Source organism: Burkholderia sp. Bp9099 (assembly GCF_003857805.1).
Taxonomy (GTDB): domain Bacteria; phylum Pseudomonadota; class Gammaproteobacteria; order Burkholderiales; family Burkholderiaceae; genus Burkholderia.
In genome coordinates this window covers 1-227,152 of the sequence record NZ_QTPU01000009.1, presented here as the reverse complement: position 1 = coordinate 227,152, position 227,152 = coordinate 1, and the positions used below count along the sequence as shown (strand labels likewise).

Annotated in this window: 212 protein-coding genes, 1 tRNA gene and 5 pseudogenes (1 of these 218 cut by a window edge); 127 read left to right on the top strand and 91 right to left on the bottom strand. The window is 66.6% G+C overall.

The window, feature by feature from the left end:
• The 7 genes from DIE17_RS37925 to DIE17_RS12740 all read left to right on the top strand — a co-directional run.
• On the top strand, positions 1-1,810 hold the end of the coding sequence (locus tag DIE17_RS37925) for an RHS repeat-associated core domain-containing protein (protein ID WP_260439226.1). It extends 2,504 nt beyond the left edge of the window; only the last 1,810 of its 4,314 coding nucleotides appear in the window; the start codon falls outside the window, past its left edge; its stop codon occupies positions 1,808-1,810.
• A 7-nt stretch (positions 1,811-1,817) separates the two neighbouring features.
• A complete protein-coding gene (locus tag DIE17_RS12765) occupies positions 1,818-2,453 on the top strand; it encodes a hypothetical protein (RefSeq protein WP_124920924.1) in 636 nt (211 codons plus the stop codon).
• 148 nt (positions 2,454-2,601) lie between these two features.
• Positions 2,602-2,865, top strand: coding sequence for a hypothetical protein (locus tag DIE17_RS12760; protein ID WP_221624892.1), 264 nt, complete (start codon positions 2,602-2,604; stop codon positions 2,863-2,865).
• Between the two features lie 198 nt (positions 2,866-3,063).
• Entirely contained in the window at positions 3,064-3,339 is a 276-nt protein-coding gene (locus DIE17_RS12755) for a hypothetical protein (RefSeq protein WP_124920923.1), read from the top strand.
• Between the two features lie 542 nt (positions 3,340-3,881).
• The gene (locus DIE17_RS12750; protein WP_124920922.1) at positions 3,882-4,202 is read left to right on the top strand and encodes a hypothetical protein; all 321 of its coding nucleotides are present in this window, start codon (positions 3,882-3,884) and stop codon (positions 4,200-4,202) included.
• Positions 4,203-4,417: 215 nt separating this feature from the next.
• A complete protein-coding gene (locus DIE17_RS12745; protein ID WP_124523194.1) occupies positions 4,418-5,029 on the top strand; it encodes a hypothetical protein in 612 nt (203 codons plus the stop codon).
• A gap of 243 nt (positions 5,030-5,272) precedes the next feature.
• Entirely contained in the window at positions 5,273-5,782 is a 510-nt protein-coding gene (locus DIE17_RS12740; RefSeq protein WP_124920921.1) for a hypothetical protein, read from the top strand.
• Positions 5,783-6,249: 467 nt separating this feature from the next.
• Here the strand turns inward: DIE17_RS12740 and DIE17_RS12735 are convergent, their stop codons facing one another.
• Positions 6,250-7,224, bottom strand: coding sequence for a helix-turn-helix transcriptional regulator (locus DIE17_RS12735; RefSeq protein WP_260439225.1), 975 nt, complete (start codon positions 7,222-7,224; stop codon positions 6,250-6,252).
• Positions 7,225-7,960: 736 nt separating this feature from the next.
• Here DIE17_RS12735 and DIE17_RS12730 point away from each other — a divergent pair.
• The 6 genes from DIE17_RS12730 (at position 7,961) to DIE17_RS12705 (ending at position 16,387) form a co-directional block, all read left to right on the top strand.
• On the top strand, positions 7,961-8,758 hold the full coding sequence (locus DIE17_RS12730; RefSeq protein ID WP_124920919.1) for a hypothetical protein: 798 nt from the start codon (positions 7,961-7,963) through the stop codon (positions 8,756-8,758).
• A 10-nt stretch (positions 8,759-8,768) separates the two neighbouring features.
• Complete coding sequence (locus DIE17_RS12725; RefSeq protein ID WP_124920918.1) at positions 8,769-10,277, top strand: caspase family protein; 1,509 nt, start codon at positions 8,769-8,771, stop codon at positions 10,275-10,277.
• A 650-nt stretch (positions 10,278-10,927) separates the two neighbouring features.
• Complete coding sequence (locus tag DIE17_RS12720) at positions 10,928-12,937, top strand: ATP-dependent endonuclease (protein ID WP_124920917.1); 2,010 nt, start codon at positions 10,928-10,930, stop codon at positions 12,935-12,937.
• Positions 12,938-13,194: 257 nt separating this feature from the next.
• Positions 13,195-13,992 carry an alpha/beta fold hydrolase gene (locus tag DIE17_RS12715; protein WP_124920916.1) on the top strand — a complete coding sequence of 266 codons (798 nt, stop codon included), beginning with the start codon at positions 13,195-13,197 and terminating at the stop codon, positions 13,990-13,992.
• A gap of 323 nt (positions 13,993-14,315) precedes the next feature.
• Positions 14,316-15,536: a HEPN domain-containing protein gene (locus tag DIE17_RS12710; RefSeq protein ID WP_124920915.1), complete on the top strand. Its 1,221-nt coding sequence runs from the start codon at positions 14,316-14,318 to the stop codon at positions 15,534-15,536.
• A 632-nt stretch (positions 15,537-16,168) separates the two neighbouring features.
• Positions 16,169-16,387 carry a hypothetical protein gene (locus tag DIE17_RS12705; protein WP_124920914.1) on the top strand — a complete coding sequence of 73 codons (219 nt, stop codon included), beginning with the start codon at positions 16,169-16,171 and terminating at the stop codon, positions 16,385-16,387.
• Between the two features lie 90 nt (positions 16,388-16,477).
• On the opposite strand, the gene DIE17_RS12700 is transcribed toward DIE17_RS12705, so the two are convergent.
• Together DIE17_RS12700 and DIE17_RS37215 are read right to left on the bottom strand one after the other, a co-directional pair.
• Positions 16,478-17,095, bottom strand: coding sequence for a hypothetical protein (locus tag DIE17_RS12700; protein WP_260439224.1), 618 nt, complete (start codon positions 17,093-17,095; stop codon positions 16,478-16,480).
• Between the two features lie 281 nt (positions 17,096-17,376).
• A complete protein-coding gene (locus tag DIE17_RS37215) occupies positions 17,377-17,619 on the bottom strand; it encodes a hypothetical protein (RefSeq protein ID WP_148095664.1) in 243 nt (80 codons plus the stop codon).
• 289 nt (positions 17,620-17,908) lie between these two features.
• On the opposite strand from DIE17_RS37215, the gene DIE17_RS12695 reads away from it, so the two are divergent.
• The 5 genes from DIE17_RS12695 (at position 17,909) to DIE17_RS12675 (ending at position 22,893) form a co-directional block, all read left to right on the top strand.
• Positions 17,909-19,027: a branched-chain amino acid ABC transporter substrate-binding protein gene (locus DIE17_RS12695; protein ID WP_124920912.1), complete on the top strand. Its 1,119-nt coding sequence runs from the start codon at positions 17,909-17,911 to the stop codon at positions 19,025-19,027.
• Between the two features lie 185 nt (positions 19,028-19,212).
• The gene (gene livH, locus DIE17_RS12690; RefSeq protein ID WP_044846846.1) at positions 19,213-20,139 is read left to right on the top strand and encodes a high-affinity branched-chain amino acid ABC transporter permease LivH; all 927 of its coding nucleotides are present in this window, start codon (positions 19,213-19,215) and stop codon (positions 20,137-20,139) included.
• Between the two features lie 11 nt (positions 20,140-20,150).
• Complete coding sequence (locus DIE17_RS12685; RefSeq protein ID WP_124657681.1) at positions 20,151-21,422, top strand: high-affinity branched-chain amino acid ABC transporter permease LivM; 1,272 nt, start codon at positions 20,151-20,153, stop codon at positions 21,420-21,422.
• Complete coding sequence (gene livG, locus DIE17_RS12680) at positions 21,419-22,192, top strand: high-affinity branched-chain amino acid ABC transporter ATP-binding protein LivG (RefSeq protein WP_044846848.1); 774 nt, start codon at positions 21,419-21,421, stop codon at positions 22,190-22,192. The genes DIE17_RS12685 and livG overlap by 4 nt, the downstream gene beginning before the upstream one ends.
• Positions 22,192-22,893 carry an ABC transporter ATP-binding protein gene (locus tag DIE17_RS12675; RefSeq protein WP_044846849.1) on the top strand — a complete coding sequence of 234 codons (702 nt, stop codon included), beginning with the start codon at positions 22,192-22,194 and terminating at the stop codon, positions 22,891-22,893. Before livG ends, DIE17_RS12675 begins: the two co-directional genes overlap by 1 nt.
• Positions 22,894-23,079: 186 nt before the next feature.
• Here the strand turns inward: DIE17_RS12675 and DIE17_RS12670 are convergent, their stop codons facing one another.
• Entirely contained in the window at positions 23,080-23,931 is an 852-nt protein-coding gene (locus DIE17_RS12670) for a LysR substrate-binding domain-containing protein (RefSeq protein ID WP_124485249.1), read from the bottom strand.
• Between the two features lie 133 nt (positions 23,932-24,064).
• On the opposite strand from DIE17_RS12670, the gene DIE17_RS12665 reads away from it, so the two are divergent.
• The 3 genes and pseudogenes from DIE17_RS12665 to DIE17_RS12655 form a co-directional block, all read left to right on the top strand.
• The gene (locus DIE17_RS12665; protein WP_124920911.1) at positions 24,065-25,045 is read left to right on the top strand and encodes a hypothetical protein; all 981 of its coding nucleotides are present in this window, start codon (positions 24,065-24,067) and stop codon (positions 25,043-25,045) included.
• Positions 25,046-25,081: 36 nt separating this feature from the next.
• Positions 25,082-26,068 (top strand): 2OG-Fe(II) oxygenase, encoded by a 987-nt coding sequence (locus tag DIE17_RS12660; RefSeq protein ID WP_124920910.1) that lies wholly within the window; start codon positions 25,082-25,084, stop codon positions 26,066-26,068.
• 14 nt (positions 26,069-26,082) lie between these two features.
• Positions 26,083-26,886 (top strand): annotated as a pseudogene (locus tag DIE17_RS12655) (DMT family transporter); the annotation flags it as partial.
• Between the two features lie 136 nt (positions 26,887-27,022).
• Here DIE17_RS12655 and DIE17_RS12650 read toward each other — a convergent pair.
• The 3 genes from DIE17_RS12650 to DIE17_RS12640 all read right to left on the bottom strand — a co-directional run bounded on the left by DIE17_RS12650 (position 27,023) and on the right by DIE17_RS12640 (position 29,732).
• Positions 27,023-27,430 carry a DUF2000 family protein gene (locus DIE17_RS12650; RefSeq protein WP_124920909.1) on the bottom strand — a complete coding sequence of 136 codons (408 nt, stop codon included), beginning with the start codon at positions 27,428-27,430 and terminating at the stop codon, positions 27,023-27,025.
• 44 nt (positions 27,431-27,474) lie between these two features.
• A complete protein-coding gene (locus DIE17_RS12645; RefSeq protein WP_124920908.1) occupies positions 27,475-28,344 on the bottom strand; it encodes an AraC family transcriptional regulator in 870 nt (289 codons plus the stop codon).
• Positions 28,345-28,430: 86 nt separating this feature from the next.
• On the bottom strand, positions 28,431-29,732 hold the full coding sequence (locus DIE17_RS12640) for an aspartate aminotransferase family protein (RefSeq protein WP_124920907.1): 1,302 nt from the start codon (positions 29,730-29,732) through the stop codon (positions 28,431-28,433).
• 77 nt (positions 29,733-29,809) lie between these two features.
• Between DIE17_RS12640 and DIE17_RS12635 the strand changes: the two genes are divergently transcribed.
• The 4 genes from DIE17_RS12635 (at position 29,810) to DIE17_RS12620 (ending at position 33,986) form a co-directional block, all read left to right on the top strand.
• Positions 29,810-30,694 carry a LysR family transcriptional regulator gene (locus DIE17_RS12635; protein ID WP_185735367.1) on the top strand — a complete coding sequence of 295 codons (885 nt, stop codon included), beginning with the start codon at positions 29,810-29,812 and terminating at the stop codon, positions 30,692-30,694.
• A 626-nt stretch (positions 30,695-31,320) separates the two neighbouring features.
• The gene (locus tag DIE17_RS12630) at positions 31,321-31,764 is read left to right on the top strand and encodes a nuclear transport factor 2 family protein (RefSeq protein ID WP_124891735.1); all 444 of its coding nucleotides are present in this window, start codon (positions 31,321-31,323) and stop codon (positions 31,762-31,764) included.
• Positions 31,765-31,782: 18 nt separating this feature from the next.
• Positions 31,783-33,288, top strand: coding sequence for an FAD/NAD(P)-binding protein (locus tag DIE17_RS12625; RefSeq protein ID WP_124891736.1), 1,506 nt, complete (start codon positions 31,783-31,785; stop codon positions 33,286-33,288).
• Positions 33,285-33,986, top strand: a complete 702-nt coding sequence (locus tag DIE17_RS12620) for a glutathione S-transferase family protein (RefSeq protein ID WP_124891737.1) — start codon at positions 33,285-33,287, stop codon at positions 33,984-33,986. Before DIE17_RS12625 ends, DIE17_RS12620 begins: the two co-directional genes overlap by 4 nt.
• 22 nt (positions 33,987-34,008) lie before the next feature.
• Here the strand turns inward: DIE17_RS12620 and DIE17_RS12615 are convergent, their stop codons facing one another.
• Entirely contained in the window at positions 34,009-34,737 is a 729-nt protein-coding gene (locus DIE17_RS12615) for a helix-turn-helix transcriptional regulator (protein ID WP_260434322.1), read from the bottom strand.
• A 194-nt stretch (positions 34,738-34,931) separates the two neighbouring features.
• Here DIE17_RS12615 and DIE17_RS12610 point away from each other — a divergent pair, with 194 nt between their 5' ends.
• The 6 genes from DIE17_RS12610 (at position 34,932) to DIE17_RS12585 (ending at position 41,990) form a co-directional block, all read left to right on the top strand.
• A complete protein-coding gene (locus tag DIE17_RS12610; protein ID WP_260439223.1) occupies positions 34,932-36,278 on the top strand; it encodes an MFS transporter in 1,347 nt (448 codons plus the stop codon).
• 123 nt (positions 36,279-36,401) lie between these two features.
• Positions 36,402-37,730, top strand: a complete 1,329-nt coding sequence (locus DIE17_RS12605) for a lysine N(6)-hydroxylase/L-ornithine N(5)-oxygenase family protein (protein ID WP_124891739.1) — start codon at positions 36,402-36,404, stop codon at positions 37,728-37,730.
• Positions 37,727-38,122 carry a cupin domain-containing protein gene (locus tag DIE17_RS12600; RefSeq protein ID WP_260434324.1) on the top strand — a complete coding sequence of 132 codons (396 nt, stop codon included), beginning with the start codon at positions 37,727-37,729 and terminating at the stop codon, positions 38,120-38,122. The genes DIE17_RS12605 and DIE17_RS12600 overlap by 4 nt, the downstream gene beginning before the upstream one ends.
• Entirely contained in the window at positions 38,110-39,186 is a 1,077-nt protein-coding gene (locus DIE17_RS12595) for an FAD-binding oxidoreductase (protein WP_260439222.1), read from the top strand. Before DIE17_RS12600 ends, DIE17_RS12595 begins: the two co-directional genes overlap by 13 nt.
• Positions 39,187-39,235: 49 nt before the next feature.
• A complete protein-coding gene (locus tag DIE17_RS12590) occupies positions 39,236-40,858 on the top strand; it encodes a methionine--tRNA ligase (RefSeq protein WP_124920905.1) in 1,623 nt (540 codons plus the stop codon).
• Positions 40,851-41,990, top strand: a complete 1,140-nt coding sequence (locus DIE17_RS12585) for an FAD-binding oxidoreductase (protein ID WP_124920904.1) — start codon at positions 40,851-40,853, stop codon at positions 41,988-41,990. The genes DIE17_RS12590 and DIE17_RS12585 overlap by 8 nt, the downstream gene beginning before the upstream one ends.
• A 151-nt stretch (positions 41,991-42,141) precedes the next feature.
• On the opposite strand, the gene DIE17_RS12580 is transcribed toward DIE17_RS12585, so the two are convergent.
• Positions 42,142-42,226: transfer RNA gene (locus DIE17_RS12580), tRNA-Leu, on the bottom strand.
• A gap of 149 nt (positions 42,227-42,375) precedes the next feature.
• Between DIE17_RS12580 and DIE17_RS12575 the strand changes: the two genes are divergently transcribed.
• A complete protein-coding gene (locus DIE17_RS12575) occupies positions 42,376-43,701 on the top strand; it encodes a leucine-rich repeat-containing protein kinase family protein (protein ID WP_124920903.1) in 1,326 nt (441 codons plus the stop codon).
• A 44-nt stretch (positions 43,702-43,745) separates the two neighbouring features.
• Here the strand turns inward: DIE17_RS12575 and DIE17_RS12570 are convergent, their stop codons facing one another.
• The 8 genes from DIE17_RS12570 to DIE17_RS12540 all read right to left on the bottom strand — a co-directional run bounded on the left by DIE17_RS12570 (position 43,746) and on the right by DIE17_RS12540 (position 49,111).
• Positions 43,746-44,375 (bottom strand): LysE family translocator, encoded by a 630-nt coding sequence (locus DIE17_RS12570; RefSeq protein ID WP_124920902.1) that lies wholly within the window; start codon positions 44,373-44,375, stop codon positions 43,746-43,748.
• 84 nt (positions 44,376-44,459) lie between these two features.
• Positions 44,460-44,636: a hypothetical protein gene (locus DIE17_RS37390; RefSeq protein ID WP_185500404.1), complete on the bottom strand. Its 177-nt coding sequence runs from the start codon at positions 44,634-44,636 to the stop codon at positions 44,460-44,462.
• A gap of 32 nt (positions 44,637-44,668) precedes the next feature.
• Positions 44,669-45,115, bottom strand: a complete 447-nt coding sequence (locus DIE17_RS12565; protein ID WP_124920901.1) for a copper chaperone PCu(A)C — start codon at positions 45,113-45,115, stop codon at positions 44,669-44,671.
• A 43-nt stretch (positions 45,116-45,158) separates the two neighbouring features.
• A complete protein-coding gene (gene copC, locus DIE17_RS12560) occupies positions 45,159-45,524 on the bottom strand; it encodes a copper homeostasis periplasmic binding protein CopC (RefSeq protein WP_044846865.1) in 366 nt (121 codons plus the stop codon).
• Between the two features lie 229 nt (positions 45,525-45,753).
• The gene (locus tag DIE17_RS12555; RefSeq protein ID WP_044846867.1) at positions 45,754-46,131 is read right to left on the bottom strand and encodes a DUF2946 domain-containing protein; all 378 of its coding nucleotides are present in this window, start codon (positions 46,129-46,131) and stop codon (positions 45,754-45,756) included.
• A gap of 103 nt (positions 46,132-46,234) precedes the next feature.
• Positions 46,235-46,729: an SRPBCC family protein gene (locus DIE17_RS12550; RefSeq protein WP_124920900.1), complete on the bottom strand. Its 495-nt coding sequence runs from the start codon at positions 46,727-46,729 to the stop codon at positions 46,235-46,237.
• Between the two features lie 56 nt (positions 46,730-46,785).
• Positions 46,786-47,088 carry a 2Fe-2S iron-sulfur cluster-binding protein gene (locus DIE17_RS12545; RefSeq protein ID WP_059527056.1) on the bottom strand — a complete coding sequence of 101 codons (303 nt, stop codon included), beginning with the start codon at positions 47,086-47,088 and terminating at the stop codon, positions 46,786-46,788.
• A 133-nt stretch (positions 47,089-47,221) separates the two neighbouring features.
• The gene (locus tag DIE17_RS12540) at positions 47,222-49,111 is read right to left on the bottom strand and encodes a sigma-54-dependent Fis family transcriptional regulator (RefSeq protein ID WP_124920899.1); all 1,890 of its coding nucleotides are present in this window, start codon (positions 49,109-49,111) and stop codon (positions 47,222-47,224) included.
• Between the two features lie 475 nt (positions 49,112-49,586).
• Between DIE17_RS12540 and DIE17_RS12530 the strand changes: the two genes are divergently transcribed.
• Together DIE17_RS12530 and DIE17_RS12525 are read left to right on the top strand one after the other, a co-directional pair.
• The gene (locus DIE17_RS12530; RefSeq protein WP_124485269.1) at positions 49,587-49,778 is read left to right on the top strand and encodes a DUF2964 family protein; all 192 of its coding nucleotides are present in this window, start codon (positions 49,587-49,589) and stop codon (positions 49,776-49,778) included.
• Between the two features lie 243 nt (positions 49,779-50,021).
• On the top strand, positions 50,022-50,309 hold the full coding sequence (locus DIE17_RS12525) for a DUF1488 domain-containing protein (RefSeq protein WP_014898618.1): 288 nt from the start codon (positions 50,022-50,024) through the stop codon (positions 50,307-50,309).
• 171 nt (positions 50,310-50,480) lie between these two features.
• On the opposite strand, the gene DIE17_RS12520 is transcribed toward DIE17_RS12525, so the two are convergent.
• Genes DIE17_RS12520 through DIE17_RS12510 form a run of 3 tightly spaced genes read right to left on the bottom strand, consistent with a single transcriptional unit; the run spans position 50,481 to position 52,228 of the window.
• Complete coding sequence (locus tag DIE17_RS12520; RefSeq protein ID WP_124485270.1) at positions 50,481-51,344, bottom strand: MBL fold metallo-hydrolase; 864 nt, start codon at positions 51,342-51,344, stop codon at positions 50,481-50,483.
• Between the two features lie 4 nt (positions 51,345-51,348).
• A complete protein-coding gene (locus tag DIE17_RS12515; protein ID WP_124523289.1) occupies positions 51,349-51,675 on the bottom strand; it encodes a hypothetical protein in 327 nt (108 codons plus the stop codon).
• A 13-nt stretch (positions 51,676-51,688) separates the two neighbouring features.
• A complete protein-coding gene (locus tag DIE17_RS12510; protein WP_124523287.1) occupies positions 51,689-52,228 on the bottom strand; it encodes a sugar ABC transporter in 540 nt (179 codons plus the stop codon).
• Between the two features lie 201 nt (positions 52,229-52,429).
• Between DIE17_RS12510 and DIE17_RS12505 the strand changes: the two genes are divergently transcribed.
• Positions 52,430-53,281, top strand: a complete 852-nt coding sequence (locus tag DIE17_RS12505; RefSeq protein ID WP_044846873.1) for a LysR substrate-binding domain-containing protein — start codon at positions 52,430-52,432, stop codon at positions 53,279-53,281.
• Between the two features lie 229 nt (positions 53,282-53,510).
• On the opposite strand, the gene DIE17_RS12500 is transcribed toward DIE17_RS12505, so the two are convergent.
• From DIE17_RS12500 to DIE17_RS12490, 3 genes are all read right to left on the bottom strand, one after another.
• Positions 53,511-53,909 carry a hypothetical protein gene (locus DIE17_RS12500; protein WP_124485273.1) on the bottom strand — a complete coding sequence of 133 codons (399 nt, stop codon included), beginning with the start codon at positions 53,907-53,909 and terminating at the stop codon, positions 53,511-53,513.
• Between the two features lie 12 nt (positions 53,910-53,921).
• Positions 53,922-54,158: a hypothetical protein gene (locus DIE17_RS12495; RefSeq protein ID WP_124523285.1), complete on the bottom strand. Its 237-nt coding sequence runs from the start codon at positions 54,156-54,158 to the stop codon at positions 53,922-53,924.
• Positions 54,159-54,536: 378 nt separating this feature from the next.
• Positions 54,537-55,838: an NCS2 family permease gene (locus DIE17_RS12490; RefSeq protein WP_044846874.1), complete on the bottom strand. Its 1,302-nt coding sequence runs from the start codon at positions 55,836-55,838 to the stop codon at positions 54,537-54,539.
• A 778-nt stretch (positions 55,839-56,616) separates the two neighbouring features.
• On the opposite strand from DIE17_RS12490, the gene DIE17_RS12485 reads away from it, so the two are divergent.
• Positions 56,617-56,895 carry a hypothetical protein gene (locus tag DIE17_RS12485; protein ID WP_027807295.1) on the top strand — a complete coding sequence of 93 codons (279 nt, stop codon included), beginning with the start codon at positions 56,617-56,619 and terminating at the stop codon, positions 56,893-56,895.
• A gap of 173 nt (positions 56,896-57,068) precedes the next feature.
• Here DIE17_RS12485 and DIE17_RS12480 read toward each other — a convergent pair whose 3' ends face one another.
• The 5 genes from DIE17_RS12480 to DIE17_RS12460 all read right to left on the bottom strand — a co-directional run bounded on the left by DIE17_RS12480 (position 57,069) and on the right by DIE17_RS12460 (position 61,749).
• Entirely contained in the window at positions 57,069-57,443 is a 375-nt protein-coding gene (locus DIE17_RS12480; protein WP_124523283.1) for a DUF2917 domain-containing protein, read from the bottom strand.
• Positions 57,444-57,695: 252 nt separating this feature from the next.
• Positions 57,696-57,983, bottom strand: coding sequence for a hypothetical protein (locus tag DIE17_RS12475; protein WP_044846876.1), 288 nt, complete (start codon positions 57,981-57,983; stop codon positions 57,696-57,698).
• Positions 57,984-58,072: 89 nt separating this feature from the next.
• Complete coding sequence (locus DIE17_RS12470; RefSeq protein WP_124523281.1) at positions 58,073-58,978, bottom strand: metal-dependent hydrolase; 906 nt, start codon at positions 58,976-58,978, stop codon at positions 58,073-58,075.
• A 34-nt stretch (positions 58,979-59,012) separates the two neighbouring features.
• Entirely contained in the window at positions 59,013-60,800 is a 1,788-nt protein-coding gene (locus DIE17_RS12465; protein WP_124523280.1) for an SDR family oxidoreductase, read from the bottom strand.
• A 49-nt stretch (positions 60,801-60,849) separates the two neighbouring features.
• A complete protein-coding gene (locus DIE17_RS12460; protein WP_044846879.1) occupies positions 60,850-61,749 on the bottom strand; it encodes a M24 family metallopeptidase in 900 nt (299 codons plus the stop codon).
• 499 nt (positions 61,750-62,248) lie between these two features.
• Between DIE17_RS12460 and DIE17_RS12455 the strand changes: the two genes are divergently transcribed.
• Positions 62,249-63,526 carry a haloacid dehalogenase-like hydrolase gene (locus tag DIE17_RS12455; protein ID WP_044846880.1) on the top strand — a complete coding sequence of 426 codons (1,278 nt, stop codon included), beginning with the start codon at positions 62,249-62,251 and terminating at the stop codon, positions 63,524-63,526.
• A gap of 198 nt (positions 63,527-63,724) precedes the next feature.
• On the opposite strand, the gene DIE17_RS12450 is transcribed toward DIE17_RS12455, so the two are convergent.
• From DIE17_RS12450 to DIE17_RS12440, 3 genes are all read right to left on the bottom strand, one after another.
• On the bottom strand, positions 63,725-64,498 hold the full coding sequence (locus DIE17_RS12450) for a slipin family protein (protein ID WP_124523279.1): 774 nt from the start codon (positions 64,496-64,498) through the stop codon (positions 63,725-63,727).
• Positions 64,495-66,069: a nodulation protein NfeD gene (locus DIE17_RS12445; RefSeq protein ID WP_124920897.1), complete on the bottom strand. Its 1,575-nt coding sequence runs from the start codon at positions 66,067-66,069 to the stop codon at positions 64,495-64,497. The genes DIE17_RS12450 and DIE17_RS12445 overlap by 4 nt, the downstream gene beginning before the upstream one ends.
• A gap of 121 nt (positions 66,070-66,190) precedes the next feature.
• Positions 66,191-67,225: an AraC family transcriptional regulator gene (locus DIE17_RS12440; RefSeq protein ID WP_124523275.1), complete on the bottom strand. Its 1,035-nt coding sequence runs from the start codon at positions 67,223-67,225 to the stop codon at positions 66,191-66,193.
• Between the two features lie 137 nt (positions 67,226-67,362).
• On the opposite strand from DIE17_RS12440, the gene DIE17_RS12435 reads away from it, so the two are divergent.
• From DIE17_RS12435 to DIE17_RS12410, 6 genes are all read left to right on the top strand, one after another.
• Entirely contained in the window at positions 67,363-68,496 is a 1,134-nt protein-coding gene (locus tag DIE17_RS12435) for an acyl-CoA dehydrogenase family protein (RefSeq protein WP_124920896.1), read from the top strand.
• Positions 68,497-68,693: 197 nt separating this feature from the next.
• The gene (locus DIE17_RS12430; protein ID WP_124920895.1) at positions 68,694-70,400 is read left to right on the top strand and encodes an AMP-binding protein; all 1,707 of its coding nucleotides are present in this window, start codon (positions 68,694-68,696) and stop codon (positions 70,398-70,400) included.
• 114 nt (positions 70,401-70,514) lie between these two features.
• On the top strand, positions 70,515-72,044 hold the full coding sequence (locus tag DIE17_RS12425) for a CoA-acylating methylmalonate-semialdehyde dehydrogenase (RefSeq protein ID WP_124523271.1): 1,530 nt from the start codon (positions 70,515-70,517) through the stop codon (positions 72,042-72,044).
• Between the two features lie 18 nt (positions 72,045-72,062).
• Positions 72,063-72,965, top strand: a complete 903-nt coding sequence (mmsB, locus tag DIE17_RS12420; RefSeq protein WP_044846886.1) for a 3-hydroxyisobutyrate dehydrogenase — start codon at positions 72,063-72,065, stop codon at positions 72,963-72,965.
• Positions 72,962-73,753 carry an enoyl-CoA hydratase gene (locus tag DIE17_RS12415; protein ID WP_124523269.1) on the top strand — a complete coding sequence of 264 codons (792 nt, stop codon included), beginning with the start codon at positions 72,962-72,964 and terminating at the stop codon, positions 73,751-73,753. Before mmsB ends, DIE17_RS12415 begins: the two co-directional genes overlap by 4 nt.
• On the top strand, positions 73,750-74,889 hold the full coding sequence (locus DIE17_RS12410; protein ID WP_124523267.1) for an enoyl-CoA hydratase/isomerase family protein: 1,140 nt from the start codon (positions 73,750-73,752) through the stop codon (positions 74,887-74,889). Before DIE17_RS12415 ends, DIE17_RS12410 begins: the two co-directional genes overlap by 4 nt.
• A 42-nt stretch (positions 74,890-74,931) precedes the next feature.
• Here the strand turns inward: DIE17_RS12410 and DIE17_RS12405 are convergent, their stop codons facing one another.
• Entirely contained in the window at positions 74,932-75,867 is a 936-nt protein-coding gene (locus DIE17_RS12405) for a LysR family transcriptional regulator (RefSeq protein ID WP_124523266.1), read from the bottom strand.
• A 188-nt stretch (positions 75,868-76,055) separates the two neighbouring features.
• Between DIE17_RS12405 and DIE17_RS12400 the strand changes: the two genes are divergently transcribed.
• Positions 76,056-77,594 carry an MFS transporter gene (locus DIE17_RS12400; protein WP_124523265.1) on the top strand — a complete coding sequence of 513 codons (1,539 nt, stop codon included), beginning with the start codon at positions 76,056-76,058 and terminating at the stop codon, positions 77,592-77,594.
• Between the two features lie 176 nt (positions 77,595-77,770).
• Here DIE17_RS12400 and DIE17_RS12395 read toward each other — a convergent pair whose 3' ends face one another.
• Entirely contained in the window at positions 77,771-78,352 is a 582-nt protein-coding gene (locus tag DIE17_RS12395) for an HD domain-containing protein (protein ID WP_124485288.1), read from the bottom strand.
• A gap of 109 nt (positions 78,353-78,461) precedes the next feature.
• Positions 78,462-79,019: a helix-turn-helix transcriptional regulator gene (locus tag DIE17_RS12390; RefSeq protein WP_124523263.1), complete on the bottom strand. Its 558-nt coding sequence runs from the start codon at positions 79,017-79,019 to the stop codon at positions 78,462-78,464.
• A gap of 545 nt (positions 79,020-79,564) precedes the next feature.
• Between DIE17_RS12390 and DIE17_RS12385 the strand changes: the two genes are divergently transcribed.
• Both DIE17_RS12385 and DIE17_RS12380 read left to right on the top strand, forming a co-directional pair.
• Positions 79,565-80,968, top strand: a complete 1,404-nt coding sequence (locus tag DIE17_RS12385; RefSeq protein ID WP_124523983.1) for an HdeD family acid-resistance protein — start codon at positions 79,565-79,567, stop codon at positions 80,966-80,968.
• Between the two features lie 416 nt (positions 80,969-81,384).
• Entirely contained in the window at positions 81,385-82,116 is a 732-nt protein-coding gene (locus DIE17_RS12380; protein ID WP_124523259.1) for a ribonuclease T2, read from the top strand.
• Between the two features lie 79 nt (positions 82,117-82,195).
• Here the strand turns inward: DIE17_RS12380 and DIE17_RS12375 are convergent, their stop codons facing one another.
• A complete protein-coding gene (locus DIE17_RS12375; RefSeq protein WP_124523257.1) occupies positions 82,196-82,831 on the bottom strand; it encodes an isochorismatase family cysteine hydrolase in 636 nt (211 codons plus the stop codon).
• A 260-nt stretch (positions 82,832-83,091) separates the two neighbouring features.
• Here DIE17_RS12375 and DIE17_RS12370 point away from each other — a divergent pair, with 260 nt between their 5' ends.
• The 7 genes from DIE17_RS12370 (at position 83,092) to DIE17_RS12335 (ending at position 90,956) form a co-directional block, all read left to right on the top strand.
• Positions 83,092-83,718 (top strand): bifunctional 2-polyprenyl-6-hydroxyphenol methylase/3-demethylubiquinol 3-O-methyltransferase UbiG, encoded by a 627-nt coding sequence (locus DIE17_RS12370; RefSeq protein WP_185735366.1) that lies wholly within the window; start codon positions 83,092-83,094, stop codon positions 83,716-83,718.
• Positions 83,719-83,938: 220 nt separating this feature from the next.
• Positions 83,939-84,892, top strand: a complete 954-nt coding sequence (locus tag DIE17_RS12365) for a LysR family transcriptional regulator (protein ID WP_124523254.1) — start codon at positions 83,939-83,941, stop codon at positions 84,890-84,892.
• A 63-nt stretch (positions 84,893-84,955) separates the two neighbouring features.
• Positions 84,956-86,365 (top strand): FAD-dependent tricarballylate dehydrogenase TcuA, encoded by a 1,410-nt coding sequence (gene tcuA, locus DIE17_RS12360; RefSeq protein ID WP_124523252.1) that lies wholly within the window; start codon positions 84,956-84,958, stop codon positions 86,363-86,365.
• Positions 86,352-87,566 (top strand): tricarballylate utilization 4Fe-4S protein TcuB, encoded by a 1,215-nt coding sequence (tcuB, locus tag DIE17_RS12355; RefSeq protein WP_124523251.1) that lies wholly within the window; start codon positions 86,352-86,354, stop codon positions 87,564-87,566. Before tcuA ends, tcuB begins: the two co-directional genes overlap by 14 nt.
• Before the next feature lie 54 nt (positions 87,567-87,620).
• Positions 87,621-88,940 (top strand): MFS transporter, encoded by a 1,320-nt coding sequence (locus DIE17_RS12350; RefSeq protein WP_124523250.1) that lies wholly within the window; start codon positions 87,621-87,623, stop codon positions 88,938-88,940.
• A gap of 599 nt (positions 88,941-89,539) precedes the next feature.
• Positions 89,540-89,923, top strand: a complete 384-nt coding sequence (locus DIE17_RS12340) for an ATP-dependent protease (protein WP_124523247.1) — start codon at positions 89,540-89,542, stop codon at positions 89,921-89,923.
• A gap of 472 nt (positions 89,924-90,395) precedes the next feature.
• The gene (locus DIE17_RS12335; RefSeq protein WP_124523245.1) at positions 90,396-90,956 is read left to right on the top strand and encodes a hypothetical protein; all 561 of its coding nucleotides are present in this window, start codon (positions 90,396-90,398) and stop codon (positions 90,954-90,956) included.
• Positions 90,957-91,278: 322 nt separating this feature from the next.
• Here DIE17_RS12335 and DIE17_RS12330 read toward each other — a convergent pair whose 3' ends face one another.
• Both DIE17_RS12330 and DIE17_RS12325 read right to left on the bottom strand, forming a co-directional pair.
• Positions 91,279-92,250 carry an aldo/keto reductase gene (locus tag DIE17_RS12330; RefSeq protein ID WP_260439227.1) on the bottom strand — a complete coding sequence of 324 codons (972 nt, stop codon included), beginning with the start codon at positions 92,248-92,250 and terminating at the stop codon, positions 91,279-91,281.
• A 107-nt stretch (positions 92,251-92,357) separates the two neighbouring features.
• Entirely contained in the window at positions 92,358-93,335 is a 978-nt protein-coding gene (locus tag DIE17_RS12325) for an oxidoreductase (RefSeq protein WP_124523244.1), read from the bottom strand.
• 152 nt (positions 93,336-93,487) lie between these two features.
• On the opposite strand from DIE17_RS12325, the gene DIE17_RS12320 reads away from it, so the two are divergent.
• Complete coding sequence (locus tag DIE17_RS12320) at positions 93,488-94,369, top strand: AraC family transcriptional regulator (RefSeq protein WP_124523243.1); 882 nt, start codon at positions 93,488-93,490, stop codon at positions 94,367-94,369.
• A gap of 383 nt (positions 94,370-94,752) precedes the next feature.
• Here DIE17_RS12320 and DIE17_RS12315 read toward each other — a convergent pair whose 3' ends face one another.
• Positions 94,753-95,697, bottom strand: coding sequence for a LysR family transcriptional regulator (locus tag DIE17_RS12315; protein ID WP_124523242.1), 945 nt, complete (start codon positions 95,695-95,697; stop codon positions 94,753-94,755).
• Between the two features lie 138 nt (positions 95,698-95,835).
• Here DIE17_RS12315 and DIE17_RS12310 point away from each other — a divergent pair, with 138 nt between their 5' ends.
• Positions 95,836-96,600 (top strand): SDR family oxidoreductase, encoded by a 765-nt coding sequence (locus DIE17_RS12310; protein ID WP_124485304.1) that lies wholly within the window; start codon positions 95,836-95,838, stop codon positions 96,598-96,600.
• Between the two features lie 75 nt (positions 96,601-96,675).
• Complete coding sequence (locus DIE17_RS12305; RefSeq protein ID WP_124485305.1) at positions 96,676-97,467, top strand: SDR family NAD(P)-dependent oxidoreductase; 792 nt, start codon at positions 96,676-96,678, stop codon at positions 97,465-97,467.
• A 228-nt stretch (positions 97,468-97,695) separates the two neighbouring features.
• Here DIE17_RS12305 and DIE17_RS12300 read toward each other — a convergent pair whose 3' ends face one another.
• Positions 97,696-98,610, bottom strand: a complete 915-nt coding sequence (locus DIE17_RS12300; protein WP_124523240.1) for a glutaminase — start codon at positions 98,608-98,610, stop codon at positions 97,696-97,698.
• Between the two features lie 220 nt (positions 98,611-98,830).
• Between DIE17_RS12300 and DIE17_RS12295 the strand changes: the two genes are divergently transcribed.
• Together DIE17_RS12295 and DIE17_RS12290 are read left to right on the top strand one after the other, a co-directional pair.
• Positions 98,831-99,541 carry a response regulator gene (locus DIE17_RS12295; RefSeq protein ID WP_124485306.1) on the top strand — a complete coding sequence of 237 codons (711 nt, stop codon included), beginning with the start codon at positions 98,831-98,833 and terminating at the stop codon, positions 99,539-99,541.
• 64 nt (positions 99,542-99,605) lie between these two features.
• Positions 99,606-100,736 carry an ATP-binding protein gene (locus DIE17_RS12290; protein ID WP_044846904.1) on the top strand — a complete coding sequence of 377 codons (1,131 nt, stop codon included), beginning with the start codon at positions 99,606-99,608 and terminating at the stop codon, positions 100,734-100,736.
• A 70-nt stretch (positions 100,737-100,806) separates the two neighbouring features.
• On the opposite strand, the gene DIE17_RS12285 is transcribed toward DIE17_RS12290, so the two are convergent.
• Entirely contained in the window at positions 100,807-103,224 is a 2,418-nt protein-coding gene (locus DIE17_RS12285) for a patatin-like phospholipase family protein (RefSeq protein WP_124523239.1), read from the bottom strand.
• 270 nt (positions 103,225-103,494) lie between these two features.
• On the opposite strand from DIE17_RS12285, the gene DIE17_RS12280 reads away from it, so the two are divergent.
• From DIE17_RS12280 to DIE17_RS12265, 4 genes are all read left to right on the top strand, one after another.
• A complete protein-coding gene (locus tag DIE17_RS12280) occupies positions 103,495-104,529 on the top strand; it encodes a rod shape-determining protein (protein WP_044847899.1) in 1,035 nt (344 codons plus the stop codon).
• A gap of 855 nt (positions 104,530-105,384) precedes the next feature.
• A complete protein-coding gene (locus DIE17_RS12275) occupies positions 105,385-112,485 on the top strand; it encodes an autotransporter-associated beta strand repeat-containing protein (RefSeq protein ID WP_124920892.1) in 7,101 nt (2,366 codons plus the stop codon).
• 156 nt (positions 112,486-112,641) lie between these two features.
• Complete coding sequence (locus DIE17_RS12270; RefSeq protein ID WP_124485310.1) at positions 112,642-114,867, top strand: amylo-alpha-1,6-glucosidase; 2,226 nt, start codon at positions 112,642-112,644, stop codon at positions 114,865-114,867.
• A 100-nt stretch (positions 114,868-114,967) separates the two neighbouring features.
• Complete coding sequence (locus DIE17_RS12265; RefSeq protein WP_044847902.1) at positions 114,968-115,222, top strand: hypothetical protein; 255 nt, start codon at positions 114,968-114,970, stop codon at positions 115,220-115,222.
• Positions 115,223-115,716: 494 nt separating this feature from the next.
• Here DIE17_RS12265 and penR read toward each other — a convergent pair whose 3' ends face one another.
• Complete coding sequence (gene penR, locus DIE17_RS12260) at positions 115,717-116,607, bottom strand: beta-lactamase transcriptional regulator PenR (protein ID WP_044847903.1); 891 nt, start codon at positions 116,605-116,607, stop codon at positions 115,717-115,719.
• A 116-nt stretch (positions 116,608-116,723) separates the two neighbouring features.
• Between penR and blaPEN-bcc the strand changes: the two genes are divergently transcribed.
• Positions 116,724-117,617 carry a PEN family class A beta-lactamase, Bcc-type gene (blaPEN-bcc, locus tag DIE17_RS12255; protein ID WP_124522455.1) on the top strand — a complete coding sequence of 298 codons (894 nt, stop codon included), beginning with the start codon at positions 116,724-116,726 and terminating at the stop codon, positions 117,615-117,617.
• A 520-nt stretch (positions 117,618-118,137) separates the two neighbouring features.
• Here the strand turns inward: blaPEN-bcc and DIE17_RS12245 are convergent.
• From DIE17_RS12245 to DIE17_RS12230, 3 genes are all read right to left on the bottom strand, one after another.
• Positions 118,138-118,338, bottom strand: a complete 201-nt coding sequence (locus DIE17_RS12245) for a membrane protein (protein WP_044847905.1) — start codon at positions 118,336-118,338, stop codon at positions 118,138-118,140.
• Positions 118,339-119,197: 859 nt separating this feature from the next.
• Positions 119,198-120,574, bottom strand: coding sequence for an ATP-binding protein (locus tag DIE17_RS12235; RefSeq protein ID WP_124920890.1), 1,377 nt, complete (start codon positions 120,572-120,574; stop codon positions 119,198-119,200).
• Positions 120,571-121,233, bottom strand: a complete 663-nt coding sequence (locus DIE17_RS12230) for a response regulator (RefSeq protein ID WP_124920889.1) — start codon at positions 121,231-121,233, stop codon at positions 120,571-120,573. The genes DIE17_RS12235 and DIE17_RS12230 overlap by 4 nt, the downstream gene beginning before the upstream one ends.
• Before the next feature lie 226 nt (positions 121,234-121,459).
• Here DIE17_RS12230 and DIE17_RS12225 point away from each other — a divergent pair, with 226 nt between their 5' ends.
• The 7 genes and pseudogenes from DIE17_RS12225 (at position 121,460) to DIE17_RS12195 (ending at position 125,794) form a co-directional block, all read left to right on the top strand.
• Positions 121,460-121,813 (top strand): YgiW/YdeI family stress tolerance OB fold protein, encoded by a 354-nt coding sequence (locus DIE17_RS12225; RefSeq protein ID WP_124920888.1) that lies wholly within the window; start codon positions 121,460-121,462, stop codon positions 121,811-121,813.
• Positions 121,814-121,876: 63 nt separating this feature from the next.
• Positions 121,877-122,737 (top strand): MurR/RpiR family transcriptional regulator, encoded by an 861-nt coding sequence (locus DIE17_RS12220; RefSeq protein WP_124522449.1) that lies wholly within the window; start codon positions 121,877-121,879, stop codon positions 122,735-122,737.
• A 59-nt stretch (positions 122,738-122,796) separates the two neighbouring features.
• Positions 122,797-122,910: pseudogene (locus DIE17_RS37920) on the top strand (GNAT family N-acetyltransferase); the annotation flags it as partial.
• A gap of 110 nt (positions 122,911-123,020) precedes the next feature.
• Complete coding sequence (locus DIE17_RS12210; RefSeq protein ID WP_124920887.1) at positions 123,021-123,881, top strand: oxaloacetate decarboxylase; 861 nt, start codon at positions 123,021-123,023, stop codon at positions 123,879-123,881.
• Positions 123,882-123,952: 71 nt separating this feature from the next.
• Complete coding sequence (locus DIE17_RS12205) at positions 123,953-124,192, top strand: hypothetical protein (protein WP_124920886.1); 240 nt, start codon at positions 123,953-123,955, stop codon at positions 124,190-124,192.
• A gap of 23 nt (positions 124,193-124,215) precedes the next feature.
• Complete coding sequence (locus DIE17_RS12200; RefSeq protein WP_044847912.1) at positions 124,216-124,482, top strand: YodC family protein; 267 nt, start codon at positions 124,216-124,218, stop codon at positions 124,480-124,482.
• Between the two features lie 145 nt (positions 124,483-124,627).
• Positions 124,628-125,794, top strand: a complete 1,167-nt coding sequence (locus DIE17_RS12195) for a cytochrome P450 (RefSeq protein ID WP_124522445.1) — start codon at positions 124,628-124,630, stop codon at positions 125,792-125,794.
• An 18-nt stretch (positions 125,795-125,812) separates the two neighbouring features.
• Here the strand turns inward: DIE17_RS12195 and DIE17_RS12190 are convergent, their stop codons facing one another.
• Together DIE17_RS12190 and DIE17_RS12185 are read right to left on the bottom strand one after the other, a co-directional pair.
• Positions 125,813-126,139, bottom strand: a complete 327-nt coding sequence (locus DIE17_RS12190) for a superinfection immunity protein (RefSeq protein ID WP_124667369.1) — start codon at positions 126,137-126,139, stop codon at positions 125,813-125,815.
• 90 nt (positions 126,140-126,229) lie between these two features.
• The gene (locus DIE17_RS12185) at positions 126,230-126,649 is read right to left on the bottom strand and encodes a rhodanese-like domain-containing protein (RefSeq protein ID WP_124920885.1); all 420 of its coding nucleotides are present in this window, start codon (positions 126,647-126,649) and stop codon (positions 126,230-126,232) included.
• A gap of 111 nt (positions 126,650-126,760) precedes the next feature.
• On the opposite strand from DIE17_RS12185, the gene ftrA reads away from it, so the two are divergent.
• Positions 126,761-127,735 (top strand): transcriptional regulator FtrA, encoded by a 975-nt coding sequence (gene ftrA, locus DIE17_RS12180; protein WP_124522441.1) that lies wholly within the window; start codon positions 126,761-126,763, stop codon positions 127,733-127,735.
• A gap of 149 nt (positions 127,736-127,884) precedes the next feature.
• Complete coding sequence (locus tag DIE17_RS12175; protein ID WP_124920884.1) at positions 127,885-128,628, top strand: hypothetical protein; 744 nt, start codon at positions 127,885-127,887, stop codon at positions 128,626-128,628.
• Positions 128,629-128,695: 67 nt separating this feature from the next.
• Here DIE17_RS12175 and DIE17_RS12170 read toward each other — a convergent pair whose 3' ends face one another.
• Together DIE17_RS12170 and adiC are read right to left on the bottom strand one after the other, a co-directional pair.
• A complete protein-coding gene (locus tag DIE17_RS12170; protein WP_124920883.1) occupies positions 128,696-131,044 on the bottom strand; it encodes an Orn/Lys/Arg decarboxylase N-terminal domain-containing protein in 2,349 nt (782 codons plus the stop codon).
• 3 nt (positions 131,045-131,047) lie between these two features.
• Entirely contained in the window at positions 131,048-132,580 is a 1,533-nt protein-coding gene (adiC, locus tag DIE17_RS12165; RefSeq protein WP_044847919.1) for an arginine/agmatine antiporter, read from the bottom strand.
• A 429-nt stretch (positions 132,581-133,009) separates the two neighbouring features.
• Between adiC and DIE17_RS12160 the strand changes: the two genes are divergently transcribed.
• From DIE17_RS12160 to DIE17_RS12140, 5 genes are all read left to right on the top strand, one after another.
• Positions 133,010-134,080, top strand: a complete 1,071-nt coding sequence (locus DIE17_RS12160) for a nitronate monooxygenase family protein (protein WP_124522433.1) — start codon at positions 133,010-133,012, stop codon at positions 134,078-134,080.
• A gap of 126 nt (positions 134,081-134,206) precedes the next feature.
• Positions 134,207-135,661 carry a M20 family metallopeptidase gene (locus DIE17_RS12155; RefSeq protein WP_124920882.1) on the top strand — a complete coding sequence of 485 codons (1,455 nt, stop codon included), beginning with the start codon at positions 134,207-134,209 and terminating at the stop codon, positions 135,659-135,661.
• Between the two features lie 60 nt (positions 135,662-135,721).
• Positions 135,722-136,831 (top strand): malate/lactate/ureidoglycolate dehydrogenase, encoded by a 1,110-nt coding sequence (locus DIE17_RS12150; RefSeq protein ID WP_124920881.1) that lies wholly within the window; start codon positions 135,722-135,724, stop codon positions 136,829-136,831.
• Entirely contained in the window at positions 136,828-137,385 is a 558-nt protein-coding gene (locus DIE17_RS12145) for a TfoX/Sxy family protein (RefSeq protein ID WP_124920880.1), read from the top strand. The genes DIE17_RS12150 and DIE17_RS12145 overlap by 4 nt, the downstream gene beginning before the upstream one ends.
• A 293-nt stretch (positions 137,386-137,678) precedes the next feature.
• Entirely contained in the window at positions 137,679-138,257 is a 579-nt protein-coding gene (locus tag DIE17_RS12140; protein WP_124920879.1) for an NnrU family protein, read from the top strand.
• Positions 138,258-138,442: 185 nt separating this feature from the next.
• Here the strand turns inward: DIE17_RS12140 and DIE17_RS12135 are convergent, their stop codons facing one another.
• The 3 genes and pseudogenes from DIE17_RS12135 to DIE17_RS12125 all read right to left on the bottom strand — a co-directional run.
• A complete protein-coding gene (locus DIE17_RS12135; protein WP_124485404.1) occupies positions 138,443-139,180 on the bottom strand; it encodes a sulfite exporter TauE/SafE family protein in 738 nt (245 codons plus the stop codon).
• Between the two features lie 232 nt (positions 139,181-139,412).
• Positions 139,413-139,969 (bottom strand): annotated as a pseudogene (locus DIE17_RS12130) (DUF488 family protein); the annotation flags it as partial.
• Positions 139,969-140,193: pseudogene (locus DIE17_RS12125) on the bottom strand (DUF2945 domain-containing protein); the annotation flags it as partial. The pseudogenes DIE17_RS12130 and DIE17_RS12125, both read right to left, overlap by 1 nt.
• A 246-nt stretch (positions 140,194-140,439) precedes the next feature.
• Here DIE17_RS12125 and DIE17_RS12120 point away from each other — a divergent pair.
• The 3 genes from DIE17_RS12120 (at position 140,440) to DIE17_RS12110 (ending at position 143,797) form a co-directional block, all read left to right on the top strand.
• Positions 140,440-141,729 (top strand): FAD-binding oxidoreductase, encoded by a 1,290-nt coding sequence (locus DIE17_RS12120; protein WP_124920878.1) that lies wholly within the window; start codon positions 140,440-140,442, stop codon positions 141,727-141,729.
• A 16-nt stretch (positions 141,730-141,745) separates the two neighbouring features.
• The gene (locus DIE17_RS12115; protein ID WP_124920877.1) at positions 141,746-142,303 is read left to right on the top strand and encodes a helix-turn-helix domain-containing protein; all 558 of its coding nucleotides are present in this window, start codon (positions 141,746-141,748) and stop codon (positions 142,301-142,303) included.
• A gap of 147 nt (positions 142,304-142,450) precedes the next feature.
• Entirely contained in the window at positions 142,451-143,797 is a 1,347-nt protein-coding gene (locus tag DIE17_RS12110; RefSeq protein WP_044847930.1) for a glutamine synthetase family protein, read from the top strand.
• Positions 143,798-143,820: 23 nt separating this feature from the next.
• Here the strand turns inward: DIE17_RS12110 and DIE17_RS12105 are convergent, their stop codons facing one another.
• The 5 genes from DIE17_RS12105 to DIE17_RS12085 form a co-directional block, all read right to left on the bottom strand.
• Positions 143,821-144,348 carry a GNAT family N-acetyltransferase gene (locus tag DIE17_RS12105; protein ID WP_124920876.1) on the bottom strand — a complete coding sequence of 176 codons (528 nt, stop codon included), beginning with the start codon at positions 144,346-144,348 and terminating at the stop codon, positions 143,821-143,823.
• Between the two features lie 108 nt (positions 144,349-144,456).
• The gene (locus DIE17_RS12100) at positions 144,457-144,843 is read right to left on the bottom strand and encodes a lysozyme inhibitor LprI family protein (protein WP_124920875.1); all 387 of its coding nucleotides are present in this window, start codon (positions 144,841-144,843) and stop codon (positions 144,457-144,459) included.
• A gap of 50 nt (positions 144,844-144,893) precedes the next feature.
• Entirely contained in the window at positions 144,894-145,655 is a 762-nt protein-coding gene (locus tag DIE17_RS12095; RefSeq protein ID WP_124920874.1) for an N-acetylmuramoyl-L-alanine amidase, read from the bottom strand.
• 147 nt (positions 145,656-145,802) lie between these two features.
• The gene (locus DIE17_RS12090) at positions 145,803-147,422 is read right to left on the bottom strand and encodes an FAD-dependent oxidoreductase (RefSeq protein ID WP_124920873.1); all 1,620 of its coding nucleotides are present in this window, start codon (positions 147,420-147,422) and stop codon (positions 145,803-145,805) included.
• Positions 147,422-148,936 carry a polyamine aminopropyltransferase gene (locus DIE17_RS12085; protein WP_124522413.1) on the bottom strand — a complete coding sequence of 505 codons (1,515 nt, stop codon included), beginning with the start codon at positions 148,934-148,936 and terminating at the stop codon, positions 147,422-147,424. Before DIE17_RS12085 ends, DIE17_RS12090 begins: the two co-directional genes overlap by 1 nt.
• Positions 148,937-149,057: 121 nt before the next feature.
• Here DIE17_RS12085 and DIE17_RS12080 point away from each other — a divergent pair, with 121 nt between their 5' ends.
• The 6 genes from DIE17_RS12080 (at position 149,058) to DIE17_RS12060 (ending at position 153,273) form a co-directional block, all read left to right on the top strand.
• Entirely contained in the window at positions 149,058-149,444 is a 387-nt protein-coding gene (locus tag DIE17_RS12080) for a DUF350 domain-containing protein (RefSeq protein ID WP_014898735.1), read from the top strand.
• Positions 149,445-149,470: 26 nt separating this feature from the next.
• Positions 149,471-150,523 carry an SPFH domain-containing protein gene (locus DIE17_RS12075; RefSeq protein WP_124920872.1) on the top strand — a complete coding sequence of 351 codons (1,053 nt, stop codon included), beginning with the start codon at positions 149,471-149,473 and terminating at the stop codon, positions 150,521-150,523.
• 9 nt (positions 150,524-150,532) lie between these two features.
• The gene (locus DIE17_RS12070) at positions 150,533-152,053 is read left to right on the top strand and encodes a DUF4178 domain-containing protein (protein WP_124522409.1); all 1,521 of its coding nucleotides are present in this window, start codon (positions 150,533-150,535) and stop codon (positions 152,051-152,053) included.
• Complete coding sequence (locus tag DIE17_RS37385) at positions 152,053-152,199, top strand: hypothetical protein (RefSeq protein WP_170296473.1); 147 nt, start codon at positions 152,053-152,055, stop codon at positions 152,197-152,199. The genes DIE17_RS12070 and DIE17_RS37385 overlap by 1 nt, the downstream gene beginning before the upstream one ends.
• The gene (speD, locus tag DIE17_RS12065) at positions 152,196-152,573 is read left to right on the top strand and encodes an adenosylmethionine decarboxylase (RefSeq protein WP_124920871.1); all 378 of its coding nucleotides are present in this window, start codon (positions 152,196-152,198) and stop codon (positions 152,571-152,573) included. Before DIE17_RS37385 ends, speD begins: the two co-directional genes overlap by 4 nt.
• Before the next feature lie 103 nt (positions 152,574-152,676).
• Positions 152,677-153,273, top strand: coding sequence for a DJ-1/PfpI family protein (locus DIE17_RS12060; RefSeq protein ID WP_124920870.1), 597 nt, complete (start codon positions 152,677-152,679; stop codon positions 153,271-153,273).
• A gap of 18 nt (positions 153,274-153,291) precedes the next feature.
• Here the strand turns inward: DIE17_RS12060 and DIE17_RS12055 are convergent, their stop codons facing one another.
• Positions 153,292-153,744, bottom strand: a complete 453-nt coding sequence (locus DIE17_RS12055) for a type II toxin-antitoxin system RatA family toxin (RefSeq protein WP_124485333.1) — start codon at positions 153,742-153,744, stop codon at positions 153,292-153,294.
• Between the two features lie 184 nt (positions 153,745-153,928).
• Between DIE17_RS12055 and DIE17_RS12050 the strand changes: the two genes are divergently transcribed.
• Complete coding sequence (locus DIE17_RS12050; protein WP_124522403.1) at positions 153,929-154,969, top strand: bifunctional nicotinamide-nucleotide adenylyltransferase/Nudix hydroxylase; 1,041 nt, start codon at positions 153,929-153,931, stop codon at positions 154,967-154,969.
• Between the two features lie 74 nt (positions 154,970-155,043).
• Positions 155,044-156,477 (top strand): nicotinate phosphoribosyltransferase, encoded by a 1,434-nt coding sequence (locus tag DIE17_RS12045; RefSeq protein WP_124920869.1) that lies wholly within the window; start codon positions 155,044-155,046, stop codon positions 156,475-156,477.
• 52 nt (positions 156,478-156,529) lie between these two features.
• Here DIE17_RS12045 and DIE17_RS12040 read toward each other — a convergent pair whose 3' ends face one another.
• Positions 156,530-157,396, bottom strand: coding sequence for an NmrA family NAD(P)-binding protein (locus DIE17_RS12040; RefSeq protein WP_124522399.1), 867 nt, complete (start codon positions 157,394-157,396; stop codon positions 156,530-156,532).
• Between the two features lie 177 nt (positions 157,397-157,573).
• Between DIE17_RS12040 and DIE17_RS12035 the strand changes: the two genes are divergently transcribed.
• Entirely contained in the window at positions 157,574-158,482 is a 909-nt protein-coding gene (locus tag DIE17_RS12035) for a LysR family transcriptional regulator (RefSeq protein ID WP_124920944.1), read from the top strand.
• 15 nt (positions 158,483-158,497) lie between these two features.
• Here DIE17_RS12035 and DIE17_RS12030 read toward each other — a convergent pair whose 3' ends face one another.
• Positions 158,498-159,976: a PLP-dependent aminotransferase family protein gene (locus DIE17_RS12030; RefSeq protein WP_124920868.1), complete on the bottom strand. Its 1,479-nt coding sequence runs from the start codon at positions 159,974-159,976 to the stop codon at positions 158,498-158,500.
• Between the two features lie 126 nt (positions 159,977-160,102).
• Between DIE17_RS12030 and DIE17_RS12025 the strand changes: the two genes are divergently transcribed.
• Positions 160,103-160,990 carry a DMT family transporter gene (locus tag DIE17_RS12025; protein ID WP_124920867.1) on the top strand — a complete coding sequence of 296 codons (888 nt, stop codon included), beginning with the start codon at positions 160,103-160,105 and terminating at the stop codon, positions 160,988-160,990.
• Between the two features lie 67 nt (positions 160,991-161,057).
• On the opposite strand, the gene DIE17_RS12020 is transcribed toward DIE17_RS12025, so the two are convergent.
• From DIE17_RS12020 to DIE17_RS11985, 8 genes are all read right to left on the bottom strand, one after another.
• Positions 161,058-161,675, bottom strand: a complete 618-nt coding sequence (locus DIE17_RS12020; protein WP_044848965.1) for a hypothetical protein — start codon at positions 161,673-161,675, stop codon at positions 161,058-161,060.
• A gap of 70 nt (positions 161,676-161,745) precedes the next feature.
• Entirely contained in the window at positions 161,746-162,363 is a 618-nt protein-coding gene (locus DIE17_RS12015; RefSeq protein ID WP_044848966.1) for a hypothetical protein, read from the bottom strand.
• A gap of 111 nt (positions 162,364-162,474) precedes the next feature.
• Entirely contained in the window at positions 162,475-163,095 is a 621-nt protein-coding gene (locus DIE17_RS12010; RefSeq protein WP_124522395.1) for a hypothetical protein, read from the bottom strand.
• Entirely contained in the window at positions 163,092-163,634 is a 543-nt protein-coding gene (locus DIE17_RS12005) for a hypothetical protein (protein ID WP_044848968.1), read from the bottom strand. The genes DIE17_RS12010 and DIE17_RS12005 overlap by 4 nt, the downstream gene beginning before the upstream one ends.
• 55 nt (positions 163,635-163,689) lie before the next feature.
• Positions 163,690-164,832, bottom strand: coding sequence for a poly(3-hydroxybutyrate) depolymerase (locus DIE17_RS12000; RefSeq protein ID WP_124920866.1), 1,143 nt, complete (start codon positions 164,830-164,832; stop codon positions 163,690-163,692).
• A gap of 166 nt (positions 164,833-164,998) precedes the next feature.
• Entirely contained in the window at positions 164,999-165,445 is a 447-nt protein-coding gene (locus tag DIE17_RS11995; protein ID WP_044848970.1) for a lysozyme, read from the bottom strand.
• Positions 165,429-166,397 carry a DUF2589 domain-containing protein gene (locus DIE17_RS37915; protein WP_260439221.1) on the bottom strand — a complete coding sequence of 323 codons (969 nt, stop codon included), beginning with the start codon at positions 166,395-166,397 and terminating at the stop codon, positions 165,429-165,431. The genes DIE17_RS11995 and DIE17_RS37915 overlap by 17 nt, the downstream gene beginning before the upstream one ends.
• 15 nt (positions 166,398-166,412) lie before the next feature.
• Positions 166,413-167,105 (bottom strand): DUF2589 domain-containing protein, encoded by a 693-nt coding sequence (locus tag DIE17_RS11985; RefSeq protein WP_124485342.1) that lies wholly within the window; start codon positions 167,103-167,105, stop codon positions 166,413-166,415.
• Positions 167,106-167,388: 283 nt separating this feature from the next.
• On the opposite strand from DIE17_RS11985, the gene DIE17_RS11980 reads away from it, so the two are divergent.
• Complete coding sequence (locus tag DIE17_RS11980) at positions 167,389-168,072, top strand: response regulator transcription factor (RefSeq protein ID WP_124522389.1); 684 nt, start codon at positions 167,389-167,391, stop codon at positions 168,070-168,072.
• 101 nt (positions 168,073-168,173) lie between these two features.
• Here the strand turns inward: DIE17_RS11980 and DIE17_RS11975 are convergent, their stop codons facing one another.
• The 5 genes from DIE17_RS11975 to lysA form a co-directional block, all read right to left on the bottom strand.
• The gene (locus DIE17_RS11975) at positions 168,174-169,238 is read right to left on the bottom strand and encodes a hypothetical protein (RefSeq protein ID WP_124522387.1); all 1,065 of its coding nucleotides are present in this window, start codon (positions 169,236-169,238) and stop codon (positions 168,174-168,176) included.
• Between the two features lies 1 nt (position 169,239).
• Entirely contained in the window at positions 169,240-170,358 is a 1,119-nt protein-coding gene (locus DIE17_RS11970; protein WP_124522385.1) for a hypothetical protein, read from the bottom strand.
• A 59-nt stretch (positions 170,359-170,417) separates the two neighbouring features.
• The gene (locus tag DIE17_RS11965) at positions 170,418-171,059 is read right to left on the bottom strand and encodes a hypothetical protein (RefSeq protein WP_124522383.1); all 642 of its coding nucleotides are present in this window, start codon (positions 171,057-171,059) and stop codon (positions 170,418-170,420) included.
• A gap of 20 nt (positions 171,060-171,079) precedes the next feature.
• Positions 171,080-171,688: a ribosome-inactivating family protein gene (locus DIE17_RS11960; RefSeq protein ID WP_124522381.1), complete on the bottom strand. Its 609-nt coding sequence runs from the start codon at positions 171,686-171,688 to the stop codon at positions 171,080-171,082.
• Positions 171,689-172,056: 368 nt separating this feature from the next.
• Positions 172,057-173,295: a diaminopimelate decarboxylase gene (lysA, locus tag DIE17_RS11955; protein ID WP_124485349.1), complete on the bottom strand. Its 1,239-nt coding sequence runs from the start codon at positions 173,293-173,295 to the stop codon at positions 172,057-172,059.
• 109 nt (positions 173,296-173,404) lie between these two features.
• Here lysA and DIE17_RS11950 point away from each other — a divergent pair, with 109 nt between their 5' ends.
• On the top strand, positions 173,405-174,319 hold the full coding sequence (locus tag DIE17_RS11950; protein WP_044847589.1) for a LysR family transcriptional regulator: 915 nt from the start codon (positions 173,405-173,407) through the stop codon (positions 174,317-174,319).
• A gap of 75 nt (positions 174,320-174,394) precedes the next feature.
• Positions 174,395-174,994, top strand: coding sequence for a GNAT family N-acetyltransferase (locus DIE17_RS11945; RefSeq protein ID WP_124522379.1), 600 nt, complete (start codon positions 174,395-174,397; stop codon positions 174,992-174,994).
• A gap of 101 nt (positions 174,995-175,095) precedes the next feature.
• On the opposite strand, the gene DIE17_RS11940 is transcribed toward DIE17_RS11945, so the two are convergent.
• Positions 175,096-175,668, bottom strand: a complete 573-nt coding sequence (locus tag DIE17_RS11940) for a DUF4142 domain-containing protein (RefSeq protein ID WP_124522377.1) — start codon at positions 175,666-175,668, stop codon at positions 175,096-175,098.
• 387 nt (positions 175,669-176,055) lie between these two features.
• Positions 176,056-176,679, bottom strand: a complete 624-nt coding sequence (locus tag DIE17_RS11935; protein WP_124485353.1) for an HAD hydrolase-like protein — start codon at positions 176,677-176,679, stop codon at positions 176,056-176,058.
• A gap of 225 nt (positions 176,680-176,904) precedes the next feature.
• On the opposite strand from DIE17_RS11935, the gene DIE17_RS11930 reads away from it, so the two are divergent.
• The gene (locus tag DIE17_RS11930; RefSeq protein ID WP_221624890.1) at positions 176,905-177,285 is read left to right on the top strand and encodes a DUF4087 domain-containing protein; all 381 of its coding nucleotides are present in this window, start codon (positions 176,905-176,907) and stop codon (positions 177,283-177,285) included.
• 28 nt (positions 177,286-177,313) lie between these two features.
• Here DIE17_RS11930 and DIE17_RS11925 read toward each other — a convergent pair whose 3' ends face one another.
• Positions 177,314-177,580, bottom strand: coding sequence for a Txe/YoeB family addiction module toxin (locus DIE17_RS11925; protein ID WP_060348282.1), 267 nt, complete (start codon positions 177,578-177,580; stop codon positions 177,314-177,316).
• Entirely contained in the window at positions 177,577-177,837 is a 261-nt protein-coding gene (locus tag DIE17_RS11920; RefSeq protein ID WP_059526792.1) for a type II toxin-antitoxin system Phd/YefM family antitoxin, read from the bottom strand. Before DIE17_RS11920 ends, DIE17_RS11925 begins: the two co-directional genes overlap by 4 nt.
• A gap of 147 nt (positions 177,838-177,984) precedes the next feature.
• Here DIE17_RS11920 and DIE17_RS11915 point away from each other — a divergent pair, with 147 nt between their 5' ends.
• Both DIE17_RS11915 and DIE17_RS11910 read left to right on the top strand, forming a co-directional pair.
• On the top strand, positions 177,985-178,428 hold the full coding sequence (locus DIE17_RS11915) for a GNAT family N-acetyltransferase (RefSeq protein ID WP_044847594.1): 444 nt from the start codon (positions 177,985-177,987) through the stop codon (positions 178,426-178,428).
• A gap of 55 nt (positions 178,429-178,483) precedes the next feature.
• Positions 178,484-178,702 carry a DUF1653 domain-containing protein gene (locus tag DIE17_RS11910; protein WP_006751720.1) on the top strand — a complete coding sequence of 73 codons (219 nt, stop codon included), beginning with the start codon at positions 178,484-178,486 and terminating at the stop codon, positions 178,700-178,702.
• A gap of 47 nt (positions 178,703-178,749) precedes the next feature.
• Here DIE17_RS11910 and atpC read toward each other — a convergent pair whose 3' ends face one another.
• Both atpC and atpG read right to left on the bottom strand, forming a co-directional pair.
• Positions 178,750-179,211 (bottom strand): ATP synthase F1 subunit epsilon, encoded by a 462-nt coding sequence (gene atpC, locus DIE17_RS11905; RefSeq protein ID WP_044847595.1) that lies wholly within the window; start codon positions 179,209-179,211, stop codon positions 178,750-178,752.
• Between the two features lie 11 nt (positions 179,212-179,222).
• A complete protein-coding gene (atpG, locus tag DIE17_RS11900; protein ID WP_124522373.1) occupies positions 179,223-180,092 on the bottom strand; it encodes an ATP synthase F1 subunit gamma in 870 nt (289 codons plus the stop codon).
• Positions 180,093-180,581: 489 nt separating this feature from the next.
• Here atpG and DIE17_RS11895 point away from each other — a divergent pair, with 489 nt between their 5' ends.
• On the top strand, positions 180,582-181,640 hold the full coding sequence (locus DIE17_RS11895) for an alpha/beta fold hydrolase (RefSeq protein ID WP_185500300.1): 1,059 nt from the start codon (positions 180,582-180,584) through the stop codon (positions 181,638-181,640).
• A 152-nt stretch (positions 181,641-181,792) separates the two neighbouring features.
• Here the strand turns inward: DIE17_RS11895 and DIE17_RS11890 are convergent, their stop codons facing one another.
• Together DIE17_RS11890 and DIE17_RS11885 are read right to left on the bottom strand one after the other, a co-directional pair.
• Complete coding sequence (locus tag DIE17_RS11890) at positions 181,793-183,004, bottom strand: winged helix-turn-helix domain-containing protein (RefSeq protein WP_124920865.1); 1,212 nt, start codon at positions 183,002-183,004, stop codon at positions 181,793-181,795.
• Between the two features lie 346 nt (positions 183,005-183,350).
• On the bottom strand, positions 183,351-184,739 hold the full coding sequence (locus tag DIE17_RS11885) for an MFS transporter (protein WP_124485360.1): 1,389 nt from the start codon (positions 184,737-184,739) through the stop codon (positions 183,351-183,353).
• Between DIE17_RS11885 and DIE17_RS37380 the strand changes: the two genes are divergently transcribed.
• Both DIE17_RS37380 and treA read left to right on the top strand, forming a co-directional pair.
• The gene (locus tag DIE17_RS37380) at positions 184,690-184,890 is read left to right on the top strand and encodes a hypothetical protein (RefSeq protein WP_185500302.1); all 201 of its coding nucleotides are present in this window, start codon (positions 184,690-184,692) and stop codon (positions 184,888-184,890) included. The two genes, DIE17_RS11885 and DIE17_RS37380, sit on opposite strands and share 50 nt — an antisense overlap.
• Positions 184,891-185,069: 179 nt before the next feature.
• Positions 185,070-186,773, top strand: a complete 1,704-nt coding sequence (gene treA, locus DIE17_RS11880; RefSeq protein WP_124522367.1) for an alpha,alpha-trehalase TreA — start codon at positions 185,070-185,072, stop codon at positions 186,771-186,773.
• A gap of 91 nt (positions 186,774-186,864) precedes the next feature.
• Here the strand turns inward: treA and DIE17_RS11875 are convergent, their stop codons facing one another.
• From DIE17_RS11875 to DIE17_RS37375, 3 genes are all read right to left on the bottom strand, one after another.
• The gene (locus DIE17_RS11875; protein ID WP_124920864.1) at positions 186,865-188,355 is read right to left on the bottom strand and encodes a carbohydrate porin; all 1,491 of its coding nucleotides are present in this window, start codon (positions 188,353-188,355) and stop codon (positions 186,865-186,867) included.
• Positions 188,356-188,468: 113 nt separating this feature from the next.
• Positions 188,469-188,738 (bottom strand): hypothetical protein, encoded by a 270-nt coding sequence (locus tag DIE17_RS11870; protein WP_124893049.1) that lies wholly within the window; start codon positions 188,736-188,738, stop codon positions 188,469-188,471.
• Positions 188,739-189,224: 486 nt separating this feature from the next.
• Positions 189,225-189,554, bottom strand: a complete 330-nt coding sequence (locus DIE17_RS37375; protein WP_185733790.1) for a hypothetical protein — start codon at positions 189,552-189,554, stop codon at positions 189,225-189,227.
• 252 nt (positions 189,555-189,806) lie between these two features.
• Here DIE17_RS37375 and DIE17_RS37370 point away from each other — a divergent pair, with 252 nt between their 5' ends.
• Positions 189,807-189,944, top strand: a complete 138-nt coding sequence (locus DIE17_RS37370; RefSeq protein WP_185500299.1) for a hypothetical protein — start codon at positions 189,807-189,809, stop codon at positions 189,942-189,944.
• A 112-nt stretch (positions 189,945-190,056) separates the two neighbouring features.
• Positions 190,057-191,703 carry an Nramp family divalent metal transporter gene (locus DIE17_RS11865; protein WP_044847603.1) on the top strand — a complete coding sequence of 549 codons (1,647 nt, stop codon included), beginning with the start codon at positions 190,057-190,059 and terminating at the stop codon, positions 191,701-191,703.
• 83 nt (positions 191,704-191,786) lie between these two features.
• Here DIE17_RS11865 and DIE17_RS11860 read toward each other — a convergent pair whose 3' ends face one another.
• A complete protein-coding gene (locus tag DIE17_RS11860; RefSeq protein WP_124667333.1) occupies positions 191,787-192,692 on the bottom strand; it encodes a helix-turn-helix transcriptional regulator in 906 nt (301 codons plus the stop codon).
• Between the two features lie 280 nt (positions 192,693-192,972).
• Here DIE17_RS11860 and DIE17_RS11855 point away from each other — a divergent pair, with 280 nt between their 5' ends.
• The 16 genes from DIE17_RS11855 to asnB all read left to right on the top strand — a co-directional run bounded on the left by DIE17_RS11855 (position 192,973) and on the right by asnB (position 209,385).
• Complete coding sequence (locus DIE17_RS11855) at positions 192,973-193,806, top strand: autoinducer binding domain-containing protein (protein WP_044847604.1); 834 nt, start codon at positions 192,973-192,975, stop codon at positions 193,804-193,806.
• A gap of 238 nt (positions 193,807-194,044) precedes the next feature.
• The gene (sctV, locus tag DIE17_RS11850; protein WP_124485366.1) at positions 194,045-196,258 is read left to right on the top strand and encodes a type III secretion system export apparatus subunit SctV; all 2,214 of its coding nucleotides are present in this window, start codon (positions 194,045-194,047) and stop codon (positions 196,256-196,258) included.
• Positions 196,255-196,533, top strand: coding sequence for a type III secretion system export apparatus subunit SctS (gene sctS, locus DIE17_RS11845; RefSeq protein WP_124485367.1), 279 nt, complete (start codon positions 196,255-196,257; stop codon positions 196,531-196,533). The genes sctV and sctS overlap by 4 nt, the downstream gene beginning before the upstream one ends.
• Positions 196,533-198,572 carry a type III secretion system outer membrane ring subunit SctC gene (sctC, locus tag DIE17_RS11840; RefSeq protein WP_124522357.1) on the top strand — a complete coding sequence of 680 codons (2,040 nt, stop codon included), beginning with the start codon at positions 196,533-196,535 and terminating at the stop codon, positions 198,570-198,572. Before sctS ends, sctC begins: the two co-directional genes overlap by 1 nt.
• Positions 198,553-199,908, top strand: a complete 1,356-nt coding sequence (sctD, locus tag DIE17_RS11835; RefSeq protein ID WP_124920863.1) for a type III secretion system inner membrane ring subunit SctD — start codon at positions 198,553-198,555, stop codon at positions 199,906-199,908. The genes sctC and sctD overlap by 20 nt, the downstream gene beginning before the upstream one ends.
• 149 nt (positions 199,909-200,057) lie before the next feature.
• Positions 200,058-200,267 carry a hypothetical protein gene (locus tag DIE17_RS11830; protein ID WP_044847609.1) on the top strand — a complete coding sequence of 70 codons (210 nt, stop codon included), beginning with the start codon at positions 200,058-200,060 and terminating at the stop codon, positions 200,265-200,267.
• A 124-nt stretch (positions 200,268-200,391) separates the two neighbouring features.
• A complete protein-coding gene (locus tag DIE17_RS11825; protein ID WP_124920862.1) occupies positions 200,392-200,880 on the top strand; it encodes a hypothetical protein in 489 nt (162 codons plus the stop codon).
• Between the two features lie 53 nt (positions 200,881-200,933).
• Positions 200,934-201,821 (top strand): type III secretion system inner membrane ring lipoprotein SctJ, encoded by an 888-nt coding sequence (sctJ, locus tag DIE17_RS11820; RefSeq protein ID WP_044847610.1) that lies wholly within the window; start codon positions 200,934-200,936, stop codon positions 201,819-201,821.
• Positions 201,818-202,558, top strand: a complete 741-nt coding sequence (locus DIE17_RS11815) for a SctK family type III secretion system sorting platform protein (protein ID WP_044847611.1) — start codon at positions 201,818-201,820, stop codon at positions 202,556-202,558. The genes sctJ and DIE17_RS11815 overlap by 4 nt, the downstream gene beginning before the upstream one ends.
• The gene (sctL, locus tag DIE17_RS11810; RefSeq protein WP_124522353.1) at positions 202,540-203,169 is read left to right on the top strand and encodes a type III secretion system stator protein SctL; all 630 of its coding nucleotides are present in this window, start codon (positions 202,540-202,542) and stop codon (positions 203,167-203,169) included. Before DIE17_RS11815 ends, sctL begins: the two co-directional genes overlap by 19 nt.
• A complete protein-coding gene (sctN, locus tag DIE17_RS11805) occupies positions 203,166-204,551 on the top strand; it encodes a type III secretion system ATPase SctN (protein ID WP_124893035.1) in 1,386 nt (461 codons plus the stop codon). The genes sctL and sctN overlap by 4 nt, the downstream gene beginning before the upstream one ends.
• Positions 204,544-205,302 carry a hypothetical protein gene (locus DIE17_RS11800; RefSeq protein WP_124920861.1) on the top strand — a complete coding sequence of 253 codons (759 nt, stop codon included), beginning with the start codon at positions 204,544-204,546 and terminating at the stop codon, positions 205,300-205,302. The genes sctN and DIE17_RS11800 overlap by 8 nt, the downstream gene beginning before the upstream one ends.
• Positions 205,296-206,105 (top strand): type III secretion system export apparatus subunit SctT, encoded by an 810-nt coding sequence (gene sctT, locus DIE17_RS11795; RefSeq protein ID WP_124920860.1) that lies wholly within the window; start codon positions 205,296-205,298, stop codon positions 206,103-206,105. Before DIE17_RS11800 ends, sctT begins: the two co-directional genes overlap by 7 nt.
• Positions 206,106-206,130: 25 nt before the next feature.
• A complete protein-coding gene (locus DIE17_RS11790) occupies positions 206,131-207,162 on the top strand; it encodes an EscU/YscU/HrcU family type III secretion system export apparatus switch protein (protein ID WP_124920859.1) in 1,032 nt (343 codons plus the stop codon).
• A gap of 1 nt (position 207,163) precedes the next feature.
• Entirely contained in the window at positions 207,164-207,442 is a 279-nt protein-coding gene (locus DIE17_RS37365) for a hypothetical protein (RefSeq protein ID WP_185735365.1), read from the top strand.
• Positions 207,418-209,385: an asparagine synthase (glutamine-hydrolyzing) gene (gene asnB, locus DIE17_RS11785; protein ID WP_124893031.1), complete on the top strand. Its 1,968-nt coding sequence runs from the start codon at positions 207,418-207,420 to the stop codon at positions 209,383-209,385. The genes DIE17_RS37365 and asnB overlap by 25 nt, the downstream gene beginning before the upstream one ends.
• 167 nt (positions 209,386-209,552) lie before the next feature.
• Here the strand turns inward: asnB and DIE17_RS11780 are convergent, their stop codons facing one another.
• The 6 genes from DIE17_RS11780 to DIE17_RS11755 all read right to left on the bottom strand — a co-directional run bounded on the left by DIE17_RS11780 (position 209,553) and on the right by DIE17_RS11755 (position 216,212).
• Positions 209,553-210,371: a lytic transglycosylase domain-containing protein gene (locus DIE17_RS11780; RefSeq protein ID WP_124920858.1), complete on the bottom strand. Its 819-nt coding sequence runs from the start codon at positions 210,369-210,371 to the stop codon at positions 209,553-209,555.
• Positions 210,368-211,042, bottom strand: coding sequence for a type III secretion system export apparatus subunit SctR (gene sctR, locus DIE17_RS11775; protein ID WP_044847619.1), 675 nt, complete (start codon positions 211,040-211,042; stop codon positions 210,368-210,370). Before sctR ends, DIE17_RS11780 begins: the two co-directional genes overlap by 4 nt.
• Positions 211,043-211,045: 3 nt before the next feature.
• Complete coding sequence (gene sctQ, locus DIE17_RS11770; protein WP_124920857.1) at positions 211,046-212,236, bottom strand: type III secretion system cytoplasmic ring protein SctQ; 1,191 nt, start codon at positions 212,234-212,236, stop codon at positions 211,046-211,048.
• A 431-nt stretch (positions 212,237-212,667) separates the two neighbouring features.
• Entirely contained in the window at positions 212,668-213,066 is a 399-nt protein-coding gene (locus DIE17_RS11765) for a winged helix-turn-helix domain-containing protein (RefSeq protein ID WP_044846633.1), read from the bottom strand.
• Between the two features lie 471 nt (positions 213,067-213,537).
• Positions 213,538-215,748 (bottom strand): xanthine dehydrogenase family protein molybdopterin-binding subunit, encoded by a 2,211-nt coding sequence (locus DIE17_RS11760; protein WP_124920856.1) that lies wholly within the window; start codon positions 215,746-215,748, stop codon positions 213,538-213,540.
• A 2-nt stretch (positions 215,749-215,750) separates the two neighbouring features.
• Positions 215,751-216,212 carry a (2Fe-2S)-binding protein gene (locus DIE17_RS11755; protein WP_044846636.1) on the bottom strand — a complete coding sequence of 154 codons (462 nt, stop codon included), beginning with the start codon at positions 216,210-216,212 and terminating at the stop codon, positions 215,751-215,753.
• A gap of 180 nt (positions 216,213-216,392) precedes the next feature.
• Between DIE17_RS11755 and DIE17_RS11750 the strand changes: the two genes are divergently transcribed.
• The 8 genes from DIE17_RS11750 (at position 216,393) to DIE17_RS11715 (ending at position 224,510) form a co-directional block, all read left to right on the top strand.
• On the top strand, positions 216,393-217,319 hold the full coding sequence (locus tag DIE17_RS11750) for an AraC family transcriptional regulator (RefSeq protein WP_044846637.1): 927 nt from the start codon (positions 216,393-216,395) through the stop codon (positions 217,317-217,319).
• Positions 217,320-217,768: 449 nt separating this feature from the next.
• A complete protein-coding gene (locus DIE17_RS37205) occupies positions 217,769-218,107 on the top strand; it encodes a hypothetical protein (protein WP_148095663.1) in 339 nt (112 codons plus the stop codon).
• A 1,124-nt stretch (positions 218,108-219,231) separates the two neighbouring features.
• Positions 219,232-219,555 (top strand): hypothetical protein, encoded by a 324-nt coding sequence (locus tag DIE17_RS11740; protein ID WP_044846715.1) that lies wholly within the window; start codon positions 219,232-219,234, stop codon positions 219,553-219,555.
• Positions 219,556-219,666: 111 nt separating this feature from the next.
• Complete coding sequence (locus tag DIE17_RS11735) at positions 219,667-220,257, top strand: hypothetical protein (protein ID WP_124485385.1); 591 nt, start codon at positions 219,667-219,669, stop codon at positions 220,255-220,257.
• 72 nt (positions 220,258-220,329) lie between these two features.
• Positions 220,330-220,602 carry a hypothetical protein gene (locus tag DIE17_RS11730; RefSeq protein WP_124522334.1) on the top strand — a complete coding sequence of 91 codons (273 nt, stop codon included), beginning with the start codon at positions 220,330-220,332 and terminating at the stop codon, positions 220,600-220,602.
• A 44-nt stretch (positions 220,603-220,646) separates the two neighbouring features.
• Positions 220,647-222,236 carry a chemotaxis protein CheA gene (locus DIE17_RS11725; RefSeq protein ID WP_124920854.1) on the top strand — a complete coding sequence of 530 codons (1,590 nt, stop codon included), beginning with the start codon at positions 220,647-220,649 and terminating at the stop codon, positions 222,234-222,236.
• 155 nt (positions 222,237-222,391) lie between these two features.
• Entirely contained in the window at positions 222,392-222,976 is a 585-nt protein-coding gene (locus tag DIE17_RS11720) for a hypothetical protein (protein ID WP_124522330.1), read from the top strand.
• Positions 222,977-223,088: 112 nt separating this feature from the next.
• The gene (locus DIE17_RS11715; protein ID WP_124667318.1) at positions 223,089-224,510 is read left to right on the top strand and encodes a sigma-54 dependent transcriptional regulator; all 1,422 of its coding nucleotides are present in this window, start codon (positions 223,089-223,091) and stop codon (positions 224,508-224,510) included.
• Between the two features lie 51 nt (positions 224,511-224,561).
• Here the strand turns inward: DIE17_RS11715 and DIE17_RS11710 are convergent, their stop codons facing one another.
• Positions 224,562-225,053 (bottom strand): hypothetical protein, encoded by a 492-nt coding sequence (locus DIE17_RS11710; protein ID WP_044846642.1) that lies wholly within the window; start codon positions 225,051-225,053, stop codon positions 224,562-224,564.
• A 375-nt stretch (positions 225,054-225,428) separates the two neighbouring features.
• Here DIE17_RS11710 and DIE17_RS11705 point away from each other — a divergent pair, with 375 nt between their 5' ends.
• Positions 225,429-226,148, top strand: a complete 720-nt coding sequence (locus DIE17_RS11705) for a response regulator transcription factor (RefSeq protein WP_124667317.1) — start codon at positions 225,429-225,431, stop codon at positions 226,146-226,148.
• A 345-nt stretch (positions 226,149-226,493) separates the two neighbouring features.
• Positions 226,494-227,152, top strand: a pseudogene (locus tag DIE17_RS11700) (hypothetical protein); the annotation flags it as partial.

Sequence of the window (227,152 nt, the reverse complement as noted above, 5' to 3'; positions counted from 1 at the left end):
ATACGAGCGCGATGCGATCGGGCAGTTGACGGCGAAGCAAGCTCCGCACGAGCGTTGTGAATACCTGTATGACAAGGCCGGGCGAATTACGTCGGCCGAGTTGTACGCGATTGCCGCGCGTGGGCCGTCGCTGAAGAATCGGGTCAGCCTGAAATACGACGCGCGCGGTGAGGTCGTCGAGGAATACACGCCGACTGGCTGGCTCGCGCACACTTACGATGAGCTTGGCAATCGCGTCAGCACGACGATTTCCGGCGAACGAACGATCGATTGGCTGCATTACGGGTCGGGGCATGTGCACCAGATTCGTTTCGATGGTGCTGCAGTGGCGGATATCGAACGGGACGATCTGCATCGCGAGGTGCTTCGGACGCAGGGCAAGCTTACGAGCCACTTCGGGTATGACGCGGTGGGACGCCGTGCGCGACAAACTGCGCAGCGAGGTACGGTGGGCGGCGAGTTGCTTGCGAAGCAGTGGCAATACGATGCAGCGGGCGACGTGATTCAGAAGCGCGATCAGCGCTACGGCACCACGAGCTATCGGTATGACCCGACGGGGCGTATCGAGCAGGCCGTGGGGCCGGGATTGCCGTCGGAAGTGTTTCGCTGGGATGCGGCGGCTAACCTGGTGTCGAGCGATCACCCGGGCGGCTTTGTCGAGCACAACCGGCTCAAGATGTTCGAGGACAAGCGCTTCGAGTACGACTCGTATGGGCGGTTGGTTCGCAAGCTGAGCGGGCACGGGCCGGCCAAAGAGCTGATTCTCGAATACGACGATTGGAACCAGTTGAAGTCGGTCGTGACGAAGGACCGGCTCGGCATCGCGACGACGCACTTCGAATACGACGCGTTCGGGCGGCGGATACGGAAGCTCAACGGCAGTTACGCGAGTACGGATTTCCTGTGGGATGGCATGCGGTTGGTGCAGGAGACGTATCACGATCGTCGCGGTGAGGAAGCGCTGACTTATTTGTACGAGTCCAATAGTTATGTGCCGCTGGCTCGGATTGATCAAGGGAAGGCGGCGGCTAATGATGCGGATGCACGGGATGCCGTCTACTACTTCCACAACGACGTTTCGGGGCTGCCGGAGGAACTGACTGACGCGGATGGCGAGCTGGTCTGGCAGGCACGCTACAAGGTGTGGGGCAATGCGGTGCAGGAGGAGTGGATTGCGCGGGTGCCGCAGCGGCCGACTGCCACGTGGGGCGAAGTGTCTGTGGTCGCGCCGACGCCGACACACGTACCGCGACCACAGAACCTGCGCTTCCAGGGGCAGTATCTGGATCGCGAGACCGGGTTGCACTACAACACTTTCCGGTTCTACGATCCGGACATCGGGCGATTCATTAATCCGGATCCGATTGGGGTGGTAGGAGGGGTTAACCTTTACCAATACGCCCCCAACCCTATAACCTGGATTGACCCCTGGGGGCTATCGTGCTCCAGTGACGCGAAGGAACTTGCACAAAATCTTGGAAACAGACCTAGCGCTGACTACCGGGCGCACCATATCGTAATGTCGAATTCGACTGATCCGAGAATGGTGGCGTTGCGAACCAAGATGGATAATCTCGGGATACCAATCAATGCGGGTGAAAATGGTGCTTGGCTGCCTAAAGACACTGGCTCGCGCCTAGCCGGCGACTTATCGACCGCCCATGCTGGGGAAGGTGTTCACAGTAACGCATACAAACAATACGTTTTTGATCATTTGGATAATGCAAATACGGTCCCCGATTTTCATGCTGGATTGGATAAAATAAGGACCGACCTTGAGAGCGGGAAGACTTTCCCCAGGAAAAGATAGGTGAGAAATGAAGAAAGACGATCTTGTTAAGCTGCTGCATGAAAGTGATGGAGCTTATTCAAAGTTTTTGAAGCACGCGAAAGAGAACACTAAATCAGAAGGGTGGGGAACTGGTGTCGGTGCCCCGTTTTCTCTCGAGCCCTATCGTACTGAGATACTTGGAGTGAAGCCCGGCCGTATGTTGAAAGGCAAATCGGAGCCCGGACCCCGACGGTATTGTTATTCGTACGATGATCAAGGGCGAGTAATACATATGGTTGCGTATGGTAAATTGGGCGGTCCACCCGGAAACCAGGATTGGATGCGTTCCGATGATTTTTATCAATATTCAGAAAATTCTGCAACTCGGTACGTATATGGAAATACATTTAAAGAGAATCCCGATTCGCAGGTGACTCGAGTTGTGCGATTGAACTATTTAAAGGGAAAGGTCTCTAGTGTATTTCAGCTTGAAAAACGAAATCTTGAGTATACGGAGACGAATTATTCATATGATGCTGATGGGAGTATTGTCGGGATAGTGGTTAAATGGCCGGAGGGGCGTTTTCCTGATCGAGTGTTATCGGTGGAGGGCGGCGGCGGTGATGTGAAGATTTTTGAAATTCGTGGCGAAAGAAAGATTCCCGTTTATCCGGAGCCTTAACGCGATCGGTGGTTGGGTTAACTTAAATAGAAGAAGCAGCGGTTTTCGTGCGGCAATTTGTCCCTCGCTCCCGCTGGAGGGAAGTTTCGAGAAAAGGGTGCCGGAGATATGCAATAAGAGCGAAACGGGGCGGTAGTCGATGATCCATATGGGTGCCGATGGCCGCGCTGGATCCTGCATGCCCCTAGTGAGAGGTCGGGCGATGAATAGGGATGAATTGATCGTACTGGTCGGAAGAATGAGAGAGTCAAATTATGCCTCCGACGAGGAGGCTGAAAATGACATTGAAATTTTGAATGCGAATGTGATTGATCCGAGTGCAATGGATTATATATTTCAGAAAAAGTGCGAGGATATGTCGCTGGAGGAAATTGTGGAGAAAATGCTTTCGTATAAACCGATGCAATTGTAAGTTGTGTTAAGAGCGGGGCGCGCGGAGGGCGATTCGTCCAATAACCAAGGGTGGTGTTTGAGTGTGACTCTTCTCGAATACGCGGACTTTTGTCGATCTGGCTGAAGGGGTTTGTGTTGATATTTGTGATTTATAGTCGAATAAAATGAATTCCATATGAGCTTGTGGGTAAAAGAGGTGTAACGGTTGGGGGGGCTCGTGCGAATTTATAATTCTCTGTTGGGGCTAACCGAAAATATCCAGTCGTTGCCAGAAAAAGACTGGATTTACGCAAATGTTGATTCCTGGCGGAGTGACCCAGAGCGGGCGAGGTTTTTCTACATCCCGTGGGATTACATTCAAGATCTGGATGATGATGAAATTTATGTGGACGACGAGGGCATGGAGATGCCGAAGTCAGTTGAGAAGTATAACTTGAGATGTTGGATGTTGGTGAATCAGCTGAGCCATATTTTAAAAAAACAAGATCGATGAAAATGATAATGTCAGGTGGTTTATTGATGAGATAAATTATTATCGTGAAAATGATGAATTTAGGACTTAAATTTTAACATCGAGAAATTTGCAATACTGCTTGATTATTCGGTTCGAGCAGTCATATGACATTCTTTCGCGTTGATCGGTCGCGAGCGAAAATAGATTAAAATGGAGAGCTGATCAGGTGGTCTCGGTAAGTTGGTTTCAATGCTTGTATTGCCGGGGCGACGAGGCTTGTGTATACCATTTACTGGTTCATGGCACGCGATCCGACTGGGTCGTGCGGCGGTCGAATTTTATCGCTATGCCGTGAATCCACGTATGTGGACCACTACATTTGGTTGCGCGCTTCACCAAACTGCGATGACTCTCTACACGCTCGACGGGCAATGAGATTATGGGGGCACTATTTAAAGAGGGAGTGCTGCAAGTGGGATTGGCAAGGCTTATGGTCCATCTATTTCTAGGCAAATAAATATAAATGATTTCTAAGCTTGGTCGTTGCTTGAGCGTTGTTCTTCTGGAAGATATTGATTTTCTTGGTCTGGTTGAAAAAAATCGAAAATGCATTTGGTGCGCGTCTTTCGGTGAAGGATAAAAAGGGGCGTTGTATCGCAGATTGGGATGGCGATGATTTTTCTATCGAGGTCGTTGATCGGGTTGATCGACTTGCTGATTTTTTGTCTGATGGAAATCACATTGTTGATGTTTTTATCGAGTCGGATGAGAATTTCAATGAAAAATTTGAGGGTAAAATAAAATCCATCTTCAAAAATGGTGGGGTTGCGTGGGGTCGTGCGGTATGGTCGCAAGTTAGTCGAGATGAAAGTTTGCGAGAGATATATCCTGATTCGGATTGATTTTCAATTGCGAGTGTTGACGGGGTTTTCTATTGCGACGTCATTCATTGCCGATTTTTGAGAAGCAGATGAGGCTGTCGCACAATAGCGCTCCGTTGTCCGGTTGTGGGATTTCGTTCGATGATGGCAAGCGTGGACACCCGTGTGACAAGGCTGGCCGAATCACATCGGCCGTGTTGTACGCGTTTCACGTGTTGAAACATTGAGGTGTGTAGATGGACGTTGAACTGAAAAAGAAGTTTGAGAAGAGATTGCAAGAGGTTCTCAAGGGAAATATAAATGAGATCGGCGTCAAGGTGTCGAGAGGTGAAATTATTGTCGACCGCGAAGGGGCGGGTAGTGGGCGAATCGGATTCAGGTTTCTAAGAAATGCAAACGGGTATATTCTTTCTGCTGCTGCTGATTCTCCTCGTCTTCAGGATTTCTATGTAGGCAGTAATCCTCCATACAAGTCAAAGATTCCGACGGGGTTGGTTCTGGCGATGAATACATCTATGGAAGCGGTAAAATCATTTTCGCCGAGTGTCGGCGGGGTGGTTGATTTGCCGCGGAATGAGGTGGAGATGGAATCGACGTGTCGATGGATATGTGAAAAAGTGGTGGGTATTTACTTGCCGAGAGTGGTAAATGCGGTGGAGGTTAATTCGGGGTTGATTAAGGATGTAATGGACAACCCGAACTACTACTCGTACCCATTTTTGACTATCGTTTTCGCGGCGAAGAAGAATGGTGTCGGTCAAGATGGACTGGATGTCGAGTATTTGCTGGGTAAAAATGTGTCCGGGAATAAGTCGTTTGATCGAAGTATTTTGAAGGCTTATCTTTAAAGGTGGCGATTTGCTTGGGATCGCCTTGGTGTCAAAAAATAAAAATTACGCAGAATTTCCGCTTGACTCTTGTGGGGTGTTCGATGAATTAAAATTTTCTTCGGATGTATCACGTCCGCGAACAGTGTATTTGCGAGTTGACCTTTGAGGTGGGAAGAAAGATAAACTGCTCTTGCTGCAGTAGGTGTAGATGATGAACCGATCTAGCAGCCTCAGCGCATTCCGGAGGGATATCAGTCAATTATGGGAAAATTGAATGTTATTGTCGAGAAAATGAAGGCGGATTGGTCTGTGGCGAGAAGGGTTGTTCATTTTGGAAAGGAATGTCATTTTTTACTGAGATCTGATTTCGCTGATTCGGTTGCGTTTGATTCGGCGATTCGGGGTATTCCGGATTCCGCGTCCGAGCTTGCGAAATTTTGGAAAATATCCGAGCGGGCAGATTTATTCAAAGATGATGGGTACGGGCAGTGGGGCGTTGAGGTATTGTCTCCTCAAGAGGCCATTGATGAAACTGCGAGGCAAAGGGGAAGAAGGCCGCGAGAGTTTCTGAGTGGTGATGTTGTTTTTGCTCGTTTTTACGGGGATTCAGAATTATTGTTGATGGATCTTGCTGGTGCGGTTTGCGTTGCTTTGCCTTTGGATAGTCGGTGTGACTGGCCGAAGGTTGCGGATTCGTTTGAGGATTTTTTGGAAAAATTGACAGATTCTCAGGGGGCGAAATATTGGGAGCCTCCGGAGAAAAGTCGCTAGTCTAGGAGTGGCGATCCGGCATGTTTGGCAGTTCGAGGGGATTGTGAAACGGCAGTCGGGGAGTAGCGCAATCGATCCGGCTGGCAACGCGACGCACTTCGAGCATGGTTCGTATGGGTCACTCGTTCGCAAGGTGAGTGAGCATGGGCCTGCCAATGAGCTGGATCTCGAATACAACATTCGAAACCAGCTTAACACCGGCGTGACGAAGGACTATCTTGCTGTCAGACAACGCACTTCGAATTTGCGGCGTGAACTTGGGATACGACAACGCGTTCCAGGTCCCGAGACGGGCGTTGTGACCGCACCCGCATAGAACGAAACGCAGCCAGGGAATCGACTAACCATGCATCGGGGCGCAAAACGTGCGTTTCCAGGGACAATATTTGTATGGTGAGACTGGGGCTGCACTACACACTTTCCGAGTGTGCAGCTCGGACATCGGCTATTTCATCAATCTGGTTCCGTCACGTCTGCATGACCAGCGACGTCAACTGCGCCGCGCGCGTTACTTCCGTCTTCGCATAGATCGACTTGATCTGTGAGCGGATCGTGCCGATCGACACGCCGCGCAGCTCGGCGCATTCTTGCGGCGAGCGTCCGTCGCAACACAGCAGTACCGCGAGATCGGCTTCGGCCGACGACAGTCCGTAGAACACGCGCAGCCGCTGCGCGCGTGCCGCCGGCGAACGCAGGTCGGCTGCCGTCATCAATGCCGTGACGCCCGGCCGCTCGCGCAAAAGGCGTGACTGTTCGGGCACCGGTATCAGCGCGAGCGGCAGCGGTTCTCCCGTCGCACGGCGCAGCAACAGCCCACCGCGCGCGAACGCGCGCCGCCATTGCGCATCGTCGACGCAGCCTTCCGGCGCGAAGCGCCCGTTCACGATTCGCAGCGCAGGTTCCGCCGCGATCAGTTGATCGGCTGCGCGATTCGTATAGCGGAGTTCGCGTTGCGCGCCGAGCAAGAACACCGGCACCAGAAGCGCATCGAGCGCCGATTCCGCGGCGGCCACGCGTGCTTCGAGTTCGCCAATGCGTGCCTCGATCCGCAACGCGCGGCTGATGTGTGCGCCCATGCTTTCGATCGCGACGCGCTGTGCGTCCGACAGGCCCTGCGATTCGGGGCCGCTCTGTACGCTGAGGAATGCGCCGGTGTGCTCACCGCGATGGATATACAGGCCGGCGATGCTGCCGATCCCGTATGGTTTCAGGAATTCCTGGTAGAACACGCAGTGGTCGCGCTGTGGGCGGGACAGTTGCTTGGCGTCCTCGAACCAGCGACCAGTCGGCCAGTTGCCGGCGATCGGTACGACCGGGTCATACAGATAGAACTCGGTGTTGTATGCGCGGCGGCAATCGGCAACCCACGGCTCGTCGTCGCCCGCAGCCCGGTCGATGACCGGCACTCCCGCCGCATCGTCGAACGACAGCAGCGTGGCCATGCGCACGCCTACCGACGATCGCAAGCCGTTGAGCACGACTTCCCATCTCTGATCGCCCAGTGCTGCAGCGTAGATGTCATCGAGCAATGCCGATGGAATCAACTCGTTCCGTTGCATTTGGGTACCCCGCGCGATGCGTTCTTGTCGACGGCCTTTCGGGCATCTTACTCATTCTTGTGCGGGGTTCAATATGCCGGGAGCGCTTTCGGCTCGAAGCATGTTGCTTCAGGGGTGCTTCTCGTCAGACGTAATGGCGATTCTCAATGTTTTTCTGCCGTTCTTTTGCATACAGGACAAAAGCAGCGGAATCGCCGGACGAATCGGACATTGCATTTTTTCATCCCCAATCTGGGGGATGAAATCCGATCCAAACATTGCTGAAATCTAGCCCAATGCACGGGGGAACGGAATGGAGTTGACCCTGTACTTCCGGACACCGCATCACCCTTAGGTTGAGGTGCTCATCGCCTACCTGGCCCCCCGTTGAGAGCGCAATTCAAGGTGCTGCTCGTTGTAAGGTTGACGGGTGACGGTCAGATTCCTCGCTGCTATCACAGCGTCTGGCCTGGGCATAAAGGCGACGTAGTCGCGCTTCATCGAATCTCCCGAGCGCGAGCAAGGCACGGTCGTGGGCTTTGGCGGTCAAAGGCAAACTTCTGGCGCTTCCTGTTAAGAAAACCACATAACATGTGTTGGTTGCATTTTCCACACGTTTGCTTGGAGCCTGAGGTTTCCTATGGAACGACGCGTGTTTCTCTCGGTTCTAGGTTCGGCTGCACTCGCGAACAGTTTGCCTGCCTTTGCACAGGCCGATAGATTTGAAACACTGCTTCATCAAATCCAGAATGACCCGGAAATGGTTGAGCAAAGTTGGATCTATCGCGATAAGACGGGGGCTCGCGGCGTACCGCATGGTAAACCCTCTAAGCGGCTATTGAGCCAGCGGTCGATCGATCTGATTGTTGCCTGCGAGGTCGCGAGCGAGGCGGTCTACAAAGCAAAGTATCAACGACCGATCTGGCCAAAGGGGCAGTCAGGCGTGACTATCGGAGTCGGCTACGACCTGCAGTCCGCAAACGCAGCCATCATCGATCATGACTGGCCGATGCTCAGCGTGGACGACCGCGCGCTTCTGACAAGTGTGGCTGCACTCAAGGGGCCCGCCGCAAAGGCAGCTTTGCCGCGTGTGCAATCTGTCGAGATTTCTTGGTCGGACGCCTACACGCAGTTTCTCGCTTTCCTGCGATACCCCACCAAACAGACGGAAGACGCTTTTCCAAACTGCGGAATGTTATCCGACGATAGCTTCGGGGCACTCGTTTCGCTGGTTTACAACCGAGGGCCGTCGACGCATAACAACAAATCTCGGAAAGAGATGTACGAGATCAAGCAATTGATGGCAGCCGAGCAATTCGATAAAGTACCCGATCGAATTCGTGCAATGAAGCACCTCTGGCCGGGCCCCGACCAACGGGGATTACCCATTCGTCGTGAAGCAGAGGCCGCCTTGTTTGAGCGAGGGCGCCGTGCCTGAGGCCACTGCAATGATCACAGTCGCACAACCGGCACTGCGAAACAACAGTTGGCGAGTCCGATTCGGCCGAGTATTGTTGTTGATTGCAACGTCAATTGCATGCTGCGCGGCCTGCGGTCAAACACCGGTCCGCATTGCATTAGTTATTGGCAATACCCACTATAAGCCGAATCCCTCTCTGCCAAACGCATTATCTGACGCGCAAAAGCTGGCTGAACAATTAAGGCGACAGGGCTTTACCTTGCAGCCGAACAGTTACGATCTCGACCGCCCCACTTTAACCAACGTGATCGCTGCATTCGGGAAGCGACTGCGTGCGGCTGGAGACAACGCGGTAGGCTTTTTCTACTATGCTGGCCACGCTGCTCAGGATGAATTCGGCAACAACTATCTGCTGCCGCTCACATCCAAGGCGCGAACTCCCGCCCAAGTTCGCAACGAAGGCACTCCGTTGCAGCCACTGCTGAAGGACATGGAGGAGGCCGGCAACCCAATCAACATCGTTGTGCTCGATGCGTGTCGCCAATGGTATCCGTCTAATACGCCACGAGATCCAAAGGGACTGCACGACATGGGCCGCCGTGGCAGCACGCTCATCGCCTATGCGACACGCGCTGGCGATATCGCTGACGAAGGCGCTTCGCTGGAGAGTAGTCCGTTCTCAGGTCGCTTGATTGAAGCAATAGCGCGACATCCGAACGACCCGATAGTCCTGCTCTTTGACGACGTGAAGACGCTTGTTTCCAACGACACAGGCGGTGAACAACTCCCGCTCGTGGTTAACGGTCTCACTGCGTCAGGCCGCTGGAGCTTCGCCAGCGGCGAGTTCAACGGTGTGCCGGACAAACCTGAGCCGGTCGGAACGCCCGACAAAGTCACTCCTTTCCTGGAGGGCCTCGACCGTGCAAAGCTAGTGCACTTCTTCCGTGGCAGAGAATATTTTGCCGACGCGCTCCTCAAACACCGCGACGTCTTGGCCAAATACGAGATTAATACCCCGATCCGCCTTGCCTACTTTTTAGGCGCCATCGGTTACGAGACCGGGGGATTTAGAGCCAAGGAGGATAGGCTTACATATTCTGCCGCAGCTTTGCGTAAGGACTGGCCTCGCCAAGTGACATCTGACGAAATGGCAAGAAGCCTCGTTGGTAAGCCCGAAGCCATCGCCAACGTGATCTACGGAGGCAGAAGCGACTTGGGGAACGGGCCACCAGGAAGCGGAGATGGCTGGCGCTATCGTGGCCGCAACATATACGGCCTCCTTGTTGTCGGTCGGTACAACTACAAACGTTTCGGCGAAATGGTCGGCGTTGATCTACTCAATTCGCCAGACTTGGTCAATGATCCAGACATTGGATTGGCGGTCTCTGCGGCCATCTGGCACGCATACAATGTCAACCCGGCTGCTGACGCCGGAGACTTGGAACAGATCGCGCGAAGGTTACGCACCCCATTCAATCCCAAGGATACTGGCGAACGGAACTGGTGGGTTAGCCGGGCTAAGACCGCTGTCAATTAGCAGGCGATGGATCGGGGGCTTCGGCATTCCGCTCTGCCTCTCCATCAATCGCTGACCGCGTTCTCGTATGGAAGATCGTTCTACAGACCGCCATGCCCTGCCGATGCCTTTAGTCTCGGATGCGGTCGATCTACTACAACGCGGACTAGGACAATGACAGTCCGATATCCGATCTATCTCCTAACCATCGGCATGAGAGCTGGGCGTGTGTTGGAGCAAACACTTCCTGCGGCCGCTTGCCAACCATCCTGGACCACTCATGTCATGAATGATCAATGGCTGTGAAGAGGCGACACGACCTTTGACTTGGAGTCGACAGCGGTAGATTACAGTCCGACGACGAACTTCCGAGTTCGGCCAGGAGCCGCCGCTCGGTGACGATTTGCGAGTGACCGTTTGTGAGATTGCTACGGCCATCTACAGTGAAACTGCAACCCTTGTGCTTACTAACGAATCCGGATGTTTCCTCTGTAAAAGGGCGCAGCAAACGCTTCGCTTGCTTGATACATGCGGTTTGCCCGGAGAGCGTGGCCGCCGTCGTGCAAGGCGTGCATCCCATGTGAATTTGGACAAACATTTCTGGTTTTATAAGCTTCTTTGATTTTATAATCTGGGGGCAAATCAACGTAAAGTCCACTCTAGAGTCCTAAATGCTAAACGTCCAATTGTCGTTCGACTTGCCGGCCCCATGGGATAAGAAGAAGTTCGAATTGAGTAAGCTGGGCCGACTTAACTTTCTGGTTGGCCCCAACGGCAGTGGAAAGTCAAGATTTGCTGACTCTCTAAGGCATCACCTACCAAACTGCCGGACACTTGGAACTGAGCGCCTTCAAGGATTTGAAAAGAATGCGGGAATGGGGTTTCTCGGGGATAACTTTGGTCAAGGTTTTCAAAAGTCCTATTTTGATCATTTCAAAAATGCCGGGAAAAATTTCGGTGCTGGCTTAGATGCACTAGTTTTGCTAGAAGAGCGATTGGATCTGAGATTAAAAGTGGAGGCAACACTCAGTCATCTGTTCGGAAGGACAATTTCGTTAGAATGGGATTCTGGAAATCTCATTCCTAAAGCGATGATGGAGAATTCCTCAACTAGCTATCGGCTTGACAAGGATGAATGTCATGGCATAAAGGAGTTGCTCATTCTATTGACGCACCTCTACAACGACTCAAATGAATATTTGATCATAGACGAGCCAGAACTAAATCTCCACCCTCAATATCAAACGTTTTTTGTTGAAGAATGCCGGAAGGTTGTGTCACGAGAAATCAGTGGCACTGGCTTGAAATCAATACTCTTGATTACGCACTCTCCATTTATGCTTGATTTTAGGGGTGTCGATGATATTAAATCTGTAATTTCATTTGACAGAAAATTCGACATTCCGAAGACGCTTGCAAACTGTGACGACGAGACGACAGGGAGGCTGTCATCTTTGGTCTCGCGGATTAATGTTCATCATAAGCAGTTGTTTTTCTCCGATAATCCGGTTTTTGTAGAGGGCGTTTGGGACTTTCAGATTGTCACAGCGATCCAGCAGGCACGTGGCGTCTCTGTTGCAGGCGCAGGGAGTTGCATCATATATGCGGGCGGATGCGAGGAAGTAAATAAATTCCTAGAACTCTGTATAGCATTGGGAAAGCGCGCCGCATTCCTTTACGATCTCGATAGCCTTTTTTTGGGGACTTTGCGAGCGTGCGTGAAGGGAGATAATGAGGTCATTAGTTTCTTAGCGCGAATTGGTTTGGGTGGAAACTTTGGAAGCTACTGCGGTCAGTTAGATAAAAAATTGGGTGAAGCTGTAAATGCCGTTCTCGCTGCAAACGATTTGCCTGAAACTTTGGCAGATCTCCGCACGTTTCTCAATGGATTGCGCGATGGGGACACTTGGGAAACCCGAAAGTTGCAGAGAGCGCGGGTGGCGTTACTAACAGCTCTTGGGCGTGACCGTATCAATGTTCTCGCAGTACTCGGCAACGCCCTGGTCTCAGACATAGAGGGGCGTCTCACTCAAATCGGCGCAGCATTGAGAAGTAAAAATATTCAATTACTCCTGTCCGGAGCACTTGAGAATTATCTACCTTCATATGCAGGCAGCATATTCTCGATTTCCGACGAGCAAAAAAAATTGGCCGTCGAGGCCGAACTGGATGCTCTGTCGAAACCGATGAATGACAGTGACCTTCAGGCTCGATACGGGGGACTGTTCGACGCGATCCGCGCCTTACCTTCGAAGACTCGCGTCGATTTCGATTCCGCGGCTAAAGACCACATTGCCGATTACATCCACGAGATCCAGAAGTTGGTCATGCAACATCAGACATGGACCGTGAGTGACTTCCAAGAGCGGATGCGTATATGGAGAAGTGGCGTTGAACGTCTTCTGCGACTGACGACGCTATCTCGTGTGAAAGATATTCCAAACGGGTTTCACGCCGAACTGGAATTGTTACTCGGCGACTTCGGAGCGCCGAAGAGGACTGTACGTTTCTCTCATGAAACTAATGCTGGTATGAAGCAATTTTCCATCGTGAAAGTAGGTGACAGCAACGACGACATGGGACCCTCGGATCCACGAGGCGATCTGGTGCTGAGCACGCGTCAGGCTGGCTCCGTGGGCAGCGAGTGTCCCATTTCTTTGAAGGAACAGCCTGCGGCGTGATGTTGGTGAGTGACTTGAACGGGTCGGCTACGGTCCCCGCGTCGGGCGGCAGCCGGCCAGATGCGGTCGTTCGACCGGGGCCAACGCGCATGCCGGAGCGGCGCTTGATGTCCGTACTCCAGTCACGTGCCCGTCGCGCGCTCGCCTATTGACCCATGCTGGGGAGATTGATAGGATGGCCTCACTTTCAAAACGCCCTCCCGGTCCGCCGGGAGGGCGTTTCGTTTTGGTTCCTCCAACCAAAATGGAACCCTGAAATGAAAGCCTCTCTTGAAATCCGATCTGGCTCGGACGCCGGTCTCGGGTATGTGCAGTATGGCAATGGTCCAATTCGCGTGCTGGTCATGCACGACTGGCTCGGCGACCATTCCAGTTACGATGCAGTCATACCTTGGCTCGATGGCCATTCGTTTACCTACGTTTTCGTCGATTTGCGCGGCTACGGGCAATCCATCTACCTGGACGGTGAATTCACGGTCGAGGAGATTGCGGCCGATTGCCTTATGCTCGCTGACCGACTTGGTTGGAGGCACTTCCATATCGTCGGCCACTCGATGACCGGAATGGTCACGCAACGTATTGCGGCGGACGCTCCGTCCCGCGTCATAAGCGCGATCGCCGTATGTCCCGTTTCCGCAGCTGGAAATCGGTTGAGTCCTGATGCACTGGCTTTCTTTGCAAGCACCATAAAAGACGACGATGCCCTTCGGCGGTTGTTTCGCTTCGTCACCGGAGGACTTTCCGATTCGTGGGCTGAACGCAAGGTCCGACAAAGCCGCGACACAGTCTCACCTGCCTGCCGGGCCAGATACCTCGAAATGCTCGTCACGGCAGACTTCGTCGATGACGTTCGGGGTCTTGAAACACCGTATTTGGTCATCGTCGGTGATAAGGATCCCGGACTGGATTCGGAGGCAATGGCGCGCACTTTTCTCGCATGGCATCCGAACGCAGAACTGCAAGTTATCCCCAACTGCGGTCATTACCCGATGCAGGAGTGTCCGCCATATTTCGCAACCGTTATCGAAGGCTTCTTGAAGCGCGGCGCCATTTGACTTGACTGGCCGAAGGAAAGCTGTAAGCGGACATATTCGGGCACGGGCCTGGATTGTCCGCAACGGGTCGATCTGCGCCGGTCGTGCGTCACAGGGCGGCGGCCGGCCGCGTTCGGCCAGGAAGGGTCCTTCGTTGCAGCCGGAGAACGGACGTTCGAGCGTCTACTTCGGCTCGGGCACGGTCGCTCAAATGAAACGACCAGACGAGTGCGTAGCATAATCCCCGGAGGAATCGCGGCCTGCCTCACCGAGCGCCTGTGACGATGGGGTGTTGTCGTTTCAGTATCGAAACACGTGTTGTCAAATACCGCCAGGGATGCACGATGAATCGACAGAGACTTCTCGATGCTTTGAGCACGGATCTAGCTTCAAAATCGTACGTAGCTTTACCCGTTTCCAGTGTGCCGCGTTTGCATACTACTGGCGATAGCCAACTGGCTAACGCGATTAGAGACGATCCGGAGATCGCGGCGCTCATCGATAAGTGCCTGAATCTGAGCGCATCGGCTCAACCTGTTTCCATCGACTCATTTGCGTCGTCGCTTCTTGATCACGCCGTTCGAATTGGAGTGGAGGGCGCCATTGACGCCTTGGAGTCATTTTTGACTCAGGATCACACGCCTGCGTTGGAGATTCTCCTCATTGCTGGCGTTCGAGTGCCCGAAGTTGTAGAAGTATGCGAAGGGGTGATGCTCAGTCCAGTGAGGGATGTTCCGTCTGAAAGCCTTATCCGATTTTTCGAGATGAGAAACGATTGGTCATTACAGCATTTGGTTACCGGAAATAGCCCATTTGTTTTAATCGACCACCGCGCACCAGTGACTGCAATTTGGCGAAAAATCTGCGTAAGGCCGAAATGGCTTGATGCACCGGCCTTTCCTACAGAGAACGTCGATCCAGAGCCCAAGGTTAGACTGCGGGATATTTGCAATCTACTGACCATCTGCGGCCCGTGTTCACCTGCCCCGATTCGTCATTGGATAGAGCCGGAGGATGGAATGCTATTGAAAGAGCACATCGGACGAGCATGGGCACATCCGATTGACCAGGTAAGGGTCAGGGATGAAATGAATTTGTCCGCCGAGCAGATCGATGATTTCGTTGGTATTCTCACTTCGTATTTGAACCTTGACTTACACGTCAAGCACGCAATGACTGTACCGGTGCAGCGCCTGAATCGTGCCATACGACAAACAGACCATATAGACCGTGCGCTTGATCTCGGTATTGCTTTGGAGGCTTTATTGCTATCAAAAGACCCTGATAGAATTCAACTGTCGTTACAACTTAGACTTCGTGGCGCATGGTTGTTGGGCAACACTACCGAGGAGCGCCGTGAGGTATTTGATCAATTGAAGTTGATATATGACGCGCGCTCCGGGGCTGCCCATACGGGAAAGATTGGCTCAAATCCGGGGGAAATTGCGAGAAGGCAGGCTGCAATTGATCAAGGAATAATAATATGCGCTCGAGCGATACGGAAAATCGTCGAGCGGAACGGATTCCCTGAGTGGAGGGACATCTTACTCGGCGCCGACGGCTAGCCGATCTGAGTCCACGCTTAGACTTAATCAACTGCGCGCTGTCGGGTGGCCGACGAATGGCAGCTAGAAGCTTGAAAACCGTCAACAAATTTGTGGTGGGGAAATTGCCGCAATGGGTCGATTGCGGCCTGTGGAGGCTGTAGAAAAGAACGTTCCCGGCGAGCAATTTCTTTATGTCGAGAAGTCAGAGGAGACGGAGCAGAAGTCGCTTCTGTATCAAACTGTGATCATGTTGTGAGTGATACCAATTCATTCGAACTGTTTCAAATGATCGTGTCCCGAGTCGATCAACGTCCGCGTCAGTTTGCTTTTCCTTCCGCATCTGCGCATGCAATGGCGCGGCCCGCGCAGGCAAATTGCGTTCCTATGCCTAACGGCTAACGTTCGAGCAAGTCGCAAATATTGGGCGTTAGCGATGGTCTAATAGGCAATGTCCAGTGATGATCGCGCGTGCATCGCGCGCGCGAATGGACACAACGTAACCGGTAGGCCCTATCGAAACATTGCTTTCATCGGGGCAAAAACCAAGGAGGAATCCAGACCACAAAAATACCGCAGTAAACGAGCGCGGGCCGCAAGTGCTACCAACACTCACGACCCGCTAACCAAAGCCAACTTTCAAGGAGTTGCCCATGGCTAAGCCGAATCATAAAGCACGACCACCGAAGACGGAACGTTTCGTCACGATCCAGGAAATGTGGGGTACCCCGAAAACGGACATCAAGCCGGAGAGGTTCTACCCCTACATGAAGATTGGTGGAATGTGGCTGATCGAAGATGCGTGTTTCGTACCAGGCCAGAAGGCGCGAATCGATATTGAGCCTGGCAGGCTGATCATCACGAAACTGTAAAAGGCAACGCCGCAAGACGCGGCCGCGCTGCGCGACCTCGCGCAGCGCGCCGGGCAAGGCAGGGTAGCCGCTATCAGCCGCCCCAACGCATCACCAGGCGATATAGCACGACGACCGCGACGTTCCCGCACCACCTGTAGCCGTGCAATGCGTACCGGCGCCGTTGTCGTAGAACGTCCGGGTCTCCGGTTGCGCCACCGACGGATCAAACGGATTCGGCGTACCGTGCGGCCCGCGCGCGGCATCGTAAGTCCGCGTTGGCGCATACGAGCCGCCGCTGCCGACAGGTCGCGAGCCATTTGCCCGCAGGTATTCGTTCCAGTTCTGCTCACGCTGTTCATATCCGGGCAAAGCGCGCCCGAGGCTGTCGCTCCCACCCGCGCCGAGCGCAACGCGATTCGCGGGCAATACGAAATCGGATTCGGGTACGGCCGGAGTCTGCGATTCGAGCGTATCGCCTGACACACGCACCGGCCGCGTATCAGGCGTATCGAACGGGCTGCGTTCAGCCGGCGCAGCGTACTTTACGCGTCGGGTTGCGCGTGCCGAGCGCTCATCATCGCGAGCCACGGCCCGACGTTCCAAACGAAACACGTTGGCACCGCCCGAGCGATCGACCAGCGAATCGCGGCCCGAGGCGTCGACGGTAGAAACAGAAAGCGCACACGCGAGCGCGGCGGCGGAAGAAAGACGGAAGGGATGATTCATATGCGATCCGAAGCAGGTGATGTGCATTGAAAAAACGGCAGATCACTGGCTGGCGAGACTGAGCGACGGACGGGCGTTGAAGCGGCCCTGAAGCGACGGCGAAGCGCGGCGGGCGCGGTTCGCGGGAAGGCTGGCTGGATTGCAGAGGCGAGTTCGCATTATTTCATAAAAATAACAACCAGCTTTCGTTATGGCCGTAAACGTCAGCATATAGAAGGATTAACCGATCCAACCCGCCGCCCCGCGTTGGTGCACGCCCACGCAATCCTCAGTCGATTGATTTAAAACACACCGACCCCTAAAAACAAAAAATCCCACAATCCACGACCACCAATCGCCGCAAATCCCCACCCATCAAGGCACAACGCTACGAACCCACCCAAAATCGCAACCCAATTGCACCCACCGCAAACGTTCTCCACCAGCCCGAGTTGCTCCCAAATCGCCACCTCGCCCCAGCCGAGTTTCTCCGTGTTTTCCCTCATAGAAGCGGCATTTTTGACAGACGATTTAAAAACCCCCATATAATTTCGACTGCCTTGCCAACGGCTGTCGGACCATCCCTCCGAACAAGCAGTTGGCAAGCGGGGCAGGCGAAACGCTTGCGCAATGCAAGACGCATCACGATGTCTTTCCGAACCAGACGTCCCCCTTGGGGGACTGCAAGAGCCGGGCCCCGCTACGCAACATCCATCCGCAGGTCCGTCTTCATGTGTCTCGGGCGTGTCCCATGTCCTCGCCCCGGGTGCTGTTCGATTGCGCAAGTCATGCCGCCTTTGCCCGTATGACTAAACAACATCGAGGAGCTCCCAGATGACGCTGTCCCGTCTTACGTCCATTTCCGTCGCCGCCGTGCTGTTCGCCGCCGGCGCCGCCGCCGCGCAAGCGGAAACCGTGAAGATCGCCATCGCTGGTCCGATGAGCGGCTCGGTCGCCCAATACGGCGACATGGTGAAGGCCGGCGCGCTGACCGCGATCGAACAGATCAACGCGGCAGGCGGCGCGGGCGGCAACAAGTTCGAAGTCGTGCAGATGGACGACGCATGCGAACCGAAGCAGGCCGTCGCCGTCGCCAACAAGATCGTCAGCCAGAAGATCAAGTACGTGATCGGCCACGTGTGCTCGGGTTCGACGATCCCCGCCTCCGACATCTACGAGAACGAAGGCATCGTGATGGTCACGCCGTCGGCCACCGCGCCGCAGCTGACGGAAGGCAAGAAGCGCCACTTCATCTTCCGCACGATCGGCCGTGACGACCAGCAAGGCCCGGCCGCCGCGCACTACATCATCAACAACGTGAAGCCGAAGAAGGTCGCGATCCTGCACGACAAGCAGTCGTACGGCCAGGGCATCGCGTCGTCGGTGAAGAAGGACCTCGAAGGCGCGAAAATCCCGGTCGTGCTGTTCGAAGGCATCAATGCCGGCGATTCGGACTACTCGGCGATCATCACGAAGCTGAAGTCGCAAGGCGTCGACTTCGTCTACTTCGGCGGCTACCACCCGGAAATGGGCCTGCTGATGCGCCAGGCGCGCGAGCAGGGCGTGAAGGCGACGTTCATGGGCCCCGAAGGCGTGGGCAACAAGGACGTGACGGCGATCGCCGGCCCGGCTTCGGAAGGCATGCTCGTCACGCTGCCGGCCGACTTCTCGGCCGACCCGGCCAACTCGGCGCTCGTGAAGGCGTTCGCGGACAAGAAGCGCGACCCGAACGGCCCGTTCCAGATGCCGTCGTACGCAGCGGTGAAGATCATCGCCGACGCGATCGCCGGCGCGAAGACGACCGACCCGACCAAGGTCGCCGCGTACATGCACAAGACGACGTTCGACACGCCGATCGGCAAGGTCGCGTATGACGCCCAGGGCGACCTGAAGGCGTTCAAGTTCGTCGTCTACACGTGGCACAAGGACGCGACGAAGACCGCCGCCAAGTAATCCGGCGTACCCGCCCGCGCGCCCGCCCTGTCCGAGACCCGGACGGGGCGGGCGTGCATTCGCGCCGCGCATGACCGCATTGCGCGGCCGACGGGCGGCCCGAGACGACACCGTGCGTTGCGCGCGGCCGACCGCCGTGATCCGGCGACGGCACGCGACGCAGCGCCAACGGGAGCTTCCCGCACATGACTGACTTCTTTCCTCAATTCGCCCAGCAGCTGGTCAACGGCCTGACGCTGGGTGCGATCTATGCGTTGATCGCCATCGGCTACTCGATGGTCTACGGCATCATCGGCATGATCAACTTCGCCCACGGTGAGATCTACATGATCGGCGCATACGTGGGCCTCGTGACCCTCACCGCCATCGGCATCTCCGCCGGCTATCCGCTGCCGCTCGTGCTCGGCGCCGCGCTGATCGTGTCGGTGCTCGTCACCGGCCTGTACGGCTTCGCGGTCGAGCGCGTTGCCTATCGCCCGCTGCGCGGCGGCCCGCGCCTCGTGCCGCTGATCTCCGCGATCGGCATGTCGATCTTCCTGCAGAACTACGTGCAGATCGGCCAGGGCGCGCGCGACGTGTCCGTGCCGGTGCTGATCTCCGGCGCATTCGACATCCATCTCGGCGGCGACTACGACGTGACGATTCCGTATGCGCGTCTGCTGATCGTCTGCGTGACGGTCGTGCTGATGATCGCGCTCACGCTGTTCATCTCGCATTCGCGGATGGGCCGTGCGTGCCGCGCGTGCGCCGAAGACATGAAGATGGCGAACCTGCTCGGCATCGACACGAACCGCGTGATCTCGTTCACGTTCGTACTCGGCGCGATGCTGGCGGCCGTCGGCGGCGTGCTGATCGGGCTGACGATCGGCAAGCTGAACCCGTATATCGGCTTCGTCGCGGGCATCAAGGCGTTCACCGCCGCGGTGCTGGGCGGGATCGGCAGCATCCCGGGCGCGATGCTCGGCGGCGTGCTGCTGGGCCTCGCCGAAACCTTCGCCGCAGGCTACATGCCGGCCGAGTACAAGGACGTGGTCGCGTTCGGCCTGCTCGTGCTGATCCTGCTCTTCCGCCCGACCGGCCTGCTCGGCAAGTCGGACATCGAAAAGGTCTGAGGGAGACGCAGATGAGTCAAGTCATTTCCGTTCGCCGCCCGGCCGCCGACGCGTCGGTCGGCCAGGCGCTGAAGAACGCCGCGGCCGCCGCGCTGCTGACGGCGATCCTCACGATTCCGGTGCTCGGCCTGCAGCTGAAGCTCGACGGCTATCAGGTGGTGCTCACGCCGCACTGGCGTCCGGTGTGGATCGCGGTCGCGGCCGTGTTCCTGTTCCAGCTGTTCAAGCCGTGGCTCGTGCGCGCGAAATCGGCGGTGAAGCTGCCGGCGATGCCCGCGATGGGCGCGCAGCAGCAGCGCGTGATCATCTGGGTGCTGCTCGCGGTCGGCCTCGTGTGGCCGTTCTTCGGTTCGCGCGGTGCCGTGGACGTCGCGACGCTCGCGCTGATCTACGTGATCCTCGGCCTCGGGCTGAACATCGTGGTCGGTTTCGCGGGGCTGCTGGATCTCGGTTATGTCGGGTTCTACGCGGTCGGCGGCTATACGTACGCGATGCTGAACCAGTATTTCGGGCTGTCGTTCTGGGAGTGCCTGCCGATCGCGGCGATCGCCGCGGCGACGTTCGGCTTCCTGCTCGGCTTCCCGGTGCTGCGTCTGCGCGGCGACTATCTCGCGATCGTCACGCTCGGCTTCGGCGAAATCATCCGCCTGCTCGCGAACAACCTGACGAGCCTCACCGGCGGCCCGGACGGCATCTCGAGCATTCCGAAGCCGACGGTGTTCGGCTTCGAGATGGCGCGCTCGGCGAGCGTCGAAGGCGCGAAGACCTTCCATGAACTGATCGGGCTGGAATACAGCGGCGAGCACATGGTGATCTTCCTGTACCTGATCGCGCTGGTGCTGGTCGGCTTCACGCTGTTCGTGACGAGCCGCCTGATCCGCATGCCGATGGGCCGCGCGTGGGAAGCGCTGCGCGACGACGAGATCGCCTGCCGCTCGCTGGGTCTCAACCCGACGCGCATCAAGCTGTCGGCGTTCACGCTCGGCGCGGCGTTCGCGGGCATCGGCGGCGCGTTCTTCGCGGCGCGCCAGGGCCTCGTGAATCCTGAATCGTTCACCTTCATCGAGTCGGCGCTGATCCTCGCGATCGTCGTGCTCGGCGGGATGGGCTCGCAGCTCGGCGTGATTCTCGCGGCGATCCTGCTGACCGTGCTGCCGGAAGTCGCGCGCGGCTTCGCCGAGTACCGGATGCTGATCTTCGGTCTGGTGATGGTGTTGATGATGATGTGGCGTCCGCAGGGCCTGCTGCCCGCGAGCCGTCCCCACGTGGAGCTGCCGCAATGAGCGCGAATACGGAACTGTTGAAGGTCGCCGGGCTGCAGATGCGCTTCGGCGGGTTGCTCGCGGTGGACGGCATCGATTTCGACGTGCGCCGCAACGAGGTGTTCGCGATCATCGGGCCGAACGGCGCGGGCAAGACCACGGTGTTCAACTGCGTCGGCGGCTTCTACAAGCCGACCGGCGGCGACGTCGTGCTCGACGGCCACGCGATCGCGGGGCTGCCGAGCCACCAGATCGCGTTGAAGGGCCTCGTGCGCACGTTCCAGAACATCCGCCTGTTCAAGTCGCTGACGGTGGTCGAGAACCTGCTCGTCGCGCAGCACCGCAAGGTGAAGTCGGGGCTGTTGCCGGGCCTGTTCTCGACGCCCGCGTATCGTCGCGCCGAGAAGGAAGCGCTCGAACGCGCGGCCGTGTGGCTCGACCGGATGGGGCTGAAGTCGGTCGCCAACCGGCAGGCGGGCACGCTGTCGTACGGGCACCAGCGGCGCCTGGAGATCGCGCGCTGCATGATCACCGAGCCGCGCCTGTTGATGCTGGACGAACCGGCGGCCGGTCTCAACCCGCAGGAAAAGATCGAGCTGCAGCACCTGATCGACAAGCTGCGCCACGAGTTCGGCGTGTCGGTGCTGCTGATCGAACACGACATGAGCCTCGTGATGGGCGTGTCGGACCGCATCCTCGTGATGGAGCACGGCCGGCCGATCGTGATCGGCACGCCGGAAGCGGTCCGCAACGACCCGCGCGTGATCAAGGCGTATCTGGGGGAAGAGTGATGCTGAAGCTGGAACAGGTCCATACGCACTATGGCGCGGTCGAGGCGCTCGCGGGCGTGTCGATCGAGGTGAAGAAGGGCGAGATCGTCACGCTGATCGGCAGCAACGGCGCCGGCAAGACGACGCTGATGATGACCGTGTGCGGCACGCCGCGCGCGTCGTCGGGCCGCGTGCTGTTCGAGGGCAACGACATCACCGCGATGTCGACGCACCAGATCATGCGGCAGGGGATGGCAATCTCGCCGGAAGGACGGCGCGTGTTCCCGAGCCTGACGGTGCTCGAGAACCTGAAGATGGGCGGGTTCTTCGCGAGCCGTCATGAAATCGACGACGGCATCGAGCACGTGTTCAAGCTGTTTCCGCGCCTGAAGGAACGCGCGGCGCAGCGGGCCGGCACGATGTCGGGCGGCGAGCAGCAGATGCTGGCGATCGGCCGGGCGCTGATGAGCAAGCCGCGCCTGCTGCTGCTCGACGAGCCGACGCTCGGCCTCGCACCGCTCGTGATCGCGCAGATCTTCGACATCATCCGGACGATTCGCGACGAGGGTGTCACGGTGTTCCTGGTCGAGCAGAACGCGAACAAGGCGCTGGGTGTGGCCGATCGCGGCTACGTGCTCGAAACGGGGCGCGTGGTGCTCGCCGACACGGGCGCGAACCTGCTGGCGAACGACCGGATCAAGCAGGCGTATCTCGGCGGTTGACGAGAGAAGGCCGCCGGCCTGCAATGGGCCGGCGGTTTACGGGAATTGTGTAGCCGATTCGGCTTCGATCGTAGCAATTTCGACTACACCTGGCGAAGCACTCGGATCGACGCAAAATCACTACGGCGACGCGAAACACCTCTATCAGCAGCGGTTCGGCCTCGACCTGCTGATGACTCTTCTACCCTAGCTGATCCTGAACGTGCTTTTCAGCACGTCGCGCAAATGCAGCGCGGCGCGATTGCTGTCGTCCGTGAGGATCGTGATCAGGTGCGGCGGCAGATCCGGCAGCGCGATCCCCGCGACGTTGCTCGTCAGGTTGCCGGACACGCGGTCGTGCTCGATGATGCCGACCGCGAGGCCATTCGCGATGCACGCTTCGACCGCCGGCGAACTCGCGCTCTCGAGCAGCATCCGGTGCGCGATCTTCGCCTTCTTCAGCGCGTTCAGCGCGGTGTCGCGGTACGGACATCCCTGCAGCTGCACGGCGATCGGCAGCGGCGCGTCGGGATTGAACTTGAAGGTGCGCGCGGCGACCCACACCGGATGGGTCTTGCTGAGCAGTTCCGCGTGCGGCAGCGCTTTCGGCACGACGGCAATCGTGATGTCGAGCTGGCCGCGGGAAAACAGCTGCTGCAGTTCCTCGCTGGAGCGCGCTTCGACGGTCAGTTCGAGCAACGGCCGGTCGGCGGCGAAGCGCGGCAGGAATTCCGCCATGAAATGCGCGGCATACGAATCGGGGATACCGAGCCGCAACTTGCCGGTCAGGATCTGCGGCGACAGCGATTCGACCAGCCGGTCGTGGCTCGACAGAAACTCGGTGGTGTCGCCGAGCAGCTTGTGGCCGAACTGCGTGAGCTCGACGGCCTGGTTGTTTCGCGTAAACAGCCGCTGCGCGACCATCTCCTCGAGCTTCTGGATCTGTGCCGTGACCGACGACGGGCTGCGATTCACATACGCGGCCGCATCCTTGAAGCGGCCGAGCTTCGCGACGGCGTGGAAGGTACGCAGCAGGTCGACGTCCAGAGTGCGCGGCATGATTTTGATTTTCCGAATCAGTGATTCAGGTAATGTCGATTGACGGAATTATTGCGCCTCCCTATCCTCGGGTCAACAGGCGGACGACGGCAGGCATTCGATCGAGCGTGACACGTATCCCGGGGAACGATTCATGTCTATCAATGATTTTGTAGTGGATGCATTGGTGCGGGACAGGAAGCTGAAGGCGGAGTCGGTATGGACGGTCGAGAATCACGAGAAGTATTCGACGTTGCAGCGCACGGACGATGCCGCGCGGCAACGCGAGGCGGGGCGTGAAGTCTTCGCCTTGATGCGGAACCTGAACGAATTGGGGGTTCGGAGTCCTGCATTATGTGCGGATCGCAACGGAAAAGGATCGTTGCGGGAAGCGATCGGTGCGTTGAGCGAGCGTCTCGCCACGTTGTCGCGCGGCCGCCATGTTCACTACATCGAACTCGGGCCCGAGCCGGTCAAGACGACCGAACTGATGAAGGGCGTCAGCGGCGGCGGCCCGGACCATCTGCGCTACACGGCGGTCGACATCAACGAGTCGTCGGAACACGCGATGCGCGACGCGATCATGCCGTTCCTGAAGACGCCCGGCTGTTTCAACTACATCGCCGACGACTACCGGAACGTGCAATGGAACCACATCGATCTGGGCCAGGACATGACCTTCATCACGATGCTCGGGTTCCAGGAAGGCAACGAGTTGCCGGTGACGATCGGCCGGCTGATCCGCAATCTCGGCGGCAAGTCGACCTACGTGGTGTCGGAGATGCAACTGTTCGTGGAAGGCCGCGAAGCGCACATCTACGACTTCTACCGCAACGAGAACATGGTGCGGTTTTCCGAAGTCGTCAGCCGGCAGCAGGGCTTCGAGCCGCACGGCGAGCATGACGTGTCGATCGTCCGGCTGAACCTGCTGGGCGATCAGTTCCACGTCGCGGTTACGCTGCAGCCGGTGTCGAAGGCCGGCGTCCACGGGCATCTGATCACCAACGTCTGTCTGAAATACACGCCCGAGCAATTCCGCCACGTGCGCAGCAGCCACGGCAACTGCCGGGTGATCGACGAGCTGCGCAGCGGGGACGGCAGCGTCGTGTACCAGATTGCGCAGTTCAAGGGCTAGCACCCCGGGGCCGCAACGACGAGAGCGAGGCACGCGATGAGCAAGGGAAATGCACTGCCGGTGTTTGCGCGCGGGTTCGATCGGGTGAGGCTTGCGCTGCGGACCTCGCTGGCCGGCGACGCGAATGTCGTGGACGACACGGTTACCGTTGCGGAACGGATGCGCTGGACGAGCGGCTTCCTGCGCGACGGCTATCAGGTGCGGTATCGCCGCAACCTCGACGATCTCGGCTATCGCGACGTGCCGATGCGCGGCACGCAATCGAACGCGCTCAACGCTGTGTGCAGCCTGCGCGGGTTGTTCTCCGACGAAGCGGTTCACGCGTTGCGCGAGATCGGCCGCACGCTGGAACGCAGTGCGTCGCACAGCAACTGGATCATCTCGAAGCGGGTGCGTGCGGTGACGAACCGCTCGCGCTTCATCGACGCCATGATGCACGACCGCGCGTTCCTGCTGCGGCTGTCGCGTCTGGCCGGCGCGCCGTTGATCCCGTATCCGATGATCAATGCGCGCTCGCAGTTCAACTATTACTACCCGACGCGCGAGCGCGACGACAAGGAACAGGTCGGCATGTGGCACACCGACGGCACCAGTTTCGTGCTGAACATCGTGCTGTCGGATCGATCCGAATACGAGGGCGGAAACTTTCTGTTTTACGAATCGACTGCCGAGACGTTCGATCGGCACGATCGCGAACGCGCGCATGTGAAGACGGCGGATTTGAGCCAGGCGGGCGACGCGCTGCTGATCTACGGCAGCAAGCTGTTTCATGGCGTCGAACCAGTCGAGGCAGGGCGGCGCATGTCGCTGGTGCTGTCGTTTCATTGCCCGTATACACGCGAAGACGACAACGGCTTCTGGCATCTCGCGTCGGACGACGGCATCTCGCGCACGGTCGTCAACTGGCTGGCACTGCAACGCAGCCTTCGCGACGACGCGGCGATGCAGTACCTTCGCCTCGGTCTCGAACCGATCCGGTTCGAAGACCTGGGCGACGCGCGCACATCCACGGCCACGTTCTGAGGAGCGACGTTCCGATGCAGCTCTTCCTGATCCAGCTCGTTTTCGTGTTGTCGTGGAGTTCCGGCTTCATCGGCGCCAAGCTCGGCGCGGAGACGGCCGGCGCATTCAACCTGCTGTTCTGGCGTTTTCTGCTCGTCACGCTCTGTCTGGCGATCGTCCTCAACAGGCGGCTCGGGCGCCTGACGCTGGAGAAGATCCGCTATCACGCGGTGATCGGCTTTCTGTCGCAGTTCCTCTACCTGGCCTGCGTCTACGTCGCGATCCAGCATGGGCTGCCGCCGGGCATCGCGGCGATCGTCGCGGCGTTGCAGCCGCTCATCACGGCGGCGATGACGACGTTCGAAGGCAGCGAGCGCAGCGGCGCGCGCCAGTGGGCCGGGCTCGTGCTCGGATTCATCGGCGTCGGCATCGTGATCGGCGGGCAATACGCGCTGCCGACCGAATCGGTCGGCATCGTCATGTACCTGCTGCCGCTGGTGTCCGCGCTGGGGCTGTCGATCGCGACGATCTATCAGCGGCGGCGCGCGCTCACGACGGTGCGCAGCAACGAGGACGGGTTGTTTCTGCCGCTGTTCGTGCAGGGGTGCGTGAGCCTCGTGCTGTTCGCGGCATGCGGGCTCGTCACCGGCGATCTGCATGTGCCGACGCAGCCGAACGTCTGGTTGTCCGTCGTGTGGCTGACGGTGTTCTCGACGTTCATGGCTTACCTGACGTTATGGGCGCTGCTCAAGCGCATGCCCGCGACGCGCGTGGCGACGCTCGTCTATCTCGAACCGCCCGTGACGCTGACCTGGGCCGCGTGGATGTTCGGCGACCGGATTCCGGTGACGACCTATCTCGGCATCGTCGTCGTCGCGCTCGGCGTGTGGCTCGCCAGCAAGCATGGCGAACGGTTCGGCCGGACGCGTCGGCCAGGCATGGAAGCGGCCCGCGGCAGCGAGCCGGACGCCGGGTTCACGCGTGCAACGCCAGACCCTTCACGGCTTTATCCACGGCCTTCTTCGGCCCGTGCAATGCAAGGCCGACCAGATCGAGATTCGTCGCGTCCCCGGCGCGAAACACTTTGCGATTGGCCGCGTCGTGCCCGGTCGAGAACATCGCGCGCACGTACGGCACGATCCTGACTTCGCGCGACAGCGCGTGCCGATGCGCGGCCTGCAGGCCGTCGAGATCGGCCGCGAACACCAGCATCGGCTGGCCGAACATGCGGCCGTAGCGATTCCCGGCCGCATCCTCGTAAGGCTCGCCGAGCGCTTCGGGCGCGCCGGCCGCGACGCCCGTCGCGAGAAATGCGACCACGTTGAGTTTCTGCCACGCCGCGAGATCGTCGCGCACGATCAATGCCACTTTCGTATCGAACATGAGTGCTCCTCGTTGAAGCGCTCATGATCGGATGGCCGGCGCGATCAGTCTGGAACGTTTGTGCACATCCGCCGATAGGCGGCCGGCGTCATCCGGTACGCGCGGCGGAACCAGCGGCCGAGGTGACTCTGGTCGGCGAAGCCGACGTCCGCGGCGGCCTGCGCCGGCGTGCGGCCCGCCGCGAGCAGCCGGCGCGCCGCGCGCAGGCGCAGGCGAACCAGGTACGCGTGCGGCGACGTGCCGTACGCGCGCTGGAACAGCCGTGTGAGCCGGAAGCGATCGATGCCGGCCCGCTCGGCGAGTTCGTCGAGGCCGAGGTTGCCGTCCAGATGCGCGTGCAGCAGGTCGCGCACGCGCACGATCGCCGGCGGCACGGTGCCCGTGCTCGCGTCGGCGCTTGCCGCGACCGACTCGCGCAACTGACCGCCGAGGCGCATGAGGAGACGGTCGAGCGTCTGGTCGCGCGCGAGCTTGCCTTCGTTGCCGTGGATCGCGAGAAACGCGTGGCGGATCGCGTCGACGAGGCTGCGATCGTCGACGAGCGTATGGCCGAACGCGGCTTCGACGCCGCTCAGGCCGGGAAGATCGATTCGGCGGGCCGCACGTTCGACCCACGCCTGCGGCAGGTACAGCATCGAGTAGGTGAAGCCGCCGGCTTCCGGCGCATGGCCGTCGTGCAGCGCGCCCGGCTCGATCAGGATCGCGCGGCCCGGCACGCTCGTGTGCAGCGACCGATGACACTGGAAACGCTGCACGCCTTGTTCCGTGAAGCCGATCAGCATGTCGTCGTGATCGTGCGGATCGTACGCATGCCCGCTGAAATGCGCGCGCAGGCTTTCGATCCCCGTTTCCGGATCGCGGCGCGCGACGAGCCAGTGTTCGTTCGTGCCGTTGTCGTTTGCCGCGCTTGCCATCGCTCGCCTCGCTGCCCGTCGTCGTTGCCTGCCGGATAGTGTACGCAGATCGTACGCGCTTCGTGCGGCAGCGACGGGCGGCGGGGTTACAGCGCGCGTGCGATCGCCTGTTCCAGCAGCGACAGCCCGAGATCGATTTCCGCTTCGCTGACGGTCAGCGGCGGCGCGATCCGGAACACGCCGCCCATGCCGGGCAACTGCACGATGTTCATGCTGAGCCCGAGGTTCATGCATTCGCGCGTGATCTTCGCGCCAAGGCCGTCCGCCGGCTCCTTCGTCCGCCGGTCCTTGACGATCTCGACGCCGAGCAGCAGGCCGCGCCCGCGCACGTCGCCGATGCAGTCGAAGCGCTCCATCAGGTCGAGCAGCCCGCGCCGCAGCCGGTCGCCCATCACGTTCGCCCGCTGGACGAGGCCGTCGCGCTGCACCACGTCGAGCACGCGCAGGCCGACCGCGGCCGGCAGCGGGTCCGACACGTGCGTCGTGTAGAACAGGTAGCCGAGTTCGTGCGCGCGTTCCTCGATCCGCGCGGACGTGACGACCGCCGCGAGCGGCAGCCCCGCGCCGAGCGTCTTCGACAGCGTGAGGAGGTCGGGCGTCACGCCGTCGCGCTGGCACGCGAACATCGTGCCGGTGCGCCCGACGCCGGTTTGCGCTTCGTCGAGGATCAGCAGCATCCCGCGCTCCTCACACTTGCGCTTGAGCGCCGCCATGTAGCCTTCCGGCAGTTCGATGATGCCGCCCGAACTGAGGATCGGCTCCGCGATGAACGCGGCGAGGTTGCCGCTCGACTGGCGATCGATCAGGTCGAATGCGTAGTCGAGTTCGGCGAGATAGTCATAAGTGCCGTTGCGCTCGAAGCGCGGACGGTACGTGAACGGCGCCGGAATCGCGAACGAGCCGACGGCGGCCGGGCCGACGCCCTTGCGGCCGGCGCTGTACGTGGCGGATGCCGCCGCGCCCGTCATCCCGTGCCACGACTGCGCGAAGCCGACGATCTCGTACTTGCCGGTGACGAGCTTCGCCATCCGGATCGCCGCTTCGTTCGACTCCGCGCCGGTGCTCAGCAGCAGCGCGCGATCGAGCCCGGGCGGCGTGAGGTCGGCGAGGCGCGTCGCGAGGTCGACGACGGGGCGCGACAGCATCCCGCTGAACAGGTGATCGAGCTTGCCCGCGTATTCGTTGATGACGGAGACGATCTCCGGATGGCTGTGCCCGAGCACCGCGCTCATCTGGCCCGACGTGAAATCGAGGATCGCGCGGCCGTCCGCGTCGTAGACGAAGCTGCCTTGCGCGCGCTCGATGATCATCGGCTCGAACGTGCCGCCGTAGCGGATCAGGTGCTGCCTGGCGTTGTGCCAGAAGGTTGCGTCGTCGTTCAGGGACATCGGGCTTCTCCGGACAAGGGCCAAGGATCGCTTGCAGTCTAGGCGCCGGTCTGGTTTTATGGAAACGAATAGTTCTTATGCAAGGTAGAAAAGGAGCTAATACCTTGGCACGTTCGCTCGAAATCGACCTGCTGCGCTCGTTCGTCGTCATCGCCGAAGTGCGCTCGCTCAGCCGCGCGGCGGCGCGGGTCGGCCGTACGCAGTCCGCGCTCAGCCAGCAGATGCGGCGGCTCGAGGAAAGCGTCGACCAGCCGCTGTTCCAGCGCACCGGGCGCGGCGTGCTGCTCACGCATCCCGGCGAGCGGCTGCTCGTGCATGCGCAGCGCATCCTGCGGCAGCACGACGAGGCGATGGCCGACCTGTGCGGCACCGGGTTGTCGGGCACGATCCGGTTCGGCTGCCCGGACGATTACGCGGGCGTGTTCCTGCCGTCGCTGCTGCGGCAGTTCTCGAGCCAGCATCCGCAGGCGATCGTCGAAGTCGTGTGCGGGCCGACGCCGCGCTTGCTCGAACAACTCGACAAGCGGGCGGTCGATCTGGCGATGGTGTCCGTGCCGGACGATGGCTCGGACGGCGACTTCATCCGCCGCGAGCAACTGGTCTGGATCGGTTATCCGGGGCTCGATGCGGCGCGGTTCGATCCGTTGCCGCTCGCGCTGTCCGATCCCGATACGCTCGATCATATTGCGGCCGGTGAGGCGCTGCGTCGCGCCGGCCGCGATTATCGCGTCGCGTATGCGAGCAGCAGCCTCGCGGGGCTGACCGCGCTGGTGCGTTCAGGGCAGGCGTTCGCGGTGATGACGCAGACGGCGGTGCCGGCGGATCTCGCGATCCTCGCCGGCGATCGCGGATTGCCGCCGCTGCCGGCGGTCGGCATTACGCTGCGGTTCGACCGGAAGCGGCCGTCGCATCTGACGGCGGCGTTCGCGGAGCATATTCGGTTGACGCTGCCGTTGTTGTGAGGCATGGCGTGTGGTTGCCATGACCTCATGCTCCGATACTGATTGGCTAAACCGAATGTCGAGTCCGGCGCGCTTCGCGATTACATGCACGTGCCGCACGATGTCTCGCGCCGGCATGACGAATCGTAAGCCGGTCTGTATCACCGATACAACTTCGGCCCGCGACCCGTCCTACGATGTCCTCAGGGCTTCTGTCCGATTTACGCGCACCGACGGCGAAATAGACGTCCAAGCGAGCGAAATGATCGTCGGGGTCCCAACACGAAGCCGGCCGCCCCACCTTGCTCGCGCAAGATGACGCAGTGTCCGGCGCCGCGACCTCGAATGCGGCATTGCCAGTGCGTTCCGGATCCACGGGATGCCGTTCGGGCGATGTTGCCGGCGCCTTGACGGGAAGTCGTCGCTCAGGATGATGCTGCCGCCGCCGTCAATCGTCCGGCATCAACGATGTTCGACGCGAAGCCTGCGGCGGAAGTCGGCGCGCGTCACGTTGCTGGTCCGCGGGATGCGGCGCGACACGATACTTCGACACGCGTCGAAACGAGACGCGGCGGGACTCCGATATAGTCGGGCATCGAACACGATGCTGGCCGTCATGCGCAGGTCGACCCTGCCTGGAGATTCCGATGAATGATTCCGTCGATGCCGACATGAACCGTATTTTCACCGCGTGGCACGACACGGTGCGCAAGCGCGACCTTGCGGGAACGGCTGCGCTTTATGCCGAGCGCGCGGTACTCGAAACGCCGCTCGCGCTGGCTGTTTATCCGGAGCGGAACAGCGGGTTGGTGGTCGGGCGCGACGCGATCCTGACGTTCTTCGAGGACAGCATCCGCAAGTTTCCGGGCGACCTCGCACAGTGGTACCGCACGGGTGTCTATTTCGTCAACGGAAAGCAGCTCACGTGGGAATATCCGCGCGTCGCGCCGGCCGGTGATCAGGTCGATCTTATGGAGATGATGGACATCGATGACGGTCAGATCGTCAGCCACCGCGTGTACTGGGGCTGGTACGGCGTCAGATTGCTCGGCGGCGCGCTGGCCGCGGCGAACGCCGGTGTATCGCGATAGACGAGACTGATGTAACCCATGGAAAACGCACGAGTAGCGAGCGATGTGCGCGGGCGGCGCCGGCTGGTCATCGTCGGAGGGGGCGCGAGCGGCGTCGCCGCGTTCGCGGCAGCGGTCCGATTCGGCGTCGCGCAGTCGATCGACATCGTCGATCCGCTCGGAATCGGGCAGGGCGTTGCGTTCTCCGCGCTCGATCCGGCGCTGCTGTGCAATACGTCGGTCGAGACGATGTCGATGCTCGACGACGATCCGGACGATTTCCGCGCCTATTTGCTATCCATCGGCGTGTCCGTGTCGCGCGACGCGTTCGTCCCGCGTCGCTATGTGTCGGGCTATCTGGTTGCGTGCCATGCGCGCTTCAGCCAGCAGGCCCGCGACGCGGGTATCGATCACCGTCTGGTGAGAGCCGGCGCGCGGCATGTCGAAAGAATGGCGGCGGGCGGCTACCGTTGCTGGCTGGACGACGATACGGCGCTCGACGCGACTGACGTGCTCGTGTGTACGGGTAACGGCGAATCGGCCATACCGGAGCCCGTGAAGGCGCACGTCGGCGCGCCGCGAATTTTCGCGCGGTTTTATCCGGAAAGGGCGGTGCTCGCGCAGCTCGCGCCGCAATCGCGCGTGCTCGTGCTGGGCAGCCGGCTGACGGCGGTCGACGCGGCGTTGCTGCTGTGCCGGAGCGGTCATTCGGTCGTCATCGCGTCGCCGTCGGGCCGATTGCCGGCGGTGCGCACGGCGACGACGCGCGTGGCACCGATACCGGTCGACACCGCCGCGTACGCCCGTCTCGACCTGAACTCGAGCGCATTGTCGTGGCGTCTGATGCGCATCATCGCGCGGTCGGCGCGCGCGGTGCGCGGGCGCGCGCTGCGCGACCAGGTGGTGCGGCTGCGCGATCCGGTCGAACGACTGCGGCGCGAAGTGACGCTGGCACGCGACGGCGCGACGGACTGGCAACACATTCTGGTGGCGAACATGGACGCGGCGGAAGCGCGCCTGCGCAGCGAACCGCCGGCGCATCAGAAGCTGGCGATCGACGCGTGCTCGCGCGCGATGGGCCGATATCTGTTCGCATGCCCGCTCGGGAATGGCGAGAAACTGCTCGGCTTTGTGGAGCAAGGGCGGCTGCGCGTCCAGGCTGGCGTGCCGGCGGCGCTGCACGAGGTCGGCGGGCGCTGGCGGATCGACTGGCAGGATGGTGCGTCGGAAACATACGACGCGGTGGTGTGCGCGACCGGCTTCCAGAAGGCGCCTCTGCGCGCGAGCGAACACGCGCTGGCGTTGTCGGCCGATGCGGATGTCACGGGCGGCGTGCCGCGCGTGTCGCACGACCTCCGGGTCTGGCTCGCGGGCGCCGCGCGGCCGGAGCGAATCTGGACGCTCGGCGTCGCGTCTTATGCCGGCGCACCGCTGATCAACGCGGTTTATCAGGCTGCGCGACAGGCGGGCGAGCTGTGCCGGCGCTGGCGCGCCGACGACCAACGCCTTGATGAACGAAATGCCGTTGCAACGGAGGCAGGATGAAACTGTATGGCGACCGCGGGTCGAGCAACACGCGGCGGGTATTGACCGTCGTGATGCACGAGTCGCTCGACGTCGAATTCACGCCGATCAACTTGTTCGCCGGCGAGAATCGCACGGAGGCCTATCTCGCACTCAATCCGAACGGAACCATTCCGACTCTGACCGACGGTGATGTCGCGCTGTTCGAGGCGTCGGCGATTGCCATTTACCTGGCCGAACGGTCTGGCTCGTCATTATGGCCGGCAGGCACGGCACGCGTCGACGTGCTCAAATGGATGTTCTGGGCCGCCGAGCATTTCCGGCGCGGGCCCTCGGTGCTGATCGACGAGCGCTTCATCCACCGGCTGCAGGGACGAGAGGAAGACCCGGTGCTGGTGGCCGACGCACTGCGATCGATTCGCCGGTATGCGCAGGTGCTCGACGACCATCTCCGCGATCGCACGTTCGTGGTCGGCGACGTGCCGACGCTGGCCGACATCGATCTCGCCGCGCCATTCAGCCACGTGCCGCGTACTCGCGCGCCGTTCGGCGACTACCCGCATCTGTCCGCGTGGCATGCTCGGTTGCTGGACGCGATACCCGCGTGGCGCCGGACAGGTGAGGATCTGGAGCAGCGCATCGTGGAAATCGAGGCGGCTTTCGTGTCCGGCGCTTACCGCCGCCAGCCGGCGTTGCAGGCGGCCGACGCGTCTGCGTGATGCCGCCGGTGCGGCCTGCCGGTCAGGCCGTCTCGCGATATTCGGCGAACCGCGGCGCACCCCGCTGTGCCTGCGCGTCAAGTTCGGTGTTGCGCTCGATGCCGAAGTGTTCACGCAGCGCGTCCCAGCCGGCCGGCGTCACGGCGACGACGCGGGTCTCATGACCGCGGGTCATCCATCCCCACGTGCAGAATGCGTTCATCAAATGGGCGCCGAGCGCGCCGGCAATATGATATTGCCGCTCGGTCCAGTCGAGGCAACGGTGCGCGTGTCCTGCCTGATTGGCGAACGGGCCGCCGACGTCGAGGCCGAGTTGCTGCAGCCACGAATGCCCGCTCGGTGTGAGTTCGTACGCGTATTCGCCGTGCTCGACGAGGTAGCCGCGCTCGAGCATGCGCTGCGTGACGGCAACGCCGATCTGGCCGGCGAGATGATCGTAGCAGCACCGCGCAAAGCGCAATTCCCGTGCGGAACGATTCGGCGTCGTGCGCCATGCCCGTGAGACGGGGCCGACGGACGCGAGGCTCTCGAGCACGCGGGGAACGTGCGGGCCGGCCAGGCTGTAGTAGCGGTGCCGGCCCTTGCTTTCCACCTTCAGCAGGCCGCCGTCAAGCAGTTTTGCGAGGTGCGAGCTCGCCGTCTGTGCGGTGACGCCGGCGGCTTCCGCAAGCGCGCTCGCCGAGCGGGCACAACCGTCCGTCAGCGTGATGAGGATTACTGCACGAACGGGCTCCGCGATCAAATGGGCCACGGTTGAAATATTGTGCTGACTCACTGTTTCTCTCCGGTTCTATTTATTGTCTTCTTCGTATCGCGAACCGACGTTCGATCCGGCACACTTCGATACGCTCCGAAGCATTGTCGATGGCCCCACGCTTATAGTCAACACGCTATTCCGTAGGGGGCCTCATTCACGTGAATGAAACAATCGCATACAAGAAAAGCGTGCTGTTGGCAACGAGCCTCAGCTATGTCGTCGTCATACTCGACACGTCGATCGTCAACGTTGCGCTCGCGCGGATCGCGGCAACACTCGGCTCCGATGTATCGGGGCTGCAGTGGGTCGTCAATGCCTACACGCTGACGTTCGCGAGCCTGCTGCTGACGGGAGGCTTGCTCGGCGATCGTCTCGGCGCGAAGAACGTGTACCTGACCGGCTTGCTGGTGTTTGCAGCCGCGTCGGCGTTGTGCGGCGCCGCGCCCGATCTCGCGACGCTGGTCATTGCGCGCGTGCTGCAGGGTGTCGGCGCCGCGCTGCTCGTGCCGTGTTCGCTGACGCTGATCACCTCGGCGTATCCGGACGCGCAGGAGCGGGCCGGGGCGATCAGCGTCTGGGCCGGTTGCGGCGGCATCGCGATGGCGGCCGGCCCGCTCGCGGGCGGTCTGCTGATTCACTGGTTCGGATGGCGAAGCATCTTTTTCGTGAACGTTCCGCTCGCCGTTTGCGGTGCGTGGCTGACGACGCGCGTTCCTCGCGCATCGCATCGCCAGGGGGGGGCGCATATGGATTTTGCCGGCCAGGTGGCGGCGATCATCGCGCTCGGGAGTTCGGTTGCGATCCTGATCGAGGGCGCGAAACTGGGATGGGGATCGACGCCGATTCTCGGCGGCATCGTGCTGGCCGTCGCGGCCTGGACCGGCTTCGTCACGATCGAGCGCCGCCGCGCGCAGCCGATGCTTCCGCTCGGCCTGTTTCGTCTTCCGGTGTTTTCCGCGTCGGTGTTCGTCTCACTGGTGTCGGCGTTGATTTTCTACGGATTGCTGTTCCTGCTCAGCCTGTATTTCCAGGAGAACCGCGGCTGGCCGCCGTTGCAGACCGGTCTCGCATTTCTGCCGCTCACCGTGCTGGTGACGGCCGGCAGTTTCTCGGCAGGCCGGTTGTGCCGGTCGTTCGGCGCGCGCCGGGTCGTGGTCGCGGGATTCCTGCTCTACGCAGCGGGTTTCGCGGGGTTGCTGGCGTTGGCGAGCGATGCGCCGTACTGGCGCGTGGCGTTGTGTTTTCCCGCGGTCGGATTCGGCTCGGGCGTGATCACGCCGGCCGTCACGGCCGCGATGATGGGCGCCGTCGAGAAGAGTCGTGCGGGCATCGCGGCTGGCGTGCTCAATGCGAGCAGGCAAAGCGGCTCCGCATTCGGCGTGGCGATCTTCGGCGCACTGATGAGCACCGCACAGACCCCGGGCGCAGGCGTGCGTGTCGCGATCTTCGTGGCGATCGGGCTGTCGCTGGCGGCGGCTGGATGCTGGCGTGTCACGCTCGTGCGAGCAGTCCGCGAGCCGAAACCAGCAATCTGATTCCATTCACTCGAGCAATTCAACCGGATCGCCGTCGGACGCGGTCTGCGACGCCGTGTCGGCGCGCATTGCGTGTCCGGGCCGCCGTTTCGCTGTCGCTTTGATTATCTAAGGACTTTAACCATGCGCTACTCGCTTACGGAAGCACCGATGGATGTCGTGGGGATCGGGATCGGGCCGGCCAATCTCAGCCTCGCCGCGCTCCTCAAGCCGCACCCGACGATTCGCAGCCGCTTTTTCGACCGGCGTGCCGAATTTCAGTGGCACGCGGGGCTGATGCTGCCGAACGCCGCGCTGCAGGTCTCGTTCCTGAAGGATCTCGTCAGCCTGGTCGATCCGACCAGCGCGCTGTCGTTCCTGCAGTTTCTGGCGAGCCAGAAGCGGCTGCTCTGTTTCATCAACGCGAATTTCCCGCAGGTCATGCGGCGCGAATTCAACCAGTACTATCGCTGGGCCTGCGAACAACTGCCGAATCTCGAGTTCAACCGCGAAGTCGAGGCGGTCGAGACCGACGGCGACCTGATCGTCGTGCACGGGCCGGACTGGACGCAGGCCACGCGCCATCTCGTGCTGGGCACGGGGCAGCAGCCCAGCGTTCCCGACTGCGCGAAGCCGTATCTCGGCACGACGCTGCTGCATGCGTCGCAGTACCTGACCAACAACAATCCGGTAGAGGGCAAGCGCGTCGTCGTGATCGGCGGCGGGCAGACCGGGGCGGAGGTGTTCCAGCATCTGATTTCCGACGCGAGTGCGATGCCGGCGAGTGTCACGTGGGCGTCGCGTCGCTGGAATTTCGCGCCGCTCGACGAATCGTCGTTCACCAACGAACTCTATACGCCCGGCTATGCGGACTACTTCTACGATCTGCCGGCAACGCGTCGCGCGTCGCTGCTGGCTGAGCAGAAACTCGCGAGCGACGGGGTATCGTCCGCGCTGCTCGAGGCGATCTACCGGCGCGTATACGAATTGCGCCACGTGACGGGCCTGCCGTGCGATCTGCAGTTGCGCCCGGCGCGCGAGCTGGTTTCGGTCGCCCGCAACGGAAGCGGCTGGTCGCTGACGCTCAGGCACGCACAGCGCGACGTGCACGAAGCGCTCGAGGCCGACATCGTCGTGCTGTGCACGGGCTACACATATGGCATGCCCGCATGCCTCGACCCGATCGCCGACCGGATCGAGTGGCGCGACGACGGCTTCGTCGTCGACCACGACTATGCAATCCGCTGGAACGGCCCGTCGGGTAGCCGCATCTATGTGCAGAACGCTGCCCGGCACCAGCGCGGCATCGCCGACCCGAATCTCGGCCTGATTCCTTGGCGTTGCGCGCGCATCATCAACAGCATCGCCGGGGCGCAGTGCTACGACCTGGATGAGCGCGCGCCGTTCGTCCACTGGGAAGCGCAGGACCGCGTCATCCAGCGCGGCTTGCAGGACCTGGAGGTGATCTCGTGACCCGGATCGCAGAAGGTACGCCCGGAGACGATCGGGCGGCGTGCCAGGCGCCGGGCGCCCCCGCGTCGCTCGAACCTCTCGTCGTCGAAGCCGAGGAGGCGGTCGGTCTCGCCGGCGTGAGGCTGTTCATGCACACGTTCCGCGAGCGGATGGCGCAGGCCCCGCTGCGCAGTTCCCGTTTCACGATCGAACCCGGATGCGGCACGCAGGAAGACCGCCATGCGGTGCATGAGATCTGGTTCGTGTCGAACGGGAAGCTCGATGTCTGCTACGACGGTGCGTGGCATCGCGTCGACGCGGGACAGGCCGTGTTCTTCGAACCGTGGCGGCCACATTTCGCGCGCAATGTCGGCGAAGTGGACGCGCAAATCTTTTCGATATGGTGGCAATGAGCATGGCGCTTGAATATGATCTCGCGATCGTCGGCGGCGGCATCGTTGGTGCGTGGACTCTCCATCTTGCACAGCGCCGCTTTCCTCAATGGCGCATCTGTCTCGTGGAGCGATTCCGCGTCGGTGACGGCGCGACCGCGCATTCCGCCGGCGTGCTGCTGGCGACGGGCAGCACGCCGAGGGAGCGGAAGCTGGCAGCGCTGAGCGCCGAACTCTACCGCGACATCCGGGGCCCGCTCGGGCTGCGTACGACTGCCGCCGACGTGTTCTGGGTGACGCAAGCTGCGCGCGCGAGCGAACTGCAGCAGGTTGCGGTGGATTTCACGATCGGGGATGCGTACGTGCCTCCCGACGTCCTGCGCGACAAGCTCGTCGGACCGCTCGTACTGGGCGATACCGAGGTGTTGCTGCGAGGCGGGACGGCGGTCAGCCACGATCCTGCGCAGATCGCGCGTGGCCTGATCGCCGCAAGCATGCGGTCGTCGAACGTGAGTTGTGTGGAAGGCGCGGGTGTGCGCGAATTGAATGCAGGGACATCGGGCGTCGAGCTCCGGCTCGACGACGGCACGACGATGCGTGCCGTGCGCGCGGTGGTGGCAGCCGGGCCGTGGCTTGCCGGCGATCCGTTCAAAGCATTCGCCACGGCCGCGTCGGTACGCGTGAAGAAGGTCGTCGCGCTGCATGTAGATCGCGTTCCCCCACAGGACGCCGCCGCCGTGTTCTTTCCGCAATCGGACGCCTATCTCATGCCGTTACCGGCACGCAACCAGTGGCTGTTCAGCTTCCGCGCCGACGAGTGGGACTGCCGGCCGCTCAAGCACGCGCTCGAAATCTCCGCGCAGGACCGGTCGCTCGCGATGCGCGTCGTCGAGCGCTACCTGCCGGGCTCGAGCGATGCGTTCGTGGGCGGGCGCGTGTTTTGCGACGCCTATACGCCGAGCGGCGAGCCGCTCGTCGAACGTGTGCCGGGGATTCCCGTGGTGATCGCAGGCGCGGGTAGCGGCGCCGGTTTCCGGCTGTCCCCCGGCCTCGCCGACGAGGCGTTGCGTTGTTTCGAGGCGTGATGTGGTCACGCCGGTCAGTGCCAGCTCATTCGAATTCGTGAAATCGACCATGAAAACCGAATCCCGGAAATTCTTCCTGATGCCGATTCCGCCGACGCCGAACGGGCGTCTGCATCTCGGCCACATCGCCGGCCCGTACCTGCGCATGGACATGCTGGGCCGCCATCTTCGCAGCCACGGTCATCACGTCGACATCGTGTCGGCGGTCGATGGCTTCGATTCCTACGTGCTGTGGAAGGCGCTACAGGAATCGCGCACACCACAAGCGGTTTGCCGCGACTATCACAGCCGGATCGCGCGCGATCTGGCGGCACTCGATGTCGAAGTCGACGCGTTCGTCGATCTCGTGCAGGGCCCGCATGCGGATCGTCATGCGGCGAATGCGCGCCGCGCCGTCGAGCAACTGATCGAGCGCGGCCTGACCGAAACCGTGATCGAGAACGTGCTGTACAGCCGTGCGACGGGCCGTTATCTGGCGGGCGCGTGGCTCGTCGGCCGGTGTCCACAGTGCGACGCGCCGAGCGGCGGCTACTTCTGCGAGGCATGCGGCGCGCATTTCCGCCCGGAGGCGATGCGCGATCCGGAGCCGCGTGTCGGCGATGCGGAACTCGAATGGCGCGAGGTCGAAAGCCTGTTCCTGCGGATTCCAGACGAGGCCGCGCTCGTGCGCCGTCTCGCGTCTTCGGGCGCACCGCCGCAATTCATCGACGTGATTCGGCGGTTCCTTGAGCAGGAGCGCGGCCTCGTGCGGCTGACGGCGCCCGGTGACTGGGGCGTCTCGTGGCCTGCGGATCGCCTGGGCAATCCGCGCGTGCTGTTCGAATCGGGTTGGGAGTACGCGCTGACCTGCGGCGACCTGTGCGCGGACGGCACGGAAGCGGTGCATCCGATGCAGCGCGACGGCGACGTGACGACGTTCGTCAGTTTCGGCATTGACAATGCGGTGCTGCTGCTCGCAGGCAGCGCGGCCGTGATGAGCGCGTTGCCGGGTCGCAAACCGTTCGATCACGTGCTGACGAACTACTTCTACAACCTGCAGGGCGCGAAATTCTCGACGAGCCGCCTGCACGTTGTGTGGGCTGCCGACATCGTCGAGGCGACGCCCGCGTCGAGCGACGCGGTCCGCTACTTCCTCGCACGCGAGAGCCCCGAAACGGGCACGGCGAACTTCGACGTCGACGCCTTCATCGGGTTCGTCAACGACGAACTCGCAACGACACTGCAGGCGCGCATGCACATCGCTGCAGCGGCGCTGGAGACGATCGTCGGCGAACCGGTCGACATCGCGGCGCCGTTGCGCGAGCAGCTGACCGCGTCGCTGCATCTGCTCGATGCGTCGTTCCGGTTCGACGCGGTGAGCGTGCGATCCGCATCCGCGGTGCTGCGATCGTGGATCGCGCTGCCGGACGTCGATCTGAACGACGCGGCGCAGGCGTATGGGTGGTTGAAGGGGCTCGCGTGCATCGCCGCGCCGCTGATGCCACGGTTGGCGAACGACCTGTGGCACGCGATCGGGCATGACGGCGCGCCGCGCCGCAGCGAATGGTCGACGGCATCCCGGCCGCGTGGCGGAATCGCCGCGCGCGTGTGGTTCTCGCCGCTGCCGCGCGACGCGCTCGATCCGTGTCTGCCGCCTGCGCTGGTCCGCGAAAGGAGCGCCGCGCATGCGTGAAACGGCGGACGTCGTCGTGGTGGGGGGCGGCACCACCGGGTGCGGCATCGCATGGCATCTCGCGCAGGCCGGTACGCGGGTGCGGTTGCTCGAACGAGCGGATATCGCGGCCGGTTCCTCCGGTGCTTCGCCGGGTATCGTGCGGCAGTACTACACGGATCCGGCGCTTGTCGCGCTTGCGTCGGACGGATCGCATGCGTACCGCCACTGGCGCGAGACCGTCGGCGGCGATTGCCGGTTCAGGCGCACGGGTTTCGTGACCGCGGTGGCACCTGAGGACTGGGACGCGACGCAAGCATATGTCGAATCGCTGCGGTCGAAGGGTGTCGCGCTGTCGCTGCTGTCGACGGGCGACCTACGCGGCCTGTGCGCGGATATCGATGTCGGAGGCCTGGCCGGCGCCGTGTACGAAGCCGACGCGGGCTACTGCGATGCGCGCGCGACTGCGCTGGCGTTCGCGCAGGGCGCGCGCACGCACGGTGCGCTGATCGAAACGCGGTGTGCGGTCCGGGGAATCCGCGCGCGGAGCGGCCGCGTCGTGGGTGTCGATACGGACCGCGGGAGTATCGACTGCGCGATCGTCGTCAATGCGGCGGGGCCGTGGGCGGCGCGGCTCGCGGCGAGCGGCGGCGTTGAACTGCCGATCACGGCGTCGCGCCAGTGCGTCGCAATCGTCCGGGCCGACGACGGCGAGCGAGCGCCGTTGCCGGGATTTTCGGACCGCGGCGCCGGGTTTTACCTGCGTCCCGACTTGCCCCGGCAATACTTCATTGGATCATTGCAGGCGGGCGACAGCGGTGCGATCGATGTGGACGGGTTCGAGCGGCGCATGGGCGACGCGGAGCAGACGCGCTTCCGCATTCGCGCGGCGCGGCGCTTCGCGCGCCTCGACGGCGCGACGCCCGCCGGCAGCCGCGTATCGTTCTTCGACGACACGCCGGACGGCAATCCGCTGTTCGGCCCGGATCCAAGGTTGCCAGGGTTGTTCGTTGCAGTCGGATTGTCGGGGCATGGCTTCAAGTTCGCGCCGGTGTTCGGGCAGGCGGTTGCCGACTGGCTGAGGACTGGTCGACTCCGGCCGGAGTTGCGGGCATTCGACGTCGAGCGCTTCGAGCAACGTGCGTTGCGATAGAGGATCGCAGGTCAGCCGATGTCACCTGAGCCGCGATCACGTTCCGTCAGCGGCCCACGCGTTGCCCCGGCTTGCTGACGCAACAAAAAACCCGCGAAGCCATGCGCTGTCGCGGGTTCTGCAAATGCACGAAACACGGAAAAACCGTATCTGGTGCCGACGGCGAGACTCGAACTCGCACAGCTTTCGCCACTACCCCCTCAAGATAGCGTGTCTACCAATTTCACCACGTCGGCACTTCAGTACTGCAAGGGGCGCAATTCTAGCGCCACATTGCGCGTTTGTGAAGGGGGTGTGACGCGATCGCGGGGCAGGCGAGGGGGAACCCGGTAAAATTCGCCGGATCGATCCGACGATCCTCGCAACCGCAACCCGTTTTCTCCCCGTGACGACGACCCTCGAACAACTGCAGGCCGGCCAGCTGTCGGGCGCCCGGCAACTGAAGCTCGCGTGCGGGCTGACCGAATTCCCGCGCGAGATCTTCGATCTGGCGGACACGCTCGAAGTGCTCGACCTGTCCGGCAATGCGCTGTCCGCGCTGCCGGACGACCTGTCGCGGCTGCATCGCCTGCGCATCCTGTTCGCGTCCGGCAATCGCTTCACCGAATTCCCTGAAGTGCTCGGCACGTGCGCGCAGCTCGACATGATCGGCTTCAAGGCGAACCGGATCCGCACGGTGCCGCGCGATTCGCTGCCGCGTGCGCTGCGCTGGCTGATCCTGACCGACAACGAAATCGACGCGCTGCCCGCCGAAATCGGCGATTGCGCGCGCCTGCAGAAGCTGATGCTCGCGGGTAACCGGCTGCGTGCGTTGCCGCCCGAAATGGCCGCCTGCCGTGCGCTGGAGCTGGTGCGGCTGTCGGCGAACCGGCTCGACGCGCTGCCGGACTGGCTGTTGCGCCTGCCGCGCCTCGCGTGGCTCGCATCGGCGGGCAATCCGTTCGGCGCCGCGCCGGAAGCCGCGGCTTCGGCCGAGCCGGGCGTTGCGGACATCGACTGGACGTCGCTGACCTGCGACGAGAAGCTCGGCGAAGGCGCGTCGGGCGTAATCTACCGCGCCCAATGGCGTGTGGACGGCGCCGTGCCGCGAGCGGTCGCGGTCAAGCTGTTCAAGGGGGCGGTGACGAGCGACGGCCTGCCCGATTGCGAAATGGCCGCCTGCCTGCACGCCGGGCGCCATCCGAACATGATTCCGGTGATCGGCAAGGTGCGCGGTCATCCGGACGGCACGCACGGCCTCGTGATGGCGCTGGTCGATCCGGCGCTGACCAATCTCGCCGGGCCGCCGAGCTTCGCGTCCTGCACGCGCGACGTGTATGCGGCCGATGCGCGATTCGCGCCGGCCGACGCGTCGCGGATCGCGCTCGGCATCGCGTCGGTCGCCGCGCATCTGCACGCGCGCGGCATCATGCACGGCGACCTGTACGCGCACAACATCCTGCACGACGGCAAGGGCGGCGCGCTGCTCGGCGATTTCGGCGCGGCGTCGGTCTACGACGTGAACGACCGCGAGCGCGCGGCGCGGCTCGAACGGCTGGAGGTCAGGGCGTTCGGTCATCTGCTCGGCGAGTTGCTGGCGCGCTGCGAGCCGCGTGCGTGGGAAGGCTCGCACGCACTCGACGCGCTGGCGGCCGCGTGCCTGAACGAGGATATCGACGCGCGGCCGTCGTTCGGCGAGATTGCGGCAGCGCTGGCCGCATCGAAGGACTGACGATTCCGCCCGCGCCGCGGCGCGGGCCGTCGCCGTGCGGATGCTTACGCCTGCCGCGCGGTCAGCAGCTTGATCCCGAGCCCGACGAACAGCAGCCCGCTCGCGCGCTTGGCCGCGCGTACCCACGGGCTGATGGCGAGGCCGCGATGGAGCCGGCGCACGCCGAACGAATAGACGCTGTGCACGATGACGACGGTGCAGGCGATCGTCGCGTACATCGCGACGAACTGCATCGCGAGCGGGCGATCGTGCGCGATGAACTGCGGCATGAATGCCGACAGGAAGATCATCGTCTTCGGATTGCTGCCCGACACGAACAGCGCTTCGCGGAACAGTTTCCTGCGGTCGGGCTCGACGATCGCGGCCTCGCCGTCCGGCGAACGGGGGTTGCGCCCGCCGCGCAGTTGCCGGATGCCCAGATAGATCAGATACGCGGCGCCGACGACCTTCATCGCGATGAACAGCGGCGGCATCTCGGCCAGCACGGCGCCGACGCCGAACGCGACGAGCATGACCAGCGCGCCTTGCGCGACGAGGTTGCCCGCGATCGTCGCGGCGGTGCCGCGCGAGCCGTAGCGCACCGTGTTGCGGATGACGAGCAGCACGTTGGGGGCGGGTGACAGCGTGGTGGCGAGATAGGCGGCGGCAAACAGCAGCCAGGTCTGAATGGACATGCGGCGCTCCGAAAGGCGGGTTCTGCGGTCGGGGTGAATCCGTGCATGATGCCACGGCGGCGCGGTTCACCCCGACACACGGCGTCAACGCGCGCCGCGCACGCAGTAGGCGGCGATCGACGACGGCGAATCGATCGCGGACGGCCGCGTCATCCATGCGATCCACCCCGCCCATAACCCGCAGACGATCAGCACGGCGACATTCAGCGGCGTCCGGTAGCGGACGATCAGGTTGGCCAGCGGCAGGCGTTCCTTGCTCATGTGCATCTCCTTCGGTCGTTGCGCAGGCGGCGTTACTGGCCGGTGTAGGACGGCGCCTTCGCGTCGCAGGTCACGGACGCCGTCGCGCCGTCGGCGAAATGCAGCCGCAACGGCACCTTCGCGCCGGGCGCGACGGGCTGGCGCGGCTCCTCCAGCATCACGTGATAGCCCTTCGGCCTGAACGTCACCGTGCCGTGCGCGGGCACGTCGACCGCTTCGACGTGAACCATCTTCGCGGTGCTGCCGGCCGTCTGCGTTTCGTGCATCATCGCCATCCCGAACGCGGGCGTATCGATGCCCGTGAGCGTGACGGGCTTTTCGCCGTCGTTCTTCAGCGTGAAATAGCCGGATGACGGCACCGTCGCCGGCATCGTGCGGATCCAGCATGCATCGGCCTGGACGGCCGACGCGGCGAACGTGGCGGGCGCCTGCAGCGCCAGCAGGGCGAACAGCAGGCTGGTCGGAATCGAGGGTTTCATTGTTGGTGTTCCTGATCGGGTAGGGAAGCGGTCAGCGTGTGCGTTACTTCAGCGTGAACGCGTAGCGGCCCTGCGTGCGATGGCCGTCGCTCGCCACCGCGACCCATGCGACCGTGTACGTGCCGGGCGTCAGGTTCGCCAGTGCGACATGCATCCGCTTCCGGTTGCCGGCGTCGACCGCGGATTTCCCGTCGGCGACCGACTGGCCGTGGCTGTCGGTGACGGCGATCGAACTGAATGCGGGTTCGAGCGTTTCGCTGAAGTCGATCGTGACCGCGTGCGGCGCGCTCGACAGCGTGGCGTCGGCGGCCGGTTCCAGGGTTTTCGGGTGTGCGTGCGCGTGTGCGGCCTGGGCGACGACGAAGCCGAGAGCGACGAGTGCGCCGCGGAGGAATGCAGTGGTTTTCATGACGGGATGATCCGGTTGGAAATAATAAGGAAAACGATGTATTCGAATTCGGCACGCGGCCGCGCGTTCGCGCACGCGCAACCGCCTGAAGCGGGCGAGCGCACGCACGGCACGGCGCCGCGAGCAATACGGTCGAACATGATCGTCCTTCGAAACGTGACACGGCGTGCACGCGCGGGCGCGTGCGGACGGCGCGATGCGCTGCGGCATCACGCGCGGTGACGACGAATCAGGACGCGAGCGGCGGGGCGCGCGGCTGCGCGGCCGTGAGCGGCAGCGCGCGGCGCAGGCTTTCGAAGCGGGTTGCTTCGCGGTGCTGGAGCGGGTGGACGTTGGCCGCGAACGTCAGTTCGGGCGCGGGCAGGGCCGGCGTATGGGCGAGCAGGCTGCAATAGCCGCAGGCCTGCAGATGCGCCTGCAGGCTTTTCGACGACGCATCGCCGGCGTGGCCGCCGTCAGCCGGCGCGGCCGTGCAGTGGCCGGCAAGCAGCGCGTCGACGCGGCCTTGCGTCGTCAGCGCCTGCGAGATCGTCGGCGCGAGCGCCGTCATCAGGATGGCGAGCATCCCGATCAGACTGACGATCTTCCGGAAACGACGACTCAGCATGCGATGCGCGGGGCGGCGTAGGGTAACGATGGAGCGGATTATGCCATGCACCCGCGGCCAGGGCATGCGGGCACGTGGATACCGGGCATGACGCGCGCCGCGCTCACGCGTGCTTCGCCAGATATTTCGTGATCAGCATCATCTGCGCGGCCCAGCCGTGATCGTTCATCTCGCGCGCCTTCGCACGGCGCGCTTCGATCAGCTGGTCGAAACCCGTCTCGGTGACCGTCAGCAGCGTGCCGCCGTCCTTTTCCGCGAGCGCGAACGTGACGAGCGTCATCGGCTCGGACGTGTAATCGAAGTTCGGGTCGATCGCGAACGGGTGCCAGCGAAAGGAGAACAGTTGTTTCGGCTCGACGCGTTCGACGACGATTTCGAACACAGTGCCCGCATACGGCTCCTGTGCCTTGGCGATGTCGTCGTCGACGCGCGTCGGCGTGATGCGGCCGAACAGCGGCTGGTCGGGCACGAACGGCCCGTCGAACGACACGCCGAACCAGATGCCGAATTCGCCGGCATTGCTGACGGCTTCCCAGACGCGCGCCAGCGGCGCGGTGAGCAAGGCTTGTTTCTCGATGCGATCGGTGGACTGGGTCATCATCTTCTCCAGGCAGGCATCATCGTTGCGGGACGGCGCGCGGCCGCGCGCCGCGTTCAGTCGATCATGACCGCATCGGGCACGTCGAGCACGACATCCGAAGTCGCGACGGCCACGCACGGCAGCGTATAGCCGTCGGCCTTTTCCTCGCGGCTCAGGCCCGGCCATTCGATCGTATAGCGTACGCTGCCGCTGACGATCCTGCACAGGCAGCTTCGGCACGTGCCGTTGCGGCACGAGCGCGGCAGCCTGACGTGCGCGAACGCGGCGGCCTCGAGCAGCGTCAGCGAATCGGGCGCGTCGAACGTCGCGCCGAGCGGCTCGATGCGCACGAGAGGCGGGTGGTCGGGATCGGTCATGGGTGAAAGCGGGCGGCGAATCGGCAGTGAAGCGAGGAAAGGCAGCGCGATGCCGGAAGGCAACGCAAGCGCCAGCATACCCGAAGCCGCCTGCGGCCGGCGCCCGTCGGGCGGGCAACCGGCCCGGAACGTGTCAGTGCCGGCGCAGGTAGCGGTACACGGTATTGCGGGCGAGCCCGAGCTCCCGCGCGGCGGCCGATACGTTGCCGCCGTGCCGTGCGAGCACGGCATCGATCACCGCGGCCTGGTGGCTCTGCAGCGTCGTCGCTTCGCGCACGTCGGCCGGTGCGGCTTGCGCCGCGGGTGCGTCGTCGCAGTCGAGCCAGAAATCGTCGGGCAGGTGCGCGAGCGTGATTTCGGCTTCGTCTTCGGCGAGCATGCCGGCCGTGCGCAGCACGTTGGTCATTTGCCGCAGGTTGCCGGGCCAGCGGTGCCGCATGAACGCGTCGAGCACGTCGGCCGCGAGGCGGCCCGGCATCGGCTCGCTGCGCGCCAGCCGCGCGAGGATCCGCTCGACCAGCGCGGGCAGGTCGGTGCGCGCGGCGAGCGGCGGCAGCGTGACCGCGAGCCCGTTGATCCGGTAGAACAGGTCTTCGCGGAAGGTGCCTGCGGCGATCATCGCGCGCAGGTCGCGGTGGGTCGCGCAGACCACGCGCACGTCGACCGGCACCGCGCGTGCGCCGCCGAGCGGCATCACCGCGCGCTCCTGCAGCACGCGCATCAGCCTGACCTGTTGCGCGAGCGGCATGTCGCCGATTTCGTCGAGAAACAGCGTGCCGCCGTCGGCCTGCACGATCTTGCCGGGGCTGCCGCGCTTGCGCGCGCCGGTGAACGCACCGTCCTCATAGCCGAACAGTTCGGCCTCGATCAGCGAATCCGGCAGCGCCGCGCAGTTGACCGCGACGAACGGGCCGTCCGCGCGCGGCGATGCCTGATGCAGCGCACGCGCGAGCCATTCCTTGCCGGTGCCGGTCTGGCCGAGGATCAGCAACGGCAGGTCGCGTCCGCGGATCTTCGCGACGCGTTCGAGCACGGCGGCCATCCGCGCATCGCCGGTGTCGAGCGTCGCGAACGTGATCGCGTCGGGGTCCGGCGCCCGCGTGCGCACGGCGGGGGCGGGCGGCGTGACGGCGACGGCCGTCTTGTGCGCTTCCGCGAATTCGCAGCGGGCGAGCACGCGCACGCCGGTCGACAGCGTGAGGCGGAACGGTGCGCCGGCCGCGCGGGCCGCCTGCTGCGCGAGTTGGCCGAAGTGCATGCCGAACAGCGCGTCGCAGCCTTGATGCTGCAATGCATCGAACGTCGCGCCGAGCTGGAATTGCGCGCTACGGTTCGCGGCGATCAGCCCGCCGTCGGGGCCGAACGCGACGAGCCCGGCGAACAGCGAGTCGACGCAATCCTCGTGGGCGTGGAAGCGCAGCCGCAGCGCCTCCGCGCACTGGTTCGCGAACAGGTGGTTCTCGATCAGCTGCGCGGACATCCGCACCAGCGCGAGCGTATGGGGGCTGAAGCCGCGTGGGTCGCCGCTCACGTCGAGCGTGCCGAGGGTACGGCCGAACGGATCGATGATCGGCGCGCACGAGCAGGTGAGGATATGGTTCGCGCGCAGGAAGTGTTCCGACCCGTGCACGGCGACTGCCTGGCCCGATGCGAGCGCGGTGCCGATCGCGTTGGTGCCGCGTGCGCCTTCGGCCCATGACACGCCAGTGCACAGCGCGACGCGGTTCGCCTTCTCGATGAAGTCCGCGTCGCCGATGCTGTGCAGGATCACGCCGTCGGCATCGGTGAGCAGCACGAGGCTTTGCGTGTCGGCGATTTGCGCGTGGAGGTTTTCCATCACCGGGCGCGCGTGCGCGAACAATGCGTGGTTCGTGTCGAGCAGTTCGCGCAGCGCGAGCCGCGACAGCGGCGAGAAATCGGGGCGCTCGTTCGCGCGCAGGCCGACCGCGGTCGAACGGGCATGCGCCTGCGCGAGCAGGTCGGTGCGGCCCGCGGTGGCGGGCAGCACGAAAGATTGAGGCATGTCTTGTCTCCTGTCGGCCCAAGTTAGCGCTTTAGCGCTTACTTGGGCCCCATGCTTCGCGGTCGGCCCAAGTTAGCGCTTTAGCGCTTACTTGGGCCCCATGCTTCGCGGTCGGTCCGAGTTGGCGCTTTAGCGCTTACTTGGGCCCCATGCTTCGCAGTTGGCCGGAGTTAGCGCTTCAGCGCTTACTCTAGTCCCATGCTTCGCGATCTACCCGAGCCCGCACATCAGCGCGTTCCGAGGCCCCCGCTTCGCAGTCGAACCCTTTGACGCCCTGCACCGCACCATCCGCCACCCGGGCCGCCGCCGTCGATATCGCCTCATCATACAAGCGCCGCGCACGTTGTGCGACTGCGTACAAAAACCCCTTGCTTTTAAGCGCCCGCCTGCAATGATGGAAATGGAACATGCACGCGCCGTGTTCCGCATCGCAACATGCATGCGACGCGACATGCATCCGTTCGGGAGACGCATCATGGTTCGGACGGAACTGAGAGTCGTGCTGGCGGCCATCGCCACCTTCATCATGCTGGGCGGCATCGCCGTGGCGATCCACGGGCTGCTGTTCGACCTGAGCGACGCGGTGCAATACGGAGCGGCCGCGATCGCGGTGGGCGCCACGACCGCCGCGATCGCGCTGAACGTCTGGCCCACCGATCCTCACTGACGCCGTTCGGCAAAACGGTGCCGGATGTCGCGCTGGTCAGAGGAAATGCGCGTCGGAACGACGCACATCGCAAATTTTGCCTCCTGCGCGAAACCGTCTAAAGTGGAATGCAACCGGCATGCATTAGTCCGCGCCATACCCCCGTGGATCGTGCCTCTGCCGGCGAGCCCGCGTAAATTTTCGTCCGGCCGGTAGCGGACGACGGACGCGGTCATTTGCTTTCTACCGGTCGAGGCGGCTCCCATGCAGATCCATTTCACGAATGAGAAGCCCGAATATTCGGGGCGCGACCTGATGCTGGGTTTCACGGCGCTGGTCAATGGCGAGCGCGTCCAATGTCAGATCACCGCCGAGGCGCTGGAGGATCATTTCGGTGCGGCATCGCCGCGCTTCGAGGACATGGTCGGTGCGTACGATCAGCACCGCGAGCGGATCGAGGCAGCCGCACGGCGGTTGCTGTCCGAGACGCGCGCGCAATGCGTGACGCTGCGCAGCGGCTACGTGCGCTTCTACGAAGCGAACTGGCGCTGAGCCGGACGACCGGGCAGCGACGGAGCGGGCGCCGGATACCGGCGCCCGTGTCATATCGGCGCGGGCTCGTCCGGTAGATCGATCGCTTGTGCGGGACGATGCGCTGCACGGTCCGGGCATCGTGCGGCGCGATGGCGTGCCCGCGTTCCGTTTCGCTTGATCCCGTTTCGCTCAATCTGAGTCGATCAGCGCGTACGCGCCGCCCGTTGCGTCGTGCGTGCGCGCGATGCGTGCGAAGCCTGCGTCGGCGAGGTGCATGCCGGCAATCAGCAAGCGATCCGAAGCGACTTCGGCGAGCGTGGCCGCGCGGGTCGCCGATGCCTGCGACGGATCGTGATCGAACGCGATCGACACGTCGGGGCGAGCAACCTGGATCGGCGCGAAATGCACGAGATCGCCCCAGATCAGCAGGCGCTCGCCCTGCGATTCGACGCGATAGCCGGTGTGGCCGGGCGTGTGCCCCGGCAGCGGCACGGCGGCGATACCGGGCAGCACGTCGCCTGCCGCGATGGTGCGCAGTTGCGCCGCGCAGGCGTCGAACGCGCGCCGCGCGATTCGGACATTGATGCGCGCTCGCTCGCTGGCTCTCTCGTACATATCGTCGTCCAGCCAGAACATGCGTTCCCGTTCGTCGATGAGCACCTCCGCTTGCGGAAAGGCCGGGCGCCCGTCTGCGTCGAGCAGGCCGCCGATGTGGTCCGGATGCGCGTGCGTCAGCAGGACCGTGTCGATCTCGCGTGCATCGATGCCGGCTTGTGACAGCGACGGACGCAGCAGGCCGCCCCAGTTCCGGATGCCGCCGGCACCGGTGTCGACGAGCACGGTGCGGCCGTTGCCGCGTATCACGTAGCAGTTGATGTTGACCGCCGACGGCGTATGCATGCCGGCCCGGTGCATGATACGGGCCGCGTCGTCGACGTCGATGTTCGACAGCAGGTCGAGGCCGGCCGTCAGCGTGCCGTCGCTGATCGCGGTCACCGTGAAATCGCCGACTTGGCGGCGCGGGAAAGAAGGGCGTGGAATGAGTGCGCTCATGGGGTCAATGTCGGGCGTGAAGGTGGGTGGTGTCGTAGCCGAAGCAGCGGATGCGTGCGATGAATCCGGTGTGGCGGAGAATCTCGCGATCCAGTTCGGCCATGAACCGGTCCATCAATTCAGTGGTGCGAAATGACGCGATGCGAAAGCGGATCTCCGCGCTGACCGGATGTCCGCGGCCGAGCCGGATCGGCACGTACGCGACGTGGATCGTGCCGGGTGCGGCGCTCAACACCTCGGTGCAGAGCGTCTCGCAGGCTGACGACAGTGCATCGAGTGCCGCGCTGGACGGCATGCTCGTCCCGGGGATGAAAATCGTGACGCTGGGCATGGCCGGGCTCCCGTCAGCGTGCGGCCGACGTCGTCGTCGCGCTGACGAGCCGGTCGCCCATCGGCGCATAGCACCGGATCGCGGCGCCCGACGCATCGGACGCGAGCCGCGCCTGATCGTGATCGAGGACGGCCAGCCAGCGAGCGGCCGGCTGGCGGTCCAGCGCGACCGCATGCATGGCGGTGGCTGCGATACCTGCTCGCGCGAACGGGGCGGCGTCGTCGCACACGGCCAGCCATTGATGGCCGGAGACGGCCGGCGCAGGTGCCGCGCTGTCGTACACGTTACGGCGCCATTCGACGATGTGCGGCTGCCAGCGCGCGAAATTGCCGCCGCCCTTGTCGCGATACTCGGCCGACGTCAGCACGTCCGGGCCGTCGATCGTATGCAGCGCGAGGTAGACCGGGCCGTCGCCGCCGAGGGCGCGAAAGCGTTGCGACGTGCGGAAGCCGGATACCGAGATCAGCGCCGGCAGTTTGACGCGGCTGTAGAAGTCGTTCCACCCGGCTTCGACGGCGGGCTCGGCGATGCTGCATTCAACGGCATAGATCATGACATCTCCACGGGTGGCGAGCGGCCTTCTGAGCGATCGGCCGGCTCGACTGGTTGAGTTTTTGTCATGATAATGATCGGAAGAATGGGCGGAAAACGATGATTCGTCACCATTCAATTACATTTGATCAAGCCATGACCGACGGCGGTCGGACCGGGAGCAATCGTGACGCGACGCAGGATTCCGAGCAATTCGGCATTGATGGCATTCGAGGCCGCGGCGCGGCATGGGAGCTTCGCGCGCGCCGCCGACGAACTGGCGTTGACGGAAGGCGCGATCAGCCGGCAGATCGGCCGACTCGAGACGTTCCTGGGCGTCGCGCTGTTCGAACGGGTCGGCAACCGCGTGCGGGTGGCGCCGAACGGCGCGCGCTACGCGGCGCAGGTTCGCGAAGTGCTGGACCGGCTCGAGCGCGACAGCCAGTACATGATGGGGCAGCCCGGTGACGGCGGCAGCGTCGACATCGCCGTGACGCCGACGTTTGCGACGCGCTGGCTGATTCCGCGGCTCAAGGGATTCCAGACGCAGCATCCGAACATCACGGTGCATTTCGCCGATCGCGCCGAGCCGTTCGTACTGGCCGGCAGCGGCTTCGACGCGGCGATTCACTTCGAGCATCCGGCCTGGGCCGGCATGCATACGTACCGTTTGTGCGAGGAGGTGCTGGTGCCGGTCTGCCATCCGTCGCTGCTCGCGGGCGGGCAGCCGGACACCTTGCTGGGCACGCTGCCGCGCCTGCACAAGCGCCAGACGCCCGATGCGTGGTCGGCTTACGTGCAGGAGACGGGATTGCCCGTGAACAATCCGGCCGCCGGCGCCCGCTATGATCTTTACTCGATGCTGATCGCCGCGGCACTGGCCGGGCTCGGCGTCGCGCTGGTGCCGCGCCTCTATGTCGACGCCGAAATCGCGCAGGGGCTGCTCGCGGCGCCCTGGCCGGACGGGCGCGGCGTGGTCAAGCGCTTCTGTCTCGTGTTGCCGGAGGCGCTGGAACTGGGCGAGGGGCCGTTGCAGACCTTCGCGCGCTGGGTGCTCCGGCAGGCGGACGCGTGACCTGATGTCGCCTGCACCAGGCGGCTACCCGAACGAACACGCGGTCCTGCGGCGTCATGCCGTTCAGTTCTTCACGGTAAGGAAAGGCATCAGGCTTTCGGGACGCTTCGGTCCGCCGCTTCACGAACCGCCTGTCTGCAAATCCGTCCATCGCGGTTTCGGCTTGTCCATGCCGCGAAGCGACAAGCCGAAACCGGTCATTCAGTCGCCCCCGGACTGCCGCACCCGGTTATCGAGCCGGGTTGGTCGCCGTGATGAACGGGTCGAACGACATATGGACGTTACCCTCCAGCAGCAGGTTGATCGAGTATTGAACGTTGGTTCCCGCGCTGTTGACCCGCCCGCCCCACACGGCGCCGTCGAACTGCGGATATTGTTGCGGGTTGACCATGTTGGGAATCGCGCTCCCCCAGAAGCCGAGAATCGCGATGGATTCACCCGGGTCGAGGGAAACGGCGGACCAGACGATCGTGTCGCCGTTTTCGCATTTCGTCCGCAATTCATTGCTGCCTTCCGAACCGTCCCCGCTGTAGCCCGTCGAATCCACCATGAATACATATTTCGGCAGATTGTTTTCGGCAATGGCTTTCGCGACATTGACAATCACGTTTACGTAGATCGTTGCCATGACGACTCCTGATTATGAAACAGGCAATGTTTTTCCGGCCCCTTGCCCATTCGCGTGGAGGATACCCCGTGCGTGCTTGATATATTGAATCACGCCGACCCGAATAAAACCGAAAGAATCACTCCTTTTGATGAGCGGGAAGATCGCGCGACCGCAGAGATTTTCGGCCGTGCAAGCGGAATATAGCAGCCGGATTTTATAAATCAACCCGATAATTCCGGGGATAATTGCGAGCGTCATCAAAGTCATGCGTCGTATCGATTTGCGAAAATATCGATGGAAAATGGTGCTGTGCGACGATTAAGTGATGTCTTGTATTTTTAATATATCGGTCGCCAATATTTCGATTGGATATTTGGGGTAAATTCAATGCTTTTTGATACGCCGAAACGCATTGTTTCGCGTAATACAACCATCAATCCCGCCCGGGAAAATGCCCCCCGGGCATGCAGCTAGGCGGGCGCCCGCCGATACAGGGCGCCCATGTGAAACGACCCGGCCGCAAATGCGACCGGGTCGTCAGGGGCCGTCCTTCTCGTCATGCCGTTCGGTTCCGCGACAGGAACCGGGCGGCACTACACGTGAAGGTGGCGTCTTTTGATCATGCCACGCACCGGGGCGCGTGCGTCACTCGCTGCCGAGATAGAAGAAGCGGAACAGGAACACGGCCGCGATGATCCACACGATCGGCTTGACCGTGCGGGCCTGGCCCGTCAGCAGCTTCAGGCCGCCGTACGCGATGAAGCCGAACGCGACGCCGTTCGCGATCGAGTACGTGAACGGCATCAGCAGCGCGGTCAGCGCGGCCGGCACGGCTTCGGTCGCGTCGTCCCACGGCACGTCGACCATCTCGCGCAGCATCAGGCACGACACGTACAGCAGTGCCGGTGCCGTTGCGTAGCCCGGCACGACCCCGGCGAGCGGCGCGATGAACAGGCACGCGAGGAACAGCACGGCGACGGTGATCGCCGTCACGCCGGTGCGGCCGCCGGCCTGCACGCCCGATGCGCTTTCGATATAGGCGGTGGTCGACGACGTGCCGAGCACCGAGCCCGCGACGATCGCGGTGCTGTCGGCGAGCAGCGCCTTGTTCAAGCGGTTCATCTTGCCTTCGACGAGCAGGCCCGCGCGGTTCGCGACGCCCATCAGCGTGCCGGTCGCATCGAACAACTCCACGAGGAAGAATACGAGGATCACGTTGATGATGCCGGTCGACAGCGCGGCGCCGATGTCGAGCTTGAACAGCGTCGCGTCGATCGACGGCGGCGCGGAGAACACGCCGTGGAACTGGTTGCCGCCGAAGAAGAACGACAGGACGGTGACACCGATGATGCCGATCAGGATCGCGCCGCGCACGCGCAGGTGGTCGAGCGTGACGATCGTGAAGAAGCCGATGATCGCGAGGATCGTCGTGGGCTTGTGCAGGTCGCCGAGCGTGACGAGCGTGGCCGGGCTGCCGACGATCACGCCCGAGGTCTTCAGCGAGATGATGCCGAGGAACAGGCCGATGCCGGCGGTGATCGAGATGCGCAGCGATTTCGGAATGCCGTTGACGATCGCCTCGCGCACGCGGAACAGCGTGACGAGCAGGAACAGGCAGCCGGAGATGAACACCGCGCCGAGCGCGGCCTGCCACGTGAAGCCCATTCCCTTGACGACCGTATACGCGAAATACGCGTTCAGGCCCATGCCGGGCGCGCAGGCGATCGGATAGTTCGCGTACAGCCCCATGATGATCGATGCCAGCGCCGCGACGAGGCAGGTCGCGACGAACACGGATTCCTTCGGCATGCCGGCATCGCCGAGGATCGCGGGGTTGACGAAGATGATGTAGGCCATCGTCAGGAACGTGGTGACGCCCGCGAGTATTTCGGTGCGGAAGTCGGTGCCGGCTTCAGCGAAGCCGAAATACCGCTTGATGGATTCCATGAAGGCGTTTTCTCCGGTCGGGTTGTCGTGTTGCTTGTTGTTCGTGCCGAATTGTTGTAAGGCAGCGCGAGGCCGGCCTACTGTAACCAGCCACTATTGCCGCGCTATCGGCGGATTGTAATAGCGCGGATAGCTCGGACGATATAGTTGCGGGGCACGATCGGCCGCGTTCGCGCGAACGGTCGGACAGGCCGGCCGCGCGAGGAAGGCGCGCATTTTACCGGTTCGGACGAGGCGGGCAGGTAGAAACGATGGAAACGATTCGATGAGGGGCGGCGGGCCGGGCCGGCCGATGCGGGCGCAACGACATGACCGGCATGCGGCGCGCGGCCGCCGCGCGATGACATGCGATGACATGCGACTGCAATCGCGCACCCGCATGCTGGCCGAACGCAGGACGGTCGCAATGCATGCGCGAACGCGCGCGGCATGACCGGCGCGGGTGCGCAGCGGCGTGCAGCGGCCATTCATCAGTCCAGGCGGTTGCAGATATCGGGCTATCCTGCGCCGAACCCGTTCCGTCCGCAACTGTCATTTCGCGACGCGGGCGCGACTGTGGTTTCTGTGTAAAAGATTGCAAGACGTCATCGCGTTAACCGGCAAGTCTTTCTAGGATAGATACACCGCGCACACACGCCGGCCAGTCGTTGCCGACGCGGGGGAGTCGCAGTCCGTGCAGGGCAGGCGGTGAAGTGCGGTGACGGTCGTTGCGCATTCGGGCAGGCGCGACCGGTTGCGATTGCCCGATGCGGGTTCGTCCGTCATCCCGGAGGTGAGCATGTTGAACTGGATCAGCCGTTGGGCGATGCGGCACGCCCCCACGCCGGAAAAAACCGCTGCGTCGATGCTCGTGACGGCGCGCATGGAACTGTTCGCAGCCGAACAGCGCGTCATCGATGCGAAATTACAGGCGGATTACTGGCGTACGCGGGTGTCATTTCTCGAGGAGGTGCAAAAGCAAGGCATCGACCCGTGGGTGACCTCGCAGGCGGCGCAACGCCCCGACCTCGATGCCACTCCCCGCAGCACGGGCCCGCGTCTCGCCGCCAGCACCTGATGCACGCGATGCATGCAAGGGTTGCGCACGGCGCGCGATCGCTCGCGGCACGCACGCGCGTGCCGCGTCATTCGATGCGCACCCGCGACGCATGGCGCCGCGGGTGCGTCCGTTTCCGGATGCGTTGATTCCGCGCGTTCCGGTGTCCCGTCGCGCGACGGAATCGCGCATCGTCAATCCCGTCTTCGCCATCGTCCGGCGAGCAAACGTTGCATTCGCGCGAGCGTGCGTCTCAGCCGTTCGCCGCGCCGCACGTACGCCGTCGTGATCGACGCTTCGGCCGGCCGGTCGTCATTGGTGCCGAGCCAGATGCGATCGCCGCGCGCGATGCGCAGCACGTCGCCGGGTTGCACCCAGTAGTCGTCGACGCTCGGCGGCCGCGTGATCCACAGCGGTGCACCGTGCGCACGAATTTCCGCATCGCCCGGCGCGCGCCAGGTCAGCGTCGTGCGCGGCGCAACCGCGAATCGGATCACGACGGTCGGTAACGCGATCGCGCCGGCGCGGCGCGAATCGGGACGGTCGAACAACGGGCTTGCCTGGTCCATCGTCTTCTCCATTCGTTGAGCCGGATGGATGACGCGCACCAGAACAAAAAGGCCTCATCCGTTTCCGGTGAGGCCTCGTGTGACATGCGGTACTGCTCGGATGCTAACGCACAAGCGCCTCCCGTGATCCATTCTTTCGAATGTTCACCGGGCAATGATTCGCGATGGCGATGAGCTTGAACGTAGGCATGCGAACGAGTTTGTCGATGTCGTACGGCGTTGTCAACGACTATTTTCGAGAAACGTGGCGCGTCACGCGTCGCGCTGGGCGAGGCCGTTGACGAGCAGTTCGGACAGCAGGCCCGTCATGCCGTTCGGATGCGTGGCGGCGCGTGCCTTCAGCTGTTCGACGAGTTCGGCGTTGAGCTTGCACGCGAACGGCACGAGGCCCTGTTCCTGGTCGAGCTTGCGCTGCGCGCGGCGATCGAGCTTCGCCGCGTCCTCGGCGCCCTTGCCGAAACGGGCGGAGCTCGACTGCTTCATCGCGTGCGTCAGCTTGAGCGCCTTGTTCTTTTCTAGATCGGTTTTCTTCATGGCCATCGCGGCACCTCCGGGAAATGAAGCCGCGATTGTACGCATTTCGGCGGACGCCCCCGCCGAAACCGTCGCGAACCCGCCGGCGAACCCGGTCACGCGCCTTTCGTCGTGCCCCAGTTGCCGCCGTGCGCGGCCGCCTGCGCGGCCGGCGAGCGCGCCAGATACGCGAGCGCCTGCTCGGTCGAGCCTTCGTGGTGCGGCGTATAGCCCGGCCTGAAATAGCGCAGCGCCGCGCCGATCACTTTCCAGAACGAAGGCAGGTGCCCGCGCCGCGAACCCTTCCACCACGCGAGCACGAAACCGGGATAGCGGCCCACGGCCGGATCGCGCCGGTACATGAACTTCGCGCCGCTCGTGATGAAGTAGAGCAGCAGCACGATCACGAACGCCATGTGCAGGCAGCGCTCCGGGTAGTTGCCGCCCATGTGGTTGTAGATGTCGAACGCGACGGTCCGGTGCTCGACTTCCTCCGCGCCGTGCCAGCGCAGCAGGTCGACCATCGTCGGGTCGGCACGGCCTTCGTCGAGCCCGTGCGCGTTGAGCACCCAGTTGCCCAGATAACCGAAGAAATGCTCGAGCGACGCGATCACCGCGAGTTGCTGCCGCAGCCAGAAGCGCGTATGGCCGATCTTCAGCCCGAACGGCGCTTCGCCCAGCACGCGCGTGAACAGCCAGTTCAGCTTCTGCGTGAACGGCTTCGTGTCGATCCCGTGCCGGTCGTAATAATGCCTGAGCACGCCGCCGTGCGAGCGCGAATGCACCGCTTCCTGGCGCAGGAAGCCTTCGGCTTCGTCGCGCAGGCGCGCATCGGTGATGTGCGGCAGCGCCTTGTTGTACACGCGGCAGAACCACAGCTCGCCTTCCGGGAACAGCAGGTTCAGCGTGTTGATGATGTGCGTGCTGCCCGGGTCGTTCGGCACCCAGGTGATCGGCGTGTCGCTGAAGTCGAACTTCACGTGCCGGGCCTTGATCTTGTGATAGTCGGCGGTAGCGGTCATCTGTGTCTCCGTTCCTGTGCGGCGCGCTGCGCCGTCAATGCGATGCCATGCTGATGCGGGCGAGCATCCGGCCGAGCCACGGCATGAAGCGGCCGACGAAGCGCAGCGCGTGCGCCTCGGTGCCCACCGCCACGACCGGCCGGTTGCGCAGCACGCCGTCGACCATCGCCTGCGCGACGGTTTCCGGCTTCAGGCCGCGCATCTGGTACAGCTTCGTCGCGCGCTTGCGCAGCCGCGCTTCGTCCTGTGCGTTGGCGCCCGCGTATTGCGTCGACGCCATGATTCCGGTTTCCGCGAAGCCCGGGCACACGGCCGTCACGCCGATGCCTTTTTCCGCGAGTTCCGCGCGCATGCATTCGCTGAGCATCAGCACGGCGGCCTTCGTCGTCGCGTACGCGGGCAGGTCGCGCGACGGCCCGAACGCGGCGGCCGACGCGGTGTTGACGATGTGGCCGCCCGCGCCGCGCGCGGCCATCTGCTGCGCGAACAGCCGCGAGCCGTGGATCACGCCCCACAGGTTCACGTGCAGGATGCGCTCCCAGTGCCGCTCGCTCGTGTCGAGGATGCCGCCGGCCATGCCGATGCCCGCGTTGTTGATCACGATGTCCGCGCCGCCGAGTTCGCTGCCGACCCATGCCGCGAGCGATTCCATCTCCTCGGCGGCGCCGACGTCCACGCGTTTCGCGTATGCCTGCGCGCCGGTCAGCCCGAGCAGCAGCGCGGTGCGCTCGGCGCTCGCGAGATCGATGTCGCACGCGACGACGGTCGCGCCTTCGCGGGCGAACGCGAGCGCCGCGCAGCGGCCGATGCCGCTGCCCGCGCCGGTGACGACCGCGACCTTGCCGCTGAACCGGCCGCTGGTCGCGCGGCGGCGTGCGTTCGCGAGCGCGGGCGGTTCCTCGCCCGATTCGACCGCGTCGATCAGCTGCTCGGCGAGGCCCGCGAAGCGCGCGGGATCGGCGAGCGGCAGCCAGTGGCCGGCCGCGACTTCACGGCGGTAGTACTGCGGCACCCAGCGCGACAGGTTCTCGGACAGCGCCGGGCTCACGTATTTGTCGCCGAGCGGCACGATCGTCTGCACCGGTGCATGTGCGTAGCGCTCGCGCGGCGCGAACAGGCAGCGGATGAAGTTCGCGCGATAGAGGCGCACGCCGCGCGCGCCGTCGTCGGCCTGCGTCGGGCGCGGCGTGGCAGGCGTCTTCTCGACCCGGCGCAACAGGCCCGGCCACGCGCGGCCGAGCCACAGTCGCCAGCCGAGTTCAGGGACGAACGGCAGGTGGAACAGGTACACGTACCACGAGCGCACGAGCTGGCCGCCGAGTTTGCCGAGCGATGCGGGCGTCGGGTGCAGCACGCGTTCGCGCAGCCAGAAGCCGACGTGGTCGAGGCACGGCCCTGAGCACGACGTGTACGACACGATGCGGCCCGCAAGCCGCGGATCGGTGACGAACTCCCAGCCCTGGATCGAACCCCAGTCGTGCGCGATCAGGTGCACCGCGCGGCCGGGGCAGAGCGCGTCGATCACCGCGACGAAGTCGTCGGTCAGCTTCGCGAGGTGATAGTCGGCCGTGCGCTTCGGCACGCCGGACAGGCCCGCGCCGCGCACGTCGTAGGCGATCACGTAGTGCCTGCGCGCGAGCAGCGGCGCGACCTGCTGCCAGACGCTGCTGTCGTCGGGGTAGCCGTGCACGAGCACGACCGGCGAGCGGGCCGGGTCGCCCCAGGTTCGCACCGCGAGCGTCAGGTCGCCGGAGGCGACGGCCGTTTCGCTGTGGACCGATTCGAACAGGGCCAGCGGCGCTTCGTCGGAAAGAGGCTGCATCGTGAGTCCGTCGTTCAGGGATTCGGGAGGAAGGCGCAATGCGTGCGTGTCAGGCGGCGGCCTGCACGGTCGCGACGGCCGGCGCGCGTTCGGCCTGGCGGCGCTGCCAGCGGCGCACGTGCGGCAGGTCGTCGTCGAGCCAGTACGCGTCGTCGTCGGTGATCACCAGCAGCTCCTCGAATTTCGCGCCGACGCCGGCGAAGCCGAGATGCGGCTCCACGGCCCACAGGCCCGGCACGGGCGCATGCTCGGAGCGGCGGTCGATCGACCACAGCGGCGACCAGCCCTGCTGCTTCGCCGCGCGGCCCTGGTCGAGCAGCAGGTTGCGCGTCGCGTTCAGCCCGAAGCGCGCGACGAAGCGCGGCTTCGACAGCTTGTGGATCTTCGCGACGCGATGCGCGAGCACCTTGAACGGATAGGCCTTGTGGCGCGGCTCGACGCCCTGGCGACGGCACAGCGCGTCGACCGCCTGCGCGACCTCGGCCATCGGGCGGCGCGCCTTCACGAGCTGCACGATCAGGTCGCGATGGTCCATCAGGTCGTCCTGCAGCTGTTCGAGGATCGGGTTGTGGCCGAGGCAGTGCGCGTAGCCGACGTCCGCGACGATCCCGTCGAGCACGGGCGCGACGTCGAGGATCACCGGCATGTCGGTTTCGAGCTGGCGGTTGCTCGGGAAGAACGCGAGGTTGAAGCCGCCCATGTGCTTCAGGCCCGAGAAGCCCTGGAACGCGGTGCGGTCGCCGAACCACGCGAACGGCTTGTGCAGCCAGTCGTGCACGCCGTTGTCCTGCAGCCATTCGGTCAGCAGGCGCGCGGCTTCCTTCTCGGTGATGCCGGGGTAGAGCATCGCGCCGACGGTCTCGACGCAGCGGTACGCAAGCTGCTGGACCGCGCGGAATTGCGGCAGCTCGTCGAGGTGGACTTCCGGCAGCGGATGGTGGGCGGTCATGATGCGTCTCCATGTGTCGGCCCGGGTTCGCGCGTCGGCGCGACGCGGGTCCGGTGCAAGGCTGGGGCGCTGAACCGGAATGCATCCGCCGGTGATCCGGCGGCGGGTTATTCAGTCAGCATTTAATGTGTCATTGATCGATGTAAAGATCATAGCGGGTTCGACGTGGCGCGGAGGTGAGGATTTCTCCTAATGAAGGCCGAAATGGAGGGGAAGCTCTAGGTTTGCGGCGGTCGGGGCGGATGGCCGTCGCTGCGCACGCATCCCGAGCGGGGCAGCCGGCCGGGGAGCGCCACGCGAGGCCGCGGCGCGGGCCTGGCATGTCGCGCTGGATCAACTCCCTGTCGTGTCGCGGCGCGACGCTGTCAAATTGCCGAAATAATTTCGTCACATCATTCGCCCCCGATTCGAAGCCTTCGCGGCTTCGCGGGGCCGGTGTGCCGCGCGTCGCGCGGGGGCAGCGACCGAAGCCGATTCGACCTTCCTGTGGAGACAGACCATGCAACGCCGCAAGTTCATGAACACCCTGGCCGCGGCGACCGCTGCGACGCCGCTGATGCTCAAGGCCGGCATGGCCGGCGCGAAGAGCGCGACCGCGCCGGACGCGCTGGACCCGGGCCGCTGGTCGCCGTTCAACGCCGCGCGCCTGCAGGCGGTGCTCGACCAGCACGGCGTCGCGAGCGCGCGCTACGACGGGAAGCGCCGCCCGTATGCGGTGTTCGACTGGGACAACACGTGCATCATGAACGACTGCGAAGAAGCGTTGCTGATGTACCAGATCAACCATCTGCAGTACAAGCTGACGCCGGACGAGTTCGTCGGCGTGATGTGGAAGGACGTGCCGAAGGGCGCGTTCATGAAGGACTATACGACCGTCGACGGCAAGCCGGTGACGATGGAGGATCTCGCCGCCGACGTCGAGTCCGACTACCGCTGGCTCTACGCGAACTACAAGGGTTTCGGCGGCGACAAGAGCCTCGACGAGATTCGCGAGACCGACCAGTTCAAGGATTTTCGCGCGAAGCTGTACTTCATGTACGACGCGATCTGCGATACGCATCCGCTCGAAGTCGGCTACAAGTGGATCATCTATTTCTACAAGAACATGACGACCGCCGAGCTGCAGGCGATGGCGGAAGCGTCGAACAACTACGGGATCGGCGACGCGCTGCGCAAGGTCCGCTACGAAAGCCCGAAAGCGCTGCCGGGCAAGGCCGGCGTGGTGGCCGACACGCATTTCCACGGCATCCGCATTCACGAGGAAATCCGCGCGGTGATGCATACGCTGCGTGCGAACGGCATCGACGTGTACGTGAGCACCGCGTCGCTCGACGATGTCGTGCGCGTATTCGCCGGCAATCCGAACTATGGTTACGGCGTGCCGCCCGAGAACGTGATCGGCCTGCGTCTCGACATGCAGGACGGCAAGTACACGAGCACCTATCCGGCCGGCTGGCATTTCAACTGGGGGCCCGGCAAGACGGTGGGCATCCGCAACGTCCTCGCGTCGAAGAAGGGTTACGGCCCGCTGCTGGTGTTCGGCGACAGCGACGGCGACGCATGGATGCTGCGCGACTTCAAGGACACCGCGGCTGGCGTGATCGTGAACCGGATGAAGAAGGGCGAGATCGGCGCGGACAGCAAGCTCGCGGCGGAGCAGATCGGCAAGCCGGACGCGCGCTTCCTGCTGCAGGGGCGCGACGAGCACACGGGGCTGATGATCCCGGACGAGAAGTCGATCAAGTACGGCAAGACCGACCGCAAGCTGCTGGCCTGACGCGGGCCGGGCGCGGGTCGGGCAACGGGCAACCGGCAACCGGCAACCGGCAACCGGCAACCGGCAACCGGCAACCGGCAACCGGCAACCGGCAACCGGCTACCGGCTACCGGCCGCCGCGGCCCCGCGCCCGAGCGTTGGCGTCGGCATCGGCATCGGCATCGGCCGCGGCGTCGTGCATGCCGGCGCCCGCGCGTCTCACGACTCGCGCGGCGGCCTCAATCGCTCCAGCAACGCCCCCAGCAGATCCACCGGCAGCGGAAACACGATCGTCGAATTCTTGTCCGCCGCGATCGTCGTCAGTGTCTGCAGGTAGCGCAGCTGCATCGCCTGCGGCTGAAGTGCGAGCCGCTGCGCGGCCTGCAGCAGCTTTTCCGACGCCTGCAGTTCGCCTTCCGCATGGATCACCTTCGCGCGCCGCTCGCGTTCGGCCTCGGCCTGCCGCGCGATCGCGCGGATCATCGTCTCGTTCAGGTCGACGTGCTTGATCTCGACCGTCGACACCTTGATGCCCCACGCATCGGTCTGCGCGTCGAGCGTCTTCTGGATGTCGGCATTCAACTGCTCGCGTTCGGCGAGCAACGCGTCGAGCTCGTGCTTGCCGAGCACCGCGCGCAGCGTCGTCTGCGCGAGCTGGCTCGTCGCCTCGAAGAAGCGCGCGACCTGGATCACGGCCTTCTCCGGATCGACGACGCGGAAATACACGACCGCATTGACCTTCACCGACACGTTGTCGCGCGTGATCACGTCCTGCGCGGGCACGTCGAACACGACGGTGCGCAGGTCGATCCGCACGACCTGCTGGACGATCGGGATGATCAGCACGAGCCCCGGCCCCTTCACCTTCCAGAACCGGCCGAGCATGAAGACGACGCCGCGCTCGTACTCGCGGAAGATGCGGATCGACGATGCGACGAGCACCACGATGAAGACGATCAGGACGCTGCTGAAGCCAAACGTGTAGCCCATCATGACGGTGCTCCCTGGTGTTGTTGTTCGTGTACCGGCACGTCGTAGAGCGGCGCGACGGTGAGCGTCAGCCCGTGGCGGCCGGTCACGCGCACGCGGCAACCGGCGGCCAGCGGCGTGCTGCTCGCGACGCGCCAGCGCTCGCCGTGCACGCGCGCCCAGCCCGCCGCCGACGGTGCGGCGCCGGCCGCGCCCTGCGGCTGGTCGGCGTGCAGGCCGTCGTCGAGCACTTCGCCGATGCTGCCGACCATCGCCTCGGCGCCCGTCACCACCGGCCGCCGCCGCGCGCGCAGCGCGACGCTCGATACGACGGCGACGAGCAGCCCGCCACCGGCCGCGAGGCCCACGATCACCGGCCACGGAATGCCGTAGCCGGGCACGTCGGTATCGATCAGCATCAGCGCGCCGATCGTGAAGGCGACGATCCCGCCGAAACCGAGCACGCCGAAGGTCGGCAGGAACGCCTCGGCGACGAGGCAGCCGAGCCCGAGCAGCACGAGCCCGAGGCCCGCATAGCTGACCGGCAGCAACTGCATCGCGAACAGCCCGATCAGCAGGCAGATGGTGCCGGCGACGCCCGGCAGCACGAAGCCGGGATTCGCGAACTCGAAGAACAGCCCGTAGATGCCGATCGTCAGCAGGATCAGCGCGACGTTCGGATCGGTGATGATCGACAGGAAGCGGCTGCGCCAGTCGGGCGCCAGCACGACGAGCGGCGCATGCGCGGTCGCGAGGTGCAGCGTGCCGGCGGTCGTCGTCACGGTGCGGCCGTCGAGCTGGCGCGCGAGGTCGGCCGGGTCCTGCGCGACCAGGTCGACGACATGCTGCGCGCGCGCCTCCGTTGCCGACAGGCTCAACGCCTCGCGCACCGCGCGCTCGGCCCACGCGGCATTGCGTCCGCGCAACTGCGCGAGGCCGCGGATGTACGCGGCGGCATCCTGGGTCGCCTTGCGGATCTCGGTCGACTGCGTGTCGTTCGGCAACTCGGCCGGTGTCGCGGATGCGCCGGACGCGCCCGATGCGCCGACCGGCGACGGCTTCGTCGCACCTGGCGCCCCAGGCGCTCCCGGCGCTCCCGGCGCGCCGCCGCCGATGCCGAACTGCACCGGCGATGCCGCGCCGAGATTGGTGCCGGGCGCCATCGCGGCAATGTGGCTCGCGTAGACGATATAGGTACCGGCGCTCGCGGCCCGTGCGCCACCCGGCGCGACGAACGCGGCGACCGGCACCGGCGAGCCGAGGATCGCCTTGATGATCAGCCGCATCGACGTGTCGAGCCCGCCGGGCGTATCGAGTTGCAGGATCGCGAGCGGCGCGTGCTCGCGCGCCGCGCGGTCGAGCGAGCGGACGATGAAGTCGGCGCTGGCCGGCCCGATCGCGCCGTTGACCGGAATCACGACGACAGGCGGCGCGGCGACGGGCTGGGTAGCGGGGGGCGGCGCGGCAACCGCCGCGCACACGACGAGCAGCGCCGCGAACAGCGCGGCGCGCGCGACCCGCGCGGACAGCGGGTGACGGGGGCGGGCGCCGGGCGATGCAGGTGCCGGCGGCGGCCCATGACGGTGAATGTGCATCGGGGCGTCCGGGCGGCGCGCGGCCGCACGCCGTCCGGCTCGCGGAAAGGGCGTTGGCCCGATATTTGAAGATTAGGCGGTTTCGGCGGAAAGCGCGAAGGCGGTGCCGCCGGCCGCGCACTCAGCCAGTGCCGCCGCCCCGCGCGAGCGCTTCTTCCCGGTACTCGGCCGGGCTGCGCCCGCTCCATTTGCGAAACGCGCGGTAGAACGCGCTCGGTTCCGCGAAACCGGCGGCGGCCGCGACGTCGGCGATGGTTCGCGCCGGATCGGCCAGCGCCTCGAACGCGAGGTCGCGCCGCAGCGTGTCCTTGATCGACTGGTACGCGTGGCCTTCCTGGTGCAGCTTGCGGCGCAGCGTCGCTTCGGCCACATGCAGCCGCGCGGCCATCCCGCCGGCGCCGGGCCACGCGGCGGGCGGCATCCCGCGCAGCACCGTGCGCACGCGCTGCGCGAGCGCGTTCGGGTTGCGGTACTTGACGATGAAGCTGGCCGGCGCGTTGCGCAGGAAGGTCTTCAGCGTCTTCGCGTTCTGCACGACCGGCAGCGTCGCGAATTCGGGATCGAAATCGACATACGAATCGGGCTGGTTGAAGCGCATGTCGTCGCACAGCATCGACGGGTATTCGTGGTCGGCCGGCGGCGTGTCGCAGCGGAAGCTCGCGTGCAGCACCGGGATGCGTCGCCCGATCAGCCAGCAGGTGAGCCCGTACACGATGATGAAATAGGTCGCGTACGTAAACATCGCGGGCGCCGCGGCGCTGTTGCGGTGCACGAAGCGCAGCCGCACGCGCTGCGGGTTCGCGTCGAGCTCCGCGTGCAGGTCGTCGAGCACGCAGTGCATGAAATTCACCGCGCGCGCCATCGCGTGCAGCCCGTCCTGCGCGGATAGCGCGGCCTGGCTCATCGCAATGAAGCTGCCGCTGCGCATCGGGTGGCGATCCTGCCCGAAAAACTCGTCGTCGAGCGCGCGCGCAATCGCGTTCCACAGCGCGCCGTATTGCTGCGCCGACACCCGCGCGCGCGGCTGCGCGAGCAGCGCGGGCGCGATGCCGGCCTGCGCGAGCAGCGGCTCGGCCGCGACGCCGCGCCGGGTGGCGAGCGCGACGCTATAGGCGACGAGGCTGATCGCGACGGTTCCCTTCTCTTCCTGCTTCATCGAAGCCGCCGGTATGGCAAAAACGCTCAGTGTAAATGAGCGGCGTGAGCATCGAACAGTCGCGCGCGCTTGCCTACACTTGTTGCATCGAAACGAAAGGTCGGTCGCGGTACGCGGCCGCGGGAGACAGCAGCGCCATGGACGAGCTTTACACCGAAGACCAGCGGATGATCCGCGACGCCGCGCGCGCTTTTGCCACCGAGGTGCTGGCGCCGAACGCCGCGCAGTGGGACCACGACGCGCACCTGCCCGACGCCGTCGTCGCGCGGCTCGGCGAACTTGGCCTGCTCGGGATGATCGTGCCGCAGGAACTGGGCGGCGCGTATACGGATTACGTCGCCTATGCGCTGGCGATGGAAGAGATCGCGGCGGGCGACGCCGCTTGCGCGACGATGATGAGCGTGCACAACTCGGTCGGCTGCGGGCCGATCCTCGGCTTCGGCACGCCCGCGCAGAAGGATCGCTGGCTGGCCGAGATGGCGGCGGGCCGCATCATCGGCGCGTTCTGCCTGACCGAGCCGCAGGCCGGCTCGGAGGCGCACAACCTGCGCACGCGGGCGGAGCTGCGCGACGGCAAGTGGGTGCTGAACGGCGCGAAGCAGTTCGTGACCAACGGCCAGCGCGCCGGCGTAGCGATCGTTTTTGCCATGACCGATCCGGAAGCCGGCAAGCGCGGCATTTCCGCGTTCCTGGTGCCGACCGACACGCCGGGTTTCATCGTCGGCAAGCCGGAGAAGAAGATGGGCATCCGCGCATCCGATACGTGCCCGATCACGTTCGAGAACTGCGCGATTCCGGAAGAGAACCTGCTCGGCAATCGCGGCGAAGGGCTGAAGATCGCGCTGTCGAACCTGGAAGGCGGCCGCATCGGCATCGCCGCGCAGGCGCTCGGCATCGCGCGCGCCGCATTCGACAAGGCGCGCCGCTATGCGGGCGAGCGCGTGCAGTTCGGCAAGCCGCTCGCCGAGCACCAGGCGATCCAGCAGAAGCTCGCCGACATGGCCACCCAGATCAATGCGGCGCGCCTGCTCGTGCATCACGCGGCGAAGCTGCGCACGGCCGGTCTGCCGTGCCTGTCGGAAGCATCGCAGGCGAAGCTGTTCGCGTCCGAGATGGCCGAGCGCGTGTGCTCGGACGCGATCCAGATCCACGGCGGCTACGGCTACCTCGTCGATTACGAAGTCGAGCGTCACTATCGCGACGCGCGCATCACGCAGATTTACGAAGGCACCAGCGAAGTGCAGCGGATGGTGATCGCGCGACAGCTTTGAGTCGCGACGCGCGCTCCATCGACAACCACGCAAACAACCAGACATACAGGCAGGCAAACAGGCAGGGCACGAGGGCAGCGCGGCAAACGCGGCACGCAACGACGTGACCGTGCGCCGCGCGATACGGAACCGGGCATGCGCTGCAGCGCTTGCCCGGTTGACCGCTGGGCATGGAGACTAGAGACGGAGACGACACGATGACGGTACAGGCATTCCTGGACGCACGCGACTTTCTGCTGCGCCATCGCACCGACTACGAAACCGCTTACCGCGATTTCGAATGGCCGGTGCTCGATGCGTTCAACTGGGCGCTCGACTACTTCGACCCGATGGCGCGCGGCAACGACAAGCCCGCGCTGTGGATCGTCGACGCGGCAACCGGCACGGGTGACCCGTATTCGTTCGCGCAGATGTCCGAGCGCTCGTCGCGGATCGCGAACTGGCTGCGCGGCATCGGCGTCGTGCGCGGCGACCGGATCCTGCTGATGCTGCCGAACCGTGTCGAGCTGTGGGACGCGATGCTCGCCGCGATGAAGCTCGGCGCGATCGTGCTGCCCGCGACCACGCAGCTGTCGGCCGACGACGTGCGCGATCGCGTGCAGATCGGCGGCGCGAAATACGCGATCGTCGACGAGAACGAAACCGCGAAGTTCGAACAGGCCGATCTCGGCCTCGAGCAGAAAATCGTCGCCGGCGCGCCGCGCGCGGGCTGGCTCGCGATGAACGACGGCTATGCGGCGAGCGCCGCGTTCGAGCCGGACGCCGTCACGCACGCGAGCGATCCGATGCTGCTGTACTTCACGTCGGGCACGACGTCGAAGCCGAAGCTCGTCGAGCATACGCATCGCACCTATCCGGTCGGGCACCTGTCGACGATGTACTGGGTCGGCCTGCAGCCGGGCGACATCCACTGGAACATCAGCTCGCCGGGCTGGGCGAAGCATGCATGGAGCTGCTTCTTCGCGCCGTGGAATGCGCAGGCGTGCGTGTTCGCGTTCAACTACGCGCGCTTCGAGCCGAAGGTCGTGCTCGATGCGCTCGTCAAATACCAGGTGACCACGCTGTGCGCGCCGCCGACCGTGTGGCGCATGCTCGTGCAGCAGCCGCTCGCGTCGTTCGACGTGAAGCTGCGCGAGATCGTCGGCGCGGGCGAGCCGCTCAATCCCGAGATCATCGAGCGCGTGAAGAAGGCGTGGGGCATCACGATTCGCGACGGCTACGGCCAGACCGAGACGACCTGCCTGATCGGCAACACGCCGGGCCAGCCGGTCGTCGCGGGCTCGATGGGGCGGCCGCTGCCCGGCTACCGGATCGCGCTGCTCGACCCGGACGGCGCGCCGGTGACCGAAGGCGAGGTCGCGCTGCCGATCGGCGCCGGCGTGACGCGCCCGGTCGGCCTGATGACCGGCTATGCGAACAATCCCGACGCGACTGCCCACGCGATGCGCGACGGCCATTACCGCACGTCGGACATCGCGATGCGCGGCGACGACGGCTACTACGTGTACATCGGCCGCGCGGACGACGTGTTCAAGTCGTCCGACTACCGGCTGAGCCCGTTCGAACTGGAAAGCGTGCTGATCGAGCATCCGGCGATCGCGGAAGCGGCCGTCGTGCCGAGCCCGGACCCGCTGCGGCTGTCGGTGCCGAAGACTTTCATCACGCTGCGCCAGGGCTACGAGGAAAGCCCCGCGCTCGCGCTGGAGATCTTCCGCTTCTCGCGCGAGAAGCTCGCGCCGTACAAGCGCATTCGCCGCCTGCAGTTCGCTGAGCTGCCGAAGACCATCTCGGGGAAGATCCGCCGCGTCGAGCTGCGCCGCCGCGAGATCGAGCGCGGCGACGATGCGACCACGCGGATGCCCGGCGAATACTGGGAAGAAGATTTCGCCGCCGAACTGAAATGACCGGCCGCGGGCCGCGCGCGCCGCGTTTTGCCGTGCGTCGCCCGTCACCGGACTGAACCGAACCGGCCGCGCGTGGCATCACGCCATGCGGCCCACTGCAAGGAGAGTGCACTGATGAACGCGAATCCGACGCCCCGCACGGGGCAAGACGTGCCGACGGTCAAGCTGCTGATCGACGGCGCCTTCGTCGAGTCCACCACGAGCGAGTGGCGCGACATCGTCAACCCGGCGACGCAGCAGGTCCTCGCGCGCGTGCCGTTCGCGACCGTCGCCGAAGTCGACGCGGCCGTGCAGGCCGCGCACGCCGCGTTTGCGACGTGGAAGAACACGCCGATCGCCGCGCGCATGCGCATCATGCTGAAGTTCCAGGATCTGGTGCGCGCGAACCTGCAGCGCATCGCGAAGACGCTGACGGCCGAGCAGGGCAAGACGCTGCCCGATGCCGAAGGCGACATCTTCCGCGGCCTCGAAGTGGTCGAGCATGCGTGCTCGATCGGCACGCTGCAGCTCGGCGAATTCGCGGAGAACGTCGCGGGCGGCGTCGACACCTACACGCTGCGCCAGCCGCTCGGCGTGTGCGCGGGCATCACGCCGTTCAACTTCCCCGCGATGATTCCGCTGTGGATGTTCCCGATGGCGATCGTATGCGGCAACACGTTCGTGCTGAAGCCGTCCGAGCAAGACCCGATGTCGACGATGCAGCTCGTCGAACTCGCGATCGAGGCCGGCGTGCCGAAGGGCGTGCTGAACGTCGTGCACGGCGGCAAGGAAGTCGTCGACGCGATCTGCACGCATCCGCTCGTGAAGGCGATCTCGTTCGTCGGCTCGACGGCGGTCGGCACGCACGTGTACAACCTCGGCAGCCAGCACGGCAAGCGTGTGCAGTCGATGATGGGCGCGAAGAACCACGCGGTGGTGCTGCCCGATGCGAATCGCGAGCAGACCCTCAACGCGCTGGTCGGCGCGGGCTTCGGCGCGGCCGGGCAGCGCTGCATGGCGACGTCGGTCGCGGTGCTGGTCGGCGAGGCGCGCGACTGGCTGCCCGATCTCGTCGCGAAGGCGAAGCTGCTGAAGGTGAACGCGGGCGCGGAAGCCGGCACCGACGTCGGTCCGGTCGTGTCGCGCGGAGCGAAGGCGCGCATCCTGTCGCTGATCGAAGCGGGCGTGAAGGAAGGCGCGAAGCTCGAGCTCGACGGCCGCGACGTGAAGGTGGCCGGTTACGAGGAGGGCAATTTCGTCGGCCCGACGATCTTCTCCGGCGTAAAGACCGACATGTCGATCTACACGCACGAGATCTTCGGTCCGGTGCTGGTCGTGCTCGAAGCCAACACGCTCGACGAAGCGATCGCGCTCGTCAACGCGAACCCGATGGGCAACGGCGTGGGCATCTTCACGCAGAGCGGCGCGGCGGCACGCAAGTTCCAGAGCGAGATCGACGTCGGCCAGGTCGGCATCAACATCCCGATCCCGGTGCCGGTGCCGTTCTTCAGCTTCACCGGTTCGCGCGGTTCGAAGCTCGGCGATCTCGGCCCGTACGGCAAGCAGGTCGTGCAGTTCTACACGCAGACCAAGACGGTCACCGCGCGCTGGTTCGACGACGACACGACGGCCGGCCCGGTGAACACGACGATCCGGCTGCATTGAGCCGCGGAGGACACGAACATGAAGATCGGTTTTATCGGACTGGGCCACATGGGTGCGCCGATGGCGCTGAACCTGTTGAAGGCCGGCCATGAAGTGCATGCGTTCGACCTGAGCGCCGACGCATTGCGCGCGCTGCAGGACGCCGGCGCGCAGGTCGCCGCATCGCCGCGCGACGCGGCATCGGGCGCGGCCTTCGTGATCACGATGCTGCCGGCCGCGCCGCACGTGCGCTCGGTGCTCGCCGGCGAGAACGGCGTGCTGGCCGGCCTCGGCGCCGGCGCGACCGTGATCGATTCGAGCACGATCGACCCGGCGAGCGCGCAGGCGTTCGGCGCGCTCGTGCGCGAGCACGGCGGCGCGTTCGTCGACGCACCGGTGTCGGGCGGCACCGGCGGCGCGGCGGCCGGCACCTTGACCTTCATGGTCGGCGGCAGCGATGCGGATTTCGAGCGCGTGAAGCCGGTGCTCGCCGGGATGGGCAAGAACATCGTCCACTGCGGGCCGACGGGGATGGGGCAGGTCGCGAAGGTCTGCAACAACCTCGTGCTCGGCATCTCGATGGCGGCCGTGTCGGAAGCGATGTCGCTCGGCGTCGCGCTCGGCATCGACCCGAAGGTGCTGGCCGGCATCGTCAACACGTCGACGGGCCGCTGCTGGAGCTCGGACACCTACAACCCGTATCCGGGCGTGATCGACACCGCGCCGTCGTCGCGCGGCTACAGCGGCGGCTTCGGCACCGACCTGATGCTGAAGGATCTCGGCCTCGCGAACGACGCCGCGAAGCAGGCGCGCCAGCCCGTCTATCTCGGTGCGCTCGCGCAGCAGCTGTACCAGACGATGAGCAGCCGCGGCGATGGGCAGCTCGATTTCTCGGCGGTGATCCGCCTGTACCAACCGGCCACCAAGAAGGACGCCTCATGATCGAACTGGACTACGTCGACGACGGCGCGATCGCGTGCGCGACGCTCAAGCGTCCGCCCGCGAACGCCTTCACCGCCGACGGGCTGCAGCAGCTGCAGGCCACCGTCGCCGAATTGAATGCGAACCCGCGCGTGCGCGCGCTGGTGATCACCGGAGACGGCCCGAAGTTCTTCAGCGCGGGCGCGGACCTGAATACGTTCGCCGACGGCGACCGCGCGGTCGCGCGCGCGATGGCCGCGCGTTTCGGCGCGGCATTCGAGGCGCTGCACGACGCGCGCGTCGTGACGATCGCGGCGATCAACGGCTATGCGATGGGCGGCGGCCTCGAATGCGCGCTCGCGTGCGACCTGCGGATCGCCGAGACGCACGCGCAGATGGCGCTGCCCGAGCCGTCGGTCGGCCTGCTGCCGTGCGGGCTCGGCACACAGACGCTGCCCTGGCTCGTCGGTGAAGGCTGGGCGAAGAAGATCATCCTGGCCGGCACGCGCGTCGACGCGGCGACGGCCCTCAGGATCGGCCTCGTCGAGGACGTGGTCGAAAGCGGCGCGGCCCGCGATGCGGCGCTGGCGCTCGCGCGCAACGTCGCACGGCAGAGCCCGCATGCGGTCGCCTACAGCAAGGAGCTGATCGGCCTCGCGCGCCGCGGCGTGCCGCGTAGCGCGGCGCTCGCGGTCGAGCGCGAGCGCTTCGTCGACCTGTTCGACACGAACGATCCGCGCGAAGGCGTGGCCGCGTTTCTCGGCAAGCGCGCGCCGCAATGGCACACCGACGGGGAGTCGCAACGATGAGCACGCCGGTGACGACTCATGACAGCTTCGCGCAACCCGCGCCGGAGGTGCTGTTTCGCGTGGTGAACCGCGTGGCGCTCATTACGCTGAACCGGCCGGCCGCACTCAATGCGTTGTCCTATTCGATGATCGGCGAGCTGGCCGCGCTTCTCGAGCGTTGCCGCACCGACGACCAGATCGTCGCGGTCGTGCTGCGCGGCGCGGGCGAGAAGGGCTTCTGCGCGGGCGGCGACGTGCGCGCGCTGCACCGGATGGTCGCGCAGCGCGAGACCTGGCTGCCGTTCTTCGTCGACGAATACCGGCTCGACTACGCGATCCACACGTTCCCGAAGCCGGTGGTCGCGCTGATGGACGGCGTGACGATGGGCGGCGGAATGGGGCTCGCGCAAGGCGCGGCGCTGCGCGTCGCGACCGAGCGCAGCAAGATCGCGATGCCCGAGACGCGCATCGGCCTCGTGCCCGACGTCGGCGCGACGCATTTCCTGTCGCGCATGCCGGTCGAGCTCGAGCTGTACGTGGGGCTGACGGGCGCGATGCTGTCGGGTGCCGACGCGCTGAGCGCGAAGCTCGCGGATCTGTGCGTGCCGTCGGCGTGGCTCGATACGTTCGAGACGCGCATCGACAGCATCAAATGGGACGGCGACGTGCTGCCGGCGCTGCGCAAGGTGTTCGAGCCGCCGTGCAACGTCGTGCCGCATGCGGCGCTCGATACGCAGACGGCGTGGATCGTCCGGCACTTCGACAAGCGCTCGACCGTCGAGCGGATCGTCGCGACGCTCACGCAGGAGCTCGCGCGCGACGAGCTGTCGCGCGAGCATCGTCAATGGCTGCAGGCGACGCTCGATGCACTCGCCGGCCATTCGCCGACGATGCTGTGCGTGACGCGCGAAGCGCTGCTGCGCGGCCGCCAGATGACGCTCGCCGAATCGTTCCGGATGGAGCTCGGCATCGTCGCGCGCGCGATCGAGGAGGGCGACTTCTGCGAAGGCGTGCGCGCGCATCTCGTCGACAAGGATCGCAAGCCGCGCTGGGCGCCGGCGTCGCTCGTCGAGCTGCGCGCCGAGCGCGTGCGGCATTTCCTGACGTCGCCGTGGAAGCTGTTCGCCCATCCGCTCGCCGATCTCGGCGCGGCGTGAGCGCCGCGTGACGGCCCGGCGCGCCCGTGCGGCGCGTCGGTTTCAACCGGTTTTCTTGATGCTCGCGGGCTGCGGCCGCTCGATCATCGGCGGCACCGCCTGCACGAGCGCGTCGATCACGCAGCGCGTCTTGCGCGGCAGGTAGCGCGTTTTCGGCCAGATCGCGTGAATGTCGCCTTCGCATACGAAGCAGCGATCGAGCACGACGACCATCTCGCCGCGCTTCACGTAATGATCGAGCAGCCAGCTCGGCAGCCACGCGATCCCGAACCCCGATGCGCCGGCCGCCGCGATCGCCTGCACGTCGTCGAAGCTGAGCTGGTGCGGCATGTCGATGCGCACCGTCGAGCCGTCCGGCGCGCGCAGGTCCCACGGCTGCGCGACGCCCGAGCGTGAGTATGCGATCGTCCGGTGGTTCCTCAGATCGTCGAGCGATTGCGGCATCCCGTAGCGCGCGAGATACGACGGCGCGGCGCCGAGGCTTCCGTATTGCGTGCCGAGCCGCCGCACCGCGAGGCTCGTGCTGTCCGCGAGCGAACCGATCCGCACCGCGAGGTCGATGCCTTCCTCGACCAGGTCGACGAAGCGGTCGGTGATCGACACGTCGATCCGCAGGTGCGGATAGGTGCGCGCGAGATCGAGCACGATCGGCGTCACGCAGTGATGCCCGAACGCGAGCGGCACGCTCAGCCGCAGCTTGCCGCGCGCTTCGTTGCGGCCGCAATCGAGATCGGCTTCGGCCGCTTCCAGCTCCGCCAGCGCGCGCACGCAGCGGTCGTAGTACGCCTGGCCGTCGTCGGTCAGGCTCTGGCTGCGCGTCGTGCGCTGCAGCAGCCGCGCGCCGAGCCGCTTCTCGAGCCGCGCGATCGCCTTGCCGACCGCCGAGCGCGTCATGTCGAGCCGTTCCGCGGCGAGCGCGAAGCTGCCGGATTCCACGACCTGGACGAAGGTCGTTACGCCGTCGAGTTTGTCGGTCATGGCGGGGCGTGCTGGGGTTGCCCTGATTGCGTCCTGTGATTCCCGAGTCCGGGGAAGTGGACGCGTCAATGGGGAGGGAAATTCTCACTATAGTACCGATTCCCGCTCAGCGTGCGTTGCCGGCCGCACGCGGCGCATCCTTCTCACCTGGAGGCGCACGGCCTGTCGAGGGCCGTCGCGCAATACGCATGACCCTATCCGACTCCCGCAGGAATGCGGTCGCGCTGGCGGCCGTCTGTCTCACGTCGCTGATGTTCGGCCTCGAGATCTCGAGCGTGCCGGTGATCCTGCCGACGCTCGAACGCGTGCTGCACGGCGACTTCAACGGCATGCAGTGGATCATGAACGCGTACACGATCGCGTGCACGACGGTGCTGATGGCGGCCGGCACGCTCGCCGACCGGTTCGGCCGCAAGCGCGTGTACGTGATCGGCACCGTGCTGTTCGGCGCGACCTCGCTGCTGTGCGGGCTCGCGCCGAACGTGCCGGTGCTGGTCGCGGGCCGGCTGCTGCAGGGCGCGAGCGGCGGCGCGATGCTGATCTGCCAGATCGCGGTGCTGTCGCATCAGTTCCGCGAAGGGCGCGAGCGTGGCCGCGCGTTCGGGATCTGGGGCATCGTGTTCGGGATCGGCCTCGGCTTCGGGCCGATCGTCGGCGGCGCGATCGTCGTAGCGGCGAGCTGGCCGTGGGTGTTTCTCGTGCATGCGCCGCTCGCGGCCGTCGCGCTCGTGCTGATCTGCGGCGCGGTGCAGGAGTCGCGCGATCCGCATGCGGGCACGCTCGACGTCGCGGGCATCGTCACGCTGTCGCTCGCGGTGCTCGGTCTCGCGTTCTATATCACGCAGAGCGCGGAGCTGGGGCTCACGAGTGCGGCCGGCCTCGGCGTGCTCGGCGCGACCGTGCTCGCGCTGGCCGGCTTCTTCGTCGCGGAGCGCACGAGCGCGCGGCCGATGTTCGACTTCTCCGTGTTCCGGATTCGCGCGTTCACCGGCGCGATCTTCGGCTCGATGGGGATGAACTTCAGCTTCTGGCCGTTCATGATCTACCTGCCGATCTGGTTCCAGGTCGCGCTCGGCTACGACAGCGTGATGGCCGGCCTCGCGCTGCTCGCGTACACGCTGCCGACGCTGGTCGCGCCGCCGTTCGGCGAGCGGCTCGCGCTGCGCTACGGGCCAGGCGTCGTGATTCCGGGCGGCCTGTTTACGATCGCGGCCGGCTTCGCGCTGATGCGGATCGGCAGCGGCGTCGAGCACGCGAGCTGGCTCACGATGCTGCCCGGCTGCGTGATCGCCGGCATCGGGCTCGGGCTCACCAACACGCCGGTCACGAACACGACGACGGGCGCGGTGCCGAGTTCGCGGGCCGGGATGGCGTCGGGCATCGACATGAGCGCGCGGATGATCTCGCTCGCGCTGAACATCGCGACGATGGGCTTCGTGCTGGTCGCGGGGATCGTCGCGAGCCTGAAGGCCGGCGTCGCGGGAGCGGTCGATGTGGAGGCGCTGCGCGCGCTGGCGCAGCAGATCGCGTCGGGCCGCACCGACGGGCTGCAGGCGATCGCGCCGGCGCTCGCCAAGGCCGACCCGAACGGTGCGGCGCTGCACGCGGCGCTCGTGCACGGCTTCGGCTGGGTGATGGTGTACGGCGCGGCCGGCGTGGCCGTGCTCGCGACGGCAAGCGCGGTGGCGTTCGCGCCGGCGCGGCGGGGGGTGACGGTGTGTGAATGACGCGTGCGCCGCGCGTCGGGTGACGCGTCGTTGCCGTGACGCGGCAACGAGCGTCATCATCGGCCGGTCGTGTTCCTCGCCGCGCGCGGGCATCGCGCCGATTCCCGTCCGTTCAGGTGCGTGCGCATCTTGTGCGATTGCCGCACGCGGTGTGGTGCGCGGCTGGTTCCGCGCGCTTACGCGCCGTCGCCGCGTGTGTCGATCCTGCGTTGCGTGTCCGCGTCGACGATCGCACGGATCGCGTTGAACAGCGGTGCCGCGTCGGTGTAGCGCCGGCCGTAGCCGAGATTGAACGCGTAGTCGAAGTCCGGCGGATTGCTGCCCTGGTTGTGCTGCAGGATCGTCTCGAGCTTGTCGAGTGCCTTCGCGGCGCGCGCTTCCGGTGATGCCGCCGCCTCGTATTCGTCCCACAGTGCGACGATCTCGTCGCGCAGCGCGCGATCGAGCCCGGCCGTCAGCGTGAGCAGGTCGTCGCGTTCGTGCGTGCTCTTGTCCGGATGCGCGGCCTGCTCGATCGCGGGGATGTCGCCGTGCAGCGCTTCGCCGAGATCGTGGACGACGCACAGTTTCAGCAGCTTCGTCGTGTCGACGTCGGGCAGCGCGTCGGCGAACACGAGCGCCATCAGGCACAGCCGCCAGCTGTGCTCGGCCGTGCTTTCGGCGCGCCCGCTCGACGTGTGGCCGCTGCGCAGCACGTCTTTCAGGCGTTCGGCTTCGCGCAGGAAATCGAGCCGCGCGTGGATCGTGTCGAGGTTCATGGCTGGTGGGAATGCTCGAATCGTGCCGTCAAGCGTACGCCGTGCGGCCGCGCTGCGTCCACGCATGAAATATGCGCGCCGCGCTCGTACCCCGCGACCGCCGCGCGTGCTATAGCGTTTCGACGAGGCGCGCGGCGGAGCCGTCCGACAGCGTCATCCGCGTCCATCGGCAGGTGCTGCCGCGGATCGGCACGACGCGCGACGCATTGGCGCCGGTTGCGAATTCGACGCTCGGCGGCCCCGCGTGATCGTGCCAGCCGAGCGGTTCGAGCGCGGCTTCCATGCGGACGATCTCCGGCGACGCATAGCGCCACAGCGACGTGCCGAGCAGCGTCGGCAGCGGCCGCGAGAACTCGGCCGCGCGCGACGGCGAGCACGCGAGCAGACGGTGCGTGAGGTCACACACGAGATGCATGCGCGCCGTGCTGCTCGCGATCAGCCGCGCGAGCGCGTGGTCGCCCGCCGAATCGAGACGCGCGGCAAGCAGCCGCTCGGCCGTCGCGCGCTCGTCCGGCGACATCTGCTGGATGCCGGCTTCCCAGCGCGAGATCGTCGATTGGGCGACGCCGAACAACTCGGCAGCATGGCTCTGCTTCACGCGATGCAGCGTGCGCCAACGCTTGAGTTGCGGGCCGAGCGGCGGGGTGTGAAGCGGTGAGGCGGGCATGTTCGTATTCCGTTCGGGATGCGGGCCGCGCAGGCGCCGCGTTGCGCAATGGATGAATGGGGCCGTCATTTCCGGGATGCCTGGATTACGACGAACCCGATCGGAACGCGCGTCGTCCGCCAAGGGCGGGTGTGCCGTCGGCGGTGATCGGTGTGCGCTGTATCGTGAGATCCAGACCTGCGATCGCCATCGTGACATGCCGAGCTTAGATCGTGTACGGCTGATCGAGCAACGGTGCGGCCATCCCGGACGGTACGTCGAAACCTTCGGCGGAATAGCAGCCGCAACCCCGCCAATCGCGCCGTCTCTATCGACACGCCCGGCGTCCGGCTCCGCCGGCAATGTTTTCGCCAGGCTTTCAACCGGCTCCGCCATATCTTATTATTCGGCGAAAGCGGAGCGCGCCGGCCGTGACTGGACATGTCGACGCATGACGCGCCGGTCAGCATTGCCACCGTCCGACTTCCGCATCGCACGATGCATGATCGGCACGACCGGAGGCGCGTGATCTGCGCGTATCCCGAAAAAATCAATACGAGGGCGCCATGGTACGACTGGTGTTGCTGCTGCTGGGCATCGAATATCTGCGAACGCGCTGGCGTGGACTGACCGTGCTGGGCTGGCTGTGGGTCGTCGCGGGCGTCGGCATCTTCGTCGACGCACTCGACGGCGCGCTGCATTTTCCGATCGAACTGTTCGCGTGGCTGTTCCTGATCGAGGGGCTCGCGACGCTCGCGGTGGCCGGCAGCGGCGTCGGCGGGCAGCGCATCCTGCGCTACGTGAAGGGCATCGCGGTCGTGGTGGCCGCCGCGCTCGTGTTCGCGGGCCATCATCACGGACACTTCCTGCTGTCGATGATCTTCGGCACGCTGTTTCTCGTCGACGGGCTGCTGCAGTGCACGTCCGCGTGGATGGTGCGTTACCGGCGCTGGCACGTCGCATTCGCGTGGGGCGTCGTCGAGATCCTGCTCGCGATCTTCTTCTACCAGCCGTATCCGACTCACTATGTGGGCACCGTGCCGTACTGCCTCGGCTTGCTGCTGATGTTCGGCGGCATGCACATGCTGAGCCTCGCCGCGCGCGTGCGGCGGCTGACGCGCAACCCCGCGTTCGTCACGTCGCCGGCGCCGGCGATCGTGCCTGACATCGACACGGCTGCCGACCTCCCGCGCTTCACGCAATCCGAATGGGACGGCCCGCCGGCCGACCACGAGCACGCGCTGACCGTGCACGTGTGGACGCCGACCGGCACGTCGAAGGCCGAAGCGCAGCGCTATCCGGTGATCGACCGCTACATCGCGGCGGTGGACGTCAACGGCGTGATCTCCACCGGCCATGCGGCGCTGGAGTCGCCCGAGGGTATCTACATCAGCCTGTATCCGGCCGTCGAGATCGATCGTTCTCCCGATGAATTCACACGGATCCTGCGCGCGACGCGCGAGAACGACGTGCCCGGGCTGTTCCAGCCCGACTATGCGACCGAGTCGAAGGCGTGGTGTCCGTCGACCGTGCGCGTGCGGATCCGCAACTACGATCCGGCGAAGCTGGCCGCGTTCTGGTCGTCGTATCGGCAGACGGTCACGTACAACCTCACGCACCGCAACTGTTCGAGCACCGTGTCGAACGCGCTCGAAGCGGCGCTCGACGGCGCGGTGTGGCGGCTCAAGGGCACGCGGGCCGGGTGGGGCGCATTCGTGCGGCTGCTGCTCACGCCCGAGCTGTGGGTCGCCGCGCAGATCCGCAAGCGCGCGGTGACGATGGCCTGGACGCCCGGGCTCACGCTCGACTATGCGCGCGCGCTCAGCATGCTCGCCGATCCGCGTCCGTTCGCGTGGTGGAAGGTCGCGCGCTCGGCCGTGCAGGCGATCATCGCGTCGCGCCGCGCGTGGCGCGAGCAGGACAGCGCGGCGATGTCGTCCGGCGGATCGGAGGCCGCGTCGGTGAAATGATCGCGTGGCGCCGGACGAGGGCCGGCGCGTGAGCATCGGCGTGTGACAGATTCTCGCGCTCGAAGGCGCGGATTCGGCCGCGCGTGCGCGCATGCAGCTTGGCAGCAGCGAGCCGTGAGCAGGGGCATGCTGTCCGCGAGTTCGATGCTTTGCCCATTCCGATCGCGACGCGATAGGGCCTGCCCGGCCGGCAGGCCGTCATCGTGGGGATGCTCCGTTGCAGGGCGAGCCGGCGTCTCCGGCGGAGAAGGGCGCGTATTGGTACCGGTGCCGGCGCTGACAAGGGTGGCGTTCGACTACGAATTCCTTCGTCCACCTTCATATTGATGCCACGTTGCGCGAGCAACAATCGCGGGCAGACATTCGACAACCTTGTGGCGCATCCCGCGACCGCAAGCCTTTTCCGAGGAAACGCCATGCTCAAGACGCTCGCCCGCGCCGCGGCCGCAATCGCCGTCGCATCCGCCTCGCTGCACGCCGTCGCGCAGACCAGCTACGACTACCTGCTGCTCGCTGCTTCGTGGGAACCCGGCTTCTGCGCGTCGCACGACACGCCGGAGTGTACGAACCTCGCCGGCACGTACGCGGCGACGAGCCTGTCGCTGCATGGTCTCTGGCCGAACCGGTACGACGGCAACCAGCCGTTCTACTGCGGCGTGCCGCAGAGCGACGTCGATCTCGACAACGCGCACCAGTGGTGCAGCATGGATGCGTATCCGGTCAGCACCGCGACCCGCAGCACGCTGTCGACCTACATGCCGGGCGTGGCGTCGTGCCTCGACAAGCACGAATGGTTCAAGCACGGCACCTGCTCGAACTCGGCGTCGCCGGATGCGTACTGGAACCAGGCGGCCGGCATGATCAGCCGGCTCGGCAACACGTCGTTCAACGCGTTCCTGCAGGCCAACGCGGGCAAGACGGTGACGCGCAACCAGCTGCTGTCCGCGTTCGAAGGCGCGTTCGGCAGCAATACGCGCAGCGCGGTGTCGCTGAAGTGCACGAAGACCAATGGCGTCAGCTATTTCACGGAAGCGTGGATCGCGGTCAAGACGAACGCGACCGCGCAGTTTCCGAGCGCGGCGTCGCTCGTGACGGACGGGAATACGCAGGGGACGTGCCCGACGTCGGGCGTGTATATCGCGAAGTAACGCGCGAAGTTGCGCACGGCGTAATGCGCGAGGCGCCGGCCGGAAGCGTTCCGGCCGGCGTGGCGTGGATATCGTGCGCCTAAGCGAGCAGCCGCAGCGCGTCCGCGAGCGACAGCACCGTCGTGCGCGTCTCGAACGCCGTCGCGAACAGATGCTCGTGCACGACTTCATCCGGGTCGTAGCAGCAGTCCTTCACCGTATACAGCCGGAAATCCGCGTCGCTGGCGTGTGCGACCGACGACAGCACGACGCCGGTCGACGCAATCCCGACCAGGATCAGCGTATCGATACCCCGCGCGATGAGCCGCGCCTGCAGGTCGGTGCGGAAGAACACGCTCGCGCGATGCGCGATAGTCAGCGGCTCGCTGTCTAGCCGGCCGAGCTCCGGGCACGGGCCGTCGTCGACGAATAGGCCGAGTTGCTTGATCCCTTGCCCGTTCTTGTTGCGGGGGCTGACTTCCGGATAGCCGGGGCTGAAGCGGAGATTCGCGAAGCAGACGTGGACACCGCTCGCCCGGGCTGCATCGCACAGCTTGCGCGTATTGGCGAGCAGGGTGGGGGCGACTGACGGAAAGAGGCCGAGGATGTCGGTCTGGTAGTGCATCACGATCAGCGCGGTTTGTGCCGGAACGATCGAGGGTATCGGCGCGTGCGTGCTGCCTTCCGCACCTGCATGGCGAGTCGTCGCGAGATCTGAAGCGTGTTCCGGTTGCATGACTGATGCTCTCCCATGAGCCACTTCGGTGTTTTCAGAAAATCGACCGCTCCGTATACGTCGTCAACCATTCCGGCGCGAGCGTGTTGGAACTCCGGCAATATAAACCGACATTTCATCTTGGTGCAGACCGGCCGAGCTGGCGAGTGCGGTACCGCCCTGGACGACCGGGTTCGTTCAGCTCTGGACATCGGGTCGGCGATACTGAAATGCCGGCAATCTGGCAAACTTCGCGAAACACCGACATTTGGAGAACGGTGGTGTCCATCAATGTACGCGGCACGGAAGGCTACGCGGAGCATGCACATTCGCTCATCGAGCAATGGCAGGACATCTCGTTCGAGGAACATCATCGGCCCATGCTGCATCTCGTTCCCGCGCGCCCGTCTTGCATTCTCGATGTTGGAGCCGGTATCGGAACCGATGCGGCTGCATTCGCGGCGATGGGGCATTCGGTCGTAGCCGTCGAACCGGTGGATGCGTTGCGCGTTGCGGGAATCAGGCGGCATTCGTCTCCGGGGATCGAATGGCTGGACGATAGCCTGCCGGATCTCGCGATCTTGCGTACGAGGCGAAGAGCATTTGACTTCGTGATGCTGTCGGCCGTCTGGATGCACCTTGATGAAGACGAACGTCGTCGGGCGATGCCGAACGTCAGCGCTCTCCTGTGCGACGGCGCGGTGCTGGTCGTGTCCTTGCGTTACGGACCGGTTCCGGAAGGACGACGGATGTTCGACGTCTCAGCGGAAGAAACCATGCAGCTCGCAAATGCTCATGGCTTGCGCAATGTGCTGAATGTCCAGACCGAATCCGTACAGCGTGGAAATCGGCGTGCGGGTGTGATGTGGAGCCGATTGGCATTCGTCAAAGGCGGCGCACGGGGTTAGATTCGGTCGAAGGTCGGGCCCGGGATGCTTCGGTAAGCGCGCGTATGGAGCGATCAGCGCCGGTTCTCGAAGAGAGCGGTGGCAGTAAGGGGTTGGTCTCTGCCTGATATGTGCGACTGCTGCAGAGACGCACGCGCTATAAAGATCCAACCTCGACGCCGAGGATTGCCCGACGACGTTCTGTCAAAATATCCGCCCAATCCTTCGGATCGAGCGCGGAATGGAACTCAGACAACTACGCTATTTTCTCAGTGTCGTCGAACACGGAAGCATGGGCAAGGCAGCGCTGGAACTCGGCGTGGTGACCTCGGCACTGAGTCAGCAGATCAGCCGTCTCGAAGGCGAACTGTCCACGCGCTTGCTGCAACGCACCTCGGCGGGCGTCGTTCCGACCGATGCAGGTCTGGCGTTCTGGCGTCAGGCGCAACTCGCGCTGCGGCATATCGACGATGCCGCGCTTGCCGCACGCTCGGCCCGTCTGTCGGGCCATGTCAGCGTCGGCATGGCGCCGAGCACGGCGAGCGTGCTGGGTGTCGCATTCATGCAGGCCATGCGCTCGCGCTATCCCGATGTACGGTTGCACATGGTCGAAAGTCTCTCCGGCTATCTTGCGTCCATGTTGAGCGCGCGTCAGATCGATCTCGCCGTGCTGTTCCATGAGGAGTCCGCGCAACGATGGAGCGTGCTGCCGCTGCTGGACGAGCGGCTGTTCCTGATCGGCGCGGGCGATCTCGATGGCATGCCGACGAGCGCGTCCGTCCGGCTGAAAAATCTTGGCAGGCTTCCGCTGATTCTCCCCAGCGGCACGCACGGGCTGCGTTCGCTGCTGTTATCGGCGTTCAGGCGCGCCGAGTACGAGCCGAACATCGTCGCCGAAGTCGACGGCCTTGCGCTCCTGATGGACTTCGTCCGCACCGGCATCGGCGCGACGATACAACCGGGCGCGGCGCTCGCAAGGCCCGAGAACGTGATACTGACGAGCGTGCCCGTCGCTGAAAAATACGCCACGCGGCCCAACATGCTCGCCAGCATCTCCGATGACGAACTGTCTCCCGCCGGTCTCGCTGCGCGCGTGGTGCTCGCCGATGTCGCCCGTCGACTGGTGCAGGAAGGCCGCTGGCCCGGTGCGCGGCTGCGGGAACCTCAGCCTTCACAAAAAGTGAAGACCCGTTGACGGCTGGCTGGTAGCGACGCGGGCACGAGACCTTTACGATTTGTCCAAAAGGAGGCAAGTCTGATGGTCGATGTGCTCGTAATCGGAGGAGGCAATGCCGCGCTGTGTGCCGCATTGATGGCGCGCGAAGCGGGCGCCTCGGTCCTGCTTCTCGAATCCGCGCCGCGCGAATGGCGCGGCGGCAACTCGCAACACACGCGCAATCTGCGCTGCATGCACGATGCGCCGCAAGACGTTCTCGTCGACGCCTATCCGGAAGAGGAATTCTGGCAGGACCTGTTGAAAGTCACCGGTGGCATCACGAACGAGCATCTCGCGCGGCTGACGATCCGCGCGTCGTCGTCGTGCCGGCCGTGGATGCAGAAGCATGGGGTGCGCTTCCAGCCGCCGCTGTCCGGTGCGCTGCACGTGGCACGCACCAACGCGTTCTTCATGGGCGGCGGCAAGGCGCTCGTCAACGCGTATTACCGCAGCGCCGAAGCGCTCGGCGTCGATATCCGCTATGAAACGCCCGTTGATTCGCTTGAACTCGACGGCAGTCTCTTCATCGCGGCGCGCAGCGGCAGCCAGCGCTTCGAGGCGCGCGCTTGCGTGCTGGCGGCAGGCGGTTTTGAATCGAATCGCGAATGGCTGCGCGAAGCGTGGGGGCAAAACGAGCGCGGCGAATGGCCCGCCGACAACTTCCTGATTCGCGGCACGCGCTTCAACAAGGGCGTGCTCATCAAGCATATGGCCGACGCTGGTGCGGACATGATTGGCGATCCGTCCCAGTCGCATTGCGTCGCCATCGATGCACGCGCGCCGCTGTATGACGGCGGAATCTGCACACGCATCGACTGCGTGTCGCTGGGCGTCGTGGTGAATCGTGACGCCGAGCGCTTCTACGACGAAGGCGAGGATTTCTGGCCGAAGCGCTATGCAATCTGGGGACGGCTCGTTGCGCATCAGCCGGGGCAGATCGGCTATTCGATCATCGACTCGAAAGCAATCGGCCGCTTCATGCCGCCGGTGTTTCCGGGCGCACAGGCCGACACGCTGCCGGAACTCGCGCGCAAGCTCGGGCTGCCGGAGGCGCGCTTCATGGAAACGCTCACGCGCTACAACGATACGTGCCGCGACGGCACCTTCGACCACACCGCGCTCGACGACTGCCACACCGAAGGCCTCGCGCCGCCCAAGACACACTGGGCCCGCCGCATCGAGACACCGCCGTTCTACGGTTACGCGTTGCGGCCAGGCATCACGTTCACGTATCTCGGACTCAAGACCAATGACCGCGCGCAGGTTCACTTCGGCGGCAACGCCAGTGAAAACCTGTTCGTCGCCGGCGAAATGATGGCCGGCAACGTGCTCGGCAAGGGCTATACGGCGGGCGTCGGCATGTCGATCGGCACGGCCTTCGGGCGCATTGCCGGGACGCAGGCCGCACGCGCCGCGCTCAAGACAACGGAGGCAACCAGTGCAGCAGTCTGACCCGCTCGCGCCCGAACGCGCGCGCACGGCGTGCTCGGTCGATACGAAAAAAACTCCACACGGCAGCACGGCGCGCGTGATCCCCATCGTACACATGAGCGCCGGCGAAACCGAAGTGGCACGGCAGATGCAGATCTGCAACGCCTGCCGCTATTGCGAAGGCTTCTGCGCGGTGTTCCCGGCCATGACGCGCCGCCTGGAATTCGGCAAGGCGGACGTCAACTATCTGGCGAATCTCTGCCACAACTGCGGCGCGTGCTATCACGCGTGCCAATACGCGCCGCCGCACGAATTCGGCGTGAACGTGCCGAAAGCGATGGCCGAAGTCCGGCTCGAAACCTACACCGAATACGCGTTTCCTGCGTCGTTCGGCGCGCTGTACAAGCGAAACGGCCTGACTTTGTCGGTTGCATTGGCGGCCGGAATCGCGCTGTTTCTGCTGCTCGGTACGGCATTGCGCGGCGGCTTGTCGGGCGATGTCGCGCCGGCGAACTTCTACGCGATCTTCCCGCACGGCCTGCTCGCGGCGATGTTCGGCATCGTTTTCCTGTTCGCCATTCTTGCGCTCGGTCTCGGCGTCACGCGCTTCTGGCGCGACGTGTCGGCAGGAACGGCGAGCGCGAGCGCGCCAGCCGTCGCGGAAGCGGCCAGGAACGCGCTGACGCTCAAGTACCTGGACGGCGGCCACGGCGACGGCTGCAACGAAGAGGACGATGCCTTCACGCTGGCGCGGCGTCGCTTCCATCACCTGACGTTCTACGGCTTCATGCTGTGCTTTGCGGCAACCGCAGTCGCGACGCTCTATCACTATGCATTCGGTCTGGAAGCGCCGTATCCGTTTCTGAGCGTGCCGGTGCTGATGGGAACGGCGGGCGGCATCGGGCTGATTGCGGGGCCGGCGGGACTGCTGTGGCTGAACCTGAAACGCGTTCCGGAGCGGGGCGATCCCCGTCAGCGTCCGATGGACCGCGGCTTCATCGCGCTCCTGCTTCTGACGAGCGCATCCGGTCTCGCGCTGCTCGCGCTCCGCACGACCTCGGCGATGCCGTCGCTGCTCGCGATTCATCTCGGCATCGTGATGGCGCTGTTCGCCACGCTGCCTTACGGCAAGTTCGCGCACGGCATCTTCCGCTCGGCGGCATTGCTCAAATCGTCGCTAGAGAAGCGGCAACGCAGCACGCTGAACCTCGGTTCGGATTAGCAGACACCAGGGCGCGTGGGCGCCCATCATCATAGACAAGAAGCAGGAGACGCAATGAACCGCACAGAATCGATCGCTGCCACGCCCGGCATTTCGCCCATGACGAGGGCCGCCGCCGTGTTGCGCGTGACCAGCGGCAATTTCATCGAACAGTTCGATTTCTTTCTGTTCGGCTTCTACGCGACCTCGATCGCGAAGATCTTTTTCCCGTCCACCAGCGAGTTCGCGTCTCTGATGCTCACCTTCGCTGTGTTCGGCGCGGGCTTCCTGATGCGTCCGCTCGGCGCGATCTTTCTCGGCGCGTATATCGACAAGGTCGGGCGGCGCACCGGGCTGATCGTTACGCTGTCGATCATGGCGAGCGGCACCGTTCTGATTGCCTGCGTGCCGGGGTACGCGACCATCGGCCTGGTCGCGCCAGCGCTCGTGCTGCTCGGGCGTCTGTTGCAGGGCTTCTCGGCGGGCGCGGAACTGGGCGGCGTGTCGGTCTATCTCGCGGAAATGGCGACGCCCGGCAACAAGGGTTTTTACACGAGTTGGCAGTCGGCGAGCCAGCAGGTCGCCATCGTCGTGGCGGCGGCCATCGGTTACGGATTGAACCAGTGGCTGTCCGCGCAGCAGATCGCTGCATGGGGGTGGCGCGTGCCGTTCTTCATCGGTTGCGCGATCGTGCCGTTCCTGTTCGTGCTGCGCCGCTCGCTGCAGGAGACCGCGGCGTTCGAAGCGCGGCGGCATCATCCGCAGGCGCGCGAGATTTTTGCGATGCTGCTCGGCAATTGGCGCACCGTCATCGGCGGCATGCTGCTGACGGCGATGACTACCACCACCTTCTATCTCATCACCGTGTATACGCCGACCTTCGGGAAGTCGGTGCTGAAGCTGTCCACCTCCGACAGCCTGATGGTGACGCTGCTCGTGGCTGCGTCGAATTTCGTCTGGCTGCCGATCGGCGGCACGATTTCCGACCGCATTGGCCGCAAACCGCTGTTACTCGCCATTTCCGCGCTGACGATCTTCACGGCTTATCCGGCGCTGTCCTGGCTCGCCGATGCACCGAGCTTCGCGCGCATGCTGATCGTGCTGCTGTGGTTCTCGTTCTTCTTCGGCATGTATAACGGCGCGATGGTCGCCGCGCTCACCGAAGTGATGCCGGTCGAAGTGCGCGTCGCGGGCTTCTCGCTGGCGTTCAGTCTCGCGACGGCGCTGTTCGGCGGCTTTACGCCGGCCGTATCGACGTATCTGATTCAGGTCTTGCATGACAAGGCCGCACCCGGCTACTGGCTGAGCTTCGCTGCGCTCTGCGGCTTTTGCGCGACGCTCGGGCTGTACCGTCGCCGCGCGGGCGGCAATGCGTCGGCGGCATCGTCGGCCTGAGGGCGATTACAGCGGCGCGTTTCCGTCACCCCGGCTTCGCGCCGGGCTTGCGCTTTTTCAGCGGCGACAAGAGGGGCGATGCGGTCCAGCTTGCGCAGCAGCGCAGGCCACTCCGCTTTGCCGCAGGAGCGGCGGGTCTGTGGTTGACAGGCTCGTGTGTCCGGCGCGCAGATCATGGGCCGAAGGCTATTCGACTGACCGACGAGTGGGCTTTTCGGCAAGGGGAGCGGATTCAACCGGCAACGGACCGCCGGGGAGGTATCCAACGGCGTTCGATTCGGCCATTACGAGTCATGCACGACCGGCACCCGCATTGGCGCTTGAGTACCGGTGTGACGCCTGCGGCGATACGCACGAAACTTGTTCCGCGATTTGCCGCGCCCGGTTGCTTTCTTCACTGTGCTCGCAATGCGGCAAAATGAGTGTCCTGTTGCCGGGCGGCCCCGATGAGTGGCGCACTGGAAGACGTGCCCCCGCTCACGGTGCCTTTGCTCCGGTCGACCGGTGGCGCGAGGCGGTGTGTTGCACCGTCCGGAATCGCGGCATCTGCCCGGGTGCGGCCCGTGCGATGATGTGCCATGACCGACATGAGAGATGGAATGACGACTACCTTCGACGAGGCGACAACGGCGGCAATCGCCGCGTTTGCGCAATTGGATTTCTACACGGCTGTGCAAGCGATGCGCGCCGAGGCCGATTACGACCGCGAACTGGACCAGTGGATCTCGCGCTATATCGACGAGCACGGCGGCGGCGCGGACGATGCCGCATACGACGCCCTGCACGCGCAGGCGCAGGCAACCCCGGAATATGCGCAGTTCGTCGATGCGGTTCGCCGGGAAATCCTGGAATACTTCGGCGTGACCGACGATCAACTGGACTGGATGGTCGTGCTGCGCAATGACGACAGCGATGAGCTTTGGGCGGAAGTCAACCGGCAGCGCAGCGCGCTGGGAACCGGTGAAGTGCGCGGAGATCTCTGACCATTGCTTGCCGTTGGGGGCGCAGGTCGGGCTGGGTGCTGGAGCCAGGTCAGTCACGTGGTGCGCCCGGCTTTCGGTCGCTGCAATCGATCCGCGGAGGGAGGACAAGCGATCGGATGTTCGGAACGAGTGACCGTTGTGCTCAGCGGACGGCGGATATTCGATCGGGAGATCGAGGCTAACGCGCATTGGCCCGGGACGAACTGCGGAACACGAGTCGTCAAGCAAGCGCTTGACGGTGACGTTCGCAAGCACCTCTAGGAACGGAAGCTCTCCAGCGTGTGCTGACCGTCGCACAGGAGGCGCACCTCTCGGCGGGCTGCATTCCTGCCATCGAACGGGTCGAATCAATCGAGAACACCGCTCGGCTGGAGTCGCGAGAAAAGGCGGTATATATCAGGAAATAATCGCACGGCGAGGATGATCGTTCGCTATGCTGCCTGCGACAACGCACCTACTCCAGCCGATATACATGAGCACGACTGCGCGGACCATTCTCAAAGCCATTCTGAGCATCCCCATTGCCTTTGGGCTCGCCTATCCCCTTATCTATCCCGCTGAAGGCGGAGGCGTTCTCGGCGAAATGGAGATGCTTGGGCCGATCGGTGGCATCGTCGTCATCGCGGTTTTCCTGGCGCTGGTCTATGCCTACGCGAGCGACCTCAGGACCACCCTGAAATCGGTCAACCGAGGATCGCGTGCGGCCGAACCCAACAGCGTCTGGCTCATGTTCCTCTTGCCATACAACTTCATCGAGGACTTCTTCATTATTTCCAACGTCGCGAAGTCCCTGGAAGCGGAGTCTCGTATCAATCCGGCTCTGTCGGGTTTGCGCTCGTTCGGCCGGATCAGCGGCATCGGGTGGTGTCTTGCCCAGGTTCTTTCGCTGATACCCAATACCATTGGCACCGTCGCCGGCGGAGTTGCGGTTCTCCTCTGGATTTGGCACTGGGTGTTCGTGCGCCGAGCCAACAGGATGCTCGCCGGCAGTCAGGTCTCCGTGGCTGCTCTACCTGGACGAACAGAATCGTAGCCCTCGTTGGAAGCCGGATCGCGTACCGCACCGCTTTGGGCGAATAGGATGGGCGGGAGTCGTGGTGCACGGCGGGGAGTTACGAAGCAAACCCGCTCCCGAGAACAAGAGTTATGCATCTTTCAAACTTGCGCGAAATCGCAAGATGTCCGACAGGCCACAGCTCGTATACGTCGTGGCGCGGCCCCTGGTTACTTACGTCGTGTTGACCACAGTCTGGCTGAGGCGCGCGCCTTCAAGGCCGGAGTCTGCCGGATCAAAACCTGTCAACGTCGATCACCGCCTGCGCAAACGCTCGCGGCGCCTCCTGCGAGTTGCTGTCCTAATGACCGAGTGTGGCCATCATTCCGGACGAATAGCGCTCGCCAGCTGCAGCGCCGAACGGAGCGGCCGCATCCAGGGCGTTCATCTCGTCCTGGGTCAGCGTGATATCGACGGCGGCGACGTTCTCTTCGAGATACCTGATGCGTCGCGTTCCCGGAATGGGCACCGTTCCGGTACTCGTCACCCATGCAAGGGCGAGCTGAGACGGCATGACGCCCTTTGCTTCAGCGATCTCGGTGATGCGGTCGACCAACAGTAGATTGGACTGGAGGTTCTCTCCCAGGAAGCGCGGATCGAACCGGCGGAAGTCGGTCGGATGCAGGTTATCCAGATGCTTCAGCGCACCGGTCAAGAAGCCTCGGCCGAGCGGCGAGTAGGAGACAAAACCGATTCCCAGCTCTCGGACGGTCGCCAGCACATCGTTGTGCTCGACGCCACGCTCGAACAGCGAATATTCCATTTGGACGGCCGTGAGCGGATGAACCGCGTGGGCTTTCCGGATCGTCTTTGCCGATGCCTCGGAAAGGCCGAGGTAGCGGATCTTGCCTTCGTGCACGAGGTCGGCTAGCGCGCCGATCGTCACTTCGATCGGCGTTGCCGGATCGATGCGATGCAGGTAGACGAGGTCGATGACGTCGGTCCTCAGGCGTCGCAGCGATCCTTCGACCGACTTTCGGATATGCGACGGATCGCCCGTGACCAAGGGCTTCTCACCTTCCATGGCGAGCTTGCCGTGCTCGGTGTAGCGAAATCCTGCCTTGGTCGACAGGATGACCTTGTCGCGCTTGCCTATGAAGGCCTTGCCGAGAAGCTCCTCGTTCATGAATGGGCCGTAGACCTCCGCCGTATCAAAGAACGTCACACCGAGGTCGAGGGCGCGCATGAGGGTTGCAAGGCTTTCCTGCTCGTCGCTGGGCCCGTAGGTAGTGCTCATTCCCATGCACCCAAGGCCTTGCGCGCTGACCGCCATGCCTTGGCTCCCGAGTGATACCGTTCGCATGTTTTTTCTCCTGGCTACGTTGCCATAGTGGTTGGTGATAAGGCGCGACTGGTTGTCCCGAGTCGCATCGAATTTGCTCAATCCAGCGTCACGCCCGTCAGTTGTTCGCTGAGCTGCCACAAACGGCCGGCGGAGACGGGGTCGATGGCACGGGGCCTGACGCCGTGCATTTCAGGGCTCCCGTCGCTGGGAAGCGCGATGGCGATGTCGCAATCGGCGCAGTAGACGCCGCCCATGCCGGCTAGTTGAGGGCTCGTCGCGCACCACACGGAGGTGGCCGCCCCCTGTTCGGGCGTCTTCTTGTTGTTTTCCGGATCAATGACCGGCTTGCCCTCGGCATCGAAGATCCGGCTCGCTTCGATCTCGGAGGGCAGCATGTGGCGCGCTAGCGGGGTGGCAATGCCACCGGGATGGACGGCGAATGCGCGCACGTTCCAGTGCCGGCCGATTGAATCCAGCGCGACGGCGAACAAGGCGTTCGCGGTTTTGGCCTGGCCGTAGGCTATCCATCGGTCGTACTCACGACGCTCGAAATGAGGGTCGCGAAAATCGATGCCGGCGCGGCGATGTCCGTAGGAGCTGAGCGCTACGACGCGAGCCCCCTCCGCGCGCACGAGTGCGGGCCATAGCCGGCAGGTGAGTTGGAAATGGCCGAGGTGGTTGGCCGCGAACTGCATTTCGTAGCCGCGCGCATCGCGTGTCAGCGGTGCGGCCATGACTCCAGCGTTGTTGACAAGAATGTCCAGCGTGTCCGTCAGCGACAGTACGCGACTGGCGAATCTGTCTATCGCTGCAGGCTCCAGCAAGTCCATCGCTTCCACGATGACGTCAGGCATGGTCGCGAGGGCTGCTTCGGCCTGGGCTGTATCGCGGGCCGGCACGATGACCCTGGCGCCTGCGGAACGAAATGCACGGACGGTCTCGATTCCGATACCTGAAGCGCCGCCGGTTACCACGACGGTCTTGCCCGTAAGATTGATGCCACGGATCACCTCGTCGGCGGTCGAGGCGGGGCCGAAGCCTGAACCGATTGGTTTTTGAGGCGTGTGCGTCATACGGTTTCCTCGTTCAATTCTGCGTTTGGGACGCTCCATTGAATCGCAGCGACCGTTCGCGGCGGTAGCGCAATGCCGCCAATCTCTTGCACAATCCTGTCAATTGGTGTTTCCGGAGCGGGTGCAATGCCCTGAGGTGTTTGGAGGCAGGCTTGGACCACTTGTACGAACTTCGCGCGCTGGTCGAGCGCCATGGCGGGGAAGGCCCGACTGAAACCGCCGTTGGCGGGCTGACGCTTTATGTCGAGACGGATCTTTCGGTGGTCACCTACGTGGTCCACCGGCCGGTTTTGGCCCTAATCCTCGGAGGGGCAAAGCGGACGGTGCTCGGAGGCCGGCTATTCGACATCGTGCCGGGCGACTACGTAGCCGTGTCCGTGGACCTGCCAGCGACAGGGCAGGTCACCCAGGCGCCATACTCCGCCGTCACGCTGGACCTGGACTTGGGCATGCTCGCGAGCTTGATCGCCGAGCCAATGGCGCCACAGGGCGGCGCCGCCGGCGTGGAGGTCAACCACGCTGGGCCCGATTTGCTTGATGCGATGTGGAGATTGGTCAGGTTGCTCGACCGGCCGGAGGACATTGCAGTCCTTGCGCCCATGATCCGGCGCGAGGTGTTCTGGCGGATTCTGCAAAGCCCGTGTGGCCCCATGGTCCGCCAGATTGCCATGGCGGACAGCCGCCTCTCGCAGGTGAGTCGTGCCATCACATGGCTGCGCACCAATTTTTCGGAGTCGGTGCGGGTCGAACGCCTGGCCGCGTTGGCAGGGATGAGCCCAGTATCTTTCCACCGCCATTTCAAGGCGGCAACCGCCATGAGCCCGCTTCAATATCAAAAGCAAATCCGCCTCCAGACCGCTCGCGCCCGGCTTTTAGCGCAACAAGGAGATGTCGCAGGCGTCGGCTTTAGCGTGGGCTATGAAAGCCCGAGTCAATTCAGCCGTGAATATGCACGCCAATTCGGAGTGTCTCCCGCGCGTGACATGGCCCGTTTCCACGGGGCAGGAGAGCGCGCCCATTGCGTTGCAGACTAGCGATGCCGTTTCTCTCGTTCGACTTTCCCCCACGGGGCGTGCGGCCCGCAACGGACACCCGTCAATAATCAAATTTGCAACGTATGGAATGACGGTCCGCGGACTCCAACAATGCGGCGCGATCTTCGCCGTCGGACCGGGTTCGGCCAGTCGTGGATGTCGGCGGGTTCTATCGCATCGACATTCGAATGTCGCCTGCGCCGAGGTGACGGGCTTTCGCGCGCATTCCATGTCCGGAGATGCTGAAATTTCCAGACAGTCGCCGACCGTGGTCAAAGGCTGGCCGGGGCCGTCATCCGATGTCCGCGCGCCAGAGCACGGAACGATCGCGCTCCCGCAGCCTGAATGCCCGAACATGGCGGACGCATGTTCGGGATGCGCCTTCAACGCATCGCCGGCGTGGCGCCTGCCCGATTTCCGTCATCCCGGTCCCACGGCGGCACGCCACCGAACGCATCGACCAGGAAATCGATCATGACGCGCACTCTGGCGCTCAAGTGTCGGCGGCTCGGGTAGACAGCAAGTATGTCGATCTCGGGTAGACGATACTCAGGCAACACGTGAACGAGTTTGCCTGCACGCAGATCGTCGTTGATCAGGAACGTGGGTTGCCAGATCAGCCCTTGCCCGGCGAGCGCTGCCGAGCGCGCCGTATCGCCGTTATTGGTATGCATATGGCAGTCGACCCTCACAGGATGGGTCTTGCCGTTACCATCGATCAGTTCCCATTCGTCGCCAGTGGCCGCATATGTGTACCCGATGCAGCGATGCTCGACCAGGTCCGTCAGCGCGGTCGGATGTCCGAAGCGGGCCAGATAGGCCGGCGACGCACACAAGATGTTTTGCGATGTCGCCAGCTTGCGTGCCGCGTGGTTGGTCGAGCCGGCGCGCGAGATGCGAATGGCGAGATCGTAGCCCTCGTCGACGATATCGACGACGCGGTCGATCAGCCCGATGTCGAGTTCGATTCGCGGATATTTCTGCATGAAGCCGGGCCATAGCGGCGCCAGATACAGAATGCCGAAGCTCACGGGCGCATTGATGCGCAGTCGTCCACGTGGTTCGACCGACGCGGATGACACAAGCCCCTCCGTCTCCGCAACCTCGTCGAGGATGGACTTGCAGCGGGCGTAGAGTGTCTCGCCGCCCTCCGTCAGGGACAGCGTGCGTGACGTGCGATTCAGGAGGCGCGTGCCGAGGTGCGCTTCCAGTTCATGCACGTACCGCGTGACGTTGGCCGGCGACGTGCCGAGCGCTTCCGCCGCGCGCGCGAAGCCGCCACGGCTCACCACCGTCACGAAAACCTCGAAGGCGCGAAGGCGATCCATACCAATCCTCGATCATTCACAAAAACTTAATGATAGGACCATTTTTTATGCCTTTCTGCAATCAAGACTGAAGCCTATATTGCTCTCACGGGCCAACGCATCGGGCGCTGGCCGACGCAGCGGATCAGGAGATTGGAAATGCAACGTTTGACAGGAAAAGTCGCCATCGTGACGGGTGCCAGCGCAGGTATTGGCCGCGCCACTGCAAAGCTGTTCGCGAAGGAAGGCGCCAAGGTGGTCATTGCGGCGCGGCGCGCCGCGGAACTCGAAGCGCTCGCGGCGGAGATCGCCAGCGAAGGCGGCGAAGCCGCGTATCTGGCCGGCGACGTACAGTCGGAGGACTTCGCGAAAGCGCTGGTCGCGCTTGCAGTGAGCCGCTTCGGCCGTCTGGACATCGCCTATAACAACGCAGGTACGCTCGGCGAGATGGGCCCGACCACCGGTATTTCCGAAGCAGGCTGGAACGCCGCGCTGGCGACCAATCTGACCAGTGCCTTCCTGGGCGCGAAGCACCAGATTCCCGAAATGCTGAAGCAAGGCGGCGGATCGATCATCTTCACGTCGACCTTCGTCGGTTACTCGTTCGCGTTTCCCGGCACGGCGGCCTACGCGGCGAGCAAGGCCGGGCTGATCGGCTTGACGCAGGCACTCGCCGCGGAGTACGGCGCGCAAGGCGTGCGGGTCAACGCGGTGTTGCCGGGTGCCGTGGACACGGAGATGTATCGCGGCATGAACGACACTCAAGAATCGCAGGCGTTCGTGACCGGACTGCATGCGCTCAAGCGCGTGGCAAAGCCGGAAGAACTGGCGCGTTCAGTGCTTTATCTCGCATCCGACGATTCGTCCTTTGTCACCGGCACTGCCTCGCTGGTCGATGGCGGCGCATCGATTACGCGTACGTAAACCTGTTGGCGACATCCAGTCGTTCGAGACTCGATGTCGTCACGTCTACTTTGTCCACGGAAAAAGGAATCACTCATGAACCTGAATCTGACAGGCAAACTCGCACTGGTGAGCGGCAGCACAGCCGGCATTGGCCTCGCTATCGCCAGCACGCTGGCCCAGGAAGGCGCTCGTGTGATCGTGAACGGACGCTCCCGGTCATCTGTCGATGACGTAGTCGCGCAACTGAAAGCGGATACCGGCGGCGATGTGGCTGGATTTGCGGGCGACCTGAGTACGGCCGAAGCGGCCGACGAACTGGCGCAACGCTATCCGGGTGTGGAAATCCTGATCAATAACCTCGGCATCTTCGAGCCCAAGCCATTCGAAGAGATTCCTGACGCGGACTGGAAGCGTTTCTTCGAGGTCAACGTCCTGAGTGGCGTACGCCTCGCCCGGCTGTTTCTGCCGGCAATGAAGCAGGCCGACTGGGGGCGCATCATTTTCATTTCGAGCGAAAGCGGGGTGCAGATTCCGGCCGAAATGATCCACTACGGGGTGACGAAGACCGCGCAGATCGCGGTTGCGCGCGGGCTGGCCGAAGCCGTTGCCGGCACGGGTATCACGGTCAACAGCATCCTGCCGGGGCCGACGAAATCGCGCGGCGTGGGCGAATTCGTCGAGACGCTCGCGAAGGCCGACGGCAAATCGTTTGAAGCGTTCGAAAAGGAATTCTTCGAGAAGGTCCGTCCCACATCGCTCATCAAGCGATTCGGTTCGCCGCAGGAAGTGGCGTCCCTCGTGGCGTATATCGCCAGCCCGCTTTCGTCGGCGACGACCGGCGCTGCGTTGCGAGCCGACGGGGGCGTGATAAAGAGCGCCTTCTAGCTGCGTGGCCGGATTTGCGCCGGCCTATCCGAATCTTGCTCGCTCAATGTTCCGATGCGATCGGTTGTCGCGCTCGATTCATGACGGGTGCGATGTCCGGTTTCGGGCGTTGCGAGCGTGTCCTCCGGGTCGATTGCTGCCCGAGAACGAATTCCCGATTCAACGTGCCGGTGTGTGCCGAATCGATCGTCACATTGCGAAGAATGCGTTGCGCGTGAATTCTGTGCGTCAAAAAATCGACCTTTCCGTATAAGTCGTCAACCACTCCAGCGCCAACGTCCCCGCCAGCGAGTTCCCGTTCGCATCGAGCCCCGGCGCCCACACGCACACGGCCATCTCCCCCGGCAGCACCGCGACGATCCCGCCGCCGACACCGCTCTTGGCAGGCAAGCCGACGCGATATACGAAGTCGCCCGCCGCGTCATAGGTGCCGCAGGTCAGCATCAGCGCCGACAGCCGCTTCGCCGAACTCGCGTCGACGACCCGCTCGCCGGTAACGGGCGCGACGCCCCCGTTCGCAAGAAACAGCGCGGCCTGCGCCAGCTCGACGCAGTTCATCGTGATCGCGCACTGGCGACAATACGCGTCGACCACCGTATCGGGCGGCATCTGCATGTTGCCGAAGCTCGCCATGAAATGCGCCATCGCGCGGTTGCGTTCCGCGTGCTGCAGTTCCGACAGCGCGACGCGCGAATCGTAGTCGAGGTCGGTCGCGCCGATCAGCCGCCGCACGAACTCGACGAGCGCCGTCTCGGCCCTGACGAAGCGGCGGCACAGCACGTCGGTGACGACCAGCGCGCCGGCGTTGATGAACGGGTTGCGCGGCTTGCCGCGCTCGCTTTCGAGCTGAACGAGCGAATTGAACGCGGTGCCCGACGGCTCGCGGCCGACCCGTTCCCACAGCGCGTCGCCCAGCAACTGGAACGCGAGCGTGCACGCGAACAGCTTCGAGATGCTCTGGATCGAGAAGCGCTCCCGCGCGTCGCCGACCGTGTAAACGTTTCCGTCCAGCGTCACGACGGCCATCCCGAACTTGTCGGCGGGCACCTTCGCGAGCTCGGGAATGTAGTCGGCGACGCGTCCCTGGCCGATCCAGGGGGCGAGTTCGGTATGGATGCGTTCGAGGATCGGCTGATAGTTCATCGCGTGCGAGGCAGGGCGGGCGGCCCGGTTTCCAAAGAGCCCGTATGGAACCGTTTCGGCGCCGGTTCGTCAAGCGCGGCAGCAATCGCGCCCTTATTTATCGGTCGGGCAAACAGGCGAGCGGTGGGCGCAGTATCATGCGGTACGTTTCGACCGATGGCCGGCAGCCGGCGCAAGCCTGCCGCCGCCGCGGTCTCCCCGTACGATCCGACCGTTGCCCATGCCCTTTCGCATCCTGCTCGTCGAAGACGACACCCGCCTGTCCACGCTGATCGCCGGCTACCTGCGCAAGAACGACTATGAAGTCGACACTGTGCTGCATGGTGACGCCGCCGTGCCGGCGATCCTGTCCACGCGCCCGGATCTCGTCATTCTCGACGTGAACCTGCCGGGCAAGGACGGGTTCGAGATCTGCCGCGAGGCACGCAAGCAATACGACGGCGTGATCATCATGGTGACGGCGCGCGACGAGCCGTTCGACGAACTGCTCGGCCTCGAATTCGGCGCCGACGACTACGTGCACAAGCCGGTCGAGCCGCGCATCCTGCTCGCGCGGATCAAGGCGCAGCTGCGCCGCGTGCCCGCGCGCGCGGCCGAGGGCGCCGCGTCGCAGCCGGAGCGCTACACGTTCGGCCAGTTCTCGATCGACCGCACCGACCGCTCGGTCGTGCTGCCCGGCGGCGGCTCGCCCGACCTCACGTCGGCCGAGTTCGACCTGCTGTGGGTGCTGGTGTGCCGTGCGGGGGAGGTCGTCAGCCGCGACGACCTGATGCTGCAGCTGCGCGGGGTCGAATTCGACGGCCTCGACCGCACGATCGACGGGCGCATCTCGAAGCTGCGCCGCAAGCTGCACGACGATGCAGGCAACCCGCAGCGGATCAAGACGATCCGCAGCAAGGGTTACCAGTTCAGCAAGCATGCGTGGGAATGACGCCACCCTGGCGCGACGCCGTCGGCCGCCGCGTCCCCGCATCGCACGATAGCCGGAAGCCGCGATGATCCGACGCACCCGTTCGCACCCCGACGCAGCGCCGCTTTCCGCGCTGCGCTATGTCAAATGGCGCTGGCTGCATTTCCGCCGCGCGTGGACCGACACGCGCGCCGACCGCATTCCGAGCTGGTCGCGCCTGTACGTGCGCACCTACCTGCACCTGCTCGGCCTCGTGCTGCTGACCGCGCTGGTGCCGGCGCTCGCGCTGTGCGTGGTGTTGTCGCCGGAAGTCGTGTGGCATGCGTTCGACGCGCTGCCGGGCGATATCTGGATCGTGCTCGCGTTCGTGTTCACCGCGCCCGCACTCGCCGCGTATCGGTGGATGCGGCCGGTCTGGTCGGATCTCGTGATGGTGCGCGAGCGCGCGATCGATTTCACCGGCGGGCGCTTCAACACGCGCGCACGCGAGTCGCACAGCGTGATCATCGGCCCGCTCGCGCGCACGCTGAATGCGCTCGCGATGCGCATGGAGCGGCTGATCGCCGCGCAGCGCGACCTGACGAACGGGATCTCGCACGAGCTGCGCACGCCGCTCGCGCGCGTGCGCTTCGCGCTCGAGATGCTGCGCGAGCCGGGCTCGGCCGCCGAATACCACGGTGCGCTGGAGAGCATCGCGCAGGACGTGACGGAACTCGAGGAACTGATCGACATGAGCCTCACGTACGCGCGGCTCGAATACAGCTCGCTGCAGTCGAACCTCGAGCTGACCGCGCCGGTCGCGTGGTTCGAGCACCAGGTCAGCGACGCGCAGCTGCTGTATCCGGAGCGCGCGATCGAGTCGCGCATCGCGATCGCGTCGGACCTGCGCGTGAAGATGGACCGGCGGCTGATGTCGTACGCGATGCGCAACCTGCTGCGCAATGCGAGCAAATATGCGGCGTCGCGGATCGTCGTCGGGATCGCGATCGAACACGGCAACATCGCGATCTATGTCGAGGACGACGGGCCGGGCGTGCCGGAGAGCGAACGCGAGCGGATCTTCGACGCGTTCGTGCGGCTCGACCGCCGCACCGGCGGCTACGGGCTCGGCCTCGCGATCACGCGGCAGGTGCTCCACGCGCACAACGGCCGGATCGCGGTCGTCGATCCGGCCGAACTCGGCGGCGCGCGCTTCGAGATCAGCTGGCCGATCTAGCCGGCGTCCGGCCGCGCAAGGCGCGGGCGCTGACGCGGCGGATGCCCGCCGCCATCCGCACGCGCCGCCATCAGTATGTGCGGCCGAGCTGCAGGTAGATGTTGCGCCGGCCGCCCGGCGCGAGCGCGATACCCATGTACAGCGGACCGAATGAGGTCGACAGGCTCGTGAAGAACGTATAGCTCTGCTTGAGCGTGCCGCCGCCGACCTTCACGCCGCTCGACCACACGTTGCCGAGTTCCGCGCTGGCGCCGACCGACAGCGCCTTGATCGGGGACGCGTTGAACGTCATCAGCTGGTTCATGTAGGTCACGTTGCCGTACGCGAGTTCGTTGCCCGTCAGCTGGTCGGCCGCATACGCGGCCAGATGCTGGAACCCGCCGAGCGTGAAGTTGAACGCGTTGATCAGGTTGGTGCCGCCGATGCTCTTGCCGCCCTCGATCGTTGCACTGACGCTGTGCCGGCCGAACTGCTGCGCGATCATCGCCTTGGCGTAGAGCTCGGTGTAAGGCGTGTTGGATGTATCGGCGAGGTCCTCCGCGGACTGGCTGTTGTGCGACCACAGCGACCGTTCGACACGGAATTCGCCGTAGTAGCCGCGGCGCGGGAACATCGGATCGTCGAGCTGATCGATGACGAGCCGCGCACGCGCGGTCAGCGCCTGCGACGTGAAGCTCGGCCAGATCAGCGTCGAGCTGCCGTCGTCGAACGGGAACGGCAGGTTGTAGTTCGGCGAGCCGTGCCCGGTCGCATAGCCGATACCCATCCGGAAGTCGCCGAGCCGCGCGATCGGCAGGCCGAAGTCGAGCCCGGTGCGCGCCGTCTGCATCAAGTACTGGTTCAGCTTCACCTGGCCGCTGTTGTCGTACAGGTTCACGTAGCGACGCTGGTATTCCGCATAGGGCGAAATGTACAAGCCGTATGCGGCCGGCAACGGCTGGCGCAATTCGACGCGCGCCGACTGCAGGTCGCTGCCGATCGTCGTGTCCGCGCGGAACTCGAGGCCCGATTCGGTGAGCCACGGCCGCCGGTAGCCGACGTGCAGGCGGAAGCCGCCTTCGTCGGTCGAGCTGCTCGACATCCCGACGCCGAACAGCAGGAAATTCGGCCCCCAGTATTTCTCCCGCGCATCGATCTCGAGCACGTTCTCGTCGCCGTGGCTCACGATCTGCTGCGTCACGCTCTCGAAATTGCCGCCGGTCGTCAGTCCGAGCAGGTCCTGGCTGACGGTCGCCGGATCGTAGGTGTCGCCCGGTTTCACGTGCAGCGCGTCGGCGACGACACGCTTGGGCACGCCGCCGGTCGTCTTGATCTCGACCCGCGTGATGCGGATCGGCGGCGGCAGCGGCTGCGCATGCGCGGACCGGTAGGCCGCGTACTGTTCCGGCGTAAGCGCGAGGTGCCTGAGCCGCGGCAGCGCCGCGGTCGCGGCGGCCGCGCCGGCGGCGATCGCCTGCTTCGCGTTCTGGAAATCGGTGAACGCGAGCGCGCCGAGGTCGGGCGTGAGCAGCACGTCCTGCGCGGCGAGCTGCTTGCGCTGCGTCGTCACGTTCTGGCGGATCAGGATGCCGACCATCTGCTGCATCACGTCCGCCGGCGACGCGAGCGCGTCGAGCGGGCGCAGCTGCGAGCCGATGTCGACGGCGATCACGACCTTCGCACCCATCTGCCGCGCGGTGTCGACCGGCAGGTTGCTGACGAGCCCGCCGTCGACGAGCGCGCGGCCGTTGATCTCGGCCGGCGCGAACAGGCCGGGCATCGCCATGCTCGCGCGGATCGCGAGCGGCAGCGAGCCGCGGTCCAGCACGACCATCTGGCCGGTCTGCAGGTCGGTCGCGACCGCGCGATACGGGATCGGCAACTGGTCGAACGGCTGGTTGGTCGGCACGGCGGCGGTCCAGTTCGCGAGCAGCGCCTGCAGCCGGTTGCCCTGCACGAGGCCGACCGGCGCCTTCACGCCTTTCTTGCCGAAGCCCAGCGTCAGGCTGTTGATGTACAGGCGCTCGTCCTCGCGGCTGGTTTGCGGCAGGTCGGCGCGGTCGGTCACGTCGAACGCGATGTCGGCCAGGTTCACCTCCGACAGCTGCTTCTGCATCTCGTCGGCGGCCATCCCGCTCGCATACAGCCCGCCGACCACGGCGCCCATGCTCGTGCCGGCGATGCAGTCGATCGGGATGCGGTTTTCTTCGAGCACCTTCAGCACGCCCAGGTGCGCGTAACCGCGCGCGCCGCCGCCGGACAGCACGAGGCCGACCGGCGGCCGGCCGGCCGGGCCGCCGTCGGCGTTGCAGGTCGATGCGGGCGTGGCGGCGGGGGCGGCCGTCGTGGCAGGGGCGGCCGGTGCGGCGGCAGTGGCCGCCGGCGCGGTGCGCGCGGCGGTGTCGGCGGCCGGCAAGGGCTGCGCGGCAACGGTGCAGCACCACAGCGCAACGAGCGTGGCGCCGAGCCGGCGCACCCCGAGCCAGCGGAGAGAGGCGGTCGCTGTCATGGTGGAATACCTGGCGTGATCGGGCGTCGGGCGCCTGCCGGGAGCAGGCAAGACCGAGAGATTACCGTGTTTTACAAGCGCAGCGCGAGCGGCCGATGCGTAGCCGCAGGCCTGCCGAAACGCGGTTTCGGCAATTTCGTCGCGAAATAATCATTGGAATTGCTTAAAGTATCGGCACGATTTGCCGCTAAGACTTCAATGGGGCGGCGAAGGCGCGCCGCGGGGATGCGGCCTGGCCGCTTCGGCCGTTTGTTCAAGAAAAGGGTAACCATGTCGACACCGCTGTTCGGAAAGTTGTTTGCGCAACCCGTTGCGATCGACCCTGGAACGGCGAGTACGCGGATTTATACGCACGAGCGCGGCGTGGTGCTGGATCAGCCGTCGGTCGTGTGCTTTCGCAAGGGCGGCGCGTCCGATGCGCGACCGACGCTCGAGGCGGTCGGCGAACTCGCGAAGGCGCTGCTCGGCCGCGAGCCGGGGCATCTCGAGGCCGTGCGGCCCATGCGGCACGGCGTGATCGCCGATGCGCACGCCGCCGAGCAGATGTTTCGGCGCTTCATCGACATGTCGCGCACGCGCTCGCGCTTCAGCCGCCGCGTCGAGGTCACGCTGTGCGTGCCGTCGGATGCGACGGCGGTCGAGCGTCGCGCGATGCGCGAGGCGGCGTTCGCGGCCGGTGTATCGGACGTCGAACTGATCGAGGAAGCGCTCGCCGCCGCGCTCGGCGCGGGCCTGCCGGTGACCGAGCCGGTCGGCTCGATGGTCGTCGACATCGGCGCCGGGACGACCGAAGTCGCGGTGATCGCGCTCGGCGGTGTCGTCTATCGCGAGGCGATCCGGGTCGGCGGCAACCAGTTCGACGCGGCGATCGTCAATCACGTGCGCAACCTGTACGGTGTGCTGCTCGGCGAGCAGACCGCCGAGCGCGTGAAGGAGACGATCGGCTCGGCCACCAGCGCCGTGCCGCGCGCGTCGACGCGCGCGATCGGGCGCAGCGTCAAGGACGGCCTGCCGCGTTCGATCGAGCTGTCCAACCACGATGTGGCGGACGCGCTGGCCGCGCCGCTCAAGCAGGTGATCGGCGCGGTGAAGTCGGTGCTGGAAAACGCGCCGGCCGAACTCGTGACCGACATCGCGCATCGCGGCGTGGTGCTGACGGGCGGCGGCGCGCTGCTCGCGGATCTCGAACGCCTGCTGCGCGACGAGACCGGGCTGAGCGCGCGGATCGCCGACGAGCCGGCCACCTGCGCGGTGCGCGGCGCCGGGGAGGCGATGGGGCGGCTCGCGATGTGTCCGGTGGATTGACGCCGGCCGGGCAGGCGCGTCGACCTTCGTTGAACATTCTTCGAACCCCGAAGCTCCGGCATGCCGAACATCGTCCGGCTGCTCCGGACAGGCTCGACACGCCGTGTCGACCGCAGTGCCTGGCCATGCGCGAGCCGGCCGTGGCAGCATGCCGGGCCGCGTGCCGTGCAAGCCGGCGGCACGCTTGTCCTGAAGTCCGACACCTTTGAACCCGCGTTTCAAGCGGGGCCGCGTGGCCGGGGGGCGATTAACCTTCCGGCTTTCATTTTTCATTTCAAGGCGGCGGGATCATGTGCGCCGAATTCGAAGGCACTCTGCAAGTGTGTTGAGAATCCATGCTCTCAATTCTTTAAATAAAATGGGTTCGGATTATTTGCGCCAACTGCCGCCGTCATTATTTAAATTGAGTCGCGAAAAACCGGCCGGCGATTAGTATGAATTATCGGTGTTTTTACTGATCTCGTGGTGCAGGTAACTTTGCCTGGCATGACGGAATGACCGAAAGATCCTTTTAATACAGTCGTTTCACGCAATCGCACGAGTAAAAAATACGTATTCCATCGACCTCGCTCCGATAACCAAACATCGACTGGAAAACCCTGTTTATTTGATATAGCCTTGTCTGACAAAAAGCAGGGCGGTAATCAAATCAACCAGAAAGTCGCTGCATAAGAACAAGGGGCCACGATCATGTCGTCCGGTTGAGTTTGCACTCGCAAACGAGAATCGATTAACCCGCAGTTCATCCACGAATAGACCGACGTCGTTCCGCGACCGCCGGAGGGCACGCTTGCGTCCCGGATTTTCCGCCGCCGCCGGCTCGATTCACCGGCCATGCCGAGCACGAGGGGAAGCATGAACATTGCGCATTCGAAGAAGAGCGGAGAGCCGTTTCCGAAATTCCTGTTGCCGACGGGCGTCTTCCTGGCCTTGTCCGGCGCAGGCATCGTTCCCGCGTACGCGACCTGCAGCACGGCAGGCACCACTGTCACCTGCTCGGGCGTCGCGAATCCGCTGGCGCCGAGCTATGCAAACAGCGCCAACAACCTGAACGTCACCGTCAATCCGGGCGCGAGCGTCGGCGTGCTGCTGGGCGTCGGCGGCACCGCGATGTCGCTGACCGGCAACAACAACACGCTGACCAACAACGGCACGATCGACCCGTCCGCGCTCGGCTCGGGGCTCGGCGTGCTGTCGAGCGGCGCGGTGCTCGGCAATGCGTCGGCGAGCAATACCACCGTCACCAACAACGGCACGATGCTCGGCTCGACCGGGGTCGCGATCAGCGGCGTGACCGGCATGGCACTGTCGGTCCAGAACGGCACCGGCGGCACGTCGACGATCAACAACACCGGCACGATCGGTTCGAACCCGCTGGTCGGCGCGACGCTGTCCGGCGCGGATGCGCCCGTGGTCGCCGCATACGGCGGCGGCACGGTCAACATGACGAACAGCGGCACGATCAACGGCCGCGTGTCGCTCGCCACGAACGGCACGCCCGGGGGCGGCAACACGTTCACCAACTCGGGCACGATCAACGGCAGCGTGTCGATGGGCGCGAACAGCACCAACACGTTCGACGCGGTGACGGGCTCGTCGGTCAACGCGGCGGGCGGCACCGGCGGCGCGTTCAACATCACGGTCGGCCCGAACACGCTCAACGTGGCGGCGACGGGGATCGTCGACGGCGGCGCGGGCGGCAACAACACGCTGAACCTGCAGCAGGGCACCTCCGCGAACGGCACGATCGCGATCAACAACTACGTCAACTTCAATCACCTCGACGTCGCGAGCGGCAACTGGACGATCAACGGCGCGGCGACCGTGCAGGACGCGACGCTGTCGAGCGGCGGCGTCGCGATCATCAACGACAACGCGTCGCTCGGCACCGGCACGATCACGGCCAACGGCGGCGCGCTGCAGGCGGGCACGGCGGGGCTCAACGTGTCGAACAACGTAACGCTCGGCACCGGGCTGACGGTGCAGGGCGCGACCGGGCTCACGCTGTCGGGCACGGTGTCGGGCAGCGGTGCGCTGACGAAGAACGACGGCGGCACGCTGGCGCTGTCGGGTGCCAATACCTATACGGGCGGCACGAACCTGAACGGCGGCAACCTCGTGGTCGGCAACAACGGGGCGCTCGGCACCGGCGCGGTGAACGTCAATGCGTCGGCGTTGCTCGACACGAGCGCGAATGTCACGCTCGACAATGCGATCAATCTCAACAACAGCGCGACGCTGACGCTCGGCGGCAGCAACAGCCTCGGGCTGTCCGGCACGATCAGCGGAAACGGCGGCCTCGTGAAGAACGGCTCCGCGACGGCCACGCTGACGGCCGTGAACACCTACACGGGCGACACGACGATCAACAGCGGCACGCTCGCACTGAGCGGCGCCGGCAGCCTCGCGGCGACCGGCACGGTGAACCTGACCGGCGCGGGCGCGACGTTCGACCTGAGCGGCGCGTCGGGCGCGCAGACGATCGGAGCGCTGGCGGGAGCGGCCGGCACGAACGTGGACCTCGGCGGCAATTCGCTGACGCTCAACGGCACCATCAACGCGACCTACGCGGGCACGATCGGCGGCTCGGGCAGCGTGACGCTGTCCGGCCCCGGGACGCAATCGCTGACCGGCACGAACGTCTACTCCGGCGGCACGAACCTGAACGGCGGCAACCTCGTCGTCGGCAGCAACACGGCGCTGGGCTCCGGCGCGGTGAACGTCAACGGCTCGTCGACGCTCGATGCGACCACCAACGTGTCGCTCGCGAACGGCATCAACGTCGCCACCGGCACGACGCTGACGCTGGGCGGCAGCACCGATCTCGGGCTCGGCGGGACGATCTCCGGCGGCGGCGGGCTCGTGAAGAACGGCGCGGCGGCGCTGACGCTGAGCGGCGCGAACAATTACACGGGCGGCACGACGCTGAACGCCGGCGCCCTCGTGCTCGGCAACGCCGCGGCGCTGGGCGCCGGCACGCTGACCGTCGGCGGTGCGGCGACGCTCGATGCGAATACGAGCCTGTCGGTCGCCAACGCGATCGATCTCGGCACGGCCACGGCACTCACGCTCGGCGGCAGCAATGCGCTCGCGCTGGGCGGCGTGATTTCCGGCGCCGGCGCGCTCGTGAAGAACGGGGCGGCGACGGTGACGCTGACGGGCGCGAACACCTACACGGGCGGCACGACGATCAATGCCGGCACGCTGGCGATCGGCGCGGGCGGCAGCCTGGCGGCCACCGGCACGATGAATCTCGCGAACGCGGGCGCGACGCTCGACCTGAGCAACGCGTCGGCCGCGCAAACGCTCGGCGCGCTGTCGGGCGTGGCCGGCACGAACGTGAATCTCGGCGCGAACGCGCTGACGCTGGGCGGAACCGCGAGCGGCACGTACAGCGGCGCGATCGGCGGCACCGGCAGCCTGACGCTGGCTGGCACAGGCACGCAGACGCTGAACGGCGCGAGCACCTATTCGGGCGGCACGAACCTCAACAGTGGCGGACTGGTGCTCGGCAACGCCGCGGCGCTGGGCACCGGCACGCTGACCGTCGGCGGTTCGGCGACGCTCGATACGAACACGAACCTGTCGGTTGCCAACGCGATCGATCTCGGCGCGGGTGCGGCGCTCACGCTTGGCGGCAGCAACGCGCTTGGATTGGGCGGTGCGATTACCGGTACGGGCACGCTCGTGAAGAACGGGGCGGCGACGGTGACGCTGACGGGCGCGAACACCTACACGGGCGGCACGACGATCAACGCGGGCACGCTGGCGATCGGCGCGGGCGGCAGCCTGGCGGCGACCGGCGCGATGAATCTCGCGAACGCGGGGGCGACGCTCGACCTCAGCAATGCGTCGGGTGCGCAAACGCTCGGCGCGCTGTCGGGCGCGGCCGGCACGAACGTGAATCTCGGCGCGAACGCGCTGACGCTCGGCGGAACCGCGAGCGGCACGTACAGCGGCGCGATCGGCGGCACCGGCAGCCTGACGCTGGCCGGCACCGGCACGCAGACGCTGAACGGCGCGAGCACTTATTCGGGCGGCACGAACCTCAATAGTGGCGGACTAGTGCTCGGCAACGCCGCGGCGCTCGGCACCGGCGCGTTGAATGTCGGCGGTTCGGCGACGCTCGATACGAACACGAACCTGACGGTGGCGAATGCAATCGGTCTCGGCGCGGGCGCGACGCTCACGCTCGGCGGCAGCAACGCGCTCGGATTGGGCGGCGCGATTACCGGTACGGGCACGCTCGTGAAGAACGGCGCGGCGACGACCACGCTGACGGGCGCGAACACTTACACCGGCGGCACGACGATCAACGCGGGCACGCTCGCGATCGGCGCAGGCGGCAGCCTCGCATCAACCGGCACGATGAACCTCGCGAACGCGGGCGCGACGCTCGACCTGAGCAATGCGTCGGGTGCGCAGACGCTCGGTGCGCTGTCGGGCGTGGCCGGCACGAACGTCAGCCTCGGCGGCAATGCGCTGACACTGGGCGGGACGGCCAGCGGCACGTTCAGCGGCGTGATCGGCGGCACCGGCGGGCTGACGCTCGCAGGTACCGGCACGCAGACGCTGTCCGGCGCGAACACGTATACAGGCGGCACGACGATCAACGGCGGCAGCACGCTGGCGCTGGGCGCGGGCGGTAGCCTCGCGGCGAGCGGCACGGTGAATCTGGCCGGCGCGGGCGCGACATTCGACCTGGGCGGCGCGTCCGGTGCGCAGACGATCGGCGCGCTGACCGGCGCGGCCGGCACGAACGTGAATCTCGGCGCGACTGCGCTGACGCTGAGCGGCAACGGCAGCAATACCTTGGGCGGCGCGATCGGCGGCACCGGCAGCCTGACGCTGGCCGGCACCGGTACGCAGACGCTGACGGGCGCGAACACGTACACCGGCGGCACGACGATCAACGCCGGCACGCTGGCGCTGGGCGCGGGCGGCAGCCTTGCGTCGAGCGGCGCGGTGAACCTGGCCGGCACGGGCGCGACGTTCGACCTGAGCGGCGCAACGGGCGCGCAGACGATCGGCACGCTGACCGGCACGGCGGGTACGAGCGTGAACCTCGGCGGCAACGCGCTGACACTGAACGGCAGCACCGCCGGCACATTCGGCGGGACGATCGGCGGCAGCGGCGGCGTGACGGTCGCGGGCGTCGGCACGCAGACGCTGACGGGGGCGAACACGTACACCGGCGGCACGACGATCAACGGGGGCAGCACGCTCGCGCTCGGCGCGGGCGGCAGCCTCGCCGCGGGCAGCACGGTGAACCTGGCCGGCACGGGCGCGACGTTCGACCTGAGCGGCGCCGCAGGCGCGCAGACGCTCGGCACGCTGACCGGCGCGGCCGGCACGAACGTCAGCCTCGGCGCGAATGCGCTGACGCTGAACGGCAGCGGCAACGGCACGTTCGGCGGCGCGATCGGCGGCAGCGGCAGCGTGACGCTCGCGGGCACCGGCACGCAGACACTGACGGGCGCGAATACGTATACCGGCGGCACGACGATCAACGGCGGCAGCACGCTCGCGCTCGGTTCGGGCGGCAGCCTCGCGGCAAGCGGCGCGGTGAATCTGGCCGGCGCGGGCGCGACGTTCGATCTCAGCGGCGCAACGGGCGCGCAGACGATCGGCGCGCTGTCGGGCGCGGCGGGCAGCACCGTAAACCTCGGCGCGAACGCCCTCGCGCTGAGCGGTAGCGGCGCCAGCACGTTCGGCGGGACGATCGGCGGCAGCGGCGGCGTGACGCTCGCGGGCAGCGGCACGCAGACGCTGACGGGCGCGAACACCTATACCGGCGGCACGACGATCAACGGCGGCAGCACGCTCGCGCTCGGCGCGGGCGGCAGTCTCGCGTCGACGGGCGCGGTGAACCTCGCCGGCGCGGGTGCGACGTTCGACGTGAGCGGCGCAGCGGGTGCGCAGACGATCGGCGCGCTGTCGGGCGCGGCGGGCAGCACCGTGAACCTCGGCGCGAATGCGCTGGCGCTGAGCGGCAGCGGCGCCAGCACGTTCGGCGGGACGATCGGCGGCACCGGCGGCCTGACGGTCGCGGGCACCGGCATTCAGACGCTGACCGGCAGCAACACCTATACGGGCGGCACGACGATCGCATCGGGCGGCACGCTGCAGCTCGGCAACGGCGGCACGTCGGGCAGCGTGGTCGGCAATGTCGTCGACAACGGCGCGCTGATCTTCAACCAGTCCGCGAACGTGACGCTCGCGAGCGTGCTGTCCGGCACCGGTTCGCTGACCCAGGCCGGCAGCGGGCAATTGACGCTGACCGGTACCAATACGCTGAGCGGCCCGACCACCGTCGCGGCGGGTACGCTCGCGGTCGACGGTTCGCTCGGCCAGTCGACCGTGACCGTGCAGAACGGCGCGACGCTGACGGGCACCGGCACGGTTGGCGGCTTCGTCGTGCAGAGCGGCGCGTTCGCGGCCGCGTCGCAGCCGGGCGCGGCGCTGAACGTGGCCGGCAACGTCACGTTCCAGCCGGGCTCGACGCTGCAGGTCGCGGTGACGCCGCAGCAGGCCGGCAGCATCGCGGCGGGCGGCACGGCCACGCTGAACGGCGGCACCGTGCAGGTGCTCGCGAACCAGGCCAGCTACCAGCCGACCACGAAGTACACGATCCTCAGCGCATCGTCGGGCGTGCAGGGCACGTTCAGCCAGGTGAATTCGAACTACGCGTTCCTGATGCCGACGCTCAGCTACGATCCGGACCACGTGTACCTGCAGCTCGTCGCGAACGGCACGGCGCTGCCCGATGTCGCGGCGACGCCGAACCAGCGCGCGGTCGCGACCGCGATCGGTGGGCTCGGCGCGGGCAACCCGCTGTACGACACGGTGCTGACGACCGATGCGGCCACCGCGCGGCGGGCCTACGGGATGCTCGACGGGGAACTGCAGGCGAGCCTGAAGAGCATGCTGCTGCTCGACAGCCGCTACGTGCGCGAAGCCGTGACCGATCGCGTGCGCCAGGGCCTCGCGCCCGGAGCGGGGCCGCTCGCCGCGCTGTCGTCGGGTGGTGCCGCGCTGTGCGGCGACAACACGGCCGGCGCGACCGATCCGACGCTGCCGCCGGAACGCCGGATCGGTTCGCGCGCAGGTTGCTACGGCGGCACGCCGTATCAGCCCGTGGTCTGGGGGCAGGCGTTCGGCGGCCGCAGCCGGCTCGCGGGCGACGGCAACGCGTCGACGATCAACCGCAGCATGACGGGCTTCATCGCCGGTGCCGACATGGCGCTCAACGACCAGTGGCGTGCCGGTCTCGCCGCGGGCGTCACGCACAGCTCGCTCGACAACGACCAGAGCGCGTCGGCGTCGGTCAACAGCTACTACCTGTCGCTGTACGGGGGCGCGCAGTACGGTGCGCTCGGCGTGCGCGGCGGCGCGTCGTACACGTGGTACCGCATCAACAGCGACCGCAAGCCGGGCTTCGGGGGCTTCTCCGATCACGATTCGGTCGGCTACAACGCGCATTCCGAGCAGGTGTTCGGCGAAGTCGGCTATGCGCTGCCGGTCGGGCCGGTCGCGCTCGAACCGTTCGCGGGTCTTGCCTACGTGAACCTGCATACCGACGGCTATACGGAAACCGGCGGCGCGGCCGCGCTGCAGGCCGGCGGCCAGACGACCCACGTCGGTTTCTCGACGCTCGGCGTGCGCGCGGCGTCGCAGCTCGGCACGCTCGCGAGCGGCACGTTCACCGCGCGCGGGACGGTCGGCTGGCGGCATGCGTTCGGCAACGTGCGGCCGTCGTCGACGTTCACGTTCGCGAACGGCGGCACGTCGTTCCAGGTGTCGGGCGTGCCGATCGCTCGCGACAGCGCGGTGCTCGAAGCGGGCATCGATGCGACCATCACGAAGCGCCTGACGCTCGGTCTCACGTTCAGCGGCCAGTACGGCAGTGGCGTGCGAGACAACGCGGTGCTCGGCAACATCCTGTGGAAGTTCTGACCGGCGCCTGAGGTGCCTGGGCGCGATCCCGATGCGACGGCGATGCCCGCATCGGGGTCGCGTCTTTTTCGGCGCTGCGCGCGTCCCCCGTTCTGGCCTATCCTGTGCGAAACACGCGACGCGCGCCGCGCGTTGCGCCTCGACACAGGAGCATCGATGCCGAATCACGCCGAAGCCACCACGACGCAGGCGCCGCAAGTCGCGCCCGTCCCCCCGACCCAGGCGACAGGCCCCGCATTCATCGCGCCCGAAGCCGATCCGCAGGCGCTCGCACGCAACAACCAGTACGTCCTGAAATCTGGCGACGCGTTCGTCGTCAGCGACGCGCTCGGCGACGTCGGCGGCCATGACGACGGCCTGTTCGTCGACGACATGCGCGTGCTGTCGACCTGGCGCCTGACGTTCGGCGGCCGCGCGCCGTCGCTGCTGTCGGGCGCGACGAGCGCGGACAACGCGTCGTTCACCGCGCACCTGACGAACCGCCCGCTGCCGCCGCTCGGCGGTCGCGAGACGCCCGAGGGCGTGATCCACATCGAACGGATGCGCGTGCTCGCGGGCGACGTGCTGTACGAAGCGCTGACGCTGACCAACTATGGCGCGAGCGAGGCCGAGGTGCCGCTGTCGCTGTCGTTCGCGGCGGATTTCAAGGACATGTTCGAAGTGCGCGGCACGCAGCGCCCGAAGCGCGGCACGGTGGTTGCGCCGCGCGTCGACGGCGGTGCGGTGCGGCTTCGCTACGACGGCCTCGACAAGGTCGAGCGCAACGTGACCGTGCATTTCTCGCCGGCGCCCGACGCGTTGTCGGTCGATCGTGCCGATTACACGCTGACGATCGCCGCGCAGGCGTGCGTGTCGATCTACCTGACCGTCGACGCGACGCTCGGCCGCGCGCACGACGGTGAAGGCCCGGGATGCGGGCGCGTCGCGCTGCGCACCGCGCTCGTCGGCGTGCATCGCGAGATGCGCTCGCGCCGCGAGTCGATGGCGCGCGTGAACACCGGCAATCCGCTGTTCGATGCATGGCTCGACCGCTCGCTCGCGGATCTCGGGCTGCTCACGACGCAGCTCGATACCGGGCCGTATCCGTATGCGGGCATTCCGTGGTTCTCGACGCCGTTCGGCCGCGACGCGGTGATCACGTCGCTGCAGATGCTGTGGCTGCAGCCGTCGCTCGCGCGCGGCGTGCTGCGCTTTCTCGCGGAGCACCAGGCGCGCGAGACGTCCGCGTTTCGCGATGCGGAGCCCGGCAAGATCATGCACGAATTCCGCCGCAGCGAAATGGCCGCGACGGGAGAGGTGCCGTTCGCGCTCTATTACGGCGGCGTCGACACGACCCCGCTGTTCATCGTGCTCGCGGGCGCGTACGTCGAACACACTGGCGACGATGCGCTGATCGACGAGCTGTGGCCCGCGCTCGAGCGCGCCGCGCAGTGGGTGATCGACAAGTGCGACCGCAATCCGTACGGGCTGCTCGACTACCAGCGCACGTCGGAGCGCGGTCTCGCGAACCAGGGCTGGAAGGACAGCCACGATTCGGTGTTTCATGCGGACGGCCGTTTTCCCGACGGCCCGATCGCGCTCGTCGAAGTGCAGGCGTATGCGTGCGCGGCGCTCGATGCGATGTCGATGTGCTCGCACCGGCGCGGCCACGCGGCCGACGCGACACGCTATGCGCTGCGCGCGAAGGCGCTGCGCGACCAGGTCGAGACGCTGTTCTGGATGCCGGAAGGCCAGTTCTACGGGATCGCGCTCGACGGTCACGGCGACCTGTGCCGCGTGCTGGCGTCGAACGCGGGCCATCTGCTCGCGTTCGGCCTGCCCGACGCCGAGCGCGGCGCGGCGGTCGCCGGCGTGCTCGGCTCGACGCTGTTCCAGACGGGCTGGGGCGTGCGCACGCTCGCGGCCGGCCAGCCGCGCTTCAACCCGATGGCCTATCACAACGGCTCGGTGTGGCCGCACGACAATGCGCTGATCGCGCGCGGGCTTGCGCGCTACGGCGACAAGACGGCCGCGGTGAACCTGCTGCGCGCGCTGTTCGAAGCCGCGGTCAGCTTCGAGATGCGGCTGCCGGAGCTGTTCTGCGGGTTCCCGCGCCGGCGCGGCGAGCCGCCGACCGCCTATCCGGTCGCGTGCCTGCCGCAGGCGTGGGCGGCCGGTGCGCCGTTCATGATGCTGCAGGCGTGTCTCGGCGTGAGCGTCGACGCGGCGCGCCACGAGGTGCGGGTCGAGCGCCCGGCGCTGCCCGAAGGTGTCGACTGGCTGCGCATCGACGAACTGCGCGTGGGCGACGAAACGGTATCGCTGACGTTCCGGCGCGTCGACGGCCAGGTGATCGCGTCGGCGGAGCAGCCGGGGCGGGTGAAGGTGGTCGCGGTGCTGTAGCGCATGCGGCTGCACGGACGTTGCGCGATGTCGTGCCACGTCCGCACGCAGCGGCATAGAATCGTGACATGACCCTTGAACGATGGCGGAGGCACCTACGATGACGACCGACAACCGGCCCGACGACGGCGAGCAGAAGAAGCTCGAGAACCTGGAAGCGGCGGTCGACCACCTGCACAAGTCGATCGAGTCGCAGAGCATCGCGGCTGGCGCGGCGAAGGGCATCCTGTTCAGCCTGATCGAAACGCTCGGCGCGCTGATCGGCGATCCCGACCTGCCCGAACATGCGCGCTCCGGGTACGAGGCGCTGCGCGACAAGGCGAGCGAATTGCGCCGCGGGCTCGACCGGCATTGACGAAGCGGCAGCCGGCGTCGGCCGCCTGGCCCGGCGCCGGCGCTGCCCAATCCTGCACGGCGCGCACAAACCCCGTGCGCTCAATGAGTTAGCCGGCCGGTGCGCAGGATATCCACAAGCTTGCCAACACAATCTGTGGAGAACCGGCCGGCCCCCGACCGGCCGCGCAAGCGGCGTCGCGAGGCCGCACACGATGACGCGTCATTGACCTGTCTGGCCCGATCTACTGAATCCCCTTTTGTATCAGGATGTTACGCGTCACATTGGCGGAATATCCACAGGCTTGCCAACAAAATCTGTGGATAAGTCTGACGTGATTGCTTCCTGATGGTTGACGATCCGGCGCGCGGCGGCCGCGGCGTCGAAGCCTTTGCGCGCGGGCTGCCCGCTGCGTGCGTCGGCGCGATAATTCGTGCGCGATCAACGGGTTAGACCTCGGGTACCCAGGATATCCACATCCTTGCCAACACAATCTGTGGACAAGCCGGGCCGCATCATTCGACCGGCGCAGTGTCGGCCGCTTCCGCGACGATCCAGTCGCGAAACAGCGTCATCGCCGGCGAGAGCGGCTTCGACTTCAGCGACGTGAGCCAGTAGCCGCCCGCGCGCACGTCGATGTCGAACGGCCGCGCGAGCAGGCCGAGCTGCAGTTCGCGCGCGAACATGCAGGCTGGCGCGAGAGCGATGCCGGCGCCCTGCATCGCGGCCTCGACCATCAGTCGAGACGAATCGAACACGGGCCCGTTCACCGCCCACGGTTCGAGCGGCGCGGCATCGAACCAGCCGAGCCATTCGTCGGTGCGGTACGAGCGCAGCAGCGTTTCGTTCGCGAGATCGGCCGGCCGCGCGAGGCGCCGCGCGATCTCCGGCGCGCACAGCGCGGTGAGCGGGGCGTCGAGCAGCCGCTCGTTGCGCGTCGCCGGCCAGTTGCCTTCCCCGAAGCGGATCGCGAAATCGAGACCCTCGGCCGCGAGGTCGACGACGTTGTTGTGGGTCCGCAGCCGCAGCTCGACGAACGGGTGCGTGTCGCCGAAGCGCTTCAGCCGTGGCATTAGCCAGCCTATGGCAAAGGTGCCGACCGCGCCGAGCGTCAGCACTTCGTGGAAGCGCCCGCCGTCGAACTGCTTGAGCACGGTTTCGATCCGGCTGAATGCGTCGCTGAGCACCGGCAACAGCGCGCGCCCTTCGTCGGTGAGCCCGAGGCCGCGCGGCAACCGGGTGAACAGCGCACAGCCGAGCCGCTCCTCGAGCGAGCGCACCTGCTGGCTCACGGCCGCCTGGGTCACGCTCAGCTCGAGGCCGGCGCGCGTGAAGTTCAGGTGGCGCGCCGACGATTCGAACGCGCGCAACGCATTGAGCGGAAGGTGAGGGCGGAGCTTCGTCATAAGAATTTCTTTTGTCAGCGCTCAATTATCGTTGCTTGTCAGGCAACCGTAAAGTCACGATAGTGCTGTCTCGCCGGCCGGCCGTTCTGCATCCATTCCACCACGAGAGACACCCCATGACCTACTCATCGCAACGTCGAACCCTGCTGCTGGCCGCCGCGACGGCGCCGCTCGTCCTGACCGTCAGCGCGTGCGCGTCGCCGCCGGCTGCCGGGCAGGACGTTTCGTCCGCGACGTCGTTTGCCGCGCTCGAGCGCGCGGCGGGCGGCCGTCTCGGCGTGTGCGCGATCGACACCGCGGGCGGCCGGCGCGTGCAGCATCGCGCGGACGAGCGCTTCCCGTTCTGCAGCACGTTCAAGGCGATGCTGAGTGCGGCGGTGCTCGCGCAGAGCGTCGAGCGCCCGGGGCTGCTGCAGCAGCGCGTGGCCGTTGCGCAGTCCGATCTCGTGAACTACTCGCCGGTGTCGGGCAAGCATGTCGGCACCGGGATGACCGTCGCCGAGTTGTGCGAGGCGGCGATCCAGTACAGCGACAACTCGGCCGCGAACCTGGCGATGAAGCTGATCGGCGGGCCGGCGGCGGTGACCGCGTTTGCACGTTCGATCGGCGACGACACGTTCCGGCTCGATCGCTGGGAGACCGAACTGAACACCGCGTTGCCGGGCGACCCGCGCGACACCACGACGCCGGCCGCGATGGCTGCGAGCCTGCGCGTGCTCACGCTCGGCGACGCGCTGCCGCCCGCGCAGCGTGCGCAGCTCGTCGCCTGGCTGCGCGGCAACAAGGTCGGCGACAAGCGGATTCGCGCGGGCGTGCCGGCCGGCTGGCAGGTGGCCGACAAGACCGGCACCGGCGACTACGGGACGACGAACGACGCGGGCGTGATCTGGCCGCCGTCGCGCGCACCGATCGTGCTCGCCGTGTATTACACGCAGACGCGTGCCGATGCGAAGGCGAAGGACGACGTGATCGCGGCCGCCGCGCGTATCGCGGTCGCGACGTTCGCGTGAGCGGGCGGCGCGGCGTGCGTTCATCGATGAATGCACGGAACGATGAAGCGATGTGTCGATGAATGCACGCCGTGCCGCAGTCGTGACCGGCATGTCGAAACGTTGTGCGATCAACGACTTAGGTCACGCATGCTCAGGATATCCACATCCTTGCCAACAAAAATTGTGGACAAGCCGGCGTGCGGCCGCGTTCATCGCGCAGCGGGCGCGGCGCCGGCGTGCGTGAGGCTTGCCTGCCCGGTTCAAAGCGGCACGGACAAAACCTTTCGGATCAAGCGCTTGTGCGTGGTATGCGCAGGCTATCCACACGCTTGCCAACAAAATCTGTGGACAAGCGGCGTGGCGCGCGCGACATGCGGTCCGTCGCGTCGCGTGACGATGCGTGAACGGCACATCGCGTGGCCGCGTGCCCGATTCGAAGCGGCGCGGACAAAGTCTTACGGATCAAGCGCTTGATCGCGGTATGCGCAGGCTATCCACATGCTTGCCAACACAATCTGTGGACAAGCCCGCCCGATGTTCAGCCATGCCGATCGTCGACCGAGGGCCAGCGCGCGAACGCGAACACCCACAACATGATGAAGTTCAGGACCGGGACGAACATCGTCAGGATCCACCAGCCTGAATGCCCGGTACGCCGAACGATGCGGACATACGGATAGACGACGATCGCGACGAGCACGAGCGAGACGATCAACTGCCCTGCGGTGAAGTGTTCCATGGTCTTCCTCGGAATGATGTGTCGTTGTCCGATGCGGGCGCAACGGCCGGCACCGTGGTGCCGCTGCGTGAAGTCTCGCGATGCGTGGCGCGTGCGGCTCGTGTGATCGTGACGCGTGGCAGGTGCGGGCGTCAAGCGGCGGGCAGGGTGCCGCTGTTGCGCCGGATCGTCCGTCTGCGCGCGCGGGCGAACCGCGTGCTGCCGCAACGGTGACGCGGCGCATGAATCATTGGCCGATCAACGGGTTAGCCGATGCGTGCGCAGGATATCCACAAGCTTGCCAACAAAATCTGTGGGTAAGTGCTGCGACGATCGCATCGCACATCATTGGGGCATCGACGTGGCATCGTGATGCGAAGTGCGGCGAACCGGCGCGTGTGACGGCCCGGCGCGCGCCGCGTCTGCATCACGCGTGCCAAAGTCCGTCGGATCAACGGCTTAGCGTTGCGGTGCGCAGGATATCCACAAGCTTGCCAACATTTTCTGTGGAGAAGTCCGCGTGGCGATTGCGCGGCGCGGCACATCGTGCAAACCGCCTCGTCTGTCGGATCCACCGTGAAGATGTTGAGGAGCACGACGGGTTGCGCGTCGACGCCGAACTGTTGCCGGATCGGGAAGTTCGGGTCCATCGATTTGAAATGTGGCATTGGGCGCCCCTGCAAGTAGTGCGGCGACGACTCGGAGGGAAGGGATCGGTACGCGATGTCGCGTCGAGGCGAGCGCCTGCTCGACGCGGGTTGGCGCATTCGCTGCGCACGAGCGCCAAACCCTTTCGGATCAATGGTTTGCTGCCGTTAGCGGCCGGTTGTCCACAAGCTTGCCAACACAATCTGTGGAAAAGCCGCCCGTCGGGCGTGTGTCAGGCCGGCACCGGAAAGCGCACCGTCACGGTCAGCCCGCGCCCGCCTTGCGTCGTGCCGAGCGCGACGGTTGCGCGATGCTGTTCGGCGATCCGCTTGACGATCGACAGCCCAAGCCCGCTGCCCGACGACGTGACCGCCTGCGCGCCTTCGCCGCGATAGAAGCGCTCCCACACGTCCGTGCGCTCGGCTTCCGGAATGCCGGGGCCGTCGTCGGCGACTTCGAGCACGGGCGTCGCGCCGTCGAGACGCGCGGACACGTCGACGCGCGCGCCGACGCCCGCGTAGCGGATCGCGTTGTCGACGAGGTTGTTCAGCAGCACGCGCAACGTGTCGATGTTGCCGGCGGCCATCACCGGCAACGACACGATCGCGCCGAGGTCGATGCGGTGCGCATCCGCGACGCGCGTGCGATCGGCGACCACCGAGCGGCACAGCGCGGCGAGATCGACGGGTGCGGAGGTCGCGGCGGACGCCTGCGCGTCGGGTTCGAGGCGCGCGAGCGTCAGCAATTGTTCGGCGAGGTGGCCGAGGCGTGTCGTGCCCGCATGGATCTGCGCGAGGATCTGCTCGCGTTCGTCGGCCGTCGACGCGCGCCGCAGCAATTGCGACTGGATCGACAGCCCCATGATCGGCGTGCGCAATTCGTGCGCGGCATCGGCGATGAAGTGCCGCTGCAGCGTGAACGAACGGTCGAGCCGCGCGAGCAGGTCGTTGATCGCTTCGGCGAGCGGGCGGACTTCGTTCGGCATCGACGCGACGTCGACCGGCTCGAGATTGTTCGCATTCCTGCGCTTCAGGCCGGCCGCGATCGTGCGCAGCGGCCGCAGCCCCGCGCCGATGCCGAACCACAGCCCGATCGCGAGCACCGGCAGCATCGAGAACACCGGCCACAGCAGGTGCACCGCGATGCCCGCGATCGCTTCCCAGCGCGCGTGGCGCGCCTGCGCGAGCCGGATCGTCGTGCCGCCGCGTTCGGTCACGTAGGTGCGCCACGGCTGGCCGCCGACGTCGACGCTGCCGATGCCTGTCTGCGCGGGCGGCGGCAGCGCGGACTTGCGATCGGTCGAATACACCAGCGTGCCGTTGCGCCAGACCTGCAGCAGCACGGCGTCGGGGTCGCCTGCCTCGAATTCGTGCTTGCCGTCGCGATGGTTGCGGAACGACAGTTCGCCGTTCGGGCCGACGACGATCTGCTTCGACATGCTGCGCATCTGGTCGTCGAGGAGATCGTCGAGTTCGCGCAGCGCGCCCCAGTAGGTGCCCGCGCTTGCGACCAGCCCGATCACGCACGCGGCCGGCAGCAGCCACGTCAACAGGCGCCGCCGCAGCGATGCGCTGCGCCAGCGCGCGATCGCGTGTTGCAGACGCATCATGCGGCGTCACCGATCCGGTAGCCGACGCCGCGCACCGTGCGGATCATGTCGTGGCCGAGTTTCTTGCGCAGGTTGTGGATGTGTACCTGCACCGCGTTGCTCTCGATTTCCTCGCCCCAGCTGTACAGCCGTTCCTCGAACTGTTCGCGCGAGATCACGGCGCCGGGGTCGCGCATCAGTTCGTGCAGCAGCACGAACTCCTTCGGCGACAGCGTGACTTCTTCGTCGTTGAGCCAGACCAGGTGCTTGACCGGATCGAGCCGCAGCGGGCCGATCGCGAGCGTCGTCTGCGCGCGCCATGCGTGGCGGCGGTTGACCGCACGAATGCGGGCGAGTAGTTCCTCGAGCACGAACGGCTTGACGAGGTAGTCGTCGGCACCGCTGTCGAGGCCGGCGATGCGGTCCGGCACGCCGTCGCGCGCGGTGATGATGATCGCCGGCAGGGTTTCGTCGCGGCGGCGCAGCGACGCGAGCACCGACAGGCCGTCGCGGTTCGGCAGCCCGAGGTCGAGCAGTAGGAGGCCGTAGCCGGTCGAGCGCAGCGCGAGCGTCGCGGCGTCGCCGTCCTTGACCCAGTCGACCGCGAAGCCTTCCTGTTTGAGGCCCTGTTCGAGCCCGCTGCCGATCAGCGGATCGTCCTCGACGAGCAGTACGCGCATGGATTCGTGTCTGTTGGCGGGCGGGGGCGCCCGGGGTTCCCATGATAAGCGCAGGTGTCTTAGGCCGAGCTTAAACACGGGCGCCTGCGTGCGTTCGCGCACTGGAACGTTGCGACGGCATGCCGCGGCGCACGGTCTTCAGCTTTGCTTAATCTTACGGTCCGTAATCTGGGGCCGTCGCGTTCAACGGAGCGCGACGCACTCGAAAAAATGGAGGAACGAGATCATGAAACACCTGACGAGAATGCTGGCGGTCGCGCTTGCGGTGCTGCCCGCCGCCGTCTACGCGCAATACACGGGGCCGTCCGCGCTGACCACGACGACCGTGAAGGAACTGCTCGCGAACGGCAAGGACGACCAGCACGTGCAGTTGCAGGGGCGCATCGTCAAGCATGCCGGCGGCGAGGACTACGAGTTCGCCGATGCGACGGGCACGATCCGCGTCGAGATCGACCACAAGCTGTGGGCGGGCGGCCAGCCCGTCAGCGACAAGAACGAAGTGAAGCTGACCGGCGAGTTCGAGCGCAAGTGGTCGGGCAAGGTGAAGGTCGACGCCGATCACGTGGAAGTGCTGCGCTGACCGGTGCACCGGTGTGCACGGGGCCGGTGATACCATGGACGACCGGTTCCCGTTCTCACCAAGATGGCTGCCAATTTCGATGAACTCGCGTCCCGGATCCGGGCGCAATTTTCCGAACTGAGCCCGCAATTCCAGGCGGGCGCTGCATTTCTGCTCGATCATCCCGACGAGGTCGCCACCTCGTCGATGCGCAAGGTCGCGCAGCGCGCGCAGGTTCAACCCGCATCGCTCGTGCGGCTCGCGCAGCAATTCGGTTTCCCCGGCTGGAACGAGCTGCGCGATCTGTGCGTCGCGCGCGTGCGCACGCGTCCCGAGCCGCTCACGCAGCGTGCGCGTTCGCTCGTGCGGCCCGACGCGAAGGCGTCGCTCGCGCACGACCTGCTCGCCGCACAGCAGCACAATCTTGCCGCCACCGCCGCACAGAACGGGCACGCGCTCGCGGACGCCGCGAAGCTGATCCGCAAGGCGTCGCACGTGCATGTCGCGGGGTTCCGGTCGTGCTATCCGGTGGCGTTCGGTTTCGTGTACGGCTACCGGCTGTTCCGGCCGACCGTGTCGTTGCTCAACGGTGTCGCCGGCTCGCTCGAGATGGAGTTGCGCACGATCGCGAAGCAGAGCGTGACCGTGATCATCAGTTTCGCGCCGTATTCGGCGGAAGCGACGCGCGTCGTGCAGGCGGCGAAAGCGCAGGGCAGCAGGATCGTCGCGATCACCGACAGCGCGGTGTCGCCGATCGCGCTGCATGCGGACGCGCAGCTGATCTTCACGCACGACAGCCCGTCGTTCTTTCCGTCGCTGGTCGCCGCGCATGCGATGGCCGAGGCGCTGGTCGCGCAGTTGCTGGCGCTCGAAGGCAGCGATGCGATCACGGCGCTCGAGCGCACGGAAGCGGAACTGCATGCGAAGGGCGCGTATGTCGTGTAGCCGCACGCGCGGCTTCCACTGTCTTCCGCTCACGTTTTCTCCTTGATCCGACGTAACCGATGACGTTCACCTACGACGTGACCGACGTCGGCGACGTGAACGTTCGCAAGCAGATCGCGGCGCCGCTCGTCCGGTTCAACGAAAGCCGGGCCGGCCCGGCCGACTTCCGGCCGCACACCGCGCCGCGCCGGGCCCTGACATCCGCATCGATATTTCATCGCGACCTGAACCGTCGCGGTACCGCGCGCGCGTATGCTGGCGTCTCCATTCCGAGGAGACGTCAATGTCCGATTCCAACGTGCAGTTCCGCCAGGCCGAAACCTTCCGCGCGCTGCACACGCGCCCCGGCGCCTTCATCATCCCGAACCCGTGGGATGCCGGGTCCGCCCGGCTGCTCGCGATGGCCGGCTTCGAAGCGCTCGCCACCACGAGCGCCGGTTTCGCGTTTTCGAGAGGGCGGCCCGACAACGCGATCGGCCGTGACGAAATGCTCGCCCACATCTCGGAGATCGTCGCGGCGGGCGGCCTGCCGGTCAGCGCCGATCTCGAGAACGGCTTCGGCGACGCGCCCGACACGGTCGCCGAGACGATCCGCCTGGCGGCCGGCGCCGGCGCGGTGGGCGGCTCGATCGAGGATGCGACCGGCCGCGCCGACGCACCGATCTATCCGTACGACGCGGCGGTCGAGCGCATCGCGGCGGCGGTCGACGCGGCGCGCGCGCTGCCGTTTCCGTTCACGCTGACCGCGCGTTGCGAAAACTACCTGCACGGCCGCCACGACCTCGCCGACACGATCGCGCGGCTGGTCGCGTACCGCGACGCGGGCGCCGACGTGCTGTACGCACCGGGCGTGACCGATCCCGACGAGATCGCGGCGCTCACGCGCGCGGTCGGCGCGCCGGTCAACGTCGTGATGGGGCTGCAGGGCGGGTTGCTGAGCCTCGAGGCGCTCGCGGCGCTCGGCGTGAAGCGCGTCAGCGTCGGCGGCGCGCTGGCGCGGGCCGCATTCGGCGCGTTCTTGCGCGCTGCGACGGAAATGGCGCGCGACGGCACGTTCACGTTCACGCAGGCGGCGGTGCCGGGCCGCGACCTCAATCGCTGGTTTTCGGCGCCGGACAATTCGCCCGTTCAGTTCGAACAATAAGGGCCGGTGAAACGTGGGAACGTTTCCAACCGAAAGCTGATTGACGGTAATCAATCGAAACTGCTGCCGATTTGAAGTTCGATGACGGCGCGAAAACCATCGATTATTCTCCGTATTCCGGCGGTGCGACCGGAACCGGCACGCAAGCCGCGCCGGTTCTGGCGTCAGCCGCCCGCCACGCGAACCGGTGCCGCATATTGTTGCGATTTTCCGGTCGCTGTTTTTTTCGTATTCGGGAGTTGCCGGTTATTTATCGGATTGGTAATCTCCCGCATATCCGAATGACCTGCCAGCGGGCCGCCGGAAAATGAATATATAAAAAATCGAGAGAGCGATGACAATCCGAGAAAATCACCGCAGTGGCGTTCGCGTCGGCGATGTCGTGACGCTGAAAACCGGCGGGCCGCGCATGACCGTCACCTACGCGGGGCCGGTCGTGTTCGACGATGCCGACTGGCTGATCTGCCAGTGGTTCGACGACAGCGGCCACTTCCGGCAGGAAATGTTTCATCACGAAACGGTAGTGCCCGAACCGCGCGCGATTTCCGCCGGGCGCGTCCGCGTGCGCATGCAGGGGCACCGCTACCGGTCGGCAGCCTGACGACGCGCCCGTCGCGGCACCGCGCCGCTTGCCGGCCGCAGGTTGCCGCATCGCCGTGGCCCGCCGTGCCGGCATGCCGACGACATCCACGACATTTCACGTCAACCCGAAACATGCGGCGGCCCGGCGCGCCGATACTGCACGCATGAACCCGACCCATCCGATTGCCGCGGTCACGCACCGCGATCCCTACCCGTATTACGCGACGCTCGTCGACGGGCCGCCGCTTGCGTTCGACGCCTCGCTCGGCCTGTGGGTCGCGAGCCGGGCGGCGAGCGTGACGGCCGTGCTCGGCCACCCGGCGTGCCGCGTCAGGCCGCTCGATGCGCCGGTACCGCCCGCGTTGCGCGGGTCGACGGCGGGTGCGCTGTTCGGCGAACTGGTGCGCATGAACGACGGCGCATTGCGGCACGACGTGCCGAAGCAGGCGCTGCGCGCGGCGTTCGCGCCGATCGATGCGAACGCGTTGCGCGAACGGGCCGCCCAACTCGCCGGCAGCCGGCTGCGCGCGCCGTATGACGCCGATGCATTGAACGTGTGGTGCCTGACGGTGCCCGTTTGCGCGGTCGCCGATCTGCTCGGCTTCGACAGCGCGCAACTCGACGATGTCGCCGCGCTGGTCGTCGACTTCGTCGCCGCGCTGTCGCCGCTGTCGGACGACGCCGCGCTGGCCCGCGCGAGCGAAGCCGCGCGGCAACTGCTCGACCGCATGACGGAACGCGTCGCGCGCACGCATGCGCAGGACGGTTCACTCGTCGCCGCGGTTCAGCAGGCGGCCGGCGCCGCGGGCTGGCACGCGAGCGGCGCGCTGGTCGCGAACCTCGTCGGGTTGCTGTCGCAGACGTGCGAGGCGACGGCCGCGTGGCTCGGCAACGTGCTGGTCGCATGGGATGGCACGGACGGCGAACGCGCGATGCCGGATACGGCCGCCCTCGACGCATTCGTCGCCGAGGTCGGCCGATTCGATGCGCCGGTGCAGAACACGCGCCGCTTCGTCGCGTCGCGCACGACGATCGACGGCGTGACCGTCGATGCCGGTGCGGCCATCCTGGTCGTGCTTGCGGCGGCGAACCGCGATCCGGCCGTGCATCGCGAGCCGCACCGACTGCTGCCGGGCCGCGCGCCGGGGCCGAACTTCGGGTTCGGCACGGGGCCGCACGGCTGTCCGGGCGAGCGGATCGCGCGGGCGGTCACGGCGGGGGCGTTCGGGGCGTGGTTGCGCGCGGGCGGTGACGCGCCGCGCGACAGGCTGGTGTGGGACTACCGGGCCTCGACCAATGTCAGGATGCCGAAGTTCGGCACGGCGAGGTAAGCGGAAAGGCGGGACTGCCTAGCGGCAACCTTGCTTCTCGGCCCATTGTTGCTGGGCGGCGACGCGGCGTTGCACGCGTTCGACGAGACCGGTCGAGAAGGTCCGCATGCTGATGCCGCGGCGCTTCGCGAGGATGGTTTGTGCGACGTCGGTCTGCGGGTTCGGCTGGCATGCCCAGTACAGCGTCATCAGCCAGCCGATGCCCGTCCACGCGAACAGCGCGTTGAACATCGCGATCATCAGCTTGTCGTGCCGGCTGCGCCGATCGGCGACGATGGCCGGAAGAAAATAGAGCGCGATCGCTGCGACCGAACCGGCCACCTGAATCAGGACTGTGTGTTCCATGTTGCTGCTCCGTCCGAACTGCAATGAGGCTGATTGTCGCGCTTTTTCCATTCGTGTGCCGGCAATTGATTGTTGCGTTTTCAATAACGATCAGCGCATGGCGACGCCCTCAGGCTGCACTTCGTTGCTGAACGCGAAACCTTCGTCGAGCCAGCCCGTGACGCCGCCGATCATCAGCTTCACCGGGCGGCCGAGGCGCGCGAGCCGGATCGCCGCGCGCGCGGCGCCGTTGCAGTGCGGGCCCGCGCAGTAGACGACGAACAGCGTGCCGGCCGGATGGTCGGCGAGCTTGCCGGCGACGATCTTGCGGTGCGGCAGGTTGCGCGCGCCGGGCACGTGGCCGGCGGCGAACTGCTCCGGCCCCCGGACGTCGAGCAGCACGAAATCCGGCGCGCCGGACGCAAGCGCATCGTGTACGTCCCAGCAATCGGTCTCGAAACGCAGCGATGCTTCGAAGTGCGCGAGGGCGGTGGCGCTGTCGGCGGCGGGGACGTCGGTGACGTATGACATGAAAGGCGCTCCTGAAGGACGGCGCGGAATGCGCCGGAATGAAGGGCAGTATCGCGGTTCGGCGGCCGTCGCGGCAGTGGCGCGATCGACAAGTTCCGGTAACATCGCGCCATGCACAATCATCTCGTCGTCGCGCTCGCCTACGAGCGCCTCTGCACCTTCGAGTTCGGCTGCGTGGTCGAACTGTTCGCGCTCGAACGCCCGGAACTCGGCGTCGACTGGTATCGCTTCGCGGTCTGCGCGAGCGAGCCCGGGCCCGTGCGCGCGGCGGGCGGCATCACGGTCGCCGCGCCGTACCGGCTCGCGATGCTCGATCGCGCGGACACCATCGTGATTCCCGGCTGGCGCGATCCGGACGAGCTGCCGCCGGAGCCGCTGCTGAAGAAGCTGCGTGCCGCGCATCGCCGCGGCGCGCGGCTCTGTTCGATCTGCTCGGGCGTGTTCGTGCTCGCGGCGGCCGGCGTGCTCGACGGGCTCACCGTGACCACGCACTGGCGCTACGCCGAGCGCCTGCAGGCGCGCTATCCGGCGCTGCGCGTGAATCCCGACGCGCTGTATGTTGACGAAGGGCAGATCGTCACGTCGGCCGGCTCGGCGGCGGGGCTCGACATGCTGCTGCATCTCGTGCGCCGCGATCACGGCGGTGCGATCGCGAACCGCGTCGCGCAGCGCCTCGTGCTGCCGCCGCATCGCGACGGCGGCCAGGCGCAGTTCGTGCCGCGCCCGGTCGCGCCGGGCGGCAGCGACCGGCTCGCTAAGCTGATCGACTGGATGCGCGCGCACGCGGCCGAGCCGCACACGCTCGCGTCGCTGGCCGCGCAGGCCGCGATGAGCACGCGCACGCTGCAGCGGCAGTTCGCGGATGCAACCGGGATGTCGCCGCTCGCGTGGCTGATCCGCGAGCGCGTGAACGTCGCGAAGGACATGCTCGAAGCGCATCCCGGGCTGTCGCTCGCGCAGATTGCCGCGCGCGCGGGGTTCGGTTCCGAGGAGTCGTTGCGCCGGCATTTCCGGCGCGTCGCGGCGACGAGCCCGGCTGCGTACCGGCGCGGGATGGATCGCGGCGTGAGGTCCACGGACGCGTGAGTGGTGCGTCTTTCCGCGCCGCGGCGGAACGAGTCCGTCGTTTGCTTCTTGTCGACTTCGAGCACGCGTAAGATGGCGATCGCCGTGCGGCGACCGTAGATGCGGCGCCGCCATTCCCGCTCGCAACGACAACGACAAGGACAATCATCATGGGCCTGCTGGGCAAGCTGTTCGGAAAGAAAACGCGTGACGAAGCGGCAGCGCCCGCGCGTTCCGCGCACGACGCAGGCGGAGCGTCGGAAGCAACGGAAGGACCCGACGATACGAACGAACAAGGCGGCCCCGACATCGCGCCGGAACTCGCGCCCGCACTGAGGGCATTCCAGGCCGGCCGGCACGAGGCCGCGATCGCGGCCGCCGCGCCGCACGCGGAGCGGCTGGCCGATGCGGCGCGCCTCTGCGCGCTTTCATACTCGGCGATGAAGCGTTACCCGGAAGCGTTTCCGTACTGGCTCGCGCTGTTCGACCATGAGCCGAGCGCGCACAACGCGGTGCAGCTCGCGACGACGTCGGTGATGTGCGACGAAGTGGAGCGCGGCGAAGCGTGGATGCAGAAGGCCGCCGAGGTCAATCACGACACGCACGAGCAGTCCGACGTCGCGGCGCGCGTGAACTTCATTTCGGCGCTGATGCAAGGCGGCCACCTGCGCGAGGCGCTGCCGCATCTCGCGTGGGTGCGCGACGTGTACGGCCACGTGCGGATCACCGATTCGACCTTCCTCTACATGCGCGGCATCCCGTTCTTCTCCTCGTTCCTCGAGAACAGTCTCGAGATCCTGAAGGCCACGCAGCCGGCCGACGCGATCGCGCCGTGGTACGGCGAACTGACGGGCAAGCTCGACGAAGAAGGCGAAGCGCAGCTTGCCGCGTGGGTTAATCAGTTGCCGGCATGACCGGCCGGTTCATCGCGCGTCGCGACGCCTGCCGCATCCTGCCGGCGCGGCGTCGCGGCGCGCATGCTCAGCGCGTGTTGGTATTGCGGGTATCGCGCGCGGTTTGCTTGATGCACGCGATCCGGTACACGCCGTCCTCGACTTCGACGCCATGCGTGTCGTGCGTGAAGCCGGGGAAGCGCAGGTCGTACTGCTCGAGCGCCTTCAGGTAACCGAGCAGCGGGCCGTCGGCCGGCCCCGCGTTCTCGCCGGGCATCAGCAGCGGAATGCCGGGCGGATAGGGCACCACGCCCGTCGCGACGGTGCGGCCCGCCATCTCGGCGAGTTCCAGCATCTCGATGTCGTTGTGCACGAGATGCTCGTACGCCTCGGCCGGGCTGAAGTCGGGTTTCGGCAGCGTCGAGAAGCCGCGCGACATCATCTCGGTCGTCTTCAGGTCGCTCATCGCGCTGAACATCAGGTCGCACAGATCGCGCAGGCCGAGCGTGCCGTAGCGGTCCGGATAGCGTGCGACGAGCTCCGGGAGCGCCTGCTCGAGCGGCGCGTTCGCATCGTAGTCGCGCTTGAAGTCGAGCAGCGTGTTGACGAGCGTGCCCCACTTGCCCTTCGTCACGCCGAGCGAGAACAGGAACAGGATCGTGAAGTCGGTCGTCTTCTCGACGACGATCCCGTGCCGGTCCAGGTACGCGGTGACGACCGACGCCGGAATGCCGACCGGCATCAGCCCGCCGTGCGGCGCGACGCCCGGCGTGACGATCGACACCTTGATCGGATCGAGCATGCAGTAATCGTCCTCGATCTCGCCGAAGCCGTGCCATGTGTCGCCCGGATGCAGTACCCAGCATGACGGATCGGTGGCGAGCAGCGTTTCGTCCGCTTCATGGAAGCGCACGCGCCGGCCCGTCTTGCGATCGACCACGGTGTCCGGCTGCCAGCCGTTGAAGAACCAGTCGTCGTTCTCCTCGCATTCCGCATGCAGCCGCGCGAGCATCCGGCGGAACGACACGGCCTCGCGGATCGCGTCGGTGGTCAGCGCCTCGCCGCCGGGGCCGTCCATCATCGCGGCGCTCACGTCGTTCGACGCGATGATCGCGTAGTTCGGCGACGTCGATGCATGCATCATGTACGCCTCGTTGAAGCGCGCGTGCTCGATCGGGTTGCGGCCGTTGCGGACATGGATGAACGACGCCTGCGACAGCGCGGCGAGCAGCTTGTGCGTCGACTGTGTCGCGAACACGGTCGGCTTGCTCGCGTCGTGTTGCGACGGATCGCCGTGCATCGCGTGGCGATCGCGGTAGATCGGGTTGAAGCGCGCGTAGCCGTACCATGCCTCGTCGAAATGCAACCGGTCGACGCTCTGGCCGAGCAGTTCCTCGATGCGCGTGACGTTGTAGCAGAGGCCGTCGTACGTCGAGTTCGTGATCAGCGCATGCACGGGCGTCGGGTCGATGCCGTCGCGGCCGCGCACGAGCGGGTTCGCGTCGATCGCGAGACGCACGGCGGCGGCCGTGAGCCGTTCCGGCATGATCGGCCCAATGATCCCGTAATGGTTGCGCGACGGAATCAGGTAGGTCGGAATCGCGCCCGACATCGTCATCGCATGCTCGGCCGACTTGTGGCAGTTGCGATCGCACAGCGCGACCTGGTTGCGCGTGACGCTCGCCATCAGGATCACGCGGTTCGACATCGACGAGCCGTTCGTCACGTGATACGTGCGGTGCGCACCGAACACGCGCGCCGCGTAGCGTTCGCTTTCGCCGATCGGGCCCGAGTGGTCGAGCAGCGAGCCGAGTTCGCCGACCGAGATCGACAGGTCCGAGCGGAACAGCGCTTCGCCGAAGAATTCGAAGTACGCGCGGCCGACCGGCGATTTCAGGAACGCGGTGCCGCCCGTGTGGCCCGGCGTGTGCCACGAGTATTCGTACACGCGCGAGAACTGCGCGAGCGCGCGGAACATCGGCGGCAGCACGGTTTCGCGGTAGCGTTCGATCGCGGCGACGATCCGCCCGCCGATGAACGCGGTCGTGTCCTCCAGCATCCAGATGAAGTCGTCGGCCTTGCGCATCGCGTCGACGGGAATCGCCGCCGCGCTCGCGCGGCTCGCGAGCAGGAACACCGGCACCGTCGCATTGCGCGCACGCATCGCGTCGAGCACGGCCTGCGCGGGCGCATGGCCGGGATCGTTGCCGAGCTCCCAGTTGAGCAGCAGGCACTGGATCGCGGGATCGGCGTCGACCACCGCGCGTGCGTCTTCGGCTGAGGTCGCGATCACGACGTCGACGAGCCGCGTGCGCAATTCTTCGACGAGCGCGGTGGCCGCGCGTCCGGTGGCCGTGCGTTCGTCGATGTCGTGCTGCACGAGCAGCGCCTTCATGCCGAGGCGGCGGAACGCCGGTTGGGTCAAGGAAGCGGTCATGGGTCATTCCCCCGTTTGTTGAGTTGCCGGGATGCCTGCTGCGGCGGCCGGCGAGCGTGCGTGAAGGCGGGCGGCCTCGTGTTGGCCGACGGAGATCCAGAAGGCCGCGACGAGCGCGACGATGGTCACGCCGAGCGCGAGGTAGCGCACCCAGCGCGGCGAGCGGCCGCCCGGATGGACATGGGTTTCCTCGATTTCGCGCTGGCGGTTGATCGACAGCTCGTAGAACACGATCGTCGCGATCACGAAGATCAGCGACCAGCGCGTCTGCTGGCCGTCGGAGCCGACCATCGCCCACAGCGCGTAGACGGCGCCGATCAGGCCGACGATCGTGTAGAAGGTGAACTGGTGCGATGGCATCTTGCCGTAGCCGAGCACCTTGATCGCGATGCACGAGTAGATGTACGGCAGCAGCGTCATGATCACGGCGATCGACGCGATCTTGCCGAACTGCTCGCTCGCGCTCGGCGACATCGTCGCGAGCACCTGCACCGACATGATGACCGCGACGATCGCGAGGCCCGCCGACGGCACGTTCTTCGAGTTGACGCGGGCGAACACGCCGGCGAACAGGCCGTCGTCGGCCGCGGCCTTCGCGGTCTGGCCGACCAGCAGCGTCCAGCCCGCGAGCGAGCCGAGGCAGCCGAGCGCCGCGCAGATCGCGACCGCGTTCGCGGCGGTGTCGCCGAGCGCGAGGCGCGCGGCATCCGCGAACGGCGCGCTCGACGCGAGCAGCGCCTTGTTCGGGATCATCCCCATGATCACGGTCGAGCTGAGCACGTAGCAGACGGCCGCGAGCACGACGCCGCCGACGGTCGCGATCGGCACGTTGCGCGACGGGTTCTCGACGACGCCGGCCGACACCGACGCGCTCTCGACGCCGATGAACGCCCACAGCGTGAAGTTCAGCGTCGCGCCGATCGCGCTGAAGCTGCTCGCGCCCGACACGTTCCAGCCGGCGAAGTACACGTCCTTGCTGAACCAGAACCAGCCGAACACGGCCATCCCGAGGATCGGCACGAGCGCGAAGATCGTCGTGACCGACTGCACGCGGCCGACCACGTTCGGCCCGAGGATGTTCGCGTAGGTGAACAGCCAGATCACGAAGATTTGCGCGAGCGCGAACACGAGCGGGTCGTGCAGGACCGGGAAGAAGTGCGTGAGATAGCCGAGGCCGGCGACCGCGAGGCCGACGTTGCCGAGCACGTTCGCGAGCCAGTAGATCAGGTTGGTCTGGTAGCCGATGTACGGGCCGAAGGCCTTGCGCGCATACGCATACGGGCCGCCGGCGGCCGGGTCGATCGCCGCGAGCTTCGCGAACACCAGCGCGAGCGACACGGCGCCGACCACGGTGATCAGCCAGCCGAAGATCGCGATGCCGCCGGTGGCGGCGAGGTTCGCGGGCAGCATGAAGACGCCGGAGCCCATCATGTTGCCCGCGACCATCAGCGTGGCGGGGATGACGCCGATTTTCGGCGCGGCGGTCGCGGCTGGCGCGGCGGCGGAACGGGAGGAGGACGAGCTGGCATCGGACATGCGAGGCTCCTTGAATGGTCGTGATGCGGTTGAGGTGGCGCGGCCCGGCGCCGGTCGACGATTCCGGAATGGATCGTCGTTTTATTGAACGACAGCATCTTATATCTTAATTAGGTTTGAATAAGGGTAAGCGATACAATTTAATATCTTGAATATTGATGTCGATCATTGAAAAGGGTGAAGCGCTTTGGTGCGGATGACGGTGGCTGCACCGGGGCGAATGGCCTGTCTGGGCCGTCCGGACGGTGGTTCCGGGGTGAAGGTGAGATGCGGGTCAGGTTGAACGGATAATCGATTTTTGCCGAACCGGTTAATTCAATTTGCGGGCTGAGTGAGTCGTCAAACCCTGATTGAATTAGTCGGTTATTATCGAGCGCTCGAAATGCGCTCGCCCGCGCCATTGATTACGTCTACCGAACGGTGATTCCGATGACGATGCTGCCTTCCCGCCTGCCGCTGATCCAGGCTCCGATGGTCGGTTCCCTGAGCCCGCTGACGATTGCGGTCTGCGAGGCGGGCGGGCTCGGCTCGCTCGCATGCGCGGCACTCGGCCCGCAGCAGTTGCGCGACGAAATCGCGGCGATCCACGCACGCACGCCGGCGCCGTTCAACGTCAACTTCTTCTGTCATGCGCCGCCCGCGCCCGATGCCGAGGTCGACGCGCGCTGGCGCGCGGCGCTGGCCGGCTACTACGCGGAAGCCGGGCTCGATGCGGCCGACGTGAAGGGCGGCCCCGGTCGCGCGCCGTTCGACGACGCGATGTGCGCGGTCGTCGAGGAACTGCGCCCGGCCGTCGTGAGCTTCCATTTCGGTTTGCCGGACGAAGCACTGCTCGAACGGGTGCGGCGCACGGGCGCGTTGATCGTCTCGTCCGCGACGACCGTCGAGGAAGCGCGCTGGCTCGATGCGCGCGGCGTCGATGCGATCGTCGCGCAGGGCGCCGAGGCGGGCGGGCATCGCGGGATGTTCCTGACCGACGACATCCACGCGCAGCCGGGCCTGTTCGCGCTGCTGCCGCAGCTCGTCGACGCGGTGCGCGCGCCGGTGATCGCCGCCGGCGCGATCGCCGATGGCCGCGGCATCGCGGCCGCGTTCGCGCTCGGCGCACGCGCGGTGCAGATCGGCACCGGCTACCTGCTGACGCCGCAAGCCGGCCGCTCGACGCAGCACCGCGCGGCGCTGCGGGCCGCACGCGACGACGGCACGCGCGTGACCAACCTCTACACGGGCCGCCCCGGACGCGGCCTGCTGACGCGCTTCATGCGCGAGCAGGGGCCGATGAGCGCGCTTGCGCCCGCGTTCCCGCTCGCGACGGCGGCAGTCGATCCGCTGCGCGTCGCGTTCGAGCGGCAGGGGCGCGACGATTTCTCGCTGCTGTGGTCGGGCGAGGCCGCGGCACTCGCGCGGGAAGAGGATGCCGGGGTGCTGACCCGGCGGCTGTGGGACGACGCGATCGCGTGCGCGGCGGGGTTGTGCGACGCATTCCCGCAGGCCGTTTGAGCGGGTGCGCGACGCGCTGCGGGAAACGGGCCCGAACGGGCCCTGAATACGGCACGGAAAGCGCCCCGGGGCGGGGGCATCGGCGTATCATCCGGTTTTTCGTCAGCCCTATCCAGGCACCCCACCATGACCTCCGTCGACACTACCCCCGTCCTCGACCATGACAAGCTCGTTACCTTCGTCGAGCGCAAGTGGAACGATGAAATCCTCCACGCACTGACCGACTACATCGCGATTCCCGCGAAGAGCCCCGCCTTCGACCCCGACTGGGCGAAGCGCGGCTATCTCGAACGGGTCGTCACCGATGCCGCGCAGTGGGCCGAACGCCAGCCGGTGAAAGGCCTGAAGCTCGAGATCGTGCGCTTGCCCGGCCGCACGCCGGTGATCTTCTTCGAAACCCCCGCAACTCGCTCGGGCAGCACCGACACGATCCTGCTGTACGGCCACCTCGACAAGCAGCCCGAATTCGACGGCTGGCGCGCGGACCTCGGCCCGTGGACGCCGAAGTTCGAGAACGGCAAGCTGTACGGCCGCGGCGGCGCGGACGACGGCTACGCGATCTACGCGAGCCTCGCCGCGCTCGGCGCGCTCGACGAGCAGGGCGTCGAACGCCCGCGCTGCGTCGGCCTGATCGAGACCTGCGAGGAGTCGGGCAGCTACGACCTGCTGCCGTACGTCGATGCGCTGCGCGACCGGCTCGGCCAGGTGTCGCTCGTCGTGTGCCTCGATTCGGGCGCCGGCAACTACGACCAGATGTGGCTCACGACGTCGCTGCGCGGGCTGGTGTCCGGCGACCTGCAGGTCGAGGTGCTCGAGGAGGGTGTTCACTCGGGCGTGTTCGGCGGCATCGCGCCGTCGAGCTTCCGCGTGATGCGCCAGCTGTTCGAGCGCCTGGAAGACGCGAAGAACGGCAACCTGCTGCCGGGCGTGTTCCATTGCGAGATTCCCGACAGCCGCGTGCGCGAAGCCGACGCGACCGCCGCGATCCTCGGCGACGCCGTATGGAAGGGGCTGCCGTGGGCATGCGGCGCGGACGGCAAGCCGGTGCTGCCGACCACCACCGATCCGCGCGAGGCGCTGTTGAACTCGACGTGGCGTCCGTCGCTGTCGGTGACGGGCGCGGCCGGCCTGCCGGCGCTCGCCGACGCGGGCAACGTGCTGCGTCCGCGCACCGCGTTCAAGCTGTCGCTGCGCCTGCCGCCGCTGGTCGATGCCGCTCAGGCCGTGCAGCAGCTGAAGGAACTGCTCGAACTCGATCCGCCGTACAACGCGAAGGTCACGTTCAAGCCGGATGCGGGCGCCGCGACCGGCTGGAGCGCGCCGGATCTCGCGCCGTGGCTCGCGTCGTCGCTCGACGCCGCGTCGCGCCGCCACTTCGGCGCGGACTGCGCGTACATGGGCCTCGGCGGCACGATCCCGCTGATGAACGTGCTGCAGGCCGGCTTCCCGTCCGCGCAGTTCATGGTGTGCGGCGTGCTCGGGCCGAAGTCGAATGCGCACGGCCCGAACGAGTTCCTGCACGTGCCGTACGCGAAGAAGCTGACCGCGGCGGTGGCGGACGTGATCGCGTCCGCGCGCTGAGCGTTCGCGCTGTTTGTCCCGACCCGACCGGATCCAACCCGACCTGACGGAGCCTTGCCGATGACCGCGCTGCCGACCCCCGATACCGACCCGCTGCGCATGCGCGCCGAACCGCTGCACGCGTTCGTCGCGGCACTCTGGGAGCGGGTCGGCAGCAGCGAGCGCGAGGCGCGGCTCGTCGCCGATCACCTGGTCGGCGCGAATCTGGCCGGGCACGATTCGCACGGGATCGGGATGATCCCGAACTACGTCGCGTCGTGGCGGGAAGGGCAGTTGCAGTTGAACGGGCACGCGTCGATCGTCCGCGACGGCGGCGCGGTGCTCACCATCGACGGCGGACGCGGCTTCGGCCAGGTGATCGCATTCGAGGCGATGGTCGAAGGCATCGAGCGCGCGCGACGCATGGGCATCTGCGCGATCGGGCTGCGCGACGTCCATCACCTCGGCCGCATCGGGCACTGGGCCGAGCAGTGCGCGCGCTCGGGGCTCGTGTCGTTCCATTTCGTCAACGTGCCGGGCGACTTGCTCGTCGCGCCGCTGCACGGCACCGATCCGCGCTTCGGCACGAATCCGTTCTGCGCCGCGTATCCGCGCGCGGGGCGGCCGCCGCTGCTGCTCGATTTCGCGACGAGCGCGATCGCGTACGGCAAGACGCGGGTCGCGTACAACCAGGGCAAGCGCGTGCCGGCCGGGTCGCTGATCGACCATCGCGGCCAGCCGACCGACGATCCGGCCGTCATGCACGAGCAGCCGTTCGGCGCGCTGCTGCCGTTCGGGCTGCACAAGGGGTATGCGCTGGCCGCGATGTGCGAGATCTTCGGCGGCGCGCTGGTCGGCGGGCATACGACCTACGGCGACACGCTGCAGAAGACGAGCGCGATCGTCAACGGGATGCTGTCGGTGCTGATCGATCCTGACGCGTTCGATGCGGCCGATGCGCAGCGCGAAGCCGATGCGTTCGTCGAATGGGCGAAGGCGTCGCCGCAGGCGGGCGATGCGCCGGTGCGGATGCCCGGCGAGCCGGAGGAGGCGAGCCGCGCCGCACGCGGCGTGGACGGCATTCCGGTCGATCGCGCGACGTGGCGGCAGATCCGCGAGAGCGCGGCGGCCGTCGGCTTCGACGACGCGGAACTCGACGTGTGGACACAGCGCTGCACGGAGCCCGCATGAGCTGGCAATCGGAGAAGGCGCACGGCGAGGAGATCGCGTACCGGCTCGCGCCGCTCGGCAAGGTAGAGGTCGCGCGGTTCTTCAGCGGCGCCGCGATGCGGCTCGACGGCGTGATGTTCGGCTTCATGTCGCGCGGGTCGCTGTTCCTGCGCGTCGACGACGTGAACCGTCCCGCGTTCGTGGCGGCAGGGATGGGGCCGTTCTCGTATGAGCGCCCTACGCGCACCGTTGCGCTCGAGGGTTATTACGAAACGCCGGCCGACGTGCTGGAGGATGCGGGCGCGCTGTTCGACTGGTGCCGCGGCGCGTATCGGGCGGCGTTGCTGGCGGGGGCGCCGAAGCGCAAGGCGAAGGGGAAGGCGGCGCCGAAGCCGCCTGCGGAGCCGAAGACGGCAGCGGCGTCAACGCCGGCTGAGAAACGGAGTGTGAAGCCGGCTGCGAAAGCGTCCGCGAATCCGTCGGGGAAAGCGCCCGCGAAACCGTCCGCGAAAGCGGCGCCGAAACCTGTTTCGAAACGGGCCACGAAATCCGTGGCGAAGCGCAAGCAACCGTAGCGCCGGCCGCCCATCGTCGCTGCGCGACGATTTACGTTGTCCTGAGTTTGCGACTCGCGAAGCGTGGGGAGATGCGCCAGATTCCTGCCAACCGCACGGGATGTACGAAAGCATCAACCTTGCCGAACCGTGCGTGCGTCATGCTTCACAACGGCGGCTACGGCGTTTATGATCGGCGCGGATCGCGTCCGCGTCTGGCGCGACCCGCGCCGGCCGTGTCGCCGGCCTCGCGAACGGCGCATCGAAAGCCGCGCGAATGATTCCCCACTCATCGTTCCAGACGGAGACAACCGATGCTCGTCCTGATTCTCGGTTTAGCGATCTTCCTCGGTGTGCATTCGATTCGGATCGTCGCGGACGGCTGGCGATCCGCGACCATCGAGCGGATCGGCGAGAAACGCTGGAAGGGCCCCTATGCGATCGCGTCGATCGTCGGCTTCGTGCTGATCATCTGGGGTTACGGGATCGCGCGCCAGGGCGGGACGCTGCTGTGGGTGTCGCCCGTCGGCGTTCGCCATCTCACCGGCATGCTGACCGCGATCGCGTTCGTGCTGATCGCCGCATCCTACGCGCCGCGCAACCGCATCAAGACGCTCGTCGGCCATCCGATGGTGGCCGGCGTGATGGTATGGGCGATCGCGCACCTGCTCGCGAACGGCACGCTGCACGCGGTCGTGCTGTTCGGCGCATTCTTCGTGTGGTCGCTGGTCGATTTCGTCGTGTGGCGCGCGCGCGATCGCCGCAACGGCGTCCGCTATCCGGCCGGCAGCCTGTCGGGCGATGCCGTGACGATCGTCGCCGGGCTCGTCGTATGGGCCGTCTTCGCTTGGTTCCTGCACGGCCCGCTGATCGGCGTGCGGCCGTTCGGTTGAACGCGCGCGCCTGCAAGCATTGACGAGCGGGGCGCGCAGGCCGCCCGCCGCGCCCGCGAATCCGCCGCGACATCGAGGCGGGCGCATTGCCCGCCATCGCTCGGCGCACGGGGCGCCTGCCCATCGATGGCGAGTTTGTCGCGACCGACGGCATGCGTGCCGTCGGCGCGATCGGGGCGCGCGCGTCAGATCGGCTTGACGAACAGCCCCACGGTCAGCGCGGCGCCGATGCAGACGATCGCAATCCGCAGCACGCGTTCGTTCACGCGGTGCAGCGCCCACGCGCCGAGCAGGCCGCCGACGATCGCGCCGCCGCCGAGCGCGATCGCCGCCTGCCAGTGGAGGTGCGGCGAGGTCAGGAACAGCACGACCGCCGACGCGTTCATCACGCCCGCGAGTGCGTTCTTGGTCGACATCGCGTGACGCGGCGACAGGCCGGCCATCGTCAGCGCGGCCATCATCAGGAAGCCGATGCCGCCGCCGAAGTAGCCGCCGTAGATCGCGATCAGGAACTGCGAGATCGCGGCCGTGACGGGGCCGACATGCTGCGTGCCGGCGCCGGTCTTGCGGAAGAAGCTGCCCCATGCGAACACGACCGTCGCGAACAGCACGAGCCACGGCACGAGGTGCGAGAAGATCGACGACGGGGTTTTCAGCAGCAGCAGGCCGCCGAGCGCGCCGCCGACCACGCTGATCGCGAACAGCGCGCGAAACGACAGCTTGCCCGCGCCGCGCACCATGTTCCGGCTGGCCCAGCCCGTCGTGACCTGGCCGGGAAACAGCGCGACCGTCGACGTGATGTTCGCCGCGAGCGGCGACATTCCCGACACGATCAGCGCGGGCAGCGTGACGAACGAGCCGCCGCCCGCGAGGGCGTTTTGCAGGCCGGCCCACAGGCCGGCGACGATGATGAGGGCGAGCATTGGTGCGGAAGCGGAGAAGTGGCGGGGCGCGCGGGTACGCGCGATGGTCGCCCGATGGTAATGCAGGATCGCGGCGGCGCAAAGCGGGCCGGCGCGCGGCGTTGCGGGGGCGCGGGAGCGCGGGCGATCGACGTGGGGCGTTGCGTCGGGCATGACGCTTTCGCGCCATTTCGCGTTTCGCCCGCGCCGTCACGCACCCGACCGGTGTCGCGTCACGCGTTCGGCTGCGTGTCGGCGTTTCCGCTGGCGCATCGCCTTCGACGTCCGGATAGACGATCGTACCGTCGTCCCGGATCACCGCGCCGGCAGTAAGACGCGTGGGCTCCACGCGGTTCTTGCCCATGATGTGCAGCACTGTTTCGCCGCGCGCGATCAGGTAGTCGGACACGATGCGCCGATGACAGCGCCACGACATGGCTTCCGAACGCATGATCGTGCAAAGCTGCCGGTGCCCTTGCGCGATCAGCTGTCGAGGCCCGCTCGAAACTCGGGCGACAGCGCGTAATCGGCGTAGCGATGGAAACTGCGGTTCGTCCAGAAGTCGTTGACGTCGTCGGGCACGCCGAGCGACTTGCCTCGCAGGCCGCCGAGTGCGGCGATGTGCTCGTAGGCGATGGCGGCCGCGGCCAGCTCGCCGGGAAGCGTTGCTTCGTTGAACTGCGGATTCGTGCGCGAACGCGTCATCTTCCGGATATCGGCGAGCAGCGCGATGTCGGACGCGTCGAGCATCTCGATGAACGCGTCGAGCGTGCGGTTCGAATGGCCGATCGTGTAGAACGGGAGCGCCACGAATCGTCCTTGCCGGCAACGCGTTCGAGCACGTGCCCGCGGTGCGCGGCGATGTGGTCGGTGCGGTCGCTCCTGATCTCGTATTGCGGATCGTCGGGCGATGCGTGTTCGCGATGACCCTTGTAGTCGAAATCCTGCGTGTGGATCGCGATGGTCGTGCCGGTCACGTAACCGGCTTCGGAATTCCAGCGGACGTGGTCGCCCGGCTTGAATGGCGTCGTCATGCGGGGAGCCTCGTTGCATCGGTGCGGTGTCGTCGGTCGTTGCCGTACGCGTTATCGGCGCTCGCCGGGCATGGAAAAAGATACGGGCGGCGGGGGCGTGCCGGGCTGCGGACGCAAGCGTCGTGCCGGCGCCCTGCGAGCCTTCATTTTCCCAACGACGACGATCCCATCCTCCCGCTTGCCTCCGTGAAATTGACGTGCTAATTTTTCATGAAATTGGACGACTGAAATTTCACGGGAGCCCGCATGTTCGTGCAGTCCGACCGTCACGTCGCAAGCTACTACGCCGGCACCTACCCGGCGCCGATCCCGCGGCGTCCCGAACTGGACGAACGCATCGACGCCGACGTGCTGGTCGTCGGCGCGGGCTTCAGCGGGCTGCACACGGCGTTGCGCCTGGCGCTCGCGGGCAAGCGCGTGGTGGTGCTCGAAGCGAGCCGCGTCGCGTGGGCCGCATCGGGCCGCAACGGCGGACAGGCGCTGCTCGGCTGGTCGTGCGACATGCAGCCGCTCGAGGATTCGCTCGGCCGCGACGGCGCGCGCATGCTGTGGGACAGCATGCGCTGGGCCGCGGCCGAAGTGCGCGAACTGCCCGCGCGGCACGGCTTCGACATCGACTATCGGCCCGGCAGCCTGTGGGCCGCGGTGCGGCCGCGTCGCGTTGCGCTGCTCGCACAGGCCCGCGACGAAGCCGCGCAGCGCTGGGGCTACGACCGGCTGCGCGTGATCGGGCAGGACGAGATGCCCGAGTGGATCGGCAGCGCGCGCTATCTCGCCGCGCTCTACGATCCCGAGGCCGGCCATCTGAATCCGCTGAAGCTCGCGCTCGGTCTCGCGCAGACGATCGAACGGGCCGGCGGCCGCATCTTCGAGCAAAGCCGCGTGCTCGACTGTCGCGAGACGGCCGGCGGTCACGTCGCACGCACCGCGCACGGCGAAGTGCGCGCGGACGTGCTGGTGCTCGCGTGCAACGCGTACGTCGACCGGCTCGATCCCGAGCTGTCGCGCCGGTTGCTGCCGGTCGGCACCTACCAGGTCGCGACCGCGCCGCTTTCGGCGGACGTCGCCCGCTCGCTGCTGCCGCAGAACAGCTGTGTGATCGACAACCAGTTCGTGCCCGACTACTTCCGCCTGAGCCCCGACAACCGTCTGCTGTTCGGCGGCGGCTGCACGTATCTCGGCGGGATTCCGGCCGACATCGCGGCCGCGACGCGCCCGCATCTAGAACGCGTGTTCCCGCAACTGGCCGGCGTGCCGCTCGACTACGTATGGGGCGGTCACATCGACATCAGCATGCGCCGCACGCCCGACATCGGCCGCCGCGGCCAGCGTTTATGGCTGCAGGGCTTCTCGGGGCACGGCGTGCTGCCGACGCTCGCGGGTGCGCGCGCGGTCGCCGATGCCGTGCTCGGCGACGATCGCCTGCTCGCGCAGTACCAGCGCATCCGCAACCCGCGCTTTCCCGGCGGCGACCGCCTCGCCGCGCCGCTGGAAGCGATCGGCAAGGCCTGGTACCGTTTGCGCGATACCGTCTGACGTACCGGAACTCATCATGAACGAACAGGAAGAGATAGAAAGTCTGGCGATCCTGATCCGCGACCTGCGCAAGCATCGCAAGGTCACGCTCAACGATCTCGCGGAACGGATCGGCCGCTCGGTCGGCTTTCTGTCGCAGGTCGAGCGCGGGCTGTCGCGCCCGACGGTCGCGGATCTCACCGCGATCGGCGAGGTGCTCGGCGTGCCGACGACGTATTTCTACAGCCTGAGCAAGCCGCGCAGCGTGCCGTGGGTCACGCGGCCCGACGAGCGGCGCACCGTGTATTACGCGGCCGGCATCACGGACATCCTCGTGTCGCCGAACATGCGCTCGCGCTTCTCGATCCTCGAGAGCCATCTCGCGCCCGGCGCGAGCAGCGGCGAGCGCTCCGTCGACGACAGCGACGAGCAGGGCGGCTTCGTGCTCGAAGGCGAGCTGACGATCTGGATCGACGGCGACGACACGCCCGTCACGCTCGGCCCGAACGATGCATTCCAGCTTCCCGCGCACAAGCGGTTTCGTTACGCGAACCTGGGCGACGCGCCGGCGCGCGTGATCTGGGTGTTCACCTGAGTTGGCCGGCGGGCGGTCCCACGGATCGTCGCGCCGTGCTGCTGGTTTGCAGTACTGATCGACATCGGGCATGTGGCGTGCCGCATGCCGATGAGTCCGGTTCGCCGCGCCGCGGCACCGTCATACAAGACATGGAAAGGATGAGACATGGCAGACGTCGTTCCCGTGCTGGTCGATGAAGTCCGCGCATTCCGGCAGGCGCATCCCGAGATCCGTTATGTCGACCTGATCTGTCTCGACCTGCCGGGCCATTTCTACGGCAAGCGTTATCCGATCGATGCGCTCGAGAAGGTCGCGTCGGGCTCGCTGCTGAAGCTGCCGCAGAACTGCGTGCTGCTCGGCACGCAGGGCGGCCTCTACAAGATCGGCGATTACTGCTTCAACGACGGCGACCCCGACGCGCCGCGCCGCCTGATTCCCGGCACGCTGAAGCCGGTGCGCTGGGAGCGGCAGCCGCTCGCGCAGATGCTGATCAGCTCCGACGGCACGGACGCGCCGATCGAGTTCGAGCCGCGCGAGGTGCTGGCGCGCGTGCTGCGGCGGTTCGCGGCGCGCGGCATCCGGCCGGTCGTCGCGTTCGAGCTCGAGTTCTACCTGTTCGCCGCGCAACTCGCGGACGGGCTGCCGCAGTACCCGCGCGACCGCTTGAGCGACGATCGCGACGACCAGCCGAACATGCACATCGAACGCCTGTCGCGGTTTTCCGATGTGCTGCACGAGATGGTCGAGGCCGCGCGCGAGCAGGGCGTCGACGCGACGGTGATCACGGCCGAGCTCGGGCCCGGCCAGTTCGAGATCAACTTCGGCCATACCGACGACGCGCTGCGCGCGGCCGACTGGTCGGCGCTGTTCTGCCGCAGCACGCGCGGCGTCGCGCTGCAGCACGGCTATCGTGCGAGCTTCATGGGCAAGCCGTACCTGCATGCGCCGGGCAGCGGGATGCACGTGCACGTGAGCCTGTATGACGACGCGGGCCGCAACCTGCTCGCAGCGGACGCGCAGCGGCCGCTGCGGCATGCGGTGGCCGGCTGCCTCGCGCTGCTGCCGCACTGCATGCCGGTATTCGCGCCGAACCACAATGCGTTCCGCCGCTACGGCTCGATGGTGAATGCGGCGAGCCGTGCAAGCTGGGGCTTCGAGGATCGCGACGCGTGCATCCGGATTCCGGAATCGGATGCGCGCAATCTGCGCATCGAGCATCGGCTCGCGAGCGCGGACGCGAATCCGTACCTGGTGCTCGCGGCCATCCTGTCCGGGATGGAGCATGGGCTCGACGCACGGATCGAGCCGATCGCGCCGCTCAACGACGATCGCGGCAGCGGGATCGATTTCCCGAAGGAGATGCTGTCGGCCGTCGCGGCGATGCAGGATCACGCGGCCGTGCGCGACGGGCTCGGCAGTGAATTCGTGATGGTGTATTGCGAGAACAAGCGGCAGGAGGAACTGGATTTTCGCAACGAGATCGGGGCGCGCGAGTATCGGTGGTTTCTTTGACGTGCTGCGCCGACCGGCGAGGACTATGGAAGTACGCGCCAGTAGCGCACTTCGTCGATCGGCGTCCCGTCGATGTCGAACGTCTTGATGTCGCTTTCGGCGACGAAGCCTTCACGTTCGTAGAACGCGCGCGCGCGGCGGTTCTCGACGATTGCCCAGAGCGACACCCATGCATGCCCCCCGTCGTGCAGCGACCGGCAAGCATGCCGGACCAGCGCCGTGCCGATTCCTTTGCCGCAATGCAGCGGATGCAGATAGATCGCGTGGATTTCACCCCACGCGCGATCCTTGTCGGCGTCGCGCGTCGCGCCGTACGCGACCCAGCCCGTCACGCCGTCTGCGTCGAATGCGACCGTGACGCGCGCTTCGCCTGCCGCGAGCGCGTGGTGCCAGAAGTCGGTACGTTGTTCGACCGACAAACCTGCAAGGAACGACGCCGGCATGATGCCGTCGTAGGTTGCCCGCCACGATGCGACGTGGATCGCGGCGATGGCTGCGGCATCGGCCGGCGTGGCTGCGCGGATGGCGATCGTGGTCGTGTTCGAGGGCATGCGTGCGTGGTTTGACCGGTTGCGGGATACAACGATGAAGCAGCCCCGTTCAACGCCGTGAATCGGGCGTGCATGCAGGTGCGGTGTCGCGCCGCACCTGCACCGTCCTTACTCGCCGAGCTTCGCCGTCACGCACCCCGTGCTCGAGCATTCGCGCTCGCGTTCGCGCAGGAACGACAGGCGCGATTGCGTGAAGTCGATCGCGCATTGCAGGTTCACGAGATAGCCGTCGTCGCGCGTTTCGCTGCAGCGGTCGTCGCGCCGCTTCATCCACGCGAGCTGGCCGGTCTTCAGCTTCGCCTGCTGGTCGCCGCTCAGTTGCTTGCGCACGCGGCCGTACTCGTCGTTCAGTTCGCGGTCGACCTGCGAGAACTCGTTGCTGCTGCAGTAGACCTGGTCGAACGCACTGCGCGGTTTGCCGCAGCCGGCCGCCTGCGCGGAGAACGGCACGGCAAGCGCGAGCAGCGTGCAGGATACGAGCAGATTCTTCTTCATTGTGGTGCTCCTCACTGGGTGAAAACCGTTGAAACCGACCGGCGGCGCCTTTACCTGGCCGCCGTACATGCGTCGATCCCGCTCGCGATCGCGGTGGCAAGGCGCTGGATCGTCTCGCGCTGCGCGAGTCGCTTTTCCTCGTCGGGATTGACGATCACGCCCGCCTCGACCAGAACGGCCGGGATCGGCGCGGTACGCAGCACGACGAGATCGTCGAAGCGGTGGATGCCGAGTTGCGGATCGATCAGCGGGCGGTTCTCGCCCTTGATCGGCTGCGCGTGATACAGCGACGGCCGTTCGCCGGCCGCGACCAGGCGTTCGGCGATCGCCTTCGCGCAACGCAGGCTTTCCGTGTAGTGCGGATTGCGCTCGGACACGAACACGGCGAAACCGCGGAATTCGCGCTGCCGGCCCGCGTCGATGAACTGCTGCTGCATCGAATCGTGATGGATCGACGCGAACAGATTTGCGTCCGGCGCCTGCGTCGAGCGCTGGTCGAGCGCGATCTCGCGGCCGTCGGCCGACGTGCGCAGCACGCGATCGCCGTGCGCGGCGAGTGTCTCCGCGACGGCGGTGGACAGGTCGAGGTTGTACCGGTATTCGACGCGGCCGCTTGCGCCGGTGGCACCTGGGTGGGCCGGCGTATGGCCGGTGTCGACGACGACGTAGCGGCCGGAGGCCGGCTGCGCGTCCGGACCTGCCGCATCGGCCGCATGCAGCGCGAGCGGCGCGCCGAGCAGCGGGCCGCATGCGAGCAGGCGCGCGGCGGCGCGCACGAACGGACGAAGGCGTCGAAGGGTTCGGTTTGTCATTGTTGTTGTCGAGGAGGGCATGCGGCGCGTCGCCTGGCGCGCACCGTCGGCCTGCTCAATGCAGTCGGAATGTCGCGCGATTATAGCGGTTGCCGGCGGCGCCGCAATGACGGAAGGCGCGGCGTCGCGCGCGCCGGAAACCGGCGCTCAGGCGAGCACGCGCCGGGCCGCGAGCATGCCCCAGTACGATGCTTCCTCGAACAGCGACAGCCCGGACAGGTCCGCATGCGCGAACACGACGGGGCCATCGGCCTCGCGCAGCGCGAGCAGCCCCGGCCGGCTCAGGAAGCCGACATCGGGTGTCGCCATCGCGTGGCCGCGCACGGTGATCTCGAGCGCCGTCGCGTGCTTCCACAGTTCGCGTCCGTAGACGGCCTGCAGGTCGATCGCCGCCTGTTCGCGCAAGGCATCGGGCTTTGCCTGGGCAAGCCAGCGGCGCGTGTCGTCCGGCGTTTGCGTACTCAACGCCTGATAGGCGGAGAACACGGAGCGGGTCGGCGGCGACATCCGGATCAGCTGGTGCGTCGACACGACATAGCCGAGCCCCGCGCCGTCGTAGACGACGTTGTCCCACGCGAGCGGCACGCCGGCTTCCTCGGCCGGCATCCCGTCGAGCAGGAAATTGGACACGAGCCACGGCGCGCGCGGCGGCAGGTCGCGCGTGGGATCGAAACCGTACGCGCACAACTGCGGAAACACGCGAGCCGCGACGAACAGCGGCATGGCGCTGACGACGCGCCGCGCCTTCAGCGTGAACGTCGACAGCGTGCCGTCGTCACCGACACGCGCACACAGCACGTCGACGCCGCCCGCGCGCTCGGTCGCGCGAACGGCGAAGCCGCGCCGCGACCACGCGTTCGAGCCGGTGCGCGCGGCGATCGAGTCGCTCAGCTTCGTCACCATCGTATGCAGCCCGTCGGGCCAGGTCAGCACGACGCCGTCGCCCGCGTCGCTCGCGTGGCCGCCGCGCGACGAGAAGTAGTGCAGGCCGGCCCACGCGGACACGTGCTCGTAACCCGCACCGTAGTCGTCGCGGCAGCAGTAGTTCAGGTACCAGTGCAGCGCGGTCGCGGTGTAGCCCTCGTCGAGCAGCCACTGCCTGAACGAGCGCCGGTCGAGCGCGCGCCAGCGCGGGTCGCGCGACGATTCCGCGAGCGGAATGCAGAACACCTTGCGGCCGTCCGCGCCGCGCGCGGAGCGCAGGCTGTCGGTGTAGGCGAAGAAGCGCGTTTGCTGCGCGAGCGCATCGGCGTCGAGGCCGGCCGTCGGCACGATGCCGTCCTGCCACTGGCCGCCGATGAACAGCCGTTCGTCGGGGGCGTGCACGAGCGCGCGTTCGTCGTACGCGGGTTGCGCGGAGAACGGCGCCGCTTCGATCACGCCGAGATCGGCGAGCATGTCGCGCAGATGTGCGGATTCGAGCGACGGCAGCGGCAGGTAGTGCGCGCCCTTCGGATAGCCGAGTTCGCCGAAGCGGCCGCCGGCCGCATTGCCGCCGAATTCGGGCCCGGCGAGCACGACGAAGCGTGTGTGTCCCGCGCGCGCGAGCTGCCACGCGCACGACAACCCGGCCGCGCCCGAGCCGAGGACCGCGACGTCGGTCTCGATCGTGCCGGAAGGCGGCGGCAGCGCCGCGTGGTCGCGCAGCGCATGGCCTTCGCGCATGCCGGGGTAGCCGACGCGCGGCGTCGTCTCGAGCCAGCCGGTGCGGCCGCACGCGGCGAGCGACGCCGCCGCGGACGCGACGAGGAACGTGCGGCGATCCATCAGCGCAGCACGTGCTTCCAGTCGTCGTCGAAGCGGCGCACGAGCGGCTGGTCGTTGAGTTCGTTCGGCGACATCGGCAGCGCCGGCATGTCGGCCGGGAAGTGGAACATCTCGGCGGCCGTCTGCGCGTCGAGCCAGCGCGTCGGCACCGAATAGCGTGTCGGCACGGTGAAGTCGCGACGCTTGCCGGCGATCACGAACCCCCAGTCGCCGAACGACGGCACGTAGCAGTGGTACGGCCAGGTGTTGAGCCCGGCTTCGCGCAGCGTCGCGATGATCGTCCAGTACGCGTGCGGCGCGAAGTACGGCGACGTCGACTGGATCACCGCATAGCCGTTCTCGGACAGGTGGCGCGCGAGCAGCCGGAACACCGGCACCGAATACAGCCGGCCGAGCCCGAAGTTGGTCGGATCGGGGAAGTCGACGACGATCGCGTCATACACGTCGGCGTTCGATTCGAGCCAGCGCACCGCATCGTCGTTGATCACCTGCACGCGCGGGTCCTTCAGCGAACCCTGGTTCAGCTTCACGAGCGGCGCCGAAGTCGAGAACAGCTTCGTCATCGCGGGGTCGAGATCGACGAGCGTGATCCGTTCGAGATTGCGGTGCTTGAGCAGTTCGCGCACCGCGAGGCCGTCGCCGCCGCCGAGCACGAGCACGCGCTTCGCCCACGGCAGCGCCTCGATCGTCGGATGGATCAGCGCCTCGTGATAGCGATGCTCGTCGCGCGACGAGAACTGCAGGTTGCCGTTCAGGTACAGCCGCATGTCGTCGTGCCACTGCGTGAGCACGATGCGCTGGTACGGCGTCGTTTCCGAATAGATCGTCTCGTCGCCGTACACGCCGTGCTCGGCCCAGTGCGTGATGCGGTCCGACAGCGCGAAGCCGGCGACGAGCAGCCCGATCACGAGCGACGCGCGCATCAGCTTGCCGCGCACGTTGCGGATCTCGGCGCGGAACAGGTGCGTGGTCCACAGCGCGACGAACGCGTTCAGCAGCCCGAACAGGAAGCTCGTGCGCAACAGGCCGAGACGCGGCGCGAGCACGAGGGGGAAGATCAGCGACACGGCGAGCGAGCCGAGATAGTCGAAGGTCAGCACTTCGCTGACGGTATGGCGGAACGCCTGGCGGCGCTGCTGGAACGCGCGCATCACGAGCGGGATCTCCATCCCGATCAGCAGGCCGAGCGCGAGCACGAGCGCGTAGAGCGCCGCGCGGAAGGGCGCGGCCAGCCACGCGAACACCGCGAACAGCAGCGCTGCCGACACGCCGCCGAGCAGGCCGACGAGCAGCTCGATGTCGACGAAGCGGTCGAGCACGTCGTCGTCCTCGACGAACTTCGCGAGCCACGAGCCAATCCCCATCGCGAACAGGTAGCAGCCGATCACCGACGAGAACTGCAGGATCGAATCGCCGAGCAGGTAGCTCGACAGCGCGCTGCTGATCAGTTCGTAGCCGAGCCCGCACGACGCGAGCACGAGGATCGACAGGACGAGCGCGCGCTTATGCAGCATGGCGCGTCCGTTGTGCAGTGCTCGTCAATGTGGATATACTGGCGCGGATTTTCGTGGGGTGGCCCGCCATGGGCCGGCCTGAGACGGGGCGGCGAACCGAGCACAAAATCCGAGGAAAAGAATGAATAGTGCCTATCTTTATGCGGTTCATTTGCTGTCGGCGTTCGTGCTGCTTTTCGTGTTCGCGGCAGTGTACCTGAAGGTCACCCCGTTCGACGAACTGGCCTTGATCCGTGACGGCAACGCGGCCGCGACGCTGTCGTTCGGCGGCGCGCTGGTCGGCTTCTGCCTGACGCTCGCGTCCAGCATCGCGCACAACTCGACGCTCGGCGAAGTCGTGCTGTGGGCCGTCGGCGCGATGGCCGTGCAGCTCGTCACCTACGCGGTGCTGACCCGCCTGATTCCCGGCATGAACCATGCGATCGAGGATCGCAACGTCGCGATGGGTGGCCTGATGGGCACCGCGTCGCTCGTCGTCGGCATCATCAATGCCGCCTGCCTGACCTGACACGCCACGCGTCCTGGGAGACCGACATGAGTCTGGGTTCGTTTATCCGCAAGCAGTTCATCGACGTCCTGCAATGGACGGAAGACACCGACGGCGTGCTGGCCTGGCGCTATCCGATGGAAGACCAGGAGATCCAGTACGGCGGCCAGCTGACCGTGCGCGAAACGCAGGTCGCGATCTTCGTCAACGAAGGCAAGGTCGCCGACGTGTTCCAGCCCGGGCTGTACAAGCTGGAAACGCGCACGCTGCCGGTGCTCACGTACCTGAAGAACTGGGACAAGTTCTTTCAGTCGCCTTTCAAGTCGGATGTCTACTTCTTCAGCACGCGGCTGCAGCTCGGCCGGCGCTGGGGCACCGCGCAGCCGGTGACGATCCGCGATCGCGAATTCGGCTTCGTGCAGCTGCGCGCGTTCGGCATCTACTCGTACCGGATCGTCGATGCGGCCGCGTTCCACCGCGAGGTGAGCGGCACGCGCGCGCAGTACACGGTCGACGATCTCGAGCAGCAGCTGCGCAACCTGGTCGTCACCGCGATGAGCACGACGTTCGGTTCCGCCGACGTGCCGTTCGTCGATATGGCCGCGAACCAGACGCTGCTGTCGCAACGCGTCGCCGAGGCGCTGGTGCCGGTGTTCACGCGCTACGGCCTCGCGCTCGATGCATTCGCGGTCGAAAGCGTGTCGCTGCCGGCCGAGCTGCAGAAGGCGCTCGACCTGCGGATCGGCGCGGGGATGGCCGGCGATCTCGCCCGCGCGACGCAATACCAGACGGCGCAGGCGATTCCGCTGGCCGCGCAGAACCCGGGCGGCATCGCGAGTGTCGGCGCGGGGCTCGCGGCCGGCGCGGCGATCGGGCAGGCGATGGCCGGCCAGATCGCGGGCGCCGCGCAACCGGCGCCGGCCGCACCGCCCGCGCCCGTCGCGGCACCGGTTGCCGCCGCGCAGCCGGCCGCACCGGCCGAAGGGACCGATTACGTGCAACGCCTCGAACAGCTGAAGGCGCTGCTCGACAAGGGCCTCGTCACCGAAGAGGACTATGCGCGCGCGAAGGCGGACATCCTCGCGAAGCTCACCCGGTAAGCGTCGCGCATGTTCAGTACTTCGTGCCCCCAGTGCGGCGCGCCGGTCGAGTTTCGCTCGGCGGCGGCGGTGATGGCCGTCTGCGCGTTCTGTCGCAGCACGCTGCTCAAGCGCGGCGCCGACGTCGAGCGCATCGGCGAGCTGGCCACGGTGCTCGACGACGCGTCGCCGATCCAGATCGGCACGGCCGGGCGCTACGGCAAGCGCACGTTCACGGTGCTCGGTCGCATCCAGATGACCTACGACGCCGGCATGTGGAGCGAGTGGTACGTCGTGTTCGACGACGGCGCGTTCGGCTGGCTGTCGGATGCGTCGGGCCAGTATGCGGTCACGGTGCGCGAGCCCGACGATGCGTCGGGCGGCGCGTGGCCCGCGTTCGGCACGCTCGAACCGGGCATGCGGATCGACCACGGCGGCCGCGCGTATCTCGTGTCCGACGTGCGTACCGCGCGCTGCACGGGCGGCGACGGCGAGTTGCCGTTCCGCATCGATGCGGGCTGGGAAGCGCGCGTCGTCGACCTGCGCACCGGCAATGCATTCGCGACTTACGACTATTCCGACGCCGACGCGAACGGCGGGAGCCCGGCCGTCTACAGCGGCGAAGCGATGGAATTCGACGCGCTCGCATTCACGGGGCTGCGCGATACCGACAACGACACGCGGGAGAAACGGGGCGCGCAGATGGTGCCGTTCGCGTGCCCGAGCTGCGGCGCGCCGCTGTCGTATGCACCGAACCTCGCCGACTACGTCGTGTGCGGCAGCTGCCACGCGGGCGTGCAGTGCACGGCCGAGCAGCAGACCGTGTTCGCCGCGCAGCGCAAGCTCGATGCGGTGAAGGGCGCGCTTGAGCTCGGTGCGACCGGCACGTTCGACGGCGTGAAGTACACGGTGATCGGCATGATGCGTTGCCGCGTGCCGGGCGACGACGAGACGTGGGACGAATACCTGCTGCTGAACCCGAAGCGCGGCTTCCTGTGGCTCGTGCAGAGCGAAGGGCGCTGGGAACGCGTGCAGGTGCTCGATCACTGGCCGACGATCGGCGGCGAGTCCGACGTCACCGACGAAGGCAAGACCTATCGACTGCGCGAGACGTACGACTCGGAAGTCGTGTACGTGGTCGGCGCGTTCAACTGGCGCGTGCAGGTCGGCGACCGCACGTCGATCGCCGACTACGGCTGGCAGAAGGACAAGCTCACGCGTGAGCGCAGCGCCGCGGAAATCGTCTGGTCGCGTGCGCGGCCGTTGTCGGCCGGCGCACTGGCCGAACGCTTCGCGACGCCGGCGCTCGCGACGGCAGCGGTTGCGTCCGCAACGGGTTCCGCCGGGACGTCGACGGGCCTGTTCGGCGCGAAGCAGCCGCATAGCTTCGCACCGCTGCCGATCGTGTTCAGCGCGATGCTCGTGATCTTCAACCTGGGGTCGCTGTTCTCGTTCAGCGGCCGCTCCGTCTACGTGCTGATCGGCCTGCTCGTGCTGTGGCTGCCGGAATGGCTGTGGAAGGGCTTCGCGTCCGACGGGGGCAACTCGTAATGCGTTACATCCTCTACGGACTTTACGGGCTGATCGTCGTCACGCTGTTCAGCTGCGCGTCGCTCGGCGGCAGCGGTTCGGGCGGCAGCGGGTGGGGTAGTTCGTCGGCGCGCAGCGGCTATTCGTCGTACGGGTCGCACAAATGACGGCGCGAGACGGTATCGCCGCACCGCGAGCGACGCTCGGCTCGCACGTGCTGGCCGATCTCGCCGGCATCGACGCGGCACTGCTGCGCGACGCCGCGCGGCTCGAGACGATACTCACCGACGCCGCGCAGCAGGCCGGCGCACGCGTGATCGGCGCGCATTTCCATCATTTCGGCGGTGAGCATGGGGTGACGGGTGTCGTGCTGCTCGCGGAGTCGCACATCACGATTCATACGTGGCCGGAGCACGGCTTCGCAGCCGTCGATGCGTTCATGTGCGGCGCCGCGCGCGCCGCCGAGGCGGTCGATGCGATCGCCGCCGCGCTCGGCACGCACGCGCAGGTCCGGCAGCAGGTGGCGCGCGGCGTCACATGAGCGACCGGGGCGACAGCGGTGGTCGCGCATGCGACGACGCGCTGCACCGATTTCGCGAACCGCTTATGATCGTGCGGTACGACGTCCCCACGCAGAGGTCCCCATGCACATCGCCGTCCTGACCTTCGACGGTTTCAACGAACTCGATTCGCTGATCGCGCTCGGGATTCTCAACCGGGTCAGGCAGCCGGGTTGGCGGGTGTCGATCGCGAGCCCGACCGGCCGCGTGCGCTCGATGAACGGCGTGACGATCGACGCGCAAGCGTCGCTGCAGGACGCCCGCGACGCGGACGCCGTGCTGGTGGGCAGCGGCGTGCGGACCCGCGACGTCGTCGCCGATGCCGCGTTGATGGCGCAATTGCAGTTCGACCCCGCGCGGCAGTTGCTCGGCGCGCAGTGCTCGGGCACGCTCGTGCTGGCGAAGCTGGGCTGGCTCGGCGATGTCCCCGCGTGTACCGACCTGACCACGAAGCCGTGGGTGCAGGAAGCCGGCGTGGCCGTGCTCGACCAGCCGTTCGTGGCCAGCGGGAACGTCGCGACCGCCGGCGGGTGCCTGTCGTCGCAGTATCTGGCCGCGTGGTTCATCGCGCGTCTGGCCGGCATCGAGGCCGCGCGCAGTGCGATTCACTATGTCGCGCCGGTGGGCGAGAAGGACGATTACGTCTCGCGCGCGATCGCGAACATTTCGCCGTTCCTCTGATGCGTGCGGCGTCGCGCGTCAGCGCGGCAGCGCTTCGGCTTCGGCCCAACGCTTGAACGAGTCGAGACGCCGGCGCGTGTGCACGAGATAGAACGCGCCGATCAGCGGTTCGAGCAGCCAGCGCAGCCAGGACGGCTGCGCACGGAAGTGATACGTGAACTTCACTTCGGTCGTGCCCGGTGTGTGCTCGGTGAAATTCCAGCTGCCGCTGAAGCGTTCGAGCACCTTCGGCCCGTCGACCATTTCGACGGCCGCGACCTGCGGCGGACGGTACGAGATGTAGCGCGACACCATCGTCGCGCCCGACTGGCTGCGGCAGAACGCATCGACGCCGACGTCGGCCGTCATCCCGTCGGGCAGATACGCGTCGGCAAGGAAGCTGTCCCACACGAGCCGCCGCGCGTAGTCCTGCGACCACGTGAAGAGGCGTCTGCGATCGACGCCGACGATCCGGCTGACTGAGATCCTCATGATGGGTAGCAAGCGCAACGCTGTAATCGGGATGAAATCGAGTGTAACCCGCCAAAGCCGCGCAATTCTTCAGACTTCGTCAAGTCGAGCGCGCGCTCGATTGACCTTCTCCGGGAATTCCCCTACGATCGATTCCATGCCTTCGGGAAAGACCCGAAGCGTTTCAATCTCTTGAGGGAGCCTCATGAGTACGCAACAGAACCGGCGCTTCGACGCGCTCGTTTTCATTGGTCGTTTCCAGCCTCCGCATCGTGGTCACCTGAACGTGCTGAAGTCCGCACTGAGCCGGGCCGAGCGCGTATGCGTGCTGATCGGATCGACCGACAAGCCCCGCACCATCAAGGATCCGTTCTCGTTCGACGAGCGCCGCCAGATGCTGGCTTCGCTGCTCGAGCCGTCCGAGCGCGAGCGCGTGACGGTCGCGCCCGTGCAGGATTCGACGTACAACGACGGCGACTGGGTGCGCTGGGTGCAGGATGCCGTGGCCGCCTCGCTCGGCGACGTCGCGCAGCGCAGGGTCGGGCTGATCGGCCACGAGAAGGACGCCACGTCGTATTACCTGCGGATGTTCCCGCAATGGGAGCTCGTCGACGTCGATGCGACCGAAGACATCTCCGCCACCGAAATCCGCGATCAGTATTTCGCCGAACGCACCAACAGCTTCGTGCAATGGGCGGTGCCGGAACCTGTGTTCGGCTGGCTCGAACGCTTTCGCACGCAGCCGGCATTCGCGCAGCTGAAAGCCGAGGCCGAATTCATCGCCGGCTATCGCAAGGCGTGGTCGGCCGCACCGTATCCGGTCACGTTCGTGACGGTCGACGCGGTGGTCGTGCACTCGGGCCATCTCCTGCTCGTGCGCCGGCGCAGCGAACCGGGCCGCGGCCTGTGGGCGCTGCCGGGCGGGTTCGTGAACCAGGACGAACGGCTCGACGCGGCCTGCATCCGCGAACTGCGCGAGGAGACCGGCCTGAAGCTGCCGGAGCCCGTGCTGCGCGGCTCGATCAAGGATCGCCAGGTATTCGATCATCCGACCCGCTCGCTGCGCGGCCGCACGATCACGCACGCATGCCTGTTCAACTTCCCGACCGGCGAGTTGCCGCGCGTGAAGGGCAGCGACGACGCCGACAAGGCGCGCTGGGTGCCGCTCAACGAATTCGCGCAGATGCGCAACGTGATGTTCGAGGATCACTTCGAGATCGCGTATCACTTCCTGGGGAAGCTGTGACACGCTGATTCCCCGGATTCCGGTCCGCCGCGACAGACGCGGCGGCACTTCAACGGCCTAGAGGAGCTCTAGCCATGCAAAACGATCCCGGCGGCTTTGCCGCGGTTCTCGCCAATCCGATCCTCAACACGGATTCGTACAAGGCTTCCCACTTCCTGCAATATCCGCCCGACGCGCAGGCGATGTTCTCGTACGTCGAGTCGCGCGGCGGCCGCTATGACCGCACGCTGTTCTTCGGCCTGCAGATGCTGCTGAAGGACTATCTGTGCCGGCCGGTCACGCACGCGATGATCGACGACGCGCGCGATTTCTTCGCGGTGCACGGCGAGCCGTTCAACGAGGACGGCTGGCGCCATGTCGTCGAGCACTACGACGGCTACCTGCCCGTGAGGATCCGCGCGGTGCCCGAAGGTTCGATCGTGCCCGTGCACAACGTGCTGATGACCGTCGAATGCGACGACCCGAAGGTGTTCTGGCTCGCGTCGTATCTGGAGACGATGCTGCTGCGCGTGTGGTACCCGGTGACGGTCGCGACGCGCAGCTGGCACCTGCGCCAGACGATCCGCCGCTTTCTCGAGAAGACCGACGACGATCTCGCGCAGCTGCCGTTCAAGCTGCACGACTTCGGCGCGCGCGGCGTATCGAGCGCGGAGTCGGCCGCGATCGGCGGCGCGGCACACCTCGTGAGCTTCATGGGTTCGGACACGGTGCTCGGCGTGCTGGCCGCGAACCGCTTCTATCGCGAGCCGATGGCCGCGTACTCGGTGCCCGCGGCCGAGCACAGCACGATCACGTCGTGGGGGCGTGAGCACGAAGCCGATGCGTACCGGAACATGATCGCTCGCTTCGGTTTGCCCGGCGCGATCGTGTCGGTCGTGTCGGACTCCTATGATCTGTTCGCCGCGCTTGAACTGTGGGGCGGCCCGCTGCGCCAGGCGGTGATCGATTCGGGCGCGACGGTCGTCGTGCGTCCCGATTCGGGCGACCCGGTGAAGATCGTGCTGCAGACCGTGCGCGCGCTCGACGCTTCGTTCGGCTCGTCCGTGAACGGCAAGGGACGGCGCGTGCTGAATCGCGTGCGCGTGATTCAGGGCGACGGTGTCGACGAGTTGTCGATCGACGCGATCCTGTCCGCACTCGACGACGCGGGTTATGCGGCCGGCAACGTCGTGTTCGGGATGGGCGGCGCGCTGCTGCAGCAGGTGAATCGCGACACGCAGCGCTTCGCGATGAAGTGCTCGGCGATCCGGCGCGGCGACGTGTGGCACGGCGTGAGCAAGGATCCGGTTACCGATCCGGGCAAGCGCTCGAAGCAGGGCCGGCTCACGTTGCTGCGCAATCGGCGCACGGGAGAATACCGGACGGTGACGCTGCCGGTCGCATGGGACGATCGCGCGCTGGAAGGCGAGTGGGATGACGCGCTCGAAACGGTGTTCGATACCGGGAAAATGCTGGTCGATACGACGTTCGCCGAGGTGCGGGCGAGGGCGCACGCAGGGGAGGCGTGATCGGGCGACCGGGGCGGCGGCGTGGCAACGTCAGCCGCCACCCCGGTCGCGCTCAGGCGACGCGGGCGACGAGGGCGTGCAGCACGGCGTCCGCGTCGATTTCTCCTCGAACGACATCCGCGCGCGCCGACTCGAAGTCGATCCAGCCCTCGTTGAAGCCGTCGAGCATGCGCATGCGCGGCTCGGGGTGGCACATCCGCTGCGCATCGAACAGCGCCGCCCACGTGCTGCGCGGCACGGCTTCGGCGCGCACCGGGCGCCCGAACACGCGGGTGAACGCGTTCGCGAGGTCGTTCGGGCTGACCCGCCGGGGCCCTTCGAGTTCGACGATGCGTGCGCCGGTCCATTCGTCCTGTAGCAGCGCGGCCGCCGTCCGGCCGACATCTTCGGTTGCGACCATCGGCACCGGCTTGTCGAGCGGCTGGAGAAAGCTGTAGATGACGCCGGCGTCGCGTGCGGTTGCTACGTCCCACGCGGCATTTTCGAGGAACCACGCGGGGCGCAGGAACGTGACGGGTATCGGCAAGTCGTCGAACGCCTGTTCGATCATCGTCAGTTGCGTCAGCAGATTCACCTGCGTCGCCTGCGCGCCGATCGTCGACAGACAGACGACCTTGCGTGGCCGAGCGGTGCGCAATGCCGCACCGACGGCATCGATGACGGCGCGCGTTTCGGGGAATCCCGGCGCCGGATCGAAGCATGGCGGCAGCAGGACGAAGACGCCATCCGTGTTCGAGAAGGCCGTCGTCAGCGCGGCGGTGTCGGTCATCTCGGCAAGTGCAACATCGCAGCCGCGCGCGACCCACGGCGCGGCGCGATCCGCGGTGCGCGCGACGGCGCGCACGGGCCGGCCGGCCGCGAGCAGCGTTCGGGCGAGCGCGCCGCCGACCTGTCCGGTGATACCGGTAATGGCATACATGGTTTGAAATCCTCATCGAGAAGGGAGCGGGCGCGCCGAAAGATGCGGGCGCCGGAACTGCATGCCGCGTTCGGGCTTGCCGTCGCGATGCATCGGGTTGCATGATAGGAGGCGACGATTCCTGATGGAATCGAATCCATGTCATTTGATTGGTGATTGTTTGTCATGAATGAAATCCTGGGGATCGACGGGCGGATTCTGGCGAACGTGGGCGTGCTGGCCGCGATCGTCGAAAGCGGCAGCTTCGCGCGCGCGGCCGACGCACTCGGCTTGTCGCCGTCCGGCGTCAGCCGGGCCGTGGGCCGGCTCGAGGCGCGCGTCGGCGTGCGGCTGCTCGATCGCACGACGCGCTCGGTTACGCTGACGGACGAAGGGCGCCGCCTGTACGAAGAGATCGGTCCGCTGCTCGCCGGCATCGGCGATGCGGTGACGCTGGCCGCCGGCTCGGCCGCCGCCGTGCGCGGCAGATTGCGCGTGAACGTCGACGCGTATTTCTCGCGGCGGGTGTTGGCGCCGCACCTTCCGGCGTTGCTTGCACGCCATCCCGATCTGTCGCTGGAACTGGCCGCGCGCGAGCAGCTCGGCGATCTGGTAGCCGACGGATTCGACGTTGCGGTGCGGTTTGGCGAGCCGCCGTCGTCGTCGCTGGTGGCGCGCAAATTGCTGGAGACGCGCGCGGTGACGGTCGCCGCGCCCGCCTACGTGAAACGGCACGGGCGTCCTGCGGCGCCGGCCGATCTCGCGGGCCATGCGTGCATCCAGATGCGCAACACGCTGACCGGCCAGCCGCTCGAATGGACCTATCAGCTCGGCCGCAAGCGCGTGCCGGTCAGGACGACGGGCAGGCTGCTCGTCAACGACGCCGGCACGATGCTCGGTGCATGTCTGGCCGGTGTGGGCATCGCACGCTTCAAGGCGAGCGGGGTAGCGGGCTTGATCGAGCAGGGGCGGCTCGTCGAGCTGCTCGCGGATTGGCGCGGCGAGGCATTTCCGCTGTTTGCCTACTATCCGTCGCGTCACCTGCCGCCCGCGAAGGTGCGGGCATTCGTCGATTTCGTCGCGGAAATCGTGGCGACCGGCAAATAGCGCGATCGCCCGCCGTCAACGTTCGCCGGCGAGCGCGCGCCCGTTCGTGTCCGGCTGCGCGATCGCGTGCTCCGACATCCGCGCCGCCTCCATCGCCCGCCCGAGCGCATCGAACACCGCCGGCCCCTTGCAGCGCGACACGTTGAAGCGCATGAACGACGTCGCGCCGTGCGACGCACTGAACACGTTGCCCGGCGCGAGCACCACATCGTGGTCGAGCGCATGGCGCGCGACGCGCGCGGCATCGAGCCCGTCGGGCAGCTCGGCCCACACGAACAACCCGCCGCGCGGTTCCGTCCAGATCCCGAGCCCGGCGCGCGCGAGCCGCCGGATCGTTTCGCCCATCGCATCGGCCAACTGCATACGCAGGCCGTCGAGATGGCGCCGGTAGGTGCCGTCGACCAGCAGCCGGTGCACGACGTTCGCGCCGATCTGCGCATTGCCGAACGACGTCGCGAGCTTCAGGTCGACGAGCGCGTCGATCCATTCGGGGCGCGCGGCGATGTAGCCGCAGCGGATCGCGGCCGACAGCGTCTTCGAGAAGCTGCCGATCGACACGACGCGCGAGAGCCCGTCGAATGCCGCGAGGCGCGGCGCGGGCGTGCTTTCGAAATCCGCGAAGATGTCGTCCTCGACGATCAGCAGGCCGTGCTCGGCCGCGAGCGTGAGCAACCGGTGCGCGATCGGCGGCGCGAGCGTCGCGCCGGTCGGGTTGTGCAGCGCCGCGTTCGTGATGTACAGGCGCGGCCGGTGTTCGGCGAGCACCTGCTCGAAGCGCGCGAGATCGGGGCCGTTCGGCGTGTACGGCACGCTGACGATCCGTGCGCGATGCGCGCGCAGCAGCGCCTGGAAGTTGAAGTAGCAAGGATCGTCGAGCACGACGGTGTCGCCCGGCTCCAGCAGCAGCCGGCACACGAGATCGAGCGCGTGCGTGCCGCCGTCGGTCAGCATGATCTGCGCGGGCTCCGCATGAACGCCGTGCTGCGCGAGCCGCCATGCGAGCTGCTGGCGCAACGCGGGCAGCCCGAGCGGTGTCGCGTAGTCGGTCAGTGCGTCGGGTTCGTCGCGCGACACCGCACGCAGCGCACGCCGCAGGCTCTCGTCCGGCAGCCACGACGACGGCAGCCAGCCGCAACCGGGCTTCACCGAGCCGGGCGCCGCCTCGAGCGACTGGCGCGACAGCCACAGCGGATCGAGTTCGCGATCGAGGCGCGGGCCGAGTTCGGCGAGCGCAAGCGGCGGCGCATGGCCCGACACGTAGAAGCCGGAGCCGCGCCGTGCGACGAGCACGCCTTCGCTCGCGAGCCGCTCGTAAGCATCGACGACGGTCGATTTCGACACGTGCAGCGCGTCGGCCATCATCCGGATCGACGGCACGCGCGCGCCGGGCATCAGCGCGCGGCTCGCGATCCGCGCGCGCAGCGTGTCCATCACGGTTTCCACGCGCGTGCGCGACGGCGCGGGCGGAGCAGGGGCTTGCACGGAAAGGCTCATGGCGGGAGGGAACTGTACGGCCGGTTGTCCAGTACAGTTTGTCCGAATTGTATTGGGCTGTAGCTTACGCGCTTTTCGCGGGCGGCGGATCATCGGTCATCCACCTTGTTCCGACCAGGATTTCCCGTGCAAAAGACGACCGACGGATGGCTCAGCGGCCTGCTGGGCGTGATCATCTTCAGTGGCTCGCTGCCCGCGACGCGCATCGCGGTGCAGGGGCTCGACCCGCTGTTCCTCACGTTCGCGCGCGCGACGATCGCCGGCGTGCTCGGCCTGATCCTGCTCGTCGCGCTGAAGCAGAAGCGGCCGACGCGTGTCGAGACCGCGTCGCTCATCGTCGTCGCGCTCGGGGTCGTGGTCGGTTTTCCGCTGCTGACCGCGCTCGCGCTCAAGCACGTGACGTCCGCGCATGCGATCGTGTTCGTCGGGCTGCTGCCGCTCGCGACCGCGCTGTTCGGCGTCTGGCGCGGCGGCGAACGGCCGCGGCTGCCGTTCTGGGTCTTCTCGCTGGTCGGCAGCGGCGCGGTGGCCGCGTTCGCGCTGCGCAACGGCGGTCGTGCGTCGGTGGCGGGCGATGCGTTGATGCTGGCCGCGATCGTCGCGTGCGGGCTCGGCTATGCGGAGGGCGCGCGGCTGTCGCGCCAGCTCGGTGGCTGGCAGGTGATCTCGTGGGCGCTCGTGCTGTCGCTGCCGGTGATGCTGCCGCTCACGTGGTTCACGTGGCCCGCGACGTTCGACGGCGTCGACGCCGCCGCGCTGTGGGGGCTCGCATACGTGTCGCTGTTCAGCATGCTGATCGGCTTCGTGTTCTGGTATCGCGGCCTCGCGCTCGGCGGGATCGCGGGCGTCGGCCAGTTGCAGCTGCTGCAGCCGTTCTTCGGTTTCCTGCTCGCGGCCGGGCTGCTGCACGAGACGGTGCCGCCGTCGATGCTCGTCGTGACGATCGTGGTCGTCGGCTGCGTGGCCGGTGCGAAGTATTTCTCGAAGATGGCGCCGGTGCGGCGCGCGGGCTGATTCACGCAAGGAGCGCTCGCGCGACGGCGTGACGGGGGCCGCCCGTGCGCCGTCGCGCGTGCGCCGTTTACCCCATCACCACGTTCGCGAGCCGGAACTGGTACGCGGTCGCGGTCGTGCCGCCACCGCCGCCCGTCATCACGATGTCGGCGCTCTTGATGCCGAGCAGCGACAGTTCGGTGTTGATGTCGGACAGCACGGCCGAATTCATCACCGCGCCCTGTTCGATCTGCGACGCGGTGCCGATCCACAGCGTCGGCTTGAACTCGAACACGGCCTTCTGGCCCGGCACGATCCCCGTCTTGTGCGCGAGCAACCGGTTGTCCTTGAAGACCGACGCGGTGATCGCTCCCTGGCTCAGGTCGTTGCGCAGCTGGATCTCGCGCGACGTCGGGGCGGGGCCGGCGAGCGCGAGCACGTTGCCCGACGTCGAGCGCGACACGTTGAAGACCTGTCCATTGTCCGCGCGCTTTTGCGGCATGTAGTTGCCGTCGGCATCGCTCGCGGAGACGGTCGTCAACAACGGGAACACGAACGGATGGTTGTCGCCGCGCCCGCAGTTGGTGATGACCTTCCACGCGATCGCGAGCTCGTCGAAGTCCGTCGACACGTTCTTCTGGAAGATCACGATCTGGCTGTTGTTGACGTCGTTCGACAGGTTGACGAAGTTGAGATTGATGTCCATGAGTCACCTTGATTCGATTCGGATAACTGATTGAACGGGCGCCGGCCGTGCATCGCCGGCGCACGGACCGTTACGCCATCACCACGTTTTCCAGCCGGAACGTGAACGGCGTCGAGCGCGGGCCGGGGCCGCCGCCGGTCATCACGATGTCGGCGCTCGCGATGCCGAGCAGCGACAGTTCCGTGTTGATGTCGGAGATCACCGCGGAATTCATCAGCGCGCCCTGTTCGATCTGCGACGCGACACCGATCCAGATCGTCGGCTTGAACTGGAACACCGCCTTCTGGCCCGGCGCGACGGAGGTCTTGCGCGCGAGCGCGTTGCCGTCCTTGTAGATCGTCGCGTTGATCGCACCGGCCGGCAGGTCGTTGCGCACCTGCACCTCGGAGCTCGCGCCCGGGTCGCCGCCGAGCTGCAGCACGTCGCCCGAGCTGGAGCGCACGACCTGGAACACCTGGCCGTTCGCCGCGACCTGCTGCGGCATGTAGTTGCCCCAGCTGTCGCTCGCGCTCACGCTCATCGTCATCGGGAACTTGAACGGATGGTTGTCGCCCTGGCCGCAATTGCGGATCACCTTCCACGCGATCGCGAGTTCGTCGAAGTCGGTCGCCACGTTCTTCTGGAAGATCACGACGCTCGAGTTGTTGGCGTCGTTCGAGCGGTTGATCAGGTTCAGTTGGATATCCACGTCGTTGCTCCTTGAGTTTGAAAAAACGGCAGTCGGTCTGCCGCACACCTTTCCCGCCGGCCCGGCCGCGAAGCCGTGCCGTCAAGCCGGTTCAAGCCGTGTCGGGCGGCACTACGCGCGCACGATGTGTTCGAGCGCGAACGCGAACGGCTGCGCGTCGGTGCCGGTGCCGCCGCCCGTCATCACGATGTCGGCCGCGGCTACGCCCGCCAGCGGCAGCATCGTGTTCGCGCTCGACATCACCGCCGCGTGCAGTGCGCGGCTTTCCTGTATCTGCGACGCCACGCCGATCCACAGCGTCGGCGTGAAGCGGAACACCGCCTTCTGCCCGGGCGCGACCGCTTCCTTCACCGCGATCAGCCGGCCCGCGCTGAACGCGTTGACGTTCACGGCGCCGCGCCGCAGCCGATTGACGACTTCGATGTCGCCGCCCGGCGCGTCGGCCGGGTCGGGCACGAGCCGGCCGCGTCCGGTCGGCTGCGCGTCGATCACGAAGCGCACGCCGGCGGGCGCCGTGACGCGCGGCGAGAAGTTGCCGTGCTCGTCGCCGAGCGCGACGTCGATGTCGGTCGAGTAGTCGAACGGATGGAAGCAGTCGTGTCCGCAATAACGGATCACCTTCCACGCGATCGCGAACGTATCCAGATCGGGGATCACGTCGCGCTGGAACAGCACGACCTCGCTGTTGCCGCAGTCGTTCGAGCGGTTCACGAAGCGGAGCTTGATGTTCATGATGCTTGCTCCTCATCCGGCGTGCCGCGTTCGTCGCGCAGCGTGCGGTCGGCCCACTGCGCGAGCGCGGGCGCGACGCCGTTCGCGAGCGACGCGACGTGCAGCGCATGCGCACGCGCCTGCGCCTGCAGGTCGCCGGCGAAGCGCCCGAGCGCCATCGCGGCATCGGCCGGGCCGCGCGTGCGGCCGAGATCGTCGAGGTATTGCGCGGCCGCGTCGGCCATCGCGCCCGCGTGCTGGAGGTGGCTCTGCGTGAAGCGCGTCGCGAGATCCGCGTTCAGGGCCGCCAGCTCCTTGACCGCGGCGGCCGAACTGCCGAGCCCGAACCGTTCGAGCTGGCCGCGCCACAATGCGTCGGTCGCGGCCTGGCATGCATCCGTGTAGCGATGGCCGGCGAGCAGCGCGGTGTGCGCGAACGCGCGCCACGCGGGGCTGGCGGACGTGCCGCCGGTGCCGGTCGTCTGCGCGGCGAGCTTGCCGAACAGCTGGAGCGCGTCGGCGTGCGCGCGTTCCCATTGGGCGATGAACGTGGAGAACATGGCGATTCCTCGTGAAGAAGGAGCGATGACGGCGCGACGGCAGCCGCTACGCGGATTACCGACGCGCGGCGCCGAGGCGCTGCACCATTTGCATCACGGCGGCCATCTGCGGCGCGTCGCGGCGGTAGAAGCCGGGTTGGAGCGGATCGGTGCTCGTATAGCCCCAGAAATCCCAGCAGCCGAGCGGATTGACGGCCGATTTCTCGACCTGCGGATACAGCACGATCAGCCGGTTCGTGTCGGCGATCTCGTTGTAGCCGACGCCGCGAATCATCCGCTCGCCGACGGTCGCGACGTTCTGCACGCAGCCGTGGAACACCACGTGCACCGCGCAGGTCGCGCGTTCGCAATCGGCCGGCACGTACGCGTAGCCCGTATCGCCGAGCGACGCGCGGCGCTGCGGATCGAACGCGCGCTGGTCGAACGCCAGCAGCTTGCCGCCAGCCTGCGCGGCGGGCGCGTTGAGCGGCTTGTCGGGCGTGCCGTAGATCCAGCGCACGATGTCGTGCGCCTGTTGAAAGCCGCAGTTGTCGATATACGGGCTCGCGTTCGCACTGCACGCGTTGTCCTCGGGGCGGTTCGTGATGAACGCATGCCCGGCGTCCGGCGATTGGCGATACTGAAGGTTCGCGGCCGGAACCTGCGCGAGCGTGTAGAAGCGCGCGGTCTGGTCGACGACGCGCGTGAACACCACCGTATCCTTCGCCCCGCTGAACACGTAGATGCGTTGGCCGCGCAGGTTGGCCGGATCGTCGATCTCGTCGCGCTGCGCGAACGTGCGCGCGGCGCGCCATGCGTCGGCCGCGGAGGGCGCGGGGCCGATCGGCTGCATGCACAGCGTGGTCGCGGCCACCGCCGGCGGGATCAGCGCGTTCGCGCCCGCGCAATAGAACGGCCCGCCCGCGACGATGCCCGCGCCGATCAGCCGGCTCGAGAACGCGACGTCGAACTGCGCGGCCATGAAGCCGCCGGACGACAGCCCCGACACCGACGTGCGCTGCAGGTCGGCGCCGTATGCGGGCAACGGATCGGCGGGGGCGGCGAGCGCGGCGTGCGGCGCGAGCGCAGCCAGGGCGACGACGGCAACGGTAACGGTGGCGGTGACGGCGGCGCAAGCGGCGCGCAGCGCGCGGCGCACTACGTGCGAGCGGGTGGTGCGGGGCAGCGTCGTGCGGCCGGGCGAGCGGGTGACGTTCATGCGGGGCTCCTGTCGTGACGAGTGGTGAATGACAAGGGTTGTAACGGTACGGATGCAGCAAGACTTCAGCGACGGTTTCAGCTTACGGGCAGCCGACGCGCTGCGAAATGGCGCGAACGACACGCACGACGACCCGTGACGTTCGGCCGGTGCGGCGTCACGGCGCTCACGACAGAAACAGCGCGCGCTCGGCCCGGCGGCGCTTCGTGAGGCCAGCGAGCGGCTTGCCACCGGCCTTGTTCCAGACGAGGAACTGGTCGGCCGCCCGCGCGCTCGCGCCGGCGTTCAGGTAGCGCAGCAAGGTCGACGAGCGCAGCCGTCCGGCGCCGAGGTTGAAGACGAACGACATCAGCGCATCGAACTGCTGCTGCGTGACCGGCACGCGCAACAGCTTGCGCAGGTTCAGCTCGGCGCCGCGCAGGTCATGCCGCAGCAGCGCCTCCGCTTCGGCCGGCGTCAGCGGGCGCGTGAAGCGCTCGTTCGGCAGGATCAGGTGCCCGTAGCCGATCGTCGGCTTGCCGACCGCGTCGAGATAGCGCGCGAGCCGCAGCCCCTCGAACTGCTTGATCAGCGCGATGCCTTGCTCGCCGGTGCGTTCAGGCTGGTTCGCCATCGTCGTTCTCCTTGCTGCCCGGCCGTGCGCGCGGCACCAGGCGATGCGTGTATTCGTCGATCACGCGCATGATCGCTTCGGGCGGCGGCAGCGCCGCGAACTGCATTTCGATGTCGATGTGCTCGGTGTCGCGCTGCCGCGCACTGCCCGGCGCGGCGTCCTTCTTCTCCGAGCGCGGCGCGAACGTCACGTAGAAGCGGCCGCGCTGGTCGTCGTTGCCCGAGATGCCGCCGGCCGGCAGCGCCTCGGTGAAGTCGCCGCGCACGGTCAGGTGCACGACCATCCGGTCGAGCGCGAGCCCGCGCGGCGTGGCGAGCGCGACGAGCGGCACCGGCATCGTGTGCTCCGCGTCGAGTGCGACCGTGACCTCGCGCGGCGCGAGCAGGCCGTCGTCGCGCAGATCGAAGAACTGGTCGAGCACGGCGGTGTACTGGTGCGCGAGCAACTGGTTCGCGGCGGCGGCCGCGTGCTGCATCCCGCGTGCGATCTCGTCGAGCGCGATGCCGCGCGGCGGCGGGCGTTCGTCGTCGGGCGGGGCGCCGGGCGGCGGCGTGGGCGGCGCGGGTGGCGTAGGCGGCGTCGGCGTAGCGGGTGGTGTCGGCGGAGCGGGCGAGACAGGCGCAGCGGGCGGCAAGCCGCCGGTCGATGCGCCGGCCGCGGCGGCCGGGGCGTCATTTACGCCCGACGCGGCGCCGGCTGGCCAGCCGGCGGCATCGGGCGTCGCGTGGCGCGCCGGATCGACACCTGCCGCCGCCGGCGCTGCGTCGCCCGTGCCGGCGACCGCGTCCGGGCCCGCGCCGGCGACCGCGCCGCTACGGCCTGCCACCGCCCCGGCCGCCGGCGGGACCGGCCCGTCCGGTTCCTGCCGGGCGGTGCCGCCACCCGGACGCGCATCCGCGTCGTCGTGCCCGCCGCCGCCCGCGCGGCGCGACCGTCTGAAGAGCCTGAACATGGCCGGTCCGCGCGCTTACGCGTGCGCCGGCTGCTGGGCGCCCGCATCGGCTCCGGCCGGCGCGGCCGCCTTGCCGCCGGCACCCGACGCATCCCCGACCAGCTTGCCGTCGGTCGGCGTCGCCGGCAGCGGCTTCACGTCCTTCGCGTTGCCTTCGGTGACGACCGGCTTGGTCGCGGCCTCGGTCAGGAAGTCGATCACGCGCATCAGCGCTTCGGGCGGCGACTGGCGCTTCACCTGTGTATGGATCGAGTATTTCGCGCGCGTGTCGGTGCTGCGCGTCTGCTCCGCCTTGTGCGACACGCGCCCGGACACGCTGACGCTGATCGGCCCCCAGCCGAACTTCGCCTGGAATTCGCCGCCGGCTTCGGTCGACGACGACGACTTCTCCGACTGCGTGATCTCCATCTCGAAGTCGATCGTGCCTTCCTCGATCGCGATGATCGGATGGACGATCGCCGCGAGCAGCGGGATGCGCATCGTCTTCTGCACGACGCCTTTCGACACGCCGCTTTCGTCCACCAGCGTCTCGTCGTAGTCGAACTGGACGGCCACGGCCTTGCCTCCCTGGATGCAGACCTGCATCAGGAAATCCGCGTAGCTCTTTGCGGCCTGCGTCTGCGCGCTGATCATCGCCTTTAACGGGCCGGCGATCATTTGGTCCATGGGTAAAGCGTTAATCACCGAGCCAATGAAATTCGCGTCCATGAATAAACTCCTCTTCGTGTTGAAGACAACGGAAATTCGCTGTCGTTATTCACATTAGGAAATTGAAGACGTTTACCAAATATGACGTCCGTCACGTCCGGCGGCCCGGGCCGGCCCGCGGCGGGCATCGATACGCGCGGCGGGGCGCGGCGTGGACGAATTAGGCCATTCGTCACGGAGCGACGGGCCTAGTGCGCGGTGCGTAAAACAGCGGTAAAAAAAACGCCGGGTAGGGAAGCAAAAAATCCTAAACCGAGCATCCCGATTTCGAGGAAACCGCGCAATGAACGTTCTGATGATCGATAGCCCGCCGTTATTCGTCGCGGGCGTGGCGGACGTACTGTGTAAACGCGATGTCGACTGGCATGTGTGGTCGGCCCGCCGTCCCGAGGACGTCTTGCGCTTGCGCGACGCGTTGCTGCCCGGGACGGTCGAGGCGATCACGATCGAATGCGGCGAGCACGCCGCGCGGCCGAGCTGGCCGAGCGTACTGAACGAGACGTTCGCCGGCGCGCCGTGGCTGTGTGTGGTGGCCGCCGTGTGCCGCCGCACGATTGCCGATGCGCTGCTGGCGGGGGCGGCCGGCATCATCGACCGGCACGCGAGCGCGGACGAATTCGCGGATGCGCTCGGCCGCGTCGCGGCCGGCGCGATCTACGTGCCGCCGAACGACGGCGGCGCGACGCAGGCGCCCCCGGGCGGCGTGCCGGCCGGCGACGATCGCGCATTCGAGCGCCTCACGCCGCGCCAGCGCGAGGTGCTGCGGCTGCTGGCCGAAGGCAAGTCGAACAAGCAGATCTGCCGTGTACTGAATGTCGCGGAGGGCACGATCAAGAACCATCTGTACGCGTTGTTCCGCCAGATCGGCGTGAGCAACCGGACGGAGGCGGCGTTGTGGCTCGCGCGCCACGTGCCGTCCGAGCCGGCCGGTTTCACGTTCGCGCCGGCGTGCCATTCGCCCGGTTGATGCGTGAGACGGGCGCACCGATCGGGCCGGCACGCGAGCGTGCCGCGGGCGAAGGCGGGTTTCGCGCTGCGGCGGCAACGGTGCGCCCGCGCCGCGTCGCGCTACTGCCGGGGCGCGTCGGGCGGAAGCGGATCGTCCGCGGCCGACGGCGCGGGGTGGGCCGCGAGCATCGCGCGCGTGAATTCGGCGAGGCGCGCGCGGACGGCCTCGGCGGATGCCGCGCCGTCGAGCGACTGCTGCAGATCGAGCAGGTTGGCCGCCAGTTCGCCCTGCCACTGCGCGCGTTCGCTGGCGGCGCGCGCGCGATTCGCGGCGAGCGCCGCGCCGACGTCGGTCGAGCGGTCGCCCTGCACCAGCGTCTCGAGCGTCTCGACGAGCCTTTGCAGCACGCGATGCACGGCCGTCGCCGAGAAGCCGCCGAGCATCGCGAGCGCCGGCCGCCCGAAGTTGTGCATGCTGCCCTGCGCGAACAGCTGGGCCGGCAGCATCTGGACGATGATCAGGCCGGCGATCACGCCGAGAATCAGCCGCGCGCCATACGATGCGTCGTATTTCGGATCGTAGGTCGAGGCGGCGACGTAGTGGTGCGCCTGGAACAGCGTCGCGAACGACGCGCCGAGCCCCGCGCAGCACAGCAGGAAGGTGGTGTTCCACAGCAGCTGCACGCCGTTGGATTGCAGGAAGCCGCGCTCGATGTTCTCGCCCGACACATGCGGCGACAGGCTCGTCAGCACGACCGCGAGCAGGAAACCGAGCGCCGACCCGGTCAGCAGCCGGATCAGCGGCACCGGGCCGAGCCACGCGAACGGGTGCGCCTGGCGCCGGTGCATGTCGAGCAGCGTGACGGCCTGTGGCGTCGCGGGCGCGACGAGCGTCGCGAGCTTGCGGTGGATCGCCGCGAGCGCGTGCTGCTGCGCGGGCGCCAGCGGCGTGGTGGTCGACGCGCCCGGCGCCGGGTTGGCCGCCGGGTTGGACGAAGCGGCGGCCGCGATCAGCGCCGCGAGCCGCGCGACGAGTTCGGGCTCGATCGGCAGCCCGTGATGGAGCGCATAACGCGCCATCGCCTCGCATTCGTCGCACAGCTGCGCGGCGAGATCGTCCGGCGCGCGTGGCGGCTCCGGCAGCGCCGGCCGCGCGCGCCAGCGCCCGAAGCGGGGGGCGCCCATGTCACGGTGCGCCGTCCGCGTCCGGCACGTCCACGTCGAACGCGTGGATTGCGACGCGTTCGCGTTCCGCGCTCGACAGGTGGCGCACGCACGGCGCTTCGGCGACCCGCTGCCAGTGCGTCTGCGTGCGGTCGACCGCGAACACGACGACTTCCTTGTGGCGGCGGCCGTCGTTGTGCGCGATGTATTGCAGCGAGTCGGGCACGTCGAACGCGTCATCGGTCGGATTCACGCCGTACGACAGCACGAAGTCGAGCACGAGCGCGCCGTCGTCGAGATGCGGCGGCTTGACGTCGTTGCCGGGATACTCGCGCCATTCGAGGAAGTCGAGGCAGATGTCGATGCCGAACGGCGGCGCTTCGCCGAGCCGATTGTCGAAGCTGTCCGACAGGCGCGGGCCCTGATACGGCGACGACGGCGGCGCGTCGGCCGTCGCGCTTTGCGGCGACACGTCGCTCGTCTTCAGCACCTCGACCAGCGTGCCGTCGCCGAGCTGGAACGTGTGGGCGAGCGGCGTCTCGAGCGCATCGACCGAGTCGCCGTAGTCGATCCACGACGTATGCCGCTTCGGCCAGATCGCCGCGCGGCGCGTTCCGTCGTCGTCGCCGTCACCATCGCCCCCTTCGCCGCGCGCGAGCGGCGGCAGGAAATTGGTCGTCGCGAACGTGAAATTCAGCGACACGTACGGCCCGACGAACGCGCCGTCATCGGGCACGTCGGCCGCCGTCTCGTGCTTGACGAGCATCGCGACGGTACCGGGCAGGAACACGATCGGCCCGTACTGATCCACCGGAAAGCGATCGGCGACCGCGCCGATCGCGCGCCGCACGGGATCGAGCTGCAAGTCGACGATCGCATGGAGTTCGTCGACGTCGTTCAGCGCGTCCCAGGGCACGTTCCAGTAGAACTCGGGCGCGGTGACGAACGTGACGCGGCGTGCATCGTCGTCTTTCGCGTCGCGCCGCACGGCTTCGAACGCGCTCGACAGCGCACCGTTCAGGTGATTGAACAAGATCCCCTGCACGCGCGCTGCATACGCATCGAGCGCTTCGTCGGGCGCACGCAGGGGTTTGCAGTCGCATGAATAGCGCACGGAAACGATTCGGACTGGCTGTTTCATGATGGCTTCCTCTTCCTTGATGGTGGCGGCGCGGCGCTTCAGGCCGCACCGCCGCGGCTTCAAACGGACGTGATGTCGGTGATCCAGAACCACGGGTTCGCGTACGGCCCGTCGATGACCTTGGCGACGGTCTGTCCGGGCCCCGGATCGAGCGTGCCGGGCACCCAGGCTTCGTAGTGGATCGGTGAGAAGTACAGGCGGCCGAACACGTAGTCGAACGCGATGCGTGCGCGATTGCCGCCGCGGAACAGCGCATTCGTGCCGGCCGTGTATTCGACGTAGCCGGTCGTTTGCGCGCCGCCGCCGCGACCGTTCGAATTCGCCTTGAACGTGGCCGCATAGCGTTCGTACAGCTTCGCGCGCTCGGTGAGCCCGGCGAAGGGGTCCGTCGCCGTGCCGTAGATGAGGGTCGGCAGGTAGCGCGGCACGTTCTGGTGGATCTGCCGCATCGCGCCGAGCACGTCGCCGCCGATGTGGCGCCCGGGCGTGCCGCGATCGACGACGCGCGCAGACGTGGCGATTTCGGACATCAGCGCCCGCAACTCGGGCGGCGCGTCGAGCCGCGCGAACGGAATCACGTACATCGGCAGTGCGCAGCCGGTCTGCTGCTTGCCCGCGCGTGGCGTATCGCCGGCATTCGCGATCAGGCCCAGTACGAACGTTTCCCAGCGCAGCGACGCGTTGAAGTCGAGTCCAGACATGAGTGGCTCCTTCGCCGGCATCAGGCCGGCTCGCCGAGCGGGAAACCCTTCGCCGCCCAGTTGTTGAAGCAGGCCGTGCGATCGTCGTTCGGCGCGTAGGTCGCGAGCGTGCCGTCGAGCAGGCCGGCGATCGCATGCTCGGTGCGCGCGAAGCGCAGCGCCTCGGACAACGCGATCACGAGCCGTGTGAGATCGGGCTTGAACGGTGCGGGCTTCGATGCGTCCGCCGGCTTGAGTTTCGACAGCGTCCACACGGCCTGATGGAGGTTGCTCGGATTGATCGTCGGCAATGGATCGGTCGCGTAGCCGAGCCAGCCGTACGAACCGTCGCCGCCGAGCGCTGCCGCGCCGGCCGGCGTGCCGCCCGGAAACGGCCGGATGTCGAATACGAAGGTGCCGCCCTGGCTGACGAAGCCGAGCGTGTACAGCGACGCGTCGACGGCGGGGCCGTTCTTCGCGGCTTGCCACGCGAGGTTCAACAACAGCGACACGCGCGGCGCGCCGGTGTCGTCGCCGATCACGACGTCGACGGCTTGCCGCGTCGCGCGCGTGCCGTTCTGGCGGATCGCGTCGCGCAGCGCCGTGAGGTCGTCCTGGTAGTCACGGCCGGTGGTGAGTCGAAGTTGCACGATGTTCGCTCCTGCAGATAACCCGGCGTTGCTCGGCCGTCGAGACGGCGCGCGGGTCGAAGCGAATGCGCTGCCGTGCGGCCACTGTGCGTGGTGCGCGGCGGGCGAACAATGCGGCAGAAGTCATTGGCCGGGGTGTGACCGAACACCCGGGAAGCGGGTGTCGGAGTCGGTCGGCGCAGGTGGCGAAGGGGAGAAGGTTCGAAGGTGCGAAGGGGCGAGGCGACCGCGTGTGGAAGATCGGCGACTTCGGCGGCGTGCTTCATGTGTTGCCGGGCGGCATGAGCGCCGCGCGCCGAAAAGCACAACGGCCAGATTTGCCGGTAGCGGCAAACCTGGCCGTTGGCGTGACTGCCGCCGAACGCGTGTTACTCGAACGTTTCGAGCGCGAGCAGTTCGTCGATCGTCTGCCGGCGGCGGATCAGCCGCGGCGTGCCGCGATCGACGAGCACCTCCGGCGCGAGCGGCCGGCTGTTGTAGTTCGAGGACATCGACGCGCCGTAGGCGCCCGCATCGTGCAGGAACAGCAGGTCACCGATCTGCGGCTGCGCGAGCTTGCGGTGCGTGACCACGCCGCCCGCGTCCTGCGTGAACACGTCGCCGGACTCGCACAGCGGCCCCGCGATCGCGATGTCGACGAGCGGCCGGCCGGCCGGCAGCGCGCCGTCCTGCGTGTGGACGGACACCGCGTGGTAGCTACCGTACATCGACGGACGCATCAGGTCGTTGAAGCCCGCGTCGATCAGCACGAAGTCGTGCTTCGGACGGCGGTTCACGGCCTGCACTTCGGTGACGAGCGTGCCGGCCTCGGCGACGAGGAAGCGGCCCGGTTCGATCTCGATGCGCACCGCGTGGCCGAGATGCCGTTCGATCCGCTTGCGCGCGGCATCCCACTGGCTGAAGTAGTGACCGACGTCGACGCGCGGCTCGCCGTCGCGATACGGAATCGACAGCCCGCCGCCGGCGGAGATCGCTTCGATGTCGTGGCCGAGCGACGTGACGAGGTCGACCATCGCATCGCACACCTGCGACAGGTGGCCGTAGTCGACGCCCGAGCCGATATGCATGTGGATGCCGACCAGCTTGAGCCCGTACTGGCGCACGATCTCGATCGCGCGCGGCACGTCGTCGATCCAGATCCCGTGCTTGCTCTGCGGGCCGCCGGTGTTGGTCTTGTTGCTGTGGCCGTGGCCGAAGCCGGGATTCACGCGCAGCCACACGCGATGGCCGGGCGCATGCTCGCCGACGCGCGCGAGCATGTCGAGCGAGCCGGCGTTCACGGTCACGCCGTGCTTCAGCACGGCCGCGAGCGTCGGACGGTCGATCAGGTCGGCCGTGAACACGACGCCTTCCGGCTCGCCCGCCGGACTGAACCCGGCCGCGAGGCTGCGCTCGATCTCGCCGAGCGACACGGCGTCGACGCACGCGCCTTCCTCGCGCATCAGCTTCAGGATATGCAGGTTCGAGTTCGCCTTCTGCGCATAGCGGATCACGTCGAACTGGCGCAGTTGGGCGATGCGGTCGCGGATGACGTCGGCGTCGTACACCCACAGCGGGGTGCCGTATTGCTGCGCGAGCGTCGCGAGCTGGCGGGAATCGAGGGACATGGCGGATGAATCGGATCGAATGAACGGACAGCTTGAATGATGCGCCTGAATGTCTATACAGTAAAATGCCTGTTTGTCGACATTCGATTCATTTTTGATATAGGCGGCCATGCTCACACACCGGCACATCGAGGTCTTCCGCGCGCTGATGGTCACCGGCAGCACGACGCGCGCGGCCGAGATGCTCTATACGTCGCAGCCCACGATCAGCCGCGAGCTCGCGCGGATGGAGCAGGTGGTCGGCTTCGCGCTGTTCGAGCGCTCGCACGGCCGGTTGCGGCCGACGATGGCCGCGCTCACGCTGTTCGACGACGTGCGGCTCGCGTATGTGGGGCTCGAGCGCGTCGCGGCGACGGCCGCGCGGCTGCGCGAGTTTCGCGACGGCCAGTTGTCGGTGATCGCGCTGCCGGCGTTTTCGCACGCGATCCTGCCCGGCGCATGCCGGCGTTTTCACGACGCGCATGCGGGCGTCAGCGTGTCGGTCGCGACACAGGAGTCGCCGGTGCTCGAGGAGTGGCTGACCGCGCAGCGCTACGATCTCGGGCTGACCGAGCACGACGTCGCGCCGGCCGGCACCGTGCTCACGCCGCTGCTCGAAGTCGACGAGGTGTGCGTGCTGCCGGACGGCCATCCGCTGCTCGCGCAGCGCGCGATCGATCTCGCGGATCTCGCCGATCGCCCGTTCGTGAGCCTGTCGCTGAACGACCCGTACCGGATCCTGATCGACGAGGCGTTCGCGCAGCTCGGTGTCGCGCCGCGTTCGGTGGTCGAGACGCCGTCGGCCGTGTCGGTGTGCGCGTTCGTGCGGCAGGGGCTGGGCGCCGCGATCGTCAATCCGCTGACCGCGCTCGATTTCGTCGGGCGCGACCTGCACGTGCGGCCGCTCACGCGCTCGTTTCCCTACCGCGTCAGCGTGATCGTGCCCGAGCACCGGCCGAAGAGCCTGCTCGTCGACGCATTCGCCGAAGCGCTGCGTGGCGAAGCGCAGGCGATTCGCGAGCGGCTCGCCGCGCTGCCCGGCTGACGACGGCCGTATGATGGGCGTTTCGCTGCGCGCAGCCTGCTTCTCTTCGTCATCTTCACGGAAACGGAACCCGTCATGACCGACGCTTCATCTTCCCCCGGACAACCGACGCTCACCGGCGAGCGCATCGCGCTGCGGCCGCTCGAAGCATCCGACCGGCAGGCTTTGCTCGATGCGGCGGCGGACGGCGAGCTGTGGAACCTGAAGGTCACGGTCGTGCCGGGCGAGGAGACGGTCGACGCCTATCTCGACACGGCGCTGCAAGGCCGCGCGGCCGGCACCGTGATGCCGTTCGTGATCGTCGAGCGTGCGTCGGGCCGCGTGATCGGCAGCACGCGTTTCTGGAAGATCGACCGCAAGAACCGCAAGCTCGAGATCGGTCATACGTGGCTGAGCGCATCGGCGCAGCGCACGCGCGCGAATACCGAAGCGAAATGGCTGCTGCTCGCGTATGCGTTCGACACGCTGCACTGTGTGCGCGTGCAGTTCACGACCGACGAGCTGAACGAGAAGTCACGCGCGGCGATTCTGCGGCTCGGTGCGAAGCAGGAAGGGATCGTGCGTCACGAGCGGATCATGCCCGATGGCCGCAAGCGCAATTCGGTGCGCTTCAGCATCATCGACGACGAATGGCCGGAGGTGAGCGAGCGGTTGCGGGCGAAGCTCGCGACCTGACGCGAGGCGGGTGCCGCGTGCGTCGCGCCGCCGCAAAGGGGGCGGCGACGCGACGACGGGGGAAGCGGCGTGCCGCGCGCGGTGCGCGGCGGGGCAGCGCGTTACTGCGCCGATGCGAGGTGATGACGCTGCGCGAGCTTCTGCGCGGCCGCGTAGTGCGCCTGCAGGATCGGCAGCGCCTGGCGCGCGACTTCCTTCAGCTTCGTGTCGCGGCCCGACGCGATTTCGGCCTGGAATGCCGAGATCGTCTTCTGCTGACCGGCGAGCGCGACCTGCTCGATATACGCCTTGTCGAATTCCGCGCCGCGCAGGGTCTTGATGCTGTCCAGCACGGCCGTGTCGGGATCGTTGGCCGGCACGTCGATGCCGCGCGGGCTGGCCGCGCGCATCGCCTGGATGATCTTCTCATCGTCGGTCGACACGCGTTGCGCGAACGCCTTCACCTGGCTGTCCGACGTGCGCGAATCGGCGATGCGTGCGGCGTCGTGCTGGGTCGACACGGTTTTCGTGCCGTCGTTGATGAAGGCCTGGTCGGCTTCGTGGATGCGCGTCTGCGTGGCGGCTGCCGGTGCGGACGGCGCCGGTTGCGCGGTTTGCGCGGTCGCCGTCACGGCGACGAGAAGCAGGCCAGCGGCAGACAATGCAAGGCGCGAGACTTGGGGAAAGCGGTTCATGGGACCTCCTTTCGATCGGGGCTCTGATTAACGGGCGGATCGCGTGATCCGCAGCTGTGCGAGAGACCGGGCGCGCCCGGGCCGGATTCGATGGCCGCTCTGCCGCGGCGGCGTTCGAAGTGTTTCCCGGCCCGACTGATTCTAGGAGAGCGCTCAGGTAGCAGGTGCAACCGCGCTGTGGTTTGTGTAACGGTTGGTAAGACGAAACGATGGATGCGCGCGCGGCCAGGTAGGGCGTACCTGTTACGTGCATCGTGGCGGCAATTTTTGCGTGCGCAGCGTGCATTCGATCGCTGCAATGCGCGCGCATGTCATCGACGTTTCATCGTTTCGCGGGCGGGTTGTTTCGCGATTCGTCGAATCGAGCGCGCGATTCGTACGGCGTCCTCACACGCGATCGAGCAATGCGTCGAGACGCGGCAGCAACGGCGTCGCGCAATGCGCCTGCAGCGCGTCGGGCGCCGTGTAACCCCATGCGACACCTTGGAATGCGATACGCGCGCGGCGCGCCGCTTCGGCATCGCGGATCTCGTCGCCGACATACAGCACGTCGTCGGGCTGCATGCCCGCTTCGCGCACGAGCGCGCGCAGCCGGCGCGCCTTGCCGAACAGCGGAATGCCGCACGCGAACGTGTCGACGCAACGGCTCGCGTGCGGGCCGAGCCGGTCGCGCACGATGTCCTCGGTGTTCGACGTCGCGATCGCGATGCGGATGCCGCGTGCGGCGAGCGCGTCGAAGGTCGCGTCGACGCCGGGGAACAGCTTTACGTGCGCGATGCGCGGCCGCATCAGCCGGCGCATGTCGAGCGTCACACGCGGCACTTTCCACATCGGCACCTCGAGCGCGCGGATGATCTCGCGCGCCGACATGCCGCGCAGCGCGGGGCGCAGCTCGGGCGTCGCGTCGCGAAAGCCGTGCAGGCGCGATGCCTCCGTGAGCGCCGCGAGAAAGCAGTCGAGCGAATCGGCGAGGGTGCCGTCGAAGTCGAACGCGATGAGTCGATAAGGCATGAAGCGATGCCGCGAGTTGATCGAGCCGGTGACGATATCACCGAATCGAGCCGCGTGGCCCGTGCGAGCGGTTGGGGCCGTAGCGAAGCGGGAGCGTTGGACAGCTTCCTTGCATCGACCGGAATGCCTCCCGCGAAACGCGGTGCATGACATAACGGGCATGAAAGCCCGGTATGCTGTCGACGCTATCGTTTCCCCCGTTTCCTTCGTCTGGACTTCCCTGAAATGAAAATCGCCCGTGCCCGTTCTGCGATGTGGATGCTCGGTGTGTTCGTCGCGTTGACGTCCGTGACGCCCGCGGCCGCCGCCGCGGAGAAGCGCTGCGGATGGCTCGAGAATCCGACGCCGGCCAACTGGTGGCTCGTCGACAAGGACAACAGCTGGACGCTGTCGACCCAGGGCAGCCCGCCGGTGCCGGGCCTCGACGAGATGCCGGACATGTCGACGCGCGGCTGGGTCGTCACCAATGCGGGGATGCACGGTTACGGCTGCGCGTGCCTCGACCTGGAAATCGACCCGCGCACCCGCGAGGTGACGCGGATCGTGGCGGCCCGGCCGCTGCCGCTGAAGCGGTGCAAGGCCGATCGGGCGTTGCCGGCGCCTTGAAGAGGCGGGGACGGCGGCGGGATTGGTGCTACGCGTAGTGGTAGCGGCAGGACACTATGCTGATTTGAAGATCGTCCGCTTCGTAGACGAGGCGGTTCGTATCGTCGATGCGGCGGGACCAGAACCCGGACAGATTGGCCTTCAGCGGTTCGGGTTTGCCGATGCCTTCAAACGGCGTCCGTTGGGCTTCGCGAATGAGCTGGTTGATGCGCTTGAGCGTCTTGCGGTCTTGCCCTTGCCAATAAACGCAGTCGTCCCACGCGTCGGAAGTAAAGAGCACGCGGCGTACGCTCATTCATCGTCCCCCGCCAGCTTGTGCTCTTTCGTCTTGCCCTTGCGCAGTTGCGCGATCGAGCGTTCGAGGTGGGCAACGTTGGCCGGTGAGCGGAGCAGATGAACCGTCTCCATCAGGCTGTCATAGTATTCCTGCGACATGATGACCGCGTTCGGCGCATCGCGACGCGTGATGAGCGTCACGTCCGCGTCGTCGACGACCTGGTCGATGACCGTCTTCAGATTGCCGCGGGCATCCGAAAAGTGAATCGTGCGCATGATTCGCCTCACTTGTACTTTTAACCGTACAAGTATAGCATGGGCGTCCATTGTACGGAATGTTGTACATGTCGAGGCGGCATCGCTTGTCGCCCACCCCGCACCGCGCTATCGTTGCTGCTCCCCCCAGCCGACCGGAGAGCCGACGTGCCCGCAGCCACCCCCGCCCCGCTGAGATTTTCCACCGACAAGCGCGAGCTCGACATCGACGCGATTTTCGATTTCCTGCACCGCGATGCGTACTGGTCGCAGGGCATTCCGCGCGACGTCGTCGAGCGCGCGATCGACGGCTCGCTGTGCTTCGGCGCGTATGTGGGCGACCGGCTCGTCGGATTCGCGCGGCTCGTGACCGACCACGCGACGTTCGCCTACCTGTGCGACGTATTCGTCTTGCCGGCCGAGCGCGGCAACGGCTATGGCCGCGCGCTGATCGACCACGTATTCGCGCAGCCGATGGTGCAGGGCCTGCGCCGCATCATGCTCGTGACGACCGACGCGCACGAACTGTACCGGCCGGTCGGTTTCGGGCCGTCCGCGAATCCCGAACGGCTGATGGAAATCCGCCGCCCCGATATCTACGCGAAACGCTGACGCGCGGCGAGCGCATACAATACGCGCTTTCGTTTTTGCCGAAGGGAAGCAGATCATGACCGAACAGGAAGCCGAACAACTCGCCACGCATCGGCACTACAAGGGCGGGCTGTATCGCTACATTGGCGTCGCCCGTCATTCCGAAACCGAGGAGTCGGTGGTCGTGTACGAGCATCTGTGGCCGCATGCGCGCGGCTTGTGGGTGCGGCCGGAAGCGATGTTCAACGAGAACCTGCCGGACGGCACGCCGCGTTTTCGCAAGCTGCGCGACTGAACTGAGCACGCCCGCCGACCGCACGACGAGCGGTGCCGGCGCCCGGCCTAGCCGGCGGCGCCCGGCGTGTCGCGCGGCGCGGACTCCCGGTGCATCGCCAGCGCGAAGAAGCGCCGGATTTCGTCCATCAACTCCGCACGCGCAGATGCGAAATCGAAGGCGCGCCGGTTGTCGTGCGCGAAGCGCCGGCGCCACTCGTCCGCCGCATGCCGTGCTTCGCGTGCGCGCAGGTCGTCGAGTTCGGGCGTGCGCAGTGCGTGGTCGGCAATCAGCGTCACGCCGTCGCGGCTGACTTCCAGCAGGCCACCCGCGACGAGCAGCCGGCGGTGTTCGCCGCCCGGTGCGGCAACGAGCGTCACGACGCCGGGCCGCAGCCGCGTGAGCAGCGGCGCGTGATGCGGGTAGATGCCCAGCTCGCCGCTTTCCCCGGGCACGACGACGAAATGTGCGTCGCCCGAATACAGCACGTCTTCCACGCTGAGGATGTCGAGCTTCATCGACGTCGGCATGCGTGCCTCCTTCAGACCGCCGCCGCGCCGGCGACGATCTCGCACAGCTCGGTGGTGATCTGCGCCTGGCGCGTCTTCTGGTACAGGTGCCGCAGCTCGCGCAGCACGCGATCGGCGTTCTCCGTCGCGGTCTGCATGCTGAACATCCGCGCGCACTGCTCGCACGCGTAATTCTCGACGACGGCCTGGTAGAGCGTCGCCTCGACGTAGCGCAGCAGCAAGGTATCCACGGCCGGTTTCGGCGCGGGCTCGTACAGATAGTCGGATGTCGCGGTGTCGCCGGGCGGCGTGCCGGTGTCGAGGCCGGTGAGCGGCAGCACCGCGTCGATGCGCGGCGAATACGCGAGCGGGCTCGTCAACCGGTTGTACGCGATATGCAGTTCGTCCAGTTCGCCGTTGACGAATGCGGTGAGCGGCACGAGCAGCGCGCCGAGCAGCTGCTCGAAGTGCGGCGCGGCGGCGAGGCCGCTCGCGCGGGCGGTGATGGTCGCGCCATGGCGCATCAGCGGCGCAATGCCGCGTGCGCCGATCACGCTGAGTTCGCACGCGACGCCGGCGCGGTTCCAGCGTTCGAGCGCATCCACGCATTCGACCAGCAGCCGCGTATTGAGCGGGCCGCACAGCCCGCGATCGGTGCTGACGACGATCAGGCCGACGCGGCGCACGGGCGTGCGTCTCGCCATCAGCGCGGAGACGTGGCCGGACCGGTCGCGCAGCACGCGCTCGGCCATCTCCCGGATGCGCGCCGCATAGGGCCGGAAATCGCGCGCCCGCCGCTGCGCGCCCGCCATCTTGGTGCGAGCCATCATTTCCATCGCCTTCGTGATCTTGCGCGTGGACGAGGTACTGCTGATCTTCGAGCGGATTTCGCGGATGTGCATGTGAGGCGGGGAGGCAGGTCGCCCGGTGTCGCCGGTGCGCTGTGGCGACGCGATGTCGGCCGCGAGTGCGGCAGCGAGGTCGGCGGATATCGCGCCGCGGCCATCGAACTGTCATCGCGCGATTTCATGCTATCGGGATTTCACCTGAAACGATTGACGACGATCAAGCGATCGCTTCCGGTTACGGACCAGAATGGTTTCGTCGATCGTCGCACCGGGCGTTCGATGACCGATTGCCGTCCGCATCGGAAGATCGTTGCGAACGCATCGAAAGACGCAAACGTCACGCATACGTCACGGCCGCGCGCGTGACGTGCGATTCGCCGCGGGTGCAGCGCGGACGATCGTCGCGCAGCGCGCGTACGGCTTTTTCCCTTCATGTTCCCAGTAGCCAGGAATTCGATGAATTCAGTGAATTCGAGCGATACCGATACCGTCCCGCCTTCCGCGACGTCCGCCAGCGCGCCGGCGTTGCCGATCTTCTGGCCGATGGCCGCCGCCGCCGCGATGGTCCGGCTCGGCTCGGCACTCACCGCGCGCAACCTGCGTTTCGTCGCGGAAGAGGAGAAACTGCATTGCGAACCGCATCCGGCGCTGGCGTCGCCGAACCGCGCGCTGCTGGAACTGCGCACGATGACGTTCCGCGATTATTCGGTCGCGCCGGCGCACGGGCTGCCGACGATCGTCGAAGCGCCGTATGCGGGACACCGGGCGATGATCGCCGACTATCAGCCGGGGCAGAGCCTGATGCAGACGCTGCGCGAGCACGGCGTGACGCGCGTGTACCTGACCGACTGGCGCTCGGCGACCGAAGACATGCGGGACCTCGAGATCGACCAGTACCTGGCCGAGCTGAACGTCTGCGTCGACGAACTCGGCGGGCGCGTGAATCTCGTCGGTCTGTGCCAGGGCGGGTGGATGTCCGCGATGTATGCGGCGCGCTTTCCGCACAAGGTCGCGAGCCTCGTGCTCGCGGGCGCGCCGATCGACACGGATGCGGGCGACGGTCCGATCAAGCAGATGGCGCACACCTATCCGACGTCGTTCTACGAGGAACTGGTGACGATGGGCGGCGGCCTGATGCGCGGGCGCTTCATGCTGCGCGGCTGGAAGAACATGCATCCCGACCAGCACTATCTCGCCGAGCACGTCGACCTGTACGAACACCTCGACGATGCGGACTACCTGCGCAAGCGCGAAGCATTCGCGAACTGGTACGAAAGTCCGATCGACCTGCCGGGGCGCTGGTATCTGCAGGCGATCGTGCAGATCTTCAAGGAGAACCGGCTCGCGAAGGGCACGTTCGTCGCGCTCGGGCGGATGCTCGACCTGAAGGCGATCACGTGCCCCGTTTATCTGCTTGCCGGCGCGGCCGACGACATCACGACGCAGGAGCAGGTGTTCGCCGCGCAGGACCTGGTGGGGACGCCCGCCTCGCAGGTGACGCGCCAACTCGTGCCGGGCGGACATATCGGGCTGTTCATGGGATCGCGCACGCTGAAGGACGTGTGGCCGGGCATTGCCCGCTGGATTGCCGCGAAGCGGTAGCGGTTGCAGCGGAGGCCCACCGCGCGGTGGGCATGCGCGGCGGCGACTCGATGCGTCGGCGCGTCGATGGGTCGATGCGGCAGTGCGTCGATACGGCAACGGTGCCGGCGCGCATGCATGCGGCGGGCGAGCGGTCGCGCCGCCGCGGCAGATCAGCCGCCGAGCAGTGCGTCCGCGAGCGCTGTCGGCGCGTGCCCGACCGTGACTTCCGGCGTGCCATGCCACGCCGCCAGCCGTTTCACGGCCTTCGCGACGTCGGCCGCGAGCCCCGTACCGAACCGCACGCCCGGCTCGACATGCACCGTCTTCAACTCGAACGTGCCGAGCGCGCGATGCGCTTTCGCGTCGACGCGCCCGATCAGCCGGCCGCGATGCAGCACCGGCAGGCAGAAATAGCCGTAGCGCCGCTTGTGCGCGGGCGTATAGCACTCGATCGTGTAGTCGAACCCGAACAGCGTCGAGGCGCGCCGCCGGTCCCATACCACCGGATCGAACGGCGACAGCAGCGTCGTGACCGTCGAGCGCAGCGTGTCGGCCGCGGCGGCCGGCAGCAGCGCGTCGAGCGAGCGATGCACGTAGGCCGGCTCCTTCCAGTCGGCGACCTCCACCGGGATCAGCTCGCCCGCGTCCGCGAGCCGCTCGAGTTCCGCGCGGTACGAACGGCGCGGCAGCCGGTAGTAATCGGCCACCCAGTCCGCGCGCACGATCCCGAGTGCGCGACACGTGTAGTCGAGCAGCGAGGGCAGCACCGCGTCGCGCGGCGGCAGGTCGCGCGCATCGTCCCAGTCGGGCAGCACGCGTTCGCGCACGTCGTAGATGCGCTGGAAATTGCGGCGCTCGGACACCATCAGGTGGCCGGTCGTGAACAGCACTTCCAGGTGTTTTTTCTCGGGCTTGCGGTCCCACCAGCCGTTGCCTTTCACCCCGTCTTCCCGGATGAAATCGGCGGACCGCACGGGGCCTTCGTCGCGTATGCGCGCGAGCAGCCGCTCGATCTCGGCGCGGTTCTGCGCGTGCCAGTCGGCCGCGTATTTCCAGCCCATCCCCGACGGATCGAGCATCTTGTAGCGCATCAGCCCGAATTGCTCGACCGGCAGGAAGCACGCTTCGTGCGACCAGTATTCGAACAGGCGCGCCTCGGCGAGATGCTCGTCGAGCCACTGCGGGGCGAAGTCGCCGAGACGGCTGAACAGCACGAGATACGGACTGCGCGCGACGACATGAATCGTATCGATCTGTAACTGCGCCATCCGGCGGATCGTGTCGAGCACGTCGGCCTTGGTGGCCTTGCGGCGGGGCGGGGTCAGCAGGCCCTGCGCGGCGAGATGCAGCGCGCGGGCGGCGGCGAGCGAAAGCGTGAGCATCGGAGCGGCGGCTGAAGGTGGCGGTCGGGCACCACTTTAGCGCGAAAGCGGCGCACGTGTGCGACGCTTTCGCGCGACACGTCTGACAATGCTTGACAGATGCGCGGCGCGACTTTCCCTATAGTGCAGTCATGGCGCGACGAAATGTGCGCGCAACGATTCGGCTTCCGACGCACATATGTCCATGGCACGCAGGAAGCAGATCCGGGATTCTCAACCCCCAACGAGAGACCCGGAGCCCTGAGCGGACATCCATGCGGCTGTGCACCGGCCCCGTGTGGATGTCCGCTGATTTTTTTGTTGTTTCGCTTTTCCGCCGCCAGCCTTTTCCCGCCAGCCAGCCCGTTCATTGCCGCTTGCCGCGCGCGACCTCGTCGCCGGCGCCGGGCGGCAGCCGCCGCGTGATCGGAATCGATGCGAACGAACACAGCCCGACCACGACGAACGCGGGCCAGAAATCCGACCACACCATCGTCTGATGCCCCTGCAGCCAGTGCGACAGGTGCAGCACGAGGCCGGCGACCGTCACGCCGAGCCCGAGCGACATCTGCTGCACGACACTGCCGAGGCTCGTCGCGCGGCCTGCATCGGCCTGCGAAATATCCGCGTAGATCATCGAATTCAGGCTCGTGAACTGCAGCGCGGGGAAGATCCCGCCGACCAGCACGATCATCCAGATCGCCCAGGTCGCCATGCCCGGATGGAACACGCCGTAGGCGGCGATCGCGAGCCCGGCGAACGCGGCGTTGTAGATCAGCACCGTGCGAAAGCCGAAGCGGCGCAACGTATGGGTGGCCGTCGAGCGGCTCACCGCGCCGCCGAGTGCCGATGCGCAGGTGATCAGCCCGGAGTGGAACGCGCTCATGCCGAGGCCTTCCTGCAGCGCGAGCGGCAGCAGGAACGGCACGGCGCCGAGGCCGATGCGGAACAGCGACCCGCCGACCACGCTCGCGTGGTAAGTCGGGATCTTCAGGAAACTGAGGTCGAGCACGGGGCGCGCCTTGCGGCGCGCGTACGGCACGTAGAGCGCGAGCATCGCCGCGCCGGCTGCGCACATCAGGAGCGCGTTGCCGCGCGACGTGAGCGCGCCGTCGATCAGCGTGAGCCCCATCAGCAGCAGCGCGGCGCCGCTCGCCGACAGCAGGAAGCCGAACCAGTCGAGCGGGCCGGGATCGGCCTCGTGCGTGTTCGCGATGTGCTTGCTCGCGAGGTAGATCCCGTAGATGCCGATCGGCACGTTGATGAAGAAGATCATCCGCCAGTGCAGGTAGGTCGTGATGAAGCCGCCGACGAGCGGCCCGACCGTCGGCCCGAACAGCGCGGGAATCGCGAGGTAGTTCATCGCGCGCACGAGATCGGAGCGCGGCACCGCGCGGAAGATGATGATCCGGCCGACCGGCACCATCATCGCGCCGCCGACGCCCTGCACGAAGCGCGCGAACGTGAGCACGCCGAGGGAATTGGAGGCCGCGCACATCAGCGAGCCGGCGACGAAGATGCCGATCGCGGTGCGGAACACGGAGCGCGCGCTGAAGCGGTCGGCAAGCCATCCGCAGATCGGGATGAAGACGCCGAGGCCGACCACGTAGGCCGTGATCGCAATGTTCAGTGTGACGGGATTGTGCCCGAAGTCCCTCGCCATCGCGGGCAGGGCGGTGACGATGATGTTCGCGTCGACGCTTTCCATGAACAACGCACAGGCAACGATGAGCGGTGCTAGAAAGACGGGCGACATGGGCAGGGCGCGCGGTAAAGACGCCATTATGCCCACAATGTGGTCGTTGCGTCACGCGAGACAACGCTCGTTCCGCATGTTGCAACAGTCGTTCCTGTTAGCGCGCGTGGAAGAAGAGACGACCGCGCTGCCGGTGCGGTCCATGACGTGACACATGACGCGCGCCCCCGGAGGCGGCCGCGAAACTTGCGTGCGATGCGCGTTTCGTGCGACAGTCGGAACTCATCTGCGGATGACAACGACGCGCATCGATCGACGGCCATCGAGACGAGCGCACGCGCGAACGAGACCCCTGCCGAACCATTCATCATCGAAAGGAGGGGACACGTCATGACGTCACGTCGCGCCGCATCGACCGCATCGCATCCTGCCTCGCATCCGTCCGTGCCCGCGCCGCGTCTGCGCTGGGCCGCCGTGCTCGCCGTCGCTTACCTCGCGGTCGCCGGCTGCGCCGCGCAGGCCGACAGTGCGAACCAGGCCGCGATGCAGGCGGCCAGCCAGTCCGCCGCGCCCGCCACGGCGCCGGCTTCCGGCACGCTGCTGCCGCCGCCGAGCCAGCTCTACGGCGACCTGTTCGTCGCGGTGCAGACGGCGCAACTCTATCCCGACCAGAAGACCTTCGTCGACGCGACGCCCAACGCCGATCCGGCGACGATCGTACAGTTGTATCAGCAACAGAAGTCGCAGCCGGGCTTCTCGCTGAAGGCGTTCGTCGACCAGCACTTCACGCCGCCGCCGGAAGGCGGGGTCACGCCGCCCGCGAACCAGACGCTGCGCCAGCACATCGACTGGCTGTGGCCGCAGCTCACGCGCACCAGCACGACGGTGCCGCCGTACAGTTCGCTGATCGCGCTGCCGAAGCCGTATGTGGTGCCGGGCGGCCGCTTCCGCGAAGGCTACTACTGGGATACCTATTTCACGATGCTCGGGCTGCAGGTGTCGGGGCGCGAGGATCTCGTCGACGACATGCTCGACAACTTCGCATACCTGATCGACACGATCGGCCACATCCCGAACGGCAACCGCACCTACTACGCGAGCCGCTCGCAGCCGCCGTTCTTCGCGTACATGGTCACGCTCGCCGCGCAGGCCGAAGGCGACAAGGTCTACCAGAAATACCTGCCGGCGCTGCGCAAGGAGCATGCGTACTGGATGCAGGGCGAAACGACGACGCCGCGCGGGCAGGCCGCGCGCAACGTGGTCGCGATGCCGGACGGTGCGGTGCTGAACCGCTACTGGGACGCGAGCGACACGCCGCGCGACGAGTCGTATCTCGAGGACGTGACGACCGCGAAGGCCGTGCCGGATCGCCCCGCGAACGAGGTGTACCGCGACCTGCGCGCGGGTGCCGAAAGCGGCTGGGACTACAGCTCGCGCTGGTTCGGCGACGGCCGGACGCTCGCGACGATCCGCACGACTGCGATCGTGCCGGTCGACCTGAACAGCCTGATGTTCCATCTCGAGACGACGATCGTGAAAGGCTGCGCGGTCACGCGCGACTTCGCGTGCGTCGCGGATTTCTCCGGACGGGCGGCGCGGCGCGCGTCCGCGATCAACCACTATCTGTGGAACCGTCGCGGCTATTACGGCGACTACGACTGGCAGTTGCGCAAGCCGCGCGACGGCGTGACGGCGGCCGCGCTGTATCCGCTGTTCGCGGGCGTCGCGTGGCCCGAGCGTGCGAAGGCGACCGCGCGCGAGGTGCGCAAGACGCTGCTGCAGCCGGGCGGCCTCGCGACGACGACCGCGAACACGGGCCAGCAATGGGACGCGCCGAACGGCTGGGCGCCGCTGCAGTGGATCGCGATCGACGGGCTGCGCCGCTACGGCGAGCCGGCGCTCGCGAAGGACATCGGCACGCGCTTTCTGACCGACGTGAAGCATGTGTATGCAACCGAAGGCAAGCTCGTCGAGAAGTACGTGGTCGAAGGGGCTGGCGCGGGCGGCGGCGGGGGTGGCGAATATCCGCTGCAGGACGGCTTCGGCTGGACCAACGGCGTCACGCTGAAGCTGCTCGGGCTGTATGGCGAGTGACAGGCCGCGTGCATTGCATGCACGCACCTGAACGAGCACGGGCCGGATCGCCGCGCGCGCGGCAGTCCGGCCCGTTTCGCATGCGCGGATGTCAGAACGTGATCGTCGTGCGCACGCCGACCACCGTTTCGTCGCCGATGCGCGCGCCGGCCGCGTTCGGGTCCGGAATGCCGCCGCCCGGCCGGAAGAAGTGCTGCAGGTCGGCCTGTACCTGCCACCACGGCGCGACCTGGTACTGGTAGGTCGCCTCGATCACCGTTTCCGCGCGCCGCACCGGATAGCCGGGCGTCGTGAACCTGCCGGTGTCGCCGTCGAGCGCACGCGCATGCGAGCCGATCTTCGCGTAGCCGACCGCGATGCCGGCCGTATCGTCGTCGCGGCCCTTGAACGGCGCCTTGAGCGTCACGCCCGCATTCGCCGCGAAATCGACGACGTTGCGATCGCCCGGCGCACCCATCACGCGCGCGAACACGCCGACCGAGCGCGGGCTGTCCGCCGACGGCCGCCATACCATCTGATCCGCGACCGCATAGAAACCGTAGTTACCGTGATGCGTGGCGGGGATCCCGTTGCTGGCCGGATCCGCGAGCGACAGCCCGTCGGTGCCGACGCGCGGATCGTTCGCGTGCTGCGACTGATACCAGAAGCCGAGCTTGTACGTGCCGGGCAGGCCGGCCAGTTGCGGTGCCTTCGGGTCGGCGGGCGGCGCGTTCAGCGCGTACTGGAGTTCGCCGATCACGAACGCGCCGCTGCGCAGGTTGAAGTTGGTGCCGTGCGCGTTCAGCACCTGCGCGTCGCCGTCGCTGCGGCCGGCCGGATTGCCGTCGAACACGCCGACCATCGCGGTCCACGCGTCGGCCGGCTTCACGCGCAGCCGCACGCCGAGCGACGACAGCGGATAGGCAGCGCCGCCGGCCGGCAGGTCGGTCGCCGGCAGCACGGGCCAACCGAACGTCGCGTTCATGAACGTCGCCGCGTACTGGCTGACCATGAATTCCTGGTCGACGCTTTGCTGGCCGATCTTCACGTCGGCCTTGCCGGCGAGGAACGCCTGCTGGTACCAGAGTTCCCACAGCCGCGTGGTCGAATTCGCCTCGATGCCAGTCGCGGTCTGCAGCGTCTGCAAATAACGCTGCGTGAGGTTGGTGCCGTGGATCTGCAACCCGGACACGTTGAACGTGCCGCCCGGCAGGCCGATCGCCTTCTCCGTATCGACGTTGAAGCCGAATTGCGTGAGGCCCTGATAGGCACCGCCGCGCTGCGTGCCGCCCGCGGCGTTGTACAGGTACTCGCTGGTTTCCTGCAGGTTCAGCGTGACGCCGTGATCGCCGAGCACGTCGCGCAGGCCGCCCATGTTGCCGAGCAGGTTCGACCGTTCCCAGAAACCGGTGGGGGCGGGCGCGGCAGCATCGGCGGCCGGTGCGGGGGCGGCGGCAGTGTCGCTGGCTCCGGCGGCCGGTTCGGCCGCGATGGCCGGTGACGACGATTGCGCGAACGCAGGCGCGGCCGCGAGCGACAGCAACAGCGCGGCGAGCGCGTCGAGGCGCGCTGTGCGCGGCGCGGATGCGAAGCGATTTTTCATGCGGGCTCCATGATTCGAGTGATTGGTTTGGCTGAAGCAGTGAAAACGTGAAGCGATGGCGCAGGTGCGGGCGGCGGCGCGCGGGCGTGCTGCGCGTTGCGCGCGTGACCCCGTTACGGCAGCCAGCCGCCGATCCGCCATACGTGCGCGAAGCCGAGGCGCGATGCGGTCGCACAGAGCAGCGCGACGAGCGCGACGGCGGCCGCCATCGCGCCGGCCAGCACGCAGTCGAGCGGGCGCGGTGCCGCCGGCAGGTGCGCGAGCGCGCTGCCGCGCCAGTTGCCGAACGTGTGGGCGAGCGGTGCAAGGGCCGAAGCGAACGAGCGGTCGGACACGACACGCGCGAGTTGCCTGAGTCTGACCATGAGCGATTGAAACGACATGACGTGCCTCCGTCCGGTCCGGCGCATGCCGGACGACGTGATCGAGCACGGGTGCATGACGCGACCGGCGCTCGGCGGTTGGACGTAACGGAGCGTGCGACACGGACGATCCGGCGATGCCGGCCCGGGAGGAAGCGCGCTAACCCGACGATTGCGAGCTAGCGGCGAAAGACATGCGCCTGGCTGCTATCTCGCGATGGCTTGGCCGGCCTGGACCGGCATCGAACTGCAACTGGAGCATGCGTCCACGAAGGGACTCCCTTGATGAATTGGGGCGGATTGTAGTCGCGAGTTTTGCTGCGGTGCAAGCAAAAAAGGCGGCGACGTTGCGCATTTCGCACCGCATGCGGCGCCCCCTCCGGGCCGGTCGATGCCCGCTGCGACCGCCCGCCGGCGGCGCGCGGCGACTGTTGCTCGCACGCATCGGCGGCGCATGCGCGCCGAGGCGCTGAAAGGTTGCGGCGCGTCATTTGGGGCGCGAATCTTTCAGTCCGCATGAACCCGAAAAAATATTCCGTCAAGCCTGTTCCAAAGGGTTGACTTCCGTTTCGGCCGGTCCATAGAATCCGCCATCTTCACTCTTGGGGCCGCCGCCTTGGACGCCTGCAGTAGTCGATCTTCGAACGAAGTTTCCGCCTGAGCGACCGACGTCCGCGCCTCATCGAAGCCGCCGTTTGTCCCCCAGGCAAACGGTGCGCGCAGCAGTATTTCGCAGTAACCCCCTCGTGCACCCTGATTCGCGCCGGTTAGCGTGATGCGTTTGCGCATGCGCCATCCGGTTTCGCCGCCGCCCGGCGCGCGGCCGCGTTCGCGCATGCGTTTCGCATGCACCCGAACGGCGGCCCGCGCGCCGGGCGGCGGCCAACCGTGTTCTCCGGAACACCGCACAGGAGCCGCCATGAACGACAGTGACAGTTGTCCCTTATGCCCGTTGCACCAACAGACCCTTTTGAACCCGGGTCGCAGGGACATTCCGGCCAACTAGCCTGGCACGTCGTTCAGGCCCCGGACTGGCCCCGCACCCACCACGCGGCCGGCATGCATGCCGTTGCCGCCAGGAGCCAGACCATGAACTTCGGCCTTCTGCTGTCGAATCTTCCGCAAGTCACGCGATCGCATCCGCACTACGACGCGATGCCGATGCTCGACGCCCGTCCGCGGGTGTTTTCCCGGTTGTTCAACCGGTTGAAATCGCTGCTTCGCTGAACTGAAACACCGAGCGCGTCTCGGCATGCGCGCGCGGGCCCCGGGCCTGTTACGCGCGCGTATTCCAAGACCACACGCTTGACCGAAAAAAACCAGCCGTACGGAATTCATCATGTCCACGCCATCCAACGTCTCTCCACCGATCGCCGTCGAACGCAGTGCCGTGCTCGACGAAGCCCACCTGGGCGACATCCGCGGCGCGCTCGGCACCATCGCGCATCACGACACCGCCGCGCGCGGCACGTGGTGGGCGCGCCTGCGCACGCTGCTCGCGATCATCGGCCCCGGCCTCATCGTGATGGTCGGCGACAACGATGCGGGCGCCTTCGGCACCTATACGCAGGCCGGCCAGAACTACGGGACGACGCTGCTGTGGACGCTGCTGCTGCTCGTGCCGGTGCTGTACGTGAACCAGGAAATGGTGCTGCGCCTCGGCGCGGTCACGGGCGTCGGCCATGCGCGCCTGATCTTCGAGCGCTTCGGCAAGTTCTGGGGCGCGTTCAGCGTGATCGACCTGTTCCTGCTCAACGCGCTGACGATCGTCACCGAGTTCATCGGCATCACGTTCGTGCTGGCTTTCTTCGGGCTCCCGAAGATCGCGGGCGTGTGCGTGGCGGCCGCGCTGACGATGGCGGCCGTGAGTACCGGCGACTTCAGGCGCTTCGAGCGGTTCGCGATCGTGCTGTGCGTGCTGAGCCTGCTGCTCGTGCCGGTGCTCGTGTCGATCCACCCGCCGGTGGCGCAGATGTCGCGCGACTTCTTCGTGCCGAACTGGCCCACGCACGCGAAGCTGTCCGACGTGATGCTGCTCGTGATCGGCATCGTCGGCACGACGGTCGCGCCGTGGCAGCTGTTCTTCCAGCAGAGCTACGTGATCGACAAGCGCATCACGCCGCGCTTCATGAAGTACGAGAAGGTCGATCTGTGGATCGGCATCGCGTTCGTGCTGATCGGCGCGGTCGCGATGATCGGCTTCAGCGCGGCGCTGTTCGGCGGCCATTCGGAGGCGGGCAACTTCAGCGACGCGGGCGGCGTGATCGCGGGCCTCGAGAAGTATGCGGGCCGCACCAGCGCGACGCTGTTCGCGGTCGCGCTGCTCGACGCGTGCATCATCGGCGCGGCGGCGGTGTCGCTGTCGACCGCGTACGCGATCGGCGACGTGTTCAAGATCCGTCATTCGCTGCATCGCGGCGTGTCCGATGCGAAGGGCTTCTATCTCGTCTACTTCGGGATCGTCGCGGCCGCTGCCGCGCTCGTGCTGATCCCGGGCAGCCCGCTCGGCCTGCTGACCGAAGCGGTGCAGACGCTCGCGGGCGTGCTGCTGCCGAGCGCGACGGTGTTCCTGCTCGTGCTGTGCAACGATCGCCAGGTGCTCGGCCCGTGGGTCAACTCGACGAAGCTCAACATCTTCACGGGCGCGGTGATCTGGGTGCTCGTGCTGCTGTCGATCATCCTGACCGCGTCGGTGATGTATCCGGACATCAGCGGCGAAGCGATCATCGACGTGCTGGTCGGCGGCACCGTGCTCGCGATCACCGGCTATCTCGCGACGGTGCTGATCCGCCGCAACAAGCGCGTCGTCGAGCCGGGCATCGATCGCGCGCTGCGCGCCACCTGGCGCATGCCGCCGCTCGACACGCTCGAACCGCAGAACATGACGGTCGCGACGCGCGTCTGGATGGCCGTGCTGCGCGGCTATCTGGTGATCGCGGTCGGTCTCGTGATCGTCAAGGTCGTGCAGATGACGCTGCTGAAGTAACGCCGTTCGGCGTCATCTCCTGGTGTGCGCACATGCCGGCCCGCGAGGCCGGCATGTGCGTTTACGCGGGCAAAGCGCGCGCGTCAGATCAGCTCGAGCTTCGACGTCAGGTACGTGAGCTGGATCCGGTTCGCGACGCCGAAGCGCTTGCGCAGCTTGCGCAGGTGATAGTCGACGTTGTGCGCGCTGGTGTCGAGGCGCCGGCCGATCTCCTTGTCCGACGCGCCTTCCGCGATGCCCAGCAGCAGTTCCTGCTCGAACGGCGTGAGCCCGTTCACGGCGCGTTCGCGCGACGTCGCGATCAGTTGCGGCGACGCGAACTTGTGCACCGACAGCCCGATCGACAGCGCCTGCTCGATCGTCGCCGGCGTGATCCATTCGCGCGTGCGGCGCGGCGCGGTGAAGCTCATGAACGCGTGCAGCCGCGTGCCGGGCACGGCCATCGAATACATGATGCCGCTGCACATGCCGTCGTCCTGCATCGTCTGCAGGAAACCGTCGAGCGCGGCCGGGCTCACGCACGGGCCGCCGTCGCGCGCGCGGTGTTCGCGGCGCAGCTGCTGCAGGTCCCACACGATCGGCATGTTGCACACGCGCGCGTCGAGCGTGCGCGGATCGATGTCGTGATGGTTGTGCCGGACGTAGTCGCCGCGATAAGTGGGCGGCGTGAACGCCTCGTGCAGGTAGAGACTTTCGACACGCTCCCGCGAGAATTCGAGCGCGAAATACGCGAACGTCGAGAAGCCCGTCAGGTGCAGCAGGCTGGTGACGATCCGGTTGCGTTCGGCGGTGCTCTGCGCGTGCGCGAGCGTATCGGCGACGCCGAGCTTCGGCGCGTGCGGCTGCGCGATGTCGTCGCGCTTGACGTCGTCGCACCAGACGACCTGCACCGGGCGCGCTCTCGACGCGTCGGCACAGGCGACCGTCCGCCGCGGCGGACGGGGCAAGGTTGGGGCGACCGCTTCTTCTTGCAATGCAATATCGGACATGAGCCATCCCTCGGAATCGACGCGCATCGCGCAGCGGCAGCCGTGTCGTGCACGGTGCCCGCGACGATGCGATCGAGCATCTTTATGATATGCGCCGATCGTCATCCAGACGAAACGCGGGGGCATTGTACAAAAATGCCTGTATGCGCGTAATATGCCGTAATACTAATTCGGGCGAAAGGTTCATATTCGCACCGGTATAGAGTCGACCAGAAAATCATAAAGAAAAGACCAAATCGTGACGGGGCAGGTTCACATATTGGGAAAGGGTGGGCTCCTCATGACATATGCTGACGACGCGCCACGCGTCGAGTGGTTCTCGCAAGCCGATATCGCGGCCGCTGCCGCTTATTCGAAAGAAATTCATGCAATCGAGCGCGACGTTTTTACCGGCATTCAAATCGCGCCCGGTAAATCCGACCTCGCTTCCGTCGATTTCTCCCAATGCCATGCGCGATTGCGGCAAATCGGTTTCAGCACGCTCGGCTACGGCGCCTACGAGATGATCGGGCGGCGCATCCTGTGCGCGCATCTGCTGCGCGACCTCGCGCCCGCGACGTTCATGCAGCCGTATATCGAGGGCATGCTCTACGAGAGCGACCCGCGTTTCGCGCAGGTGCGCAGCAGCGGCTTCCCGGTCGCGTGGCGGCTCGACGAGATCGAGTCGGCCGCGCAGGGCAGCGGCGACCGCAAGGTGCTCGCGCTGGCCGGCCATCTGCGCGCGCATGCAATGAACAGCGGCGTGATCTTCAGCCTGTCGGCGCCGCGGCTCGACCTGCGCGTTGCCGTGAACGTGACGTCGGAAGCCCACGGCACCGAATGGATCGACGATCGCGTGATCGGCGGCGCGCTCTCGGTGAGCCTCGCCGTGCATCGCGTCGCGCTGCCGTTTCTCGAGGCGCGCATCGCGCGCATGCGCGGCTTCGCGCTCGGCGACGAACAGCAGCAGGTGCTCGACCGGCTCGTGCACGGGCTGTCCGACCAGGAGATCGCGAGCGCGCTGCGCACGTCGCTGCACAAGGTCGGTCACCATATCCGCTCGCTCGAAAAACTCTTCAACGTGCAGAACCGCGCGCAGCTCGCGTATCTCGCCGCGCGCCGTCTGGAGTCCTGACCCTGTCTCCCCGCGCGGCGCCAGCCGCGCGATGGAAGCGGTTCCGGCGATGCGCGCGCGCAGGCGCCGCCGGGTTTCGTAGTCCGATCCGATCGTCACCGGAAAACGGCTGCGACGCTACGAGGCGCATCCCTTTTTACGCGGTTGCGCGTCGCTACACTCGTCCCATTCAACGGTCCGCGCGACGCGGGGCATGACGGCCCGCGCCCGCCGGCGACAACGACAGGACGACGGCACGATGGCAGAACCGAAGGCGCTCCCTCGCGACTGGCAGCGGATCTTTTCCGCCGGCCGCAGCGTGTCCGGGCGACGTCTCGGGGCATCGCCGCGCGCCGACCTGTTTCTCGCCGCGTTCATCGTGTCGGTGGTCGCGCTGTTCATCCTGCCGCTGCCGCAAGCCGCGCTCGACGGGATGATCTCGCTGAACCTCGCCGCGAGCGTCGTGCTGCTGACGGTGTCGACCTACGTGCCGTCGGCGGTCAGCTTCTCGTCGTTTCCCGCGCTGCTGCTGTTCACCACGCTGTTCCGGCTCGCGCTGAACATCGCGTCGTGCAAGCTGATCCTGCTGCACGCGAACGCGGGCCACGTGATCGACGCGTTCGGCCGGCTCGTGGTCGGCAACAACGTCGTGGTGGGCGGCGTGGTGTTCCTCGTGATCGCCGTCGTGCAGTTCATCGTGATCGCGAAGGGTTCGGAGCGGGTCGCCGAAGTCGGCGCGCGCTTCTCGCTCGACGCGATGCCGGGCAAGCAGATGAGCATCGACGCGGACCTGCGCGCGGGCATCATCAGCGCCGACGAAGCGCGCGAGCGCCGCGAGAAGCTCGAACAGGAATCGCAGATGCACGGCGCGATGGACGGCGCGATGAAGTTCGTGAAGGGCGATGCGATCGCGGGCCTCGTGATCGCGTTCATCAACATCGTCGCGGGCATCGCGGTCGGCACGCTGATGCACGGGATGGATATCGGCGAGGCGCTGCAGCGCTACGCGATCCTGACGGTCGGCGACGGGATGGCGTCGCAGATCCCGTCGCTGCTGGTGTCGATCGCGGCGGGCATCGTGACGACGCGCGTCGCGACGCGCGACACGCGGCAGCGCCAGCTCGGCGAACAGCTGGGCGAGCAGCTCGGCGCGCATCCGCGCGCGCTGCTGATCGCGGCGCTGGTGCTGGCCGGGTTCCTCGTCGTGCCCGGTTTTCCGAAATGGTCGTTCGCGCTGATCGCGCTCGGCCTCGGCGCGTTCGCCTTCACGCAGCTCAAGCGCAAGACGACCGCGCCGAGCTTCAACCTGATTCATATCGCGGGCCGCATCGGCGCGACCGACGACGGCCAGCCCGCGAAGGTGTCGCATGCGGCAGGCGTCACGTCGCTGATCGCGGTGTCGCTGTCGGACGACCTGCGCACGACGCTGAACCTCGCGCAGCTGCAGACCGCGCTGTCGAGCGCGAAGGCGCGCGTCGACGCGGACATCGGCACGGTGTTTCCACGCATCACGCTGAACGACGACGAAGGGGCGGCACCCGGCACGTACCGGATCTATCTGCAGGACGTGCTCGCCGCGCAGGGCGCGCTGAAGCCGGGCTGGCTGCTGTGGGACGGCGTCGCGCCGCTGCCGGAGCGCGCGGAGCGCCAGCCGGCCGAGGCGTTCGGCCCGTTCGCGACCGCGCTGTGGATCAAGCCCGACGGCGCGGCGCCGGACGGCAAGTGGCTGACGAGCGAAGGCGCGCTCGCCGCGCACGTCGAGCAGATCGTGCGCCAGCATGCGGACGAGCTGCTCGGTATCCAGGAAACGCAGGCGCTCGTGCACCTGGTGCGCCGCGAGCATCCGGAACTCGTCGGCGAACTGACGCGGCTCGTGCCGCTGCAGCGCGTGACCGAGGTGCTGCGCCGGCTGCTGGCCGAGCAGGTGCCGATCCGCAACCTGCGCGTGATTTTCGAAAGTCTGATCACGTGGGCGCCGAACGAGCCGGACGACGTGATCGCGCTGGTCGAGCTGGTGCGCGTCGACTTGCGCCGGATGATCACCGATCGCCATGCGGGCGCGACGCGGCAGCTGCGCGTCGTGCTGTTCGAGCAGAACCTGCAGGAGCGGATCGAGAACGCGGTGATGCGCACGAAGCAGGGCAATTTCCTCGCGCTGTCGAGCGCGATCAAGCAGGACATCGGCGAACAGGTGCGCGCGATCGTGCAGGCCGCGACGGCGGCGCAGCCGGCAGGCGCAGGCGGTCACGGCAACCCGCCGGGCGCCGCGCGGCTCGCGGTGATGGTCGCGCTCGGCGCGCGCCGCTACGTGAAGACGATTTTGCAGCCGGTGCTGCCGGAACTCGCGGTGCTGTCGTACCAGGAGGTCGAGGAGGACGTGCAGCTGCATACGGTCGGCTGGGTGAAGAACCCGCCCGACGACGGCACGCTCGGCGCGGGCGCCGGCGTGCGTGCGCCGGGAGTCGTGCAATGACGAGCTCGACGATCCTCGACCTGACCCGGCAGGCGCTGATGCTGGTGCTGCTGCTGTCGCTGCCGATCGTGCTGATCGCCACCGTCACCGGCCTCGTCGTCGCGATCCTGCAGGCCGTCACGCAGGTGCAGGACGCCAACCTCGGCATCGCGGTGCGGCTGATCGCCGTGATGGTCGCGCTCGTGCTGCTGTCGGGCTGGCTCGGCAGCGAGGTGCTGCGCTTCGCGCAGCAGGCGCTGGAACGCATGTTCGTTTCTTCCACAGGAGTGTTTTGATGCGTCGACGCGTCGCCCCGATCCGGTTTCAACCGCGCCGCCTGCAACGGGCCGCGCTCGCCATGTGCGCGACCGCGCTGCTCGCCGCGTCGCTGTGCGTGACGGTCGCGCAGCCGGCGCGCGCGGCGGACCTGCGCTGGCGCAACAAGCCGTTTACGATCGTCGCGAACGGCAAGAAGATCGGCGACTTCATTCGCGAGCTCGCATCGTCGCAGGGCGTGACGGCCGTGGTCGACCCGAAGGTCGACGGCGTGATCAGCGGCCGCTTCTCGGGCACGCCGCAGCAGACGCTCGACACGATCTGCTCGACCTACGGGCTCACGTGGTACTACGACGGCTCGTTCCTGTACGTCGACCCGGCCGACCAGTCGCAGACGCAGATGATCCCGATCCCGCCGAACGCGGCCGGCGAGATCGGCCGCGCGCTGCAGGCGATGCAGATTCCCGACAAGCGCTACACGCTCGTGATCAACGATCGCGCGAACAGCGTGTACGTGGCCGGCCCGCGTCGTTACGTGGAGCTCGTGCGGCAGGCGGTCGGCTCGGTCGGCGATCCGTCGGCGAACGGCGCGCATGCGGACATCCGCGCGTTCCGGCTCCGGTACGGCTGGGCGTCCGACTTCACGATCAACCGCTCGGGCAAGGAAGTGACGGTGCCGGGCGTCGCGACGATCCTGCGCCGGCTGTTCGGCAAGGGCGGCGGCACGAGCGAGCTGCCGTCGAGCACGCCGCTCGGGCAGGCCGCGCGCCAGGTGAAGCTCGGCTCGGGGCTGACGATCGCGGTGCCGCGGCTCGACTTTCCGGACATTGCCGGCGGCCCGCGCCAGGGCGGCTATGGCGGTGCCGACGGCGCTGCCGGCGGTGTCTCGCCGTTCTCGAACGGCGGCGGTGGCGACACGCTGCCGCAGATCGTCGCCGATCCGGCGATCAACGCGGTGATCGTGCGCGACCTGCCGGAGAACATGTACCGCTACCAGGCGCTGATCAACCAGCTCGACGAGCGGCCGCGCATCGTCGAGATCAACGTGACGATCATCGACATCAACGAGGATTCGCTCGACAGTCTCGGGATCGACTGGCGCCTGCACACGACGCACGGCGACGTGCAGATCGGCAACGGCGCGAATCCGCTGAACGGCAACACGCAGTACAACGGCGCCGGCAATCCGCCGCTGACGTTCGGCGTCGGCGCGTCGGAAACCGGGCAGACCGGCACCTTCATGCCGACCGGCATCGCGCTGACCGCGTCGATCGGGGGCTCGCTGCGCAACTACCTGCTCACGCGCGTGAACGCGCTCGCGCAGAAGGGGCAGGCGCAGCTGCGCTCGAAGCCGAAGGTGCTCGCGCTCGACAACACCGAGGCCATTCTCGAGAACCTCACGCAGTTCTACGTGCAGGTGCAGGGCTACCAGGATTCGTCGCTGTACAGCGTGACGACCGGTACCAGCATCAAGGTCACGCCGATGATCGTCGACGAGGCGATCCGCAACGCGGCCGCCGTGTCCGGCAACCCGCAGAGCGTGATGATGTCGATCGACATCCAGGACGGCAACATCGTGCCGGGCCAGGCCGTGTCGAACGTGCCGGTGATCCAGCAGCGCAACATCGTCACCAAGACGATGATCGACGAAGGCAAGAGCCTCCTGATCGCGGGCTTCAACGACGACGAGGTGCGGCTGAACAAGAGCGGCGTGCCGTGGCTGTCGGACATCCCGCTGATCGGCAACCTGTTCAAGTACACCGACAAGTCGGGTAACCACATGGAGCGGTTCTACCTGCTGACGCCGCGCGTGGTGACGACCGCGTCGATGTACGCGCCGGACGGCTCGCCGGTGAACCCGGGCGCGGACGGGCCGGCCGGTTCGAACGGCACGTCGATGTATCGCCCGCCGGACAACGACATCGCGGTGCCGCTCACGCCCGCGCCGCTGCCCGGCACCAAGTTCGGCCCGCCCGCGCTGCCGCCGCCGAAGGATTCGGCGGCGCAGCCGGTGGCGACGACCGCAGGAGCGTCCACCCATGTCGACGACCATCATTGACCCGCACGGCGACGGCGCATTGCATGGCGGCACGGCGGGCGCCGCGGCCGGGGCGCCCGCGCTCGCGTCGCCGTGGAACCTGTGCTTCCTCAGCGGGCCGATGTACGGCCGCACGATGTCGCTCGCGCGCGGCGCGAACTGGGTCGGCACCGCGGCCGACTGCGAAGTGATCCTGCCCGATCGCGAGATCGGCGCGAAACAGGTGTGCCTGCAGGTCGGCGCGCTCGCGGTGACGGTGCAGAACCACGGCGGCGACGGCGGCGCGCCGGTGCTGTTCAACGACGCGCCGCTCGGCGCGGGCCGCCGCTCGATGACGCCGCAGGATGTCGTGACGGTCGGCTCGATCAAGCTCGGCATCGCGCGTCATGCGCAGGCGAGCGTCGCGGTGCCCGACGAGGCCGACGCGCCGGACGCCGCGCGCGAGGCCGCGTGGCTCGGCTGGCTCACCGGCGGGCTGCGCCGCCTCGGCAGCCGGCGGCTCGTGATCGCGGTCGTCGCGCTGTGGATCGGCGTGCTGCTCGGCGCGCTCGGTTACGGCTTCGTCGCATGGTCGGGGCGCCTGCCGTGGCAGCACGAGTCGGTGCTCGCGCGCACGCACCGGCTGCAGCAGTTGCTGCACGCGTATCCGGAGCTCGCCGTCGCGCCGCGCGACGACGGCGTGATCGTGTCGGGTTACGTGAGCGATCCGGCCGCGCGGGAACGCGTCGCGCAGATCGTCGCGGGCGTCGACAACGCGGCGCTCGGCACCCTCTACGTGGTCAGCGATCTCGTCGCGACCGCGCAGACGTATTTCAGCGACACGGCGCTGACGGTCACCTATCTCGGCCGCGGCCGGATCGAATTGACGGGGGCGGCCGAGCGCGCGCAGATCGAGCCGCGTATCCGCAACTACATGAAGGACGCGCGCCCGGCGCTCGAGGTGGTCGACCACGTGCGCGACGCCGATGCGGCCGCGCCGCGCACCGCGACGACGCTCGGCGGCGTCGCGGGGATTCCGGAGATCACGACGGTGTTCGCGGGCGACGGCGACCAGCGCTACATCGAGACGGCCGACGGCAGCCGCTATTTCGAAGGCGCGCGGCTGAAGGAAGGGCCGACCGTGGTGTCGATCGGCCCCGACGAAGTGGTGTTCGAACGCAATGGCCAGCGCATCACGATGCCGCTCGGCGGTCCGTCCGCGAGCGCGCCCGAGCGGGCATCGGCGCCGCCCGTGCCGCCGCTCGCGAGCGGCGCGGCGGCCGGCGTCGCACAGCCGGTGCCCGGACCGGCGTTGTTGCCGGATGCGCCGGCGGTACCGGCGGTTGCCGCGGCCGGCGCATCGAAGGCGGCGCACTAGCGCCGCGCCAGGACTTGCGCATCGCGTGTCGCGCGGTGCGCGCATTACGCGACACGCCGCGCATGCGGCGCGTCACGTCGCCGGTGGGGCATGGGGCCGCCGCCGGAACAGGGAAGCAGTTCAATGACGTACATGCAAAGGAGCGAAACATGAGTACCCCCCCGACTGGTGCCAACAACACGCAACAGGTCCAGCAGCAGGCGGACGACCTGACCAAGACGCAGCTCGAACTGACGAAGATCAACTTCCAGGTCCAGCAGTCGACCGCGACGTTCGAAACCAGCAACGCAGTGACCGCGCAGGAAGGGACGGCGAACGCCCAGGTTGCGCAACACCTGAGTTCCGCCGGCCGCGCATGACGCCGGTCGCCGGCCGTGCCGCGCGACGCCGGATGCCGGGGCCGCCCGTGACGGGCGCCCGGCGGGGCGTGTGCGCGTGGCGGCCGGCCCGTTCCCGGCGCTGCCGGTCAAGGAGGACACGATCATGTCGATAACAGGCGTAGGCGCGGCACCACCGGGCGCGGCCGCGCTCGCGGGTGCCGTGCAGCAGGCGGGCACGGCGTCCGATCCGGCGCAGGTGCGCCAGTTCGATGCGTTGATGCAGCCGGGTGCCGCGCCGGCCGCGACGTCGCCGTCGGCGTCGGGCGTCGCGATGTCGCGCGCGCCGGCCGATGCGGCGCCGGCCGTGCAGATGACGCCCGCGACACCCGCGCAGGCGAACCATTCGTCGCTCGTCGAGCGGTTGCGCACCTACGGCAACGATCTCGACACGCGGTACGCGAACATCGACAAGCATCGCACCGAAATGCTGACGTCGATGGCGGACAACCGCAGCGATCCGCTGATGACGATGGTAAAGGCGATGGATTTCCAGTGGACGGCGACCACCACGATTTCGGAATACCAGTTGAGCCTGTCGGTCGCGCAGGCGGCGAACGGCTTCACGCACACGGTGCTGAAGACCCAGGAGTAGCGAAAGCCGGTGCGTGCGCCTGAACCGGCCGCGCGCCCTGAAGCGGACAAACGATGACGACGATCGATTCGACGCCGCGCCTGCATGCGTGGCGCAGCCGGGCGGCGCGTGCGCTGCTCGCGGGACTGCTCGCGCTGCTGGCGGGCTGCCAGAAGGAGCTTTACTCCGGCCTGTCGGAGCGCGATGCGAACCAGATGGTTGCCGTGCTCGGCGACGCAGGGATCAGCGCGGCGAAGGACAACGACGCGCGCGACACGTCGGATCGCAACGCATGGCAGGTGAGCGTCGCGGACGGCGACATGCAGTCGGCGCTCACCGTGCTGCAGGCGAACGGGCTGCCGAAGCCGAGCTACGCGAGCCTCGGCGAGCTGTTCCAGAAGCAGGGGCTCGTGTCGACGCCGGCCGAGGAGCGCGTGCGCTACCTGTACGGCGTGTCGCAGGACCTGTCGCGCACGCTGCAGGACATCGAGGGCGTGGTGGTCGCGCGCGTGCAGGTCGTGATTCCGGAGAACGATCCGCTTGCGGACAAGATCAAGCCGTCGTCGGCGGCCGTGTACATCCGCTACCGGCCCGGCGTGGACCTGCGCGCGATGGCGCCGATGGTGAAGGATCTCGTCGCGCACAGCATCGAAGGGCTGCAGTACGACAACGTGTCGCTGTTCCTGCAGCCGGCCGCCGCGCGCACGGCGCGCGTGGACGGGATCGGCAGCGCGGTGTCGGACATCCTGCGGCTGCGCTCGCCGCTCGGCTGGCTCGTGTTCGCGCTGATCCTGCTGACCTGCGCGGTGATCGCGCTGTCGGCCGCGCGGCGCGGGATGTTCGGCGCGCGGCTGGCCGGGCTGGTCGGCGGCGCACCGCGCGGCGGCAACGGTGCAGGCGGCGCGTCCGCGCAGTCGGGCGGCAGCCTGCGCACGCCGGACGGCGCGCGCGACGGCGCATGAACGAGCCGCATGTGCTGCCGCCGGGCGTTGCGCCCGACGCCGTGTCGCTGCCGTGGCTGCAATCTCTCGCGGCGCCGCCCGCTGCGCGGCGCGCGGCGTTTCATGCGCTCGTCTGCGAATTCAACCTGCGGCCCGACCGTTATCTGCACGTGACGCGCGTGCCGGCCGACTGGCCCGCGCGTTACCGCTCGCCCGACGCGTTCGGCCCGGCCGGTCGCAAGCTGCTTGCGCGCCATCTGCTCGATGCGAACGGCGTGGCCGAACATCACGACTTCGACCTCGCGAATCCGTGCGCGCGGCTTGCGCTGCTGCCCGGCGCGGCGCTCGAACAGCTCGCATCGTATGCGGGCTTGCTGCTGCATCGCGGCTGGCTGCGCGATGCGCTGGCCGTGCGCCGCATTCGCGCGGAAGTCGCGGCGAAGCTCGGCGGCGATGCATTGGAGCTCGCGCTCGAGCGCGCGCCGGAATTCGGCGCGCTGGCGGACACGCTCGAACCGTGGCGCGCCGATCCGGCTGCGCTGCCGGTGGTGATCCGTGCGCGCGGCGGGCGGCTGCTCGCGGATTTCATCGGCGTGGCGGGCGATGCGGTCGCGCGGCGCGCGCGCCTGAAATTCAACCGCGCGATCGACGACGAAGCGCCGTACTGGCTGAACCGCGCGCAGCGCGACCAGTTCGGCGAATTGCTGTTCCTGTTTCTGATTCCCGAGAGGCTTGCGTCATGGGACTGGCTTTTCTGATCACGAGCGACAACCTGCAGCTGCTGTCGGAGCGCAAGGTGCTCAAGGAGCGCGAATACGCGGCGCTGCTCGACGCGTCCGCGGTGATCGCGACCGCGCGCGACGAGGCCGCGCGCATCGTCGCCGATGCGCAGCGCGAATTCGACCGGCGCCAGGCGGCCGGCTACGACGAAGGGATGCGCCGCGCGCAGCGCGAGCATGCGGCGCAGGCTTATACGCAGGCGTTGGCCGCCGCGCGCACGATGGAGTCGATGAAGGATTCGATGGCCGACATCGTCGTGAAGGCCGTGCGCGCGATCGTCGGCGAGATGGCCACGCAGAAGCTGTACGAGGCCGCGCTCGCGCGAATTGCGCCGCTCGTGCGCGACGAGGCGTTCCTGATCGTGCGGGTCGCGCCGGGCCGCGAGGACGAGATGCGCGACGCGCTCGAGCGCGCGTTCGCCGGCCAGTCGAACCGGCAACGGATCCGCATCGTCGAGGATGCGCAGCTCGAACGCCACGCATGCACGGTCGAGACGCCGTCCGGGCGCATCGATGCGAGCCTCGACCTGCAGATCGACGCGCTGCGCCAGGCGATCCGCCGCGACGCGCTGAAGGGCTCGCCGCGATGAACGCGCCGCTCGACGATCCGCAACCGAACGGCCGCGAGAGCGACGACGATGCCGCGCCGTTCGATCGCGGTCGCCTCGTCGGCGATCTCGACGCGGGGCTCGCGTTCTTCTCGCCGGTGTCGGTGCAGGGCCGCGTCAATCACGCGGTCGGGCAGATCCTCAATGCGACGGGCATTCGCGCGCGGCTCGGCGAGATCTGCGAGCTGCGCACGCCGAACCAGCCGACGCTGCTCGCCGAAGTGGTCGGCTTCTCGCGGCAGACCACGCTGCTTACGCCGCTCGGCGACGTGGCCGGGCTGTCGCCGGAGACGAGCGTCGTGCCGTCCGGGCGCGAGCATGTGTTTCCGGTCGGCGAAGCGCTGTTCGGCCGCGTGCTCGACGGGCTCGGCCGGCCGCTCGACGATCGCGGGCCGGTGACGGGCGCCGCGTGGGTGTCGACGCAGCAGGACCCGCCGAACCCGCTCGCGCGCAAGCTGATCGACACGCCGTTTCCGACCGGCGTGCGCGTGATCGACGGCCTGATGACGCTCGGCATCGGCCAGCGCGTCGGCATCTTCGCGCCGTCCGGCGTCGGCAAGAGCACGCTGCTCGGGATGATCGCGCGCGGCGCGCAGGCCGACGTGAACGTGATCGCGCTGGTCGGCGAACGCGGCCGCGAAGTGCGCGAGTTCATCGAGCACAGCCTGTCGCCCGAGGTGCGCGCGCGCTCGATCGTCGTCGTGTCGACGTCCGATCGTCCGGCGATGGAGCGCGTGAAATCCGCGCTGGTCGCGACCGCGATCGCCGAGCACTTCCGCGATGCGGGCAAGCGCGTGTTGCTGCTGGTCGATTCGCTGACGCGTTTCGCGCGCGCGCAGCGCGAGGTCGGCCTCGCGAGCGGCGAGCCGCCGACGCGGCGCAGCTTCCCGCCGTCGACGTTCGCCGTGCTGCCGCGCCTGCTCGAACGCGCGGGGCAGGGCGCGACCGGCTCGATCACCGCGCTGTACACGGTGCTCGTTGAAGGCGATGAGGAATCCGATCCGATCGCCGAGGAAGTGCGCTCGATCCTCGACGGTCACATCGTGCTGTCGCGCAAGATCGCGCTCGCGAACCGCTATCCGGCGATCGACGTGCTCGCGAGCCTGTCGCGCGTGATGCCGCTCGTCGCGAGCCGCGCGCATCAGCAAGCGGCCGCGCGCGTGCGCGAGCTGATCGCGAAGTACCAGGAAATCGAGCTGCTCGTGCAGATCGGCGAGTACCGCGAAGGCAGCGACCGGCTCGGCGATCTCGCGCTGCGTGCGCGCGATGCGATCGGCGCGTTCTGCGCGCAGGCGTCGCACGAGGACGTGCGTTTCGACGCGCTGCTCGCGAAGCTGACGAAACTCGCGAACGACCATGTCTGAAGCCGACGACCGTCTCGTGCTCGCGACGCTCGCCCGCCTGAAGCGCGTGCGCGAGATGCGCAGCCAGATCGCGCGCGTGGCGGCCGCGCGCCAGCAGGGCATCGCCGCGCAGAGCCGGCGCGCGCTCGACGCCGCGCACGAGCAGCTTGCGCAGCAGGTCGCGGCGAAGGCCGCGATCCAGACGCGCCTCGCCGATGACGTGCGCGAGGCGCGCGCGTTGCAGAACGCGGCGGCCGATACGCGCACGTTCGACCGCCATATCGGTGTCGCGCACGCGTCGGTCAGCGAGGCCGCGCACGTGCACCGCGATCACGAGGCTACGCTCACCGACCTGCAGCGCGCCGCGCGCAAGGCGAAGGCCGCCGAGGACAAGCTCGACAAGGCCGGCGAGAAGGCCCTGCAGGCGCGCGCCGCGCGGGTCGAGCGCGACGCCGACGAAGTCGCGGATGCGCATGCGGTGCGGCGCTTCGCGACGGCCGGCGTGTGGGCGGGCGACGCGCAGGGGCATGCATCGGGGCAGCGTGACATGGCGGCCGCGTTCGATGCGGAAATGGTGTCGCGACCGGCGGGGGTAGACTCGACGGACGCGGCAAACACGGCAAACACGGCAAACACGGCAAACACGGCAAGCACGGCAAACACGGCAAACACGCGCGCGGCGGCCGGCAACGCCGATCCGGGCGGCGCAACTGTCCCGGCCGCCACCATCGACGATCCGGCGCCGCCCGCCGCCGCGGAGCGCCGATGCTAGACCACGCCGCGAACTTCAACGACATCGCCGGCACGCTGCGTCCGCTGCTCTACGTGATGCCGCGCCTGCTGCCGATCATGTTCGTCGTGCCGGTGTTCAACGAGCAGATCATCACGGGCCTCGTGCGCAACGGCATCGCGGTCGTGATCGCCGCGTTCGTCGCGCCGGTGATCGACCCGGCGCAGGTCGCCGCGCTGCCGTTCCTGATGTGGTGCCTGCTCGTCGCGAAGGAGGCGGTGATCGGCATGCTGCTCGCGGGCGCGTTCAGCGCGGTGCTGTTCGCGATCCAGGGCGTCGGCTACCTGATCGATTTCCAGACCGGCAGCGGCAGCGCCGCGTTCTTCGATCCGATGGGCGGGCACGAGGGCGGCCCGACGTCAGGGTTCCTGAATTTCGTCGCGATCGCGCTGTTCGTCACCGCGGGCGGCCTGCAGGTGCTCGTGCAGCTGTTCGCACAGTCGTACGCGTGGTGGCCGATCGGCTCGCTCGGCCCCGATTTCTCGTCGATGCTGCAGACCTTCGTCGTGCGGCAGACCGACACGATCTTCGAATGGATGGTGAAGCTCGCCGCGCCGGTGATCATCGTGCTGGTGCTGGTCGAGCTCGGCATCGGCCTCGTCGGGCGCGCGGTGCCGCAGCTGAACATCTTCGTGTTCGCGCAGCCGCTGAAGAGCGCGCTCGCGGTGCTGATGATGGTGCTGTTCCTGCCGGTGGTATACGCGTCGCTGCACGCGCTGCTGAGCCCCGATAGCGGGCTGATGGCGCTGCTGCGCGCGCTGTTCGCCGCGCACGGCGGCGCGTGACGACCCCGCCGGAACCGGAGCGACGATGGCCGAAAAGAACCAGCAGCCGACCGCGAAGCGCCTGCGCGAGGCCCGCCAGAAAGGCGACGTGCCGAAGAGCGCGGAGACGATCTCGTCCGCGTTCTTCGTCGGCGTGTGCGTCGCGCTCGCGGTCGGGCTCGGCACGCTGTTCGCGCGACTGCAGGCGCTGTTCCGGCTCGTGTTCGATGCGGCGGGCGCCAGCGATCCTTCCGCGCGGCTCGCGGTGCTGATCGACGGCGCCGCGCGCGACTGGGCGCTGCTGTCCGCGCAGATCGTCGCGGCCGGGCTGCTGGCCGGCCTGCTCGCGGGCTTCGTGCAGGTGGGCGGCGTGATGGCGTGGAGCCGGCTCGTGCCGCAGCTGTCGCGGCTCAATCCCGCCGAGGGGCTGAAGAACATGGTGTCGATGCGCAACCTCGTGAACCTCGCGAAGATGCTGCTGAAGACCGTGCTGCTGGTCGCGACGCTCGGCTGGCTGATCGTCGAGTCGCTCGACCCGGCGGTGCAGTCCGGCTTCACGCGGCCGATGTCGATTCTCGCGCTGATCGTGAAGCTGCTGATGCTGCTGTTCGGCTGGGCCGCGCTGATCTATATCGTGATGGCGCTGATCGACATCGTGCACCAGCGGCGCGAGTTCAATCAGAAGATGAAGATGTCGATCGAGGAAGTGCGGCGCGAGCACAAGGAAGACGAAGGCGACCCGCACATCGAGGCGAAGCGCCGGCAGCTCGCGCGCGAAGCGCAGTTCTCGTCGCTGCCCGACCGGATCGGCTTCGCGTCGGTGGTCGTCTACTCGTCGAGCGTCGCGGTCGCGCTCTATTACGGCGGCGTCGGCACGCTGCCATGGGTGCTCGCGCGCGGCGAGGGCGAGGCGGCCGAACGGATCGTACGGCTCGCGCGCGACGCGCTGCGTCCGACGCTTGCGAACGCCGGCCTCGCGCAGGCGCTGTACGAGAGCACGCCAGAAAAGGGCACGATCCAGCAACGGCATTTCCGCGAAGTCGCGCAGTTGCTGAAGTGGGCGACCGGCGCGGCCTGACGTGCTCGAACTGTCGGTGCCGGAACATCGAAAGGCGCGCGGTTCACCGATGCGTCGTGATGCGGCCCTGTTTCCGCTTCACCGGGCCGGTCGCACGCAGTGCTTGACGCCGGTTTTTTTCCGGGGTCGTCCGACATTCACCCATGAATTATTGCTGATTTATTTCTTCGTAATATGGCTCGACCGTCAGCCGGACGGCGGGCTGCGAGGTTGCGCCGCCGCTGACGGAACAGGTCAACAGAGGCAGACAAATCAATGTGCGGAATCGACGGCTTTCTGAATAGCGTCGCCTTCGATGAGGAGACAGCGCGCGGCACGCTCGCGCGAATGACGGCGAGCCTCGCGCATCGCGGCCCCGACGGGCAGGGCCTCTGGGTCGACCCGGAAGCCGGTATCGCGCTCGGCCACCGGCGGCTTGCGATCGTCGATCTGTCGGTCCACGGCCGGCAGCCGATGGCATCCGCGTGCGGCCGCTACGTCATGGTCTTCAACGGCGAAATCTATAACCATCGCGAGTTGCGCGCGGAGCTCGGGCGCGCGGGTCGCGCACCGGCGTGGCGCGGCCACTCCGACAGCGAGGTGCTGATCGCGGCGATCGCCGCGTGGGGCGTCGAGGCGGCGCTGCGGCGCGCGACCGGCATGTTCGCGTTCGCGTTGTGGAATCGCGCGTCGCGGGTGCTGACGCTCGCGCGCGACCGGATCGGCGAGAAGCCGCTCTACTACGGCCGGATCGGCGACGCTCTGGTGTTCGCGTCGGAGCTGAAGGCGCTGCGCGGCTACCCGGGCTTCGACGGCACGATCGATCGCGACGCGCTGTGCCTGTACCTGCGCCAGTCGAGCGTGCCCGCGCCGCATACGATCTATCGCGGCATCAGCAAGCTGCCGCCGGGCACCTTCATCCAGTTCGAGCATGCGCGCGACACGCCGCGCCTGCGCGCGTACTGGACGCTCGAGCAGGCGATCGAAGCCGGCCGCGAGCAGCCATTCGAGGGCAGCGCCGACGAGGCCGTCGATCAGCTCGACACGATCCTGCGCCAGGCCGTCGCGCGGCAGATGGAAGCCGACGTACCGCTCGGCGCGTTCCTGTCGGGCGGCATCGATTCGTCGGCGATCGTCGCGCTGATGCAGGCGCAGTCGGCGAAGCCGGTCGACACGTTCACGATCGGCTTTCACGAGGCCGGCTACGACGAGGCCGGCTATGCGAAGGCGGTCGCGCGTCACCTCGGCACGCGGCATACCGAGCTCTACGTGACGGCCGACCATGCGCTCGGCGTCGTGCCGAAACTGCCGACGATCTATGACGAGCCGTTCTCCGATGCGTCGCAGATTCCGACCTTCCTCGTGTCGGAGCTGACGCGCCGGCACGTGAAGGTGAGCCTGTCCGGCGACGGCGGCGACGAGCTGTTCGGCGGCTATACGCGCTACTTCCTGACGCCGCGCCTGTGGCGCAAGCTGCATCGCGTGCCGGCGGCGGTGCGCGCGCGGATCGCCGCCGCGTTGCATGCGCTGCGTCCCGATCATGCGGACCAGCTCGCGGCGGTCGCGCAGGGCGCATGGAGCGGCGTGGAAGCGCGCGACTCGGCGACCCGCATCGGCGACCGGCTGCACAAGCTCGGCCACGTGATGACGGCCGAGAGCCGCATCGCGCTGTACCGGCTGCTGATGTCGTCGGTGCATCATCCGGAGCGCATCGCGCTGGCCGGAAAGGAACCGCCGACCCCGCTCGATACGGTGTCCGCATGGCCCGCGAACCTGAGCTTCGCCGAGCAGGCGATGGCGATCGACACGCTCACGTACCTGCCGACCGACATCCTCGCGAAGGTCGACCGCGCGGCGATGGCGGTGAGCCTCGAGACGCGCATGCCGTTCCTCGATCATCACGTCGTCGAATTCGCATGGCGCGTGCCCGCGTCGGTGCGTTTGCCGGAAGGGCAGTCGAAGGCGCTGCTGCGCCGGCTGCTGGACCGGTACGTGCCGTCGGCGCTGATCGACCGGCCGAAGCAGGGCTTCTGCGCGCCCGTCGATCACTGGCTGCGCGGCGCGCTGCGCGACTGGGCCGATGCGTTGCTGCAGCCGTCGCGGCTGCGTGACGAGGGCTTTTTCGACGCGGCGGCGGTCGACCGGCTGTGGCGCCAGCACCAGTCGGGCCGGATGAACTGGCAGCATCAGCTGTGGACGGTGCTGATGTTCCAGGCGTGGCTGGAGGCGCAGCGCGCTGCGTGAAGCGGGGTTTCGCGCACGCTTGGAGGCACAGCGCGCTGCATGAAGCGGGATGACGCGGCGCGGTTCGGAAGTTCCGGGCACGGCTGGAGGCACAGCGCGCCACATGAAGCGGGCGACGCGGCACGCCGCGTCATCCGATGCACGTCATGCCGGCGTCGCGTCGACGCTCACTGATCGAGACAGCGCACGCACAGCCGCTTCGCCTGGCTCGCCGGCAAGCCGCGGCACATCATCACGACCGGGCGCGCATGGCACGACGGCGCGTCGGCGGAGGCCGCGGGCGACGCGAGCCTGCGCGCGCGTTCGGGCGGCGTGGTCGCGGCCGCGTCCATGCGCCGTTGTCGCGCGGGCGGCGGCGTATCGCTCACCACCGGAATCGGCTCGACGCCGCCTTCGCGCGCATTGCGCCGCGCGCTCGCGACGACGCGGCTCACGTAGCCGCTCGAGAACCCGGTCGTGAAGTTGCCGCTGTAGTAGCACGACAGTGCCGCGCGCAACGCGGCCTGCGCGGGACGGCCGGTGTTCGACGAGCGCGCGAAGCATTCGGTCAGGATCGCGCCGCCCGCCCGCAGGTTGCGGCACGGTTCGAACATCGTCGTGTCGTCGAGGCCGTATTTCGCGAAGTTTCGTTCGTTTACCTGAGCGAGGCCGACACTGTAGCTGAAGCCGCGCGCGGCCAGCTCGCTCGTGGTCGCGCGCGCTTCGTCGAGCGACGCGGGCTGGCGCGTCAGGTGGCCGCCGACCACGCCGATCGCATACGGGTTGAAACCGGATTCGGTGCGCACCAGCGCGGCGAGCGTGTCGGGATCGACGTTCGGCGCGCACGCGCGCGCGAGCTGCGCGAAGCCGGCGGCGCTGCCGGCCGCGTGCGCGCTGCGCGGCTGCAGGCCCGCGCAGGCGAGCGGCAACGCCAGCGCGATTAGCACGGCCGGCGCGATCACTGCGCGCAGGTTCGGCACGACGCTGCGCAACGCGCGCGCGTTCATCCCGCCCCCGCCACGCGATACGACAGCACGAGCCCGTGCACGAGCAGCGACCAGCCGTCGAGCGCGACGAACAGCAGCAGCTTGAACGGCACCGAGATCGTCGTCGGCGAGATCATCTGCATCCCGAGCGCGAGCAGGATGTTCGCGACCAGCAGGTCGACGACGATGAACACGATGTAGATCACGAAGCCGATCTGGAACGCCTTGGTCAGCTCGGCGAGCGTGAAGCTCGGCACCAGCACGAGCAGGTCGTCGTCCTTGATGCCGTCCGCGCGGTTCTTCGGCCAGACCGAGGTTGCCGTGCGCACGAAGAATTCGCGATCGCGCTGCCGCGTGTGCGACACCAGGAAATCCTTGACCGGCGGCAGCGCGGCATCGGCGAGCGCGCCGATATCGGCGGTCGACAGTTGCCCCGACGCGTCGAAGTGGCGTGCCTGCAGCGCGTCGCGGATCGACATCCCGACCGGCGCCATGATGAACAGCGACAGGATCAGCGCGATGCCGTTCAGCACGAGGTTCGGCGGCACCTGCTGGATTCCGAGCGCGGAGCGCAGCAGGCCGAGCACGACCACGAGCTTCGTATAGCTCGTCACCATCAGTGCGGCGAACGGCGCGATGCCGAGCGCGGCGATCACCGCGATCAGCGCGACCGGATTCGGCAGGCTGCCCATCGTTCAGCGCTCGCGCGGCGCGGGCTGCGTCAGCGTGACGACGCGCACGCCGAGCTTCTGGCCGACTGCGATCAGGTGGCCGGTGCCGATCAGCATCCCGTTCGCGACGAGATGGATCACGCTCTGGTTGATGCCTTGCTGCAGCTCGATCACCGCGCCCGGCTGCAGTGCGCCGAGTTCGCCGAGCGGGATCGATGTGGGCGGCAATTCGAAACGCAGGTCGACCGCGAGGCCGTCGAGCGAGCGCGGCGCATCGTCGGGCGGCGCATCGTGTGCGCTTGCGGGCGGGGTGTCGGTGCGGGTCGGTTCCAAAGGCATCTCCCTGATTCGTTCGACGGTCAGCCGGTTGCCCGACGGCCGTCCGGTAATCTCCCACGCCGGCGCGGCCGGCACCCGCGCGACGCACAGCAGGTTCTGCTCGTGCGCGCGCCAGCGCTCGATCGCGATGATGTCGCCGCCGACGACGTCGGCCAGCTCGGCCATCGTCAGCTCGGTCCGGCCGATCTCGAATACCAGCGGCACCGGCAGGCCCGCATACGCGGCGCGGGTGTCGGGCCGCGCGGCCGCCGGCGTCGGTGCTGCGAAGAACACCGCGAGCGCGTCCGGCGCATCGAACAGCAGCGCGCCGTGGCAGCGCCAGGCGCCGTCGGCGCGACGCAGCTCGAAGCGCAGCGCGGCCGGCGCGGTGCGCCACGCGGGCACGCCCGCCGGCGGCGGCAGCAATTCCACGCGCTGCCGCGTCGCGGCCTGCAACACGGCCGAGAGCGGCGCGGCGAGGTCGGCGAGCAGCGCCGCGCGGATCACGGCCGGCACGGCCGGGTCGGCCGCGTCGCCGAGCCATGCGCTTTCCGCGACCGGATCGATCCACAGCGTGCCGGCGGCCGGGCCGATGACGAAGCGGTAGGCATGCGCGTCGGCGGCCGGTTCGGCATCGACGCGCCAGCGCACCTCGTACGCGTGTTCGCCGAGCGTGACCGGGACCGCGGCCGTCGCGCCGTACGCATGCGACAGCCCGCGCGCGGCGGCGGCGGACAGGCGCGGCAGCCAGGGCGACGCGTCGAGCGCGACCGCGGCCGCGGCCGCGGCCGGCGGGGGCGGGATGGCGGGCGCGGCGGCAGTCGGGGTGGCGGCGGCGGGCGGAGCCCGATTCGCGGCGTCGCCGGCGTCGGCATTCGTCAGGGACAGCGCAGGCACGGCGGGATCAGGGCGGATTCGGCGTTGGTTCGACGGGTTGTTGTGGCCGGCGGCGCAGGGGGCGCGCGGCTGCTGCGTCGATTGTAGGGACGCCGCCGGCCGCGTGCCGCGCCGGAATCCGTAGTCGTGTGCAGCGCGGGGCCGCGCGGGCGGCGGCGAGCTACGAAGCCTTTTGTCGGGAGGCGTGGCGGGGCGGTGGTGGGTCGGCGCGGTGTCGCGGCGGCGTGGCGTGCGATAGCGCAGCCGCTAATCGACGGCACGCGCGCTTGCATGCGACTGCCGCAAACGCGGCCGCCGCCCGATGGCGGCGATCGTGTCGCGGCGGGGAAGGCGTGCCCGGCCACGAGACGCTCCGGGTCGCGCGTGCAGCGCCGTGGAGGAGCCTTGTCGGCGCGCCGCGCTGCGGCGGCGCGCGGGTGAGCCGCTACGCGTTACGCGTAGTCGGCGGCCAGCGCCTGCTGGGGTGCGGCGCGCAGGATCGGCGCCACATCGTGGCGTTCGACGTGCGTCATGGCCGCGCCGAACAGCACCAGCCGATAGCCGACCGCATAGATCGGGATGATCCGCAGGTTCTTGTCGTGATCGAGCTGCAGCTTCGAACGGATGCGCGAGATATGGGTGTCGAGCGTGCGCGACGACACGCCGAGCTCGCGGCCCCAGACCGCTTCCTGGATCGCTTGCCGCGGCACGATCTTGTTCATGTTGTCGAGCAGGAATTCGACGACATCGAATTCACGCGGCGTGACGTCGACGACTTTGTTGTCGATTTCGATCGTGCGGCGCACGAAGTTGATTTTTATGTTGTCGATGTACAGGTATTTGCAATCCATGTTGGCCCTCGCATGTCCGTAAAGGAGTGTTTGCGGGTCATGTACCGCAACTTCCGGGCCAGGGGCTGACTGACAGGAATCGACGGGCGGTCGGAGCGGGGTGGGCGGCGCGCCAGCGTTGAATCTAAAAGAATTTTTAACGTGGGGCGTGTGGTGTGCTTCGAAAGGGTCGGAGCAACATTGAAGGATTGTTACGTAGCATCCGGCGGGAACGTTACGGGCGTTACGGACGTTACGGGCGGCGTAACGTGCGGAACGCGCGGTTCGCCCAGCGCGAACGGGTTTCGGGCGGATGGCGAACCCTACATCGAACCCTATCCGGGTTAGCCGTTTTTATAAGTGAATCAATGGTTTACAGGAGATTTTTGCCGACTTGGAACCCTACATTGGAAGCCGCAGGCTCGGCAATAAAAAACCGGCCGCGCAACGTTCCCGTCACGCGGCCGGCCCGGCGTCTCTTCGTTCCGCCCGTCAAGCCTTCGCCGTATCGCCCGAATCGAACGGCAGCACGTAATGCCGCTTGCCGGTCGCCGCGAAGATCGCGTTGGCGACCGCCGGCCCGACCGGAGCGACACCCGGCTCGCCGACGCCCGTCGGCGCCTCGGCCGACGGCACGATATGCACCTCGACCTTCGGCATCTCCGCCATCCGCAGCACGTGATAGCCGTCGAAGTTGCGCTGCTCGACATGGCCGTCCTTCAGCGTGATCGCGCTGTGCAGCGCCGCGCCGAGCCCGAAGCCGATGCCGCCTTCCATCTGCGCGGCGACGATGTCGGGATTGATCGCGATCCCGCAGTCGACCGCGCACACCACGCGCTCGACCTTCACCTTGCCGTCGGCGTCGACCGACACTTCCGCGACCTGCGCGACGTAGCTCTTGAACGCCTCGGCCACCGCGATCCCGCGCCCGCGGCCCTTCGGCAGCGGTTTCGCCGGATCCCAGCCGGCCTTCTGCGCGGCCAGCTCGAGCACCGCGCGCATCCGCGGCTCCTTCGCGAGCAGGTCGCGGCGGAACAGGTACGGATCCTTGCCCGCCGCGTGCGCGGCTTCATCGATGAACGCCTCGACCGCGTAGGCCGTGTGCGAGCTGCCGACCACGCGCCACCACAGCACGGGCAGGCCGACCTTGGTGGTGGTCAGTTCGACCGACACGTTCGGCACCGCGTACGGCAGGTTCGCCGCACCCTCGACCGACGTCGCGTCGATTCCGTCCTTGACCATGAACGCCTCGAACGGCGTGCCGGCGAGGATCGACTGGCCGACGATCCGGTGGCGCCAGCCGACCAGCCGGCCGTCCGCGGTCAGCCCCGCGTCGAGCTTGTGGAAGTACATCGGGCGATAGAAGCCGCCCTGGATGTCGTCCTCGCGCGTCCACTGCAGCTTGACCGGCTTGCCGTCCGCACCGAGCGCCTTCGCGATCGACACGGCCTCGACCACGTAGTCCGACCACGCGTTCGCGCGCCGGCCGAAGCTGCCGCCCGCGTACAGCGTGTGGATCTGCACCTGCTCGGGCTTCAGGCCCGCGATCCTGGCGGCGTTGCCCTGGTCGACCGTCTGGAACTGGTCGCCAGCCCAGATCTCGCAGCTGTTGGCGCTCAGCTTGACGACCGCGTCGAGCGGCTCCATCGGCGCGTGCGCGAGATACGGAAATTCGTAGGTCGCGCTGACCTTGCGCGCGGCGCCCGCGATCGCCGCGTCGGCATCGCCGTCCTTGCGGGCCGACGCGCCGGGCTGCGCGGCGAGCTGCCGGTACTCGCGCATGAGCTGGTCCGAGCTGCGCTTTTCGGCGTTGGTTTCGTCCCAGTCGACCTTCAGCGCGTCGCGGCCCTGCTTCGCGGCCCAGAAACCGTTCGCGACGACCGCAACGCCGCCCGGCACCTGCACGACCGACACCACGCCCGGGACGGCTTTCGCGGCCGTCGCGTCGAACGACTTGACCGTCGCGCCGAAGCGCGGCGGGCGCTGCAGCAGCGCGACGCGCATGCCGGGGAAGGTCGTGTCGAGCGTGAAATGCGCGGTGCCGTTCGACTTGGCCGACCCGTCGACGCGCGCAATGCGATGGCCGATCAGCTTGAAGTCGGCCGGCTGCTTCAGCGTGACCTTGTCGGGCACCGGCAGTTTCGACGCGTCGGCGACGAGCGTGCCGTAGGCGGCCGTCTTGCCGCTCTTCGCATGCGTGACGACGCCGTTGGCGGTGGTCAGTTCGCCGGCCGGCACCTTCCAGCGCGCCGCCGCGGCCGACACGAGCATCGCGCGGGCCTTGCCGCCCGCTTCGCGCAATTGCTGCCACGAGTTCGACATGGCCGAGCTGCCGCCCGTGCCCTGCATCGTGCCGAACGCGAGGTTCGCATAGCGCTTCGCATCGGCCGGTGCGCTTTCGACGCGCACGCTCGACCAGTCCGCGTCGAGTTCCTCGGCGACGATCGTCGCGATGCCCGTGTACGCGCCCTGGCCCATTTCGACGTGCTTCGCGATGACCGTGACCGTGCCGTCGGGCGTGATGCGCAGGAATGCATTCGGCGCGAAGTCGGCGGCGGGCGCCGTCGCGGCGAGCGCGCGGCGGCCGAGGCCGGCCCATTCGAAGCCGATCGTCAGGCTGACGGCGGCCGCGGCACCCGCGGCCTTCAGGAACGTGCGGCGCGACGGTCGCACCGAGCCGGCGTTGTCGAGTTCGATCGTCATGGTCAGGCTCCCAGCGTCGCGGCCGCGTCGTGGATCGCGGCCCGGATCCGGGCGTAGGTCGCACATCGGCAGATGTTGCCGTTCATCGCGGCGTCGATGTCCGCGTCGGTCGGCTTCGGGTTCTGTTCGAGCAGGGCGGTTGCCGACATGATCTGGCCGGACTGGCAATAGCCGCACTGCGGCACCTGCAGCTTCACCCAGGCGGCCTGCACGGCCTGCGCGGGTTTGCTCTCGAGGCCTTCGATCGTCGTGATGTGCTTGCCCGCGATGCCGGCGAGCGGCAGCACGCACGAGCGCACGGCCTGGCCTTCGAGATGGACGGTGCACGCGCCGCACTGCGCCATGCCGCAGCCGAACTTCGTGCCGGTCAGCCCCGCGTGCTCGCGGATTGCCCAGAGGACGGGCATCGACGGATCGGCGTCGAGCGTGACACTCTTGCCGTTCAGGACAAACGTGGTGGGCATTTTTTGTCTCCGTGGGGAAAACCCGGCATGCGCCGGATCAGGTGGCAGTGTGCGCGAACGGCCGATTTTTACGTCTACCCAATCCTGCAAATTTATTGAACAATCCTGCAAATCCCCGGCGCGGTGGCGAGCGATTCGCTATGCTCCCGCGATTCAGGGAAATGAGGCGAGGAATCCGTCATGGACATGACCGATATCGCGGCGTCGCGCGAATCCGGGCGGCGCGAACTGGCGTCGCTGATCGGCCGTTTCGCGCCGACGGACGGCTCCCACTCCACGGCCGTGCCGGCGCTGATGCTGCATCGGCATGCGCATCCGGTCGATCTCGGCTGCGGCGTGTCGCGTGCCGCGCTCGTGATCGCCGCGCAGGGCGCGAAGCGCGTGATCGTGGCCGGCCAGGCCTACGAATACGACACGCGCAATTGCCTGATTACGTCGATCGACTTGCCGATCCTCTCGCGCGTCACGCAGGCGTCGCCCGACGCGCCTTACCTGTGCCTGTCGCTCACGCTCGATCTGCAGCGCATCGTCGAACTCGCGGCCGAGATGCGGCTGCCCGAGCCCGATGCGGGCCCGGAAGGCGAGGGCATCGCGCTCGCCGAGTTGACGCCGCCGCTGCTCGATGCCGCGCTGCGGCTGTTGCGGCTGCTCGATACGCCGGCCGACATTCCGGTGATCGCGCCGCTGATCGAAAAGGAACTGCTGTACCGGCTGATGACGAGCGGGCAGGGCACGCGGCTGCGGCACATGGCCGTCGCGAGCAGCCAGACGCACCGGATCGCGCGTGCGATCGAATGGATCCGCGATCACTACGCGGAGCCGATGCGCGTCGACACGCTCGCACAGGCGGTCAACATGAGCGTGTCGTCGCTGCACCATCACTTCAAGCACGTGACCACGCTGAGTCCGCTGCAGTACCAGAAGCAGCTGCGGCTGCACGAGGCGCGACGGTTGCTGTTGCGGCAGGGCGGCGACGTCGGGTCGGTGGCGGCAACCGTCGGCTATGAAAGCGCGTCGCAGTTCAGCCGCGAATACAGCCGGCTGTTCGGCGCGCCGCCGATGCGCGATGTCGTGCATCTGCGCAAGAAGGAATTGCTCGGCACCTGACGGCGGTGCCGGTCGTGTCGACCGCATCCGGCCTGGCTTCGTCGCGCGATGCGCGGCTCGCCGGAACGGGATGACACGCAATCGATGTGCCATGGCCGCCGCACGCAGGCGCAACGGGACAGCGGAGCGTGCCGCTGCGCCGCGCACGAACTTCTGTTTCAAGCATGCATCCCGGGAACGGGCGAACCGATACGGAAAATGCCGGCAGGATGCGAACCGACGGGCCGAAACGCGCAATAACGCCGCTCCGCCCCGCACATTCTGCATGGATCGCGCGTTTCACGACCATGTTTCGCGCGATGAGATTAGCAGGCGAACTCGATTCGAAAATGTTTCTCGCGCGCAGCGCGTGTTCTCATCCGAGCCGTTGGAGCACGATGGTTGCCGGAACTGGATGTCGGTGAATCGAAGGAAAACAGTAAAAATCGATAAAGTGTGTTCAAGGCCGCATGGCGCACCTGCCGTCGTTTTTTTCCGATATGCGGCGTGAAAGCCATGTCGGCTTGCGTCGTATTTACCGGTTTTTGCCGCGCGTTCGCATCGCCGGCCGATGCTCGATATCGTCGGTATTTTCACGGATGAATCAATTGCGTTTCGCGGCGGCGGGTGCGCACGTCCGGAACGATAGCGATGTCGGCCGCGCGGGTCCCGCAGAACCGGTTGTCGCGCGCTTCGATTCACGATTTTTTCGCGTACGGGAAGGCTGCCGAACGGGCTGCGGCAGGCGGTTTGCCGGGGCCGAAATGTACATCGGCCGGGATATGCGACGGTGCAGTTCTCAAGTATGAAACATCCGTTCGACACCCCCTTGCGCGAGGCTCCGCGGGCCGCGTTCGTCCGCCTTTTCCGGCATTGCTTCGCGCCATTCGATGATCGGCGCGTGCTGCCGAGCGCTATCGCGATACATTCCTGAAACAAAAAATTCGATTCCCGGCGATATTGCGGGCGCCGCGAACGATACGCGACGCGCAACCATCGGTGGAATCACGCATGGCATGCCGTTTGCGATATTGGACGCACCGGCGAGCGGTCGACCTGATGCAACAAAGATGGGGGGCGGCCCGTTCGTCAATAAGCAGTCGGGGAAATAGCGATGAAGACCAGAAGCAAGAACTTGATGCGCGCATTCCTTGCGCACCCGTGGGGTAGTCGGACAGCTCGGAACAGGACTCGCGATGCAGTGCCAGCTTCGCGGGTTCGTTGCCGGTTTCCCGGTATCCGCGCGTTGCGCGTGCTGGACCGCCTGTCGTTTCTCACGACAACCGGCCGACAGCCGTGCTCCCCTTCATTCAGCTCGTCCGGATGGGCCATGCTGTCCGTGCCGGACAGCTCGACGCCGAATCGTTTCCGCTCGTGCCGAGCCGTATCCGCTGCGCCGGGTCGATGCCTGCGGTGGCTGGACTAGCTCGCATACCCGTCGGCCGGATTGCCCGGAAGATCTTTGATCGGTAGCCCAGGGAGAAGCGATGCCGCCTGACTGTAATGCAGGCCCGTTATCGCCGCGATAACGCGCATGTTTTCGATGGCACTGCATTCACGGTAGATAACTGTACTCACGCATTTTCGATCGCTGAAGCGGATGCCATGTGCCGGTATGCCGTGTAAGCAAATTTCGAAAACGACTGATCCCGAATGGCGAATGCCTGTTTCCGGGTGCGTGCGTCGATTCGTTTTCCGATTGATAAATGATTGATAACTCATATCGAGAATAAATATAAAAATTTCGGAAAACTAAAAAAATACGAAACCAGGATTCGGATCGCCGAAAAATTGCGCGGCCATCGGATTCGAGATGAATAAATTCTTTGTAATTAGATAGTGATCCTTATGTTATGGGGATTGCTCAGGGCTGGGAAGTTGAAGGCGTGCAGCTTTCCTCGCTTGTTCCGTCCACGCCGTTATGGAGTCGACCATGAAGAAGCTTCTGATTGCAGCCGCAGTTCTGGCGGTTTCGGGTGCAGCATTCGCCGGCAGCGGCACGGTATCGACCAGCAATTCGTCGAGCGGCGGCTCGACGATTGCCGGGGTTGCCGGATTCGGCCATTTCACCGCGACCGATTCGGGTGCCGCACTCGGCGCAGCCGGTGCCACGGCTGGCGGCGGCAGCAGCGGTTCGATCTCGTACACGAGCCACGTCCAAACGTCGACGGTGGGCGGCTTCGGCTTCGGCGGCGCGCAAGCGGGCGGCAACAGCGGTGCGAATGCCGGCTCGATCGGCTGGACGTATCACCACTGAGCCGCGGCGCGCAGCGTTCGTCATTGGCTGGTGGCACGGACGCCGGGTTTCGTTTCGCGAGGGCGAGCCCGGCGACCTCGCCATCAAACTTTCTCACGGCAAGGAATTGCTATGAAAGCCAAAGTCATTTTAGCGACAGCGCTCACCGTCCTTTCGTCGGCCGTATTGGCCGCCGGTCCGTCCACGACCAACCAGACGCAATCCGTTGCAGCGGGTGTGTCCGGTTCGGTGCTGGTCGGCTCAGGCAGCTATACGAGCAATTCGAATTCGGTCGCGGGCGCAAGCGCAGGAAGTACCGTGACACCCGCTGGTTCCACCGGCACGGCATCGGCCTTCCACAACTCGACTTCGACGGCCAGCGGCTGGGGCTCGAACGGGGGCGCGTTCGCGGCAGGCGGCGGTATCGGTGCCGCAGGTTCGTACGGTGGAAACAGCAGCACGAACGAGAACGCGAATGCGCTGTCGGGAGGGGTGACCGCCACGATCGTCCTCGGCGCGAACCACTACACGGCCAGCGGCGGGAACGATCAGGGTATCGCCAACGCGGGTGCTGCCGGGTTGACGGGCAGCGGTGGGTCGGGCGCGATCGCGGGTTCGAATCACTACAACGCGTCGACCGTGTGGAGTACCGGTCCGGCCGGTTCGCCGTCTGCATCGGGCGGAAGCCAGGGGAGTTCGAGCGCGACCGGGAGCAGTCACTAGTCGGGTGCGGGGGACCAGTTTCCCAGCGACGCTGGTCTCTTTTCCGCACTGTTGTTCAAGTAAGGAGTTGGCATGAAGCAGAACCTGATTGCCGCCGCTCTGATGCTCGCGTCTCTGACGGCATATTGCGCTGACCGCGCTGCCGAGGACGTGCAATCAAATTTGCAGACGTCGAACCCTGCAACCAATCCGTCAGAACAACACACGCTTTCGTCGGGCAGTGCCATCGGCGCACCGGATTCCCTGGCGTGGCCGGGAATGTCGGGCGGTTCGTGGTCCCAGCTGGGTAGCGGCTGGAAGCAGTTCGGGGAAGCGGGCAAAGCTGAAGGTATTCGGGGGAATTAGTGCGGTTGCCTGGGTCGGAGGTCAAACCTCGTCCGGAGAGTGAAATGAACAGCAACAAGATCAGGGCGGCATGTGCCGCAATGTTCGCGATGGCCGCGATCGGTGCCCAGGCGCAGACTGCCGACTCGACTTCAAGTTCGCAGTCCTCGACGTCGTCGACGGCGATCAGCCAGGGCGGCGGCTCGAGCATGAACACGAACGTCACCAGTTCGCGCGGCGGCAACGCCAGCAGTGCCAGCACGAGCGGCGTGCGCGGCAGCGGCAATTCGAGCGTGAACGTGAACGTTACGATGCCATCCAGCACGAGCGGCGGCTCGAACGTGACGCCGCAGAGCGTGAGTTCGCTCCAGTCGGCCGGCTCACCCGGCACCAACCCCTACAACACCCAGGCGTCGGAAAACGTCAACTATTCGGGCACCCAGACGATCAAGACGAACCCGTCGATCCAGGCGCCCGGCCTCACGACCACGCTGTCCGATACCTGCATGGGCTCGGTGAGCGTCGGCGTGTCGTTCCCGGGCTTCGGCGCGACGGGCGGCACGACCCTGGTCGACCAGGCGTGCGTGCGTCGTCTCGATGCGCGGGAATTCCGCGCGATGGGGCTGACCGACGTCGCGCTCGCGCTGCTCTGCCAGAGCGATGCGAACCGGCGCGCGGTGGAAGCGACCGGGCATCTGTGCCCGGGGACGACCACGCCGCTCGCGCGCTCGAATGTGGCGCCGTCCGCCGAAGCGACCGTTGCCGACGACGTGAAGTATCGCGATCCGCTCGTGCGAAACCGCATGGGCCTGCCGCCGCTCGATGCCGCCGCGCCCGTGCAGATTCGCCCGCTGGCGACGACCGCGGTCCAGGCGGCGCCGATTCCGGTTCCGGTGCCCGCGCCGTCGATGGTCGCGCCGGCTGTCAGCGCGGTGCCTGCCGCGACGCAGGCGGCCGCCGTGAAGGCATCGCAAGCGGCTGCCGTCGTGCCTGCCGTCGTCACCGCGTCGGTTGCCGCGGCAGCACCGACCGTGAGTGCTGCGCCTGCCGTTGCACCGGCTGCGATGAGCGCGGTGCCGGGTGCCGCCATCGTTGCCGCGGGGGGCTTCGCGGACAAGGCGCCGGAATCTGCGCCAGCGGTTGCGGACAAGGCGCCGGAATCTGCGCCAGCGGTTGCGGACAAGGCGCCGGTACCCGCGCTGGCGGCCGCTGACAAGGCGCCGGAACCCGCGTCGACGATCGCCGACAAGGCACCGGAACCGGCACCGATTGCAACCGACACCGCAGCGCAAGCCCCGGCAGCGCTTGCCGTCGACGCGAAGGTGCCGGACACCGCGCAAGCCGCACCGGCCCCGGCCTACGCTGCAGCGCCCGAGGCCGCGGTCGATGCGAAGGCTGCCGAGCCGGCAACGCAGGCGGCAGCCGAAGCGCCCGCACCGGAGGCCGCGTCGCGCGCCACGGCGGCAGCCGCTGCCGACACGCCAGCCGTCGACGCAAAGGCGACCGGCTTGGTCGAATCCGCCGCCGCGCCCGCGCCGTCCGCCGACATGCCGGCCGCGCCGGATCCAGCCCCGGCCGCGGCCGACCAGCAGGTCGCCCCGGCCGCGCCGGCGATGCCGGCTCCGACCGTCATCTCGACGAGCACATCGTCGTAAGCACGCGGGCGACGCTTCCGCGCGACCGGCAAGCCGGGCCGCACGGGAACGCCGGGATCCGCTGTGCGACGCACGGTGCAAGTTGGACGGGTGTTGATCCCTCCCCGAGGTCAACACCTCTTTTTGCCTGACGAGGGTACGAGGAGGCCTCAATCATGAGGATCTTTTGGGTCGCGCTGCTGCTGGTCGACACACAAGCCGCCGCACAGTCGGTTTTCCAGAACCCCGCGGTCTTTGTCATCCTGAGCGAGCAGACCCTCGCGAACGCCGCGAGCGTCCAGCAGGCGCTGACGACGCTCGGCCGCGCGGACAACACGGCATGCGTGCCGATGATGATGGTCGGCGATCCGCAGATGGTCTACATGATGCCGGAGGAGGGACACGCCCCGTCGTGGCAATCGCCGGTGTATGGCCGCGGCGCGCCGTTCGAAGCGCAGAACGGGCCGACCGCGACCGGCAAGACGGTCGGCGCGATGCAGCACGCGCAGGACATGCAGACACAGCCGTGGAGCGACAGCAGTGCGATCACGCAGAAGATCGCCGGCGAGTCGAACCTGTCCGCGTCGGCGCGGGTCAGCGACTGGCGGCGCAAAGGATTGAACACGATCGAGACGGCGCCCGCGACGCAAGTGACGGTGAACGGCAAGACCTACCGCACGTATCGCGAGGAACTCAACCAGGCCGCGCGGCCCGTCGTCGAACCGCAGATCTACACGCAGCGTGTCGTGTTCTGCCGATGACGAAACTTTCCGGAGCGGACATGCCGGTAGCGCCGCGTGCGAGCAGGGAGGCTCGCCGCGTACCGCTTCGCGCCGCCCGCTCCGTCAGACAACCCTATGCGGCGAGGCCATCGTGAACCATTGCTGCCAGATCAGCCTGTCAGGCCCGCACGAGGACGAACGGGCCGCATACGCACCGCCGTTCGTTGCGGCCCGGCGTCACCTAACCGTGCCGTCGCGCCCGCTCGTCTATCTGTCGCAGCATCCCGATGCGGGGCTCGTCGACTGTCTCGCGTCGCGCGGCTGGGAGCTGTGGCGTGCGAAATCCGTTGCGGACGCATTCAATCTCGTAAAGGCGAACCGCCTGCATGCGGGCATCGTCGATTTCGACGGATTCGCGTCGCCCGACGTCGCGTCGTTCGAGACGCTGCTGCGCGATCCGCGGATCGGCTGGGTCGCGCTCGCCGACGGCGAGCGGCTGCGCGATGCCACCATCGCGCGCCTGATTCGCCAGTGCTGCTTCGACTACGTGCGCAATGCGACGGCCTACACGACGATCGGTTATCTCGTCGGCCATGCATACGGGATGCTGAAACTGGCGGAAAGCGATCCGGCCGACGATGCCGCGCCGCCCGGCGGCGTGATGATCGGCGCGTGCGCCGCGATGCGCCGCCTGTTCGCGACGATCCGCAAGGTCGCGAACACCGAAGCCACCGTGTTCATCGCCGGCGAATCCGGCACCGGCAAGGAGTTGACCGCATCGGCGATCCACCAGCATTCGTCGCGCGCCGACGCGCCGTTCGTCGCCGTGAATTGCGCGGCGATTCCGTCGACGCTGTTGCAGGCCGAACTGTTCGGTCATGAGCGGGGCGCCTTCACCGGCGCGCATCAGCGCAATATCGGCCGCATCGAGGCCGCGCACGGCGGCACGCTGTTTCTCGACGAAATCGGCGACATGCCGTTCGAGAGCCAGGCGAGCCTGCTGCGGTTCCTGCAGGAGGGCAAGATCGAGCGGCTCGGCGGGCGCGCGTCGATTCCGGTCGACGTGCGGATCGTGTCCGCGACTCACGTCGATCTGGAGTCCGCGATGCAGGCGGGGCGGTTCCGCCCGGACCTGTACTACCGGCTGTGCGTGCTGCGCATCGACGAGCCGCCGCTGCGCGCGCGCGGCCGCGACATCATGCTGCTCGCCGATCATGTGTTGCGGCGCTATCGCGGCGAAAGTTCGCACCGGATTCGCGGCTTCATGCCGTGCGCGATCGAGGCGATCCACAACTATGCGTGGCCCGGCAACGTGCGCGAGCTGATCAACCGGATCCGTTTCGCGGTCGTGATGACGAACGGCCCGCTGATCTCGGCCGTCGATCTTCAACTGAACCAGTACACGTCGCATCGGCCGCCGACGCTGGCGGAATCGCGCCGGCAGGCCGAGCGGCGCACGATCGAGGAAACGCTGTTGCGGCATCGGCATCAGCATGCCGACGTCGCGGCGGAACTCGGCATCTCGCGCGCGACGCTGTACCGGCTGATGACCGCGCTCGGCCTGCACGGCTGACGCCGGTTGCGGCCGCGCGGCACGCGGCCCGACGTCGCGCGGCCCGCGGCGTCAGGCCGGCCGTTCGAAGCCCGATTCGACCCAGCGTGCGGCGCTGGCCTTGTTGAGCTTGAACCCGGCGGACACCTTCGCATCGGCCAGCAGTTCGCCGTACGGGTCGAACGCCTTCAGTTGCGCATACGGCTCGAACTCGTCCGGCACGATGTCGAGCGTGACCGACACATCCTGCCCGTCGCCGTCCTGCACCGTCACTTCCTTGTGCAGCATCGCGCGGCGCTGCTGCTCGTGACGCATCAGCACCTCGGTCGCGGTCTTCACCAGCGTGCGGAACGCGTTCGCATCCATCGGCTTCGGGTTCTTCTTGTCGCGACCCATGGTCCACGGGCCGACGAGCGCGGGCTCGGCTTCGCCGTCCTTGATCATCTCGACGGCCCAGCCGTCGTCGTCTTCGTTCTTGATGATGCGGGCCGTCCAGCCGTTGTCGCGCCAGAGGCCGTCTTCGTGGATGGTGGTGTCGTCGGATTGCAGATCGGATTCGGTCATGGAGGAAGCGGGGAGTACGGGCCGCCGGCGAACGGGCGGGGCGCGCGGCCGGCAACGGCGCGCTGCCCTGGCCGGTCACCCGGAATGGCATGCAAAGGCCGCAATTTTACCTCGCGGGCCGTCGGTGCGGCCCGTGCGACCTGTAACGTTGGCTGTCAGGACGAGAGCGACACCGGCCAAACGGTCGGGCCGGCGCCAAAAATCAAACTTGTACTACGTCCCCGCAGGCCGCTCTATTCACCGTCCGATATCCCGTCCAAGCGTCGCCTCATAGAATAACGATCGGGATAAAAATATCTCGCTCGTAAATTCAACGCCACGCCGGTCGTACGCGCATTCCGCGCCGCGCGCCCGGTGAACCTTCTGGAACCGCGCATGGGGAAATTCAATATTCGCACCATCTTTGCATACGACTGGCCGTTGACGCTCGCCGGCATGGAGCACATTGCCGGCGACGTGTGCGCAATCGATCTCGTCGGTGTCTGCCGGACGCCGGACGAACTCGTCGCGACCCTCGACACGCTCGATTGCGACATCGCGCTGGTCGATTATTCGGTCCGCGGCGATGCGCGGATGAACGGCTTCGCACTGTGCGAGTGGCTGCGACGCATGCGTCCGAACGTCGGGATCGTTGCGTTGGTCGGGAACGAGAACCCGGTGATCTTCCGCTCGATTCTCTCGCAAGTCGGCGCGAGCCTCGTGAGCAAGTTCGACGAGGTGGGCCATATCGTCACCGCGATTCACTCGAGCTATAGCGGCGGTCACTATCTGTCGCCGCTTGTGCGCCGCGCGCTCGATGCGTTGGCCGGACACGATACGCCGCCGGTGAAGCTTTCGACGCGCGAGATCGAGGTGATTCGCCTTTATCTGGCCGGCATGCCGATCAAGGCGATCGCGCAGCGGCTGAACAAGGGCAAGCAAACGGTCAGCGCGCAGAAGATCAGCGCGATGAAGAAACTCGGCGCGAGCAACGACATCGAGCTGGTTCAGCGAGCGGCCGCGCTGGGGCTCGACGGCGGCAAGGTTGCGGGCTGCCCGGACGGCGCGGAGCAGGCGGGGAGCCGAGAACAGGAATCACGAGCGCTATTTCGGTAGCAGTGACATTCCGGAATCTTTCTTAGGGCCGCGTCGACTGGAATAAGCGTTTGGTTGTCCTTGATATTGGAGAGGTGAGATGCGCGATTAGCCAGCACGTCGGCGCTTCGTCTCTTGCTGATGTTCGCGAAGGGCCGATGCAGGGAATTGACGGGGCACTGACTTGCGTGCCTCCCACGATCATCGGTCGGGGCGAAAGGAAGCGCGCGCCGATATCGCTCCGGCGCTATGTGCGGCATGGGGTTGCGCGTAAATGAAAGCGATCGGCGGCCGACGCAGACCGGTTCGGGAGACTGGCGACGAGGTTCATCAAGAAGAATGGTCAAGATATAAGAAGGAATGCAGATGAGTGATTCATTTCCAGATGCTCGTCCAGTAGCGGCCGCTCGAACGGCGGAGAGCTGCCCTGAAGCCGTAGCCCGAGACGGGCCGGCGCCGCGACCCGAACCGCCGCCGATCGTCGTCGGCCGCGTCGAAGGCGTGACGATGTTTGCGAAGAACACGCCGCTCATCTGTCTCAAGCAGATGCCATTGCCCGGTATCGTGATCTTCGTGCATGGGGTGAATTCCGAAGGCGAATGGTTCGAGGCGTCGGAGGAAGGGCTGTGCAAAGGGCTGAATCGCAGGCTCGGGCGTCTGGACGATCAGATGATGTATCACGGTATCGATGCCGGACAGCTGACGCCCGCGAAGTACACGGAGAGTGTGACGCCGGATGGGTTCTTGAACCCTGATTTGCTGGCAGACAATTACATCAAGCCCGATCCGTCGTTCTCACCCGTCATTCATTTCCGCTGGGGCTATCGCGCGACCGCTGCGGAATTGAAGGAGTACGGCGACAAGATCTTCCTGAACGAGAAGGACTATTGGGGCGGCGGGCCGTTCACCAATGGCTGCGCCAGTCTGCCCGATCTTTGGCACGGCGGTCTGGATGATCGAACGATGGGCTGGATGACCGTGCAAGGCATCAATCCGACCAATCGGCCGCTGTACCGCGCGCCGCC

Coding starts and splice junctions, on each gene's coding strand:
- sctL (WP_124522353.1), top strand. CDS start 202,540: ATGGGACTGGCTTTTCTGATCACGAGCGACAACCTGCAGCTGCTGTCG.
- DIE17_RS12265 (WP_044847902.1), top strand. CDS start 114,968: ATGACGACCGACAACCGGCCCGACGACGGCGAGCAGAAGAAGCTCGAG.
- DIE17_RS12150 (WP_124920881.1), top strand. CDS start 135,722: ATGACCGCGCTGCCGACCCCCGATACCGACCCGCTGCGCATGCGCGCC.
- DIE17_RS12410 (WP_124523267.1), top strand. CDS start 73,750: ATGAGCACGCCGGTGACGACTCATGACAGCTTCGCGCAACCCGCGCCG.
- DIE17_RS12520 (WP_124485270.1), bottom strand. CDS start 51,344: ATGAGCGCACTCATTCCACGCCCTTCTTTCCCGCGCCGCCAAGTCGGC.
- DIE17_RS11740 (WP_044846715.1), top strand. CDS start 219,232: ATGAAGAAGCTTCTGATTGCAGCCGCAGTTCTGGCGGTTTCGGGTGCA.
- DIE17_RS37380 (WP_185500302.1), top strand. CDS start 184,690: ATGAACAACGCACAGGCAACGATGAGCGGTGCTAGAAAGACGGGCGAC.
- sctS (WP_124485367.1), top strand. CDS start 196,255: ATGACGAGCTCGACGATCCTCGACCTGACCCGGCAGGCGCTGATGCTG.
- DIE17_RS12500 (WP_124485273.1), bottom strand. CDS start 53,909: ATGGCAACGATCTACGTAAACGTGATTGTCAATGTCGCGAAAGCCATT.
- speD (WP_124920871.1), top strand. CDS start 152,196: ATGACGGCGCGAGACGGTATCGCCGCACCGCGAGCGACGCTCGGCTCG.
- DIE17_RS12550 (WP_124920900.1), bottom strand. CDS start 46,729: ATGACCCAGTCCACCGATCGCATCGAGAAACAAGCCTTGCTCACCGCG.
- DIE17_RS12585 (WP_124920904.1), top strand. CDS start 40,851: ATGCGTGAAACGGCGGACGTCGTCGTGGTGGGGGGCGGCACCACCGGG.
- lysA (WP_124485349.1), bottom strand. CDS start 173,295: ATGTCCCTCGATTCCCGCCAGCTCGCGACGCTCGCGCAGCAATACGGC.
- DIE17_RS11920 (WP_059526792.1), bottom strand. CDS start 177,837: ATGCGCACGATTCACTTTTCGGATGCCCGCGGCAATCTGAAGACGGTC.
- DIE17_RS11945 (WP_124522379.1), top strand. CDS start 174,395: ATGACCGACGCTTCATCTTCCCCCGGACAACCGACGCTCACCGGCGAG.
- DIE17_RS11855 (WP_044847604.1), top strand. CDS start 192,973: ATGACATATGCTGACGACGCGCCACGCGTCGAGTGGTTCTCGCAAGCC.
- DIE17_RS12730 (WP_124920919.1), top strand. CDS start 7,961: ATGGAACGACGCGTGTTTCTCTCGGTTCTAGGTTCGGCTGCACTCGCG.
- DIE17_RS12330 (WP_260439227.1), bottom strand. CDS start 92,250: ATGGCGGTCAGCGCGCAAGGCCTTGGGTGCATGGGAATGAGCACTACC.
- DIE17_RS12310 (WP_124485304.1), top strand. CDS start 95,836: ATGCAACGTTTGACAGGAAAAGTCGCCATCGTGACGGGTGCCAGCGCA.
- DIE17_RS11705 (WP_124667317.1), top strand. CDS start 225,429: ATGGGGAAATTCAATATTCGCACCATCTTTGCATACGACTGGCCGTTG.
- DIE17_RS12045 (WP_124920869.1), top strand. CDS start 155,044: ATGCAAAACGATCCCGGCGGCTTTGCCGCGGTTCTCGCCAATCCGATC.
- DIE17_RS11950 (WP_044847589.1), top strand. CDS start 173,405: ATGCTCACACACCGGCACATCGAGGTCTTCCGCGCGCTGATGGTCACC.
- DIE17_RS11885 (WP_124485360.1), bottom strand. CDS start 184,739: ATGTCGCCCGTCTTTCTAGCACCGCTCATCGTTGCCTGTGCGTTGTTC.
- tcuA (WP_124523252.1), top strand. CDS start 84,956: ATGGTCGATGTGCTCGTAATCGGAGGAGGCAATGCCGCGCTGTGTGCC.
- DIE17_RS12120 (WP_124920878.1), top strand. CDS start 140,440: ATGTTCGTGCAGTCCGACCGTCACGTCGCAAGCTACTACGCCGGCACC.
- DIE17_RS12660 (WP_124920910.1), top strand. CDS start 25,082: ATGAGCAAGGGAAATGCACTGCCGGTGTTTGCGCGCGGGTTCGATCGG.
- DIE17_RS12725 (WP_124920918.1), top strand. CDS start 8,769: ATGATCACAGTCGCACAACCGGCACTGCGAAACAACAGTTGGCGAGTC.
- DIE17_RS12095 (WP_124920874.1), bottom strand. CDS start 145,655: ATGACAAACCGAACCCTTCGACGCCTTCGTCCGTTCGTGCGCGCCGCC.
- DIE17_RS12295 (WP_124485306.1), top strand. CDS start 98,831: ATGCCCTTTCGCATCCTGCTCGTCGAAGACGACACCCGCCTGTCCACG.
- DIE17_RS12210 (WP_124920887.1), top strand. CDS start 123,021: ATGTCCGATTCCAACGTGCAGTTCCGCCAGGCCGAAACCTTCCGCGCG.
- DIE17_RS12430 (WP_124920895.1), top strand. CDS start 68,694: ATGACGGTACAGGCATTCCTGGACGCACGCGACTTTCTGCTGCGCCAT.
- DIE17_RS12445 (WP_124920897.1), bottom strand. CDS start 66,069: ATGCACATTCACCGTCATGGGCCGCCGCCGGCACCTGCATCGCCCGGC.
- DIE17_RS12010 (WP_124522395.1), bottom strand. CDS start 163,095: ATGAACATCAAGCTCCGCTTCGTGAACCGCTCGAACGACTGCGGCAAC.
- DIE17_RS11975 (WP_124522387.1), bottom strand. CDS start 169,238: ATGGGCGCCCCCCGCTTCGGGCGCTGGCGCGCGCGGCCGGCGCTGCCG.
- DIE17_RS12450 (WP_124523279.1), bottom strand. CDS start 64,498: ATGATGGGCTACACGTTTGGCTTCAGCAGCGTCCTGATCGTCTTCATC.
- DIE17_RS12300 (WP_124523240.1), bottom strand. CDS start 98,610: ATGAACTATCAGCCGATCCTCGAACGCATCCATACCGAACTCGCCCCC.
- DIE17_RS12565 (WP_124920901.1), bottom strand. CDS start 45,115: ATGAAACCCTCGATTCCGACCAGCCTGCTGTTCGCCCTGCTGGCGCTG.
- DIE17_RS37370 (WP_185500299.1), top strand. CDS start 189,807: ATGAACTTCGGCCTTCTGCTGTCGAATCTTCCGCAAGTCACGCGATCG.
- DIE17_RS12185 (WP_124920885.1), bottom strand. CDS start 126,649: ATGTCATACGTCACCGACGTCCCCGCCGCCGACAGCGCCACCGCCCTC.
- atpC (WP_044847595.1), bottom strand. CDS start 179,211: ATGCCGACGTCGATGAAGCTCGACATCCTCAGCGTGGAAGACGTGCTG.
- DIE17_RS12465 (WP_124523280.1), bottom strand. CDS start 60,800: ATGCAGCCTCTTTCCGACGAAGCGCCGCTGGCCCTGTTCGAATCGGTC.
- DIE17_RS11940 (WP_124522377.1), bottom strand. CDS start 175,668: ATGAACCGCTTTCCCCAAGTCTCGCGCCTTGCATTGTCTGCCGCTGGC.
- DIE17_RS12145 (WP_124920880.1), top strand. CDS start 136,828: ATGAGCTGGCAATCGGAGAAGGCGCACGGCGAGGAGATCGCGTACCGG.
- DIE17_RS12605 (WP_124891739.1), top strand. CDS start 36,402: ATGCGCTACTCGCTTACGGAAGCACCGATGGATGTCGTGGGGATCGGG.
- DIE17_RS12220 (WP_124522449.1), top strand. CDS start 121,877: ATGGCTGCCAATTTCGATGAACTCGCGTCCCGGATCCGGGCGCAATTT.
- blaPEN-bcc (WP_124522455.1), top strand. CDS start 116,724: ATGACCTACTCATCGCAACGTCGAACCCTGCTGCTGGCCGCCGCGACG.
- DIE17_RS12040 (WP_124522399.1), bottom strand. CDS start 157,396: ATGTATGCCATTACCGGTATCACCGGACAGGTCGGCGGCGCGCTCGCC.
- DIE17_RS12070 (WP_124522409.1), top strand. CDS start 150,533: ATGTTCAGTACTTCGTGCCCCCAGTGCGGCGCGCCGGTCGAGTTTCGC.
- DIE17_RS12085 (WP_124522413.1), bottom strand. CDS start 148,936: ATGCTGCATAAGCGCGCGCTCGTCCTGTCGATCCTCGTGCTCGCGTCG.
- DIE17_RS12280 (WP_044847899.1), top strand. CDS start 103,495: ATGTCGACACCGCTGTTCGGAAAGTTGTTTGCGCAACCCGTTGCGATC.
- DIE17_RS12765 (WP_124920924.1), top strand. CDS start 1,818: ATGAAGAAAGACGATCTTGTTAAGCTGCTGCATGAAAGTGATGGAGCT.
- DIE17_RS11925 (WP_060348282.1), bottom strand. CDS start 177,580: ATGAGCGTACGCCGCGTGCTCTTTACTTCCGACGCGTGGGACGACTGC.
- DIE17_RS11780 (WP_124920858.1), bottom strand. CDS start 210,371: ATGAACGCGCGCGCGTTGCGCAGCGTCGTGCCGAACCTGCGCGCAGTG.
- DIE17_RS12700 (WP_260439224.1), bottom strand. CDS start 17,095: ATGAATCATCCCTTCCGTCTTTCTTCCGCCGCCGCGCTCGCGTGTGCG.
- copC (WP_044846865.1), bottom strand. CDS start 45,524: ATGAAAACCACTGCATTCCTCCGCGGCGCACTCGTCGCTCTCGGCTTC.
- DIE17_RS11755 (WP_044846636.1), bottom strand. CDS start 216,212: ATGCCCACCACGTTTGTCCTGAACGGCAAGAGTGTCACGCTCGACGCC.
- DIE17_RS12050 (WP_124522403.1), top strand. CDS start 153,929: ATGAGTACGCAACAGAACCGGCGCTTCGACGCGCTCGTTTTCATTGGT.
- DIE17_RS11910 (WP_006751720.1), top strand. CDS start 178,484: ATGACCGAACAGGAAGCCGAACAACTCGCCACGCATCGGCACTACAAG.
- DIE17_RS12555 (WP_044846867.1), bottom strand. CDS start 46,131: ATGCTGAGTCGTCGTTTCCGGAAGATCGTCAGTCTGATCGGGATGCTC.
- DIE17_RS12510 (WP_124523287.1), bottom strand. CDS start 52,228: ATGATCTATGCCGTTGAATGCAGCATCGCCGAGCCCGCCGTCGAAGCC.
- atpG (WP_124522373.1), bottom strand. CDS start 180,092: ATGCACATCCGCGAAATCCGCTCGAAGATCAGCAGTACCTCGTCCACG.
- livG (WP_044846848.1), top strand. CDS start 21,419: ATGAGCGCGAATACGGAACTGTTGAAGGTCGCCGGGCTGCAGATGCGC.
- DIE17_RS12525 (WP_014898618.1), top strand. CDS start 50,022: ATGCAGATCCATTTCACGAATGAGAAGCCCGAATATTCGGGGCGCGAC.
- DIE17_RS11935 (WP_124485353.1), bottom strand. CDS start 176,679: ATGCCTTATCGACTCATCGCGTTCGACTTCGACGGCACCCTCGCCGAT.
- DIE17_RS12590 (WP_124920905.1), top strand. CDS start 39,236: ATGAAAACCGAATCCCGGAAATTCTTCCTGATGCCGATTCCGCCGACG.
- ftrA (WP_124522441.1), top strand. CDS start 126,761: ATGCACAATCATCTCGTCGTCGCGCTCGCCTACGAGCGCCTCTGCACC.
- DIE17_RS11730 (WP_124522334.1), top strand. CDS start 220,330: ATGAAGCAGAACCTGATTGCCGCCGCTCTGATGCTCGCGTCTCTGACG.
- DIE17_RS12720 (WP_124920917.1), top strand. CDS start 10,928: ATGCTAAACGTCCAATTGTCGTTCGACTTGCCGGCCCCATGGGATAAG.
- DIE17_RS12140 (WP_124920879.1), top strand. CDS start 137,679: ATGCTCGTCCTGATTCTCGGTTTAGCGATCTTCCTCGGTGTGCATTCG.
- DIE17_RS11710 (WP_044846642.1), bottom strand. CDS start 225,053: ATGACCGAATCCGATCTGCAATCCGACGACACCACCATCCACGAAGAC.
- DIE17_RS12595 (WP_260439222.1), top strand. CDS start 38,110: ATGGTGGCAATGAGCATGGCGCTTGAATATGATCTCGCGATCGTCGGC.
- DIE17_RS11725 (WP_124920854.1), top strand. CDS start 220,647: ATGAACAGCAACAAGATCAGGGCGGCATGTGCCGCAATGTTCGCGATG.
- DIE17_RS12460 (WP_044846879.1), bottom strand. CDS start 61,749: ATGACCGCCCACCATCCGCTGCCGGAAGTCCACCTCGACGAGCTGCCG.
- DIE17_RS12530 (WP_124485269.1), top strand. CDS start 49,587: ATGGTTCGGACGGAACTGAGAGTCGTGCTGGCGGCCATCGCCACCTTC.
- DIE17_RS12470 (WP_124523281.1), bottom strand. CDS start 58,978: ATGACCGCTACCGCCGACTATCACAAGATCAAGGCCCGGCACGTGAAG.
- DIE17_RS11870 (WP_124893049.1), bottom strand. CDS start 188,738: ATGTCGTTTCAATCGCTCATGGTCAGACTCAGGCAACTCGCGCGTGTC.
- DIE17_RS12030 (WP_124920868.1), bottom strand. CDS start 159,976: ATGAGCCTTTCCGTGCAAGCCCCTGCTCCGCCCGCGCCGTCGCGCACG.
- sctV (WP_124485366.1), top strand. CDS start 194,045: ATGGCAGAACCGAAGGCGCTCCCTCGCGACTGGCAGCGGATCTTTTCC.
- livH (WP_044846846.1), top strand. CDS start 19,213: ATGACTGACTTCTTTCCTCAATTCGCCCAGCAGCTGGTCAACGGCCTG.
- DIE17_RS11875 (WP_124920864.1), bottom strand. CDS start 188,355: ATGAAAAATCGCTTCGCATCCGCGCCGCGCACAGCGCGCCTCGACGCG.
- DIE17_RS12710 (WP_124920915.1), top strand. CDS start 14,316: ATGAATCGACAGAGACTTCTCGATGCTTTGAGCACGGATCTAGCTTCA.
- penR (WP_044847903.1), bottom strand. CDS start 116,607: ATGACGAAGCTCCGCCCTCACCTTCCGCTCAATGCGTTGCGCGCGTTC.
- DIE17_RS11965 (WP_124522383.1), bottom strand. CDS start 171,059: ATGTCTGGACTCGACTTCAACGCGTCGCTGCGCTGGGAAACGTTCGTA.
- DIE17_RS12105 (WP_124920876.1), bottom strand. CDS start 144,348: ATGCCCTCGAACACGACCACGATCGCCATCCGCGCAGCCACGCCGGCC.
- sctJ (WP_044847610.1), top strand. CDS start 200,934: ATGACGACGATCGATTCGACGCCGCGCCTGCATGCGTGGCGCAGCCGG.
- DIE17_RS11760 (WP_124920856.1), bottom strand. CDS start 215,748: ATGACGATCGAACTCGACAACGCCGGCTCGGTGCGACCGTCGCGCCGC.
- DIE17_RS12245 (WP_044847905.1), bottom strand. CDS start 118,338: ATGGAACACTTCACCGCAGGGCAGTTGATCGTCTCGCTCGTGCTCGTC.
- DIE17_RS11970 (WP_124522385.1), bottom strand. CDS start 170,358: ATGAAACAGCCAGTCCGAATCGTTTCCGTGCGCTATTCATGCGACTGC.
- DIE17_RS12635 (WP_185735367.1), top strand. CDS start 29,810: ATGCAAGGTAGAAAAGGAGCTAATACCTTGGCACGTTCGCTCGAAATC.
- DIE17_RS37915 (WP_260439221.1), bottom strand. CDS start 166,397: ATGTTCAGGCTCTTCAGACGGTCGCGCCGCGCGGGCGGCGGCGGGCAC.
- DIE17_RS12685 (WP_124657681.1), top strand. CDS start 20,151: ATGAGTCAAGTCATTTCCGTTCGCCGCCCGGCCGCCGACGCGTCGGTC.
- DIE17_RS12235 (WP_124920890.1), bottom strand. CDS start 120,574: ATGATGCGTCTGCAACACGCGATCGCGCGCTGGCGCAGCGCATCGCTG.
- DIE17_RS12100 (WP_124920875.1), bottom strand. CDS start 144,843: ATGAAGAAGAATCTGCTCGTATCCTGCACGCTGCTCGCGCTTGCCGTG.
- DIE17_RS12390 (WP_124523263.1), bottom strand. CDS start 79,019: ATGCCCGCCTCACCGCTTCACACCCCGCCGCTCGGCCCGCAACTCAAG.
- DIE17_RS12715 (WP_124920916.1), top strand. CDS start 13,195: ATGAAAGCCTCTCTTGAAATCCGATCTGGCTCGGACGCCGGTCTCGGG.
- DIE17_RS11895 (WP_185500300.1), top strand. CDS start 180,582: ATGGCCGCCGCCGCCGCGATGGTCCGGCTCGGCTCGGCACTCACCGCG.
- DIE17_RS11860 (WP_124667333.1), bottom strand. CDS start 192,692: ATGTCCGATATTGCATTGCAAGAAGAAGCGGTCGCCCCAACCTTGCCC.
- DIE17_RS12230 (WP_124920889.1), bottom strand. CDS start 121,233: ATGCGCGTACTGCTCGTCGAGGACGATCCGCTGATCGGCAGCGGGCTC.
- DIE17_RS12110 (WP_044847930.1), top strand. CDS start 142,451: ATGGCAGACGTCGTTCCCGTGCTGGTCGATGAAGTCCGCGCATTCCGG.
- DIE17_RS12020 (WP_044848965.1), bottom strand. CDS start 161,675: ATGGACATCAATCTCAACTTCGTCAACCTGTCGAACGACGTCAACAAC.
- DIE17_RS11930 (WP_221624890.1), top strand. CDS start 176,905: ATGAAAATCGCCCGTGCCCGTTCTGCGATGTGGATGCTCGGTGTGTTC.
- DIE17_RS12415 (WP_124523269.1), top strand. CDS start 72,962: ATGATCGAACTGGACTACGTCGACGACGGCGCGATCGCGTGCGCGACG.
- DIE17_RS12170 (WP_124920883.1), bottom strand. CDS start 131,044: ATGACCGCTTCCTTGACCCAACCGGCGTTCCGCCGCCTCGGCATGAAG.
- DIE17_RS12290 (WP_044846904.1), top strand. CDS start 99,606: ATGATCCGACGCACCCGTTCGCACCCCGACGCAGCGCCGCTTTCCGCG.
- DIE17_RS12005 (WP_044848968.1), bottom strand. CDS start 163,634: ATGTTCTCCACGTTCATCGCCCAATGGGAACGCGCGCACGCCGACGCG.
- DIE17_RS12570 (WP_124920902.1), bottom strand. CDS start 44,375: ATGTCCATTCAGACCTGGCTGCTGTTTGCCGCCGCCTATCTCGCCACC.
- DIE17_RS12435 (WP_124920896.1), top strand. CDS start 67,363: ATGGACGAGCTTTACACCGAAGACCAGCGGATGATCCGCGACGCCGCG.
- DIE17_RS12335 (WP_124523245.1), top strand. CDS start 90,396: ATGAGCACGACTGCGCGGACCATTCTCAAAGCCATTCTGAGCATCCCC.
- DIE17_RS11995 (WP_044848970.1), bottom strand. CDS start 165,445: ATGGCGAACCAGCCTGAACGCACCGGCGAGCAAGGCATCGCGCTGATC.
- DIE17_RS12350 (WP_124523250.1), top strand. CDS start 87,621: ATGAACCGCACAGAATCGATCGCTGCCACGCCCGGCATTTCGCCCATG.
- sctR (WP_044847619.1), bottom strand. CDS start 211,042: ATGGGCAGCCTGCCGAATCCGGTCGCGCTGATCGCGGTGATCGCCGCG.
- DIE17_RS12340 (WP_124523247.1), top strand. CDS start 89,540: ATGACGACTACCTTCGACGAGGCGACAACGGCGGCAATCGCCGCGTTT.
- DIE17_RS12115 (WP_124920877.1), top strand. CDS start 141,746: ATGAACGAACAGGAAGAGATAGAAAGTCTGGCGATCCTGATCCGCGAC.
- DIE17_RS12395 (WP_124485288.1), bottom strand. CDS start 78,352: ATGAACCTCGACACGATCCACGCGCGGCTCGATTTCCTGCGCGAAGCC.
- DIE17_RS11750 (WP_044846637.1), top strand. CDS start 216,393: ATGGACATGACCGATATCGCGGCGTCGCGCGAATCCGGGCGGCGCGAA.
- DIE17_RS12365 (WP_124523254.1), top strand. CDS start 83,939: ATGGAACTCAGACAACTACGCTATTTTCTCAGTGTCGTCGAACACGGA.
- DIE17_RS12735 (WP_260439225.1), bottom strand. CDS start 7,224: ATGGCCACGCTGCTGTCGTTCGACGATGCGGCGGGAGTGCCGGTCATC.
- DIE17_RS12760 (WP_221624892.1), top strand. CDS start 2,602: ATGGGTGCCGATGGCCGCGCTGGATCCTGCATGCCCCTAGTGAGAGGT.
- sctT (WP_124920860.1), top strand. CDS start 205,296: ATGCTAGACCACGCCGCGAACTTCAACGACATCGCCGGCACGCTGCGT.
- DIE17_RS12455 (WP_044846880.1), top strand. CDS start 62,249: ATGCAACGCCGCAAGTTCATGAACACCCTGGCCGCGGCGACCGCTGCG.
- DIE17_RS12225 (WP_124920888.1), top strand. CDS start 121,460: ATGAAACACCTGACGAGAATGCTGGCGGTCGCGCTTGCGGTGCTGCCC.
- DIE17_RS12000 (WP_124920866.1), bottom strand. CDS start 164,832: ATGAACGTCACCCGCTCGCCCGGCCGCACGACGCTGCCCCGCACCACC.
- DIE17_RS12485 (WP_027807295.1), top strand. CDS start 56,617: ATGTTGAACTGGATCAGCCGTTGGGCGATGCGGCACGCCCCCACGCCG.
- treA (WP_124522367.1), top strand. CDS start 185,070: ATGACGTCACGTCGCGCCGCATCGACCGCATCGCATCCTGCCTCGCAT.
- mmsB (WP_044846886.1), top strand. CDS start 72,063: ATGAAGATCGGTTTTATCGGACTGGGCCACATGGGTGCGCCGATGGCG.
- DIE17_RS12705 (WP_124920914.1), top strand. CDS start 16,169: ATGGCTAAGCCGAATCATAAAGCACGACCACCGAAGACGGAACGTTTC.
- DIE17_RS12665 (WP_124920911.1), top strand. CDS start 24,065: ATGTCTATCAATGATTTTGTAGTGGATGCATTGGTGCGGGACAGGAAG.
- asnB (WP_124893031.1), top strand. CDS start 207,418: ATGTGCGGAATCGACGGCTTTCTGAATAGCGTCGCCTTCGATGAGGAG.
- DIE17_RS12175 (WP_124920884.1), top strand. CDS start 127,885: ATGGGCCTGCTGGGCAAGCTGTTCGGAAAGAAAACGCGTGACGAAGCG.
- DIE17_RS11815 (WP_044847611.1), top strand. CDS start 201,818: ATGAACGAGCCGCATGTGCTGCCGCCGGGCGTTGCGCCCGACGCCGTG.
- DIE17_RS11980 (WP_124522389.1), top strand. CDS start 167,389: ATGAACGTTCTGATGATCGATAGCCCGCCGTTATTCGTCGCGGGCGTG.
- sctD (WP_124920863.1), top strand. CDS start 198,553: ATGTCGACGACCATCATTGACCCGCACGGCGACGGCGCATTGCATGGC.
- DIE17_RS12475 (WP_044846876.1), bottom strand. CDS start 57,983: ATGGCCATGAAGAAAACCGATCTAGAAAAGAACAAGGCGCTCAAGCTG.
- DIE17_RS11830 (WP_044847609.1), top strand. CDS start 200,058: ATGAGTACCCCCCCGACTGGTGCCAACAACACGCAACAGGTCCAGCAG.
- DIE17_RS12075 (WP_124920872.1), top strand. CDS start 149,471: ATGAGTCTGGGTTCGTTTATCCGCAAGCAGTTCATCGACGTCCTGCAA.
- DIE17_RS11735 (WP_124485385.1), top strand. CDS start 219,667: ATGAAAGCCAAAGTCATTTTAGCGACAGCGCTCACCGTCCTTTCGTCG.
- DIE17_RS12315 (WP_124523242.1), bottom strand. CDS start 95,697: ATGGATCGCCTTCGCGCCTTCGAGGTTTTCGTGACGGTGGTGAGCCGT.
- DIE17_RS12155 (WP_124920882.1), top strand. CDS start 134,207: ATGACCTCCGTCGACACTACCCCCGTCCTCGACCATGACAAGCTCGTT.
- DIE17_RS37215 (WP_148095664.1), bottom strand. CDS start 17,619: ATGGGGGTTTTTAAATCGTCTGTCAAAAATGCCGCTTCTATGAGGGAA.
- sctC (WP_124522357.1), top strand. CDS start 196,533: ATGCGTCGACGCGTCGCCCCGATCCGGTTTCAACCGCGCCGCCTGCAA.
- DIE17_RS12625 (WP_124891736.1), top strand. CDS start 31,783: ATGGAAAACGCACGAGTAGCGAGCGATGTGCGCGGGCGGCGCCGGCTG.
- DIE17_RS11765 (WP_044846633.1), bottom strand. CDS start 213,066: ATGGATTGCAAATACCTGTACATCGACAACATAAAAATCAACTTCGTG.
- DIE17_RS12645 (WP_124920908.1), bottom strand. CDS start 28,344: ATGGCAAGCGCGGCAAACGACAACGGCACGAACGAACACTGGCTCGTC.
- DIE17_RS12055 (WP_124485333.1), bottom strand. CDS start 153,744: ATGAGGATCTCAGTCAGCCGGATCGTCGGCGTCGATCGCAGACGCCTC.
- DIE17_RS12375 (WP_124523257.1), bottom strand. CDS start 82,831: ATGCAACCGGAACACGCTTCAGATCTCGCGACGACTCGCCATGCAGGT.
- sctN (WP_124893035.1), top strand. CDS start 203,166: ATGAACGCGCCGCTCGACGATCCGCAACCGAACGGCCGCGAGAGCGAC.
- DIE17_RS12380 (WP_124523259.1), top strand. CDS start 81,385: ATGCTCAAGACGCTCGCCCGCGCCGCGGCCGCAATCGCCGTCGCATCC.
- DIE17_RS12695 (WP_124920912.1), top strand. CDS start 17,909: ATGACGCTGTCCCGTCTTACGTCCATTTCCGTCGCCGCCGTGCTGTTC.
- DIE17_RS12675 (WP_044846849.1), top strand. CDS start 22,192: ATGCTGAAGCTGGAACAGGTCCATACGCACTATGGCGCGGTCGAGGCG.
- DIE17_RS12160 (WP_124522433.1), top strand. CDS start 133,010: ATGACGATGCTGCCTTCCCGCCTGCCGCTGATCCAGGCTCCGATGGTC.
- DIE17_RS12285 (WP_124523239.1), bottom strand. CDS start 103,224: ATGACAGCGACCGCCTCTCTCCGCTGGCTCGGGGTGCGCCGGCTCGGC.
- DIE17_RS37390 (WP_185500404.1), bottom strand. CDS start 44,636: ATGAGCAAGGAACGCCTGCCGCTGGCCAACCTGATCGTCCGCTACCGG.
- DIE17_RS37205 (WP_148095663.1), top strand. CDS start 217,769: ATGGCGCACCTGCCGTCGTTTTTTTCCGATATGCGGCGTGAAAGCCAT.
- DIE17_RS12440 (WP_124523275.1), bottom strand. CDS start 67,225: ATGAAGCAGGAAGAGAAGGGAACCGTCGCGATCAGCCTCGTCGCCTAT.
- DIE17_RS12190 (WP_124667369.1), bottom strand. CDS start 126,139: ATGGAACACACAGTCCTGATTCAGGTGGCCGGTTCGGTCGCAGCGATC.
- DIE17_RS12135 (WP_124485404.1), bottom strand. CDS start 139,180: ATGCTCGCCCTCATCATCGTCGCCGGCCTGTGGGCCGGCCTGCAAAAC.
- DIE17_RS11890 (WP_124920865.1), bottom strand. CDS start 183,004: ATGCTCACGCTTTCGCTCGCCGCCGCCCGCGCGCTGCATCTCGCCGCG.
- DIE17_RS12490 (WP_044846874.1), bottom strand. CDS start 55,838: ATGGAATCCATCAAGCGGTATTTCGGCTTCGCTGAAGCCGGCACCGAC.
- DIE17_RS12200 (WP_044847912.1), top strand. CDS start 124,216: ATGACAATCCGAGAAAATCACCGCAGTGGCGTTCGCGTCGGCGATGTC.
- DIE17_RS12630 (WP_124891735.1), top strand. CDS start 31,321: ATGAATGATTCCGTCGATGCCGACATGAACCGTATTTTCACCGCGTGG.
- DIE17_RS11790 (WP_124920859.1), top strand. CDS start 206,131: ATGGCCGAAAAGAACCAGCAGCCGACCGCGAAGCGCCTGCGCGAGGCC.
- DIE17_RS12385 (WP_124523983.1), top strand. CDS start 79,565: ATGGTACGACTGGTGTTGCTGCTGCTGGGCATCGAATATCTGCGAACG.
- adiC (WP_044847919.1), bottom strand. CDS start 132,580: ATGTCCGATGCCAGCTCGTCCTCCTCCCGTTCCGCCGCCGCGCCAGCC.
- DIE17_RS12060 (WP_124920870.1), top strand. CDS start 152,677: ATGCACATCGCCGTCCTGACCTTCGACGGTTTCAACGAACTCGATTCG.
- DIE17_RS11985 (WP_124485342.1), bottom strand. CDS start 167,105: ATGGACGCGAATTTCATTGGCTCGGTGATTAACGCTTTACCCATGGAC.
- DIE17_RS12080 (WP_014898735.1), top strand. CDS start 149,058: ATGAATAGTGCCTATCTTTATGCGGTTCATTTGCTGTCGGCGTTCGTG.
- DIE17_RS12620 (WP_124891737.1), top strand. CDS start 33,285: ATGAAACTGTATGGCGACCGCGGGTCGAGCAACACGCGGCGGGTATTG.
- DIE17_RS37385 (WP_170296473.1), top strand. CDS start 152,053: ATGCGTTACATCCTCTACGGACTTTACGGGCTGATCGTCGTCACGCTG.
- DIE17_RS12495 (WP_124523285.1), bottom strand. CDS start 54,158: ATGACTTTGATGACGCTCGCAATTATCCCCGGAATTATCGGGTTGATT.
- DIE17_RS12640 (WP_124920907.1), bottom strand. CDS start 29,732: ATGTCCCTGAACGACGACGCAACCTTCTGGCACAACGCCAGGCAGCAC.
- DIE17_RS12650 (WP_124920909.1), bottom strand. CDS start 27,430: ATGTTCGATACGAAAGTGGCATTGATCGTGCGCGACGATCTCGCGGCG.
- DIE17_RS11825 (WP_124920862.1), top strand. CDS start 200,392: ATGTCGATAACAGGCGTAGGCGCGGCACCACCGGGCGCGGCCGCGCTC.
- DIE17_RS12505 (WP_044846873.1), top strand. CDS start 52,430: ATGGCATTCGAGGCCGCGGCGCGGCATGGGAGCTTCGCGCGCGCCGCC.
- DIE17_RS12400 (WP_124523265.1), top strand. CDS start 76,056: ATGACCCTATCCGACTCCCGCAGGAATGCGGTCGCGCTGGCGGCCGTC.
- DIE17_RS12405 (WP_124523266.1), bottom strand. CDS start 75,867: ATGACCGACAAACTCGACGGCGTAACGACCTTCGTCCAGGTCGTGGAA.
- DIE17_RS12745 (WP_124523194.1), top strand. CDS start 4,418: ATGGACGTTGAACTGAAAAAGAAGTTTGAGAAGAGATTGCAAGAGGTT.
- DIE17_RS12480 (WP_124523283.1), bottom strand. CDS start 57,443: ATGGACCAGGCAAGCCCGTTGTTCGACCGTCCCGATTCGCGCCGCGCC.
- DIE17_RS12545 (WP_059527056.1), bottom strand. CDS start 47,088: ATGACCGATCCCGACCACCCGCCTCTCGTGCGCATCGAGCCGCTCGGC.
- DIE17_RS12425 (WP_124523271.1), top strand. CDS start 70,515: ATGAACGCGAATCCGACGCCCCGCACGGGGCAAGACGTGCCGACGGTC.
- DIE17_RS11720 (WP_124522330.1), top strand. CDS start 222,392: ATGAGGATCTTTTGGGTCGCGCTGCTGCTGGTCGACACACAAGCCGCC.
- DIE17_RS12740 (WP_124920921.1), top strand. CDS start 5,273: ATGGGAAAATTGAATGTTATTGTCGAGAAAATGAAGGCGGATTGGTCT.
- DIE17_RS12195 (WP_124522445.1), top strand. CDS start 124,628: ATGAACCCGACCCATCCGATTGCCGCGGTCACGCACCGCGATCCCTAC.
- DIE17_RS12090 (WP_124920873.1), bottom strand. CDS start 147,422: ATGGATCGCCGCACGTTCCTCGTCGCGTCCGCGGCGGCGTCGCTCGCC.
- DIE17_RS12540 (WP_124920899.1), bottom strand. CDS start 49,111: ATGCCTCAATCTTTCGTGCTGCCCGCCACCGCGGGCCGCACCGACCTG.
- DIE17_RS12270 (WP_124485310.1), top strand. CDS start 112,642: ATGCCGAATCACGCCGAAGCCACCACGACGCAGGCGCCGCAAGTCGCG.
- DIE17_RS11865 (WP_044847603.1), top strand. CDS start 190,057: ATGTCCACGCCATCCAACGTCTCTCCACCGATCGCCGTCGAACGCAGT.
- DIE17_RS12275 (WP_124920892.1), top strand. CDS start 105,385: ATGAACATTGCGCATTCGAAGAAGAGCGGAGAGCCGTTTCCGAAATTC.
- DIE17_RS12325 (WP_124523244.1), bottom strand. CDS start 93,335: ATGACGCACACGCCTCAAAAACCAATCGGTTCAGGCTTCGGCCCCGCC.
- DIE17_RS12515 (WP_124523289.1), bottom strand. CDS start 51,675: ATGCCCAGCGTCACGATTTTCATCCCCGGGACGAGCATGCCGTCCAGC.
- DIE17_RS37375 (WP_185733790.1), bottom strand. CDS start 189,554: ATGCGCGAACGCGGCCGCGCGCCGGGCGGCGGCGAAACCGGATGGCGC.
- DIE17_RS11800 (WP_124920861.1), top strand. CDS start 204,544: ATGTCTGAAGCCGACGACCGTCTCGTGCTCGCGACGCTCGCCCGCCTG.
- DIE17_RS12305 (WP_124485305.1), top strand. CDS start 96,676: ATGAACCTGAATCTGACAGGCAAACTCGCACTGGTGAGCGGCAGCACA.
- DIE17_RS12670 (WP_124485249.1), bottom strand. CDS start 23,931: ATGCCGCGCACTCTGGACGTCGACCTGCTGCGTACCTTCCACGCCGTC.